Source organism: Acidicapsa borealis, assembly GCF_059115245.1.
This window is the reverse complement of the sequence record NZ_JCACNY010000001.1, coordinates 4,776,634-5,007,319: the sequence shown is the minus strand read 5'-3', so window position 1 is coordinate 5,007,319 and position 230,686 is coordinate 4,776,634. Positions and strand designations below refer to the sequence as shown.

The window sequence follows — 230,686 nt, the reverse complement described above, 5'->3', positions numbered from 1 at the left end:
TCGGTTTTGTCAACTGCCGGGTATACATGCCCATTGATAAACATCAGGTCGAGTGAGCCGTCGTTATCGTAATCCAGGAACCCGTCTGCCCATCCAAGGAAAGGTATGGTCGGCGCTGCGATCCCTGCCTGATAACTCACGTCTGTAAAGTTGGCATCTCCGTCGTTGTGATAGAGCACGTCGTAGTCATCGGAAAAATCCGTATTCGCAACGCTCAGCCGGCCACTGTTCTGGTAGTCACCAATCGCAATACCCATCGATGCAGTCTCACGGCCCTCCTGGTTCAGCGCGTAGCCTGAGATATAGCTGGCATCTTCAAACATACCGTTGCCTTTGTTCAGGTAAAAATAGTTGGGCGTCGAATCATTCGCGACAAGCAGGTCAACTTTGCCATCATCATTCAGATCCACGAATGCTGAAGCAAGACCGTAAAACGCATTCGTATCTTGTACCCCTGCGTGGACGCTGACATCGGTAAAAGTTCCGTTTCCGTTGTTGTGAAAGAGATGGTCGCCCTCGCCCTTGAGCCCGCGCGGGCCGCACATGACCTGCACGCCGCGGAACTGGCAATTCGTCAGTTCCTTGGTCTCAGGAGAACCTGGCAGGGGCGGTTGATTCCCATCGAAGTGCACATATCCAGGCACAAAAAGATCAAGCCTGCCGTCGCCGTCATAGTCGCCGAACGTTGCCCCGGTGGACCACGTTCCGAGCGCTACTCCCGCCTTTTCGGCAACATCCGTGAATGTCCCATCATGATTGTTGTGATACAGGCGATTCTTGCCGAAATTGGTTACATACATATCCGGCCAACCGTCGTTATCGTAATCTCCAACGACTACGCCCACGCCCCAGCGATCATTCGCAACGCCAGCTTTCCCGGTTACATCGGTGAAAGTGCCGTCGTGATTGTTGTGAAAGAGTGCCGCATGGGTCGGCATCTCTTTGCCAGAGAGGGCCGCGTATGTGAGGCTGTTCACCAGGTAGATATCCAGCCATCCATCGTTGTCATAGTCGAGCAGAGCTACGCCGGACCCAATGGTTTCGGGGATCAACTGCTTCTCGATCGTGCCTTCGGTGTGGTGCCAAGTTATAAGGCCGGCCTGCTTTGCAACGTCCTGAAAAACAATCGGCCCGTTGTCGACAAATCCACCCGCGGTGATGGGCCTGTGCTCCGCGTCCAGCACCGGCTTGGAAGCTCCCTTGGTGCTCACGCCCATTCCCTGCTGCGCGCCAACTGGAACCTGCGGCTGGCTATGTAGCCATGTGGTAGCAGCCGTGATGCATATGAGTAGTGCGGTGTAGAGCCATCTGGCGCACGGAAGAACAAAAGGAAGCCCCAGCCTCGATTGCTGGGGCTTGCGCGGGTTGAATCTGCGATTCATCAAAGCCTAATCAGTCTAGCAAGATCGAACAGTTTCAGTGAACCTGATACTGCGCAGCCAGCGCAGTGAAATCCGCAACCTGCTGGGTCTGCCATGCCTCATCGAAACCAAGCTCCTTCGCCATGATCGCAGCAACAGTGGGGGCCAGAGAGATCGCTGCACCGGCATTGAGGAACAATGCCCGCGTCCTGCGTGCGAGGATATCTTCGACCGTCCGCGCCATCTCATTGCGTACTGCCCAGATCACCTCAGCTGCACAGTACGTTAAATCCGAATGGAGCGGTTTCAGCAGCGACCGATCATCGACAGCAATCGCCTTCACTCCTTCGGCATCCGAGCCGTAGACCCACAGATCCCCCAGCGCATCCGGATCTTCATGATAGCCATGCAGATGCAAAGAACGGGTTACGCACGGCGTATCCTCAAGCCTGCCCAGCGTGATCGCGTGATTTACACAGTCCTCCGCCATGTTGCGATACGTCGTCCACTTACCGCCAACAATGGTGATCAAACCTGCGGAATCTATATGGATTGTGTGATCGCGTGACAGCGTTGAGGTCTTGCCCGAGTCATCGCCCTGTGCCTTCACCAATGGGCGAATCCCGACATACACGCTCAGGATGTCAGCGCGCGTAGGCGGCCGGCTGAGAAACTGCGCCGCTGTATCGAGGATGAATTGAATCTCTTCCTCAAACGGCAGCGGTTCATAGCTTGCTTCCTGGATCGGCGTATCGGTTGTTCCGACGACGGTGTGCTGATGCCATGGAATGGCAAACAGAACACGCCCATCGCTGGTATGGGGCACCATGATGGCCGCATCTGCACGCAGGAAGGATCGCTCGAATACCAGGTGAATGCCTTGGCTTGGGGCAATCATCTGCTTTGAATCGGCGTCCGTCATGCGGCGCACCTTATCGGCGAACATACCAGTGGCATTGATCACCACTCGTGAAGAAACATGGATCACTTGCTCCGTCTCTTCATCGCGGAAGACCACTCCGTTAGCGAAGCCATCCTCATCTTTGGTGATCTCGATGACAGGCGCATAGTTTAAAAGCACAGCGCCGTGATCGGATGCAGTCGCAGCCATGTGGATCAGTAATCGCGTGTCATCAAACTGACCGTCGTAGTAGATCACGCCTCCGCGCAGCCCGTCCGTTTGCAGATTAGGCAGCTTTTCTATGGTCTCCTGCGAAGAAAGAATCCGCGACCGTCCAAAGCCATACTTGCCCGCGAGCAGATCGTAGATTTTCATGCCGATGCCGTAAAAAGGTGCTTCCCACCACGAATAATTGGGCACGATGAAGGCGAGATCATGAACCAGATGCGGCGCATTCTGCCGCAGTAAGCCACGCTCTTTGAGGGCCTCCATGACGAGAGAAATATTGCCTTGCTCCAGATAGCGCACACCGCCATGAATCAGCTTCGTGCTGCGGCTTGAAGTTCCCTTGCCAAAGTCCTGAGCCTCAAGCAACAGCACCTGGAAGCCACGCGACGCAGCGTCGATGGCAATTCCCATCCCCGTTGCGCCGCCGCCGATTACGACCATGTCCCACGGCTCGCCCTGCGCCGCGACACGATCCAAAACACGCTTCATCATCAACTGTCGATTCATCGACTCACTTCCATGCTGTCAATCAATGTATGAGTACCATTCGCTATGCCAATTCCGCCGTGGAAGAAGAAACAGCAATCCGAATCTCCTGGGTACCGAGCACCGGGTGGGTCGCCTTCAAAATCACGGTTCCAGCCTGTTCGGTTGCGCGAATCCAGATCGCTCCCGTGCCACCAACTAGCGCGAATGGATTATCGCCGATGATCTTACCCGGGCCGCTGATTTCGAATCGAATCGCATCACCGGCAAAAGGGCAGATCGCGCCGTACTCATCCGTCACCGCGAGTACAACGCGAGTCGTATCCGCTCCGTCGCCTACCAGTGCGAGGTCGTCTGGCAGGAGGGCGAATTTCTGATCGATGCCCTTGCTCGACATCTTCTTCGTGATCGCGAGCTTACCCTGAATGTATCCTTCGATTTTCAGGTCTCCCCACGGCTCAATCGACTCGCCGATCTCCGCGACGAAAGGCGCATAGTGGAGATTGGGAAACTGCTTGCGATCGGGTTCAACCTCGGCAATCATCTTGTCCTTCACATAAAACTTCAGATGATCGCAGTTCGAGCAGACAACTGCCTTTGAGAATCCAACCGACTGATCGCCGCGCGCCCAGTGAAAGGATGGTTCGAGCACAACTTCCTCGGATGGGTCGCACTGCGATTTATAGAATCCAGCCGCTGGTTTGGGTTCGCGGAACATATCCGTCACGCCGTGATAGCAGATGCGGTCGCCTGAGCCAAAATCGCTGTGAGTGTTGTAGTCAAAAGCGCACCACGCAATGCCGCCCGCATACTGCGGATTGGATGCCAACTGGTCATGAACCCTTGCGTGCCGGATCGTGTGCTCTGTGAGTCGCTCCACGTTGTCAATGGTCTTGGTTGGATACGTATGCCCAACAAACTCGGTGTTCAAATAGAGAGGATGATTTGGAGCCTTCAACGGCCATCCGAAGTCATTCATCGTGAACACATCTTCCAGGAACTCCGACTCCTGGAAGTATCGAATGCCGCCTGTCTGGCGTGAGGTATCGAGACTCTTGGCCATCGCGTTCGTCCGCACGTAGAAGTCGTGGTTGTCCCTGGACTCGTTGATGCGCACGCCCCAAAGGACAATCGAGGGATGATTCCAATCGCGCCGGATCATGCGGCTGACGTTGTCGACTGCAATGTCCTGCCATGGCAGAGGACCAATGTGCTGCCATCCTGGAATTTCTTCAAGCACCAGCAGCCCCAACTCATCGCACGCATCGAGAAAGTGCCGCGACTGCGGATAATGCGAGGTGCGCACGATGTTGCACTTCAGCTTCTGCCGCAGAATGATCGCGTCACGTCGCTGCACGCGGGCGGGCATGGCCTGACCAACAAAAGGGAAAGTCTGATGGCGATCGAGTCCGCGCAGCTTGATGACTTTGCCGTTCAGCTTGAACCCTTCCGGTGTGAACACGGCCTCGCGGAATCCGATCGTTCGCTGGTCCTCGTCTTGCACGTGCGTACCGCGTAGCAGCTTCACCCGCACGGAGTAGAGATGTGGATGCTCCAGATCCCAGAGATCCACTTTGCCGAAACCGGCCAGTGTCACTGTGGTCAAGTCCACTCCCTGTTGTCCCGCAGCATTTTCGACAGCCTTGGTTGCCTTGGCCACCTGCTTGTCGCCTTTGTGCAGACTCACTTCAAGCGTGAGAGGCTCATGCGCTGCGGCCAGGTTCTCGATGAAGCACTGGACATCGACGGACGGGCTGTCTGTCAGGGTATCCTTGGGCCGCGCGAAAATGTTTTCAATAAACGTCTGCGGCACCACGCGCAGCGCCACTTCGCGATAGATTCCGCCAAAGGTCAGATAGTCGATCTGGTAGCCAAACGGAGGGATATCGGCACGCTCCGTCGAGTCCAACTCGACGACCAGAACGTTCTCGCCTTTCCAATCCAAGTGATCCGTTAGTTCGAAAAAGAACGGTGTAAATCCGCCCTTGTATTCTCCCAGGCGAGTTCCATTGATCCATACTGTGGATGCGGTCATTGCGCCTTCAAAGTCAACGAAAACGCGTTTTCCATGTGCTGCGGCGGGCACTTTGAACTTCCGCCGGTAGACCGAGATAAACTCATACAACTTGTCATCGAAGCTGTGCCAGGGCAAGGTCACATTGGTGTGAGGGACGGTGATCTTCTCAAAGGATGCGTCGTTGAAGTCCTTGCTTCGAGCCGCCTCGGAAGCTGTCTTGCTGTATCGCCAGTTCCGGTTGATCGGCAAGATCAGTCTGCCATCGGTGCCGGTTGCACCTTCAGCGGAATATGCGGGTGACGCGACGGTTGCGCCGGCAATCAGTGTTCCAGTTGTCTTGAGAAAATCGCGCCTGTCCATGTGCTTGTTCTAGCTCCTGATGACTTTTGTTTACAACGTGAGGGGCAGCCGATGATCTGTGGCTTACCGGAAGAGCGAGAAGCTCCCTTGGTACACAGTAAAGCAGGGAACCGGGGCGATGCGTGGATGTGCACAAGGCGCTGTCAGTCAGGTACAAGCCGCACTTGGTATTAAGCATAGATCTACCTGGATCGGAACCTTACTTGAGCCTGCACGTGCCAAGTGACAGGGTGCTGATAGTGGTCCACGACATTTACGGTACACTCCCCGTTCGCCCAAGTCCACTTCTCAATGAATCCGGTTACATTACTGCCAGGCGCACGTTTATCGTTCGCTGACCTATTCGATAAAGCGCGTCAGTAAACGGTTAAACATCATTTTCAACTGTTATCCGTAGATTGCGGTCCTGGAGACATAAAGCAAGTTTCCGTAATGCGCGCCCCGTCTGCAAAAGAACCTTGGCTTTCGCCCATCTTCAACAAAAGCAGCGACTTAGGCGTTTTGATCTTTTTTGTGTTGACAGAATTTGTGTTTCCAGCGTAATGTTCGGCGCTGAATGAATACGGTTACATTCTTTGGCTGTGGTTTGAAGGATTTCGGTCGCTTCGGCCGATCAGCTTGTGGCACGTGGCAATAGGTAGAGTTGTAGCCCTAGCGAACCACTCACACGAAGTGGGCAGGGGATCGGCAGCCGTTTGAGAAAACATTTCCGGGCGGCGCAAAGAAATGCTTTTTTACTGAAAGACATTGCAAGGAGGCTCGAGAGATGAAGAGTTCGTACGGGATGCGCAGGCCATCCCAAAAGCTGCCCCAGGGTTCGATACCGAGGTTCAGGGTGTTGGCTCTGATGTTCGTTATGATGCTGGCGTCCGTTGCCGGCTTTAGTCAGGCCGACCAGGGTGCTATCACTGGCCTCGTTCAAGATGCGACGGGTGCGGTTGTACCCAATGCGAAAGTCACACTCACCAACACGGAAAACGGTCTCTCTCTGGAAGCTGAGACTGATCAGAGCGGAAACTATATTTTTTCGCCAGTGAAGATCGGCAAGTATACGGTCTCCGTTACTGCCGCGGGCTTCTCAAAGACCACTCAAGAGAACATCCAGCTTCACGTGCAGGAGCGCGCCGCAGTTGACATCCAACTCAAGACGGGCGCTGCGAGCGAAACCGTTACGGTAACCGCGGCTCCTCCGCTGCTGCAGACGGAAGAGGGTTCGACGGGTCAGGTTATTGACGCGCAAGCGATCAACAACACTCCACTCAACGGCCGTAACTGGGTTTTCATCGCGCAGCTCACTGCCGGCGTCGAGCCTGCCAACGGTTCACGCGGCCAGGGCAAAGGCGACTTCAGTGCCAATGGCCAGCGCTCTGAGCAGAACAACTTCATCATGGACGGCGTAGACAACAATGTGAATGTCGTCGACTTCTTCAATGGAGCCAGCTTCGTTGTACGGCCTCCGCCGGACGCTCTTGCGGAATTCAAAGTTCAGACTGGCGCTTACAGCTCTGAGTTCGGCCATTCTGCTGGCGCGGTCATCAACGCCAGCATCAAGTCTGGAACCAATGCGATCCACGGCAGCGCATGGGAATACATCCGTAACGACGCTTTTGACATTCGTCAGTTCTTTGACGGAACCAGCCCTGTCCCAAAGTACCGTCAGAATCAGTTCGGTGCTACCCTCGGACTACCCATTATAAAGAACAAGCTGTTCTTCTTCGGTGACATGGAAGCCAACCGGATCATCTTCGGCGAAACGCACTCGGCAACCACGGTGCCAACGGCACAGATGCGCACCGGCGACTTCAGCGAATTGCTGACCCCAGGAAACAACAGCAGCGGCAAAGCCATCACGCTCTTCCTGCCCAACCCGAACAACAACGGTGCGACTCAGATCCAAGGGAACCGCCTCGACCTGCAAGAGGGGGTTACACTCGATCCAGTGGCGCTCAAGATTCTTAGCCTTTTTCCAGCTCCCAACACTGGGGCAGCCCACCAAACTTACAACAACTACATTTCGCAGACCAACACGGTTGATAACACGATCCAGTGGGATACCCGCGTCGATTGGAATATAAGCACCAAAGACCTGGCTTTCGCCCGCTACAGCTACAACCATGAGCCTGCCCTTCACCCGGCCCCTCTTGGTCCCATCCTTGATGGCGGTGGCTTTGGCGATACTGGCCAGATCCTCTCCCTCGGCGAGAATTTCGCAGGGAGCGAGACCCACATCTTCACCCCTACGCTCACCAACGAGTTCCGTTTCGGCTACAACTATGGCCATTTCGGTGGACTGCAGGAGAACGGAAACACGGACATCGCCTCTACGCTCGGCCTTGGCGGCATTCCGTTTGCTCCGAACAACGGCGGTCTCCCATCCATGAACGTCTCCGGTCTCGGTGGCTTTGGCTCGCCCACCTTTTATGTCACCAATGAGTATGAGAACGTCTATCAGATCCTCGATAACGTTTCAAAGACTCAAGGCAACCACAGCATCAAGGCGGGCGTGGATTTCCAGCGCGTTCGCTTCTCAACGGAGCAGCCTACCCAGCCGCGCGGCACCTACAACTTCACTGGTGTTTACACGTCGCAGTCTGGCGTTGCGAACACCGGCTACGGCGTAGCCGACTTCCTCACCAATAACATGAATAGCGCTGCCATATCCAATCTCTTCACTTCGGATGACGTGCGTTGGAATCGCGCCTTCTATGTCCAGGACGACTGGAAAGCCAATCAGAGACTTACCCTCAACTTTGGCTTCCGTTATGACTACTCCCAGCCCTATCTAGAGCGTCACGACAACCAGGCAGCCTTTGTTCCAACCAGCGGCCCCACGGCTGGTCAGAGCACCGGCGAATATCGCATTCCAATCAGCAAGCAAGGCATTACGCTTCCCACGGCCTTCACGCGCCTGCTTGATGCCGATAACATCAAGCTGGTCTACACCAAGAATCGCTTCCTCGTGGAGCCGCAGAAGACCAACATCGCGCCGCGATTAGGCTTTGCCTTAAAGGCGAGCGACAAGATGGCAGTTCATGGCGGATTCGGTCTGTTCTTTGGTGGCCTGGAGAGCACCGGATACTACCCGAACCTTGGCGAAAACTTCCCGTTTGAATTTGATTCGGGGTTCGCGGCAGGAAGTTGCAACCTGGGCGCGGCAGCCGGCGGCAGCGAAGGCGCAACCTGCATCAACAATGGGTTTACACTCGAGACTGGTTTCACAAACGCAATCGCAGCTGGCTTGCTCAATTCGATTCAGCAGCCGGGTATTCGCGGCAGTGAAGCCAAGGTCCGCACTCCTTACAGCGAGCAGTACAACCTCACGCTCGAGTACGGGATCACCTCGAACATGCTCGCGGCAATCTCCTATGTTGGTTCGGTATCCCGCCACCTGCAAGTCTTCCCCAATCCCAACAGTCCTGTGGCTCTGGCTCCCAGCAGCTTCAGTGGTTATGTGGATACCCAAGGAGACAAGATCAATCCGCTGCAACCCTATCCGCACTTCGGAGGCTTTGCTTTCACGGCCTACGATGGTACGGGAAGCTACAACTCTCTCCAAGCCAAACTGGAGAGGCGCTACAGCAACGGTCTGAGCTACCTGGCCAGCTATACCTGGTCACATTCTCTCGATGATGCGCCTACACCGCTTGGCAGCACCGGAGATGGGGGCTACCGTGGTACGAACATCGTTTCCCTCAAACAGGACTATGGCAACTCGCCTTTCGACGTTCGCCAGCGTTTCACCTTGAATGGAAACTATGAGCTTCCCTTTGGCAAGGGTAGAAAGTTCGTGAACGATAACAGGCTTCTGGATCTCATTGTTGGAGGGTGGTCGAACAGCCTGGTCTTCCGTGCACAAACTGGACAGCCCATCACTATCGGGACCTACAACATCACAAGCCCCTCGGGAGCAGGAGCCCACGCATACCGGACCGGCGATCCTTTTAAGGCCGGTGGTTCTCCTCCGCCCTCTAACCCGACGACAACCTGCCCGACGAAAGTTCGCACGATCCAGAATTGGTACAATCCGTGCGCTTTCGCTAATCCTATAGCCGATAACATCGGATACTCCTCGGCTATCTATCCCAACTCGCCGAGTGGCCAGGCAATTCCCAACACGGTTAGCGGTGCAGCAGCGCTTGCTTACCTGGGCAGCCCACGCGGACAGATTTACGGTCCCGGATACGAGCGTATCGATGCTTCGCTCTTCAAGTCCTTCCGCACCTTCCGCGAACAGAACCTCCAATTCCGGACGGACATCTTCAACCTGCTCAACACTCCTGGCTATGGCGATCCTGGCAACACCGGCATTGGTCCGAATGGGGGCCAAATCACCAGCCTTCGCAGCTTCCAAAGCAACACGCCGGACTCACGATTCTTCCAGTTCTCTCTGAAGTATCTTTTCTAAGAGACACCACCCGTAGCGCAACTACCAACAGGGCGCAGGCTGTTCGATGCTTGAACAGTCGGCGCCTTTGGCGTATACCATCGAATGTGTATGTCCCTCCATTCTCAGTTCGCCCCACACAGGGCATATTTGGCTGCGATTGCAGTTCTTCTCTTGTCCTCCCAACTGTGGGCACAGAACCTTCCGCACGCGAAGGCGGCAGCCATGTCGAGCGTCGATACCGTGTCTCTGCATCAGGCGCTAGATGCTTACGATCAGGGCAAGCTGGATCAAGCGGAGCCGATCCTGCATTCGCTCGCAGACCGCTATCCGCAAAGCTATGAAGCAAATGAAGCTGTTGGAAGTTTGTATGCCGAACGAGGCGATATGGGGCGAGCTTTGCCGTATCTCACGCAGGCGTGCAAAGTCGCACAAGGCGAGGGAATTGCACACGCGAATTTGGGCTCAGCCTATCTCAAGTTGGGCAGACAACAGGAAGCGGTGAAGGAACTCAGCATCGCCGCAAAGATCGAACCAAACAATCGGGCAACGCAATCCAATCTCGGCCAGGCATTGCAGGCAACGGGCAGGTCAGCAGAAGCCGCACAGGCATTCGGAGCTGCTGTTTCCCTCGACCCCGGCAACCCAGACCTTCGCTACAACTGGGCCGTGGCACTCTATGATTCGGGTTCAATCGATGAAGCCGCAAAAGCACTTTCGCTGATCCCAAACCAGCAGAATCTCCCTGAAGTGCAGGCACTCCTTGGCAACATTGCAGAAAAGCAGCATCGCTTTCAGGATGCAGTCGAACATCTGCAGGCCGCGGCGAAGCTCGATCCCAGCGAGCCCAATCTCTACTTTCTGGGCTTCGAATTTCTCCAACACTGGACCTTTGATCCAGCGATCAAGATTTTTGAATTCGGTATACAGAAATACCCTCAAAGCCAAAGGATGTTGCTTGGCCTTGGCATCGCGCGTTACTCCATGAATGATTTGGCGGTAGCTGCTCCGATTTTCGCGCAATTGCTCGACACAGATCCCGATAGCGCCTCATACGCCGATTTGTTAGGCCGCAGTTGCAGTCTCATGCCCGATATGAGCAAGGGATGCGAAAAGCTGGAAAGATTTGCTGAGGCACATCCTGAGAATGCAACCGTGGCCACCTATGCCGCAGCCAGTATTCTCCATCGGTCCAACCAGGTTGATGATCTGGCAGTTGCGGATAAGCTGCTCGACCAGGCAATCGCTCTCGATCCAAAGCTCGCCGAAGCTCATTTCCAGAAAGGGCTACTGCTCCAGATGCGCGCACAATGGCCGAAAAGTATCGCTGAGTTACAGACCGCGATATCTCTCAAGCCAGCATCCTCGAAAGCCCACTACCGCCTGGCTCTCGCCTATTCGCATACCGCGCAGCGCGACAAGGCGCAGCAAGAGATAACATTGCAGAAACAATATAGCGAACAGGAAAAAGACGGTCTCAATGCGAGACTCAGGGAAGTCAAAACATTCCTCATCGCCAACCCTTAATAGTCGAGAAAGATCGGATAGGACCTACAGTGCAACTGGGCAATCTGAAACAGGCGAATGCGCGTGATGTCTCTGCTGCTGTAGCATCCAGCCGGCGCGAATTTCTTCGCTCGGCAGCAGGCCTCACTGCCGGCTCACTATTTGCCTGTGCATCCTCTGGGCCTCAAGCTTATGCTCAGTCTACTCAGAAGAAAGTCGTAGTCGTTACGTTCGGCGGAGGAGCACGCGATGAAGAGACCTTCGCCCCCGAGGGACAGGAGAATATCCCCAACCTTGTGCAGAGCCTCTTTCCTGAGTCCACGTTATACGCGCAGGTCATTAACAAGGGCATTCTCGGCCACTACGTTGCGACAGCAAGCCTTGCTACGGGCGTTTACGAGTCTTTCAACAACTTCGCAGCGGTCTCACCGCAGAACCCCACCATCTTCGAATATTTCCGCAAAGATCTGAGACGACGCGCCAACGACGCCTGGGTCGTGGCTCCGAGCAATGGCTTTAATCGCATCGGCGAAAGTAATCATCGCTCGTACGGCGCAGGCCTGGGAGCTGGGGTTGTCCTTCCCAAACATCTTCTCGCCTCATCGATGTCGTCAAGCACCAATAGCTTTGACCATCTCCTGCGTGACAGTTACGAAGCCCCGTTTTACACGCCAGCCCTGGCAGGGAATGAATTCGAAATGGAGAAGCTCAGGGAACTGCTCAAACTGTCTGTTGATGATTTCTCGTCGCACGCCAAGAGCCTCGCCAGCCCGGACGAGTTAAGCGTCTATATTGCTCGACGGCTCATGCATGAACTCGCGCCAAGTCTGCTCTGGATCACCCTGCATGACATCGATATCGCTCACTCTGGCACTTATTCGATGTACATCGAAGGCATCCAGCGCTCGGACCGTCTCTGTGCAGAAATCTGGAAAGCAATCCAAACCGAACCGGAGTATGCGAACAAGACCACCATGTTCATCCTCCCTGATTTTGGTCGAGACTCCGACACCGATCCCGGGGGCAATGGCTTTCAGCATCACCGCACCGGCGATCCTCTCTCTCGGACTACGTGGATGATGACGCTTGGCCCCGGCATTCGCCAAGGCGTCGTCATTGATCGCCCAGTCGAATCGATCGATCTTGTTCCAACGATCGGCGCGATGCTCGGCTTCTCTCCACGCTTCGCCCAGGGCAAGCCACTGACGGAGCTGCTATGACAGCCATCCTTCCACTTCAATTGAAAGCCGAAACCTTCGCGGCGTACCCAAAGGAAGGCCGCGCCCTCGTCTTGCAGTACCTCGATCTCCTGAAGCAATTGCCGCTGGTATTGCTGCCCCTGCTACTACGCGAAGCCATCACTTACGACTGGCGATTTCCCATTGAGCGCCAGGAACTTGAAGAGCAACTGTCCTATCTCAGTTCCCTTTCGAAGGATCGTCTCGATGCAGTGCTCGAATGGTTCAAGGGCTTCGTCCTTAACCCTGAACTTATACAGAGTGATTGGGTCAATACGCCCAGCGTCTTCATCGAACAATTGACCGCGCACCTCTGGGCATCCCACCAGATGGACACCTTCCACGGCGCTGCTGATCAATACGCCAAATCGTGGCAGGCCAGCAGGCCGCAAACTTCGCCGGCAATTCCACGGCTGAGTGTCGTCGTCATCGGGAAGGGAGTTGGCACCACTGACTACCCGCTATTCCGCAAGTTGCGGTCCCATGGCGTTTACTTCTCACACGTCACTCCACAAAATGGCCTCACTGCCATTCTTGACGTCGTAAACACAAGAGCACATGCGCACCCCATGCCCTATGGCCATTGGTACATCGACGGAGACATTGCAGCGGAGACAAGTTCAAGTGTCACCAGTATCTCTTACGGAGCGCTCGCTCCAGCACGCAAGACGCTGCTTGACCGAATGCAGCGGGTCATTCAATCCGGCTTCGCAGGCCCAGAGTCGTTGCGAACCGAACTTGCGCAACTCAAGCCAAACGATCTTGGCCTGCCCACAGATGGAAATGCTGGCGTTCTCGGATACTTTCAGATGAACTTACTCACAGAAGGCTCGGGCACACAGATCTTCTCCACCACGTTCGCGCAATGGGCTGCGCGTGAAACACTGCGCCGTGCCCAGCCCTCTACACTCCTCGTTCGTTTTGCACCGCGGCAGCGGCAGCTGCCAATGAACGAATTACTCTCAAACACGCCCCAAGTTGCCAAGCTCGATCCGCAGGGCTCACTCATTGATGCTGACATGGCCGCTTATTACACATGGCTCAACCAGCAGCGGCTTTCAGGCAGCGCGGATGCGCGTTTCCTGGTCTGGTTCGAAGACCACGATCAAGCACTGGCCATAGGGCCATCCCTGCCACGCGGGACCGTCTCATCGCAGCCCACCACGATCGATAAACTTCTCAGTTGGATTGCCTGAGGACAAGCACTCGAAACGACACTTTATCAAGCGAGTTATCTTAGCGGTCCATGGGCAATTCTCTCATCATGCATGCATTCCCACCTAACCCGGTAGATCTGCTCGTGGTCTGTGGTTACTTCGCCGTATCGCTGACCATCGGCTACTTCACCCGGAGAAAGTCTGGGGATTCGCAACAGTTCTTGAACGCAACGCGCACCTTGCCCTTTTGGGTTGCAGCGCTTTCCTTTTTTGCAGTGAACTCTGGCGGTCTTGAACTCGTTGGCCTGTCCGCCATGAGCGCAGAACACGGCCTGCAAACACTGCATTTCTATCTTGTCGGCGCTATTCCTGCCATGATCTTTCTGGCGCTGTTCATGGTTCCTATCTATGTGCGCAGCCGTGCCCACAGCGTGCCCGAGTTTCTTCTGCTCCGCTTCAACGCGCACACCAGACTTCTGAATTCGATCTCAGTCCTTGTCGTCTCAGCGCTGCTCGCAGGCATCAGCCTTTACGCCATGGCGCAGACCCTGCATAGTTTTCTCGGCTGGGAGTTCCTCCCGTGCGCACTCACCATGGCAGCAGTCGCCATCCTCTTTCTCCTACTCGGAGGTCTTCGAGCGACCATCTACAATGAGCTTCTGCAGCTTGGTTTGATCGTTGCCGGACTTACACCCCTTGCGATCTATGTATGGCGCGATTTCCACGGTTTATCAGGTCTCCTGGCAGACCTGCCGACGGCGAATGCACATCTCTGGGGTGCCATGCCCATCGCTTCCACCAGTGCACCGCTCGATCGAGTCGGCGTGCTACTCGGCCTTGGCGGCATCCTGAGCTTCGGATACTGGTGTACCGACTTCCGCCTGATGCAGCGGACGCTTACAGTCAAGAAGGATCACGACGCAAGGCTTGTCCCACTTATTGCGGCCGCAGGCAAGCTTCTTTTTCCATTGCTGGTTATCGTCCCCGGCCTTGCCGCATGGCATCTGCTCGATACTCCTGACTTCGCCGGTATGCGCAATCACAACTACGATCAGGTTCTGCCTCTCTTACTCCATCGTTACTACGGCCATGGACTCCTGGGGCTGGGCATCGTTGCGATTCTGGCCAGCCTCATGTCCGGCCTTGCCGGCAATGTAGCAGCCTTTGGTTCACTCTGGACTCAGGAGGTCTACCGACCCTATCTCGTAAAGAACAGGCCGGAACTGCACTACATCGCCGTGGGTCGCGTGTCGATGTTTGCCGGTCTGCTGCTCAGCATTGCCACCGCGTTCATCGCTTTGCTCTTTAGCAATCTCATGGATTACATCCAGTTCCTCTTCTCGCTTTTCAATGCACCGCTGCTGGCTATCTTTCTGCTTGGAATGTTCACACGATGGGTTACGCCATGGGCGGGATTCTGGGGATTGTCGGCTGGCATAGCAGCTGGCGCAACGCACAACCTGCTCGCCAGAGCAGATTGGATCCACTACGGCAGCCAAACTACGTCCAATTTTTACGGAGCTATCTACGCTTGGTCCGTGGCAACTGTCGTCACGGTTCTGGTCAGTTTCTTCACAACGCGAAGGCCGGAATACGAATTGAACGGCCTGGTATTTGAGCTCAACGCAGGCAGACAAAGCCTCATTCGAGACCGTGTCGTCTGGATAGCCGCTTGCGTACTCGCAGCTTTCTGTGTGTACCTGAACGTCCTCTTTTGGTAGCTCTACTTCTCTGGATGCATTACCGGACCGGTAGATTTTCGTATCACAAGGTTGGCCTGAATCATGTACTGCTTGCCCTTGACCGGAGTCTGCCGGTTTGAGTTCTCCAGGGAAGCAAACACCAGCCTGGCCAGCTCGGTCCGCGATGTCCTTAGCGTGGTCAACGGCGGGTATACGATGTCGCTGAGCTCAATGTCGTCCAGTCCGATGATCGACATCTCTTTCGGTACCGCGCATCCTCTATCCCGCAGCGCGCGCAGGGCTCCAATCGCCGTCATGTCGTTTGCTGTCAGAATCGCTGTCGGGCGGTTCTTGCGTATCAGCAAATCCGACATCGCCGCTTCACCGCCAGGAATGCGATAGTCGCCATGCCGGATGAACTCCTCGCGAATCGTCAGCCCATGAGCACGCATCGCCGCCAGAAACCCGTCCAGCCTCATCTTCGACGTGGCCAAACCAAGATATCCGCCGATGAATCCAACCTTGCGATGCCCGAGGATCTTCAGGTGCTGGATTGCCTGGCCCATCGCTGCCTCGTAGTTCGTCGTAATGTCGCTAAGGCCAAGGCCAATCTTCCTGCGATCCATGGTCACCAGCGGAATCCGGTTCTTGACCAGCGCTTCGAACGGCTCCGTTTCAATCTCCGACGCCATGAGCACTACCCCGTTCACGCGTCGCGTCAACATTCTGCGCACCGACTTTGCCATGCCGCCCTGGTGGAAATCAATTGTCGCTACGAGCAACTCGCGTTCATGCTCCACCACCAGCGACTCAAGGCACTTCATAAACTCAGGAAAGAATGGATTCGTGATATCCGGAATCAACAGACCATAGGTGCTGCTGCTACCTGATCGAAAGGCAGTAGCATTCGTATCCGGCACAAACTGAAGCTCATCAATCACCTTCTGCACACGCGCAGCTGTTTCACTTGTCACAAGGTTTGAGTTGTTGATCACCCGCGAGACTGTAGCGCTCGACACCCCCGCAATCTTCGCGATCCTTCTTATGTTCATTCGCTCATCCCTGACTTAGGTCTCATGGGCCTCCGGCAGAAGCCGGACGCAACGGGAAACTACTCCGAATGCAAAGGGTTCGAAGATAGTCATCGAACTCGTCAGCTTCGGACCATCCTGGTCGAGCGAGGATAGACAGAAAGCCTTACCAGATTGTGGGAAACAGTCACTTGCGAGAGGCGCAAGCGAATTCTACTCAAAAATTAACACTAATCGATCGCCTACAGGAAATCGGTTGCGCTTGAAATCAAGCAAAACGATTCACCGGAACACGAGGATGTAGCTCGCTGCAAAAGTAGCGGCCAAACCAGCGAGAGCCATGCGCTCTACAGAGCAGCCTCGAAATTCAAGCTCCAAAGAGCGCAGAGTCTGACTACAGGCCCGCTGCTACAGTTTCGTTCGCTTCGAGAATGCCGCGTAACTCGTCATTTGACTTACCGGCTATCCACGAGCGTAGATTCTGCGCATCGTCTCGCGTTGTCAGGTAGCCACCCAGCAACCGCTCCAACGCATTTGGAACTTCCTCTGAAGTGCAACGATAGTTCACCAGGCGCGCCACACCTGCATGTGCTCCCAGCGCACCGCCTAATGCAAACGACCAGGCATCTGACAGCTTGCCATCCTGCTTGATCTTCTTGCCTTCAAGTCCGATATCCGCGATCCAATGCTGCCCGCAACTGTTCGGGCAACCGGTCACATGCAGATGAAGCTGCTGGTCAAAGCCCGGCAGGCGATTCTCCATCTCCTCCACCAGCCAGCGCGCAAAGCCCTTCGTCTCCGTGATCGCCAGCTTGCAGAACTCAGTACCCGTACAGGCGACCGCACCACGCCAGAAATTCGTCGCCTCCACCGTAAGCCCGAGGTTAGAAAGCTCCTTGAGCACTATCTCTAGATTCGCCTGCGGCACACCGGGCAACACGAAATTCTGCATCACCGTCGTACGCAGTTCAGCCCCTGCATACTTCTCCGCTAAATCGGCCAGGGCCACCAATTGCTCGCCGCTCATGCGCCCATTCAACACGGTAGCACCAACGGAATACAGCCCCGCCTGCTTCTGCCGGTGCACACCCACGTGGTCGCGGAATACATCGTTTGGCAGGGCATCTTCGACGCCCGGATCAAGCTGAAACGGCAACTTCGCCTGCAGAGTAGCCAGGAAGCTTTCAGCAGTCCATCCTTCGCGGAGGAAAAGGTGCTTCAAGCGCGCGCGGTCACGGCTCTCGCGAAGTCCCTGCTGCTCGCGGAAAATCGACACGATTCCCCGGACCACTTCCACCGCCTGCGCCTCGCTCACAAACGCATCGAGCTTCACGCCCAGATGCGGATCTGCTGAAAGGCCTCCGCCTACGCGCACAGAGTAGCCAATTTCATCACCACGCTTCACCGCCGTCAGAGCAATATCGTTGATCTCGGGATACGAGCACCACACCGGGCAGCCCGTTACCGTGATCTTGAACTTTCGCGGCAGATTATAGAACTCCGAGTTGCCACTCACCTCACGCGCTACAGCTCGCGCCAGCGGCGAGGCATCGATCAGTTCATGCCCATCGAGTCCGGCCATAGGGCATCCCGTGACATTGCGCACCACGTCACCGCAGGCCCCGCGCGGCGACAATCCCACCGCGTCAAGCGCCAGCACTGCATCGGGAAGGGAATCGACGGTAAGCCAGTGCAGCTGAATCGCCTGCCGCGTTGTGATGTCCGCGAGGTTCCGCGCATGGTCCCGAGCCAGCGTGCCTATCACCCGCAACTGCTCCGCAGTTGCAATGCCGTTCGGAATCCCGATGCGCATCATGAAGTACTCGGTCGCCTTGCCCATGCCGCCCGTGCCGCCGGTTACACCAGCACCGTCTCCCTGCGTGTAGATGCCCCACCACTTGAAATAGAATTCAGCCCACTCCGGCAACACGCTCGTCCGGCCCTCGCGAGCGAAGGTGCGAATTTCATCAAATGCTTGCCACGGATTCTTCTCCCGCTTCAACCGCTCGGCGCGCTGCGCTTTCGTTTCCTTCACAACGGGCTTGATTTCAGGATTCGTACCGGGGGAATTTGGCGGTGTGCTCATCAGAATACTCCTGTGAAGATGTTACAGGGCCGAAGTGGACAGGCGATAACACTCCTCACGCTGACCTGAATGCGCCAAGTACCTATCGCTATGTTCGGGAACGCGTTACCCCATTTGTCTATTCCGTTGCCGTTGGTTCGCCCGGAATGACAGAATCGTGAAGTCCGCATCACTCCGCGCAAATACCTATCTCTGGAGAAACCAATCTTGAATCGCCATCGCAAGGTCTGCAGCACCGTTCTGGCAACGCTCGTTCTACTGTCCTCAGCATGTCTGCACGCCGCCGAGCCTCTGCCCATCATGCCACTGCCGGCCAGCGTTACCGCAGGCCAGGGCGAATTTGTGATCGACGGCAATCTGAACATCGCCATCGACGGCTTCTCTGAACCGCGTCTCATCCACGCGCGGCAGCGCTTCTTCGACACTCTCTTTCATGAAACCGGCATCCCATTCAACCTTGGAACCCCAGCGCCTGCCGCCATGCACATCCAGGCTGCAGGCCCCAGCGCCGCCATTCAGAAGCTCGGCGAAGACGAGTCCTATCACCTCGAAATCACATCAGCCGGCATCAAGCTCACCGCCCCAAATCCGCTCGGCATCCTGCATGGCCTTCAGACTATCCTGCAACTGGTCCGCATCACCCCGCGCGGCTTCACGTTGCCCGCCGTCACCATCGACGACAAGCCCCGCTTTCCCTGGCGCGGCTTAATGATCGACTCTGGCCGCCACTTCATGCCTATCCCAACCATTGAACGCAACCTGGACGCTATGGAAGCGGTCAAGCTCAACGTCTTTCACTGGCATCTATCGGAAGATCAGGGCTTCCGGATCGAAAGCAAAGTCTTCCCGCTGCTCACGCAGAAAGGCTCCGACGGCCTTTTCTATACCCAGGACCAGGCCCGTCACATCATCGAATACGCCCACGAGCGCGGTATTCGCGTCATCCCGGAATTCGACATGCCGGCGCACACCGCCAGTTGGTTCGTCGGCTACCCGCAACTTGCCAGCGGCAAAGGCCCCTACGAACTCGTCCGCGAGTGGGGCGTCTTCGACCCCGCGATGGACCCCACCAAAGAGAGCACGTATCAGTTCCTCAATCTCTTCCTAGGCGAAATGACCGGCTTGTTTCCCGACGCCTACTTCCACATCGGCGGCGATGAATGCAACGGCAAGGAGTGGGACGCGAACCCGCGCATTCAGGAATACATGAAAGCTCACAACATCAAGGACAACGCCGCACTCCAGGCAATGTTCACCGCCCGCGTGCAGAAGCTCGTCACCGCGCACCACAAGATCACCGAAGGCTGGGATGAAGTTCTACAGCCAGGCACTCCGACGGATGTAGTCATCCAGTCCTGGCGTGGCCGCGAATCGCTTCTCGACGCAGCCAAGCGCGGCTATCGCGGCCTGCTCTCGAATGGCTACTACATCGACCTCAACCAGTCCGCGGCGGAGCATTATCTCGTCGATCCCATGGAAGGCATCGCCGATAAACTCACTCCAGAGCAACAGTCCAGCATCCTTGGCGGCGAAGCGACTATCTGGGCTGAATTCGTCTCTGGTGACACCATCGACAGTCGCATCTGGCCGCGCACAGCAGCCATCGCCGAGCGCTTCTGGTCGCCGCAGAATGTGCGCGATGTCGATTCCATGTACGCCCGTATGGCCATCATCGACGACAAGCTCAAGGCATACGGCATCCACCATGCGGCCACCACCGAAGCCCTGCTCGAACGCATGAGCGGCGACACCAATCCGGAAGCTTTGCGCGTCCTTGCCTCCGTCGTTCAGCCACCCAAAGGCTACGCACGCGAAGGGCTCAAGCACAACACTGCATTCAGCCCGCTCAACACTCTCGCCGACGCCGTCCCACCGGAGAGCGAAATTGCCCGCCAGTTCGCTCAGATTGCTGATTCCATCGCGAATGGCAAAGCTACTCCGGAAGAATGGCAAAAGGCCCATGACTGGCTGGTCCTCTGGCGCGACAACGACGCCAAACTGCAGCCCACGCTTTCGAAATCCGAAATAACCGCGGAGCTCGAGCCAGTCTCGAAAAATCTCCACGATGTGGCTGAGATCGGTCTTCAGGCGCTCGAAACCTATCATTCCGAGACATCTCTCAGCGTTGACACGCAGCATCAGAGCCTGGACCGGCTCACTGTCGCAGAAAAACCACAGGCCGTCCTGGTGCTGATGGTCGTCGCGCCGATTGAGCAGCTCGTAAAGTCCGCCAAAGTCCGCTAGCGATTTGCCGTTTTGATCACCATCTGCGTGAGGTTCTTATCTCCCTCACGCAGATGCCAGCTCCGGTCCGCCGCAACGTTTTCAAAGCGCTGCACAGTCTTCGAAGTAGGCCAGCTCACCTCGATCCGGTCCACCACCGTCGCCGCGCCAATCCCAATATGCTGCCGCAGCGGGTTCCCGCCAAAGCTTGATCCATACCCAACCGTCCTGTAAATGTGCCGGGACCGACCATGCTCGGTTACCGTTAAATCCACCCGCACTCCAAACGCTGCACGATTGGTCATCACACCCTCCAGCTCCAGGGTCACCCAGTGGTTCCCATGCCCGGGATTGTGATACAGCGAGCTCTGATACGTATCCCCCGGAAGCGCCCCACCCATCTCCTCAAACACATCCTCATAGCCCGTGTTTTCGAGATCCCCAAAGGCGACCGCATGCCCCTTCTGCAGATGCCCAAACCCGCCTGACGTCGTCACATCGAGAAAGCGCCGGCCTCCATCATTGCGAAACATCCGATTGGGCAAGAGCGCCTGGTAGGTCGAGTCTCCCGTCCCCAGATACACATCCAGAAACCCGTCATTATCCAAATCGCCAAAGTTAGCGCCCATCGTTAGAATGGCGCGATCCAAGTGCATCGACTGCGTCACGTCCGTGAACGTCCCGTCGTGGTTGTTATGGTATAGACGTGGTAGCGCAGCATGATTGGGCTTGCCCATCTCAAACGCCCCAACGTCTTTCGCCGACTCCGTCGAGTAACCTGCTGCAAAAATATCCGGCCACCCATCGTTGTCGTAGTCGAAGAACCAAGTCGCAAAGCCGCGCGTCTGGTGATCGACGCCCGCACCAGCCGTGACATCCGTAAACTTCCAGAAAGTTCCCGATGCAGGCCCGTCGTTGCGAAACAACCGCCCAGGTCCGTTCAGCACCGAAACATACAAGTCCGGCCGGCCGTCATTGTTGAAGTCGCCCCAAGCCACACCCTTCACAAATCCCAGTTCCGCCAGCCCCATCGGAGCTGCCATCTCGGTGAAGGTCCCATCATGATTGTTGTGAAAGAGCTGGCTAGGGTTCCGCTCCTCGGGAGTTGCCTCATGCCCGACAAATAAGTCCAGCCAGCCGTCGTTGTCAAAGTCCGCCCAGGCAGCCGTCTGCGTCGAATGAGCCGACATCAATCCCGCAGCTTCGGTGACATCGTCAAAAGTCCCGTCACCATTGTTCTTCAAGAGCGACATGGGATAGCGACCATACTTGCCCCACCAACCACCGCGCAGCACCAACACGTCCGGATGCCCGTCATTGTTGTAGTCGGTCAGCACAACATTAAGCCCGCCGGTCTCGCCCGTGAGCCCGGCCCGCGCGGTCACGTCTTCAAACGCCCCATTCCCCAGATTGCGAAACAAATGCATCTGGTCCCGAGGCCCGGAGGAAGTCACCAGCACGTCCAGCAGACCATCTCCATCCAAATCCTCCAGAATCGCCCCACCGGCATGCGCCGTCACGTCGAGTCCGGCCACACTCGCAATATCTGGAAACTCCCCGAGATCCTGCTCAGAATCAAACAGGCTGCTGGGAATCAGCCATGCTTTCGGTACTCCCTCCGGATACTTCCCCAACTGCATGTAAGCCACATTCAGCAGCCATCGAGATTGGTCGTCCTCCGGGTTCACCTTCAACAGTTCCGTGTACTCTCGTACCGCACCCTCCGCACCGCGCGTCAGGTGATGTATGCCCGATCCGCGAATCGGAAACACACAGGCCTTCTGCCCATGCATGTGGGCGCAATTCTCCTGCTCTCCGAGTCGCAGATATGAGAGGGCCAGCCACTCCCCCAACTGATGCTGAGTCTCTGGCGGTGGAACAAATCCTTGCTCCCGTGAAATGCGCCGCAACTCTTCCAGCGCCTGAATTGCATCCTCGCTGTTGCCGGCCCGGAGCATTTCCCGAGCCATCTCCAGCCGTACCTGGAACGCATCCGGCATACTCAGCTTTCGCTGCAGCAGCAACTTGTAGTAGGGAACCCGCTCAGCAGGCTTGTTCGGATCAGCCTTCCAGTCGTTCTCGCGAAAAATCTTCTCCAGCAATGCGGCCATCTTCTTCGTCCCGGCGGACTGGTATGCAGCATGGCTGGCCGTGTCGTCGGTATTCACGGGTGCGTTTGGATGTTGGGCCACCGCTGGCGGGCAAGCCCTTGTCCAGATCAAGACAGCGAACAGGCTCGGACCAATCCAGTGTAGGCGCGGTCGCATTGCACTCAACCGGCCTGCCGGGATATGTCTCTCTTGACCACCGTCAGCAATCAGACGATTCACAGGGCCATCTTACCGGAATTCAAGCTGATTCTGGCTGTCCTCACTTTGCGTACCCCGGCGTCATGGCGCAAACCTCACAAGCGTTACCGGCTACCGCCTGAGAGATTCCAGTTAGGCTTTCATCCGCGCCAATTTAGTGATACGCCCCGTCGCGTTCCAATCCGAGACATATACGTCGCCCGCCTTGTCAATGTGCGTACCGTGAGCCGCGCTGAAGTAGACCGGAGCAATTTCTCCAGGCTTCAGACCATAATTCGCCCACTGCTTCTTGTCCGGATTATCGCCCAGGAACGCGACCGGAACATTGCCCTTATCGAGCACGGTCACGCGTCCTTCAAGCTCCGAGATCACGGCATAATCGCCCCAGAAACTAATCTGACAGGGCCGCCGCAGCCCCGTCGTCAAAGTCTTCACATACTTTCCATCAAAATCAAAATGGCAAAGCCGCCGGTGCTCGCGATCGGCAACCATCAGTAGCGGCTCGCCATACCGCGTGTCCACCGCCAGCCCATGGCTGCAGTCGAACATGTTCTCAGCATCGCCCTTGCCGCCAAATGCCTTCTTGTAATTCCCCTTGCTGTCGAAGACAAAGATCCGCGAGTCCCCATAGCCGTTCGCAATGAAGATCGACCCATCCGGGCCCTTCACCGCCGACGTAATCCGCCACTCGTCCGGCTTCTTGAAACCAGCCTCGCCCGGCGCCGTGATCTTCTGTAAGACAGTCCCATCCATCTTCATCTTGACGAAAAGCCAGTTCTCCTCCGGCGTGCCCTTCTGCACTGTCGTATACAGAACTTCCTGACCATCCTCTTCCGTGTAATACATGGAATGCACTTCGGGATACTTTTCAGCAATCGTCCGCACGAGCTTGCCGTCGGCGTCGTACACCAGCACGCCCGTCGTACTCTGCGTGCTTACATACACGAGGCCAGCCTTGTCTGTGGCAATGGCCCCATGCGTCCCGCCAAACGTCTTACCTTCCGGCAAATGCCCCCACCCATGCACCAGATCAAATGTCCACTCGCCATTGCCCGTCCGCAGACGAGCATCCTCAGCCATCGGTAAAACAGCAGATTCAGCGTGAGCGTGAGCAGGCAGCAGCGAACCAGCAGCGGCCAAACCTGCAGTCGCCAGAAACCCGCGACGGCCAAGAGAAGAGGGAAGGAAAGTCGTCTTACGAACAGTCATGGAGTCTTTTTCACCTCAGCCTCTCCAACAGGAGAAGCAGGAACAGGTTGCGCAGGCGTGTCATACAAATACACATGCCGCAGATTGGACATCGCGCCAAGCTGCGCTGCAGCCTGTGCCGTCACCTTGGTTTCGCTTAAATTCAGGTATCGTAACTCTTTCAGATCATGTAGCTTCATCAGCCCGCTGCCCGTAATCGCGTCGCTCTCCAGATGCAACTTGCGTAGATGCCGGAATTTGACCAGCGTGTCGAACGCCGCGTCTGTCACCGCCGTTCGCCCCAGCTCCGCTTCCACAATGAACGGTGCAAACTTGTCCAGCGAAGCCAGCTGCGTATCCCCAAACTTCATTCCGGCATTCACCGTCTGCAGAACCAGCCCGTCCTTGGGATCCTTCGAAACGGGTACGAGCTTCACGGTGAGTGCCGCAGCCGCCTGGTTAATCTCGGCCAACCGCGGAGTGAAATCATCCACCGGCGGCAGCGGAGCTTCCTCCACCTCGTCCTGCACCGCAACACCCGTCAGCGTAGCCACTGTCGGTGAAGCACCCTGCTGAATCCACGCCCGAATCAGCGCAATCTCCTCAGCCTTGAGCGGCGGCTTGCCCTCGGCAGGCATAAACTTTGCGTGATCCACTGGCAGCGTCACCCGCTGCAAGAGTAGGCTCTTATCCGGCTGTCCAGCCACCACCGCCGGGCCCTCCTCGCCGCCCTTCATCAACTCCTCATAAGTGTCGAGCCGCAGCTTGCCGTTCACTTTCGAAGTCCCATGGCAACTCACGCAATTCGAGTCAAGGATTGGATTAATGTGCCTGGCATAAAACGATCCGCCCGCCGGAACAGCCTTGGCTGTCCCAATCAGCGGCCAACTCCGCATCGGCTTCGGGAGATATTCGAATAGGTAATTCTCGCCATGCGTAAGCGACCCGCCCTGGTGCGCAGTCCACGAAAGCACAGCCAGCACCAGTAACAGCATCCCCGCATACACCATGCCGGAGCCTCGAACTATCCAGCAGGCCGCGACGACGATGGTCAGCGCGATTCCGCCCCACAAATGCAGCGTTACCCTGGGGCCACTCTCCCCGCCACCATACGCCAACAAATATCCCAGCGCGACAGCACCAAGGCAGGCAAGAATCGAAAGACCTAGCACAAATCCGGCCGCCTCACGCAACCCCGGCCGCTTCCGCCCAAAAATTTCGAGCAGGGGAACCAGTACCAGAAGTCCGATCGGTACATGCACCGCCAGCGGATGAAACCGCCCTAGAAACTGCTGCCAGTCGGCATGCGTTTTGCCATCCAGCCGGAAGACGAATGGCACGAGCAACAGGCAGACACTCAACGCCGCGAGCCACACCAGTTGTTTACGCCGTCCCTTCGAGAAGAAACCGCCCTCTATCCCCGCCAAGCCATTCCCCTCGAGTTCATGCGTCTGTTCTTCAACCCGGCAATTCTAACTAAGCCAGCAGCCCCGGCACCACGCTAGCGGGCGTAGTTCCTGTCAGTTTCTGGTCGAGCCCCTGGAACTTGAACGTCAGCTTGTTGTGGTCGATCCCCAGGCAGTGCAGAAGAGTTGCGTTGAAGTTCCGCACCGGCACTGGATCGCGCACCACGTTGTAGCTGTAATCATCCGTCTCACCGTAGGTGATGCCAGCCTTCACGCCGCCGCCGGCGATCCAGGTCGTGTAGCACCGCGGATGATGATCTCGTCCGTAGTTATCCTTGGACAATCCGCCCTGGCTGTACACCGTGCGCCCGAACTCGCCCGCCCACACCACCAGCGTGTCATCCAGCAGCCCGCGGCGCTTCAGGTCCGTAACCAGCGCATACGTTCCACGGTCCGTCTCTTGGCATAGCCCAGGCAGCAGCCCTGCCGTATCTGCATGCAGATCCCACCCGCGCTTGTACACTTGCGTAAACCGCACCCCGCGCTCCGCCATCCGCCGCGCCATCAGGCAGTTATAGGCATAGGTTCCAGGCTCCTTCGCATCCGGCCCATACAGATCCCAGGTCGACTGCGGCTCCTTGCTCATATCTGTAAGCTCCGGAACAGAAGTCTGCATCCGGTAAGCCATCTCGTACTGCGAAATCCGCGAATTCGTTTCCGGATCGCCCAGCTCGTCATAGGTCTGGTGATTGATCGCCTGCACCGCATCCAGCATCTTTCGCCGAACCTCGCGGTTCACTCCTGCCGGATCGCTCAGATACAGCACCGGGTCTCCCGAAGATCGCATCGCGACCCCAGAGTATTCAGAAGAAAGATAACCGCTACCCCAGAGCCGCGAAGAGAGCGGCTGATTGTTCTCCTTCGGATTCATCTTGCTCAGCAGCACCACAAACGTAGGCAGGTTGTCATTCATGCTGCCCAAACCATATGAGAGCCACGAGCCCATGCAAGGCTTACCCGCATTCATGTTGCCCGTATTCAGCAGCATGATGGCTGGCTCATGATTGATCGCGTCCGTGCTTGTCGACTTGATAATCGCCAGGTCATCGACCATCTTCGCCGTGTACGGCAGCAGATCGCTGACCCATGCGCCCGATTTCCCATACTGCTTGAACTCCCAGCGCGAAGGCGCAATTGGAAAGCGTGCCTGACCGGCCGTCATACCCGTCAACTGCTGCGCACCGCGCACCGACTCCGGCACATCCTGGTTAAACTGCGCGGCCAACTTTGGCTTGTAGTCCAGCATGTCCATCTGCGGCGGCCCACCGGACATAAAGAGATAAATCGCCCGCTTCGCCTTCGGCGCAAAATTCGGCAGCCGCAACTGTTCCGGCGTCAGCTTGACAGGAGTAGCAACCGAGCCCTGCGCCACAGAATGCAGCGCCTTGTCGCCCATCAGGCTGGCCATCGCCGCCCAGCCCAGCACCTTCCCCGCGCGCCCAAGAAAGTGCCGCCGTGTCTGCAACGCAGCCCACTCCGTCTTCAACCCCTCCGCAATCGGCAGGTCGAGTATCGTAGGTCCGTGATCCGGGTCCGTGCAAAGTGGATGCTGTTTCATGCCATCTCCTGCTTCTGAAGTATTGCCACTACTTATTCAAAGTCTCGTCCAGATTCATCATTTCGCTCACCACCATCGTCCAAGCCGCCAATTGAGCGCCCGGCAGCGAAGCATCCGCCCGCTTCTCGCCGACCGTCAGCAAATCATGCGCCGCCTTGGGATCAGCCGCATAATGTTTCGCCATATCGTCGTACGACTTCCGCAGCACCGAAGCCATCTGCGGGGAAGGCTCCTTCGCCAACATTAGCTCGCTCAAGTAAGAGATCCGCTGCTCCGGCTCCTTGCCGCCCTCGCGCATCGTCCGTTCCGCCAGTTCTCGGGCCGCTTCAACCCATTGCTCGTCGTTCAGGGTCACCAGCGCCTGCAGCGGAGTATTCGTCCTCTGCCGTCGCGTACACACAACGTCCCGCATCGGAGCGTCAAACGCATCCATGTCAGGATGGATCGCCATTCGCTTCCAGTATGTGTACAGGCTACGCCGGTAGAGAGCGTCCCCATGTTCCTGCTTGTAGTGTGTCGTATCGCTGATCGGATATCCCACCGACTCCCACACATTTCCCGGTTGGTACGGCATTACACTCGGCCCGCCAATCTTCGGCACCAGCAGCCCGCTTGATTGCAACGCGACGTCCCGCAGCATTTCCGCATCCATCCGGAACCGCGGCCCATGCGCCAGTAGCAGATTCTTCGGGTCCTTCTGGAGCTGCTCCGGATACGTCTTCGCGCTCTGCCGGTACGCCGCTGACATCACCATCAGCTTGTACATATGCTTCATGTCCCAGCCGCTCTCACGAAACTCCACCGCAAGCCAGTCCAGCAGTTGCGGATTCGTAGGCCGCTGCCCCATGATGCCGAAATCTTCCGTCGTCTCCACAATCCCGGTGCCGAACAGCTCGTTCCACATCCGGTTCACCGTCACCCGAGCCGTCAGCGGATTCTGCGGACTCACCGTCCACTCCGCCAGCGCTAGCCGGTTATGCGGGATACCTGCCGGTAGCTGCGGCAGGTAGTGCGGCACATCCGCCTCCACCCGCTCCTTACGCGCTGAATAGATGCCGCGATTCAACACATCCGCATACGCAATCGAAGGCTTCTCCACGGACACGAGTGTCATGTCCCCACCCTCCGATAGCTTGTCCAACTGCGCATCGAGCTTGGTGATCTGCGCCTGCAAATCCTTCGCCTGCGCATCCACCTGCCCGAAGTAGAACTGGCTCACCACATGCAGCTGATCCTTGTCCCACGCGGCAAAGGGCTTGGCCGTAACTTCAGCCACGTAATCCTCAAACAAGAGCCGCTTCACCTCATCCGAAGTGACTGCACGCCCGTACAGCCGCAAGTCCTGGTACCGGGTATCGCGCGCCGGTTCTTCCTCCGGAGCCCGCATTCCAAGCATCATTGGCGCACTGGCCTTAATCGTGGTCTTGGCCAACGTATCGCTAACCACCTTCGTCGGCACCGGTACGCCATCCAGATACACATGAATGCCAGCCGCGCGGCCCGATCCGTCATAGGCAAAGAAGATATGCTGCCAGTTCCCGTTGTCCGCAACCGGCTTGGTGGTGACTACCTTCAGCCCCTTCTTTACTCCACCATCCAGCAGCTCAACGCCAAGCACGCCCTTCTCGATCACGATGTCCCAACCGCGGTTCGCTTGCGTAGCTGTAGCCTTCGAAACGTCGTCCTCAGCCTTCTTCTCTTTCTTATCCTTGTCGATCGGCTTGCCGTTGCCATTTTTGGCCGCCGCAGGCTTAGGTTGCTTTTCCGGGTCTGCTTTCACCGAATCCATCTTCGAAACCAGCGTTCCCGTCAGATCCTTCCCGGCGAACCCCGGCTGCGCCCGCAGCATGAACCATCCACCCACCGAGAACGGGTGGTTCCAGTCAAAATCGCCGATCTGGCCCAGGTTCACATGCGTCGCCGTGCTCGGCCGGAAATCCCGCCACAGCCACGTCGATTCACCCCACTGCGGCGGCGTTCCCGTCAGCGCAAAACTCTTCGGACTCGCATTCGGCGCGGAGTTCTTCAACTCCATGCCACCCGCCTCATCAATCCGCAACCGCAGCATTAGCTTCTCCGCCGAAACCGCCTGCGCCGGATTTTGCTTGCCCGCAAGCCAGGCCTGGATCAGCTTCCGCTCTTCCAGCTTTTCCGCGTCCAGCTTCGACTGCAGGTCGGACCGCTTCGCCAGCACTGCGTTATAAGCCGCACGGTTCGCGTCCTTGGGAACGCGAAGGACGGGCTTCCAGTCTGGCCGGTCCATGTTGAACGGCTGCTCGTTGATGTTGTTGAAGAACGCGCTCAGCTGGTAGAAGTCCTTCTGCGTCGTCGGATCATACTTATGGTCGTGGCAAACCGCGCAACCCACCGTCAGCCCGAGGAACGCTCCACCGTAAGCCTCGGTTCGCTCCCGCGCAATGTTCACGCGCAGCTCTTCGGTGATCGTTCCACCCTCGTTAGAGCTCACGCCCGACCGCACATACCCTGTCGCAATGATCGAATCCACATCCTTCGCAGGCAGTAGGTCGCCGGCAATCTGCTCCTTCGCAAACTGATCGAATCGCTTATTGGTGTTGAACGAACGAATCAAATAATCGCGATACAGCCAGATGTGCCGGTTGTTGTCGTAATGCAAGCCGTAAGTATCCGCATACCGTACGTAGTCCATCCAATACCGCGCCCGCTGCTCGCCATAGGCCGGCTTAGCCAGCAGCCGGTCGACCAGATGCTCATAAGCCTGCGGAGAGTTATCCGCCAGGTAGACCTTCACTTCATCCGGAGTAGGCAAAAGCCCAGTCAAATCCAGCGTGACTCGCCGAATCAGGGTTCGCTTGTCAGCCTCTGGTGAGGGATGCAATCCATCCTTGGTCATCCGCGCCAGCACGAATTTATCGATCTGATTGTTACCCCAGTTTGTATTCGGCGTAACCGGCGCAGCTGCCTTCACAGGCTCTTCAAACGCCCAGTGCGGCCGGTAATGCGCACCCTCCGCCACCCAGCGCTTCAGAATGGCGATATCTTCCGGCTTCATCGGCTTGGCCGCGCCTTCCGGGTCCTGCGGCATCAACTGGTGCGGATCTTTCGCCTCAATGCGCTTGATCATCTCACTCTGGTCGGGATGTCCAGCCACGATCGCATCCGGCTTTCCCGGCCGCTTCCGCAGCGCAGTTTCTTCCAGATCCAGCCGTAGCCCAGCCTTGCGCGCCGCCGGATCGGGTCCATGGCAGCTGAAGCAGTTGCTAGCGAGAATGGGCTGCACATCCTGGTTGAAATCCAGCTTTTGCCCGCTCGCTGAAGCGGTCGATACGCCCCCGCTCTTGCTCTTGCAGCCAGCCGTCACCAGCACCAACCCGCTGGCGGCCAGAATTCCGGCTGCTATCAGCCCCGCTCCGACCGTCGGAGCCTTCCGCGCTCGCTGCACCCGAGTTGCCATTCCACGCTCACTATTCATCTGCAAGCCGCACCCAAATATTTTGGATCGATTGGTGTGGTATCGATTCCACCACTGAGAACGCAGCGCTCGCAGGAAATCGAAACGAGATAACGTTATGCCCCGCAGAAGACAACTGTCAAACGAAAGTTAGCGATAACGGAAAATCCAAAAAATCGCCTTTTCGTCTAAGGTGCCGTCGCCGCAACCCCTTATACCCATCTCCCACAAAAGAAAGAGGCGAGCACCGGAGCGCCCGCCTTTCCGGTCTTTCGTGAGAACTATGAGCCCGGGTGGACTTGGATGATCCGCATCATCTCCCGGTACTGCTCTTCGCTCTTGTCTTTCACCGCATCGAACCGCTTTGACTGCTCCTCGCGCCGTGGGTCCGCCGTCCGCGCGTAGAGCTGAAGTAGCGCGAAGTTCGCCAGATAGTTATCCGGATCGATCTTCACCGCGCGATCTAAAAACCTCTGCGCCTCGGGAAACTGCTTGCGAGCAATACTCACCTGCCCCAACTCGGCCAGCACATCCGCCCGGTCCGGCGCGAGACTGTTGGCCAGCGTAAGTTCCTTCCCTGCATCCTCGAGCCGGCCTTCCTGCCGCGCGATTCGGCCCAGATAACTGTGCGCCTCAGCAGCAGTCTTGGGATCTCCTGCAGCTTGCGTCAGCCACTTGCTTGCAGCCTCAAAGTTTTTCGCCCGAAAGTAAGTTGTCCCCAGCGTAAGCACTGGAATCGGGTCCGCAGGCCGCAGCGTATGAGCCTTCTCAAGATAAGGGATAGCCCCCGTCGGATCCTGAGCAAAGGAGGAAACGGTTCCCATCCCCAGGTTGTAGTCGAAATCCTCCGGTGCCAGTTTGACAGCCTCTTCCATCGCCTTTCGCGCCTCTCCGAGCAGGCTCAACTTCAAACAGATCACGCCAAACTCATAGGGAAGACTCGCGTCCCTAGGACTCAGGTCTCGGGCATGAGCCAGATACCCAAGCGCCCCTTGATAGTCTCCAGCCGCCTTGGCTATGCGAGTCAGATCTACCAGCACCACGACAGATGTGGGACTACCCGCAAAAACAGTCTCCAGCGTCGCGCGCGCGGCATCCAGCTTGCCTTCACCCTCTTGCGCCAAGCCCAGGATTCTTAGCCCATCCGTAGAAAGCTGCCCGTTACCCTTGACCGCACTGAAGATCAAATCAATCAGATCCGCCCGGCGCCCAACGCGCAGAGCCGGCAGTACATCCATCGCATCCTGCTCTGTAAGATCCGAGTTCGCGACCAGTGCCGCCGCAGCTTGATCCGCGGCCTCCTTGCGCCCCAGCGCAGCCTCGTCTCCGCAAGCAATCACTTCAGCCCCGATCAGCCTGCGTCCCTCGTCAGGCAGCTTTGCCAGATGATCCAGCGACCGCTGATACTTCCCATCCCACATCAGAAGCGTGGCTAACTGAAAGTTACCCTCGCCATTGTTCGGCTCCAGTCGCAGCAGCTTCTCATACACAGACAATCCCGCCGCACGATCCTTTGCATCACCGGCAGCCCTATCCATGTAAATCCGGCCAAGATTCAGATAAGCTCCCGTAAGCTTCGGAGAGTGTTCAATCGCCGCCGAAAACGCGCGCGCCGCCTCCTCACGATGCCCCTGCTGAATCTCCACGACGCCTAAGAGGTTCTCAATTCCCCCGTCGTGCGGAAACTCAGCTCTTGCTTTGACCAGCAAAATCTGTGCGCCCGAGATATCCTGCTCCTCGATATGTTTTTGGATGTCGAGCACAGTCTGGCGATAGCGTTTGCTGGAAGCTTGTTGCCCGCGCACCAACAGCGGCGCAGCGATCAAAAGAACCGCCAATGACGCATTGAGCAAAGCGCAATGAGACAAAAGCGATCGCATCCTGAACTCGTCATGCACTATCGCTTTACCTTCCGGTCCACTAAACTGTTTTTCATGATGTTCCCTAGGCGCGGAGGTCTCTTCGGCGCAAAACTAGCTCTCGTACAACTGAGCGTCCTGCCAATCCTCGCCAATGGCCAGGCCTCTCCCAGTCAAACAGCCCAGCCTCAGTCGACCGTTGAGGAACAGTCCTCTGCGCAATCCCCGGCGTTCTCTCTGGGCCTACCTGCAGATACCGCGTCGCAGTTAAGCCAGGCCGTCGCTGGGCACAATTATATTGCAGCGGAAAAGCTCCTGCTTAAGGAGCTCGAACCCGATCAGACCTCGCCCAGAGCCGCGCATTTGCTGGCGTATTTAGGCAGCATCTACTTCCTCAATCACGACTATCTCAATGCCGCCGTCGCATGGAAAAAGTCTGACGCTCTGCACCCGCTCGACTCATCGCTGCAGTTCTCTCTTGCCATGGCTTACGTTCAGATCGGTCATCCCGCCTGGGCTAACCCGTTACTCGAAAAGCTCTCCCAGCAGAACTCGTCCAACCCGCTCTACCCTTACTGGCTGGGCCGCCTGGACTATGACGCTCAACACTACGCAAGCGCCATGCAGCATCTTGAGAAAGCCATCGAGCTTGACCCCAAAATGGCCCGCGCCTACGACAACCTCGGCCTCTGCTACTTCGCTCAGAACGACAACAACCGCGCTATCGCAAACTATCAGAAGGCGATCGCCGTCAACGCCGAACTGTCAACTCCATCCGCATGGCCCTACCTCAATCTCGCCATAGCGCAGCAATCTCTCAGTCAAACGGATCAAGCCGAAGCCAACGTCCGCGAAGCCCTGCGTGTCGATCCCAAACTGGCACCTGCGCACTATCGGCTCGCCAGCATCCTCGAAGACAAACATCAGCTTGAGGCCGCCATCACGGAGCTGATTCAGGCCGTCCAACTGGACGGGAATTATGCAGAGCCGCACCTGGCCCTGGCCCACATTTATAAGAAACTCAATCGCACGGAACAAGCCAATCAGGAAGTACAGATATACCAGCGTCTACACAGCCAATCCCAACCGAAGCCACAACACTAAAGGCGATTAAGTGCCTTACGGCCAAGAGAAAAGCCACCCCGGGACATCGTCCCGGGGTGGCTTGTTGCTTAGTTGAATCCGAAAGCAGCAGCGAGTCGTTTAGAACTCGAAGCGGCCAACGAACTGAATGGTACGAGGCGTACTTACCGAGTGATTCCACGTTCCAAACGATGGCGATGCAACGTCGGTCACAAATGCATAACCTGTGCCGCCATTGTTGCCCCCTTGGCTCACAAAGTAATGGTTGTTGAACGCATTGAAGAAGTTCGCAGCAAACTTGAAGTTGAACTTCTCGCCGATGCGCGTGTTCTTCGTGAACGAGATATCCAAATTCCGATAGCTCGGACCCTCGATTTTCGAGACAGCCTTACCATAGCCCGTATAACCGAGAGTGTTGAAGGCATCCGGAGACTCCAGCCCGGCCGAGTTAAACATCAAGCCCTTGGCAGGGTTGAAGTGGTTGCGGTCTTGTGCGAGCACTTTCCCGCCCGGAACCACTCCCGGGACACAGTGCTCACGGAAGTAGTTGCCCGACCCGTTGTTCAGCAGGGAATCTGTGGCGCAGTTGGATGACCAGAACGAGAACGGAATGCCGTCCTCATACCGGAAGATGGGGCTTGTCTGCCATCCGCCAACCAGCGTATTCAGAAGGCCTGAATTGCTGAGGAAGCGCTTGTTCTTGCCGAAGGGCAGGTCGTAGACCACCGCGAGAGACGTAGTCACAGGAACGTTGTCCGGAGCGATTGCATACGAGCGGCGAGCTGGATCATAAGGCGAAAAGGCTCCGCTGTTGCCTCCCGAACCCGCGCCAGTATTGTTGGTTGACTGTGTGTTATTCGAAGCATCGGTGAACATCTTTTGCCACGTAAGCGAGCCGAGAATGTACAAGCCGCCTTGCAAGCGCTTCTCGATCTTGCCCTGGAACGATTGGTAGATCGACGTTCCGTGTTGTTCGTTTAGACCCGACAGTGGTCCGCAATATTGTGGGAAGGGCAGAAGCGCCTGAGCGATTGATGGAGAGCACGCCTGCATCTGATCAGCCCATCCCGTGTACGGTACGGAAACTCCGTGTGCGGCAAAATTCAGCGGACCGGTAGGATCCGTATATTTGGTTGCCAGGTCCGTACCGATCGCCTGAATTGCCGGATCGAACGGGTTTAGGACATTGATGGGGCTCAACGCCGAAGGCAGGTGCGTGCCCTTCGTGCCGACATAGGATACGCTCAGCAGCGTGTTGCTTGGGAGCTGCCGCTCGATCGTAAGGTTCCACTGTGATGAGTAAGGACGATGATTGCCGTCCCTGGGACGATAGAGCGAGGGGATCTGGCCGTTGTCAGCACCGGCGGAGATGTTGGAGGTTGATCCAACCTGAGCAGGTGAGATCCCGGTCTGAAGATAGATTGCCGGAGTCTGGAAGCCGTTGGTTGCCGTTTCAGACAAAGTCAGGTTCTTGTTGAATCCGTCCTGTGCCAGTCCGCCGCCCCATCCCGGATAGAACGCCTGTCCGAAATAGAGACCGTAGCCAGCGCGGACAACAGTCTTCTGGTCGATGGTGTAGGCAAAACCTGCACGAGGTGCCCATGCATTCTTGAATGCTTCTTCAGGATAGCGGCCGCCATAGCTGGCTGCGCCAAACTTGGTTCCCGCGAAAGCAAGTCGTCCCTTTAACTCCGTTCCGCTCGCCGTGACTGCATCCGGGTTCGGACCGTATGGATCGATGAAGGACAGATTGTTGTGTTTGTCGACAAACGGGCTGATGTAATCCCAGCGCAGGCTGTAAGACAGGGTCAGTTTTGGATTCAGGCGCCAGGAATCGCCAGCATGGAAAGCCCAGCCAATCTGACGGGGATACTTGGCCTTGATGTTGAGGTATCCAACATTGGCGCTTGAAACCGCGCCCAGATAGAAGCTTGCCTGAGCATCGCCCGGTGCACCAAGGGAAGGATTCCCCGTTGTGTCCTGTGCAAAGTTGAATGTTCCACCCTGATTACCCGAGCTGTGGATGCTGGTTCCAGCGAGCTTCCACTCCAGACCAGCCGTCAACGTGTGCTTGCCCTGGATGCGGGTGAATACGTCGTTGACAGCCCAGGTACCGCGTGTCGTCAGGTTCTGCGTGGAGTCCGGTCCAGCATTGTTACCCAGCTGCGAATAGCCGCCGCCGAAGGTCATCTCTGGAAGGAAAGTAGGATCGGCGACGCCCGGAACCACTGGAAGCTTCGCCGCGCCGTTCAGCGCAAAGTAGCCTTCATTTCGGTTTAGGTAGCCGACCGTTGCGTGATTGGTCATGCTGCTCGAAATTGTGTGTTCCCAGTTCAGGCGCTGAATCGGCGCGTTTTCCGGGCTGGCAGGGGATGCGGTCGAAATTGCAACCGGCAGATCGCTCTGCGAGTTTACGCCCGTGTATTGCCACCAGTACGTGTAGTAAAGGTGATCCCTCTGTCCGATGTTGGCATCCACGCGCCAGAAGTAGACATTCTCGCTGTTGGTGAGCGAACCCTGTCCGGACTTTGGGATGAAGTAGTTGTTCAGCAAGTTGCCATTAGTCGGCGTTGGTTCTGCTGCCAGAAACGCCGCAGCGATCGGATCCTCGAAGGAAGGATCGATCTTGTTGCCAGGAATTTTGGTGCCAGCCAACTCACCATACTTGGCCGGGTCGTTCGGATAGTACAGCTGCGTCGTCACTGCGCTGAAGTCACCACCACGCTCCGCAATGGGAGCGATGGACAAAGTCGCCGAATTCGCTGATCCGTGATCCTGGAAACCTTCCCAGTTGAAGTAGAAGTAGCCTTTGAAGAACGCTTGAGGGCCGTGATATTTCGGTATCCAGATCGGGCCGCCTACGTTGGCACCAAAGTCGTTTTCCTTATCCGCCGGTTTCGATGCACCACCGTACTGGGTTGCATTAAAGAAATCGTTGCGGATGTACTCGTAAGCAGCACCGTGGAACTTCTCGCTACCGCTCTTGGTCTGCACGATCAGCTGACCTGAAGTCGAGTTGCCAAACTGAGCGTCGTAGTTCGAAGACAGAATCTTGACTTCGCTCGTAATATCCGGCGACATGCCAAAGTCGGTCTGCAAGCTGACCATGCCGCTCTGATTCATGTAACCTTCGGAAGCCGTAGCGCCGTCGACCAGCGCTTCATCACCGGTGATGATGCCGCCATTGGTACGAGCGTTGTAAGCGTTGCCGCCGCCGCCAGTCGTCACACCCGGCATCAGGATCGCAACAGTCACCGAAGAACGAGGCGCCCCGGAAACCACAAGAGGGAAAGACTGCAGCGTCTCAGGACTCACGCCGCCTTCGATCGTCGGATTCTCGTAGTTGATCAGAGAAGCATCGCCGTTCACCGTGACTGTCTGATCAGACTGGCCCAGCGTCAGCTTCACATCCACGCGGGCCGACTGGCTCACCGCGAGTTCGATGCCCTTGCGCACTGAGCCCTGAAAGCCCTGTGCCGTTACAGACAAGTCGTATTTGCCCGGCGTTAAATTGCGAAAGCTGTACTCACCCGCTCCGTCAGCTTCGAAGTTCACCTGGAACCCCGTAGCTTCGCCCGTCAAAGTCAGCTTGGCCCCCGGCACCACTGCGCCGGAAGGATCGGAGACCGTGCCGCTCAGTGACGCGTTTGTATCCTGACTGAAGCCCTGGCCGCTAAAGACCAGCGACAACACCATTGCGACTCCGACCCAAAGCAGTCGCAGCTTGTTTCTCTTCATAAAACCGTTCGTCATAAGGTCTCCTTGAAAACGTTTCAATTTTGAGCAGTTCGCCTGTCGGCATGCATGAAGCCTAGGGAACTGCAAAGTGTTCGGATGCATCTTCTTTGCTTTTAACTGTGTGTCGGACTTCTCGCGGATGCGCTCGAAACTGGACTCAGGAAGTCGTTTCTTGTGAGTCTCGCAGCGATCAGACGTTCCTCAAAATTCCGCAAACATACTGCAAATCGCTTCGGCTTTCGAGCGTTTTCTCAAATTAAAAGGATTTCAATTGCGATGTAATCCGTTACACCGAGCCGTCAGAAACGATATGCGCTCGTTTCAACTGCTGTCAACCTAAATATGGAGATGTGGGTCAACCCTCGACCGCATTCTTACCAAGATCTTTCCAAACGAGGTAACCGCTAACTCAAGCAGTGACGCCAGATTCCTTCGCGTCCTAGTTCACTGACTCAAAGTCGTAAGCCATCGAAATTCCGTGACCAATCCCCGGATAAACGATTTAGCATTCACCATACCCAGAAATCACCCTCGCCTGCGCCGGAGAACGCCATGCCTCGCAAATCCGCATCTTCGGAAAGTGGTCCTCTCAAGATGCGCGACATCGCGCGGATCGCAGGCGTATCAACCGCCACTATCTCCCGTGTCATCAACAATTCCAACCGTGTCGACCGCCAGACCGCTGATCGGATCCGCTCCATCATCCAGGACCTCAACTATATCCCCAACTCCACTGGGACCGCCCTCAAATCCGGCCGCAGCGGAATCTACGGCCTCATCGTGCCAAACATCTCCAATTCGTTTTTCGCCGACTTTGTCAGCCAATTTGAGCGCGAGCTCGTCACCCGCGATCAGGAGATGATGCTCGCCATCACCGCCCACTCCCACGAGGAAATGCAACGCTCCATCCGGCGCATGCTTATGCGCGGAGTGGAAGCCATCGCCGTCCTCGAATCCGAAATCGAGACTACCGCCTACGAGAGCATGCTCCACAACCGCGTGCCTCTCGTTACCCTCAACCGTCTCGCCGTCGAGCCCGGCGTGAGCGACGTAGCCGTCGAAGCTTTCACTGGAATGAAATTCGCCATCCAGCATCTTGTCGAGCTCGGCCACAGCCGCATCGGCTTTCTCGGCGGCCGCGCTCACCAGACAATCTCAGCCGCGCGCGAAGCCGCCTTCCGTAAAGCCATGCGCGCCAACCGCCTCGAAATCATCAGGCCAGCCATACAGGCAGCGGACTTCTCCATCGAAGGCGGACGCCGCGCCATGAGCCGGCTCCTCAGTCGTCCCGACCGCGTTACGGCCGTTCTCTGCTCCAACGACCTCTCCGCCATCGGGGCGATGCTTGCCATCCGCAGCGCAGGCCTCATCATTGGGCAGGATGTCTCAGTCATAGGCCTCGACGACATCGATCTCTGCACCATCGTTGATCCTCCTCTGACTACCCTCCATCTATCGAGAAAGAATATGGTCAACCTGTTTCTGGAAGCGATGGATAACCTGCTGAGCGCTCCTCATGAAACAGGGCAGCAACTCAACATCCATGTCGACCTCGTCATCCGTGGCTCAACAGGCCCCTGTCGCCCCTGTATATGATGGGGGAATGCGTCGACCCAGCCCGTTCAGCCCCAGCCGAAGAGCGTTTGTCTCCGCCCTCGCTTCCGGGATTCCCTTGCTGGCATGGCGCAAAGCCCTCGCAGCCGCGGCCCTTCCGCCGCTCTTCGAACCCATCCCGTCAACCCGCTCCGGCATCACCTGGACCCACTCCAACGGCCGCTCCCCCGACTACTATCTTCCCGAAACCACCGGCGCCGGCTGCGCCTTCCTCGATTACGACAACGACGGCTGGATGGACATCTTCCTCGTCAACAGCGGCCCCTGTGACTTCTTCAACCCGCCAAAGCCGCTGAACAACGCCCTCTACCGCAACAACCGCGACGGCACCTTCACCAACGTTACGACGAAAGCAGGCATCACCTCCGCCGGATATGGTATGGGCGCAGCCGTCGGAGACTACAACAACGATGGCTACCCCGACCTGTTTGTCTCCAGCTACAACGACTCGAAACTCTTCCACAACAACGGCGACGGCACCTTCACGGACGTGACTAAGAAGTCTGGCATCAAGATCGACGGTTGGGCCTCAAGCGCCGTCTGGTTCGACTACGACAACGATGGCCGCCTCGACCTCTTCGTCTGCCGCTTCGTCCAGTTCGATAAAGCGGCCAACAAGTTCTGCGGTAACGAAGGCACCGGTGAACGCCACTACTGCATCCCCCGTGTCTACCCGCCAGCCGCCAGTTGGCTGTTCCACAACAACGGCGACGGAACATTTACCGACGTCTCAGCCGCCACAGGCATCGCAGCCGTACAGGGCAAAGCCTGGGGCGTAGTCGCCACCGATATCGACAACGACGGCTGGATGGACCTCTTCGTCGCGAATGACACCGTACAGAACTTCCTCTTCAAGAACACAGCGGGTAAATTCAAAGACATCGGTCTGGAATCCGGCGTAGCTTACAGCGCCGACGGCCGAGCCCGCTCCGGCATGGGCGTTGACGCCGCTGACCTCGACCAGGACGGCTATCAGGACCTCACCGTCACCAACGTCGACCAGGAGATGTACTCCGTCTACCACAACAACCACGACCAGACCTTTGACGACCTAGCCGTCCCCATGGGCATGGCCAGTGCCACCCGCACCATGAGCGGCTGGGGCCTTCGCTTTTTCGACTACGACAACGACGGCAACCTAGACCTGTTCATCGCCAACGGCCACCCCGACGACCAGATCGAAGTCCACGCCACCAGCGTTACCTACCGCGAGCCACTGTTGCTCTTCCACAACAACGGCAAGACGCTCGAAAACATCAGCGCCGAGGCAGGCCCCATCTTCCAGCAGCCACTAGCCGCCCGAGGCCTCGCCATCGGTGACTTTAACAACGACGGCGCAATAGACGTACTCATCTCCACCAACAACGGCGCCCCGGTCCTACTCCGGAACGAAGCCGCCAAAGGCCACCACTGGCTGGGCATCAAACTCGTAGGCAAGAAATGCAATCGTGATGCCATCGGCGCCAAAATCACCTGGAAATGCGGCTCGACCACCCGCACGCGCCAGAAAAACGGCGCAGGCAGCTATCTGAGCAGCCATGACCCCAGAGAAGTATTAGGCATAGGCAAAGCCACCAAAATAGATCAGCTGGAAATCCATTGGCCAGCCCCCAGTAACAAGGTAGACACCTTCGCGAATCTCCCAATCGACAAATACATCACCATCATCGAAGGGCAGGGAATCGTAGCCTGATTGGGCATTACACCATCTCTTAAAAATCGGCCGATACAGCCCAATTAAAATAGATGAGAATCCTTCAGCGCGTCTGCTGAACCCCTGAGGTCTGCAATCCATGTCCGTAATTCTTGAAACCCTTCCAGTCGGCCAAAAAGTCGGCATCGCGTTCTCCGGCGGGCTGGACACCAGCGCCGCGCTTCATTGGATGAAGCAGAAGGGCGCTCTGCCCTACGCCTACACCGCCAATCTCGGCCAGCCCGACGAATCCGACTACGACGAAATTCCCCGCAAGGCCATGGAATACGGCGCTGAAAAAGCCCGCCTCATCGACTGCCGCGAACCTCTCGTCCGCGAAGGCATCGCAGCCCTCCAGTCTGGCGCCTTCCACATCACCACCGCCGGCGTGACCTACTTCAACACCACGCCACTCGGCCGCGCCGTCACCGGCACCATGCTCGTCACCGCCATGAAGGAAGACGACGTCAACATCTGGGGTGACGGGTCTACCTTCAAGGGCAACGACATCGAGCGCTTTTACCGCTACGGCCTCCTCGTCAACCCAGATCTCAAGGTGTACAAACCGTGGCTCGACGATGCTTTCATTGACGAACTCGGCGGTCGCGCCGAAATGTCAGCCTTCATGCAGAGGTCCGGCTTCGCCTACAAGATGTCTGCCGAAAAAGCCTACTCCACTGACTCCAACATCCTCGGCGCCACCCACGAAGCCAAGGACCTCGAACTGCTCACCAGCAGCATGAAGATTGTTGTCCCCATCATGGGCGGCACAGCTTTCTGGCGCGACGATGTCGAAATCAAGCGCGAAGAAGTCACCGTTCGCTTCGAACAGGGCTTCCCTGTAGCCCTTAACGGCAAGGAATTCTCAGATCCCGTCGAAATGCTGCTCGAAGCCAACCGCATCGGCGGCCGCCACGGCCTCGGGATGAGCGACCAGATCGAAAACCGTATCATCGAAGCCAAGAGTCGCGGCATCTACGAAGCCCCCGGCCTCGCACTGCTTTTCATCGCTTACGAGCGTCTCATCACCGGCATCCACAATGAAGACACCATCGAGCAGTACCGCGAAAGCGGCCGCAAACTCGGTCGTCTCCTGTACCAGGGCCGCTGGTTTGATTCGCAGGCCATCATGCTCCGTGAAGCCGCCCAGCGCTGGGTAGCCAAGCCCATCACCGGCGACGTCACCGTCGAACTCCGTCGCGGCAACGACTACTCCATCCTCAATACCGATTCGCCAAACCTGACCTTCAAACCCGAACGCCTCACCATGGAAAAGGGCGAATCCACCTTCTCCCCACGCGACCGCATCGGCCAGCTCACCATGCGCAACCTCGATATCACCGACACGCGGGCAAAGCTCATCACCTACGCGCAAAGCGGCCTGCTCACTCTGAGCAAAAAGGCAGAAATGCCAAAACTGACCAGCAGCGACGAAAAAGAATAATCTCTCAACTGAAGCCCTCAAGCACATCTGCCAGCTACCCAGAGCCGCCATTTGCAATTTCCGCAAATGGCGGCTTTGTACTGCGAAAATCGCAGCAGTCCTCTAAGATTGGTCGAAAGAAAAATCTCCGATCTGGTCTGCCGGATCTATCGACTGTGACGAGGGCCGAATGACTGAACTCAGTGAAAGCTCTTACCGTACGGAACTCAGAGAAGAGTATTTCAAGGTAATCGACATTCTCCAGAGCTACGACCCCTACTTCCTCACGATCAAGAACTGGGGTGTCACCGTGTCCGGGGCAGCGATCGCCCTCGGCGCGACGCAGAAGTCATCGCTGATCTTTCTTCTCGTCAGTATCCTCGGCATTGGTTTTTGGACTGCAGAGGTTCGTTTCAAGCTCCTGCGGCTTGGCCACGCTCTCCGCGCAGCTGAGCTCGAACAGCTCTTATCAAATTTTCATTCGGATGACGGCCAGCATAGATCTCCCCGCATTTTGGGTTCCTTTGGCAAAGAATCAGCCTTCAACATCCAACAACGTCGCTGGCGTTCCGTAGCATTCTGGCCACAGGTCATGTTTCCGCACATATTCTTCGTAGCGTGCGGAATTGCGGGCTTCCTATACATGAGCTTGTTATCGAAGCTGTTTCGATAGCCCCAACGAGTGCCAGTTGCGTACCTCGAATGTTGTCGGGACTATGAGCGGGGCGTAGTTGGCGTCCCCGAAGTCGAACCCCCGAGGTAGAAGGGTTAAGCCTCTCAGGCTGCTGTTTCCTGATCATGAATCCGATCAATAGGGGTGTCTCAAGAAATGAAAGAATGAATAGCAGTAGTTCTCCATGTTCTTGAAGAACCACCTTTCGAGATGCGCACGGTGTCCGTAAGCTACGCTGGTTTGTAGAGCTTTGCCAAGAGGCAAACTGAGGAATGGCTTGCCATCAGAATTGTCCTTCGTGCAAATTGTCTTCCGTGCAGATGACGAGCATGGAATCGAATCCACCCCGTCCCATCATGCAAACGAGGCCCTCTGAGAGATGACAGCGTCAGGACCCAGCATTTCGGTAATTGTACCTACCTACCGGCGCACCGCCGACTTGGCCCGCTGCCTGGCTGCTCTCGACCGGCAGTGGCTGGTTCCGGAAGAAGTGCTGATCACCTATCGCGATGAGGATGCCGAGACTTGCGCCTACCTTGCCCGCACAGATAGGCCATGCCCCAATGCCCGGCTGATTCTCTGCACAGAGCCCGGGGTCGTCTATGCGTTGAATTGCGCCTTCGACCAGGTCAGGACCGATCTTTTCGCAATTACCGATGACGACTCGGTGCCGCATCCAGACTGGCTGCAACGGATCGTGGCGCACTTCGTGGCCGACCCCTCGGCAGCTGGGGTAGGCGGTAAAGACCACGTATTCGTCCCAAATGAAAACAGATGGATCGAGGGTGCAGAGCCTGTCGTGGGAATAGTCTCTTGGTACGGCAATGCTGTTGGCTTTCATCATTGCGGTGTAGGTCCAGCACGCTATGTGCACACGCTCAAAGGCGTGAATATGGCGTTTCGCCGCAGTGCGTTTGGTAATCTCCGACTCGACACGCGGCTACGAGGCAAGGGGGCGCAAGTAGGCTGGGAGATGCAGCTCTGTTTCGCGCTGCTGGTGAAGGGCCACAACCTTATCTATGACCCGGCAGTGTTGGTGGATCATATGATTGGCTCGCGCCCTATCGAGGAGCATCGCGTAAAGTTCAATCCTTCGTCCCACTATGATGAAGCGTTCAACCGCACCTTGATCTTGCTGGAATACCTGTCCCGACAGCCGTTCGGGCGGTTTCGCCAATTCGCCTTTATGAGCTATACGGGACTGTGCGGGTCGCGCAAATTTCCCGGCCTGCTACTGCTCGCACATGGATTACTCACGCGTTACCCCGACATCTGGATTCGTTTCAAAACCACCTTTGCCGCATACAAGGCTGCACTCTCGGCCTGAAGGCATAGAGATCCTGGTGCAACTGCAACCTTGCATTGTCCGATTTGGGATACATTGCGATGCTCCGCGTTAAGATGGTATGGCGGACTAAATCCTCCAGAAGGAATTGCCGGTGGAACCTTCCAAAAACGAGATTGGCTCTTCACAAACCTCGGTTGCTATCTGCATTGGTACCTACAATCAGGCACAGTATTTGCGTGGATCGATTGAATCGGCACTGGCGCAAACTCATCCAATCCAGGAAATTTGGATTTCGGATGATGCGAGCACAGATGATACAGACGCTGTCATGCGAGATCTGTGTGCTCAACATCCGAAGCTTCGATATTATCGGCAACCGGTGAATCTCGGTTTGCCAGGCAATATAAGCTGGCTTCTTTCTCAACCGAAAACGGACTTGATCGTACGCCTGGATTCCGATGATCTTCTCGAACCGGACTATGTGGCCGTTTTATCAAAGCTCATGGAGCAATATCCTGAAGCCGGCTATGCGCACTGCAATGTGAACCAGATCGATCGTGAAGGACGGGTGCAACGGATTCGCCGCATCGCACGAACCAGCGCCTTCGAATCCGCAGATCAGGCATTGAGAGCCAATGCAAAAGGCTATCGGACAGCAGCAAATTGTATCCTTTACCGGGCCCAAGCCATAAGAGAAGCTGACTACTACAACTCAACCCTCTCATGGCGATACTGCGAAGACTGGAACATGATTGTGCGGCTTGCAATCAGCGGTTGGGGCAATGTGTACTCCCCGCAAGTCATGTCAAATTATCGCGTATGGGATGATGGCAAAGGTGTGCGCGCTTCGCGAAAGATGGCAGAGGTACGGGAAACAGGCGAAATCTACAATAAGCTGTTAATTCCCCAATTCGAGAAACGGGGCTGGAGCATTGCGGAACTGAAGAAGAACATGAGAACCAAGGCAGTGAGATTTGCAGACGCAATCGATTCACCCCGTTTCAGTCACGAGGAGCGCAAAGAATACAAACGGCTTCTCAGGATTCTTGGTGATTCTCCTCAGCTCTCCGCTGCAATATGGATTGCCGAACATGGTTTGAACCCTGCAGTCAGGTCTTGGGCCACGATGCGAATTGGGTCCAAAGATCTGGTGAAGCGCCTTCTGCGTCCATCCAGTAGTGGTTAAAGTCAATTTGACTTTCAGCCTTGGCTCAAGGCGAGCCAGGGATGACATGAGAGAGGTCTAGCATGAGGTCGCCGACCCGCCGGACAGGAGACCTTCCTACTCTCGACGGTTGCGAGCGATCGCGATCTTGGTTGTCATCTGCCACCACGACAGCATTCACTCGCTCTGGTTCCTCTCCACAAAGTGGCTCAACACATATGGCTAAGTCGGCGTCAACGTCTTCTTCGCGATCAGCGGCAGCCTGATTTGCTCCAGATTGCTCGACGAAGAGCAGCGCGACGGCTCCATCAGCCTGCGCAAGTTCTACATCCGCCGCGGCTTTCGCATCCTCCCTCCAGCCATCTTTTTCCTGCTAACGATCGCTCTCCTGACCAAACTCGGCTTTGTCGACGTCTCGGTTCCTGAGTGGTTCAAGTCTTTACTCTTTTTTCGTAATTACCCTACGCTCCTCGGCGGACCTGTGGGCTACTACACGTCCCATTTCTGGTCCCTTGCTCTCGAAGAGCAGTTTTACCTTATTCTGCCAGGGCTCCTCATCTTGAGCTCGAAGCGGTATCGCGCGGTGATCCTCGCCATTCTTAGTGTCCTTATCTGCGTTTATCGCGTGATCGCTTTACATTCCCGGCCCTGGGACCTTATCGCTTGGCACGCTGAAACCCGTATGGACGCTCTATTTGTTCCTGCCCTCTTCGCCGTGCTGGTCTCAAACCCGCGCATCCGGGGGATTTTCAAGAGCGCCCTACGCTTCTGGCCCGCGCTCGTCGTGCTTCTCCTCGTCATCCTGAACTTCGGCGAAGGCTCCGCGTGGCAGGTCACGCTGCTCATATACCTAATGCCATGCATCGTCCTCGGCTCCGTCCTCAACCCCGATAATGTCTTTGGCTGGGCACTCGAGTGGAAACCGCTCCGATTCGTCGGGCGAGTCTCTTACAGTCTCTATCTCTGGCAGCAACTCTTCTTCTCCCAACACTTTCTCCCCGGTGCCCACCCCTTTGGCATCCTGCAGAGCTGGCCACTACGTCTCGTAGTCAGCTTCGCCTGCGCTCTTGCGAGCTATTATCTGCTGGAACTGCCTCTCGTCCGTCTGGGCCACCGCTGGGCTCCCTCTGCCACACCTGGCCGCCCGGAACTTAAGGACATTCCGATTGCCACACCGACAGCGATCCAGCATGCCCGCAACCTTTGAAAATGTGGGCTCGCAGGACTCTCGATACACCTTACTGCGGAGATTAAGGACATGTGTGGGGAGTTGAGAAGCACAGAACTTGAATACTTGGAGTTGGAAGAGGACATTCTTCTGATGAACGGGTCATCACTCTCCTCGCACGGCTCTGGGTACAGTCCTCATTAAATCCACGACAGAGATTTCCCGTTCAGGAACTCGTCTCCCAGCTTCGAGTTGAAGCTTCTGCAGTACCCGTTCTCTCACGGAACCGCACGTCCGAGTTAAGGTGTGCGATTGTCTGCAAATCGCTACGAAAGGTCGGCACCCCCGGGAAGTTCCTACAGACTTTTCTGATTAGAATGGAACTGGAGACCCAGAATGAACTCTGAAGCGGTTAGTTATCCGGTACGCGGGATGGAACCTAAGGAAGCGGCCGCAGAGCAAGTGTACTTGCTGGACTTCCTGATCATCCTAGCCCGACGGCGATATTTTCTTCTATGGTTTACCGTTATCGGCGCCGTGCTTACGTCGATCGCCGTTGTGTTGCTGCCCAGCCAATACACAGCGACAACTCTCCTTATACCCCCTGGGCAGAATTCTTCAATGAGCTCTTCCTTGTTGGGCCAGCTTGGAGGTTCTGGAGCTCTTGCGTCCGTTGCTGGGGCGAGCCTGGGAATCAAGAATCCGAGTGAGATGTATGTGTCTCTCTTCCATAGTCGGACTTTGGAGGATTCCGTCATTCAGCATTTTGGACTCATGGACAGGTATCACGCTAAGAAACCCTCTCAGGCGCGCACGGCTTTCGAAGCTCATTCTACGGTCGTTCTTGGCGCGAAGGACGGCTTGATGCGAATTACGGTGACAGACCGCGATCCAAAGTACGCGTCGGACATTGCCAATGGTTATGTGGACGAATACAAGAAGTTATCTGCCAATCTCGCGATCACGGAAGCTTCACAGCGGCGCAATTTTTTCCAGCAACAGCTACTGGAGGCCAAGGGGAATCTGACCAATGCCGAGGAGGCAATGAAGAGTACCGAGAAATCCACCGGTGTTCTTCAGATCGACAGCCAATCGCGATCGCTGATCGAATCGGCAGCCAATCTTCGTGCGCAGGTGGTCGCTAAAGAGGTTCAGATCCAGGGCTTGAGTTCGTATGCAACTGGAGATAATCCCGACATGGTAGTGGCCCAGCAACAATTGGCAGCGTTAAAAGCGCAGCTTGCCAAACTTGCTGGCTCTCAAGAGAGTTCGGATTCTGAATTGCTGGTTCCCAAAGGTCGTGTGCCGGACGCCGCGATGGAATATCTGAGGCGGTTACGCGACGTCCGGTATTACGAGACAATTTCGGAGTTGATCTCCAAGCAGTTGGAAATGGCGAAATTGGACGAAGCCCGGCAGGGCGCTGTCATTCAAGTAGTTGACCTAGCCGTACCGCCCGATACAAGATCTTTTCCGAAACGTACTCTTACCGTCTTGCTGGCTACGGTGCTCAGCTTGTTTGTTGCGAGCGTGTGGTGCATCTTTTTCGGCAAATCTGCGCCCAGATATCGAGATGCGGCCGTTCGACAGCGTATGGATGCTCTGCGAGCCAGCTTTCGCAACTAATACACCATAGGCAGAGATCATGCGTTATCTCTACTGGTGGCCTAGCTTCTACTTATGTGCTCGGATATCCACGCATGAATTTCGTTAATAAGCACCCTATTTACCTAAAGGCGCCCCTCTCCTCTCTCAATCGTGTGTACGGTATTGAGCGTCGGACAACGGAAGTCAGTTCACTGCAGCCGACCGTTTAATTTCCAATGCATTGAAAATAAACGCCATAGTAAGGCTGACCGAAAATCGTGATGCTGGTTGAAGTCGGATTGGAAGATAAAGCACGTGCGATTCCGAGTGAGGAACTCGTCTGATAGGCAACTGTACAAGACGGCGTTTGAGTGAAGGCAGCGCGGCCTGAAAAGTTGACGGTCGCGGTGCCGGAAGGAAGAAGAATGACCTTGTCCGAAGTAACGTGCGGATTCAGCACCTGAACTCCATTGGCGCGATACGTAGCCGGCCACGCGTTGAGGTTGTCTGGAGGAGTATGGCTAACAACGCTCAGGGGGGCGGTGCCGTCCGGAACCAAGCTCTTGAAGACGCCATTGCTGACAGCCGCGTTGCAGGCGTAGTTTTCGCTTCCGGGCTTGGCCGCGCCGCTATAGCAGAAGTCCAGTTCGTCTGGAGCACCTTCTCGTATTTGCGCGCCATAGTAGGTGCTTCCCCCTCCTGCCCAAAGACTGAATCCGATGGTTGGTTGGTACCCAGTACCTCCGATTTGAACGGAGGGAGACTGATAGTCCGGACCATACGTTTGCGTGTACTGGATGGGCCCGGCAGAGACAATGTTGTTAGAGGCATCTTCACCGCCTAGCACGGTGATTCGAGGATTGCTGCCAGGGCTTACTATGTATTGCTGTTGGGCTGCGCGTAGAGGCGAATTTCCGATCAAGGTAACCTGCGGTGCCCCATTGATCAGCACATTGGTTGGCACATTCGTGGTGCCATCCAGATTCAAAGAACGCATCTGCGAGATGACTGCGATCGCCCCTCCGTCGATCTCGATGAATGCCGGAGGGTATGGGTCGTTGGCATCGTTGTAAAAATCAGGTCCATCCATTTCGACGTCGGTTGCAACCGTGTAGGCTTCGATCCGAACAAACGGCTGACCGGCGGAAGAGCTATGTTGTGGGTTTTCAAAGTGAGGTGAAACCAGGCGAACAGAGCCGCTTCCATTGGCGATATGCAACTGAGCATCGTCAAAGTTGCAGGAAACAAATGTCAAGCTAGATAGATTGGTGAACGCTGACGGGCTGGAATCCACATCGAGGGAAACGGAATCAACAAAGTTTGCGCCTTCAAAAGTAACATGATCGAACTCTATGTTTTCGCCGCCATAACCTGCGCTAGCTGGCCAAACGACGCTTTGATAGTTGTAGCCAAAGAAGGAATGCTCGAATTTGAAATTCCAGACTCCGCGGGCAAACTGCAACCCGACTCCGAAATTGTCGATGTTCATGCCTGAGGCGAAGAAGCCGGCTGAGTTTTGTGAGCCGCCAATCGACAGCCCAACCTGCCCCGCGTTTGGCCCAGAACCCAACAGCGTAAAGTCACGCATGCCGAAGCCATCAACGGGTGAATTCGAGGGCACAAAACTCACCTGGTTATCACGGAACGAAATTGCAGCGCCGGAACCTTTGAAACTCAGGCAGGTCGACGGCCCCTGTCCCTGCAGGATGATGGATTTGGTGATCAGAATAGGCGTTGCGTAGGAATAGCATTGGCCCGACGGCGCGGTAGGTATTTGGATAAGTCCACCGCTGGCAGGCAGGCTTTGTTCCATCGTATTGATCTGAGTTCCGACATCGCCTCCTGTCGGGGAGATGCTCAGCTGGCGAATGCCTTGCTCGAAGGACTGCGCAGCCACAGGCACTGCGACTGAGGTTGTCAACAAACAGCTGCAAGTAAGGAGACATCGGATCATCGAGTTGCTGAACATTCTTTTTCCCTTAAAGATCATCTACAAGGCTCAGGTAGGTTTTGATGACTAGCCATGGAGAAGAGTTGTAGGCAATTCACTCATTGTGCAAGCTAAATCTAAGGATGCTAACGGGTTGAATTGAAATATCATGCGAGCGACAAAAGCCAGACGAGACATTTCAAGGAAAGGCGGATTCAAACCACTGGAATCCGACCATGGGGATTGATCCGAGTCGGCGGTTGCCGACTATAGAATATCTTTAGTGAGAATCGTGGCGCATTTTGGATATACCGACAATGCCAGCCAAATCTGACTCAATGGACGAATGGTTATAGCCCTCAGCGAGATCGCGGTTTGCTCAAGTCGATCCCTCCCGGCAGCCGGCCTGGGATCATCCTTTGATCTTGCTGCGCTCGTTGTTGATGATCGTAAATCGCAACGCTTTCCGTTGAGCTTCCTGCAACCGACAACCGAGGAGTGACATGACGCCGCTTGGATACATTTTCTTGCCCATCGGCCTCCTTAGTTTGTTTGTATCGAAAAAATGGCTGTACCGCCTTTTTGTCTTCTTCACGCTTTTTTCCGCTACATCCGCTGCCAATTTTGGTGACGACGAGAATGGTTCGGGGCTGCAAGTCTGGATGCTTTTCGGATTTCTTTGGCTTCTGCGTCTACTCTTGGATCACTTACCTACACTCTCATTCGCAATCGATCGCCGACTTCTCAGGCCGTGCTTGTGGTTAATCGGGTTTCTTGGCATTGCTTCGTTTTCGTTGATTATGCCGGTCTTGATCAACGGCAGGCTGGCCATCAGCTCTCCTATTCTCGGGGACTTCACAGAAACCCCGCTTTATCTTTCCTCGCATAATTTAACCCAACTGCTTTATTTGATATTTGGCGGCATAATTGCCATTTGCGTTGCTCATTCGAATTTGCGGGATGAAGATCGGCAGCAGACTGAGAAAGTGATCTTGTTGTCAGCCATATTCATTTCAGTCTGGGGACTTTTTCAGTTCTTTTGCAATGCGACTGGATTTCCTTACCCGGACTATATCTTCAACAATTCAGGATCGGCTGCTGCGAAGGGGTTTATGCAGACTCTCGATATCGGAGTGGGGAGAATTTCCTCTGTAAGTGTGGAGCCATCTGAATTTGCCAAGAGCCTGATTACCCTGCTGCCCCTAACGTTTCCCGCGTTGCTCAAGAAAGGTTCGGTCCTGTCACGGCCTATTGATAGATACGTTGCGCTGCTGTTCATTCTCTTGTTAGTTCTCAGTACCTCCTCGACCGCTTACTTCGGCTTACTGGCCCTGGCTATGGTGGCCGTACTTTTGCTATTGCGGACTGGGGATTTGTCTCTGAAGCGAGCGTTCAAGTACTCTCTCATTGCCGTGGCGGCCACATCGGCAATTATTGCTGCTGCTCTTACGTCTATTCCAGTGGTGAGCAGCATCGCCAGCACGGCTGTGCTCGATAAATCGAGTTCTGGCTCAGGCCTGGAGCGAGTGATGACGATTGAGTTGGCTTTTGGGTATTTTCAAAAGTATCCACTTCTCGGAGTCGGATGGGGCAGCGCGGGGTCTCACGACCTCATCGTCAAGTTGCTGTCAAACGTCGGCATCCTTGGAACAATCGTTTTTTTTGGTGCTATGGGATGTGTTGTGCGCGCAAACTGGCGTGCGCTCGAAAAATTGATTCTTCCTGTCAATATTTCCAGATGGGTTTGGCTGCTGGCGCTCATCGTCTTTCTAATTGTCAGTGCTGCGACTGAGTTTCCGCTGGTCTTTGGGAATTTCTGGCTGATTTTGGGAATGGCAATCGCAACGAGTTCGAAGCTGGTCGGCTCCCGCATACAGTCTGCGGCGCCGCAGTCAACACCCACTGAACCATAGCCGAGACCGGCTTATTCTCAGCCGCCTCGGAAGCCGAACTCCGACCGCTCTTTTTGTAACTCACTTCTCGTCCAGTGATAGAGGAGGCAAAGTTAGCGGTAGGTTCGCTGATACTCCTGATACAGATCTATATGGGCTAGTGCTATTTTCCCCCATTCGAATCTGTCGGCATATGCCAGCGATTCCAGAGAGAGTCTTGTCCTCTCCAGGTTGTCGGCCATCAGATGTATTGAATAGTTCACGGCTTGCTCGGGGTCTGACGCAATAACCACAGATTGCGCAAGCTCCTGTGGGGTCTGCTCGCTGCGTGTTGTGATGCAGGGCAGGCCACAAGCGATGACGGCCTTTAGTGATCCGCGCCGTTCGGATGCTCCATCCGGGAACGGCAAATAGGCGAAGCCAGCGGTGGAGAGGAGTTGCGATACCTCTGGCGCGCTGAGATTAAGAAGCCACCGAACTCCGTAAGACGAAGATCTGTCTCGCAGTGTCTGCGCGTATGCTTCCTGACCTGAAGCAGTTTTCCCTATGATCAGCAATTCCCAATGCAGATTTCTTGTTCGGACCAACCGGGCGAATTCCAGAAAGTCCTCAAGCCCTTTTCTAGGCGTGATCAGTCCAAAATAGACCACGCTGTCGTTGCGCTGAACGCTACGGAACGCCGGCGGCTCAATGTTGCTGCCAATCGGAATGATACGGATTCGACTCCTGATCCATGGCATCTTCAGCGCCGTGGCGTTCGCCTCGAACTCCGACGTCATGACGAGAATGGGGGATCTCAGCGTGAAGGGAAAAAGAGACAATTTTCTCAGGGGATGCGCGAGGCTGAATTCATGGAGAGTGACGATAGCCGGCTTGAGTAGAAGCGCCAACTGAGGGCCAAGGCTCTTTCCGTAGCCGACGGTGGGATATTGCATATGCACGATCGAGTTGCGGGCATTCAGAAGGTTGCGAATCGCCTTGGCGGTACCAGCCATATTCCACTCGCGGTGATTCAGAACTTCAACAGGCTGACCAGCGGCTTCCAAAGCGGAAGCCAGCTTATGGGTATAGTCGCCTACACCACAGGCATCGGGCGGCAATGATCCCGTCACAAGAATCACCCGATGGTTCATGGAGTCTCCATAAAATTAAACGCAAAACATTTCGAGAACTAGACTGTAGGCAATTTGTTAAAGACATCCTTCTGGTTGCGCGGTACAGAGATATATGCCAGGTACTTTAACAGGACCGTATACCGGTCTGTGCCGAGTAGTCGTAATCCCAACCGCAGCATGGCATTCACAAAACGTACCTTGATGTCGTTCCGGTCAATGGTGTGCCGGTTGTACTTTGCCACAGACTCCTGGCCGCTCTGCAAATGGTTGCTTTTTGCCCATTTGTAAAACGGTCCGTTGGCATCAAACGGGCTTGTGCTGCCAAACCTGTCAACATTGCCAGAATAGATTGCTCGCTGCAGCTTATTGACAAGCACACCATTGCTGAAGCGGCCAAACGCGTACACGAAGCGGGCCACATCGTGAATCCCGTGGTGCGCTAGCCGGGCGCGGTAGTGGGCAAAGATCTCCTGCAGATCGGGGCGGGAATCCAGGTTGAATTGATCGTAGCCTTTAGAAATCGTGGTTCCGCCATCCACCCGTACTCCGCTGAAGTGGTAGAAGACCAGGGGCGCGCTGCCATTCACTCTCCAGGAATCGCCGGTTTTCTCCAGATAGCGCTCATGCAGATTCCAGTAGGCGACATTGCATCCTGGATGTCTCAGGATTGCGACCGAGTCAAAGAAGGAGGGGACCAGATTGATCCATTTCTGATCTACAAAAAGGCCACTCATGCGCTCCGCGTAGCCGAGCGTCAGGCAGCGATTTTCCCACCAGGTCAGAAACCGAACTGCTTCTGGCGTTCTGGATACCGCGATAAACCCGAGGTTGAAGATCCCCGAGAACAGCAGCATGGCTTCTACCTCGGGAGCTCCATCATTGGGTGACATGGCATGCGGCGTGAGGACGATGGAGTGATTATCCAGTTCATTGAAAACCGGGTCGACTGGCGAACAGATCAGGATATCGGGATCGAAGTAGATCAGCTCGTCAATTCCGTTTGCCAGCAAGGATTTCAGAAACGTCGGTTTCACGTTAGTGTTGAGCTCAAGGATGTCATACTTGAAGGCGACCGATTCAAAGTCAGGAATTCCCAGGATCTCGACCAGAACAAGTTGAAAAGGCTCCTCAGAAACATCCATACCTGCGGGTAATCGATCCACCAGTAGCACGTAAAACGTATGGCCGGGATGGAACTTCAGGTACGACTCGCAGAGAGTGCGCGCATAGGGCAGGTAGTTAAGAGAAACAATCGTGCACGCGGCTCGAATCATGAAATACTGCTCCACTTCCCGGTGTTGAAATTGAAAATCTTGCGCACTGTGGCAGGTGCGCCCACAGCCAGGGCAAAAGGTGGGATGCTTCCGATGACCACGGAGTTGGCGCCGATTACAGCTCCTTCGCCGATGGATGAGCCGGGTGTGACCACCACTCCGTCCCCAAGCCATACGTTCTGGCCAATTACCACGCTTGAATCTACATCCAGAGGCCGCTGGGTCGGCGGGATCAGAGGCGAGGTGTGCTCTCCCGCGTACCTGCCATGATTGTGGTCGATAATCACGACCTTGCTTCCAATCAACACATGGTCACCAAGCTGCACAGAATGTGTGGCTGCGATATGGACATAGTGGCTGATGCGCACATGCTTTCCTATGACGATCCGTGGGGTGAATACCTGATCGTTATAGCGCGAAATCGCTTCCAGCCAGAGACCCCGCTCCGCGGAAAAGTCTTCTCCCATCTGGATGCTGGATAGTCCACGCAGATATGAGCCCGGGCCAACATGGATCTTTTTAACACCGAGTTTCCAGGCGAGAAGCCGGTTTCGAGGAAGCGCGATAGCCTGCCCGGAGAGATGAGTTACGAGCAGATAAAGCCCATTCTCATGCAAAAATCGCAGCAATCGACTCAAATCTCACCGTCTCAGTTTAATTTTACAAGATTTGGCCCGCTAAGATCACGCCTTAATAGTGACTCTATCTACCTTAGTCTTGAGTTGAATAGGGTCAATTCACCGATCCGAGCGGAGAAGCTTTCGGACGTAGCTCTAGCCGTGACGTAGCATGACGAATCCAGCAGCTCGGTCGATCCTGTTTATGGCCCGAACGAGCAGTAGCCAGCACGATGCAGGCGGGGTTGGCAGTTGGAGGATGGGGTAAACGAACGCCCAATATCGAACGTTGTCTCGAAACGCGCTTGCAAGCACTTCACCTGGCTTAGCCTCTTGCGCAAACACAGAGGAGGCACTCTTGTATTGCAGTGCCATGCCGGGCCAGAATCTTTGCAGGGTTCCGTTCATCACAACGCGCTGCAGTCTTTTCGATTGCAGCCAATTTCCTGTTACTGTCTTTAGCGTCGGGCCAAACACCTCGAGCAGTTTGTAGCCGCCAGTGTTGTTCAAGCGTGCACCCACTAACCGGTCTTCGATATGCAGTCCACGGCGAAAACCATTGAGTGCCTTGTAAGTCCAGCCTAGCTGGACGAGATTTGAGCCCACCAAGGATGCGAAGGCGTTTGTCCCCTGCTCCTCTACTGCGCGTTTGTTGATGATGTTGCCGCTGATAAAGGTAAAGTACACATGCACTCGTCCGACAAAAAGCATTGCGTCGGTGGTATCGAATGCCTTGCTTTCCCTGCTTTGAAGCTGGGGTACATATGAGTCAGTTAGCCCAAAAGAATTCAGGTAAACGAGATCGTATTCCCCAGTTTCGAGGTGCGACAAGACCTTCGCTACTCCGCCTTGAATGATGATGTCGTCATCGCCAAAGATCCAGACATACTTGCCGCGCGCCTGCTCGAAACACTGCAGGAAGTTTGCATCTGCCCCTACGTTTACCTCGTTGCGGATGGAGCGGATGGACAGTCCGCGCGATTGAAACTCCGCCACTACCTGAGGCGTTTCATCGGGGGAGGCGTTGTCGGAAATGATCAGTTCGACCCGCGGCTCCCCGACCAGTTGATCGAACAGCACTGACAGAAGTTCGCGCAGATAGCGCGCGCGGTTGTAGGTCGGAATGGCGATGGTAAGCAAGGGCTTAAATTCCGAGGCAGATTGGACCGGTTCAGTCGTCAATTTCCAGCTCCTTCGCGCGACAGTTGCTGCGAGGAAGTCCCGTGCCACTCCCGTCTCTTGCGAACAAAAATGTATGTTCCCGAGGCCAGGCCAAAGACTCCGCCGATCAGGAAATAGCCTATTGTTACGGCATTCACACCTGCAAAGCGTCCCAGCAGGTAGGTGGCGCTGCCGAGCAGGATGGCTACTACTACGGCCTGAACGAAAAAGGGCTCCTGCTTGTGCGCCCGCAGATAGAGCGCTTCGCTAAAGACCACATGATTCATCACTGCTGTGAGTAAGAGCAGGGTAAACGCCCACGGAGGGAGAACCCTGGACGCATATTGGGGAAAACTGCGGCCGGCCATGAGCAGCACGGTAAGGAAAGCTGTCGCTCCAAGCACAAGCAGAATCGTCGATTGCCAGAGTGTGCGGAAGAACAGGGTATCCAACTCCAGGAATTCGCGCCGCGCGACCATGTTGCCAAACGGGGATGCCTTGGTGTTCATCCACGCCAGCGCGATGGCACCGATTGAGGAAGCGATACTGAGCGACATGCCCATGCGGCCGGCGGCGACCGGTCCTTGGTAAGCGAACAACACTGGATTGAATAATTGAAAGATGAAGTAGCCGCATAGCCAGCTGATGGCAATTCTCCACTGGAAGGGCCAGATCTCGCTGCGCCAGCCGACAAAATGTTCGCCGACTTTGAGCGTTAACAGACTCTTCAAAAGCTTCTTTCGGGAGGAGGAAAAAAGAAAGATAAGTCCGACGAGCGCCTGTGCGGAGACCATCATGGCTGGGGCGAAGAGTCCGTGGTGTGTCGCCAGCGCCGTCCATGCCAGCACGCTACCTAGCATGGCCTGGGCAAATCGCATGCGTGCTACCTGCACTATCGATCCGCATCCTTCCAGAAAGGAGAAAACCGGATCGAGCTGAAAGGTAAATGTCGCTGCAAGCACCAACAGAAACCACGGAGCTTTCCAGAAAACTTCGGGACCCGCGTGCTGATGCGTTGTGAAGAAATAGTAGCCAGCCGGTAGCAAGACTCCCGCCATCAGGATGGCTGCGACCGAGTACCAGCGCACTGACTTCTGGAGGATGGAAGCTAACCGGGCATGCGATCTGGGATTACCCTGCACATCTCCGTTGGGTAGGAAGCTCAGCTCGGCTCGCTCATGCGCCGCCAGCTGTAATACGACAAAGGAAAACCCCAGTTCGAAAACGATTTGAAGAGCTACCAGACTCGAGAACGTATAGTAGTAGCCCTGCTCATTGGGCGTGAGAAAGTGCGCGATCAGAAACACTGTCAACACACCTGCGCCAGCGGACCAGAAGCGCGCCAGAATCGTAAAGGCAATTGCGGTGTCGAGGCCGATCCAGTGCTTCAGAAGTGTACCAAGAGATCGATGAGGGGGCGCCGGGGTAGTACTTTCAATGATCTTCAAAATCTTCCACCCCTCAGATGCTGCGAACAGAAGCCCAAAAGACCAGCAGGCTAACTCTCCAGAACTCGACCATCCTCGCCATTGAGCGCTTCGAATGCGCGATGAGGAGTATCGCTACTTTTGACATTATAGAGTCCGTGTGTTGATGGAGTAGCCATGCCAGGCGGCCGTTCGCCGTATTGCTTCCCGCAGTGAAATTTCGCAGCGCAGACCTAGTTGCGCGGCTGCTTTGTCGACGTTTGGCACGTATTGTCGTATGGGCGTACCGCCGGTGGCTTGTCTGGAAATTTGTATCCCGGCCGCGGAGCCGACAGTATCCGACACCACCTTCGCCAGCTCAGCAATTGAAACTGCCTGATCCGAACCAACGTTGAAGGCATCTAACGGCCTAGCACGAAACAACATTGTCCAAAGCCAGACTGCAAGATCGGCCGCATACATATACGAGCGCCTGGGTGTGCCGTCTCCGTTGACGCGAACTGCCTCGCCACGCATCGCATCCCGCAAAAAGTTGCCTATAGCAAAGTGCGTATCGAGAGGCAAATGCGGCCCTACAAAAGCGAAGCAGCGAGCGATCTTACATTCCATCGCGTGATGGGCCGCGTAGACAGCGCATAAAAGCTCCGAGGCGCGTTTACCTTCGGAGTAGACGGCCCCAGAATCGAGAGGGTTCGGCGCACCTGCATAGTCTTCTGGAATATGGCTCATCGTCGCGGGCTGTTCGCCGTAGACAGCTCCTGAGCTCGTGAGGAGAAACTTACGCGTCCCGTGAGTTGCGGCGAAATCCAAGGTTCGTCTCGTCCCGTCGATGGCGGTCGTAAACATTTGTAGAGGCTCTTCCGCAATCAGCCGGGCGCTTGCCTCCGTCGCGGCGTGAATCACAAACGGGTAGTCACCCTCAGGAAACTGGAAATCGCGGACATCACCTTGCAGCAAAGAAAGTGCGGCATCGCTTGCGAGATGTGGACACTTCTCCCGAAAGGCTTCTGGAGACCGGCTTAGGAGAGTGAGCTTTGCGTTCAAGCCAAAACGTGCATTCGCTGCAAGGAAACTCTCGACCAGCCAGCATCCAAAGAAACCTGTTCCCCCTGTCAGGAATAGTCGGCTCCCGCGGATCTCGTCCCAAACCGGTTCTGTACAGGATAGGATGAAGTCGATATCATCGGCTGGCAGCTTCGGCATCAACGCTCCGTCACTCTAATCCTGCCGTTTGATATGCTGCCTCAAGCGTAGCCCCAATATCAGGCGTCATCTCATGCAAAGCTCTGGAGCGCATGCTTCCATCTTCCAGGAGATAGGAAGGTACACCGGGCATGATCTTCTGGTTATGTTGCGCCATCACTTCGCACAACACCGGTCCCTTCACTGCGAGCACTTGCTCCAGAATCGTCTTCAGTTCGGAACGGTTATGACACCGGACATAGGTGAGACCATATGCATTGCATACGCTTTCGGTCTCCGGCAGCGTCACTCCGCTCTCCGGTGTGCTGCCCATGAAGAAACCCTTGAAAAATGTCTCCTGCGTCCGCCGGATCGATCCGTAACCGCCGTTGTTGATCACGAAAAGCTTCACATTGAACCCATAGTGAACAAGGGTCTGGAGTTCCTGGATGTTTGTCTGGAGTGAACCGTCGCCCGTCACGGCGATCACATTCCGCTCTGGATCATCGGCAGCCGGCCCGAAGCTCGCAGGAAGCGCATAGCCCATCTCCGCCAACGAACCGGGGTTAATATATCGCTGATTCCCCTTGGTTCGAAAGGCCTGCCCAAGAATCGGATGGGGCTGGCCTGCATCGGTAAGGATCGTTTCTTCCCCTTCCAGTAGGTCGCTTAAGACATCCACGAACTCGTAGAGATTCACGGGATCTGTGGCTTCTCCGAGCTCATGCGGCTCCTTCAAAATGGCAAATCGTTCCTTCCACGACTGGCAGGCTGCGATCCACTTCTGCCTGGCCGCACCTTGATAGCTCTCCGTGGCCTCGAGAAACTTTGGCAGATAGTCCTTAATATCCCAGCTGTACTTGGTCTGCACGCCGACGCGCTCCCGCTCCATCAGTGCAGGATCTATCTCGATCTGAATCTTGTCCGCCTTGGAAGCGAACAACTCTCCCTCGTAACCCACTGTCTGGATATGCAGGCTGCATCCAAGGATAAGAATCAGATCCGCCGATTGCACCGCAAAATTGGCACCCCGAGCACCCCGGGGACCTGGGTGCCCCACAAACAAGGGATCCGCGTACTCCATCAAATCTTTGGCCATCAGGGAAGTCACGACCGGCACCTGAAGGCGCTTGACCAACTCCCGAAATTCGTTTACCTGGCCGGCTACCCGAATCCCATGGCCAGCCAGGAGGAGAGGCCGCTCCGCCTTGGCAAGCCGGAGGAAGATATCCTGGATATCCTGCGGACTGCAACAGGGAATTTCTTCATCTTCCGGCGTGTATCCCTCAGCGGTATCTTCAGGAAACTGAGCGGCCTGCACATCCAGCGGAACATCGAGCAAAACCGGACCTGGCCGGCCAGACTTGGCTAGGTAAATAGCTTTCTCAACATGGTATCGAGCCCTCTCTGGGCTCTCCACAAAAGCAGCGTACTTGGTAACCGACCCCACTATCGGAAGAATGTCGACTTCCAGGAAGCCCGCCTGGCGCAGTCCCGCGATGCCTCGCCCACGAATGGTTTCCAACCGCTTGCACTGGCCGGTTAAGAACAGGACAGGTACAGAGTCCTGGTATGCCCCGACAATCCCCGTCAGCAGATTGGTTGCTCCGGGGCCACTTGTCGCCATCGCAACCCCCAGTTTCCCGGTCTGCCTTGCATAGGCATCAGCCGCCATCGCCGAAGCTTGCTCATGGTGGTTGCAGTAATATCGCAAACCGGGCTCGCGGCCAAAGGCATCATTCAAATGCATAGCCATGCCGCCTGTCAGCACAAAAAAACAGTCCGCACCGGCCTCGACGACCTTTTGTGCTATGTAATCCGCAACGCGCATTCCATTCCTCTGCCGGTTTTCAATCCGGACTCTCTAATGCTCATTTTTGAGGCCCGTGCACAGGCATCATCGGTGCAACCTGAACGTAAGTCAGCAGGCGCTCACTGCGACGAAACTTCACACAGCTGCGACACTTCAAACAGGCTCTCGACCACGTAGTCCAGCATCGGCTTTGTGAGCCCTGGGAATACACCAATCCAAAAGACCTGACTGGTGATGAAATCTGAGTTCGGTAATTCGCCAACGACTCGCTTTTCAATGTTCAAATACGCCGGTTGCCGTAGCAAGTTGCCTCCGAACAGCAGCCGAGTTCCAATCTTGCGTGTATTCAGGAAGCGAATCACGTCGTCGCGATGCAATCCGGAATCGGGCCTCACCGCAATTGGAAATCCGAACCAGCTCGGCTCCGACAAAGGCGTCGGTTCTGGAAGGATGAGTAAGTGTGACAAAGGCTGGAGTGCCTGAGTAAGGTAGGCAAAGTTATCCTTCCGCGCCTGGATAAAACCTTCAAGCTTTTCCAACTGCGACACTCCCGCAGCGGCCTGCATATCACTTACCTTCAAGTTATAGCCGATGTGCGAGTAGGTGTATTTGTGATCGTAGCCATAGGGCAACGTTCCCAGTTGCCAGTCAAAGCGCTTTCCGCAGGTGTTGTCTTTTCCGGGCGCACACCAGCAATCCCGGCCCCAGTCGCGAAAGGACTCAATCAACTTGGTGAGCTGCGGCTTGTTGGTGACCACGCAGCCTCCCTCCCCCATCGTAATGTGGTGTGCCGGATAAAAGCTAAAAGTGGCGATATCGCCGAAAGTCCCAACTCGGCGGCCGTCGAACTTGGAACCCAGCGCGTCGCAGCAATCCTCGATCAGCCATAGATTGTTCGCACGCGCAAACGCTGTGACAGCCGCAAGGTTGAACGGGTTACCGAGCGTATGCGCGAACATCACCGCCTTGGTGCGAGGACTCAGTGCCTGTTCCAGGGCCCTTACATCCGCGTTGTAGGTGGGCAAAACAACATCGATGAACACGGGCACGAGTTGGTTCTGGAGGATTGGATTCACAGTCGTAGGGAATCCTGCCGCCACAGTAATTACCTCGTCGCCAGGACGAAGCTGCCGCTCGCCGAGCGTAGGAGAGGTCAGCGCGGAAACAGCGACCAGGTTCGCGGACGACCCGGAATTGACCAGGCGCGCGTCTCTCACGCCCAGAAACTTGGCGAATTTGAATTCAAAAAGATCCGAAAACCGGCCTGCCGTCAGCCAGAATTCAAGCCCTGAATCGATGACAGAGAACATGTCCCTGTCATCGAAGACGCGCCCCGATACGGGGACCGGCGACTCCCCCGGCACGAATGGCTTGTTCGCATGCGCCTCTGCGTAATACTCAGCAGTCAGCCGCCGAATCTCTTCACGGATCTCATCCTTACGGCCTTCACTCACGCATCCACTCCAATGTACTTCGCGACACTTGTCTTCTCGGTTTGAAACTTCGCTGCATACTGCTTGATCTGCGAAATTGTAAAGTCACGCATCTGCTGGCCTTGTTGTTTTGCCCGGTACCAGGCCAGTGTCATGGCCAGTGCATCCTTCAGCGGAAGAGCTGGCCGCCAACCGAGCCGTGCCTCAGCCTTGGACCAATCCAGCTTCAAGTAGTTAGCTTCGTGTGGTTGTTCTGCGTCATCCAGCTCCCATCGGGCAGCTCCGCCCCATGCTGTGGCCAACTCCCGCACGATCCACTCTACCGTTTGAACATCGGACTGCTCTGGGCCAAAATTCCAGGCCTCGCCATGCACAGGTCCAAGCTCATAGAGCGATTCGGCAACCGCCAGATACCCGCGCAAGGGCTCCAAAGCATGTTGCCAGGGACGTATCGCTCGCGGATTCCGAATTACAACCGGCCGCTCCTCTAGGAATGCGCGGATCGTATCCGGAACCAGTCGCGCCTCCGCCCAATCCCCGCCCCCTATCACATTTCCCGCCCGCACTGACGCCATGCCGACGCCATGCCGGCTGAACTCATGGCGGTTGAAAAACGAATTCCTGTAAGCGGAAACGACCAGTTCTGCGCAGGCTTTGCTATTGCTGTACGGATCGTATCCACCGAGTTGGTCTGTCTCACGGTAGGGCCACTCCCACTCGCGGTTTTCGTAACACTTATCGGTGGTAACCACCACAATGGCTCGCACACTGGGCGTCCATCGCGCTGCTTCCAGCACATTCGCAGTACCCATCACATTGGTCGAGTATGTGCCCAGCGGTTCGTCGTAAGAGCGCCGCACCAGCGACTGCGCCGCGAGATGAAAGACGACCTCTGGCTTGTGCTCCAGAAACGTTCGCTTGAGCAACTCCACATCGCGAATGTCGCCGATCACTGAACGCATCCCTGACATGACATTGGCATCCTGAAAGAGGCTCACAGCCGTGGGTGGCTCCAGTGCGATACCACATACGTCTGCTCCTAGTTGCTGCAGCCACAGCGACAGCCAGCTCCCCTTGAAGCCGGTATGCCCCGTCAACAGGACACGCCTATCACTCCAGTTCATTCCCAGACCTTCCAGGGCGCTTTCCCTTTCGACCACAATCCTTCGAGTACGGAACGGTCGTGCACGGTGTCCATCGCGTGCCAGAAGCCTGGATGTTTGTAAGCGCCGACATTTCCTGCACCCGCCAGAGATTCCATCGGCTCCCGCTCCCAGATCGTCGCATCATCCTTGAGATATGCGCCCACCTTGGGAGAGAGAACCAAGAACCCGCCATTGACCCAGTTCCCATCGCCCTTCGGCTTTTCAGCAAAAGATAAAACGCTTCCGGTCTCATCGATGTTGAGCGCACCGAACTTGCCCGTTGGCTGAACGGCTGTGAGGGTGACCAGCTTTCCATGCTGCCGATGAAACTCGATCAGCTGGGTAATATTGACATCAGAGACGCCATCTCCGTAGGTAAAGCAAAACATTTCTTCGTCTTGTACGTACGGGAGCACGCGCCGCAACCGTCCGCCCGTCATGGTCTCCGCGCCGGTATCCACCAGGGTGACCCGCCACGGCTCACACCCGTTTCTGTGGCATTCGGTGGTCCCATTCACCATGTCGATGGTCACGTCCGCAGAAAACAAGAAATAGTTCGCGAAGAACTCCTTGATCATGTACCCCTTGTAACCGAGGCATATCACAAAGTCATTGATTCCAAAGGAGGAATAGATCTTCATGATGTGCCAGAGGATCGGCATCCCGCCAACTTCAACCATAGGCTTGGGCCGGAGCGTCGTCTCTTCGCTCAGCCGGCTTCCAAGGCCTCCAGCGAGAATTACAGCTTTCATTTGATGTCTCTATCCGTTAGCGCAAAAACCTGTTATCACTACCTTACCCTCGAACAACCGAATGAAGCAAAAACCGTTCAATTCAATACAAGTCAGGAACCACTGAATCTTTCAAGCGCAAACGAGCTGCCCGCAGCCCCATTGCGCAGTTAATTCCAGCCGGAATTGCCTAACCAATTCTTGCAGACGAGTTCCTCGTTTCCTCAAATTCCTATCTACCCTGAACTTGCTATGCTGACTCAGAGGAAAAGAATGGCTCATGGAAATTGCTGAATCGGCCGAAAACCCGCTTTCGAACCTCCGCGTCGCCATCATTCACTACTGGTTCGTCGGGCGTGCAGGCGGAGAACGCGTAGTGGAGGCTATTGCCGAAATCTTTCCTCAAGCGGACCTTTTTTCACTGGTCGCGGACCGCAAGACTCTGGCTCCGATCCTTCAGGCGAGGAAACTCTGTACCTCATTTCTCCAGCACGTACCCGGTGCCACGCGATTTCACCGCCACTTTTTACTCCTGCAGCCGATTGCTCTTGAGCAATTCGACCTGAGCGACTACGACCTGGTCATCAGCTCGGAATCGGGGCCGGCCAAAGGTGTCATCACTTCCTCCAGAACCTGCCACATTTGCTACTGCCATTCACCCATGCGCTACATCTGGGAGATGTACCCGCAGTACAAGCGCAAGATGAATCCTCTCGTGAAAACCGTCTTCGCGCTCGTTGCCCACTATATGAGGCTCTGGGATCTCGCCTCCGCATCCCGAGTCGATTATTTTGTGGCAAACTCAAACTTCATCGCTGGTCGAATCCGTAAGTATTACCGCCGTGAGAGCACTGTAATTTACCCGCCTGTCGACGTTCATCTCGGCACCCTCAATGCGCCTGCAGAGGATTTCTACCTTGCCATAGGCCGACTCGTAGACTACAAACGCTTCGATCTCGCCGTAGAAGCCTGCACCCGGATGAATCGCAAATTAAAAGTCATCGGACACGGACCCGAATTTAAATCTCTACAGAAAATGGCCGGACCCACCATCGAGTTCCTGGGCCAAGTCAGCGACCCTGAACTCAAAAAACATCTGGCCACTTGCAGAGCACTCATCTTCCCGGGCGAAGAGGACTTCGGTATGGTCCCCGTCGAAGCACAGAGCTTTGGTCGGCCCGTTATTGCCTTCGGGGCCGGCGGAGTGCTGGAAACCGTGCGAGGGATGCAAGGCGGCATCCCAAGCCCCGCAGTCCTCACTGGCGTTTTCTTTAACCGGCAAACAACCTCTGACCTGGTTACTGCAATCGCAGATTTCGAGGCTCGGGAGTCTGAGTTCAGCCCAGAAGCGTCGCAGGAGAGTGCATTAAGATTCAGTCAAGACCACTTCAAAGCTGCCTTCGCTAAATTTGCTTCATCTGTTTGGACTGATTTCGAAGACAAGAGGCGATTGTGTAGTTGAGGATGCAAACCAAGGCCCTAAACTATCAAAATGTTCTTTAACGGTAGAAGCAAATTGGCTCAACTCCAGAAACTCTGCGGATGTGATGATTAAGTGTAAGTTTGATTAAATTTGACCAGCTTTTTCTTCTAGTAAGCTATACGCCTCTGCCGCACACTGTAATTACTTCCTGATAAACATCACTACCCCTTCTAATATGTCCAAAATGAAACATATCAGCAAATGGAGCTCCAAAAATGGTCAACTGCGGGTAGACGTTTCTTAGAAACCAACATCAAATCTTAATAATTGACGAGTAACCGGAATGGACACAACACCTTCCGGGCACCCTACTCATGTTGAAGTTGCAGTATCCTGTGTTACTTTTTAGCAAAGGTCTAGTCATTTAGATAGACGACCGGAACAGTATGTTCATTTGCTTTTGAACTACAACTGGATTTTATAACGAGCCATTACCACAATTTGGCACTCATACGAGGAATCATGGGAATGATAAATCCCCAATTTAATATCGAATACTCGGCAGAGGGTTACGATGCAGAATCAGCTTTCGATGACTATCCCGTCACGCAACTATCGCTCGTCCCGCTGTCCTCGGGTGTTCGGTCCTGGCGTTACCAATATGTAAAGCGCGCAATTGATCTGGTGTGTGCCACCGCCATGATGATCATCTGCCTAGTGCCATGTGTCCTGATCGCACTCGCCATCCGTTTCACCACAAAAGGACCGATTTTCTACAGAGAAACACGCATCGGCCGCAACGGACGCCCTTTCCGCATTTGGAAGTTCCGCTCGATGTCCGTCAAGCACCCACATAACACCCACAACCTCGGACCGGAAGGCCTTCGCCATCAGGAAACTCTAGCGCGGTGGCGCACTGTCAAGGACGCTCCAGATCCGCGCATCACCAAAATTGGTTTTTTCCTGCGCCGATGGAGTCTCGACGAGATCCCTCAACTTCTCAACGTCCTTCGAGGAGAGATGTCGCTTGTCGGCCCGCGCCCCGTCGTGAAGGCGGAGATTCCTCTCTACAAACATCTGGACGGCTTCTATCTGGCCGCGATTCCAGGTCTCTCCGGTCTCTGGCAGGTATCGGGCCGCAGCGATATCAGCTTCAGCATGCGAGCGCAACTCGATGCTTCCTACGTCCAAAATTGGAGCCTTACCAAAGACCTGAGTATTCTCGCCAAGACCATCCCTGCTGTGCTACGCCGTGTCGGCGCACGCTGAATCAATTATTGTTGTACAGTACCGGATTGGGCGATTCCTGGCGGCCATCCTGAGGGCCCTCATCGATTGGACTTGGTCCATGAGGGCAACTTCTGTCCTGTCTGCATAGGCGAATCCTGCCAGGTGACCCAGATCTCCGGGAGGATGAATCTACACTATGAACCGTCGCGCAACTCTGATACTTCTCGCGTTTCTCATGACGGCCAGCGCCAGCATGCTCTCCCAGCAATATCCGTCGAGTTTCCCCGACAGCGGTTCCAGTTCCGTCCCGCAATACCCCTCCAGCGATTGTCAGACTTCGTCCGGTGCTACCAGTCAGGCGTGCCTGCAGAATCTCGAACAAAACAACCGCGATAACCAGTACTATCGCCAGCAAGACAACTCCTCATTCCCTGTCGATCGTCGCTCATCAGTAGCGGGATCTTCAGAAAGTACTGAACTGAATGATCCCAGAACGGCCTCCGGTTCCAAGCAGAGGACCCAGCCGCTCCCACCCGAATTGCCCACCGAATTTCAGAAGTTTGTCGCCGCCAGCGCAGGTCAGTTCCTCCCAATCTACGGAGCAAACCTCTTTCGCGACGTACCGACAACTTTCTCTCCGAATGATGTGGCCCCGGTAACCGCAGACTACGTAGTCGGTCCAGATGACGAGCTGCGCGTCCGCATCTGGGGTCAGGTCACTTACAGCGGCAACCTCCGCGTCGATCGCTCAGGCGACATATACCTCCAAGGAGTGGGCGCGGTCCATGTTGCTGGGCTGCAGTTTTCAAGCCTCGACCAGCATCTGCGCTCAGCTGTAAGCAGGGTCTATCGCAACTTCGATCTTTCCGTCGACATGGGGCGAATTCGCGCAATCCAAATCTATGTAACAGGCCAGGCACGGCGCCCGGGCGCGTATACGGTAAGCTCGCTAAGCTCCATGGTGGACGCGTTTTTTGCCAGCGGCGGGCCTTCTCTTCAGGGTTCGCTCCGCCACATTCTCTTAAAACGCGATGGAAAGCTGATTACTGACTTCGATCTGTATGGACTCCTGGTCCGTGGTGATAAATCCAAAGATGTGCGCCTGTTGCCTGAGGACGTACTATACATACCTCCAGTGGGCTCGCAGGTCGCCATCACTGGCAGCGTTCACAACCCAGCGATTTATGAGCTGCGAGAAAACGAAACTGTCGGTGATTTGATCGAACTAGCGGGTAAGACAACCGCAGTCGCATCCGGCGCTCGCATTTCCATCGAGCGCCTGGAGGATCATCAATTTCGCCAGGCCATGGAGATCGGCCTGGATCCGGCTGGCCTGTCGACACGCCTGGCCGATTCCGACATCTTGCGCGTCTACTCCATACTGCCCGCTTATCAGAAGACGGTCACCTTGCGCGGCAATGTGGCCAATCCAGGTCGCTTTCAATGGCGCGAGGGGATGCATATCAGCGACCTCATCCCGGACAGAGACTCTCTCATGAGCCGCGACTACTGGTGGAAGCGGAGCCATCTGGGGTTGCCGGGCCCCGAGTTTGAGCCGCTCGTCTCAACCATCGGCAGGGATCCACGTTCGAGCCAGTACGGACGGGAGGGGCTCACCACGAGCGTGTCCCAGGACACCCTAACTTCCGCCCTCACTGAAAATCGGGCCCGCAATGCAGCGCGCAACGGTTCTCAACCGACCCTCGACAATCCTGCGTACCAGCAGGATGTCCCAGCCTATTCACGCAGCGATACCTCGGGTTCCAATCAAGAGGCAGGTTCAGTCAGCGGAACGGCCCTCGGTTCCCAGGTCGATCAGATGACCCGCTCCGGTGAATCTTCCACGACGAACCGTACAGAAGTCCGCATCGCAGCACCCGAAATCGACTGGAGCTATGCGGTTATTGAGCGCCTCGATGCACAGACCTTGAAGACCTCCCTGCTGGCATTCGACCTCGGCAAGTTGGTCATCAGTCGGGATGCCAGTCAGAATCTCCCTCTGCAGCCCGGTGACACCATCACTATCTTTTCGCAAGCGGATATTCGCGTTCCCCTCGAGCAGCAAACCAAGTACATCCGGCTCGAAGGAGAGTTTGTCCACGCCGGTGTCTATAGCGTCGCTCCGGGAGAAACGCTGCGTGAACTCGTACGCCGTGCTGGTGGCCTCGCCGGAGACGCGTACCTCTACGGTTCGGAGTTTGATCGCGAATCCACCCGGATCCTTCAGCAGCAGCGCATCGATGAATACGTCAACCGCGTCGATCTCAATGCACAACGAGGTACTCTTGCCCTGACATCCTCGGCCACATCTTCCGCCGGCTCGCTGGCCAGCGCCACCGGCGCTCGAGCGGCGGAACAGGATCTCATCGCGCGCCTCAAACAGATACGGGCTACCGGACGAATTGTATTGCAGATTCCCGCTGAGAGCTCGAGCATCGAAGACCTGCCAGACCTCAAACTTGAAAATGGTGACCGCTTTACAGTGCCGCCAAGGCCCGCCACCATCAACGTGGTTGGCGCAGTCAACGATCAAAATTCCTTCCGCTACCTTCCCAGAGCGACAGCTGGTCAATATCTCCTGCTGGCAGGCGGTACCGATCGTGACGCCGATCAAGGTCATACTTTTGTCATTCGCGCCGACGGCTCAGTCGTCGGCCGTCCCAGCGTAAAAGGCCTCTGGGGTAATACCTTTAAGCAACTCCGCCTCCATCCGGGTGACACCATCGTCGTACCCGACAAGACTCTCCGGCCAACAGCCCTGAGAGGTTTGCTCGATTGGACTCAAATCTTCTCCCAACTCGCAATCGGAGCGGCCGCAGTCAACGTACTCCGCTAGCCAGTGCCCAGTTTCCGTCGGGCTTGGTGAAGCGGCCAGTTTCGCCAATCTGGCCACCGGAGTCGCCGTAGAAGCTGGTCCAATTTGAGACGATAGCAACCTGCTCGCCGGCTGTTGCAGCGGGACGGCCAAGCCGTCTTTGACCATGGCGAGGACTTTGGCGTTATGTAGGGTCGCTTGGTGTAGCCGAGGATGTCAGTTCTGGGGGATCCGCGGAAGGCTGGGCTGGCGGTTTTGGTGCTGCCGGCATTCCTGCATGGACGCCTTCAACTGAATCGTGTGGAAGCCTGTTCTCCATTCGACCCCTGTTATGCACAGTAGAGTCAGCGGGAAGTCCGAACGGCCTGTGAGAATGGAGTATGTCGTGTGTTTTGTTGGCGTCCCCGACGGGATTCGAACCCGTGTTATCGCCGTGAAAGGGCGGTGTCCTAGGCCGGGCTAGACGACGGGGACGCGATCGAGGCTTCTCCGGAGGGCTCCGGAAACACTCAACACTCTTTTGAGGCTAACAACTTGCGGCCCGCATGTCAAAAGCTCCCGCACAGTTGTGCAATTGCCTGTCGCTCTCATCAAGCAAATCGGTCCGCGATTTCAATGCCCGCGAACTCCGAGAAAGCTGCTCAGCTATCCTTTTCTCATGGCCAAACCGGTCCCGACCCGTCGCAGCTTCCGCTATCTCGACGCCCTCACTATTGGGTTCGTCGTGGTCCTGCTTGTCTCCAATCTCGTCGGTCCAAAAATCTGTCAGATCGGTCCCCTACCCTTCATCGGTCCGCTGCTCGTCAGCGGCGCCCAACTCCTTTTCCCCATTACCTACATCGTAGGTGACGTCTTTACGGAGGTTTACGGCTACGCCGCGTCCCGTCGCGCCATCTGGATGGGCTTCTTCGGCATGGGCCTGCTCGCAGTCATGGGCCAGATCGCGGTCGCACTCCCTCCTGCCGCCGGATGGCACAACCAGCAGGCATTCGCCACAGTCTTCGGTCTGGTCCCCCGCTTCGCCATCGCTAGCCTGGTTGCCTACTGGGCTGGGGAATTTACGAACAGCTACACACTCGCCCGCCTCAAACTCCTCACCGGCGGCCGCCATCTCTGGACTCGGACCATCGGCTCCACCATTACCGGCCAACTCGTTGATACGGTCGTCGTCATCCTCATCGCCTTCTGGGGCGTCGAATCCGGTTCGCAAATCCTGCGTATGATCGCTTCCTCCTACGCCTTCAAAGTCATTTACGAAACTCTCGCCACGCCTCTCACCTACCTCGTCGTCCGCTGGCTCAAGCGCATTGAAGCAGTAGACGCCTTCGACCAGGGAACCAATTTCAACCCATTTGCGTTATAGGAAGTTCAAATAAGCAAGCCAGCTTCTGAACGCCCGTAAATCCTATACCTGCCGCAACTTCTGAATTTCAGGGTAGAGTTCGCCCCGGTCTCCAGCAACAGAAGCAGCAGCCAGAACACGCACGGCAGCCGTAACATGGCTGTTGCAGTCATCTCAGCCTTTCGCCTGGTCCCGGCCTTGGCGCTCCAAATCCGTTTTGAGGTCCATCGTTGAAACGTCTCATTCCCCTCAGTCTCCTCTGCCCAATACTCCTGCTCTCGCTCTCAGGCTGCAAAAAGCGCGACGCTGCTGCTGCACCTCAGGGCGCAGCCATGCAGGGCATGCCCGTCCAGACCCAGACAGTAGCCCTCGCACCCGTGCAGACCACCTCCGACTACGTCGCCACCATCAAGTCGCGGCGTTCCGTCTCCGTCATGCCCCAGGTCAGCGGCAACCTCACCCAGCTCCTGGTTCGCTCCGGCGACCACGTCAAAGCCGGTCAGCTCATGATGGTCGTCAATCCCATCCAGCAGCAGGCCCTCGTTGACGCCCAGCGCTCCACCGAAAACCAGAAGAAAGCCCTCTTCGACTACAACACTATCCAGATTGAGCGCCAGCGCAAGCTCTTCGACGCCGGCATCACCAGCCGTGACACCCTCGATCAGGCCGAGCAGTCCTACAAGAACACCCAGGCCGACTACCAGGCCGCCGTCGCCACCCGCAAATCCCTCGAAGAGCAGCTCGCCTACTACCAGATCAAAGCTCCCTTCGATGGCATCGTCGGCGACGTCCCTGTCCACCTCGGAGATTATGTAACCCCGACCACGGCACTCACGACCGTCGATGAGAACAAAGACCTCGAAGCCTACATCTACGTCCCCACCGAGCGCAGCAGCGAAGTCCACAACGGCCTACCAGTCCAGATCCTGGGCGACGACGGCAAGGTGATCGAGACCACCAGCGTAGACTTCCTCTCACCCCAGATCGACGCAATGACTCAGGGCATCCTCCTGAAGGCCCCCGTCCATAGCACCGCCGTCGCCCTCCGCTCCGCGCAGCTGGTCAAAGTTCGCGTCGTCTGGAATACATCACCGAAGCCAATCGTTCCCGTCCTCGCCGTCTCCCGCCAAGGCGGCCAGACCTTCGTCTTCGTAGCCGAACAGCAGAAAGACGGCCATTTTGCTGCCCGCCAACTTTCAGTTACCCTCGGCGAGACGGTGGGCAACAACTACGCCGTCACTTCGGGCCTCAAGGAAGGCGACAAAGTCATCGTCTCAGGAACGCAGTTCTTAGTGGACAACATGCCGGTATTACCCCACGGCTGAGCGCGAGTCTGAATTTTTTCACACTCACACTTCACACTCACACGAGTAACAAGTGCTGCCCCTGACCACCGCAGCTCACCGAAAAGGAACCACCTTTGTTCGTAGACTTCTTCATCCGCCGTCCGGTCTTCGCCACCGTCTCCGCCCTGCTCATTATCCTTGCCGGAGCGGTCTGCATCCCGTCGCTGCCCATCGCCCTCTATCCGCAGCTCGCGCCGCCGCAGGTCAACGTCACCTCCAGCTACATCGGCGCCGATGCAGAGACAGTAGAAAAAGCAGTCACTATCCCCCTCGAAGAAGCCATCAACGGCGTCGAAGGCATGCACTACATCAGCTCCGCCAGCACAAACAACGGCGCCAGTTCCATCACCGTCACCTTCAATACCGGCTACGACATCTCCATCGCCGCCGTAGACGTGCAGAACCGCGTTTCCAGCGTCACCGGCCGCCTACCCTCCGCCGTCAACGCCACCGGTATCACCATCACCAAAGCCAATTCCAACTTCGTCTTCGGCTCCGGCTTCTTCACCCGCGACAACCGCTACACCAACGAGTTCATCTCCAACTATCTCGACGTCTACGTGAAAGACGCCCTCAAGCGCGTCAAAGGCGTCGGCGATGTCATGATCTTCGGTGAGCGCAAGTACGCCATGCGCATCTGGCTCGACCCGGCTAGACTGGCCCAGCGCAACCTCACCGCCACTGACGTCATCAGCGCCCTCAGCGAGCAGAACGTCGAAGTCCCAGCAGGTCAGCTTGGGCAGCCGCCATCCGACAACAAGCAAAGCTTCCAGGTAGCAGTACGCGTCGTAGGTCGCCTCAGCACCCCAGAGCAGTTCAACGACATCATCATCAAGAGCACTCCCGGAGGTCTGGTCCAACTGCGCGACGTAGGCCACGCTCAAATCGGCGCCGAAGACTACAGCTCCAACCTCAAGTTCAGCGGCCGCACCGCAGTCGGCATCGGCGTGCAACAGCTTTCCAACGCCAACGCACTTCAGGTCGATCGCGACGCCAAGGCCGTTCTCAAAGAACTGTCGAAGAGCTTTCCGCCCGGCCTCGAATATGCCATCGCCTTCGACTCCACAACCGTGGTCGGTGACTCCATCCACGAGGTTCTCGTCACCCTCGCGGAAGCCATCGTCATCGTCATCGTTGTCATCTTCCTCTTTCTCCTGGACTGGCGCGCAACCATCATTCCCGCCGTCACCATCCCCGTTTCACTCATCGGTACTTTCGCCTTCGTCAAGCTCTTCGGCTTCTCCATCAACTCGCTCACGCTCTTCGGAATTACCCTCGCCACCGGCCTCGTCGTCGATGACGCCATCGTCGTCATCGAAAACGTCCAGCGCCACATCTCGATGGATCACTCCGACCCGCACGAAGCCACGTCCGTCGCTATGTCCGAAGTCACCAGCGCCGTCATCGCAACATCGCTCGTGCTCATTGCAGTCTTCGTTCCCGTCTCGTTCTTCCCCGGCACCACTGGCATCCTCTATCGCCAGTTCTCGCTAACCATCGCCTTCGCCATCGCGATCTCCGCCTTCAACGCGCTCACGCTGTCTCCAGCACTCGCCGCCATGTTTCTTCGCGGAGAGGAAGCTAAGTACCACCAACTCGACTTCCTTCACATCCGCCCGCTCTCCAGAGGTTATGCCGCAGTTGCCCACGGCATCGATGACTCCATCACCTGGGTCTCCAGTAAATACGCGGGCATCATCCACTTCGCCTTGCGCATTCGCTATGTCCTGTTGATCGTCTTCTTCGCAGGCCTCGCAGCAACTGGATGGATGTATCTGCGCGTCCCCACTGGCTTCATCCCCCAGGAAGATCAGGGCATGCTCATGGTCATCGTGCAAGCCCCGCCGGGCGCATCCCTGTCCGACACGAGCGCCATTGCCGATCGTGCCCAGGCCGTCCTCGCACAGGACTCGGACGTTGCCGGAGCCTTCGCCATCTCAGGCTTCAGCATGAGCGGCGCATCCCCCAATGCAGGCATGATCTTCGCCGCCCTCAAACCAGCAGACCAGCGGCTCGGCAAAGGCCAGACCTCTGCGGAAATCGTAGCCCGCCTCGGCCCTAAAATGTTCATGATCCCTGGCGGCACAGTCGCCATGTTTGAGCCGCCAGCAGTGCAGGGAATCGGCTCCTACGGCGGCTTCCAGTTCATCCTGCAGGACACTGGCAAGAACACCCTCGCCGATCTCGATCGCGTAGCTCACACCATGGTCGGCGCCGCCCGTGACCCCAACTCCGGCATCACCAATCTCTTCACCAGCTTCTCCGCCAGTGACCCGCAACTCATCGTCAGCATCGATCGCCAGAAGGCGAAATCCATGGGCGTGTCGCTCACGCAAATCGCCACCACACTCGGCGTTTTCATGGGCTCGCAATACGTCAACGACTTCGACTACAACAACCGCACCTATCGCGTCTATGCGCAAGCGGACCAGCCTTTCCGCATGACCGCCCGTGACCTGCACAGCTTCTACGTCCGCTCCGATACAACCAGCCAGATGGTCCCGCTCGACAGCCTCATCGACGCCAAAGACACATCAGGGCCGCAGGTCATCTCGCACTACAACCTCTTCCGCGACGTCGAACTCGACGGCAGCGCAGCCAAAGGCAAAAGCTCCAGCGAAGGCATCACCGCCATGGAGAACCTCGCCAATAAAATCATGATGCCTGGCATGATGTTCAGCTGGACCGGCCTCACTCTTGAAGAGATCGAATCCAGCGGCAAAGCGATCATCATCTTCGCGCTCGGATTGTTAGTCGTCTATCTAACACTCTCCGCACAGTACGAAAGCTTCGCGCTCCCTTTCATCATCCTGCTAGCCGTACCCATGGCGGTCTTAGGTGCATTAACCGCCGTCTATTGGCGCGGCCTCTCCGACGATGTCTACTGTCAGATCGGCCTCGTCATGCTCATCGGCCTCTCTGCCAAGAACGCCATCCTCATCGTCGAGTTCGCCGAGCAACTGCGCGAAAAGGGCCGCTCCATCGCGGAAGCAGCCATTGAGGCAGCAGAACTCCGCCTCCGTCCCATCTTGATGACCTCGCTGGCTTTCATCCTCGGCATCATGCCGCTGGTTTTCGCTACCGGAGCAGGCTCACTCGGTCGTCACTCCGTAGGCACAACCATTGTTGGCGGCATGGTCCTGTCTACCGTGCTCAACCTAGTTTTCATCCCCGTCCTCTACGTCATCCTCAGCACTCTGCTCAACAGCATCAAACCTCGCAAACACCCGCCCACCAATCCCATCTCAACCATTGAAGCCGGCGCGTGACTCGTATGTACGGAGGGAGCAGGGGCCTTCAGGCCCCTCGAAAGTCCAGGTTGACAAGTGGCTTCAGCCTTGGGCCTTTCCCGGCTCCAACACGAGCATTTACATCCAATCATTTGACAAACCGAGCCAGCTTTCTTAATCTCAAGTCCAGATGCAGAGCCACCGCCATCACGGCCATCACCACCATCATGAGACCCTCATGTCGGCGGACTGCTTCGGCCTCAACACCTAAGGCCACCTCACCAAGCAGATTTCGAATCAGCCCGCCGGCGCTCCAGCCAGCGGGCTTTTTCCTTGCCGCCAGCATCCGCCGCCACAACCAAGAGAGAGTCCAATGACCACCGAACTACCCAAGATCGATTTCGAAAAGATGGACGGCCTCATCCCCGGCATCGTCCAGGACGCCAACACCGGCGAAGTCCTCATGCTCGGCTTCCTCAACGAAACCAGCTACGCCAAAACCCTCGAGTCCGGCTTCGTCACCTTCTGGTCCCGCACCCGCCAGAAGCTCTGGATGAAAGGCGAAACCAGCGGCAACCGCCTCCGCATCGTCTCCGCCGCCACTGACTGCGATAACGACACCATCGTTTTCAAAGTCACCGTAGACGGCGACGGCCTCGTCTGCCACGAAGGCACCATCTCCTGCTTCACCAAACAGATCCCCGTCGAAACCCCGGCATTGGAAGAGGTCTCAAGTGGCAAATAAGATTCGTCTCGGCATCCCCAAAGGCTCGCTACAGGACGCCACCATCGCCCTCTTCCGCCGCGCTGGCTGGAACATCTACGCCGACGGCCGCAGCTACTTTCCCTCGATCGACGATAAAGAGATTGAGTGCATGCTCATCCGCGCCCAGGAAATGGCCCGCTACGTCGACCACGGCGTCCTCGACGCTGGCCTCACCGGCATCGACTGGGTCGTAGAAAGCGGCCTCCAGGTCGAGAGCATTACCTCGCTCACCTATGCCAAGCAGAGCCGCCGCAAAGTCCGCTGGGTCCTCGCTGTTCCCGAAGGCTCCGGCTTCGAAAAAGCCGAAGACCTCGAAGGCAAGACCATCGCCACGGAACTCGTCGGAGTCACCAAGAAGTACTTCGCCGACAAAGGCGTCGACGTCAAAGTCGAGTTCAGCTGGGGCGCCACCGAAGTCAAGCCGCCCATGCTCGCCGACGCCATCGTAGAAGTCACCGAAACCGGTAGCAGCCTCAAAGCCAACCGCCTCACCATCATCGACACTGTGATGGAAAGCGAAACTCATCTCATCGCCAGCAAGTCCGCCGCCGCCGACCCCTGGAAGCGTGCCAAGATCGAGCAACTCGCCCTCATGCTCCGCGCCGCCATCGATGCGCAATCCCAGGTTGGCCTCATGCTCAACATCCAGCGCCAGCACCTGCAAAAAGTCATCGAAGTCCTGCCAGCACTCAACTCCCCAACTATCTCCGAACTCAGCAACCCAGCCTACGTCGCCGTCAACACCATCCTCGAAGAGAGCACGGTGCGCGAAGTAATCCCCCGCTTGAAAGCGGCAGGCGCCACCGGCATCGTCGAATACCCACTCAACAAAGTAGTCCTCTAGCCCGGCAATCTCCCGGGTCTGATCCAAAGACCCGGAGATTCCAAACTCAGCCACTTCGCCTAACCCGCTGACTTGCTAACTCGCCAAGAGGGAATCCATGCGACTCTACAAGACCCAAGGCCGCACAGCCAAGAAGACCTACTATCTCCTCCAGCAATTGGAGCAGCGCAGCGGCTCCTCCCTCGACTCCGTCCTCCCCGCCGTCCGGAAAATTCTGGCCAAAGTCCGCAAAGGGGGCGACAAAGCCCTCCTGACCTACGCCCAGAAATTCGACAAGCTGGCAAAGTCCCAACCCATCCGCATCACCGAAGAAGAAACCGCAGCAGCCTGGCAGCAGCTCGACCCCACGCTCCAGCAAGCCCTGCAAGCCGCTGCCAAGAACATCCGCACCTTCGCCCAGCAGCAGATGCCGCGCTCCTGGCAAGCCTCAAGAATCAAAGGCCTCACCACCGGTCAACTGGTCCGCCCCATTGAATCAGCAGGCTGCTACGTCCCCGGCGGCCGTCACCCGCTCCCCAGCACTATGCTCATGACCGTGATCCCAGCCCAGGTAGCAGGCGTAACGCGCATCGTAGTCACCTCACCTAATCCCGCTCCAGAGACGCTGGCAACAGCCCACCTGCTAGGCGTAACCGAGTTCTACCGCATCGGCGGAGCCCACGCCGTAGCCGCCCTCGCCTTCGGTACGGAATCCATCCCTAAAGTCCGCAAAATCGTAGGCCCCGGCAACCTCTACGTCACCGCCGCCAAGCGCGAAATAGCCTTCGAATGCGGTATCGACATGCTGGCCGGCCCAACGGAGATCATCGTCACCAGCGACCTCGGCAACCCCGCATCCATAGCCGCGGACTTGGTAGCGCAAGCCGAACACGACCCAGCTGCCTTAGCCATCTTCGTCACCACCAAGGAAGAGCTGGCCAACGCCGTCCTGCTCGAAACAAAGCTGCAATCCGCCAAGAACCCCACCGCCAAGCAGGCCCTCAGCAAGAACGGCTACATCTTCGTCACAGCCAGCCAGGAGGAAGCCCAACAAATCACCAACCGCCTCGCCCCCGAGCACCTGACAGTAGACTCAGAAGCCGACCTCGCCTGGGTCCAGAACGCCGGCTCAGTCTTCATTGGCCAGCACACCCCACAACCCATGGGCGACTACATCAGCGGCCCCAACCACACCCTTCCCACCGGAGGAACAGCCACCCTCCGCGGCGGCCTAAGCGTCAACGACTTCCTCAAGCTCATCACTATCCAGCAATACAACGAAAAAGCGTTAGCCGAGCTAGGCCCCGCAGCCATCCGCATAGCAGAAGCCGAAGGCCTGACAGCCCACGCCCAGGCCATCCGAGCCCGTCTCAACTGATAACCGGTTGCCCCACCTTCATCGCGTTCTGTGCGGTTAAGGTGGGAGTAAAAATGCCCGAGCGTCAACTACTCCAGCTAACTTGCTGACTCGCTAACCAGCTAACTCGCCAAACAGGAACCAAGATGACAGAACCCCAGCCCCGAGCCCGAGTTCGCCAGATGCCCGAGTACCACCCACCCCTCGGCAACCGCGACACCCTCCGCCTCGACTTCAACGAGAACACCGTATCTTGCTCCCCGGCAGTCCTCGCCGCAATCCAAAGCCTCACCGCAGAAGACCTCACTTGCTACCCAGAACGCGGCCCGGTCGAAGCCCAGGCAGCCGGATATCTAGGCCTCCGTCCAGAGCAAGTAATCCTGACCAACGGCGTAGACGAAGCCATCCACATCCTTTGCCAGGCCTTCCTCGACGCCGGCGACGAGCTACTCCTCCCCGTCCCCACGTACACGATGTACGAAATCTACGCCAGCGCCACCGACGCAGAAGTAGTCCGCGTTCCCGCATACCTCAACGGCGATTTCAAATTCCCCCACGAAGCCCTGCTAGCCGCTATCACCCCCAGAACCAAGCTCATCGCTATAGCCAATCCCAACAGCCCCACCGGCAGCACCACCACCCGCGAACAAATCCTCGAAGTCGCCGCCGCCGCTCCGCAAGCCGTAGTCCTCGCCGACGAAGCCTATTTCCACTTCCACGGCGAAACCGTAATCGACCTTGTAGGCACAGTCCCAAACTTGATCGTCGCGAGAACATTCTCCAAAGCCTACGGCCTCGCCAGCCTGCGCCTCGGCCTCTTAGCCGGCCCCGAACCACTCCTGCAATGGGCCCGCCGCGTCCTATCCCCGTATAGCGTGAACATGGCCGCACTGGTAGCCCTGTCCGCCGCCCTGAAAGACCAGACCTATCTCGACAACTACGTAGCCCAGATCCTCGAAGCCCGCGAGAGCTTTCTCAAACAGCTCACCGAACTGGGCCTGCCGTACTGGCCAACAAAAGCCAACTTCGTCTTAGTCAAGATCGGCGCGCAGCACAAAGAATTCTCAGCCTTCATGAAGTCGCAAGGCGTCCTGGTCCGCGACCGCTCCGCCGATCCCGGCTGCGACGGCTTAGTCCGAATCACCATCGGCACTCCAGCTCAAATGCAACAGGCCGTCACCGCCATCCAGAATTTCAAAACCGCCGGAGTACTAGCATGACCCCCGAAACTCGCACCGCCGAAATCATCCGCCACACTACCGAAACCAAGATCGATATGCACCTCACCATCGAAGGCCAGGGCCAGTACAAAGTCTCCACCGGCATCCGGTTTTTCGATCACATGCTGGAGCTCTTCACCCGCCACGGCGGCTTCAATCTCGACCTCACATGTAAGGGCGACCTCGACGTAGACCAGCACCACACCGTCGAAGACGTAGGCATCGCCCTCGGCGAAGCCTTCGCTCGCGCCGTCGGAGACAAACGCGGCATCAACCGCGCCGGCTACTTCCTCATGCCCATGGACGAAACCCTCGCCATCGCCGCCATCGACCTCAGCGGCCGCACCGCCTACGCCGTAGACACCAAAGTCCGCACCCGCCTAGTAGGCGACCTGCAAACCGAGCTGGTGACAGACTTCTTCGAAGGCTTTGCCCGCGGCGCCCAGGCCAACGTCCACGTAAAAACCATGTACGGCCGCAGCAACCACCACAAGATCGAAGCCATCTTCAAAGCCTTCGCCAGGGCCCTTCGTGTAGCCGTCTCCCGAGACACGCAACTAGCCGAACAACTCCCCAGCACAAAGGGACTTTTATAGCCTTCAGCTTCTAGCCTCTAGCGTTCAGCTAGAAGCTAGCGGCTAGAAGCTAGGAGCTGTATGAACGTAACCGTAATCGACTACAAAGCCGGTAACCTGACCTCCGTCGTCAAAGCCCTCCGTCACCTCGGCGCGGAAGTCGAAGTCACCGACCGCCCCGACACGCTCGCGGCAGCCGAACGCATCCTCCTCCCCGGCGTGGGCCACTTCGCCGCTACCGCCCGCCTCGACGACACCGGCCTCACCCGCGCCATCAACACCGCCATCGCCAACGGCACGCCATTCCTCGGCATCTGCGTCGGCATGCAGTGGCTCCTCCAGGGCAGCACGGAAGCCCCTAACCAGCCCGGCCTCGGATACTTTCAAGGCAAATGCGACCGCTTCCCCGAAGGCTCAGAAAAAGTCCCCCATGTAGGCTGGAACCAGATCATGCCCCGCAACACCCCGCACAGCCGCCTCCTCGCCGGCGTAGACGACAATGAATTCGTCTACTTCACCCACAGCTACCGAGTCCCCACGAGCGTCCACATCCGAGCCGAAGACGACAGCCTCGAAAATCCCACCGCCGCCGTCACCCGTTACATCCAGCCCTTCGCCGCCGCCCTAGAACATGACAATGTCTTTGGAGTCCAATTCCACCCGGAAAAATCCGGCGAAACCGGTCTGAAAATCCTGAAAAACTTCCTGGATCTCAAATAACAGTCAACCCATCAAGAGCAATCAGCAATGCTACGCCTTAAACGAATCCAGCTAACTTGCTGACTCGCTAACCCGCTGTCTTTTCTTAACCAGCCTCTAGCTAGCAGCTAGAAGCTAGGAGCTAGAAGCTAACATGCTCACCCGCCGCATCATAGCCTGCCTCGACTGCCGCGACGGCCGCGTCGTCAAAGGCGTCCAGTTCGTCGACATCATCGACGCCGGAGACCCTGCCGAACTCGCCCACCGCCATGCCCAGGAGGGAGCCGACGAAATCGTCCTCCTCGACATCACCGCCACCCACGAAGGTCGCGCCACGCTCCTCGACACCGTCCGCCGCACTGCAAGTTCCCTTTTCGTTCCCTTCACCGTAGGCGGCGGCATCCGTACCGCAGCAGACGCAGAAGCCGTCTTCGAAGCCGGAGCGGACAAAGTCAGCATCAACTCCGCAGCCCTCGCCAACCCAGCCCTCATCACAGAAATCGGCCAGGTCTTCGGTAGCCAGGCCGTCATCGTCGCCATCGACGCCCGCCGCGACCCCAGCACCCACGACCCCATCTCCAACGCTGGCGTCTACACCCACGGCGGGCGCAAAGACACAGGCCGCTCCGTCGTCGAATGGGCCAGAGAAGCCGAATCCCGAGGCGCAGGTGAAATCCTCCTCACCTCGATGGACTCCGACGGCACCCGCAGCGGCTTCGACTGCGAACTCACCGCCGCCGTCAGCCGCGCCGTGCGCATCCCAGTCATCGCCAGCGGCGGCGCAGGCACCGTCGCCCACTTCGCCGACGTCTTCGGCCGCGGCCAGGCAGACGCCGCCCTCGCCGCCAGCATCTTCCACTTCGGCATCTCAACGTCCCGTTATCTCAAAGAATCCCTCGCCGAAATGGGCATCCCAGTGAGGCTCCCATGCTGATCCCATCGATTGACCTGCTAGGCGGCAAGATTGTCCAACTGGTCCAGGGCGAAAAGTTAAAGCTGGCCTTCGACGACTTCGAATACTGGATCGAGAAATTCTCGAAATACCCGCTCGTCCAGCTCATCGACCTCGACGCGGCCATGGGCCAGGGCGAAAATACCGCCCTCGTCGAGCAAATCTCCAAACGTCTCCCTGTCCAGGTCGGCGGCGGCATCCGCACCACCGCCCGCGCCCAGTCGGTTCTCGCCGCCGGAGCAAAGCGAGTCATCATTGGCAGCAGCCTCTTCAAAGAAGAGCAGGGAATTGGCAGCGTCAACACGGCATTCGCCGCCGAACTGGCGGAAGTCATAGGTCCAGCCCGGATCGTAGCCGGCATCGACTCCCGCAACGGAAAAATTGCCATCAAAGGCTGGAAGTCCCAGGTAGACCTCACCCCCGACGGCGCCATAGCCGCCCTCGAACCCTACGCAGAAGCCTTCCTCTACACCCACATCGACGGCGAAGGCCTGTTGGGTGGCTTCCCTATAGAAATAGCGAAGCGCCTGCGTCCTCTCACGCAACGCCAGCTAATCGTTGCAGGCGGCATTCGCGCCCAAGAAGAAATCGACACCCTGGCCACCCTCAACATCGACTGCGTAGCCGGCATGGCCGTCTATACCAATCTACTCGCCGTCTAACTGCAGAAGGTTTCTCATCCTGAGCGCAGCGAAGGATCTGCTTTTGTCATGTAGTTGCTCTTGCTTTTTTGTCTCTCATTCTCGAAGGGAATCCGTCGTTCCTATTCCCTAATCCCTATTCCCTGCTCCATCGTCTATCCTGAAATCCCCAAGTCTTAAAGAAAGAGGTCCCATAACTATGACCACCAAAATCAGCGGCGTCCGCCTCGCCCGCCGCCTCGACGAAGTCGGCTTCTCCGACATCGTTCAAATCCGCAATAAAGTCATGGCCCTCCGTGCCGCCGGAGAAAAGGTCCACATGCTGCACGGCGGTGAGCCCTACTTCGAAACCCCGGAGCCCATCAAGTACGCCGCCATCCAGGCCCTCGTCGAAAACCAGACCCACTACGCAGCCTCCAGCGGCATCGCCCCTCTGCGCGAAGCTCTCGCAAAAAAGCTCACCGAAAAGAACAAAATCCCCACCACTCCCGACCAGGTCATCGCCACGGTAGGCGGCAGTCAGGCCCTCTACGGGGCCTTCCAATCCGTTCTCGATCCAGGCGACGACGCCCTCGTCTTCGCCCCCTACTGGACGCCAATCGCCGATCTCATCCGCGGCGCCCAGGCCCGGCCGCTGCTCGTCCCAACATCAACTGCACGCCGCAACGGCATTGCCAATACGCTGGCTCAGTTTGCCACCGAGCAGACCCGTTGCATCTACTACAACACCCCGCAAAACCCTTCCGGCGTCGTCTTCACCCGTGCTGAAGCCGAAGAAGTAGCCCAGTTCGCCATCGACCGCGACCTTATTGTTGTCGCCGATGAAGCCTACGAAGACCTCGTCTACGAGGGCGAACACTTCTCCATCGCCTCGCTCCCCGGCATGGCCGAGCGCACCATCACTACCTACACCTTCTCGAAGTCCTACGGCATGACCGGCTGGCGCGGCGGCTATGCCCAGGCCCCCGAACCCTTCATGACAGCTCTCAAGAAGATCGTCCTCTACTCCACCAACGGCGTAACCACATTCGTTCAGCACGCCATGGTCCAAGCCCTCAAAACCCCTGAGTCAGAGATCGCCTGGCGCCGCGAAGAATACCGCAAGCGCCGCGATATCCTCGTAGCCGGCCTCAACGAAGTAGGACTCGACTGCGACCCACCGGCAGGCGCCTTCTACGCCTTCCCCAACACGGAAAAAATTCATAAAAACAGCCGCACCGCCGCCGAAATCCTGTTGGAAAAGGCGCACATCGCCACCATCCCCGGCTCCGTCTTCGGCGCCCAGGGCGAAGGCCACCTACGCTTCGGCTACGCACTCTCCATCCCAGAAATCGGAGCCTGCGTAAATGCCCTGAAATCTTTCCTGAAATAGGCGCAGCAATCAGCGGTGAGTGGCCATCAACCACCCACCGCTTCGTTCATGGTTCGCAAGCTTTGGCTTTTTCGGCGCGAGAAGTAGCTTTCAGCCTCTGAATATGAGCAAGAGAACGGCTTTAGCCCGGGCCTTCCTGATCACTGGTCACTAGCCACTAATCACTAGCCTTTACCGCCACAGAGACACAACCATCCCACCAGCCACAATCAACGCCCCACCCACCATCACCGGCACCGTAGGCGCAGTCCGAAAAATTAGAAAGTTCGTAATTTGAAACACCACAAACAGCACCGCCACATACAACCCAGTCACCTCGGCGAACTCCACCGGCGCCAGGTTCAACGTAGTTCCATAGAGCCCGAGCAAAGTGACTCCCAGCGCTAGAAAGCCAACGCGCGGCCCCATCCCAGCGTTCTTCAAAGCCAGGCGAATCACCGCATCGCCCACTGACTCGAAGATTGTAGCCACCAGCACAAAAAGAAATACGCGCATACAGCAAGCATACCGAATCGCTAGTCGCTGACCGCCTTCTCCGTCTCGACTCGTGAACTCCGCAGTTGCCGCGCCAACTGCTTTAGATGTACTTGCACTGCATAAGCCCGCAAAATCACCTCCTGCGGATACTCAAAGTTCCCCGGACGGATCTCCGCCATCTTCGCCTCCAGCCGTGCAATATCTTCGTCCAGATAGAACCCCTCCGGTGCCACCCCAAACTCCCAACGGTGGATACACCCCGCCACATGCTGGAACCCGCCGACAATATGCTCCGCCAGCCGCCCCAGTTCTGGCTCCAAATGGGATGCATATCCCGCTTCTTCAACATGCGCCCCACCCTGCACCGCCAGATCCAGCGCCCGCAGTAAATCCGCCATCCCCCGTCCAAACTGATGCAGCAGCGATAGCGCCTCCACCGAAGCAGCCCCACCCGCAGGCTCATTTCTCGCTGCATCCAGCAACTGCCCATTCGCCTCCAGCGCCGCCGTCACATCCTTCCACCGCTCCGGCAAATTCGAGGCAGCCTTCCCGCGAAACCCCGCCAGCACCGCCTCAAACAGCGCGCCCAGCCGCAGATACTCCTGGGCCAACCCATCCCTCAGCCTCAATCGCGCGCGGCTCGGCAGCACTACCGCCGAAATCACCAATGCCACCACAATTCCCAGCAGCACCTCTAGCACCCGGTGCGCCGGCAGCGTCCAGTTCGAACCCGTCCGGTGCACCAGCATGATGATCGTCACCGTCACCCCGGCCAATCGCGCACTGTTCTTCAAACCCAGCAGGCTGCACGTCACCATCGCCGCAACCACCGCCGTCAGATAGACCCACAACGCCCACGAATCCGGCCCGATCGGCGTAAACACCGCCCCAAATCCCGCCCCGATCAGCGTCCCCAGCAGCCGGTCCCGCGAAGCCGTCACCGTCGACCCCACATTCGACTGCAACACAATAATCGCGCTGATTGACCCCCAATACCCGTCTTGCAGCCCAAACAGCTTCGCAATCCAGTAGCAGATCCCGGCCGCCATCGCTGTCTTCAGCGCCAGCACCACCATTGCCCGCTTTTCATACGTAAAAAAGCCAACCTCCTTCGCCCCCGCCAGCGGACGCTCCACCGCCAGCACCTCCTGCGACCAGGTCTTGCGCCTCGAAAAAGCCATATCCGCTGCCCCCGCCAACCTTTCTCAATTAGACCAGAATGGATCAAAGTCCACTCTTCCTGAACTTCCCGCCACTTTTCGCCCGCTTGGTGAGTCCAATGTGTACTTTGTGATCTTTAGGAGTGCCATCTTAGCTATGCGAATTACCCCAGTCCTCTCCCTATCTCTTCTGCTCTGTAGCGGAACATTGGCCCTCGCGTCTTCACCCCCGATCGCGACATCGATCGAGTCCGAGCTGCCCTCCGCCCCGTCGCATCCATGGACCGAGACCAACTTTGACCGGAATTCCGAGTTGAGCTTCGCAGCGACCTACAGTTCGTCAGACGCCACCCTGCCCGACGACCCGGCCTTCCAGGCTGCTCAGTCTTCGACCCCCGCCAGCCAGACTGACCCGCAAGCCGGTCCCCAGCAGACCAAGCGCATCCTCTTCATCATTCCCAACTTCCGCTCCGTCTCCGCTGACGCCAAGCTGCCTCCGCTTAGCCCCAAGCAGAAGTTCAAACTCGTCCTTGACGACACCTTCGACTACTCCAGCTTTATTGAAGTCGGCATCCTCTCCGGTGTCTCAGACTGGCACAAATCTGAACCCCAGTTCGGCCACGGAGCCATCGCCTATGGCCGCTACTACTGGCACAGCCTTGCCGACACCATAGACGGCAACTTCATGACCGAGTTCCTTGTTCCTGTCGCGACACACGAAGATCCCCGCTACTACACTCTTGGTCACGGCGGTTTCCTCAAGCGCACTGTCTACTCCGTCTCCCGCCTCGCCATCACCCGCAGCGACTCCGGCCGCCCCACCCCCAACTTCGCTGAAGTCGTCGGAAACGGCGCCGCCTCCGGCATCTCCAACTTCTACTACCCCGGTGTCGACCGCACTTGGACCAAGACCGGTCAGCGCTGGGTCCTCCAGTTAGGCGTTGACGGCCTCTCCGACTTGGTCAAAGAGTTCTGGCCCGACATTAACCAGAAACTCTTCCACGGCAAGGAGTAGTTCTCGTCTTACAACCTCCTATGCGCAGCCTGTAGCATAAAAACATGACTGAACACAGGCTGCGCGTAGGCTACCCCTCAGCTCTCGACCCCGAACTTCTGAAGCTCTTTCCGTCAGAAATCGAGCTGATTCCCATCCCGTCCAACCCCGAGGGTACCTTCGACATTGACCTTTGGATTCCTCCACCTGCTCCGGTCCTCGGTCAGCGCGTCTGGCCTCACCTCCGCGGTGTCAAGACGGCTCTCTCGCTCATGGCGGGTACAGAATGGCTCACAGACCTGGTCGGCCCTTCCGTCACCGTGACGAACGCACAGGGCGCACACAGCATCTCTACCGCTGAATGGACTGTGTCGGCAATTCTCGCGATGCTCAAATATTTCCCGCTCTACCGCGACCTCCAGCGAGCCGCCGACTGGCCCGGCCGCCGTCAGGCCAGCCAAGACTACGCCGCCATCCACCGCGACGAACGCCCCCAGTTCCCACCCATTCTCCAGGAAGAACTGCACGCGAAGAAGGTCCTCATCATCGGCTACGGCGATATCGGAAAGACCATCGAAAAGTGTCTCGTCAACTTCGGCGTAGAGATCACAAGAGTAGCCCGCACCCCCAGAACTGAACCTGAAGTCCACCCTGTTGCCGAACTCGACGATCTCCTCCCAAACGCTGAAATAGCCATCCTGATCCTCCCGCTGACTCCCGAATCCCAAGGCCTCATCGGCGCAAAGCAACTCGCTCTCCTCCCGCAAGGTGCGTTGCTCGTCAACGCCGCCAGGGGCCCCATCGTCCAAACCGATGCACTGGTAGAAGCCCTCAACAACGGCCACATCCGCGCTGCCCTCGATGTAACCGATCCAGAACCCCTACCCGCCGACCACCCGCTCTGGAAGTGCCCCAACCTCTTCATCACCCCCCACGTAGCCGGCAGCACCCCGCAGTTCAGCCCTAGAGCCTTCAAAATCGCCACAGAACAAATTCACCGCCTCCTAAAAGGCGAACCGCTCATCAACGTAGTCCAAACCGGAGCGTGAGCAACTGCAACCCTAGGCGGAAAGCAAAGGCCCGGAGCATTCGCTCCGGGCCTTTGCCTTTCTCGTTGTCATTCCCGAAGGGAATCTGCTGTTCTCTGTACTCTTTCCTCGTCCCTACTTCGCCGCCTCAGTCCCCTTAATAAACGCCGCCACATCCTCATGGAACTGCTTCAAAATCCCATCATTCACATAAATCATGTGCCCGGCAGCGTAGTACTTGTAGCTGATGTTCTTTTGCAGATCCGCCGGAATCGGCAGATGATGCATCTCAAACTTCCCCTCAAAATAAGGCGTAGCCAGGTCATAATACCCACCCGACAACAGCACCTTCATCTTCGGATTGGCCTTCATGGCCCGCGCCAGATCAGGCATCACATTCGGCCCGCTCTCCGTCTCCCGGAAAGGCCACTTGAACCCCGGTTCCCCGTACGTATTCACCTTATATGTCCAGTTCTCGCCATACTTCAGATCGGTCCGTAGATACTGGTTGATGGCCGTCGTATAGGCCGAGCTGATCGCAATGCTCTGAGGATCGTACATCGCACCTTCGCTCAGCCGGTCCATATCCGGACCCTCGTACCGCGTATCCAGCCGTCCAGTCGTGATCCCCGCCTCGTCCTGCAGCTCCTTCGAAAACGCTCCGCCCTCAATACGCAGATCGCTCTTCAAAATGTAGGCCACCGGCAGTCCCGTATAGTCATGCAGCTTGCTGGCAATTGCCTGCCGCCGGTCTTCCGGCAATTCCGAGCCTTGCAGCAGCGCCGTCATATACTCGCCCAGCGCAAACTTCTCCACCTCAGCCAGAAAAGGCTCCAGCGTCGCCGTCGGATTCGGCACCTTCTTGTGATACCAGGCGCTCGCTGCCATCGTCGGCAACGCCAGCGCAAACGCCTGATCCACCCCGGGATTCACCTTCGGATCATCCGCACTGTTGTCGAAGCTCAAGATCGCCGAAAGCAGCACAATCCCGTTCAAATCCACCCCGCGCAGGTCCGCGCTGAGTACCGCGCTGCGCGGCGTCCCATAGCTCTCCCCAAACAGATACTTCGGCGAATTCCACCGGTCATACTTCGTCAAGAACCTCCGGATAAACCGCTCAAACGCATGCGCATCCGCATCCAGCCCCCAGAACGCTGCTTCCTTCCCCTTGCCAAAAATGCGGCTGAACCCCGTCCCCGGCGCATCGATAAAGACGAGATCACTCACGTCGAGCAGGCTGTAGTCGTTGTTCACAATCTTGTACGGAGCCGCCGCCTCATGCACGGTGTCTGTCGTCACCACGCGCTTCGGGCCGAACGATCCCATGTGCAGCCACATGGTCGAAGAACCAGGCCCGCCGTTATACAGAAACGTCACAGGCCGGGTCTCCGAAGCAGCACCCTTCTTGAAATAAGCGGTGTAGAAAATCCGCGCCGTAGGAGCAGCATCTTCCAGCTTGTCGGGAGCTTTTTCGCCCGAGTCAGCCAGCAGCTTTCCATCCAGCCCGATCAACGCATCCTGCGAATTCGTAGCGCCGACGGTGAGCGTTCCGGCAACGGCCTTGTAAGCAATCGCCTGCCCGCCCACCGTCACCGAGCCCTCGGTCACGGAGTCCGCCTGCACAGCAGGAACAGCAGCCTCACTTGGCTTCTTGTCCTTGGCCTCCTGTGCCAAACCGGAAAGGGAAACACCAGCGTACATCGCTGCTAACAAACAGGAAGATAAAATCACACCGCTCTTTTGCATGGAAAGATGGCTCCTAAGCCCGTACTTGAAGTTGAACCTCAACTATAGCGGAAACCTCCCGTACTGCCCCTAAAACCGGTAACTCGCCGACATCCGCACCGTAGCCGGCGCTCCGAGATGGATGAACGTATCTCCATAGCTGGCCCCGGTATCCTTCCAGTACCGCTTGTTCAGCACATTATCCGCATAGATACGAAAGCTGACATGACCCTCATCTCCCCCCGGCGAATACCGCGCCCCGAGATTGAAGAGGTTATAACCTGCCACGCTTACAGCGTCATCGCGGGTAGCTTCCTTGCGTCCCGAATAGCTCCACCCCGGCATCAGATGAACATCGGAAAGTCGTACCCAGCGCGTCCGCGGAACGGCAATATCCGCAAAGGCCGCAACCTTCAAATGCGGCACGTTGATCACCTGCTTGCCATCAAAAGCAGTAGTCCCCGTATCGTCCGACATAGCCTGGATACCTGCTGCAGTCGCGGAAATCCGCAACCAGTTAGCCGCCCGTCCCTGCGCTCCAAGTTCAATCCCGTTATGCGTCTCACGACCCTCCGCGATAAAAACAATGCTCTGTCCGGTAGGATCGGCCGGATCCACTTTGGGATAGAAGAATGGCTGCCGCATGCGGAATAGTGCCGTCGTTAACAAGATCCGGCGGCCAGGCTCATACTTGGCTCCAACCTCAGCCTGCCGTGTATAAAACGGCGCCAGGTATTGGCTGGGATTCTCATTTGCCCAGAACGGCGCCTGCGGTCCCAGCGAAAGCAGCACACTGTAGCTCGCATACAAAGTCAGATCGCCAACTGGCGCAATTGTCGCCGAATACTGCGGCAGCCAAACTCCTTTCGTCCCTGAGACGTTGATATCGCGCACCGAGGCATACCGCCCGCCAGCAGTAAGCCGAATCCGCCCCGGAAGCTCCACCCTGTCCTGCACAATCCCCGAAGCTTGGTGATTGAAATCGGCCTGTACAGAAGGCCCAGGAGCCTCATACGTTTGCTCAGCAAACACTACATTTGGCTCGTAGATATTCTCGACACCGATAGGGGCATAGATGATGCTAGGCGACAGATCCACAGCTCGATAAAACATAGAACCACCCGCAACGATGTTATGCGTCACCGGCCCGGTCTTGAGCCGTCCGTAAGCAATCGCTTCGCCCAGCGTATCAATGCGCAACTCGCCGGGACTGCGATAGTCGTAAGCTTCATAACTCCCGTCCGGGCAGAAGAAATAGTAAGGAGCATCCGGGCACAACTGCGTCACGCCATCCGCAGCGTAGGCTGCACCGTATGGGTAGATCACATTGTCATCTATGAGCGAGTGGCTGTAACTCGCGGCCAGGTAAGCATGCCAGTTTGGTGTGATCGTTGTATCCACGCGTGAACTTGCGTTAAACGCATCGAAAATGTTCGGCTTTGACCACGGCTGGTCCGCGAGCATGTGCGATGGGTAAATTCTGTTCAAGTCCGGCACCGTAGTCCCGCCCAGCAGCTGGTATCCGGCAACCGACCGCTCCCGCTTGTGCTGATATTCGAAATCGGTCTTCACCGTTACTGTATCGGACGGTTTCCAATCCGCCGCCCCGGCGCCCACGCCGCGCCAGCCATTCGCACTCTCGACGTAAGTCTTGATCTGTTCTCCGGCAAAGTTTCCGCGCAATCCAAACTGCTTGTGCGGTCCAAACAGATGTCCCACATCAACTGCCGCAAACACCGTCCCGCGATGATCCGTAGCTATGTCAATTGCCGTCACCGCAGCAGGCCGCTTGGTGACGTAATCGATCACACCACCCGCCGCAGTAATCCCAGCCTCAATCCCGCTCATGCCCTTTACAAACTCGACCTGCTGCTTGTTCTCGAGCGGCACATCCTGCTCTCCGGCAATCACTAGCCCGTTGATCTGCAGGCCAGTAGCTAGATCGACATTGAATCCACGAATCTGAAAGTCGCCGTAGTAGCCCACCGGCGCATAGTCTTCGCCAATCGAAGCATCGTTCTTCACCAGGTCCGAAAGCACCCGCGAAAACTGGTCCGTCATCAGGTCGCGCGTCAACACCGTCGCGGACACCGGCGCCGAAGCCAGCGGCAATCCATCGAGACTCCCGGCATCCACGGTTGTAGGAAGATAGTCATCCTGGGTATGCCCCTCGACCACCACCGTCGTAGTCACCGGCTGCACGGATTGAGCCTGTTTCTCGGATTGCGGCGCAGGAGCTTGCGCAACGACAGCGGCCACACAGAAGAGAGCTGAAAAGGGAAGAGCGAAGCGAAAGAAGCGGGCGAGCGATGACATAATTTCCTCTTGGTCCTGAGCATTTGGCTCGGACGAAAACAGAAACAAGAGGTGCTCGCCGGAGGCAGCCGTTGAGCGGCAGCATCCGAGAAAACTTCCCACGCCGGTATTATCCGGTTCGGGTCCGAAGGGACTCTCTCAGCCCCGCAGCTTGCATGCGGAGCACCCCTGTTTCATTTCCTTGAATATATACCCAATAACCGGGTCAGCGTCTCGCAGAGTGCAAGACTATTTCGGAAGTCTTAGCGCCATACCGATCGCAGCTCGTCCAGATAAGCAGCAGGACCAGGAACTTCCAGCCCTTCGATCTTCGCGTCGTCATCCCAGTGCCGCAGCGTAACTGCATCCTTCGCAAACGGCTGCGCCAGAAACGCCTCGGCCTCACTTTCCGTCATCGGACCGCCCTGCAACCCAAGGCTCAGCTTGGAAGATGGCGAAAGCGCATGGAGATATGCCGGGTCAGCGAAACAAAGATACCGCTTTGCCGCCACGTGCATCCGGATGGGCTCAGTCACTGCTGGTGGCAGATGCGGGCCCAGTAGCTCCTGCGCCAGTTCTTCATGCTTCGTATCCTTGCCCTGCTCGGCGATATCCTCGCCTTCCGAGTGCAGGAGGTGTCCAACATCGTGCAGCAGCGCCGCAACCACCAGTTCAGCGGGCTGTCCACTCGCACAGGCAAAGTGGGCCGCCTGCAGGCAATGTTCCAGCACAGTGACGGGCTCGCCAAAGTAAGTCTCGCCGCCGTTGCTTGCCAGTAACTCAATCAGCTCTTCTGGAGTATCAATTCGCGCAGTGGCAATCATGGAGAAATCCTACACCCGAGCCTTCGCATTGCGGAGACGGACCTGAGCTTCGCGCCTCTGCGCAATCGCCAGTACAAGCGCCACCACCGCCGTCAGCAGGCAGATCGCCGCTAGCACCAGGAAAGCGTTCCGCCATCCATATTGCACGGTGACCCGAGCCATCGTATCGCCAGACAGCACACCTGCCAAATAGCCCACACCATCAATGATGCCCGCAGCAGTAGCAGAACCCTTTTCGCCGCCAAAGTCCATCGACATGGCACCGGCAAGGTATGAGTAAGGTCCCAGCAGCAGAAAGCCCACCAGGGCCACCAGTCCGACCGGAATCCACGGATTGACCGAAGAAGTAGCATGCCCCGGCACCTGTGCGAGCAGGAAAAGACAAGCCGTTCCTGAAGCCAGCCCTCCAAATAGCACGAGGCTGCGCCCGTTCAACCCCAGACGATCACTGAGAAACCCAGCCAGCAGAACAGAAATGCCACCAAACAGTGGAAAAAGAGCGCTGCGACTCGCCCCCTGAGCATTACTCAAACCCACGTAGTCGACGAAGTACGTCGGAGTCCAAAGATTGAACGTCTCACGCAAGAGTGTCGTACCAAGCGACAGCAGACAAACCATCCAGAAGAAGCGGCTGGCCAAAAGTGGCTTGAGAATCGACCCCAATCCGCTCTTTTCTTCGGCCGATTTTGCCTTGGGCTTCTCATCCGCGTAGACATTCAGCGGATTGGTTAGCGGAGCCGGAAGTCCGCGCTCCTGTGGCGTTTCCCGCAGCAACACGAGGTTTGCAAGAAACAGCACAAACAGCAATCCCGCACCGGTAAAGAAGATCCCACGCCATCCCATGCCCGCATCGAGCAGCACGGACATAATCTCTCGTGAAGCCGCATCGCCAAAGAGATAGCTCAGGCTTAGAACAGCCATCACCGTGCCGTAAATCGAGTAAGAAAACCACCGCGAAGAAACCTTGACCAGCCCAACCCACCCCGACGACTGGAATGCCCGATTGCCGATCCAGGCGAGCGTGAAAATGGGAAATCCGCCGCCCATGGCGAACAGCAGGGTGAAGAGAATCGCACCGCCCATACCGGCAAGAAAGTTGTTTCTCCCGCCAAACAAGTCCGCAAATGAGCCTGAGACAAACTTGCCGATAGCGTATGCCAGCACGCCGGCCGAAGCAATCGAACCGAGATGTACCTTGGCTACTGCCGCTGGGATCCCGTGCTGCGCAAGATCAGCAGTCAGCAGCGGCATCACAACCGAATAATCGGACCGGCAGAAGTAGTAGCCAGCGTAGCCAAGCATGAGCAGTGACACGGTCAGCGCATGCCAGCGCGTGAAGGCGGGCTGTGTCTGTGGCTCTTGGGCCGGGCTATCGTCCTGATTGGATGTCATTTGCGCCTGTATTTCGGAAGATTTGAAGCGACTGTGCGAGGCTTTCCACTAGCGTAACAGTATGCCCAGACCTCATCGGCTTACCCATGCCACTGGGAGGGAAATCCCGGCCTCCGTAGGCCCCAAAAGGGCGGCTCTCCTGGAGAATTAACAGAGAATTCTTGACTTACGGTCCGAAGTGTCGGATAAAGGGAGAAATTTCCCTTCGTGGAAATGTTCCGGTTTGCGTCCTCAGTGGACTGGTTTCGCGGATTCGGCCTCCTGGCTTTCTGCAAAGGGTACTCAGGCTCCCGTAGCGTACTTTCTGGTTTTTCTTCTTGCTGTGGTCGGTTTCCCTCTCTCCGTGCTGGGTTCCTGCCCAGCGGTGTCTCTTCTTCTCGAAGAGGCCAAACATGCGGGCTTTCCCGCGGAGGTTATACGTGGTTTCTCGTTGTAGATTTGCAGCTTCCGTACTCCTTTTCCTTCTTACGCTAACTCCTGTCTTTGCGTTAACCCCCGCCGTGCATCATCCGCTCGACTCCATGACCCCCGACGAGTATATGAAGACGTACAACGTCCTGCAGGCCGCCGGCAAACTGAGCGATAAAACCATTTTCACCAGCATTCTTTTGCGCGAGCCTCCCAAGGCCGAAGTGATGGCCTGGAAGCCGGGCATGCCCATCGTGCGCAAGGTCGACATCGTTCTGCTCACCGAAGGCAAATCCTTTGAAGCGACAGTAGACGTCTCTGCCGGCAAGATCGATTCCTATAAGGAGTTGACCAAGGACCAGGCTCCCGTCACGGAAGCCGAAATGCACGGCTATGACGACATCCTGAAGAAAGACCCGCGTGTTCTCGAAGCGTTGAAGAAGCGCAACATCACCGACCTCCGTCTCGTGACCTGCTACGTCACGCCGGCTGGTCACGTCGATCTGCCCGAGCAGACAGTTGGTCGCCGGATTGGCTGGGGCGGCTGCACCTACGCTGCAAACGCAAAGTTCGGCTGGGACCGTGAAATCCCCGGCATCTTCTTCGTCGTCGATATGAACGAGAAGAAGATCACGCGCCTCTCCGACTACGGAGTAGTTCCCATGCCGCCCACCACCAGCATCTATGACGCCGATGGCGGTCCCGCTCTCCCCGGCACCAAGCCCTTCCTGATCGCGCAGCCAGACGGCCCCAGCTTCACCATCAAGGACGGCGAAGTGAACTGGCAGAACTGGAAGTTCCGCTTCCGCCTCGATCCGCGCGTCGGCCCAGTGGTCAATCTCGTCACCTACAACGACGGAACCAGGGACCGCTCCGTTCTTTACGAGGGCGAACTGTCGGAAATGTACGTCCCCTACCAGGACCCGGAAGAAACCTGGAACTCGCATGTCTTCCTCGATGCCGGGGAATACTTCATCAACACCGGCTCGGGCGGCATCATCAAGCCTCTGTTGGCCGGGGTCGATTGCCCCGCATATGCGACCTTCTTCAGCGGCACCTTCTTCCACGAGAACGGCACGCCGTACATCCGGCCGCAGCTGGCCTGCTTGTTTGAGCGCGTGACCGGCGACCCGGTTTGGCGCCACTGGGATGAGGACACCTACGCCATCTCTGGCCGTCCCACACGAGAGCTCGTCCTTCGCACCGTAGCCACAGTAGGCAATTACGATTACCTTTTTGACTGGCGCTTTGAGCAGGATGCTTCGATCACGGTTGGCGTGGGCGCAACCGGCATTCTCGAAGTAAAGGCCGTCAAAGACCTTCGCGCCGACGGCGAAGTCTCCCCTGCCATGAAGGTGAAGGATGCCAAGGGCGACACCTACGAGTTCGGCCAACTGGTCGCTCCCGGTATCTCGGCTGTCGATCACGATCACTACTTCAGCTACCGGCTCGATCTCGACGTGGACGGCACCAACAACAGCCTGATGGTCGACAAGATGGTGCCCTACAAGCTGCCTGATTCTTCCCCAGGCCGCAAATGGATATGGGCGATGAAGCCGGAGATGCCGAAGACCGAGGGCGAAGCCAAGCTCGATGTCTCGATCGAGCACCCGGCCATGTGGATGTTCACCAACGAAGGTGTAAAGAACTCGCTTGGCCAGACCACGAGCTTCGAGATCATGCCAGGCGAGACCGGAATCAGCCTGCTGCCCTCAAGCGAATGGCCGCAGAAGCGTGCCGGCTGGTCCGAGCACAATCTATGGGTCACGCCCTATGATCCCAACCAGCGTTACGTCTCTGGCACCTATCTCATGGGTAGCACCGGCGAAGATACCCTGCCCAATTGGGTGAAGCAAAACCGCAGCATCATGAACACGGATATTGTTGCCTGGTACACAGTGGGATTCCACCACGTACCGCGTCCGGAAGACTGGCCGCAGATGCCCATTATGTGGCATACCTTCTCACTGCGTCCGTTCCAGTTCCTGCCCAAGAACCCGGCCATGGATCTGCCGATGGTTCCGTAGTTGGTTCCGTAGTTGAATCCGCAGTAACCCGCTACACAAGACGCAACAATCATTCATTCAGACCAAATCAGAAAGTTTGACTCCGGCGCTCACCGAGGGCCGGAGTCTCATACACAGGAAGCTCAAGAGACGAATTACAGCCCGCAGAGCTGGCGGTGCTGCTTTAAGTTCTCAGGGGTCCGGGACTTCTTTACCCCGGACTTCCAACGAATCGATTCCATCTTTGTGAGGTCCATGCATGTCCTACCTTCCTTCCTTCATGTACGCCCTTTTTTCGCCTCGAATTCGAATGAACCTCGGCGCTGTCTGTAGCCTGTTCTGTCTGGTTCTCCTCGCACCACAGGTCAACGCGCAGTCGACCTTCGGCGCCATCGTGGGCACAGTCCAGGATGCCAGTGGTGCGGTCATTCCCGGCGCCACGATTACCGTCGTCAACACCGGCACCAGTGCGAAACGCGAACTCACTAGCGATGGCAGCGGTAGCTTTACCTTCAGCAATATCGATGTGGGCAACTACAGCCTGACCATTACCGCTGCGGGCTTTGAGAAATACAGCCTGCCGGAGATCGCCATCACCGCGCGCGAGTCGCGTCGCATCGACGCAAAGATGCAGTTAGGCGCAGAAAACCAGACCGTGACCGTCGAAGGACAGGCCCAGAACGTCATCACCACGGAAGTCTCGAACCTCGCAGAAACCAAGCTCGGTGAAGAACTCGTAAGCCTGCCGGTCGCCATCTACTCTCGTTCCACCGGTTCCACCAGCCCTATTTCTACGCTGACGACGGAAGCCGGAGTGCAGACCGACGACAACGGCAATCTCACGATCATGGGTACGACTCCAGCTCTCATGAGCGTGACGCTGGATGGCATCAGCAGCGTCAACGTAGAGAGCTCCGGCCCCAACAACGAAATGTTTCCGTCCTTCAACTCGATTGAAGAAATTCGGGTCAGCGAGTCCAATAACAACGCCGAATTCTCCGGCGTCGCAGACATCACAACCGTTTCAAAAGCAGGTACAGGCAAGTATCACGGCGGCGTCTTCGAGAATCACCAAAACACGATCTTCAACGCGGGCGATCCCTTTACCGGTTCCAAGCCAAAGATCATCATGAACGACTTTGGCGGTACACTCGGCGGCCCAATCTCAATTCCACATCTCTACAACGGTCGGGACAAGACCTTCTTTTTCGCCAGCTTCGAAGGCCTCCGCCTCCCTCGCGAAACTCCTATCGTCGCAACCGTCCCTACCGACGCCATGCGCGGCGACGGCACCGGCTTCGCGGATGTGAGCGGCTACCTCGCCAATGAAGGCGTCGGCGCGATCTATCAGCCAGACGGCATCACCCCTGTTGACCCTTCGCACGTGCCGGTCAGTGCGATCTCCGCCAACATGCTTACCTACCTCTTTCCCAAGCAGAACTATGGGGATGCGAATACCTACGATTTCAATTACCGCACCAACTTCCCCGCGCCGATCTCGGCAAACCAGGGCGACGTTCGTCTCGACGAGACCATCACCGCCAAGCAGTCCGTCTTCGCAAGGTTCTCCTATAAGAATCGCCAGGTGGTCGTGACCCCTGAAACCGACTGCGGTGTCAGCTTCTGCCAGACAGGCGGCGGACTGCTTCAGGGCGCCTATAACGTCCCTGAGATCGACGAAGGCCTCACCTTCGCTCATAACTACGTCATCACCCCACACCTTCTCAACGAGTTCCGCGGCGGCTACAACGCGCTCCATACTTCGACCAACCAGAACTTCAGCACCACAGCGTTGCTGACGCAATTGGGTATTCTGGGCGTAACGCTCCAACCGGATACTGCCTGGGCCGAAGCCCCGCAGGTCGCTATCAACGGATTCATCGGCACGGGCGGAGGCAACCCAACAAAACAGCGCAGTCAGATCATTCAACTCCTGGACAATGTGAGCTGGACCAAGGGGCACCACTCGCTCAAGTTTGGTGGCGACTTCAAGCGCCTTGCCGACTATGACACCAACGTCTTCGGCAACTACACCAGCGGCATCTTTGCCTTCGACGGATCCTCCCAGGTGGGTACGAATATCGGCGACCCCTACACTTCTTTCCTGCTCGGCTATCCCGATTACACCGAGACCGCTACCGTCACCAAACCGGAAATGGATGGCCTCGGCTACTCCTACGCAGTCTTCGCCCAGGACGACTGGAAGATAACCCCCAACCTCACTCTTAACCTTGGTCTGCGCTACGAACTCCATCCGCCCCTCAAGGAAGTCAACTACAACACCGCTTTCTTCCTTCCGGACTACACCGGCACGGTCAATGGACAATCCGTGACAGGCGCGGTCGTCGTTCCCAACAGCCAGTCGATCGGCTACGTCGACCCGAACCTCGCTGCAGCCATCAGCCCGACCCCTTTCCTGACCGCAAGCCAGGCCAAGCTACCCGAAACCCTGCGCTATACCGACAAGAATGACTGGGGCCCGCGTATCGGCTTCGCCTGGCGGCCGTACGGCAACGACAAGACCGTCGTCCGCGGCGGCTGGGGCCGCTTCATTGAAACTCCACTCGGTTTCTCGCTCGTCTCCGGCTGGGCAGTCCATGCCAGCTATGTCGGCGTCTACAGCCAGGGTTTCAACGACGACGGCGTAACCCCGCAGCTTTCCTTTGCCAATCCCTATCCGGCCGCAGCACCTGGAAGCACGACCGGTACGGCAGGCTTCTACTACGCCTTCCCGATTCACTACAAAGACCCCTCGGTTCAGCAGTGGAACCTGACGGTCGAGCAGGATCTTGGGCACGGCATCGGAATGCGCCTCTCCTACACCGGCAGCCACGGAAAGAATCTCGAGACCATGGTTGACCTGAACCAGGTACCCGCCAATACGGAGGGTTACTACAACACTTCGAGCGCCGCCCCTGTCGATCCCACGACGCACTCGTGCATCACAGACGACGGATCGCTCGTCGCCGATCACCGCCCCTACCCATGCTGGAGTGTCATTCAGAGCGTTGAAAATCTCGCTGAGAGCAATTACAACAGCGGAACAGTCGATATTTCCAAGCACAGTGGCAAAGGGCTCACCTTTGACGCCAGCTACATGTTCACCCGCGACCTTTCCGATGCCGCAGGCGCCACGCCAAGCTCATTCGTCGCAGCCGGCGGAAACTTCCTCACCGACCGCTTCCATCCCGGCCTCGACTATGGCAACGTGGCTTACGACCGCCGTCATCGCTTTCTCGCCACCTACCTGTACGACCTGCCCTTCGGCCGCGGCCAGCGATGGTTGAACCACAACGGTGTACTGAATGCAGTGATCGGCGACTGGCACCTGGGTGGCGTGACCATCTTCCAGACCGGACCGTTCCTGACGCCCTACCAGGCCAGCACCGATCCGGCCGGCACCAACATCCTCACCACCATCGGCCAGACCCGCGCAGACATAGTGCCCGGACAGAGCCTGTACGCGTCTCATGGCGACGTCAATCAATGGCTCAATCCGAATGCTTTTGCTATCCCGGATGACAATCGCGGCTACTTCGGCACCGCTCGTGTGGGCAGCGTCATCGGCCCCGGCACCATCAACTTTTCAACCTCTCTGCGCAAGGGCTTTACTATCCACGAGCACACCAAGTTTGAGTTCGCAGCAGAAGCTGCCAACATCTTCAACCACCGCAACTACGAACCACCCAACATGCAACTCGACTCAGGCGCATTCGGCCAGATTCCCGAGCTGCAAACCGCAGAAGGCGCGGGTCCACGCAGCATGGAACTAGGTGCACGCATTTCCTTTTAATCCCTCCACAACAAGAAAAGGCCCCGGAAGCAATCGCTCCGGGACCTTTTCGCGCATCTGGAAATTTACGGAGTGCCAGTGCCTTCTGTCAGCGTGATGAAGCGGTCAACGCCAGCCGGAGGAGGGAAGTGCTCGATCTTCCCACTGGGCCAGTGAATCTCGATGCCCTCGACCACAGTTGCATCGCCTAGGCCAAAATGAGGCCGCTGATCGCTGGAAGAGATGTAGCTGCCGCCGCTCAACACATCCACCCGCTGCCGCATCTTGTTGGCCGTCACATATGCCGCCGCGCCCACCGCATCCTTCGGACTCTTGCCGGTGCCAATGAGCTTCAACCCCAGCCAGTGGTTGTGGTCCGCGCTCACATTGCGCAGGATGACCGGGTGTTGGTCTTCAACGTTGATCACCGCATCCAGCTTCCCATCGTTGAACAGGTCGCCGACTGCCAGCCCGCGCGCCGGAATGACGAGGGCCAGCCCGGTACCTTCGACCGCCGGGACCTCCTCGAACTTCTTGCCAAGAATGTTATGAAACATCTGCGGCCGCTGCGCCCAGGTCGTTCCCCAAGGGTGCTGATCCACCTGCGGATAGACGTGGCCGTTCACGGTCAGTAGATCCTTCCAGCCGTCGTTGTCGTAGTCGAGAAAAGCGTCACCCCACCCGAGGAAGGGCACCGAGATTTCAGCAATGCCCAGCTTATAGCTGATGTCGGTAAAGTTCGCGTCGCCCTCGTTGCGGTAGAGCGGCTTGTAGTCATCCGAGAACGTCGTATTGTAGATGTCGATCTGGCCGTTGTTCTCGTAGTCGCCCACCGCGATGCCCATCGATGCTGTCTCGCGGCCAGCCTCATTGAGCGCGTACCCGGAGGCATAACTGACGTCCTCAAATGTTCCGTCGCCCTTGTTCAGGTAGAGGTAATTGGGCGTGGAATCGTCAGCCACCAGCAGGTCCGGCTTGCCATCATTATTGATGTCCACAAAAACAGTGCTCAGGCCGAAGTATCCCGGCGCGTCCGCCACACCAGCTTTCTCACTCACGTCGGTAAAGGTTCCGTCGCCGTTGTTGTGAAACAGATGGTCGGGCTCGCCCTTCAACCCATGCGGACCGCAGTTGACCGGCTCGCCGCGGAACGAGCAGAAGGCGAACGCCACTCCATCGGTTCCACTGACAGGCGGATGCTCGCGGTCAAAATGCACGTAGCCCGAGACAAAGAGGTCCAGTTTGCCATCGCCGTCGTAGTCACCCCAGGTCGCTCCGGCAGACCAGTTGCCGAGCTGAATCCCTGCTTTTTCACCTACGTCCGTGAATGTCCCGTTGTGGTTATTGTGGTACAGCCTGTTCTTGCCGTAGTTGGCCACAAAAAGATCCGGCCAGCCATCGTTGTCATAGTCTCCGACAGCCACACCAAAGCCCCAGCGGTCATTGGTCACGCCGGCCTTCGCGGTCACATCGGTAAATGTCCCATCGTGATTGTTGTGAAACAGCGCGGCGTGCGGCGCAGGCTCCTTGCCATCAAGCGCCTTGAAGGTCGAGCCGTTGACGAAATAGATATCGAGCCAGCCATCGTTGTCGTAGTCGATCAGTCCCACACCGGAACCATCGGTCTCCAGGATAAACTGCTTGTTCTTGTCGCCCATGACGTGCGTCCAGTGAGTGATGCCGGCCTTCTCGGAGATGTCCTGGAAAATCACGGGGCCAGTCGTAACAAAACCGCCCGCGGTGATAGGTCGCTTCTTGGCATCAAGCTGGATCGGGTGAGGAGAATCGGAAGATGCGCCGCTCGAAGAAGCAGGTTGTGCGCCCTCGTCTGGCTTGGCGGGAGTCTGCGAATGAGCAGAGAAAGCTGAAAGGATAGATCCGAGGATTAGGCCGTAAGGCGCGAGCGAACGAAGAACCGAAGACATGGGTGCCAGTATACGGTGCTCCCGGTAGAGAGGGAAATCCGCCGGAAGGTGTATTCCCACCAAGGAATCTGTCACTGCTCCTCGCCAAACTCGTAGGGCACGGCAAAGCGCCCGATCTGAATCATCTGTTTGTCGCCTGGCGGCCAGATGCGCAGCGACTCCACCCGGCTGTTCGCGGCGATCTTGTGTGCCTGTGCGGTACCGACCAGTTTGCCGGTCAGGGCTTCATGCAAATGGACGCTGAGCGATTCGCCGTCGCGCTGCCAGCCAAAGACATATTCGCCGCGGGCCAGGGAGACCGAGCCGATCCGCAGCGGAGCCTGGACTATCAGGTAGTGCGAATACTTGCCGTCTGCCGAATATCCAGCGGTAATCAGCACCACACCGGCAATAAAATGTCCCTTTCCGTCGGTGATGCCGCTCGCGGTGCGCATTTCCGTCTCAATATGCTCCTTCTCAACCGGAGCGCGCGCCGGCAGCAAAGCTGCCAGTTCGGCATCCGTCGCCTGCCGCCATACGCTCTTCTGGGCGACGGCAAAAGGCGCAAGCAGGAATACAAACAGCAGTGGGAAGGCAAGTTGCCGGAACCGCCGTTTCGTCAGAGTCCTCACAGGCGAATGTCTCCCTTGGTATCGAGCTGTACCAGCCCGCGCTGGATCGCGGCGGTGGCTGCCTGCGTACGGTCTGCTACCCCGAGCTTACTCAGCAGGTTGTTGATGTGAGTCTTCACGGTTGCTTCGGAAATGTCCAGCTCCGTCCCAATCTCCTTGTTGCTCTTGCCACGCACAATCTGCTCCAGCACATCCTGTTCGCGGTGGGTCAGTTGTTCCGTCCCCATGCGCTCCGCCAGCTTCTGCGCGATCACCGGCGGGATGATTGACTTGCCGGCATGAACAGTGCGGATGGTCGAAACCAGCACATCCACCGTCATCCCCTTCAGCAGGTAGGCCCGTGCGCCAGCCTGAAGGGCACGGTAAATATCCTCGTCGCCGTCATAGGTCGTGAGTACGATGAACCGCGCATGCGCGTGGCTGCTGCGCACACGCTGAATAACCTCCGCGCCACCCATCTTGGGCAATCGGAGGTCAATCAGGGTTATGTCCGGGTGGTGCTGCTCGTAAGCCTGCAAGGCTTCTTCACCGTCCGCCGCCTGGCCTACAACTTCAACACCTTCTACAACGCCAAGCAGCGCCACCAGCCCCTGCCGGACTACATGATGATCTTCCACGACCAGAATTCGAATTGGGTTCGTTGCCATGCGTGCTCCTGTTTCTAGGTTGCCTCTTGTTGTTGTTTGCGCGCTTCCGGAGCGGGAACCGTAAGCCTTACCGTCGTTCCCGAACCTACGCTGCTTTCAATCTCGATGTTGCCGTGCAGGATCGCCGTGCGCTCCTGCATACCGGTCAAACCGTAATGACCTTCGGCTCGTTTTTCCTTCAGTTCAAAGCCTTTGCCGTTGTCAGCAACGGTCAGCGCCAGTTCGCGGTCGTTGTATACGAGCTGAACAGAAACCTCCGTCGCCGCCGCGTGCTTCTTTACATTCTGAATGGCCTCCTGCGCAATGCGCAGCACCTCCTGCTCCGCTTCCGGTGTCAGAGCACGAAAAGCTCCGTACACCTTGAAGGTGGCAGCCAGAGAGTTGTCCTTGTCCGTTTCCTCAACAAGTCTCTGCAGACGTATTGGCAGTGTCTGCTCCTCGGAATCCTGCGAACGCAGCGCCCAGATGGACTGGCGTGCATCGTTCAGACCATCGCGCACCAGCCCCTGCGTAGCGGTGAGATGTTTTGCCGCAGCATCCACGCGGTTGAGCTGCAAGAGCTGGCCCAGGACCTCCAGCTGGAGCGAGATACCCACATACCCCTGCGCCAGCGTGTCGTGAATCTCACGCGCAATGCGGTTGCGCTCCGCCATCACGGCGCGGAACTCCCGCTCCACTCGCAGCACCCGGCGGCGGAAGATGACCACCACCAGCGCCACTCCCAACAAGACGAGCAGGATGCGAAACCAGAGCGTCTGGTAGAAGTGCGGGAGCAATTGAAAGGCGAGCGAAGCTTCGGAGCCTCCCGCAGCCTCATCCGAAAACGGCGCATCACCAATCGCCGCGCGCACGCGGAACCGGTAAGGCCCGGGCGGAATATTCGTGTAATACGCCGTGCGTCGCGTACCGGCGTCAGTCCATGCGTGGTCAAAGCCCTCAAGCATGTACTGGTAGCGCAGCTTCTGCGGCGCTGCAAAGCTCAAGCCCGCGTAATCGAACTGAAAACGGAGATGTCCTGCCGCAATCCTGCTTCCCGGCTGCTCAGCCTCCGCATCGTCGACGGCAAAACGCTCAATAGCCACCGGCGGCGGCCCAGGCAACGGCGCAAAATGACGCGGATCGACAGCGACCACTCCACGCGGAGTGGTGAACCACAGCTGGCCATCACGATCGCGCAGCGCCGTGGGATGACTGTTGCTGCTGGTTTCACGGCTGCGCAGACCATCCGCGGTGGTGAAGCTGACCAGATACGAACCATCCAGGGAGCACCTCTTGCCCTCAGCGCAATCGCGAAGCATCTGCTCGTCCGCACGCGCCAGACCTCTGTCTGAGGCAAGCCAAAGATGCCCCAGCCGGTCGTCAAGCAGGGCGTGAATGGCCGTCGGCATGCGCTGGGAGCCCCCGGCCGTCTTTCCCGGAATGGCAGTGAAGTGAGACCCATCCCAGAGATCCAACCCATCACTCTGCGTGCCGATCCAGAGTGTTCCGCTCGTCGTAACATCTAGCGCGGTGATCACATTGCTGGAGAGTCCATCGGCACGGGTAAAGTTGTGCAGCTTACCCTGATGCAGCCGCGTCAACCCGTTGAGAGTTGCGATCCAAAGATCCCCGTTGCTAGCCAGTGCCAGGGCGCCGACCAGGTCGCTGCCAAGTCCGTCAGCCTCCGTGTAGGTCCGCATCTTGCCACGATCCAGATGCGTTAACCCGCGGCGGGTGCCGATCCACACGGAGTCATCCGGCGCCACCAGCAGAGAGCGAATGAAGTCATCCGGCAGCCCGTCCGCCGAGGTAAAGCTGGTCACTCGACCGCCTCCAATGCGATTCAGGCCATCCGGGGTGCCAGCCCACAACGAACCATCCGGCGCGTCGTCCAAAGCCAGGATCACATCGCTCAGGAGTCCGTTGACAGTCGTAAGCAAAGTTGTTTTTCCATCCGAAATGCGGTTCAGCCCGCTGTCCCGTGTGCCGATCCACAGGTCCCCCTTCACATCCTGCACCACCGCCGTGGTCGCGTCCGAGCTGAGACCATCGCTGCTGCCCACGATACGAAAGCGCGCATCGCGCAGGATATGCAGCCCGCCGGTCTCCGTACCCACCCAGAGATCGCCCTCGCGGTCCTCAAGGAAGCTGACGACCGAGTTGACAGCGAGCGGGTCAGTCGGCGGCATCTGCTGAACAGCGAAGCCTCCCTGCGCCGGAGCGATCCGCGCCAGGCCATGATTGGTCCCTACCCATAAGCAGCCTTCGCGGTCGGCAAAGACAGACTCGATGCGCGATCCGGGCAACTGCTTGGTCACGTCAAAATGGGTCGCACCACGTCCTCCTGTGCCCACCACGGGCGGCAGCAAGAATACAGCGCTCTTGCTGGTGACCGCCACCGTGCCGTCGGCCATCCGCGCCAGGAAATTGACCCCGTTCGCAGACAGAGTTCCCTGCGTCGCGATGCTCGTCAGCGAACCTCCTTGGTCGACGATCAGCCCGCTACCTTGAGCGATGAGCACGTCGCCATTTTCGGCCCGAACTACCAGCGCCGGAACTGTCGGCAATTTATTCGCGCCGCTCAGAGTGTTCCAGTTTGTCTGCCACTGGCCGTCGCGAAACAATGCAGCGCCCGACGTGGTGCCTACCCAGAGAGAGCCAGCAGAGTTTGCCGCAATCGATGTGATCGCTCCGCGAGGCGATCCTGCCTTGGCCGGCAAAGCTTCGAATCGTACCTCGTGCGCTTCGTTGGTATGAGCCAGCGTCAGGCCGGATTCTGTCCAGGCCCAAATACCTCCTTGACCGGCATCGACCAGCCCACGAATAGAACTGCTGGGCAATCCGTCCTGTGCGGTGAAGATAGAAATGCGCCCATCCTTCCATCGCGCCAGCCCGTCGCTGGTGCCCACCCACAGCGATCCGTCGGTCGTATCGGCCATGCACCGCACTTCTGCGTCGGGAAAAGGCGCCGTTGTACGGTCGAAGATGCGAAATCCTACGCCATCAAATCGAGCCAGGCCCAGTTCCGTCCCCACCCAGAGAAATCCGCTGCGCGATTGCAACAGCGCCGATACGGAATTCTGTGGCAGCCCGTTCTCCATCGTCCACGCTTGCCGTCCCAGCCGTCCCAGCGGAGTGGCAGGCTCCAGCGCTCGCGCCACAGTGGCGAGCGTAAGCATAGCGGCGATGGCCACACCAACCCGGAACAGTTGTGGCTGTTTGGAGGAGAACAAGATCATCTCCAGCAATCCAACACGGACTGCACGAGATATGCAACACCATGAGCCTTGAAAACGCGTACTTTTTGGCCGATTCGAGTGCTTTTTTTCGAATGTCCCCAATCCCTCCATCGAAGGGTGGAGAAGCGCTTCGTCCCTCTGGCTCAAGACAGCATTGCGGCTCGTGTCTACTCTGATTTGGTCTCTTGACATTCGGGCAGTGACGCAACTCGCCGTCACTGCCCTCTCTTTTTGCAGCAGGCTTCCTTCTCCTGTCCGCAACCAGTGTGCCGTGTAACGCGCAGGCTTACGCAGTTTAGACTGAGGGTGGAGGAACACCCTTAAACTATGACCGAAATCGCAAATGCAGCATTTACCGCCCCCAACGGACCACTGATTGCCACCGGAGACTTGAAGATTGAAACAGGCACCGGAGAGACTCTGAGTCAGCCTCGCGCCTCTCTGTGTCGCTGCGGCGCCTCTGCGAAGAAGCCCTTCTGCGATGGCAGCCACCGCAATTCCGGTTTTGCGGACGCGGGTGAAGCAGTTCCTGCAGCCGACATCGCCGAACTGAGTGAAACGGGTCCCGTGACCTTCACGCCACTCCCCGCTGGCCCGCTCCTCGCCAATGGCCCCTTGACCGTGCAAAATGCCGCCAAGGAAACCATCGCCACAACCACCAGCACAGCTTTCTGCCGCTGTGGCGCATCCGCCAACAAGCCATACTGCGACGGTGCACATAAGGCAATTGGCTTCGAAGCCTAGGATCAAACAGGCCATGCCGTTAGCAGACATCCCCGGAGTCCGGCTGCACTATGAACTGGAAGGTGATCCCAGCCTCCCGGTCCTTGTGCTGTCGAACTCCTTGGGAGTCAATCTTGCCATGTGGGAACCGCAGTTGCAGGCCGTCGCAGCGAAAGTTCGCTTGCTGCGCTATGACACCCGCGGGCACGGCAGCACCTCGATTCCGGCGGGTCCATATACCGTTGCGGAACTGGGCCATGACGTACTCAGTCTTCTCGACGCGCTCAATATCGCTAAGTTCAGCTTCTGCGGCCTGTCGATGGGCGGAGCCGTCGGTCAATTGCTCGGTGTCCATGCACCGGACCGGATCGATAAGCTGATCCTGTCCAACACGGCAGCGAAAATCGGGAATCAGGAAGCATGGGACGCGCGCATCTCTCTGGTGCAGCGCGAGGGACTCGCACCCGTCATCTCCGGCACATTGGAGCGATGGTTCACCGCCGATTTTCGTGAATCTCATCCCGAAGCGGTCGCGCGAGTGCGCGCGATGCTGGAAGCAACTCAGGTAGAGGGCTACGCGGCCTGTTGCGCAGCGGTCCGCGCCTTTGACTTACGCGACAGCATAGCCAGAATCGTTGCGCCTACACTGGTGATTTCCGGAGCGGCAGACCCCGTGACTACGACCGAAGACGGGCAATGGCTGGCCGTCAACATCCCCAATGCAAAATATGTAGAACTGCCCGCCGCGCATCTGTCGAATGTGCAGGCAGCCGAAGCCTTCAATGCAGCGATTCTCTCGTTCCTCACGGATTGAACGAGTGGCTCGCGGTCTCTCCACTGCGCGGACTTTCCGGCGGCCCCAGATAACTGGGTTTGAGCGGTCCCTTGCTTACAACCAGCTTCTCAAGCACCAGCCCGGGATCGACCATTCCAATCTTGAGCGTGTGATAGCCCGGCGTGGCGACACGTAACTCTGTATCCACGCGGCGTACCCCATCGCTGACCACCTTGCTCCAGTCGCTGTCGGAGTTATGCTCCAACGCATCAACGATCCTTGCAGGCTGGTCGTCAAAAGAGATGGCAAAGCGCAACCCGCGCCCTGGCACAAAGTTCAGCGTGGGACCAACGATTGTCTGCACGTTCAAGTCTCCAGCGTCGTAGAGATACATCCGGTACTCAAGCGTAGGCCGCGCTGCCTGCAGTGCCACGATGCTCGGCGCCGTCACAGGAAAGATGCTCATTCCAGACAGCGTCGCTCCATACTCGGGGATACGCTCCCACCGCACTTCGCCTACGCCCGTCGAATGCGAAACATGCTCTGCTTCCATAGAAACATAACCGTCGTTCTCGATGAAGCTCGATTCTTCAGTTCTCACGGCCATCTGGGTATGGGACGTTGTTATGGCAATCGTGATCGACGGTCCGCCTCGTTGCGCAACGGTGATTGAACCTTCGTGATCCGCGGCATGTGTCGTATCGACATTGACTTCAACACGACGATCCGTATCTGTATCCCCTCCCGTGCTGCTGAGCTTGATCCACGCATCACTTGCCGTAACATCGAAATGGAACGATTTGTCGCCGCGCCTGAAGATATCGACGAAACGGCTCTGCGGTATCGGTCCGTCGAAGTGCGATACCTGCTGTCCATCCGTTTGAGCCGGTCCTTCTACGGCAACCCCCAGGATGCTGCCATCCAGTGGTTGAACCTCCGTGACCGCAGGCATAGCGTTCAATGGTGGCTGCTGCCAATAGGTGTAGCCGATGTGTGTCTGGTCCATCATGTGGTTCCACTTGCCGTTTGCCAGAGTGTGGTTGTACTGTGCCGCAAGGTCAGCATCCGCCTGAAATAACCTGTGCGTTTCGGCCGCATATGCGTTGGCGCTGGCCCGGCCCTGCTTTGCATAGAGATGGTTGCGCCCCGCAGCAATGTACATCTCATTCACAATGGCCGATGCCTTGACCGGATAAAGGATGAGCTCAAAGTAAGCATCCTGCTGCTGTTTGGGCAATCGCGTAGCCACATCTTCCGCACGTGCAGCCAAAGTCTGCCATGCTGCTTCCACGCGTTCAGCCTCGCGATAGTTGGTCAGGCTGAATGTCTCAGCATCCAGCAACTCCGGCTTCCGGCGCCCGTTGTACTGCGAGTACCGCGTCATCAGTTCAGCGATCGCATCCGCGTACTCTGGCCCAAACTCGCGCTCCGCCCACATTCGAGTAAATTCCTCGGTCTGGTCCTTACCCCAGCGTTCCGGATTGCGCGCAAGAGTCAGAAAGTACTCGATCGGAAACTCCATCGGCTTCAGATCGCCAACGTTCACGATCCAGATACGATCTGCACCGTAAGCCAAAGCCTGGTTCATCTGCTCCCACACTTTGGCAATGGGATTGGTGTTGATCCATTTATAGTTGCGCGGATCGCCCACATAGTCGAAGTGATAGTAAATACCCGCGCCACCACTGCGCTTGCGCTCTTCCGGTGTAGGCAGTCTGCGAATGTTGCCCCAGTTGTCATCGCACCAAAGTAGCGTCACATCATCCGGAACCCGCATGCCTTTTTCGTAATACTGTTGCACCTCTTTATAGAGAGCCCAAACCTTGGGATCGGCAGCAAGTGTCGGCGTATTGTGTTCGGCCAGAATCTGCCGCTGCCTGGCAACGATGCTTTCAAGCAGCGCGATATTCGCGCCTTCCGTCATCGGCATGTCGCCATCGCCACGCATGCCCAGTGTGATGGTGCTCTCATAATTCTTGTTGCGCTCAATACCTTCGCTCCAGAACTTATCGAGCACCGTGGCATTGGTGGAATAGTCCCAGATGCCGTTGCCATGCCGCTTCCACTCTTGCTGCGCGCGTAGCATCGGTTCGTGGTGCGAAGTGCCCATCACAATGCCGTACTCATCCGCGAGCCGGGCGTTCTCCGGATCATCTTCATTGAAAGCACTGTTCCACATCGCCGGCCATAAATAGTTAGCCCGCAGACGCAGCAGAAGCTCGAAGACCCTCTCGTAGAAGTGATGGTTATATCCTCCGTAAGTCGCGTTCACCCAGCCAGTCAACGAAGGAGCCTCATCATTGAGGAAAATACCGCGATACTTCACAGCAGGTTCACCCTGCACGTAGCGTCCGGGGGCAACATAGAGTTCATCGTGACGATGCACAGGCACATCTGCCCACCAGTACCAGGGCGAGACGCCCATCTGCTCCGACAGATCGTAAATGCCAAAAATCGTCCCACGTTTATCACTCCCCGCAATGACCAGCGCGCGTGGAACGCCAGGCAGCGGATGATCGACCACCTGTACCAGTGTCGATTCCCATCTGCCAGCAATACCGCTCACATCAAGTCTGTGGTGCGCGATCAGCGTATCGATGAGTTTGCTCTTGCCGATGGTCCCGAGAAGGATCACTTCCCCATGCACCGCATTGCTTCCGCTGACCAGCTCTGCCGTCAAGCCGCTTACCCTCGTCATATCGGCCTGTAAGTCTCTCGCAGCGCGCAGCACTCCAGGATACTCGTTAGAGTCAACGACAATCGTTGCCGCCCGGCCATGCGCGACCAGCGTCATACCGCCAGCCTCAGGCGTGCTCCTGACGAAGCGTGGTTGCCCCAGCGCCGCAGCGATTCGAGCAGAGAACAGCGAGGCAAGACAAAGAATGCAGAAGAAGGCAACGCGCCTGTTCGACAAGACATGCATCGAGACAGCTCCATGGAACGAGACGTATCACCGGCGCGGACCTGCCAGGCGTCAATCTGATCAGATTGAATCGACGCCCCTTTATACCCAGTCCACATGCAGGTGGCAAGTCCGGCAGGCGGATGTCACGATTTTCGATCCCATGCCACTTATGCATGCCGTGTCAAAAGATCAGGCCTTAGAGGTTCAGGGCGAACAAACCTCAAGGCATGCACGGAAGAGGTAGAGCGAAATGAGAAGCTCGATCCGGGTTGTTATCCATACTTTCTTGAGCGGTATCGGCGCTCTTGTGCTCGTGACTCTGCTGACCGCAGGCATCTGCGTCGCGTTCAGACGTCGTTTCGCGCCCGAATAGCTATCGGTGAGCAAGCTGTGCAGCCTGCTGCTCCACCGCACGCATCACACGCAGCAGATTGCCGCCATAGATCTTCCGTACGTCCTCCGCGGTATATCCCTTTTCCAGCAACGCTCGCGTAAGTGCGGGGAACTTGTCATAGCCATCGAGATCCGGGGGCGTGCAGCTGACCCCATCGAAATCCGTACCGATGCCGACAGAATCAATCCCCCCGACCTTCACCGCATGATCAATCTGCGCCACCACATCCTGCAAGGTCGCAGGCGGCACCTTGGCCACAAATTCCCTGCGTAACTGGTCAATAGCAGCAGACCGCGCCGCAGCATCTGTCAATTGCATCGCCGCGCGGTAGCGCTCGCGAAGCTGCGCCTCAAGCGGCTTTGCCGCATCATAGTAGCGCTGGCTGAGGAAGTCGCAACCGAAGTTGATCTGCATCACGCCGCCCTTGGCCGCCAGCGCCTTGATCATCTCGTCTGTCATGTTGCGCGTGTAGTTCGAAACAGCCCGGCAACCCGAGTGCGAGGCAATAATCGGTGCCGTCGAAACCTCGAGCGCATCGTAGAACGTCTTGTCTGCGGTATGCGAGATATCCACCATCATCCCCAGCCGATTCATCTCTCGCACCACATCCTTGCCAAAGGGAGTAAGCCCGTTGTGATGCTTCACTTCGGGGTTATCGATATCGCCCTGCGAGTCTGCCCAGTTATTCGTATTGAAATGGGTGAGTGTCATGTAGCGCACACCCAGCGCATAGTAATCACGAAGCAGGCGCAGTGAATCCTCGATAGCGTGCCCGCCCTCGATACCCATGACAGCCGCGATCTTGTGCTCTTTGTGAGCGCGTTCAATGTCGGCAGCTGTAGTGGCAAATAGAAACTCATCCGGATGCTTCTCGATAATGTCGTAGCGCACCGTATCGATCATCTGCAACGTCCGGTTTGCCGCGTGGTTGTCCTTCACATAGGAAGCATCGACGTAAACAGCAAAGAACTCCGCCCCAAGATTCCCCTTCTTCATGCGCGCCAGGTCAGTGTTGCCGCCCTCGTTTGGCTTGGCAATGTCGTAGCCCTCGACCGTCTTGCTGGTGACATCATTGTGGGTGTCGATCAGGATGGCCGACTCGTCCACAGCCTTAACCTCAGCGTCTGTCACTTTCTTTTGTGCCATGGCAGGAAACGTCGAAAAAGCAACGAGAACGGCGACAACCAGAGACGAGCTAGGAAGGGATCGCATGAGAAGTCCTCAAAATAACAGTCGGATGAAAGAACGGGCTGGAGGGCGAACAGGTTGTAACGACTGTAGTGCCAGTCGCAAATCTGCGACGAGAGCGATTTGTAGAGGTGAACGGGCAACAGGGTAGCGCCAGCTGGAAAGCCGAATCAACCTGCAAGGGCGGAATCAGAGGTACATCTAAAATTTAAGGAAATCTGGTGGACCTGATCGGGATCGAACCGATGACCTCTTCCATGCCATGGAAGCGCGCTCCCAGCTGCGCCACAGGCCCACAAGTGCGGTGGGACAACTCCCTTATTTTCGCCGCTCTGGCTAGATTCGTCAAACTGAGCCGAACCATCCATCCGGCCCGACAGTCCGGAGCCCGGATTTTGCACCTATTTTCCGGTTTTTCGGGAACACTTCAGGGGGGTGCTGGTGTCTAACGGAATAGAGCAGCAATCTGAGACGACGGGGCAGAACTGGCGGTCAGAACACCGGATGCAAGAACCGCCCCGGTTGCGATACAGTGGAGGGCACGGACTTGCAGGCGGACATCACTTTGGGAAATCTCGCCAGTGCACTCACGATCCACACGGAAGAAGCCGCTCTGGTCGCCGAACTACAGGCAGGCTCAGAAGAGGCATTTTCGTGGCTCATCACGCGTTACCACCAGCCGATCTACAGCCTTCTTGCCCGCACTGTGCGCGACCCGGCAGACGCCGCCGATCTGACTCAGGACGTCTTCGTCAAAATTTTCCGCGGCATTGGCTCTTTCCACTCCGAATCCTCTCTGCGCACCTGGATCTACCGCATCGCTCTCCATGAGGGCCTGAACCAGCGCCGCTGGTGGCGCCGGCACAAGCAGCAGGAAGTCACCATCGAGATGGAGACGGTCGACTGCGAAAGCGGAGAACCGACCCGCCTGAAGGAAATGCTGGTCGATCCCGGCGAGAGCCCCTACGAAATGGCCTCCCATGCTGAGGCACGTGAACGCATGGAAGCCGCCATCCGCCAGGTTCCGGAACCATTTCGCACCACGCTGATCCTGCGCGACATTGAAGGCTTCGTTTACGAAGAGGTTGCCGAAATGCTCGGTACAAACCTCGGCACCGTAAAGTCAAGGCTGGTCCGTGGGCGAGCTTGTCTACGCCAGCTGCTGCTGAAGGACAACGCCGAACGTAACGCCAACGCCATGTTTCTGCTGTCAGGGGAGGAATCGCGATGATTCGACTTTCCCTGATCACCGGCTGCTCCAGCGCCCGTGCAAAGATCTCCGAATACCTCGACAGCCGCCTGACCGGCCGCGAAATGCAGCGCATTGGCCGGCACCTCGAGGGCTGCGCAAAATGCACCCAGGAGTTCGAGTCAGAGCGCAGGATGATGCGTGCTCTTGCTTCTCTCGGTACCGCTGCCGGTCAGCCCAAGGCGCCTGAAGACCTGATGCTGCGTATTCGCGTTGCCATTTCGCAGGAACAGGCGGAGCGCCACCGTGATCGCTGGGCCGAGATGCAGATGGCATGGCAGAATACCGTTGGTCCGTTCCTCCTGCAACTTTCGGCAGGACTCGCCAGCGCAGTTCTGTTGCTCGGTTCAGTTGGTCTGCTGGTCGGCATGGTCGCGCATCCAGAGCGCGCTTCGGCGCAGGATGAACCGATTGGCATGGCCACCGGACCGCGCTTCCTCTATCAATCCGGAGCCACTCCGGATGTCGATCAGATCGGCACCGTCAACGGTCCGGTAGTCGTCGAAGCCTACGTCAACAGCTCCGGCCGCGTGTACGATTACCGCATTGTCAACGGTCCCACCGATGCTCAGACACGCGCGCAGGTCGAAAATCTGCTCCTGTTCAGTGTCTTCGAGCCGGCACGTTCCTTCGGTCAGCCCGTCCGCGGCCTGAAGGTGCTCTCCTTCTCCGGCGTCTCCGTTAAGGGATAGCTTGTCAGAGACCCCTTGACGAGGCGTTCAAGCCGCCGTGCTCCTCTGGAAAACCGGCGTCCACGTCACTCAATCTTTGCCAGGCAGCGGCTCACTCGCAGAGGACAGGCACCTCAAGGCTTTTGTGCCGGAATCACCATGCTCCAAACCCACTCCTCGCGCGCCCGGTCGAGCAGCTTGCCGCTGTCTTCGGGGAGAATGTAGCGCTCACGCACCAAACCATCCAGCGCCTTCTTGAATTGCATCTGGTAGTCGTCAAGATCCCTGTACCGGCTCTCGATCGGCTGGCGCGGGTTATGCCCAGCCGCCGCTTCGCCCGAACTACGTGGCAACGGCACAAACGATCCTAAGAACGACACTCTTTGATCCGGTGCGCCAATCAAAGGATCCCGCAGATTCCAGCCGGTGTAGGTAGCCAGCGGCGCCGTTATCTCCGGCAGGCGAATCCCGCCAAGATCGTTCCCATCCGCATCCACCTGCGGCACCAGCGTTGGATACGCCTTATCCACCGTGGGCGGTTGCTGGCTCAGAATGCCTCCGCGCCAGTTCGGTCCAAAGTCGAGATCCCAACCTTGCGCCACGCTCTTCGGTACCTGAACACCCGGGAGGGCAGGGAAGCGCAGCTTCGCGATCGGTACCAGCGTTCCATCGGCTATCTTCGGATACCGGCTCTCCGGCGGAGCCGTCCCTGCCTGGACCCAAGCATTCATATTCGCAATCATCGCCCGCCAGAACCACTTGATTGGCAGCGGGCTCGGCAACTGCTGCCCCATCCGGTCCCCCGTCCCGATTTCCGGCGGAAAAGACACGGAGTAATGCTGCAATCCCGAGAAGAAGTAGATCCGCACATTCGGACTGAGCGCCACATCCGCCCTGCCGTCCGCCGTCGTATGGATCAGCGAAGCAGCCCGGCCCCAGTACTCATACGACGTGTGCGAAAGAAACATCTTCGGCACCACATGCTCGGTTGTCGCGGCATCCAGCAGACCCAGCTTGCCGTTCCCAGGATTCGCAGGATCGCTTTCCGGCAGATCGGTGAATGGAAAGATATCCGTAGGCCAGTCAATCGAAGACATCGGCTGCGCATCCCGCGAAGGCTGCGCAAACCGGTAGTTGAAGCTGCCTCTACCCGCCCCGCCCACATGCGCCAGCACGCCATCCAGCGCGATCCTGCCCGACTCGTCAGCATTGAACCCCTGATAAACAAAATCCCGCAGAAATCGCCCGCACTGCGAAATCCCCGCAGCGTACGCGAACTTCACCGGAGCCAGAGCAGCCGGCTCACTCGAGTCCGCATGCTTCTCCCAAGCCACAAAATCCCGCACCGCAGCAAAGCCCAACCCGGCCACCACCGGGTCCTGCACCACGTAAACCAGTTCGTAAATCCGCCCCTTCGTAAACCCGGAGTTCAGATGGACAAAGCGGTCGCTCGCCACCAGCTTCCCATCCACGGAATGCGCAAAGCTCCACTCGGACCGCGGAATCACCTGTCGCTTCCCATGAGGAGTATCCCGCACCGTCAGCACATTCCGCGCATCGTCCGCCGCAGCCACGGGATACTCCGTCCCGCCAATCCGGTCCCCCATCAAGTGCCCCAGCGGCAGCTCGCTCATTGGCGCGGAAGGCGTGTAATCGCTGCGCAGCAGCCCGGTGATATGCTTCCCGCCAGCCTCATACGCCACCGGCGCGTAAAGCCGCATATTCCCAGGCCCCTCCGGCACATCCCACTGCCAGCCCAGCGAAGCAAACGTAAATCCCTGCCGCAGCAGCCAACCATCGCCCAGCTCCGCCGCCGAAGCAGGATCACCCTTCCCGCCATCCACCAGACCCAGCAGTCCCTTGCCGCCTCGGTTGGGAATCTCCAGCAGCAGCGCGCCATTCGATTTCGCCACGGGCCGGATCAGAAACAGGTCCGCCGAAAACTCCACCTCGCCCGATGCATTCCTCGCAGCCTTCTCTAGGTCCACTACGGGCAAGTTATGCTTCGTCCCCGGCTTTACCGCGAAGTAGACCTTGGCCGCAATCTTCTCACTCGCCGGCGTCTCGCCAGAAGCCGCAATCTGCGTCCGCGAAAGAATTTCAACACGCGTGACACGGCCAAAAGCAACCGCAGCAAACGAACTCAGCGCAACCAACACCAGCAAACGAAAAGGCAGTTTCATCGTGAACGCAGTATACGGAAGCTGCCAAGGCGCGAGCACGGTTTACAGTAGGAAAACAATGCTCACCCGCCGCCGTTTCTTCGCCACCTCAGCTATCGCCGCCGCCGTCCCCGCCATATCTGCCCTGCGCTCGAACGCCCAATCCGCCCCCGCAGCGTTGCCGCCCCCACTCGCCGCGCTCAAGAACCGTCGCAGCGAAGCCCAGCCCATCACCGCCGCCGAGCGGCAACAGCGCTTCGACCGCGCCCAGCAGCTCATGCAGGAGCAGAAAATCGCCGCCATCGTCCTCATCGGCGGCACCTCGCTTGTCTACTACACCGGCATCCGCTGGTGGAACAGCGAACGCCTCTTCGTCTGCGTCATCCCCAGCAAAGGCGCGCCATTTTACGTCTCTCCCAGCTTTGAAGAAGAACGCGCCCGCGAGCAGATGCAGCACGCCCCCGGCGGCAAAGATTCCAAAGTCTACACCTGGCAGGAAGACGAAAGCCCCTACCCGCTCGTCGCCAAAGGCCTCAAAGACCTCGGCATCACCGGCGGCAAACTCGGCATGGAAGAGCGCGTCACCTTCGTCTTCTCCGACGAAATCCGCAAAGCCTGCCCCGGCTTTGAAACCGTCAGCGCCACCCCCATCACCGCCGGCTGCCGCGCCGTAAAATCTGCCGCCGAGCTCAAGCTCATGCAACTGGCCAACGACATCACGCTCTCCGTCTATGAGGCCGCCTGGAAGTCCGTAATCGCCGCTGGCCCCGGCATCACCAATCGCCAGGTCAGCGAATGGATAGGCGCAGGCTACGAGCGCTCCGGCTTCCCCGGCGACGCAAGCTGCCAGGTGGACGCCTACTCCGCCCTGCCCCACGGCTCCATTCAGCCGCAGACGATCAAAGAAGGTAGCCTGATCCTCATCGACGACGGCTGCACCGTCGAAGGCTACGAGTCCGACATCAGCCGCAGCTTCACGCTCGGCAAACCAACCGACAAAATGAAGCAGGTCTTCGAAATAGTCCACCGCGCCCAGGCCGCTGCCCTCGCCGCTGCTAAACCCGGCGTGGCCTGCGGCTCAGTCGACGCCGCCGCCCGCAAGGTCATCGACGCGGCGGGCTTCGGCCCCGACTACGCCCACTTTACCCACCGCGTCGGCCACGGCATCGGCATGGACGGCCACGAATGGCCCTACCTCGTCCGCGGCAATCAGACCATCCTCCAGCCCGGCATGACCTTCTCCGACGAGCCCGGCGTCTACCTTCGCGGCGAGTTCGGCATCCGCCTCGAAGACGACATGTACATCACCACGGACGGAGCCAAACTCTTCACCCCGCAGAGCCACTCCCTGGAAGACCCCTTCGCCAAGAGCTAGTGCTGCGATCAGGCTTACCTTTCCTGAGCCGGCCCTGTCTTACAGCTGCGGACCCCGATGGAAATTGCCAAGGACCGACAAGACCGATCCATTCAGTGCGCCCGCGCTCCACAACCGCCCGAGCAATGCACTAAACTTCAGGATGATGTGCATGCGTATCCGTTCCCGTTTCGCTCCCTTGCTCGTTTTGCCCCTGGGCCTGGCGTTGGCTGCCACACCTACGATTTCGAACGCGCAGTCCGATAAACAGTCTTCTTCCTCAAGCACAGGCAAACAGGCCCCCCAGAGCTCCTCGTCCAACAGCGCGCCTGCCTTCGCTCAGGAAAAGGCTCCCTCGCTCGTCGATCCCGCCGGCCCTGCCATTTCGCTCGTCAATTCTGAAACTCTGTTTACCATGACCGCCGCGCTCAACGCCTGCGGCTACGACGAAGGCCTCGACCAGAGCGACCCTATCCGCCAGCGTGTCCGCGACGAGATGAACAAGGCCTTCGCCGCCAGCGAAGAAGCTCGGGCCGCCCGCGATCACATTTGCCAGTACATCGCCCAGCACAAAATGACCGGCACAGTAAAGGACGTCTCGCAGTACATCTCGCTTGCCCTGTACCTTACTCCGCCGCCAGCGCTTGAGACCTCCGTCGAACTCCCGGAAATGCCGCCCGACTCCACCCAGGTCGTCGAAGTCCTCCCCTTTCTCCGCGATTTCGCTGCCACCACCGATCTGCACGGTATCTGGGTCATCAACCGCCGCGCCTATGACGACATCGTCAATCACCTGCATGACAGCCTGACCGACATGATCGTCAAAACCAACTTCTACCTGAAAATGCCGGCCTCCACCTACGACGGTCGCCGCTTCCTGGTCGTAGTTGAGCCGCAACTCTCCCCGCGCACCATCAACGCCAGAATCTACGGCGCGGATTATGTCGTCATCGTCTCCCCGGTCAACGGCGAAATCCGCATGAACGACGTCCGCCACACCTACCTGCACTACCTGATCGAGCCGCTCCTCTACCAGCGAGCCACCGCCATGGACCGCTTCCTGCCCATCCTCAAGGAAGTCCGCGAGGCGCCGCTCGAAATTCGCTACCGCACCGAAATCGTCGATCTCACCATCGAGTGCCTCATCAAGGCCGTCGAAGCCCGCACCATGGACACCGGCATCCCCAATTACGTTGCACCCAAGGACGAAAGGCGCTCCGACTTTGCCACCATTCAGAGCGAACGCAACGCCGTCCAGGCCAGGCAGGAGCAGGTCCGCGTAGCCCGCGTCCGCCACGAAATGTCCCAGGGCTACGTCCTCACAGCGTACTTCTATGAGCAGATGACCCACTTCGAGAAGGACCCCGCCAGCCTCAAGGACACCATCGGCGAGCTCGTCTATGGCATGGACATCGATCACGAAATCCACCGCGCCCGCGCCGTCACCTTTGACGCACAGGCCGATCAGGACGTCCTCCGCCGCTCCGCCCCACGCAAGCTCACCGGCCTCGACCTGGCCGAATCCCTCCTCTCCGCCGGAGATTATGTCACCGCCGGAGCGCTCGCTCGCCAGAGCCTGGTCATGGAATCCAAATCCTCCCCGGAGGATCGAGCCGCCGAAGTAGGCCGCGCCAACTTCATCCTCGCCCGCACCGAAATCCTCACCGGCCACCCTCAGGAGGCAATGGATGGCTTCCAGAAGGCTGTAGCCACCGCCAAGGAAACCCGCATTCTGGCCTGGTCACACATCTATCTTGGCCGCATGTACGACATGCTCTGCAAGCGCGAAGATGCGCTCGATGAGTACAAGTCAGCTCTCGCCGTCCGCGACGGCCAGCTTGATACCCGCATCGCTGCCGAGCGGGGCGTGAAGACCGCGTACTCGGTCAAAGGCCACGTCTGCGAAGCCGATTCCGACGATCCGGATGGAGCCCCCGGCGACGGTTCGGATGCCACTCCGCCGCGACCCGGGCAGGCGAAACCCACAAAACCCGTCCCAAAACCGGACTTCAGCACCAGCCCACTCCCGGCTACCGTACCGCCTCCAGCACCAACGTCGGCACCGCAGTAACGCCACCCAAACCACTTCGGCTCTCTTACTGCGTCCGTTTTGCGTCTACCATAAGAAGTAGCATGCGCGAGAACCCCATCACGCCGTACGACGACCTTGCTGGCCTGGAAGCCTCGCTCGGTCACGTGTTCGCGCGTCCGGAGCTGCTGATTCAGGCGCTCACGCATCGTTCTCTCGGCTACGAAATGGCGATGGAGACCCACGGCAAGGCCGAGGAACCTGGCCACGCAGCCGACCGAATCGATCGTACCGACAATGAACGCCTCGAATTCCTCGGCGATGCCGTCCTCGGACTGGTCGTAGCCGAAGCCCTCTTTCAGAGCAATCCGGACTGTCAGGAAGGCGAACTGACCCGCATGCGGGCTCAACTCGTCAGTCGCCGCCACATGGCCGACGTCGCCGTAGCGATCGGTCTGGGCGAACATCTGCGCCTCGGCAAAGGCGAAGAACGCTCCGGTGGCCGCAAAAAAGCTGCGATCCTCGCCAACGCCATGGAGGCGGTAATCGCGGCACTCTATCTGGACGCCGGTTCCGCATCGGAAGAGAAATCAACAGCCGATTTTTCCAGCCTTCAGGGAGCCCTGGACCCCGTCCGCCACTTCGCCCGCCGCCACATTCTCGGCACCGCCGCCGACGATCTTGCCCGCGAACTCCGCTCCGGCGCCGCCCTCGGTGATCACAAATCCGCTCTTCAGGAACATCTTCAGGCGACGCACGCAGGAGTTCCGGTGTATCGTGTCGAAAGCGAGAGCGGACCCGATCACCGTAAACGTTTTGAAGTAGTTCTGCGTCTGAAGACCTCAGACGGTGATCTGACCGAAGTGCTCGCAAGTGGAATCGGCAGCACCAAGAAGAAGGCGGAGCAGGAAGCGGCTCGCAGGGCCTTGGCGCTTTTTGCCAGGACTGCCGCCGAGACCGAGGAGCCAGCAAGAGTATGAGCACCACCCCCGAGCTCGCGGTCTCTACTCCAGAATTGCCGCCCGAAGTGTACCCGGCGCCGTCCCCGGAGATCCCCCCGGTGGAGCAGTGTACCCAGCTCCAGACGCCCACAGCCCCAGTTCAAGAACATCATCACGTCATTCACGGCGTTCCGGAAGCCACCTCCTCCCTCATGCGCACGATCATCGTGGCGCTCTTCGTACTCACCTTCATCGCCCAGCCCATGGTCATCCCCTCCCCCAGCATGGAGCGAACCCTCCTCGTCGGCGACTTCCTGCTCATGAACCGCTCCGTCCTGGCCCCCGCCGGCAACTGGCAGCGGATCATGCCCTACAGCCACGTCGATCGGGGCGAAATCGTCACCTTCCACTCCCCGCTCAACCCCAGGGAGTACCTCATCAAGCGAGTCATCGGCCTCCCCGGTGACCACCTCCGCATCGACCACGGCCAGGTCTTCATCAATGGCCAGACGCTCGCCGAGCCCTACGCCACCTTCGAGCCCATTGCCGACAATCCTTACCTCGATCATTTCCCCACCCAGATCTACTCTGACCCCAAGGTCCGCCCCAACTGGTGGAAACTCCTGCAACAATCCACACAAAACGGGGAACTTGTCATCCCCGCCAACTCGTACTTCATGATGGGCGACAACCGCAACAACAGCCTCGATTCCCGCTACTGGGGTTTCGTGGATCGCAGTCAGATTGTTGCCCAGCCGCTGGTGATCTACTTCTCCCTCAACCGGCCCACGCCCTACGAAGTGCAGCAGGCGTCGGATGATAGACTGGGGCACGATAGTGAAGTGACGGCCAGGCTGAAAGGTCTGGCCCGCTGGAAGCGTATCTTCCACGTAGTTCACTAGCAATCGATCAAGACCGCACGGCGCATGCCGGGAACAGGGCACCTGAATCAATGGCCAAGGCAGCGAACCTGGTAGTGGACAATCCGCCTGCAAGCAACGTGGAGGAAACCCCCGCCGACGTAAAGGCAGCCGGAGAACGTCCCGAGGAAACACCCCTCGAAGCCCTCGCCAGCATCTGCTCCGTTCTCGTCATCGGCCTGTTCATCCTCACCTTCCTCGCCCAGAACTTCGTCATCCCCTCCGGCTCCATGGAGAAGACCCTCCTAGTCGGCGATCATCTCTTCGTCGACCGCATCACCATCGCCCCCGGAACCAAGTGGATGCCGCTGGTCCACTACCGCGAGCCCAAAGACGGCGATATCGTAGTCTTCCTGGGCCCCGGCCAGCCGGACACCTTTCTCGTTAAGCGCCTCATCGCCAGCCCCGGGGACCGTGTCCACCTCCGCAACGGCGTTGTAATTCTTAACGGAGTTGCCCAGAACGAGCCCTACGCAGCTCCCTGGCCCGAAGATAGCTTTCAACCCTACATCGACAATTTCCCGGCGGTCTCACCAGCCGAAGCCGGCGGCGTCACCAGCGAGTGGGCTCTCGATCTGCCCAACCACATCCAGGGCAATGACCTCGTTGTGCCCGACGGCATGTACCTGATGCTCGGCGACCACCGCCACGACAGCAACGACGGCCGCTTCTGGGGTTTCGTTCCACGCGCCAACATCGTTGGCCGTCCGCTCTTCAATTATTGGTCGTTCAAGACCCCCGACACCCAGTACGAGCGGACCGACATGTCCGACCGCATCAAGTGGATGGGACACGTGGCGCTGCACTTCTTCTCCGATACCCGCTGGAAGCGCACCCTCAACCCGGTAAAGTAAGGGTATGGCGGACGAACTAGGCACAACTGACGCGCAGGCCGTAAGAGACGCAGAGACCAGCATTCCTGATGCCAGCGTCACCCCGCCATCCCGTTGGAAGCGCCGCTTTACCCTCATCGTTGCTGCCCTCACGCTCATTGCCGCGGGAGTCGTACTTCCGCCGCTGATCAATATCGGCCGCTACCAGCGCCAGATCACGGCGCTCGTCAGCCGCTCGGTCGGCCGCCCGGTTCACCTCTCCAGCGTCGACCTCCGCCTGCTTCCCAGCCCAGGCTTCGTTCTCCACGACCTCTCTATCAGCGAAGACCCTGCCTTCGGAGCCGAGCCAATCCTGTCCGCCCGCACAGTAGTAGCATCGGTGCGAATCTTCTCCCTCTGGCGAGGCAAGATGGAAATCAGCCGCATCAGCGTTGATGAGGCCAGTCTCAATTTGGTTCGCGCCGCCGATGGCCGCTGGAATCTCGAATCCCTCATGATGGGCGCCGATCCCACGCGAGCCCCCTCCGCGCCGGGCACTTCAACGCTGGCCCCTTCCAGCTCCCGTAATTTCCCCTACCTCGAAGCCACCGACTCCCGCGTCAACCTCAAGAATGGTCAGGAAAAGAGCCCCTATTCGCTCGTCAACACGGATCTCTCGCTCTGGCAGGACGACCCCGGCCAGTGGCGCGTCCGTCTTCTTGGCCAGCCCGTCCGCACAGACATAGAAATGAGCCAGGCCGACGCCGGCGAAGTCCGAGTCGAAGCCAGCCTGGGCTCAGCTCCACAGCTCCGAGACATGCCCCTCAAACTGCAGATGGACTGGCGCGAAGCCCAGCTCGGCCAGCTCTCCCGCCTCTCGTCCGGCTCGGATGCAGGCTGGCGCGGCGACGTCACCGCCGACATCGATGTTCACGGCACGCTCGACGCCGCCCAGACCAAGGCCCGCCTCCGCGCCACTGGCGTCCATCGCGAAGAGTTCGCCCCGGACACCCCGCTCGACCTCGACGCCAACTGCAGCTTCCGCTATCAGCACACGCAATCCGCGTTCCACGATGTCAGCTGCGACACCGCCATTGGCGACGGACGCCTCCATCTGAAAGCCGAAATCCCCGGCCAGACTGCCGGAACCACAACGCAGCCGCCGCAAGCCACTCTGGATGTCCGGCGGGTCCCCTTACAAGCGGTTCTAGACCTTCTGCGCACCGTTCGAGGCGGCTTCGCCCCCGGCATTTCCGCGAAAGGAACAGTGCAGGGAACATTGACCTACCTGGAGCCCGTCGCCAACCCCGCCGGCGTTCCATCTCCGAAGCCCCAGCGCACCAGCGCCGCCTCAAGATCCAAGGCATTCCCAACATCTCAGGTCCCCCCAACAGCCCTGACCGGCTCACTTACGCTTGACGGCGGAGTCTTGAAGGGCGGCGCACTGAAAGAGCCTCTCACCCTACCCGCTTCCATCCTCTGGACCCCTACCGCCCTCCAAAATCCGCCTGCAACCGGCCTCGCCGCCGTCCGCCTGGGAACTCAGTTCACCCTCGCCCTGCCGCCACAGCCTGCAGCGTCAACCGCATCCGCGACGCCATCTCAATCTCTATCCATCCGCTTCGGAGCCACCATGCAGGGCTACGAAACCACAGCCAGCGGATCCGTCGGCCCAGCCCGCCTGCGCGATCTCGCCTACGCCTTCGGATTCCCCCACCTCGATGCCGCCGATACTCTCGCTGGCCCCGCAGCTGACCTCGACCTGCAAGCTCGTGGACCATGGCTCTCATCCACCCTCCCTGCCGGCGTCGAGCCGGCTTCGCCGGGAACAGGCGACAGCCTCACGGCAAACCTCAAGCTTCACCATGCCCAGTGGAAAGCCCCGTATCTCGCCTTTCCCGTCGAACTCACACAGGGCACGGCAACCCTAACCGCCGATGCCGTCAATCTGACTTCGGATTTCACCTACGGAGACCCCAAGTCACCCTCGAACCATACCCTCAAAGGTGCCATCAATCTTGCCGCACAGTTGAACTGCACCGGAACAGACTGCCAGCCGCGCGTTACCCTGCATTTCGGCGCCCTGGACGTTGCCACGGTCCAGGCGGCTCTGATCGGTACGCCTGCGCAGAAGTCGCTCCTCGCGCCGCTCCTGAATCGCATCCGCAGCGAAGATCGCCCCAAGTGGCCGCCTCTCACCTTGAATGTCGACGCCGATAGCCTCGTGCTCGGTCCCACTACGCTGCACAAGCCAACCCTGCAAATGCAGCTCAAGCAGACAGAAGCCGCCATCGACTCCTGGTCCGCCGGCTTACTGGAAGGCACAGCCACCGGCTCCGGTCACCTGGACTGGGCCTCAGGATCGCCAAAATACACCTTCACCGGCTCATTCACCGGGATCAGTCCGTCTGAGCTCGGCTCTATTCTTGGTGCCGAATGGTCTGGCAGCCCCGTCACCGGCTCCGGCGACATCGCCCTCTCAGGCTTCACCACCCAGGATCTTGCGACCTCCGCAGCCGGTCACCTCAAGTTCAACTGGCCCAAAGGCACCATTGCCACTGTTGCACCATCCGGCAGCATGGTCCCGGTTCGTTTCGACCAGTGGAGCGGCACCTTCGATTTCCACGCAGGCAAAGGCGACTTAGGCGATAACACTCTCATCAGTGGCAAGCACCCTTCCACTGCCAAAGGCTCGATCACCTTCGGCGGTCAGGCAAAGCTCACCCTCGGTAACACAACGATTGTGACCAGGCAGCCCGCAAAGGCTGGCCCGGAGAACGGCGAAGACACCTCCGCCCAACCCGACAAACCTGAAGCAAAACCCACCGAAACACCAGAGGGCAAGCCGGAACCCAAACCAGAAACCCACCCCGAGACCAAGCCGGAAGCCTAGGCCAGAACCGCGACGATCAGCACGCCCGCCGGTCAATCTTTGTGGAGTCGGCCTGATAGCCCGCCGTACAATAAGACATGACGCTTACTTCTCCGTCTTCCTCTTCTGCTACTCTTCACACTCCAGTTACCGTGCATTGCAAGGGCGTCCTCTTCGATATGGACGGCATCCTCGTCTCCTCGCTCGGTTCCGTCGAGCGTAGCTGGCGCACGTGGGCCATCTCCCGCGGCGTCGATCCTGACCTAGCCATCCGCACCGCCCATGGCTGCCGCGCCATCGAAACCATCCGTAAGCTCGCCCCGCACCTCGACGATCAGGCGGAACTCAAAGTGATTGAAGACATCGAAGTCTCAGACAACGAGGGCCTCGCCGTCCTGCCCGGCATCCCGGAACTGCTCGCAGCCCTGCCCATCGACCGCTGGACAGTCGTCACCTCAGCCACTGAGCGCCTCGCGCGCATCCGTATGGCTGCCGGCGGTCTCACCGTTCCCGAGCGCTTGATCACCGCTGACATGGTCGAGAACGGCAAACCCCACCCTGAACCCTACCTTCGCGGCGCAGAAATCCTCGGCTTCCCCGCCACCGATTGCGTAGTCTTCGAAGACTCCGGCTCCGGCAGCAAAGCAGGCCGCGCCGCCGGCTGCACCGTAATCGCCACCCTCTTCTCCCACACCCCGGAACAGCTCGAAGCCGCCAACTACCTTGTTCAGGACTTGACCGGTATCCGCGTGGAAGTTCTACCCGGCGACGAGGGCATCAACCTCCACTTCACCCCGCTGGCGTTTTAAGACGCTCAGCGGCTTCGCAGAATCGCATCCACCCGCTGAAGATCCTCCTCGACATCCACTCCGATCGAGTCGCCCTCAGCCTGCCCCACATAAATCGAAATCCCATTCTCCAGCATCCGTAGCTGCTCCAGCCGCTCAATCTGCTCCAGCGTCGAAGGCTTCAGCGCCGCAAACTGCTCCAGCGCCCCTTTCAGGTACGCATAAAGCCCCAGATGCTTGCGGTACCCGGCGAACCCAACCCGGTCCCTATCGAACGGAATCGTCGACCGCGAAAAATAAAGCGCCCGCCCATCCTGCGCCGCCACCAGCTTCACCGCATTCGGATTCGCCACATCCTCATCCGGGCAAGGAACCGAGATTGTCGTTACCTGCACCTCAGGCCGCGCAAACAGCTCCAGCATCGGCCGGAAGTGCCCCGGCGTCAGCAGCGGCTCATCGCCCTGGATGTTCACATAGATCTCAGCCTCCACCTGCCGCGAAACCTCATACACCCGGTCGCTCCCGCTTTGGCACTCCGGCGAAGTCATCGCCACGGGAATCCCCCGCGCAGCACAAACCTCCGCCACCTCGTCGGAATCGGTCGCCACGACAACCTCATCCATCTGCCCGCTGCCCACCGCCGCCCGCCACACCCACTCCACCATCGGCCGCCCGGCAATCTCCCGCAACACCTTGCGCGGCAGCCGCGTCGAGCCGAGCCGCGCCGGAATCACACCCAGAACCTTCAAAGCACTCATAGACCACAAGTCTAACCGCCACCATCTGCCGCAATCCACCTGAAGAAAAATTATGAACGCGTTCAAAATTATCTGGACAACGCGAAAAATCGGCGTATTCTCGTAATTGAACAGGTTCAAAAAAATAGAAAGAGAGGAAAAGGCCATGTATGAAACCATCTGCAACTTCAGCTATCTCCTCGTCGGCCTCGCAGTCATAGCCCTGGCGACCTACCGGCTCTTCAAGGGCAGCCGGGAATTCTTCGCCGATTCTCACAGTGACGGAAAGCCAGCGGCATACATGGCTCGTTTCGTTGTGATCGGGTTCTGCCTCACCATGACCGGCTATCTGGCCATCACCGGCTCTTTTGGACCGTCTGGGGTCGATCCGAGCCAGCTCGTCAGAATCGAAACCACCCGGGCCGGCTTCCTGATGCTCGTCCTCGGCATAGACCTCCTGATCACGCTCTTCGTCCTCGCCACCCTCCACGGCAGGGCACGAACGGAAGCAGCTCCGCCACAGCCCACCGCCGCCTAGCAACAGTCAACTCAACCGACATTCACCGGTAGAAAACGGAGGAACAACATGTACGTCCTAGCCTGCTACGCCAGCTATTTAGCCATCAGCATCGCACTCACCATCTGGGTCGCGCGCACCCTGCACAAAAACGGCCGCGTCTTCCTCGTCGAAGCCTTTCACGGCAACGCCGAGCTGGCCGACTCCGTAAACCACCTCCTCGTCGTTGGCTTCTACCTCATCAACATCGGCTACATCGCCCTCGCCCTCAAGACCGCAGACGCCCTCACCAACTCCCGCCAGGTCATTGAACTCGAGAGCGGCAAGCTCGGCGTCGTCCTCCTGATCCTCGGCCTGATGCATTTCTTCAACTTTTTTGTCCTGGGAAGGCTCCGCTATAAGGCGCGAAGGAGCATTCATCAGCGAGAATCAATCCTGGCATGAAAGTTTTGGCATGAGTGAGCTGACGAAAACGGCGCCTAAACCCGCCATCAAGAAATCCGAAGAAACCCGCGCCCGCATCCTCGAGGCCGCCCTCGCAGTCTTCCGCGAGCGCGGCTTCGACGCCGCCACCATGCGCGAAATCGCCACCAAGGCAGAAGTCGCCGTAGGCGCCGCCTACTACTACTTCGACTCGAAAGAGGCCATCGTCATGGCCTTCTACCAGCGCGCCCAGCAGGAAATGGAGCCAGAAGTGCAAGCCAAACTCGATCAAAGCACGACCCTCGAGACCCGCCTGCGCAACGTCATCCAGTTCAAGCTCAACTACTTCCACCCCAACCGCAGCCTGCTCGGCTCACTCTCAGCGCACACCGACCCGCAACACCCGCTCTCGCCCTTCAGCGCCGAGACAGCGCCCATTCGCGAGAAGGATCTAGCCCACTTCGTCCGCGCTGTCGACGACTCCCAGGTCAAGCTCCCGCGCCGCATCAAGCCTTACCTGCCGCGCTTGCTCTGGATGTACCAGATGGGCCTCATCCTCTTCTGGGTCTACGACCGCTCCCCGGAACAGAAGCGCACCGCCATTCTCTTCGAAAAGTCCCTGCAAATGCTCATCCTGACCCTGCGCTTCGCCAACCTGCCGATCCTGCTGCCGATCCACAAACTGGCCGCAGACCTGCTCGAAGGCGTCTGGGGACCAGAAGTCATCGCAGCCCTCAAAGATCAGGACAAGTAACCATGCGCATCGTCCTTCCAGGAGGCAGCGGCCAGGTAGGCACCCTGCTGGCTCGTCACTTCCACGCCCAGGGCCACCAGGTCACCGTCCTGAGCAGAACGGCCAAAGCCCCAACCCCGCAAGCCACCTGGCAAACCATCGCGTGGGATGCCCTAACAGAAGGTCCGTGGACGGCCAGCCTTGAAGGCGCCGACCTCTGCATCAACCTCACCGGTCGCAGCGTGAACTGCCGCTACCACGCCACCAACCGCAAAATCATCTACGACTCCCGCATCCTGTCGACGCAGCTCCTCAACCGCGTCATCGCGAAACTTGCCGATCCACCAAAGCTCTGGATGAATGCCAGCACCGCCACCATCTATCGCCATTCCTACGACCGCGCGAACGACGAAGCCACAGGTGAACTCGGCGGAAATGAACCCGGAGCCCCTGACACCTGGAATTTCTCCATCAAAGTAGCCAAGGACTGGGAGCAAGCCTTCTTCGAAACGCAGACCCCGCGCACCCGCAAGATCGCCCTGCGCAGCGCCGTCACCTTCAGCGCCGACCGCGGCGGCATCTTCGAAGTTCTCTCGAATCTGGTCCGCATCGGTCTCGGCGGGTCCAACGGCAACGGCCGTCAGATGGTCTCCTGGGTCCACGGCACAGACTTCCTCCGCGCCATTGACTTCCTCATCGCCAACGAAAGTTTCTCGGGAGTGGTAAACATTGCAGCGCCCAATCCGCTGCCGAACCGCAATTTTATGCGTTCCCTGCGCAGCGCCTGGGGAATCCCAATCGGTCTCCCAGCCACGGCCTGGATGATCGAGATTGGCTGCTTTCTTTTACAAACCGAATCGGAGCTCGTCCTCAAGAGCCGCAACGTAATCCCCGGCAGTCTCCTCGACTCTGGCTTCCAGTTCCAATTTCCCGAATGGCCAGCCGCAGCCACCGATCTCGTCCGGCAATGGCGTCATTCGCAGCCGCGAAAACAATCCTAAGCAGTCACCGGTCCGCCAACCAGGTTCTCTACCTGCAACAGATTAGCCACGCGCGGCCACCAAAGCTCCACGCGCGTCTCCCGACCCGGCGTCGAAGCAATCAGCACCCGCCCATGGTGCTTGTCCACGATATGCTTCACCGTCCACAGCCCCATCCCATTGCCTTGCGATCCCTTGGTCGTCATGCCAAATTCAAAAATGTGAGGCAAAGTCGCCGCGTCGATCCCCACCCCCTCGTCGCTGACCAGAACACCCACTCCATCTAAGCTGCCCGTCAGGCTCACCTTCACGTGACCACCCTGTTGAACAATCGCCTCGCATGCGTTGCGAATTACGTTCAACAGCACCTGCCGCGTCTCCCCGGCGAAAGCCTGGACCGTGCAATCCCCACGCGTCTCGATCTCGAAAGCTATCGCCTTTTGACGAATCAACTGGGCCAGTAGAAAACGCACCGATTCCACTTCTGCAGCTAGATCGATGAGTTCAGGAAACTTCGCGTGGCGAAAGAAAGACAACGTCGCATCCGAGATCGCCAGGACACGCTTGGCTTCCTCTTCCGCCATCGCCGCCATCTGCGCTACACCCTCCGGCACACCCGGCGTATTCCCAATCAAAAACTGCAGATTCTGGATGGCCTGCAGCGGGTTACGAATCTCATGGCTCACCGTGGCTGATAACCGGCTCCAGTCCTCCAGCTTCTGCGCATTCAGTAAGCTCGCCTCCAGCCGTGCCCGCTCCTGCTCAGCGCTGGCCAGCCGGTCCGCATAGTCATTGATACTGAAAGAGATCGTTCCCACCCGCCGGATCAACATGAAAGCGACATAGGCCGAAAGTAGCGCGGTCAGAATATTGGTTCCGGCGGCGATCCAGAACGCGCTCACCCACGTCGTCACCACATCCATCCAATGCGTCAGCCCACAGGCCACGATGAACAAGGCAAAGCCCACCACGAAGTAGGCCCAGTCGCGAGCAATCACCCGCCGCGTCCTTCGCGCGAGGTAAATCAGCGTCCCACAGATCGTCGAATAGCTCAGAAAGATGATCATGTTGCTGACCACCATCGTCCAGATCAACTGCGGCGACGAGGCCCAGCAAACAGCATGCGGTACAAGAGAGTCAGAAGTGAATAGGTCCAACGGACGCCCCCACATTTGTATAGATGCCTGCCGCTCCTTCTTGGACTGCGGAGCGTAAAAGTTGAATTCACGGGACAACGCAGGAACGTTCCAGAACCACCGCTGTGCCCCCCGCACGCGGTATCCTGTCTCAGGCACGGTAAACGACTTCCGTTGTCCATCCCCATCGACACTATATCCTCTTTTATGTCAGCAAATCCTCTCACTCTGGAACACAATTCGGCCCATCCCCGGTCACCGGGTCCGCTGCGCAATTCTCTCGTCCTCTGGACTCCCTGCGTAGCGATGTTGCTGCTCTCCTTCATCAGTCTGGTAGACCGCAGCATCCTCGGGATCCTCAGCCCGGTCATGCTCCAGGAACTGCATCTCAGCGCCAGCCAATACGGCACCGCGCTCTTCGTTTTCAGCATCTGCTACATGTTCGCCAACCCCGTCTGGGGCCTGCTCATGGACCGCCTCGGCCTCTTCACCGCCATCGCCATCGCGGTTGCTCTATGGTCCGCCGCTTCCGGAGCACACGCCTTGGTCGGAGGCTTCCTCGGCCTCTGCCTCGCACGCGGCATCCTCGGCTTCGGCGAAGGAGCCACCTTCCCCGCAGGCCTCAAGACCGTCACCGAAACCCTCCCGCCCGAACGCCGCTCCTTCGGCCTCGGACTCGCCTATAGCGGAGGCTCCCTCGGCGCGCTCCTCACCCCCATCGCCATCGTCCCGCTTGCCGCCCGCTGGGGATGGCGTTCGTCGTTCCTTCTCTCCGCAGTCATAGGCTTCCTCTGGATCGCCGGCTGGCTGCTCCTCCGCGCCACCGGCATCTATCGCCCCGCTGGAGCAACCTCCCGCCCAAAGCCATCCGCCACAGCCACAAAGTGGAATCGCGACCTTCTGGCCACCGCCGCCGTCTACGGCTTGGGAGCGGCCCCACTGGCCTTCGGCCTCAACTGGGCCTCGCAATACCTCACCCGCATCCTCCACCAGCCTCAGTCTTCCCTCGGTCACTGGCTCTGGATCCCGCCCGCGGGCTGGGAGGCCGGCTACCTCTTTTGGGGATGGATCGCCGACCGCCGCCGTCGCACAGCCCTCGCCGCAGGCCTTCCGCCGACCTCACCGATCGATCTATTCGCGACGTTCGCCTTCGGCAGCGCCGTCCTCGCAGCCATCCCGTATTTCTCGGCAAATCCCAGCGCAGTAGCCATCACAATGGCCATCTTCTTCTTCGTCATGTTCCTCTCCGGCGGTTTTGTCGTCATCGCTCTCGCCCACGGCGCCACCACCCAGCCCGCCGCCAACACCGGCTTCCTCGCTGGATTCAGCATCTCCGGCTGGTCGCTCTCAACCGGCATCCTCATGTGGATCGTAGGGCTCATGTTTGACCACGCCGCCTACACCGAAACCTTCTGGCTCGTCGCAGCTCTCCCCACCGCCGGACTCATCCTCTGGTGGCTCCTCAGCGCCCCAGCCAATTCAAGACCGGCGAACCTGCAAACAATCCCGGTCAACGACCCCATCCACGAAGCGCAGGTTTGACCTGCCAACCAACCCCCCGTATCATCAAGAGAGGCACCCCAGCCCGGCGCATCCCTGTGCCCGTGCCTAAGCAAGATCGAATCTTGCGATATTGGCGGAGTAGCTCAGATGGTTAGAGCGATGGATTCATAACCCATAGGTCGGCGGTTCGATCCCGCCCTCCGCCACCAAGTCAAGCCCAAAACGCAAGCTATAGCGGGAGGATCGTGTCTACGCGAATACCGCCCGCTTTCGCGAAAGCCGAAAGGCAGAAACAGGAGTTTGTTCTCCCACCAGCAGTGAGTTCTGCCAAGGCTGCACGAGGTCCATCAGGCGAGTTGGGGAATGTAGGTCTTGCTGGTGGCGACGTAGCCGTCGCGTGCCACGCCTTTGCCTCGTTCAAGATAAGGAGCTTCATCGAGCGGTTGGACCGTCGCGAGGCCGTCGACGTAGCGGTTATACATGCAAAAGGCTGCCGCAATCAGCACGGTGTCGTGGATCTCAACGTCGGTAGCACCGAGGGCACGAGCCGCTGCGACGTCCTCCGAAGTGACATTCTTGCCCCCTCGTTGTACTTTGGCCGCGATGACGATCAGGGACTTGAGCTTCTCTGAGATCTCCGCATGCTGGAAGTCAGCCTTCACGCGCTTCACCAGCTCGTAATCATCATTGAGATGGGCGGCGGCAATGGCTCCGTGGATCGTCTGGCAGAAGTGGCACTCGTTCAGGTAGGAGACGTAGGTGGCGATCAGCTCGCGGTCTCCCGCGGGCAGGCTATTGTTGGAGTCGTGCAAAAGGACTTCGACCAGCTCGTTGAGCGGCTTGGCGGTTTCGGGGCGGAAAGCCATGGCTGCGCGGATGCCGGGCAGACCTTCTGGAAGTGCGATATGCGGCATAATCTTCTCCTTCAAAGGTTTGGTGTTGCTATGTTCTTGTAGCCGGGCTCGTGTAGCCATGTTTGGCAAGGTTGACAGCCCGTTCGCGATAGAAGTTAGGGTCGTCGGGGGTCCATGCGGCAAGGCCGTCGACGTAGCGATTCATCATGCAGAAATTCGCTGCGATCAAGACAGTGTCGTGAATTTCAAGATCGGTTGCACCCTCGGCCCGAGCCTCAGCGACGTCTTCGGCAGTGACCAGCTTGCCACCCTGTTGGACGTGCCCTGCAATTTTCAGTAGCGCCTTGAGTTTTGGCGAGATGGGTGCGGATGCAGGGTTGCACTTGATCTGATCCACCAGCGCTTCCTTGGCCAGGGCTTCCTTCGTGTCGCCATTCCCCAGATAAAGGGCAGCCACTGCGCCGTGGATCGTCTGGCAGTAGCGGCAGTCATTTTCTGCGGAGACATAAGTGCCGATCAGCTCTCGCTCGGCGAGCGTGAGCGTGCTCGGGCCACGCATCAGCACCTCAGCCATTTCGCTCATGGGTCCGGCAATTTCAGGGCGAAAAAGCATCGGCCCGCGGGGCCCTGCTACGCCTTCTTGGATGGGAATGTGCGGCATCGTAACTCCGGTGTTGAGATTCTCCTCGGGGTCTGCAATCTGTGCCATCGAAGATGGCACAGAATCATCGAACGGCCCAGCCTAAACCAGGCATCGGACAGCCCGGCTAAGCCGTAACCTCTTCCTGTTCGCGCACGGCTGAAACCGAATCTGGTGCCGCCGCCGGCGGGGCAGAAGTGTACCCGGCGTGAGCCATGCGTTCACCCATCGGTATATAGGCTTCCAGTTCCTTGGGAGCGAAGGTGGCAAGGCCATCCACGTAGCGGTTATACATGCAGAAGGCCGCCGCGATGAGAACCGTGTCGTGAATCTCGATGTCGGTGGCGCCTTCCTGGCGGGCTCTGCTGATGTCATCGCTGGTGACTTTCTTCCCGCCTTGCTGCACATGCCCGGCGATGTTCAAGAGCGCCTTCAGCTTTGGCGTGATCGGAGCGGATTCGAAGTCAGCTTTGATCTGTGCGATCAGTGCGAAGTTGCCGTCGAGCTCTGACTTGCCGCCTAGATGATGCGCAGCCGCCGCTCCGTGGCTTGTCTGACAGAAGTGGCAATCGTTCTGGCTGGACGTGTAAGTCGCAATGAGCTCGCGATCTGCGCTCGAAAGCGAGTTAGGCCCGCGAAGAAGGATTTCCGCGAGTTCGCGCATGGGTTTAGCTGTTTCCGGGCGGAAGGCAAAGGGGCCGGTGATGCCGGGGAGTCCATCTGGAAGTGTGATGTGTGCCATGTAAGTCTCCTTGATAACACTGAAAGATTGCGGTTTGCCACTTACCGGACGAGTTCGGCGGCTGCTGGCTCGACGAAGCTAGGCGGCGTTGATGGTTCTGGTGCGCCGCCATGGATACTGTAGCGCGGCAACAGGAACATGAGCAGGCTTGGGATGAAGGCAGGGAGAGCCAGAAGCTGGATTGTGATCGGACGGTAGGAGCCCAAAGTATCGAAGACGCGGCCGACAAGAATAGGACCAGTGGCCCCGCCGATAGCGTAAGCCGTCCACGTGAGCGCGTAAAGGGTAGAGAAACGCTTGAGTCCGAAGTAGCGGCTAAGCAGGTAAGGCGTGATGTCGCCTTCGCTGCCCATGCTGAAGCCGATCAGCGCTGCAGCGATCAGGCCCGTGGTGAGATTGCTGGCAAACGAGAGAAGAACGATACCGGTCACAGTCATCAGCAGCATGATCTGGGAGACGCGCGGACCGAAGTAGCGGTCGAGAAAGAAGCCGGTCAGAATACGGCCAACGAGGCCACTAGCTCCGATAATGGCAACCGCGAGCGCCGCTCCCTGGGCTGTAACTCCGCGATCGGTAAGCAGAGCAGAGAGATGCGCGATGGCTCCGTTGACGCTGATGGCGTAAAGGCAGACAGTGGAGGCGATGATCCAGAAGCTGAAGCTCTTGAGGGCTTTTGCAACCGGAACTCCACCATGAATCGCCGCAGTGGTGTTCCCGACGGCAAGCGGCTTTTCGCGCACCAGCCACGCCGTCAGCGGAAAGCCGACAGCGAAAGCGAGGACGCCAAGCAGAAGGTAGGCGGTACGCCACCCGAAGTGCGTAATGGCAGCTTGGGCGATGATCGGGAGCAGCATGGCTCCGCAGGCGCTGCCGGCAAGCATCACCGAGAGCGCAAGGCCGCGGCGCGCGTTGAACCAGGTAGAGATGGCACGGGTGTAGCCGAGGTAAGCCGTGCCGTTGCCGACAAGCCCGATCACAAAGAACGATAGGTAGAAATGCAGGAGATGCGGAGTCAGGAAAACAAGAGAAGCCAGGGCCGCCCCGAAGATTGCAATGCAGGGCAGGATGATGCGGCGGGGGCCGAAGCGATCCAGCAGGAAGCCCAGGCCAGGAGACGCCGCCGCTAAAGTAAGAGCAGAGATGCTGAAGCCGGCAGAGATGGCTTCGCGATGCCAGCCGAACTCCGCTGCGAGAGGCTTAAGGAAGAGGCCAAAGGTGTAGGGCACGATCGCGGCGAAGCTGACCATGACTCCGAAGAATCCGGCGAGTACAACTTGCCAGCCCGGATACGCGAGGCTGGATTCTTCACGCTGCGAGAGGGCGTCTTGTGCGAGAGATGCATGCATGAGCAGATTGGCCCCGGTGCAGCGAAGAGTAGCTCGACCCACCACGCGGAACTCCCGTTAGGTTCCATGCGGAATCCAATGTGGCCGGCCGGTAGTTGCAAAGCTACAGAGTCAAAAAAACTTCGTCATCAGCCCACGGAGGGAGTTTGCACTACGCCAAAAGGTGGACGATCGCCAGGGGCCATCGCTTCCTGGATTTTGTCAGGTGCGACCGGGACGGTCCGTCTCATAGCCGTGGCAGAATAGTCCGCCATTGCGGCCAATTCACTCCTGCCCCCTCGCAACCGTCATTTCCGCATAAAACACATTCGGGCAGTTACAATTCGCAATAGCATCCCAGTCTCTCAGCAAGCCGCGCAGTTATCTAGAAGCCATGCAAGGATTCCTATGAGTACCCGTCGTCCGTCTGGTCACCTCAGCCGCCAAGCGCTCTTTGCGGCCTGTCTCGTTTTGCCATCCGCCATCGCCGCGCCTGCCCGCTCTTACGCTCAAGGCACACCGGTCTGGCCAGCTGATCTCCCGGCGCTCACCACCCCTCCGGCGCAAATCCTCGCCCAGGCCGCCACGATTCCAGCGGAGAAATTTGCCGCCGTGACCGTCCTCCTCGAAGAGGAGAAGAAAGCCCTCGACGCCTCAGGAAAGGTCATCAGCACCCACCACCTCATCTATCGCATTGAGACCCAGGCCGCCATCGATTCCTGGTCCGAGGCCTCCGTCGAGTGGGAATCCTTTTACCAGGCTGAGCCCACCATCCTGGCGCGCGTCATCCGTCCCGACGGTTCCGTCGCCGAACTCGACCAGAAGACCATCACCGACGGCCCCGCCAACGAACAGGACCAGGGCACCTATTCTGACGACCGCCTGCACAAGGCGCCCCTCCCGGCCGTAAGCGTCGGAGCCATTATCGAAGAAGTCACCACACTCACCGACAAGGAGCCCTACTTCTCCGGCGGCGGAGTCTATCGCTACTGGCTCCAGCGCGATGTCCCTGTGGTCCACTCCCGGCTGATCGTCGAACTGCCCGCCAACCTCCCATTCCAGTACCGCTTGCGTGAACTCCCCGGCATGTCCGTTACCAAGGAAGAAACCAGCGGCGTGCGCCGAGTAACGTTCGACCAGGCCTACCTGCCGCCGTCGATAGGCTCAGACATCAAGCTCGCCACACCCCAGCCGCGCGCACCCATGGTGGAGTTCTCCACCGGAAAATCCTGGGCCGCCGTCGCCGATACCTATCGCCAGCTGGCCGAACCTCAGATCCTGCCCGACCAGGCGAAACATCTCATCGAAGGCGCCACCAAGTCCCTCGGCAAGCTGTCGCCCGCAACCGACCGCCTCGCCTACATCCAGGCCCTCGTCTCCCACCTTCACGCCGAAATTCGCTACACCGGCGTCGAGTTCGGGGAATCCAAGCTCAAGCCTCAAACTCCCGCGGAAGTCCTCAAACGCCACTACGGAGACTGCAAAGACAAGGCCGCCACCCTCGTGGCAATGCTGCGCGCTTCCGGCATCCCCGCCAGCCTGGCCCTCCTCGACACCGGCCCAGGTCAGGACGTCACGCCCGACCTCCCGGGCATGAATCACTTCGACCACGCCATCGCCTACGTTCCCCCGGCTACCGCAGGAAATTCAGACGCCAGTCCCCTCTGGATCGATGCCACCGCAGAATTCACCCACGTCGGCGACCTTCCCTACGCCGACCAGGGCCGCCTCGCGCTCATCATCGCCGACGGCACCCAGGACCTCACTCTTACCCCCGCAGCCCGCCCCGAGGACAGCACCCTCGTTGAAACGCGCGAGTTCCTGCTGGCCGAATACGGTCCAGCTCACGTCATCGAAACTTCAGCGACCACCGGCCATTTCGACGACGAATACCGTTCCGAATACGGCGAAGCGCCCACCAAGGCCCAGACAACATCCCTCGAAACCTACGCGCGCAACGCCTACGCCAACAAAGGTCCGCTCAAGATCGAGCACGGCGATGCCAAGGACATGAACGGCAAATTCTTCCTGCGCCTCGATATGCCCAAAGCTTCGCGCGGTGCCACCGGCCTCCGGGACGCAGCCGTTTACCTCTATCCCTCCGGCACTTACACAACGCTGCCGCAGTGGTTCTCAGACGACCCTGACGCACAGAAGCCCACCGAAGAAGAACTCGCCGAACGCACCCGAGCCCAGGCACAACGCAGCTCTGAATACCAGATCGCTCCGTTCATCTCCGAACGCCGCTACCGCATCGTTCCGCCGCCCGGCTTCACACTGCGCTCCGTCCCGGCCGACAAAACCACCCAGATGGGACCGGCCACTCTCACCCAGACCTACACGGTAGACGCATCCGGCGTCCTCACCGCCTCCATGCGCTTCAACACAGTAAAAACTGTCTACACCGCCGACGAAGCCCTCGCCCTGCGCAAGGCTGTCATCGATTCCAGCAAAGAAGACGGCATCGCCATCCTCTTCGACGAAGCCGGCGCCAAGCTGATCGCGCAGGGCAAGGTGCGTGAAGCTCTTGCCGCCAGCCGCGCCGTCGTCGACGCCCATCCCAAAGACGCGCTGCCCCACGTCCGCCTCGCCGATGCGCTGCTCGATGTAGGCCTCGGTGACAAGGCCCGTCAGGAAGCCACCATCGCGACGCAACTCGACCCGAAATCTGCCGTAGCCTCCAGCACCCTCGGATGGATCGACCAGTTCAACGAAATCGGCGTCCACTACGCAAAGGGCTTCGACCTGCATCACTCCATCGAGGCCTACCAAAAAGCCAAAGAACTCGATCCAGACGACACATCCGTCCGCGCCAACCTAGCCGGCATCGAAGAGTACGACACCCGCGGCCTCCGCTACAGCGCAGAAGCCAATCTTCCGGAAGCGATCAAAGAGATCCGTTCGCTCATGGAGCGCAACAAGGCCGAAGGCGAAGCTTACCGCGACAACCTCCTCTACGACATGCTGTACGCCCACCAGTACCGCGAGTTGATCGCAGAGCTCGCCACGCTCCAATCCTCCGCCATTCGCAACGGCCTCGCCATCGCCGCCACGGTCGCCCTCAATCCGGCTGCAACCGGGGTCCAGGACGGGATCCAGCGCGCCGACCGGGTCTCCGGAAGCCGCTCCGACCGCAGCACCGCCCTCCGCAACGCCGGCAGCATCCTCGTCAACCTCAGGCTATATAAGCAGGCCGCCGAAATCCTCCGCGCCAGCCTTGACGGACAGGAAAACGCCGCCGGCGTCGCACGCCAGATCGAGCTTTTCCAGAACGTCACCGCCATCGAGCCATCCATGATTCCCACTGACAAGCCGGACGGCGTCGTGCGTCAGCTGGTAGCCAACACCATGTCGGCCCAACTCACCCGCGATGAGCTGATCAATGTCCTCACCCGCCATTCCTTCGCGACCGAGGATGCCTGGCAGAAGAATCTCGAAAAGAGCCTGGAATCCTCCGAAAGCCTTCAGGCCATCGCCGAACGCAGCGGCCTCACCCCTTCGGTCCTCATGGACATCACCCTCGGCTCCATGAAAATCTCTACCCAGGGCGACGACGCCACCGGCTACCGCCTCACAGTGCAATCCATCGGCTCCAGTGGCGAACAGTTCTTCCTCGTCAAGGAAGACGGCAAATTCAAGATCGTCGCCTCCAAGAACGACACCACGGAAGTCGGCGCCGCCGCACTCTACTATCTCCGCAATAACCAGGAACCGCTGGCCCGCTCCCTCCTCGACTGGAAACGGGACATACTCCACAAGGGCGGCGGAGACGATCCGCTCAGCGGCCCCCTCCTCCCGCGTTTTTGGACAAGCGGCGAAAGCCAGGGCCCGGCCGCCATCGAACTCGCCGCCGCTTCGCTCCTCGTCGACCAGGCCTCCATCTCCGAACTTCTCCCGGCCATCGCGAAAAGCCGCGATACCTGGACCGCCGAACAAGCCGCCCCCGGCAAGCCGACGAAGACAGATCTGAATCTCCTCCTCGCCAAAGGCTATCTGCGCATCGGAGACGCCGCCAACACCATCAATGCCGCCAGGAGCCTGGTTCAGGATGCACCCGACTCCACCACTGCCATGGCCCTGCTCGGCGCCGCCTATTCCTTGAACCACAACTGGTCCGATTGGAACGCCCTGATCGACAGCCGCCTAGCCAAACACCCCACCGACCACGATCTGCTCGCGCAGAAAGCCACCGCCCAGCAGGCTCAGGCAGACTTCGCCGCCGCCCGCAAGACCCTGCATCAGATCCTCGATACAGGTCAGGCCACCAGCGGCGACTACAACAGCTACGCCTGGAACTCGCTCTTCGAAGGCAAAGTCGACGCCGACGCCCTCCAGGCCGCTCAGCAGAGCACTGCGATCAGCAAGAATGCGAACTTCGCCGACCTCCACACCCTGGCCTGCATCTACGCCGCGCAGGGCAAAACCACCGAAGCCCGCCAGGTTCTTTTTCAGGCCCTGGCTGCCGTCAATACCAGCCACCCCAACTCCTTGGCGTGGTATGTCTTCGGAGCCATCTATGAGCAGTACGGCATCAACGACGCAGCCATCGCCGCCTTCCGGAAAGTAGAAAAACCGGAAGGATACATCTCACCGACCGACACCTGGGTGCTCGCCCAGACTCACCTGAAAGCCCTGAACGCCCAATAGAGCCCAACAACATCCCGCCGAATCCGGCTAGCAAATCGCGCCAGCAAAAGCCGCCGTCAAACGGTTTGCGGTATCATTCGTCTATCGATAGGGACGGCCTTCCCCTCAGGGAAGCCCGGTTCGGAGTGTCAATGAACCGTTTCTTTCAGCGTTCTGTCTTCGCAGTCTCACTGGCACTGCTGCTGGCCCTGGTCGCCGGAGAATTCGGCCTGCGCGCCGTCCGCGCGGACACCAAAGACGATGGTGCCTACAACCAGATCAACGTCTACCAGCAGGTTCTGCGCAAGATTCAGACCGAGTACGTCACCGAGCCGAACATCAATGACGTCACCACTGGCGCGCTTCACGGCCTCCTCGAGACCCTCGATCCGGACTCCAGCTACCTGACCCCGGCCGAATACAAGATCTACAAAGAGCACCCCGCCAACGAAAACGCCCAGATCGGCCTGACCGTCTCCAAGCGCTACGGTTACGCCGTCGTGGTCAACGTCCTCCCCGGCTCGCCCGCGGAAAAAGAGCACTTCGCCGACGGCGACGCCATTGAGTCCATCGGCAACCAGTCCACCCGCGAACTCTCCCTCGCCATGGTCCGCCTCATGCTCGAAGGCAAACCCGGCTCGCAGGTGACGCTGTCCGTCATCCGCCCCCGCAAGGCCGATCCCGAGAAAGTCACGCTGACCCGCACCCTGTCGCCCGCCCCGACACTCGCCGAGCAGCAGTACGAAAACTCCAGCATCCTCTACCTCAAGCCGGTCATCCTCTCCGCGCAGCGCATCGACGAAATCAGCGCGCGCCTCAAGGCCATGCCGAAAAACGGCAATAAGAAAATCCTTCTCGACCTCCGCGACGTCGCCGGAACCGACGAAGATCTCGGCATCCGCCTCGCTAACCTCTTCCTGAAGCAGGGCACCATCGCCACCCTCAGCGGCCAGAAGTTCCCCACCCAGACGTTCACCGCCGACCCGGCAAAGTTTGTCTCCGACGCCCCGCTCGCCGTCCTCGTAAACCGTGGCACAGCCGGTTCGGCTGAACTAGCCGCCGCCGCTCTCGCGGACAACAAGCGCGCCGACCTCATCGGCGAACGCACCTTCGGTCAGGGTGCCGTCCAGAAGACCATCGAGCTCCCCGACGGCGCAGCCCTCGTCCTGAGCGTTGCCTTCTACGCCAGCCCCAACGGCAAGAAGATCCTCGAAGAAGCCGTCACTCCCGCCACAGTAATCACCCCCACCCCCGGCCAGGACGCAGACGAGGAAGACGACTCAGCCCCAGCCAAGACCGACGCCCCCTTGAATAAAGCTCTGGAAATGCTGAAAGCCAAGACCGCCTGACCAGCCTTGGCTTTCACTTTTATTGTTTGTCATTCCCGGAGGGAATCTGCTTCTGGGCCGTTGCCCTCGCCTTTCTTTCTGTCATTCCCTCGGGGAATCTGCTGTTGCCTTTCTCTGATCCCTGACCCCGGATCCCCACCCCCAGCAACCCGCCCACATGCTACCCTCAGCCTGAGGCACATAGATTTTGGCTTTCACTCCCCCCCAAATTCAGAGCCCGCCCCAGCCCAGGGTGCCAGCCGAGCCTCAATCGTCGCGAGGCTTTCGCCCGCCGCGCCTTCATTCCCCCGGCTCCCCCGAACGCCGCCGCCGCAAGCTCGCCGGCCGCTTCACCTTCGCCGTCCTCTTTTCGCTCGCCGCCATCACCGGCTCCCTCGCCGGCCTCACCCTCGTCTACTCCGTAGACCTTCCGCAAATCCACGACCTCGAGCGCTACCGCCCCTCCACCACCACCGAACTCCTCGACGTCAAAGGCCGCGCCTTCGGCTCCTTTGCGTTGGAGCGCCGCATCATCGTCAACTACGAAGACTTCTCCCCCGTCCTCCGCCAGGCCGTCATCTCCATCGAAGACAAGAACTTCGAGTCCCACTGGGGCATCAACGTCTTCCGCGTCGCCGGCGCTCTCTGGCACGACGTAGCCTCCCACGGCCGCGCCCAGGGAGCATCCACGCTCACCATGCAGCTCGCCCGCAACCTCTTCCTATCGTCGGAGCGCACCACCGCCCGCAAGGTCCAGGAAGCCTACCTCTCCATCCAGATCGAGCGCTCCTTCACCAAGGAACAGATCTTCACCCTCTACGGCAACCAGATCTACCTCGGTCACGGCATGTACGGTTTCGAAGCCGCCTCGGAGTTCTACTTCTCCAAGCACGCCAACGAGCTCAACCTCACCGAAGCCGCTCTGCTCGCCGGCCTGCCCAAAGGCCCCGTAGCCTACTCGCCCCTGCTTTATCCGGAAAAAGCCCTCAAGCGCCGCAACCTCGTCCTCAGCGAAATGGAGCAGGACAAGGCCATCACCCACCAGCAGGCCGAAGCCGCCCGCGCCACCCCCCTAGGCCTCCACATCGCCCAGCCCGAAATGTCCGTAGCCCCCTGGTTCGTCGAAGAAGTCCGCCGCGAGCTCGAAAAGCAGTTCGGCGCAGAAGACGTCCATGAGGCCGGCCTCCGCGTAGAAACCACCCTCGACCTCGACCTCCAGCAAGTCGCCAACCGTGCCGTTCTCGACGGCATAGCCGCCTACGAACACCGCCGCGGCTGGCTCGGCAGCTCCCAGAATGTCCTCACCCAGGGCGTTGCCATTGAAGACTACCGCCACCCCGACTGGGCCATGCGCGCCAAGCCCGGCGACTACACCCACGCCGTCGTCACCTCCGTCTTGCCCCTCCAGATCCGCGGCCGCATCGGCAACGACTCCATCGTCATCACCCCCGAAGACTGGAAATGGACCGGCAAAGCCCACGGCGACGACCTTGTAAAACCCGGCGACGTCATCTACGTCCACCTCAGCGAGGCCGACGGCAAATTCCTCATGGAAGGCACCGCCCGCAAAGCCGCCCTCGAACAGGACTCCGGCGCTCAGGGCTCTCTCATGGCCATAGACAACACCAGCGGTGACGTCCTCGCCATGGTCGGCGGCCGTGACTACGCACTCTCCCAGTTCAACCGCGCCACCCAGTCCCAGCGGCAGACCGGTTCCAGCTTCAAGCCCTACGTCTACACCGCCGCCATCGAGGCCGGCGCCAAGCCCGAAGACATCATCGTCGACGGCCCAGTCAGCTTCGGCAGCTACACCCCGCACAACTACGAAGGCGACTACAAAGGCGCCATGACCGTCCTCAACGCCTTTGCCGAATCCCGCAACATCCCCGCCCTCAAGCTCGCCGCCCGCGTCGGCATCCACAAGGTCATCGACACCGCCCACCGCTTCGGTGTCACCAGCAACATCCCCGCCTACCTCCCCGTAGCCCTCGGCGCAGTCGAAATCACCCTGGAAGAGCAGGTCGCCTCCTACGCCGTCTTCCCCAACGACGGCGTCCGCGTCGCTCCCCGTCTGGTCCGGAAAGTCTCCAACGCCGACGGCATCACCCTGCTCGAACAAGCCCCCACCGTCCAGGAAGTCACCAGCCAGGAAACCGCCCGCACCATGATGCGCCTCTTGAAACAGGTCATCTGCTGCGGCACCGGGGCAGCCGCCAGCCAGCTCAAACACCCCTTCGGCGGCAAAACCGGCACCACCAGCGATTACACCGATGCCTGGTTCATGGGCTTTTCCCCATCGGTCACCTGTGGCGTCTGGGTAGGCTTTGACAGCCGCCAGTCTCTCGGCGAGAAAGAAACCGGCGCCAAAGCCGCCCTCCCCATCTGGATGGCCTTCATGAAATCCGCCATAGAAGGCAAAGACGACGAAAGATTCCTGGGCGACCCAGCCCCCAACCCCACCCTCCAAGCCAAATCCGAACCCAAACCCAGCCCCGGTGCAAGTCCAGCCACCGCTCCCGCAGCCGCCAAACCTCCAGCTCTGGCTGTAGCGAAACCATCCGCGCCAACAGCAACGAAGCCCCTTGTGCCCGGCACGCCGAAACCCGCTGTCCCATCGACGGTAAAGCCCACCCCAACCCCTGGCTCAGCAAGACCGTTGGCCAGTCCCTCACCGTCACCAAAGCCTAATCCCGCACCAAAGACAGTTCCCACCACCCCAGCCCCAAAGCCAGTCACGACGCCTCAAACCAGCCCAGCCACCAGGCAAGCAATCCCACCAAAGCCAGACCCCACCAAACCAGCCAAGCCCCAACCCAAACCAGCCCTGCCGCAGTAACAGGCGCTTTTCAATTCACATCTCTCTAACCCGGCTCTCCCCTCAAATCAAAAAAATCATGTCATCCTGAGCGAAGCGTAGCGGAGTCGAAGGACCTGCGGTTGCCCTTGCTTTTATCGTTGCGGTTGCCCTTGCCCTTGCCCTTGCTGTTGCTCTTGCTTTTGTCGTTGCTGTTGCCTTTGCTCTTGTCGTTGTCGTTGTCGTTGTCGTTGTCGTTGCCGTTGCCATTGCCCTTGCTGTTGCTTTTGCTTTTGTCGTTGCAGTTGCCCTTGCCTTTCTTGTTGTCATTCCCGAAGGGAATCTGCTGTTGTGTTTAGAGAAGAGGACCAAAGGTCCGCCCAATACCAGCCTGGGGCAACGCCCCAGGTACGCAACCAAGAAAAGATCCAAGGGCTGAAAGCCCGACCCATCTTCGGCCAACGAGCGAAAACAATGCCCTGGAAATGCAATCAATGCGGCGAACTACACGAAGAAATCCCCGACAACTTCGCCTTCGACATCCCCTACTACTGGAATACCAACTGGACCGGTGCCGAGAAAGAAGGCTACTTCCTTAACGACGACTATTGCGTCATCAACAACCAGGACAATTTCATCCGAGCGATCCTCGAAATCCCCGTAGAGGGTAGGGAAGAACCCTTCGTCTATGGCGTCTGGTCCACCCTGAGCGCCAAGAACATGGCCCGCGAAAGCGAAATGGCCAATAATCCAGATCGCATCAAGGAACCGCCTTACTTCGGCTGGTTCGCCAACCGCATCTGGCAGTACCCAGACACACTCAACCTCAAATGCAACATCATCTCCCAGGCCCCAGGGCTTCGTCCGCTCGTGGAGTTAGAGCCGACTGATCACCCGCTGTCCATCGATCAGCGCAACGGTATCACCCACGACCGTTTCCTCGAACTCTCCGCCCAATGCCTCCACGGCTGGAAGCACCCCGAGTCTGGCACGTAACCGAATTGCATTGAATTAACTCGCAAAAGCGTACAATGAAAGCAACAAATCAATCAGTGCTTCCATGCCCGTACGGTGGACGAACAATGAGCGCCCTTAAGTACGCAAAAGCGCACATTACGCGCATTGTTACGATCATGTATGTCATGAACATGAAAAGGGTTAAGGCCGGAAATAGGTGAAAATACCACCCCTCCCCCTTGAGCCCAAATTTCGCATTTTGGGGCCAACAAATCAGCGGGAGAGCAGCCGGAAATACCGCTTTGCCTTCGCAACATCCTTGAAAATCTGCGCCTTCAGCGCCTCAGGCGAAGGCCACTTAACCTCCGGCCTCACCCGCATCAGAAACTCCAGCTCCAGCGGCGTCTCCTCAGTCATATCCACAGGCTCAAAGTCGAGAATATGCGACTCCACCGCAAACGAATCCGCCCCAAAAGTAGGCCGGTTCCCAACATTCGTAATCGACTGAAAACACCGATTCCCAATCGTCAGCCGAGTCACATACACCCCAAACGCCGGCAGCAGCCCCGAGTACTCCGCCAGATTCACCGTAGGCACCAGCAGCCGCGTACCGATCCCACGCCCCCGGGCCTGCGTAGATCGCACCGCAAACGTATGCCCCAGCATCCACCGCGCCCGCCGAAGATCGCCCTCAGCGATTAACTGCCGGATCGCGGTGCTCGAAACCGTAAGCCCATGCGTCTCAACCGCCGGATGCACCGTGAGCGTAAACCCAAACTCGCGCCCAAACTCAGCCAGCTCCGTTACCCCAGCCTCTGCCCGATGCCCAAAGCGAAAATTCGCCCCCTCATGCATCGACCGAACCCTAAGCCGCTCCACCAGAATCTCGCGTACACAGTCCCGGGCACTCAGGCAGGCCAGCGAATCATCGAACGGCAGCACCAGCACAGCATCGACGCCGGTAGCAGCCAGCAGCCGCAGCCGCTCCGGAATCGGAGTGATCAGCTTGGGAGCCTGCTCCGGCCGCAGAAACCGCTCCGGATGCGGATCGAAAGTAATCGCAATCGACCGGAAGCCTTTTTCCCGAGCCTCCGAAGTCACCGCGCCGATCACCTGACGATGCCCCAGATGAACCCCGTCAAAGTTCCCGATCACCGCCACCGAAGGCCCAAAATCAGCCGGAACCTGGTCCAAAGAAAAGTAAGTATTCATGCCAGCTTCACCGGAATCGTCTGCCCGTCATACGCCAGCGCAATCCCCTCGGGCAAACGAGCATTGGTCTCAGCATGACCAAGATCGTGAGAGATATGCGTAAATAAAGTCTGCTTCGCGCCAATGCGATTCGCCCAGCGCACAGCCTGGTCCACCGTCGCGTGGCTGGGATGCGGCACATGCCGCAGCGCCGAAACGATCAGCAGATCCAACCCTTCCAGCAGCCGGAAGCTGCTCTCAGGAATCGTGCTCACATCCGTCATATAAGCCACATTCCCAAAGCGATAGCCAGTAATCGGCAGCGTCCCATGCAGCACTGGGATCGGCGTGACATGCACCTCAGCCACCTGCGCACCGGCGCTGGCATCGTGCAAAGCAACGCGCGCCTTATTGATGTACTTCGACTCCGGCGAAAAGGTGTAGTGAAATATGCTCTCCAACACCGCTCGCGTCTCCGGCATCACGTACAGCGGAATCGGCCCCGACTGCTTGTAGGTAGCAAAGCTAAGCGGCCGCAGATCGTCCAGCCCAAGAATATGGTCCGCATGCGAATGCGTGTAGAACACCGCATCCACGCGCTTGATCCCAGCCCGCAAAGCCTGCGAGCGGAAATCCGGACCGGTATCCACCAGCACCACTCGCTCGCAGGGCCGGGCATTCGGATCAGGCGGCGCAGGGAAGGGAAGCTCCCCCTTCCGCACCTTCGGCGCCACAACTGGCAGTTCAACTCCGGGAGGGCAAGGCCATCGCAGCATAATCGAAGGCCGCATCCGTTTGTCATGCGGATCGTCCGAAGTGCAGACGGAGCACTCGCAGCCCAGGGAAGGAACGCCCATCGACGTTCCTGTTCCCAGGAACGTCAACGTTCCCTCGATAGAACCTGGTTGCGAATCGCCCATTGTTACCGTTTCGCCCCAAAACCCGAGCCCGGCGGCGGGGGCACCGGCGGCTGATTGGCAATCATCCGCGTCAGCTCCAGGAAGGTCGCTCGAACCTCGTACAAAGCCGAGCGCAGCACCCGCTCCTCCTGCTCCGAGATCGCGCCCTTAGTCTTGGTCTGCAACACGCCCAGCAGGTCAATCGTCTGCCGCGCGCCCAGAATGTCGATCCGCGGCCGCTGGCCCTCCGGAGTTCCCGCGCCCATCTGCATCATCGCCGACAGATAAAGCTGCTGCACAAGATGGTCGAATCCAATCTTCTCCGGCTTGGGAATCGCAGGGTTTTGCGCCAGCACCAGGTCATCCAGCCGTTCGGCAGCCTTCTCGTAGGTCGCCAACTGAAAGCGCGCTTCCTCGACCGTGGGAACAGGCGGCAGACCTGCCTCGTCCTCATCGCCAAATTCGCCAGCCTGCGCCTCAGTGAAGCGGCCTAACTCTTCATCGAGCTTTTCATCCGGATCGTCAACCTCTGGTTTGTCAGCGACCGCAACCGGGGGCTCAACCAGCGTTAATCGCGGCGCGGCCGATGGAACGGGAACAGGCCTGGCCACAGGCTCTTCTGCTAACGGGGTCACAGGAGCAGGCGGGACTTGTTCTGCTGCAGGTTCAAAATCATCGTTTTCCCGCAACTTGCGGCGGTCAACAACAGTAAATTTGGGAGTATCGCTCATAGTCTCGTTTCCAGAACGTCGTTCGAGCGGCAAAAGGCCGCATAGTGAAAAAATCGTTAAAGGACAGGCGGCGCAAGCAAAATTCTCGCCTCGCCTTTCGCGGAATCGGTCGCCCAGGTCAACTTCTTGTTGCCAACCTCAGCCTCGGCCCGCACCATCCCTATAGCAAAGATGCGCCGCAAACCGCCAAGTTGCACGGCAGCCACAGAAGTCAACGTCCCGGCAGCCTTCGCATCCGCGGCGCTGCCCTCCAGACGCAGTTCCGTCCCAACCAGGGGCAACTCCGTACCCTCCGAAGTAAGCTCCACCGCCCGCAGATGCCGGTGCACCTGCCCACGCGAACGAATCCGTTCGACAATCTCCTGCCCGAGATAGCAGCCCTTCGTAAAATTCAGCGCCCGCGTCTGCGCCGTTTCCTGCGCCAGGTCGCGGCTCTGAATATCCACGCCATAGGCAGGAATCCCCTCGGCAATTCGCAGCACTTCCAGAGCCGCCGCGCCGGCAGGTTTCGCGCCCGTAGCCAGCAAAGCCTGCCAAAGAGCCGGAATCTGCTCCACCGCAGTCCAGAGTTGATAGTGAGGGAGAGATGTCCCGTAACCGCGAAACAGCCGGACGGCAATCCCGTCCACATTACCCGCGCGGCTCGTAAGTGCCTCAGCCAGAGGAGTTAAACCAATCGAAGCCAGAATTTCCTCAGCTTGCGGGCCAGTCAATCCAAGGGCAGCCTCCGTAGGCAAGGGAACCAGCTCCACGTCATCCATGATGATGAACTTGTCGAAGTGGCCGAGCAAAGCCTCCGTTTGATCGGCGGCAATCTCGAGCTCAAGCTCGTCGCCGAAAGCCGAATTCGCCCGCCACGTATACAGATCACCCTGAATGCGCCCTTGAGCGTTGAGCACCAGGCTGTAAGCCCCTCGCCCATCCGGCAGACCCTCGACAGCGTTGGTAACCATCCCGCTCAGCCAGCGCTCGCGATCTTCACCACGCACCGCAATCCGCCGCAGCCAGCCGAGGTCATGCACCGCCGCGCTGCGAAATACTGCAGTCGATTCCGCTTCTGGCGCGTCCAAATGTTGCGGGGACAACGCGCCCAGATAAGGAACCAGCACCGTACTCGCGGATAGGAACTCCCCGAGGGGTGTTGCCGGAATTGCCGTAGCTACTTCCGCTTCCGTCATCGACTGCTCCATGCCCGTTCCATCCGCGCCATCCCGATTTCCAGCAGGAAATCAAGCGGCGCCCAAGGCTTGATTATAGCCTTGGGGTATATTCCGAGTTAAGGCGCTGCCCCAGCAGGCCAAAGGCCAGTCAAATCCTCCGTGGAGAGTGCATGAATCAGATTCAGACGAAGCGCAAGCCAGCAGTGACCCGCAGCACCACCCCCGCGCTTCTCGCCCTCACCCTGCTCACGTTCCCTGCCTGGGCCCAGCAGACCCCGCCCCAGCCTCAACCCCAGCCCCAAACTGACAAGCCCAAAGCCGAGACGCACATCACTCCGGAGCAGGGCAGAGAGCTCTTTCGCAGCGTAGACGAACTGATCAAGTTCGCCTCGGAGGACTCCGGTCTGCCAGTCAAGAGCTCCGTGAAGCGCACCCTTACCTCGCGCGACGCCGTCGAAAAATACCTCGTCGAGAAGTTCAACGACGATGAAGACTCCAAGCGCATGCAGCGCGGCGAAATTGTCCTCAAGAAATTCGGCCTGCTCGACCGCGACTTCAATCTCAAGCCGTTCATGCTCTCACTCCTCAAAGAACAGATCGCCGGTTACTACGACTCCAAGACCAAGACCGTCTATATGCTCGACTACCTCGACCCCGATTCGCAGAAGCCGGTCCTCGTGCACGAACTCACCCACGCCCTCCAGGATCAGCACACCGACCTCGAAAAGTGGAACGATCAAACGCCCTCCGACCTGCCCCATAACGTCGGTCAGGACAACGACCACCTCGCCAAAGACGAGCTCGACACCGCTCGCACCGCCGCGCTCGAAGGTCAGGCCATGGCCGTCTTCATCGACTACTCCCTGAAGCCCAGCGGCCGCAGCATCATCAAGAACCCCGAACTGATCCAGCAGATGCAGGATCAGATGGCCGGCACCGACGACTCACCGGTCCTCGCCCGCGCCCCTTTATTACTCAGCGAATCCCTGCTTTTCCCCTATAAGGATGGCCTCAGCTTCGAGCAGGATGTATGGATGGACAAGGGGCAAAAGGCCGCCTTTGCCGGCGTCCTCGACCGCCCACCGGCCTCAAGCTGGGAAGTCATGAATCCCCGCGTGTACGAGCTCTCGAAGCCGTCGCCCGTATTGGTGCTTCCCGATATCCACCCGATCCTCGACAAGCGCTATAAGGCCTACGACATCGGCCAGGTCGGCCAGCTCGACCTGCGCATACTCGCTCAGATCTTCGGTGGGGAAGGCGCAGCCCGTGACCTCACCCCTGCGTGGGACGGCGGCATCTACTGGGCCGGCCAGTCCACCAGCGCTAAGACCCCCGCCGAGCTGGCCTCGACCGGCTCCATCGGACTCTTCTACCTCTCCGCATGGAAGAGCAACGCCTCAGCCCGCGCCTTTTCCCGTCTTTACGCCGACGAGCTTGGCCGCAAATACTCCGGCGTCAAGCTGGACGTCGCCAACAAGCTACCCGCGTCCTCCCAGGGAGAGGAAATTCTCTACTCCACCAATGAAGGCCCGGTCGCTATCACCGTGCGCGGCAAGTATGTGTTTGTCTCCGAGAGCTTCGATCTGGATACAGCCCGCAAGCTCGCCTCTCTGGTCATCGACAGTCAGGGAACCGGCGAAGTCCGCATGGCCTCAGCAACCCCGGCAAGTCCGCTTCCGGCACGCAGCCTCTCGTCAGACTGGGTCAGCTTCTTCCACTCCTGCGGCATGATGAAAGCAGCCTTATTGCGTTAGCCGGCTACTTCAGCAGCCGACGAGTTGGAGGCTTCCGCCGTCCCCGAGGAAGCCTTGCTGGCCATGAGCACCAGCATCTCCTGCGCAGGAATCGCCTCGCCAAAATGCCAGCCCTGGGCCAGAATCTCCTGGTCCAGACCGGCAAAGTAAGCTGTCTGGTCCGCGCGCTCCACGCCCTCCACTACCACCTTGACCTTCAGCTTCGCAGCCATCGCCAGAATCTGCGGCACGATCACCGCCGTCAGCGAACCGGTTCCAACCGCGTCCGTAAATGCGCGGTCGATCTTGATTGCGTCCACCGCCAGCTCGTTCAGATAAGCAAGACTCGAATAGCCCGTCCCGAAGTCGTCAATGTAAAACTGGTGCCCACGCGCTCGCAGCTTGCGAATCGCCGCCACCGCCAGCGGATGGTCCGCCGTCGAGCGCTCCGTCAACTCCATGTTGATGCTCGAAGCAGCGATGCCGCGCTTGCTCAACAGCTTCTCCAGCATGGGCAGAAATTGTGTATCGGCAAGATCGGTCGCCGAAATGTTCACGTTCACCTTGAAGTCCGGGTGCGTCCGCAGATATTCACCCAGCTCATCGACCACCACGCGCAACACCACTCGCGTCAGCTTGCCGATGAAGCCCAGTTCCTCAGCCGCCGCCACAAACACATCCGGTGGAACATACTGTCCGTCTTCATCCGTCCAGCGTGCCAGCGCTTCAGCGCCAATGATCCTGCCGGTTCTCACCTCGACAATCGGCTGATAGACCACGGTAATCAAATTCCGTCGCAGTGCCCGCCGCAACTGCGCCGCCAGGCTGCGCTTGCTTGGCTGAAGCTGCAAAGTAATGGCCAGACCGATCCCCGCCAGACTGCCAATCAGGAAAAACCCGCCAATCAGCGAGTTGTTCATCTGCCAGGCATCGTTCAACGCGATTCCCGCCACCATGCACGGAGCGTACAGCGCCGAGCAGCGCGCCACGTAGAAAGTGTGATTGCGTACCACGTTCTTTTCCGCCAGCACTTCTTCGTTGGTCAGCTTCAATGGATCACCGGCGGTTGCAACCACCTGCTGTGTCGCCCGGTTGGTCAACGTCGTCGTGTACGTCATCGGCGCTTCCTGCAGGTGGCCAAACGTATCCCGCGACGCCACAAAGTCCGCCTCACCCGACTGTGTAATATCGCCAGACATCCCCGGCGCGCTGACCAGTGCGCGGTTCAGCCAGATGCTTCGTCCGCTCCTCGTTACCAGGTCAGGCTTATCCTTCTTTACCGGCACTTCAAAACGGCCGCGCATGGAAGTGCAATAGATCATGCCATCGCGTACCCGGCCAATGTCCTTCACCAGGTGGCCGTGAAAGACCAGCATGCGCAACCGCGCAATGTCGTCATCCGAGCAGAACGGATACGGTGAAGCATTCACTGCATCCAGCGTGGAATTGATCTCGGCGTTGTACGTCTCCGCATACTGGATCAGCCGCTGCGCATAGTGTGCCAGCCTGCGTTCCGTCGCCTCGTACGCTACGCCCAGCCCAATCGTCAGGCCTACAACCGAGCAAAGCAGAATGATGCCAGCCGACCGCAGCAGGGAAGAGGTCGTCGATGCCCGGATCAGGGAACTCATTCGCTTTTCTCCGCGCACAGATACATCAGGCTTCTCGCCGGAATAGGCTGGCCAAAGAACCACCCCTGTCCCAGCATATGCGGGTCGTCAAGTGCAAAATACAGTGCTTGCTCCTCCCGTTCAATTCCCTGCACAACGACCGTAAGGCTGAACGCCTTGGCAACGGCAAGAATCTGTGGCACGATCGAGGCCGTTACAGAGTCCGTGCCCAGCGTTGCAATAAACGACCGGTTTATCTTAATCCCATCCACATTCAACTCGGTAAGATATGCGAGATTCGAGTAGCCGGTGCCGAAATCATCGATAAATACCGAGTGCCCTCGCAGGCGCAGCCGCCGTATCGCCGCCACCGCAACTTCCCGGTCCGAAGTCGCTCGCTCCGTCAGCTCAAACGTCACATTCGCCGGCGTGATCGGTGAGTTCTGCATCCGTTCATCGAGCAGTAGCAACAGCCGCGGGTCGGTCAGATCCGAGGGCGCCAGATTGATCGTCAGGCGGAAATTGGGATGGCTGGCAAAGACCTCACCCAACTCATCGAGCGAGCGCGTAATCACAAATCGCGTGATCTCGCTCACAAATCCCTCCGCCTCAGCCAAGGCGATAATCGTCTCCGGACGGATGCTGTCGCCCTCTTCGTCCGTCCATCGTGCCAGTGCCTCCGCGCCGACAATGCGCTGGCTGCCCAGCTCCACGATCGGCTGGTAGGCCACCGAAAGCTTGCCCATCAGAATGGCGCGTTTCAACTGATTCGTATGGCTGCGCTTCTTGCGCCCGGCCATCAATAGCGCCACCGAACACGAGATTCCCGCCAGCGCTCCGGTGCCCATGTAGCCGGTCATCAAGCCGCGATAGTTTCCCCACACTTCCGGCAAAGTCACATAGGCGACCGCGCAGATTGCATATTTTGTTGAGCAGCGGGACCGGTAGAGAGTACCGTCCAGCCGCACCACCCCATCGGCGCCCAAAGCTGCCGAAGGCACCCACTCAACGCCCATTACGCCCGAGAGGCGGGCGACCCCTCGCTCAGCAACGGAGCCTTTCTCCGGCTTACGCACCAGGCCCTTGTCATCCAGCCGGGTCGCGTCCGCGACGCCGACAGCGTAGTGGATCGGTTTCTGAGAAAAGTCAGCGAAGACATCCTGGCTCACAACCACCTGAGAATTCCCCAGGCCAACGACCTCTGTGCGGTCGCCCGCCGGCACCTGGATCGGATAGGACTGGTAGATGCGGATATGATCGGGCAGCGTGATATCGGGTGAGTTTTGCGGCAGCGGTCCCGGATGCTGTCCGGCGATTGCCGAACAGAGAAACCGGTCTTTCTCCACCCGCTCCACATCCTTAATGAAACGCGAAGCGAAGGTGAGCCTCCGCAGAAAATCAATATCTTTCTCCGAACAGATCTCAGGAGAATTGGCATTGGCACTGCGCAAGGTCGCGGACACTTCCGCGGCCAGTTCTTCGTCGTGGTCGAGCACGCGCTGCGCATATCGATCAAGCCTGCTATGCACAGCGTGCAGAATCGACTCCCGGCCCACAAAATATCCCGCCAAAATGCCAAGCACAACGGCTGCGGCGGAGAGCCACACTCGACCGAACCGATAACGATTGTGGACCTTCACCCAATTCCTTTCCGTCGCAGATACTTCCCAGCGTGTGAGCCGCAAGGCTCGCCCGCGTTCATTTCCAGTCCTTCTGGGGCCCAAAATGCCTGACGCCAGAGAATCAGCAATCCATTCTGAATCGGCTGAGAGCCACTGGGAGCATTTGCCCGAGTCTATCGCATTTGCAACAAATTATTGCGTAAATTGCTCGTACCAAGCATGGTGCTCCCGAAACACGAGCGCAAGCCCCATCATCACGTCTCTGAATCCGGTCGCGTGCGTCGCCCCTAATGGCAAGGCCCCGGCCAGTATACTGAGGTGTTTGCACGGATTTTTCGTCGGCGCAGAAGCGTACCAGCGCCGTCCAGGGGGCAAGAGCTTGCACAAGGCAGAAATCGGCATCATTGGAGGCAGCGGGCTATACAGCATGCCCGGCCTCACCGGCATCCACGAAGCTAAGATCGATACGCCCTACGGCGACCCCTCCGACAGCTTCATTCTCGGCACGCTCGAAGGCCGCCAGGTCGCCTTCCTCGCCCGCCACGGGCGCGGCCACAAAATTCTTCCCTCAGAACTCAACTTCCGCGCCAACATCTACGCCATGAAAGCCCTCGGCGTAGAACGCATCCTCTCGGTGTCAGCCGTTGGCTCCCTCAAAGAGGAGCACAAGCCCACCGACTTCGTCGTTGCCGACCAGTTCATCGACCGCACCTACCTGCGCACCAGCACCTTCTTCGGACACGGTATCGTCGGCCACGTTGCCTTCGGCGACCCCGTCTGCCCCGTCGTCGCGGACGCTGCAGTCTCTGCTTGTGACACGGTAGGAGTCGTCGGCAAGAAGGGCGGCACCTACGTCTGTATCGAAGGCCCGCAGTTCTCCACCAAGGCTGAATCCAACCTCTACCGCAGCTGGGGCGCAGACGTCGTCGGCATGACCAACCTGCAGGAAGCCAAGCTCGCCCGCGAAGCCGAAATCTGCTACGCCACCGTCGCCATGGTCACCGACTACGACTGCTGGCACCCGCACCACGATTCAGTCACGATCGACCAGATCGTAGCCGTCCTCCACCAGAACGCAGAAAACGCCGCCAAGGTCGTCCGCGCCACCGTAGCCGCTCTGCCCACCGGCAGCCGCACCTGCGCCTGCGCCAACGCCGCCCAATTCGCCATCCTCACCCAGCCCGCGGCCATCCCCGCCGAAGCCAAAGAACGGCTCAAGCTGCTGTTCGGAAAGTACCTGGGGTAGAAGCAACAGACTGCTTACGCTACAATCTTCGTGAGTGCAGCTTCAAGCTCGGAGCCGAAAATGAAAAAAGACATTCTTCGTAAAGCTAACTATCGCTACAACTTTGATAGGGATGTTTACTTCAATCAGGCTGAGAAGAAGGCTTTCAGCTTGGAGTTTGTGGATGATCATCCGGAAGATGAAATCACTCGCAAGATCGAAGAAAATACGGATGGTCTGAACTGGAAATTCTACTTCAATTCAGAGCCTTCGGATGGCGTAAAACGAGTCTTGGAAAGTGTGCTTGGGTAATGCCCGGGAAAGATGACCGTGCAATTCTGGCGAGCCTTAGAGAAGAATATTTCGATCTGCTTCCAGACATACGTAGAGTAACATCTCATCTGGAAGCAGAAATCCGCTATCACACCTTGCCAATATTTCACTCACTGGCCCACTACGAGCAGCTGATCGTGAAGTCCCGTGTGAAAGATTGCGAGAGCGCATTGAAGTCACTCCGCCTCGATCAGGAAGGCGGCACTTTCGATCCAGACCGTCCAGAGGCGTATTCCATCCTTCACCTGAAGGACTTGGCCGGGGTCCGTGTTCTGGTCTTTCCGGGAACAAAGCTTAGTGAAACTGATTCTTTGCTGCGCGGCCACTTTCAGGATTGGACACCGAAGCCTGTCATCGATAGCGATGGCAAACAGCTTGCATCCAAGTACTTTGGATATTGCACAGACGAGATGAGTAGCCTAGTTGGTAAGGTAAGAGCCGAATATCAGGTAGTGCCAATGCTGCTCGGGCTTTTCTGGGAAGTCGAACACTCGGCAATTTACAAACCATCACCATCACTCCTTGGAATCGCACGATCAAAGGAAATGGAAGCATTGCGTAAAGGCGTGGAAGACGCTTTGTCTGAGTTCGAAAGTGGCTTTGAAAGCTTGGTAATCGAAGGCGCTTTTAGTAATCAACGCGAAATCAAAACGTAGCAGCTCCGGTCGCACAACATTCATTGCCCAAAAGGAAGCCATGTCCATCACAGTAGTCGGAAGCGTCGCATTCGATTCCGTAGAAACCCCCTCCGGCAGCTATGAGCGCAGCCTCGCCGGGGCCGCCACCTATTTCTCCCTCGCCGCCAGCTACTTCACCGATGTGCGCGTCATCGCCGTCGTAGGTGACGACTTCACCGCCGAGCACGAAGCTATCTTCAAGGCCCGCAACATCGACACCCAGGGCATCGAGCGCGCCGACGGCAAGAGCTTCTTCTGGCGCGGCCAGTACACGGACAATCTCAACGAAGCCAAGACCCTCCAGACCGACCTGAATGTCTTCGCCACCTTCGAGCCGAAGATCCCCGCAGCCTACCTCGACACCGAATTCCTCTTCCTCGCCAACATCGACCCCGTCCTCCAGCGCCGCGTCCGCGACGGCCTGCCCGCGGCGAAGCTGGTCGGAGGCGACACCATGAATTACTGGATCAACGACCATCGCGAAAACCTGCTCAAGATGCTCGAAGTCGTCGACATCCTGCTCATCAACGACACCGAAACCAAGCTCCTCGCCGGCAATCGCAACCCCATCAAAGCCGCCCGCGAAGTCCTCAATCTCGGTCCCAAATCGCTCGTCGTCAAGCACGGCGAATACGGCGCGACAGCCTTCTTCGGCCCGAACTCCTTCAAGTCGCAAGGCCTCGACGCGCACCACCCCTTCCGCGCCCCAGCCCTGCCGCTCGACGAAGTCAAAGACCCCACCGGCGCAGGCGACAGCTTCGCCGGAGGCTTCTTCGGCTACATCGCCTCGCAACCCGCACTCACTCCCGAAGTCTTCAAGAAGGCCATGTTCTACGGCGGAGTCATGGGCTCCTTCACCGTAGAGCGCTTCGCCACCGAACGCCTCCAGCACCTCACCCGCGAAGAGATCGAAGAGCGATTCCAGCTCTTCCGCCAGCTCACCCACCTCGATTCATAGGTAGGCCGGGGATTTATCCCCGGCATCCGGATAAGACGTGAAGCGGGGGCTTCAGCCCCTGAGGTATGCTTTCCCTTACTTGCGGTTCACACACTCGCTGAACGTCCAATCATCATGAACCCAACCCGCTCCGGCCGTCCCAGCCAACTCGAACTTCTGCTGATCACGGCCGCCTCGCTCGCCGCTTCCATCGCGGCCATCTGCTGGAGCTGGGCTCACAGCGCATTCCTTCTCTACGGCGACGCCGAAGCCCACATCCACATCGCCCGCCGCCTCTTCGATTCGCATCGCCCCGGCATCACCCAGCTCGGCTCCGTCTGGCTCCCGCTGCCCCACCTGCTCATGGTCCCGTTCCTCGCCATCGACCCCTGGTGGCGCAACGGCTTCGCCCCGGTCATACCCTCCGCCGCCTGCTACCTTCTCGCTTGCATCGGGCTCTACCGCCTCATGCGCCGCTGGCTCTCGCCCGCCGCATCCAGCCTCGCGCTGATCCTCTTCGCCGCGAACCCCAATCTGCTCTACCTCCAAACCACCGCCATGACCGAGCCGCTCTTCCTCTGCGAGCTCATCTGGACCGTCCTCCTGCTCACCGAGTGGTATCAGAGCCTCAACCCCCTCGACCCTTACACGAAATCCCAAAATCGCTTCCTCTGGACCGTAATCGCCGTCCTCATCGCCGCCGTCTACACCCGCTACGACGGCTGGATACTCGCCTTCCTCGCCTGGGTCGGCATGGCCATCTGCCTCTATCGCCGCGGCCGCCTCTTCCAGAAGCAATTCATCGCCGCATCCATCGTCCTCCTGCTCGCCCCGGCAGGCTGGATGATCTATAACGCCGCCATCTTCGGCGACTGGCTGGACTTCATGCGCGGCCCCTACTCCGCCAAAGCCATCGAAGCCCGCACCGCCAGTTCCGCCAGCGACCCGCACCCCGGCTGGCACAATCCCTGGGTCGCGCTGCGCTACTTTGTCAAAGCCGCCGAGCTCGATGCTGTAGAAGCCGAATGGGGCTGGCTTCTCATGCTCCTCGCCACCCTCGGCACTTTGGCAGCGCTCAGAACCCGCCGCGCGAACCCGACCGACTCCCGTCCCAACCCCGGCATCGAAAGCCGCAAAATCATCACCTGGACCATGCTTCTCTGGCTGCCGCTCCCGTTCTACGCCTACTCGGTCAGCTACGGCTCGGTGCCCATCTTCATCCCCGTCTGGCCGCCATTCTCCTGGTACAACACCCGCTACGGCATGGAGCTGCTCCCCGCGCTGGCCTTCTTCCTCGCCTTCGCCCTCGAAGCCTTGCTCCGCCGCTTCCACAAGCCGCGAATTCGCCTGATCGCCATCGCCGTCCTCTTCCTGCTCATCATTCCCAACCAGTTCATCATGATGCGCCAGGGCCCGCTCATCTTCGTCGAAGGCCAGAAGAACACCGAATCGCGTGGCTACTACAACCAGGTCCTCGCCGACGCCCTCCGCCAGCTCCACACCGCAGACCCGACCGGCGTAGTCCTCATGGATAGCTCAACCTTCCCTAGCATCGTCCCCCACTCCGGCCTCACCTACCGCCAGACCCTCAACGAGAGCGACAAGGAGTTCTACCACGCCGCCCTCGCCGATCCAGCGGGCAAAGCCAGCATCGTCCTCGCCTTCACCGGCGACGAGATCGACAAGGCCATCAAGGCCCATCCCGAACACCTCCGCCTCTACCAGCGCTACCACTCCCCCTTCAAAGGCTGGGATCAGCCCGACGCCACCATCTACGTCCGGGATGACTTTCCCGCTACCCCTCCTGCACCCGCCGCCACGCAACCCTCAACAACGCGATGACGCCAGTGATAGCATCGGGCAAAGGTTCAGCGCAGTTCAAAGTCCGCTGACAGCACAGCCATGACCGCAAAACCATGACCACCCTAGCCCATATCGACGCAGCGCTCATGTTCCTGCCGCTCAACCTCAGCGGCTTTGAGCAGAACATCATCTCCAACGAAGCCATCCAGCGCCTCCTGGTCGCCTGCGTTCTCGGCTCCCTCGTCGGCATCGAGCGCGAATGGAAAGCCCAGTCCGCCGGCATCCGCACCAACCTGCTCATCTGTCTCGGCTGCGCCTTCTTCACCCTCATGTCGCCTATCCTCGCCGGCGACAACGGCAACAACAAGGGCCAGGTTGCAGCCAACATCGTCCAGGGCATCGGCTTCCTCGGCGCCGGCCTCATCCTCCACAACAAGAGCCGCGTCAGCGGACTCGCCAGCGCCGCCAGTATCTTCGTCGTCGCCTCCATCGGCATGGCCTGCGGCGCCGGCCTCTTCCTCCCCGCCATCATCGCCACCGCCATCGTCGTCCTCGCCATGCTCGCCCTTGGCTTCATCGAGTGGAAGGTCAGCCTCAAAGCCTACCCGCTCATCTACGAAGCCCGCGGCGAAGACGAAACCGGCATGCTCACCTGCATCCTCCGCATCATGGACCGCGTCGATGAGCGCCTCGCCAACATCGAGCGCAGCCCCATCGGCACCCTACAACGCATCAGCTTCTCCGTCACCGCCACCAAGCGCCGCCACGAACGCATGCAGTCCCACCTGCGCACCGAATCCACCATCGAAACCCTGAAAACCTACCGCGATCCGGAGCAAGACTAATTTCATGATCCCCTTCACCAAAGCCCACGCCTGCGGCAACGACTTCCTCATCATCCGTACCGAGGATGCCGACGGCTACGACAAAGCCGAACTCGCCCGCCGCCTTTGCGAACGCAACACCGGCATCGGCGCCGACGGCATCGAGTTCTTCGAGTCCACCGGCGAGTTCTCCGGCCGCATCCAGCTCTACAACGCCGACGGCTCCATTGCCGAAATCAGCGGCAACGGCACCCGCTGCGTCGCCGCCTGGATGGCCGACGAGCTCAACTCCCAGCCCGGCGACGAGCTCGCCATCGAAACCGACGCCGGCCTCCGCATCTGCACCATCGACAGCTTCCGCGACTCCGACGAAGCCGGCCCCACCGCCCTCATCACCACCGACATGGATATCCCCGAGTTTGAAGTCATGACGGTGGAACTCGCCGACGGCACCTCCATCGAAGGCGTCTACGTCAACATGGGCAACCCCCACTTCGTCATCCTCATGGACAGCTTCGAACGCCGCGACCTCTACCGCTCCAGCAGCAACGATCTCAGCGAAGCCGCCCTCGCCAATCTCGACTTCTCTCTCGGCGATCGCTCCTGGGAAGAAATCGGCGAAGAGATCTGCTTCCACGCTGACTTCCCCGAGCAGACCAACGTCGAATTCGTCCGCATCCTGAGCAGCGGCGCAGAAGCTCTCAATCAGGTAGCCTTCCGCATCTTCGAGCGCGGCGTCGGACCCACAACTTCCTCGGGCACCGGCTCATCCGCAACAGCAACAGCCATGATCGGTGTCTATGAAGCAGCCTCGCCTCTCGAAGTCATCGCCCCCGGCGGCGCACAGACCGTCGAATGGGCAGGCCCCGGCGAAAAGCTCTACCTGACCGGCCCCGCAACCCTGATCGCCACCGGCGAGGCCTGGTAATGACTCATCACAAACTCGTGTCATGCCACCGCCGCTCGTCCGAAGACCAGTGCAGGCCTGAATCTCGGCTTCGCCATTCCCTAGCGTCAACTCAAGAAATCAGGACCAAAGGTCCGTCACCATACCAGCCTGGGGCAACGCCCCAGGGAAGCATTCGCCCAAGAACCCCAAGGGCTGAAGGCCCGCTCCATCCCCAACGCACCGGGACGGCATCCCGATGACCGACCTACTCCGCCCCAAGGCCGCAGCCGTCGGCGTCAAAGCCGCCGTCATCTCGCCCGCCTCCACCCCCGACCCCGCCAAGATCGACCGCGGCCTCACCGGCCTGCGCAACCTCGGCTTCCTCCCCGTCGAAGCCCCGCACATGCTCACCCGCGGCCCGCTCTACTTCGCCGGAACCACTGAGCAGCGCCTCCTCGACCTCCATGCCGCCTTCGCCGACGACACCATCCGCGTCATCTTCTCCACCCGCGGCGGCTACGGCGCTAACTACCTCCTCGACGAGCTCGACATGGACGTACTCGGCGACCACCCCAAGCCGCTCTTCGGCTACAGCGACCTCACCGCCCTCCAGATCACCCTGCTCGACACCCTCAACTTGCCCAGCTTCCACGGCCCCATGGTCTCGCCCGACTTCGGCCGCGAAGACGGCGTCCACCTGCCCAGCCTGCTCGCCGCCCTTTCCGGCGAACCCTACAAAGTAGGCAAGGCCGAAGGCCTCCGCCTGCTTAAAGCCGGCACAGACGTTCAGCCCGTCCGCGGCACCCTCTACGGAGGCTGCCTCAGCATCCTCATCGCCATGCTCGGCACCGCCTTTGAACCACAAACCGAAGGCAAACTCCTCTTCCTCGAAGACGTCGGCGCCAAACCCTACCAGATTGACCGCATGCTCTGGCAGCTCAAGCAAGCCGAAAAGCTCGATGGCGTCAAAGGCATCATCTTCGGCGAAATGCTCGACTGCATCTCCCCCGGCGCCCCAGCAAATCTAGTAGAAGAAGTCATCCTCAACGCCCTCGACGACTTCGACGGCCCAATCGCCATAGGCCTGCGCAGCGGCCACGTCTCCCGCGCCAACGTAACCCTCACCTTCGGCGTAGAAGCAGAACTAACCGCCACCCTCGACCCCGAACTAAAACTACTCGAACCAGCAGTAGCCAGATAAAGCGAAAACCAAATCACTGATTCGTCTTTGCCTTTGCTGTTGCTTGTGCTTTTGCATTTGCCGTTCTTGTTTGTCATTCCCCAAGGGAATCTGCTGTTAGCCTTTGCCGTTGCACTTGCCTTTGCTTTTCTTTCTGTCATTCCCCGGGGGAATCTGCTGTTTGCTTTTGTCGTTGTATTTGCTATTGCCGTTGCACTTGTCCTTGCTTTTCTTTCTGTCATTCCCGAAGGGAATCTGCTGTTGCACTTGACTTGACGCAGGGCCAAAGGCCCGCTCCATACCAGCCTGGGGCAACGCCCCAGGTAAAAGACGAAATCAAACCCAAGGGCTGAAAGCCCGCCCCATCGGCTGAGATACTGTCCCTATGACCGCAAGTCCCACGAGCGACCCATTCAATCCGCTAGACCAGCTAGCAAAACCGAAGCACATCCACCTCATCGGAATCTGCGGCACCGCCATGGCCTCCCTCGCCGGGCTGTTGCGCGAAAAAGGCTGCATCGTCTCCGGCTCGGACGCCGCCGCCTACCCGCCCATGAGCGACCAGCTCCGCGAAATGGGCATCCAGGTCTCCCAGCCCTACGCCGAAGCCAACCTCGACCCGCTGCCAGACCTGGTCGTAGTCGGGAACGCTCTCTCCCGCGGCAACCCCGAAGTCGAACGCGTCCTCGACGAACGCATCCCGTTCACCTCGATGGCAGCCGTCCTCCACGAAGAGTTCCTGAAGGGAAGGGAATCGCTTGTAGTAGCTGGAACCCACGGCAAGACCACCACCACCAGCATGTTGTCTTGGATCTACCAGACCGCCGCCAACAACGCAGGCACCCCGGAGCCGTCTTTCCTCATCGGCGGCGTAGCCGAAAACTTCGGCACCAGCTACCAGCTCCGCCCAACGAAGACCTTCATTCTCGAAGGCGACGAGTACGACACCGCCTTCTTCGACAAAGGCCCCAAGTTCCTCCACTACTTCCCCGACGGCCTCATCCTCACCAGCGTCGAGTTCGACCACGCCGACATCTACGAAGACCTGCCCCACGTCAAAACCGCCTTCAAACGCCTCGTCAACCTCGTCCCGCGTCGCGGCGTGATCGTGGCATATGACGGAAGCCCCAACGTGACCGAATGCGTCGCCAACGCCTTCTGCAGGGTAGAGCGCTACGGCTTCGCCGACGGCTCCACCTGGCAGCTTAAGAACCTCCGCCATGAAGGCGGCAAAAGCAAGTGGCAGGTCCACCATAACGGCGAACCCTGGGCCGAATTCGAAATGACCCTGGCCGGCGAGCACAACGCCCTCAACGCCACCGCCGCCGCCGCGCTCGCAGCCAACCACGGTATCCCCGTCGAAGCCATCCAGCAGGCGCTGGCCAGCTTCCGCAGCGTAAAACGCCGCCTCGAAGTCCGCTCTGTCATCGACGGCGTCACCATCATCGACGACTTCGCCCACCACCCCACCGCCATCCGCGAAACCCTGCGCGCCCTCCGTCAGGTCTACGCAAACGCAAGGCTTTGGGCCGTCCTCGAGCCCCGCTCCAACACCCTCCGCCGCAATGTCTTCCAGAAGGAACTGGTCGAAAGCCTCGCCCTCGCCGACCACGTCATCCTCGACTCCGTCTACCAGCAGCAGCGCATCCCCGAAGCCGAGCGCCTCCACCCCGAACAGGTTGTCGCCGCTATCAAAGCCGCCGGAACCCCCGCCGAACTCTGCGCCGATGTAGCCGCCATCGTCGAATCGCTCGCTAGCCAAGTCCAGCCGGGCGACGTCATCGCCATCCTCTCCAACGGCGGCTTCGACGGCATCTACGAAAAGCTGCCCAAACGCCTGCAAGAGCGAAGCGTTAAAGTGGTGCAAGCATGATCCGGACCGTCTTCGTCATCGCAGTGATCGCCCTGATGTCGATCCCCACCGCGGTCGTGTGCATGCCCTGGTTCCTGATCACCGGCCAGCTCATGCCGCTCTATACGGCCTCTTTTTTCATCGTCCGCGTAGCATTCGCGCTCGCCGGAATCCGCCTGCACGTCGAAGGACTGGAAAACATCCCGACAGGACAGGCCTGCATCTTCATGGCCAACCACGTCTCGAACCTCGACCCGCCGGTGCTAACCTCAGTCATCCCCGGTCGAACGTCAGTCTTCTACAAGAGCTCGCTGCGCAAGATCCCGATCCTCGGCTACGCCATGCGTCTCGCAGAATTCGTTCCCGTGACCCGCGAGGGCAACGTCGAAGCAGCCCAGGAGAGCGCCCGCCTGGCTAAAGGCGTCCTCGCCCGCGGCATCCACATCACCACCTTCGTCGAAGGCACCCGCTCCCGCGACGGCAAGCTCCTGCCCTTCAAGAAAGGGCCGTTCTACCTTGCCCAGGACAGCGCCGCGCCCTGCATCCCCGTGTCGATCTCGGGTACCGAAACGATGATGCACAAAGGATCGATGCAGGTTTTGCCCGGCACCGCCCGGGTAGTCTTCCATCCGGCGCTCTACGCCGCCAGCTTCGCCGATCGTGAAGCTCTCATGCAGGCAGTTCGAGCCTCGATCGCCGCCGGTCTGCCCGAGTCCATGCAATCGTAAGATAAGGCGGGAAATCCGCACGCGGATTGCGCATCGTCGCACGCCGATTGCGCATTGGAAGGACGCGGATTGCGCAGCGTGCCACAAGCATTGCGCATTGTGCGGCGCTTATTGCGAAGTCTCCAACGCTACTGCAAGCAGTTTTCAGCTATTTCAGGAAAGCGTTGTAGCCATCCGCCTGCAGCTTCTGGCGCATCACATTCGCCTCAGCCCGGGTACCAAAAGGCCCCACCTGCACATGCGTCAGAGTATCCGCAGCCTCGCGACGCGTGATCGCGGAGTAGCCATGCTTCTGCAAGGCGCTCACCAGCACTGCGGCATCCGCAGGATTCGAAACCGCCGCAATCTGCACCATGATCCCCGCCGGAACAGGAGCAGGAACAGGAGCCGGCTGCGGCGTTGTCACGGCTGCGACGGGCTGCAGAGCGGGCTTCACCGTAGGCGTAGCGGGGTGCTCGGGGGCGGGAACGGTGGTCTGAACTGCTGGCTTCACAACAGCAGGAGTCGGCTCGGGTGGGGTGTCATCTGCAGCGCTGTCAACAACTTGCGGTGCGGGTGGCTGAGATTCAACTTCCGGCTGGGCCGGCTTATAAGGCGACCCAGCAGAGGGCTTGGGCTGCGAACTCACCGGCAAAGAAGAGGCCGGCTGCACCGTGCTGGCGCTTTCCGTGGAATCAGAAGTAGCGCGGCGGCCAAGCGTATACCCAAGTCCAAAGCAGAGCCCGCAGACCAGAACCAGACCGAAGAAGATTGCCAGCAGCGTCGTAGAGCTGAGGCTCAGCTCACGGCCCGTAGGCTGGTCGTAGTCATACTCCGGCAATTGGTCAGCCTCGACCAACTCTTCCTCGTCTTTGAATGCGGTTCTCATGCCTGCTTCTCTGCTCTCCTCAAATATAAATCGTTCCGATTCCTATACTTCCACGATCTTCGGCTTGGCCAGCTCACTCGGCGAGCCCAGCTTCGGAATGGCGTCCCGCACCAGCGAAAGCAGATCGATCGGCAGCGGGAAGACGATGGTCGTGTTCTTTTCAACGCCGATTTCGGTCAGCGTCTGCAGGTAGCGGAGCTGCATGGTCAGCGGCTCGGTCGCCAGCAGGTGAGCGGCTTCGACCAGCTTCTGCGCCGCGTTGAATTCGCCCTCGGCGTGGATGATCTTGGAGCGCGCTTCGCGGGCCGCCTCAGCCTGCTTCGCCATGGCGCGCAGCATCTGCTCTGGCAGATCGACCTGCTTCACTTCGACAGACAGCACCTTCACGCCAAAAGGCTCAGTGCGTCGGTCCATGATGTCCTGAATGCGCAGATTCAGCTTGTCGCGATGGCTAAGTAGCTCATCCAGTTCAACTTCGCCCAGGACAGACCGCAACGTGGTCTGGGCGAACTGAGAAGTCTGGTAAGCGTAATTCTCCACCTCAACCACGGCCAGGATGGGCGCGATGACCTTGAGCGTCACCACGGCGTTGACCTTGATGGTGACATTGTCGCGGGTGATCACGTCCTGCGGAGGCACCTCCATCACCTGCTGCCGGAGCGTCACGCGGCGCATCGTATCGAGAGGCCGGAAGACCAGCACGACGCCGGGACCCTTCGGCTCCGAAAGCACGCGGCCAAGCCGGAAGATGACTCCGCGCTCATACTGGTCAAGAATCTTGATGGAGTTCAGCAGATACAAAACAACGATGCCCGCAATAATCAGCACGAAAGTGGAACCGAAAATGACCATGTGATGGAACCCCGCTCAGGTCGGATTGTACTCCGTACGCAGGCTCAGCGTGCGGGGGAAGGTGGAGCTTCGGTCACGGGCTGAACCTCAAGAATATCCCCATGGAAGCCGGTGACACGGACTCGTGTCTGCGCGGCGACCGGCGCCGGAGCCGTGGCCTGCCAGATTTCGCCCCGGACTTCGATGTAGCCGGGCCGGCTCGGCGAGTCTCGATCCACGAATTCACTCAAAACCGAGGCATCCGTGGCCGGCCGAAGCGGCTCCATCGCAATAGCCGGCAGGCCGACCAGCGCGGCCGGGCCTATCAGGAACTTGGTACGCCGAGCGCGCAGGGCGAGACGCAGCAGCACCACCGTAAGAATGCCTAGACCGGCTGCAAGCCCGCAGGCGACGGCGGGGTGGATTGCCAGCTCGGGGATAGGCGCATCAATCAGGGTGAGCATGCCAAAGGTGAGGCAGACGATCCCGGCAAGCGCCAGGATGCCGTGGCTGGCGAACTTGAGCTCAAGCACAATCAGCGTGACCGCCGAGAGGAGAAGGAGCAGGGCGGTATTGCGGATGGGCAGCAGGTCCAGCGCGAAGACGGCGAGCAGGACCATCACCGTCCCCAGCGCTCCGGGAACGATGGTGCCAGGCACATTGAATTCCAGGTAGATAAGCAGGATGCCACCGCCGAGCAGCAGCAGCGCGAAGTTGGGATTTGCGAGAAAGCCCAGAATCCCTTCGCGCAGGGTAGGTGCCAGATCCACGATCTGCGCATTCGCCAGATGCAGCGTGACGGAACCGGACTGGCTGACCACGCGGTTGACGACTCTGCCATCGAGCGCAGAGAGCAGTTGTGTGTCGTTCGCTGCGGTCAGGTCGATGAGATGCTGGCTGAGAGCTTCATCGGCGGAAAAGGACTTGGAGCTGCGGACACCGGTTTCGGCAAGATCGGCATTGCGTCCGCGTGGCACGGCGTAGGAGCGCAGGAAGGCGGCCGCATCGTTCTCCATTTTCATCTTCATGGTCTCGTCCGGCGTTCCGGACGACAGGACGGGATGGGCGGCTCCGGCATTGGTTCCGGGGGCCATGGCTGCAACGTCGGCGGCTTCGAGCAGAAAGAATCCAGCCGACCCCGCGCGGGCTCCGGCGGGAGCGATGTAGACGATCACCGGAACACGAGAAGCCAGAATGGCGCCGACCATGTGCCGCGTGGAGTCAAGCAGACCGCCGGGAGTATCGAGTTCGACGAGGAGGGCTTCGGCGTGGTCTCGGTTGGCGATTTCCAGCGCTCGATCCAGCCGGCCAGCCGTGATGGGCTGGATGGTGTCGCGGATTTCGAGGCGATACACAAGCGGCTGCGGTGGAGCGGCCTGCGCGAAAGGAGCAGCAAGCATGCCCAGGAAAAGCAGCAATGGAGTGCATTTCAGGAATGCGCACATGGATCCCTCCCGCCTCAGTTGCGACTTTATGCTAAACCCTATGCGTTTCCTGTGCTCGGCAGCTCAAGAACCCCGAAAGGCTTACGGCTTCTTCGGCGCATCTGGTTTGGCATCTGGCTTCGTGTCAGCACCGTCCAGGCGAGCATTGATCGCCCTATGCAGGTCCTTGGCAGCACGGTTTGGCGGGTCGAGCTTGAGTGCTTCGTTGACTTCGTCACGGGCCTGCTCGAGATGGCTGGCAGCAAAATCGAGCCGGGCCATGACCAGGTAGGCCTCGGTATTCGGCTGGCGGTCAATGGCTGCGCGCGCTTCCTTGCGGGCGGTATCCGCGTCTCCCGCACGCTCACGGACCTCGGCGAGCCCGGCGTGCGCCGGCGCGGAATGATCGTCAGCGGCGATAGCGGACTGGAAGCCTCGCTCTGCTTCCAGCAATAAGCCACGGTCGAGCTTTTCGTGTGCGGAGGCTGCAAGCTTCGCAGCGCGTTGTGAGGCAGGCAGCGTAGCGAGATGGGCAGACTCGACCTGGTCCAGCATGATCGAGGCCTGGCGGAAGGCGGCACCGTCGTAGCTGCGCTTGATCCGCTCCAGCGGCTCTGAGGACGAAGCAGAATCGTTCGTCACGGAGGCAGGTACAGTGGCGGCCTTCCATGCCGTGTCCAGCGCCTTGGCTTCGCTGTCATTCGGCCGCAGTCGCAGTGTCTGTGCCAACTCGGTCTGGGCTTCGGCCTTATCGCCGTGGCGGTGCAGGCTCACGGCGAGGTTGAAGTGGTAGTCGGGGTCGGTAGGGTCAGCGGCCACGGCCTGGCGGAAGAGCGCGACACTGTCATGGTTGCGGCGGCTGATGGCTACGGCTTCATTGTTCACCACGGACGGCAGGGGCAGCACGCGTGCAATGGCAGCGAACGCTTCCTCGGCGCGTGGGTAGTTGCCCGAGAACATCAGGGAGAGTCCGCGGTAGAAGGAGGCCTCGAGTGTGACAGGGTCAGTACTGGCCTGCGCACCCGCTGACTTGGTGACCCTGGCGAAGGAGACAGCCGCATCTTCATACTGCTGGCTAGCAAACTGCAGCCGCGCGGTGGCGAGCCAGGCCGCGGTGAAGTCGGGGCTGAGGTCGGTGGCCTTCTTCAGGTGTCGGGCGCGCTCAGCGGGGTCACGCTCCGAGAGGCCGCGAATGTACTGCTCAAAGGCGTCGAGGCGCAGCTTCGAGTCAGCGGCGCGAAATGTCTCTTCCCCGACGTTGAAGTCGGGGTCGATGCGGCGGGTGAGCTGCCATGCCAGCGAGTTGATCAGGGGAATGAGTTGGGCGATTTCGCCGGACTGGGTGACTTCCGGCGAAAGCGTCAGCTTGCCCACGTCGACGATGTGGGCCTTGAGCGTAAGCGTGGTCCCAGTGACGCTGTAGCTGCCGAAGAGGATTGAGTTCGCGTCCAGGGTCTGGGCCAGACGGAGCGCGGTGGCGCGGCTCGGTTGGAAGCCTTCCGGCAATCCGAGGTGGTCAAGGGCGTAAAGGCGGTCTTCACGGCTGAGCGGGGCAAGGCCGGCGGAGGCGAAGCGGCTATTCAGGATCTCCGGTATGGCTTCGCGGACCCAGTCCAGGCTGGCCTGCGGGTTCACCGGAGCGTTCGCTGCCGGGGCCGTTGGCGTCTGCGTGGAAACCGGGGAAAGATTGTCGAATGGCAGGACGAGAAGAATGTGCCCGTTTCCTTCATCCGGACCCGCCTGCGCGGCGCGGCCGGCGGCGGAATTCAGAGCGGCAAGCGTGGCCAGGAACAGGATCCAGAGGGAATGGCGGCGGAATGGATAGGTGGCGGTCACGTCTACCTGATTATAGGTGGACGGTGTCGTGCCGAATTGGTGGTGCATTACCGCGCTGGAGCTGCCGGATTTTGCAGGCTTGCCTCAACACTGCGATGAAAGCGGAGCACAGCCGCCCACTCGTTGCCGTTCGATTGCTGCCAGACCAGGTCGCCGCCGAGCCGCCGGGCAATGGTGGTCGCCGACAGATCATGGTGCAGGCCGAAGTAGCGCTCTTCCACCGCCGGGGTATTGATGTGGAACGGCAGGGAGCCGGGCTCTTCCTTGGTAGAGAAGAGGATCGCAGAGGAGTAGGCACTTGGATCGTCCGCAGCCTTGGCGATCTGCGCGGCGGTGAAGTCTTCCAGGCGGTAGACCTCGTAGGCGCCCTTGACGTAGCCCAGTTCAGGGCGCGAGATCTCATCTGAAACCGGCCAGGCAGTCAGCACGGTCGAACCGGAGTAGCGCGTGGTGAGTTCGTGGATCGCCGCCTGGTGCAGGCGAATGACGCGGGCGTAGCTGAGATTGTCTTCCGGTGCGAATCCGTAGGGCGGATTGATGAACAGGGCAATGGCGAACGCACCAGCCGAGAAGGCAGCCAGTAGATGCCAGTAGCGGACGCGGCGGCGGAAGGTCGAGACCGCGATCAGCAGCACCAGCGGATACATGGGCAGAAGGTAACGCGTCAGCAGCGCTCCACCGAGAACTGAGAAGGCGGCGGCGTTGGCCAGCAGAAGCATGTAGATCCGGGCCTGGACGGCGAAGCTGATGCGATTGCGCGTGGCGCCCGATTCACCAGAGTCAGCAGGCAAAGGATCGAGGATCAACGCCGCGATGGTGCAGAGCACCGGCACGAACATGTTCATGTGCGCGAAGAGGTGCAGCAGCCGATGGCCGAAAGCGGCCAGGATGCGCAGCGGTTCCAGGGTCGAGGTAGCGTTGTAACGGACGAACTCCGGGTTGCCGAAGAGGAAGCCTGTCTTGGCGTAGTGATAGGCGTACCAGGATGCCAGCGGCACGAGGCAAACGCTGTAGACGGCTGCCAGCAGATAGCTGCGGCGGCGGATCGCCTTCGTCTTGCGGAAGGCCGCCCCCAGCTCGAAGGCGGCGAGAGCAAGCGGCGTGACAATCGCGGTCTCTTTTGCCAGTACAGCGACAGAGAACCAGAGGGCCGCGAACCAGATCTTGCGATTCCCTGGCTGGCGAGTCTCATCGGGCAGGGCGAAGGTGAGCGCCCAGAGCGTAGCTGTCGCGGCGAAGATGTCGGCATGGGCCAGCGTGCTCTGCGCGAACCAGATTGGATAGATGCCGGTCAGCAGTGTCGTCCAGAAGGCGACCTGCGAGTTGCCGTTGAGGCGCATAGCCAGCCGCCAGACAGCGAGCAGCCCGGCCGCGGCGACGATGAGAATTGCCTCGCGGGTGACCTCGGGATGGTAGCCGCCCAGCTTCCACCACAGGGCGAGATACACCGACGGCAGCGGCGGATGAGCGTTGGTCAGCGTGGTGATCGGGATCAGGGACCCGGTGCGGAAGAAGTCCCACGCGGCGGGGATGTAGTAGCCTGCCTCGTCCCAGTAGTAGGGCAGCGTCAGCAGGCTCCAGTGGGTGAGGTAGAGCAGGGTGAAGATGACCGGAAAGAGCATCCATAGCGGCAGCGGCTGGTCCGGCCTGAAGAGGCGGGAAAGCCGGCTGGATGCAGGGCGCTCTGTGCGAGATTCGGGCATGGTCTCCGGAGGAGGTAAGCTGTCAGCGGAAAGGGCTTAGTTGACCGGGCCCTGGGGGAAGTTGGGAATCTGCGGTTCCAGGTTCAGCTCGCCGAAGGCCTGCTCGTACTGGGCGAGGTTCTGGCCAAGAACGTTCCAGAGAGCTTTTGCCTGCTGCGGGCTGAGGAAGATGCCCTGGTGGTTCTGGATGCTGAGCTGGTCGGGAGCCTCGGAGCTGGCCTGGCCGAAGATGAGATGGAAGTCCCAGACGCTGACGCGTACCTGGACGCTGTTGGCGTAGGTGTCGCGGTATTCGCTGGTCTGGACGACGTTGACGTTCGGCTGCTTCAGGTTCGGGCTATTCTGGCTCATAGTCTCACCAGATTACTCCGCGAGGGTTTGGGTTTGCGACTTTTGGCCAGGGGTAAGAGCTTCCGCGTGAATCGATGGCAGTTGAATGTGGAATGTCGTCTGGTACGGCGCCAGGTGGTCTCCGCTTTCCACGGTGATCTCGCCGTCGTATTTTTCGATGAGTTCCTTCGTGACCCACAGTCCGATCCCTGTCCCTATGTCGTCTTTCGTGCTGAAGAACGGATCGAAGATTTGCCCTAGAACTTCCGGGGCAATGCCGATTCCGGTATCACTCACCGCAATCCGCACCAAGCCGGACTCGGCCTGCGATTGCACTGCGATTTCCTTCCGAGGGGAGTGACTGGCAGTCACGGCGTCGAATGCATTGGAGATCAAGTTGGCGAAGACCTGCCGCAGCTGGTCGCCGGGAAGCGCAACGATCGCTTCCGCACAATGCACCCGCTGCAGGACAATGCCGCGGTTGGTACACCGTGCTTCGAACAGGTCCAGGACGCTGTCAATGACTGACGCCAGATGGATCGGGCCGACCGGGGGCTTGCGTACGAAATTCAAGGTGAGACGGGATATCCCGGCGAGGCGCGCGATCTCCTTTTCGGCCATTTCGAGGTGAAGCCGCGCTGGCGAATTGCTGTCGAGTCCGACCTCCACGAGATAGAGAAGGTTGGTAATCGCTTCCAGAGGATTGTTGATTTCGTGGGCAATGGTCGAGGCGAGACGTCCGGCGGCAGCCAGCTTTTCCGCGCGAATGAGGGCGGACTCAGCGCGCTTGCGCTCGGTGATGTCGATGGTGACGCCCCGCCAGATCGTAGGATCGGAGGGAAGCGGAGAGCCATTGGTCTCCAGCCAGTGGGTTTCGCCATCGGGCCAGCGGACGCGAAACTGTACGTGGAAGTCGGCACCCGTCCGGGCAGTCAGTTCGGCCGCTTGTGCAACCCTGAGACGATCTTCTTCCGGGAGCAACTGCGTCGGCGACCCCATGGCGGTGATTTCTTCAAATGATCTTCCAAAGATTTCCGGGCCGCCCGGGAACCAGCGTGTTTTTCTATCCGTGGTTGTGAAAATCCACGCTGCTGCCTTGGCTGCCCGCTGCGCCTGCATGAGCGCTTCCTGCTGGTCCTGAAGAAACGCCATGGCGACTCTTAGCTTTTCCTCCGTCGATTTTCTCTGTTTGCTCAACAGGGCAATCAGGACGCCGACGGAAACGAAGACAGAAGTACGGATGAGATGTGCCGGAGACAGGGACCATGCGCCATACGGAACCGTCAAGAGATAGTTGAAGAGCAGTGCACTCTCAAAGACTGCGACCAGCGACGGCCCCAATCCCCAGAAGGAAGCGACCAGTCCGACTGCAGCCAGGAGCAACGCTCCGGGTAGATCACTGCGTAAGTCTGTACGGGCCGTCGTCCAAACCGCTACCAGGGGAAACACGATTGCGGCTGAGTAACCCACGGCCGGGCGCAGGACAGTTCTCGTTTCCCACTGAGGCGAGCGCCACCATGGCATAACTGCGTCTCCGTCCTGCAAAATTCGATTCCCGCCACTCGGCGTAAGAGTCTGAAACAACCGGTCGAGTCGAGTTTCTCAGGCGTTTTCGGAAAGTGATAAGCCCGCCAACTTGGCTAAGAGATCTTTCGGGTGTACAGGTTTGAGCAGAAGCTCAAAGTCATGGCCCTCTTTGGCAGCCTCGGTCAGTAGTTCGGCTGTCTTCGCCTGCCCTGAGAACAACAGGACCTTGCAGCCGCGGCACTTTTTGCGCATGGCGATTGCCAGCTTGATACCCGTCATACCCGGCATCACGACGTCACTGAGGAGAAGCGCTGGCGTACTCGCAGTTGCGGCATCGAGGGCTTCCTGCGGATCGGAGAACGCTCTGGCCTGGAAATTGGCATTCTGCAGAATCACAGCTAACGTTTGAGCAATCACAGGTTCATCGTCGACTACGAATATCGATGTTTTCATTGTTCTCCGCCATATCCCTTGCTAAGGTTCACAGATCACGTAGTTTAGAGCGAATCTGGGGCCCAGTGCGACTGAAATTGAATCCGGTTACAACCCAAGGATCATGGGGAATATCAGTATGACATTACAGGTAAGTTCTACGTTCAATATAAGGAAGAAACTTGGTGCGGAAGAGGGGACTTGAACCCCTATGGATCGCTCCGCCAGATCCTAAGTCTGGTGCGTCTGCCAATTTCGCCACTTCCGCGCTTGCCCAGTTTACAACGAATGCGGCTAAAAGCGATGGCTGTTCCTCGCAGGTGATCGACACGCCAGGGAAAGCCGCTTACCAATTCATTATGAAATGTTCGCGCCTTTCATATGGGTTCTTGTATGGAATGGAACCTGTGTGGAGGGCTCAATGTCCAGCCCGTCGTCCGTGATCGCTCCGGCGCTCTTGATCATCATCGTCGTGCCCTGTGCGGCATTTCTGATTTGGTTTGTTTATCAACTCCTCCTCGATGCCAAACGCAATAGGCTGAGTCGCAGGTCCAGACGCAGAACGTCCTATCGTTGATCAGTGACACGTTTCCAGGAAGGCATTCCTGGTGAGAATGCGGCTAAGAGCAATGGGCGTTCCGCGAACGGAACGCCCATTGATGTTGCGGTTTGAAACAGCAGTCTACGGCAAGTAGTAGCGGAAGCTGGTCCAGACCATGTTCTCGATGCCCTTGGGAGCAACGTTGCCGCTGGTCAGAGGCAGGTTTTGCCAGATGAAGCGCTCAGAATAGCTGTACTGAATGCTCTGACGGAGGCGGCCCTTCGGTCCTTTGTAGAAGTCGTACCAGTAACCGATGGTGCCTTCCTGCACGTCGCGGGTCTGGCCGGTGCAGGCCGAGTTCGCGGAGGGCAGAGTGGTTGAGGTGGGCAGACCTTCTGTGCCGCAGCCCGTGAAGGCTTCGCCAAGGCCGTAGCCTTCGACTTTGCCAGCCAAGGTGGTGTGGAGGTCCTTGTAGACGTAGTCGCCGCCGTAGTTGGCATAGATCAGCAACCGTGGGGTGGCTTGCAGTTCGAGAGTGCCGAGAGCCGAGAAAGCGTGCAGCGGGGAGAATTCGCCGTCGGGCTTGACCGTCACGTCGGCGATGGTAGTGTTGCCGTAACGGCCTACACCAGCGCCCCAGAGGCCCTTGACGCCGACGTCAAGCTTCTTGGCTACATTCACGCGAGCGCTGCCGCCGATGCCGCCGCCCCAGACGGTGTCGTTGTTGACGGAGTTGATGGTAGTCACGGAGGGGGTACCGCTCGTGGTGGAGTTGTAGATGCGGTCACGGAAAGCGCGCCCGATGCCGAAGACTTCAAAGTGACCGAACTTAGGATCGAGAGCGGCCTTGACGATGAAATCAGGGTTGGGGTTAATGGCGTAGGTGGTGACCTGTGCGGGAATGATTGGGGTGCAGGTCGTCGTCAGAGCACCAGTAGTTGCGTTGGTGGTCGTGGTGCAGGTGGTGCTGTACGTGGAGCTGTCGCTGGCGGCGCCGTTATACAAACCGCCATTCGCACCAGGCTGGCCCCAGAGGTAGCTGACGCCGGGGTTGAGAGTAATCGAACCGCCAGGTCCAAGCACCTGCGGATTTTCAGCCGCAACGCCGATGGCAAATTTGTCACCGAAGCTCTTGGTAACGCGGAAGCCGTACTGACGAGTCCAAACGAAGCCGGCGTTGTAGTTGGGGTCGATGGTCTGCGGCGTCAAGATGTCGCCAGAGAGATTCGACAGGCCCTTCTTGTCTTCCGTCGCGAGCGACCAGAGCTGACCGCCGGTGAAGGCCCAGCCGTTATTGAGAGCGGCCTGTGCCCAGACAACGCGCTGACGCAGGACGTAGCTGTTGGACTGGTTGTTGTTCGAGGTAACGCCGGTGCCGAGGAAGTCAGCTTCGACGTAGCCGCGCAGGGTGCCCCAGTCGGTCTTGCCGACAGCCATGAGGCTGACGCGCGACTGACGAGCTGAGGAATACCACTCGCTGAGGTGCGAAGCGTTTGTGCCGTCGAACGGAATAGCGCTAAACGGAGTCGCAATGTCGCCACCGGTGGCACGGCTGCGGTAGACGGTTTCAGCCGCCATGTAGCCGCCAGGCGTGATGGTGATTCCCTTGTAATGCAGAGCGTCCGGGTTATCGATCGCCTTCTTGATCTGGGTCTGATCGTCCTGAATGGTGTTGACGAGCTGCGCCTGGTTGGACTTCAGATCGGTAACAGTCGCGTTCAGCGTAGTAACCGCGGTCGCGTTCTCTGTGACTGCCTGCTGCTGCTGGGAAGCTGCCGCCTCAGCGCGGGAAGCGGAAGCCTGCGCTGCTGCTGCCGCGTCCTGAGCCTGCTTCAGCTGGGTATCGCGGTCGGAAAGCTGCTGCTTGAGGCTGTTGATCTGGCTCTCCATCTCCTGCTTGAGTTCCTGCAACTCTGCGGCAGTAGCGGAAGGAGCGGCTTTGGGTTTGGCGGCTGCCTTGGTGTGCTTTTTGGCTGCCGGAGGAACGATCGACTGCGCCATCCCGACGTTGCTGGAAGCGAATCCCGCTGCAAGAACAATCGCAGCGAACGCTTGAAGTTTGGTGTTCATTGAGCCTCTCTGAAGTGCGGTTAGAGGAGCTGTCGGGGTCCGCTTTCTTGTGAAGTTAAGAGTGAAGAAAGATGAATGGATTTCTGCCCCGGAACATGCTCCGCTCTCAGAGTCCCAAAGCCGTGTGAATATTTAACGAATTAGGGCTTTTCTTATGTTTCAGTTCGATGAATTTCTAAGTTAGGGTGCGCCTATGTTACAGGGCTGCAACATAGGCGCGACTTATGTGAACAATGCGTGAATTTCTAGGTTGCATCAGGAGGAATCGGAGGTTACTTGACCTTGCTCGCTGCAGTTGCACTGAGCAGGTTGGCAAGCAGGCGGTACGAGCCTGGAACCAGTTCCGGAAGCTGACGGTGCAGGGCATAGGCGATATACACATACGTTCCCTTGCCGGGGTGGGCGACGATCAACCCGCCACGCTGCGGGTCTTGTCCTACGTCTCCGGTTTGAGTGAGTGCCGTGTAGGCCGGATCCCAGCTATCGAGGAAGGAGTGGCCGCGCTCTTCCACCCATCCGTCGAAGTCATGGCTGGTGATCCTGTTGGGGTAAGTAAGCAGGCTGTCGTCCGGCGCGAGCAGCTTGACCGGGGTATTCTCTTCGACCACCCGCTCCGGGGTCCCGCCCATGGAAACCGGAAATGGCGCCGGGAACGTGTTGCTCTGGTATTGAACGATCAGCGTGCCACCGTTTTTGACATATTCGTTGAGGCACTTCTGGGCAGCATGCAGATCGGGCCGGTTGGAGTAAGCGCGGATGCCGACCACAATCGTGTCCCAGGCTGATAAGTCGCAGGAGCCCAGATCCGAGGCCGATAGCAGTCGGGGTGCAGTGCCGGTAAGCTGCTCGATGGCTTCCGGAACGGTGTCTCCCGTGCCCATGATGTAAGCGATACGGAGATTTGGAGCGACCTTGGCGTCCACGGAGCGGGTCTTGAGCTCGGCCTTGCGGTAAAGGTTGTAGGGCCGCAGACCGGGGTAGCCGATGGTTCGCCATCCGGTTGCGTAAGTCTTGCCGCCAGAGTCGGCCTCGGCCTGAATGCTGAATGCCTTGCCAGCCGACTTGCCGGCTTCAGCCTTGACAAGGAAGGTGATAGCCTCGCTGTCCCCGGCCAGGTCGCGATGGAACGGGGCCTCGACGGGAGAGGAGGTCCAGCCGGAGGGCAGCTTGAGGCGAACCTTACCTTCGGCGGGGCCTTCACTGTGTACGGTGACGCGTACCGGCAGCGGGCTGCCGTCGAGCGGCAGGATGCGGGCTTCAGGTTCCAGGCGCAGGCCGATGGGAGGCGTGATGATCAATGGCTGGAAGATGCCGCCGGGGCCCATGCAGCGCTGCATGGTCTGCACCACTTCGCTGAGCCGGACCGGCGTACCTTCGTAGTCGAACTCGGCAACGGCAGCGAGCGGGTAGGGAGCGAAAGGCCGGTCGCGCAGAGTAGCGTCCTGAATGTCGTAATAAGGCTGCTCGATGGAAGGCCTGGTGAAATACGGTTGCGTGGGCGCGGCGTCCATGGGTACGGTGGCTTTAAGGATGCTGTCCGGACCGGGGTTTGCTGAAGGCTCGGTCTGCCAGTTGCCCATGGCAGGTTGGAGCCAGACACGAGTGAGTTTGGCTTTCCCGTAGCCTTCGGTGGCGTGAATCTTCACCTGGATGGCTTGGCCGGGAACGACGCTCGGTTGCGTTTCTTCCACGCCTCCGCCGCCGAACGGTCCCCCACGGCCTCTTCCCGGACCGTAGACGGTGAAAGCCTGAAGATCGAGCCCGAGCGACAGAGCGAGCGCTTTCTGAAACTGGGCCAGCTTTTTGTCTAACTCGAAAGTGAGTGCGTATGTATCGGCTTTGCTGAGATCCAGCGAAGTGATCTGATCGCGCATTGCCAATGACGATTGATAGCCGGACTTCAACAGCGGGGCAATGGCTTCTGGATGGTCGGGTTGATAAGCGGACTGAGCCTTCGCAATAATGGATTCGATCTCGCGCAGGTCTTCGCTGATCCGCTTTGGGAACTTGCCGGAAAGGAGCGATTCCAGTCCGCTCACACCCGTGGGGACGCCGGCGAAGAAGCCTTCGCCGCCCTCGGCAACCGGCTTAACCCGGCTTCCGTAAAGGTGGTATTCGCCGTCGCTTTCCCCTGAGAGAGTGGGATTGGCGCCGCCATACTGAGACTTTTGCTCGCCCCAGCCTTCGCGCGAGATCTGAATATAGCTTCGGCCCAGCACCGGATCGAGCCTGCCCTCAGGAATGGTCACTTCGCTGGTCGGCGTCTTGGTCGACCACTCTTTAGTGACGTAGTTGTAGAAGCGCGCTGGAGCCCATTTGCCGGTCGCGTAGTCGAACATGCCTTTTTCGGTGATCGGGGCGAAAGGGGTGCGGGCATAGACGGCCAGCGGTGTCCACGGTTCGAGACCGGCTGCGATCTGCTCCGGGCAGACCTTGGGGTCGCCGGCCTGCAGATAGGCCTGCTGAGAGATTTCACCGGAGACCTGGTGATGGCCGTGGCCGTCCGTAATCCCGCCGACAAAGCTCGAAACCAGCACCAGCGGACGCTCCTGCCGGACAGCCAGCACGGTATCGCAGAGGACACGCTCTTTGCCCCAGCGGGCGAAAGCTTCTTCCTGCGTCTTAGAAAACCCGAAGTCAGCCTCTGTGCCGAAGTACTGCTTCACGCCGTAGTATTCGCCTGCCTTCAATAGCTCGTTTGTGCGCATGAGCCCCAGAGCGTCATAGACATCGGCATTCATGGCGTTCTGCCCGCCTTCGCCGCGCGTCAGCGTCATAAGCGAGGTGCGCACGCCGTGGCCACGACTTTCGTACGTAAGCATGCCGCCGTCCTCATCGTCCGGGTGCGCGACGATCATCATCAGGCTGGCCCAGGTGCTCAGGCGCCTGAGGCTCTGCTCCAGCGCAACCGAGCCGCGATCCTCGGGCAGCGGCAGTGCGATCGCCGTTGGTTCCACCGTTGGCACAGGTTTCTGGGCGGATTGTTGGCCGAGTGCGTACGTCGGGAGAAGGCTGGCAAGAGCCAGCCAGGCGGCTGCCTGCTGCAATGTTTGGGCTGGTCGCGAAGCGTTACGCATATATAGGCCAAGTGTACAATCTGCGGTGATTCGGACGTGTCGTAAGGGGAATGGCGGGGCGGATGCGATGATTCTGTGTAGCCAATGAACTTGCCCGCACAACCGTCCGCAGCCACAGACGAGAATCATCTGCTACGGCGCATCGGCCTGCCCTCGGCCATCGCGCTGAACATGATGGACATGATCGGCGTGGGCCCATTTCTCACCTTGCCGCTGGTCATCGCTGCAGCAGGTAGCCGGTTCGCTGTCTGGGCCTGGGTTCTGGGCGCGATCATTGCGCTGTGCGACGGTCTGGTGTGCGCCGAACTGGGTGCGGCCTTTCCAGAATCGGGCGGGTCGTACGCTTTTCTGCGCCAGATCTATTCTCCGCAAGGTGCAGGCCGCTGGATCTCGTTCCTCTACGTCTGGCAACTCAGCTTCTCGGCGCCGCTTTCGATCGCCTCCGGATGCATCGGCCTGGCCACCTTCCTCGCCTACATCTGGAAGCCGCTTCAGGCCGCACCGATTCCCGAGCTTCCGTTCCTTCACGGCACCAATCTCGTCGCCGCCGCCGCCTGTCTGCTGGTAACAGCGCTGCTCTATCGCAACCTGAGTTCCATCACCCGCCTCGCCTGGTTGCTCTTCGGCGGCGTGCTGATCACGCTCGGGGCAGTCATCGCGTCGGGAGTGGTGACCGGCAACCACATTGCCGGCACGGGCCACTGGCATCTCGAGAACCTCATCGGCTGGCCGACGCTTGCGATGGTCCCGGCGCTACTGCCCGCGCTCGCCCAGGCCACGCTCTACACCTCCTATGATTTCTGGGGTTACTACAACATCTGCTTTCTGGGCGCCGAGGTCCGCAAGCCGGAAAAGACCATTCCGCGCGCGATTCTCATCTCCATCTTGGTTGTCGCGGCCTTCTACATCGCCATGAACCTGGCTGTCCTTCCGGCGATCGGGCCGGTCCTGTCGCAGGCGTCGGCTGCGGTCCCTCCGGCGCGGCTGGCACTCGTGGCGGATATCGCTCAGTCCGCTTTCGGCCACTTTGCCGGGCAGGCGCTGGCCACGCTCATCCTCTGGAGCGCCTTCTCATCTGTCTTTTCCTTGCTGCTCGGCTATAGTCGCGTACCGTATGCGGCGGCTAAAGACGGCAACTACTTCTCCGCGCTGGCTGCCGTCCACCCAAAGCACGGAATCCCGCACCGGTCGCTTGTCGCGCTGGGGCTGGTCGCTACGTTCTTTTGCTTCTTTTCGCTGAGCCAGGTCATTGCGCTGCTGGTCGTCATCCGGATTCTGCTGCAATTCCTGCTGCAGCAGGTCGGCGTGATGTGGCTGCGCTACCGCGAGCCGGAGTTGAAGCGTCCCTTCCGCATACCGCTGTATCCGCTGCCGCCGCTTCTGGCCATCGCCGGATTCATCTTCATCCTGGCCTACCGACCCAACCCGCTGGTGGAGCTGGGTGCGGCCGGAGGCATCGCCGCCGTGGGAACGCTGATCTACATGATTCGCGCGCGCAGCCGGCAGGAGTGGCCCTTCGCCCGAAAGAGGGTATTCTGATTGGAAGGCAATTTGCCCACCAAGTAAGACGTTGGCAGAAGGAACCTATCGTGTCTGACATTGCAGTACCAGTTTTGGATATCCCCGCACAGTTGCCCAACGTGCGCATCGCCGTGCTGGGCACGGGTAAGATGGGCGGCATTCTGCTGCAGGCCTTCCTCAAGCAGAACCTCTTTGCCCCCGACCAGATTCACGCCACCGTCGCCCATGCTGAGCGCGCGCTGGCGCTTTCGACGCAGTGGGGCGTGGACGTTTCGACCGACAACCTCGCCGCCGCGCAGCAGGCCGACCTGATTCTGGTCGGCGTGAAGCCCTTCCAGGTGCCGGACCTGATCAAGCAGATCAAGCCCGCGCTCACGCCGGAGAAGACCATCGTCTCCTTCGCGGCATCGGTCAAGACGGCAGCCATTGAAGAAGCAGCCGGGATCGAGATCCCGGTCATCCGCGCCATGCCCAATACACCGTCCGCGCTGGGCGCAGGCGTGGCCGGGCTTTGCCGCGGCAAATATGTCACCGACAAGCAGATGGAGCTGGCGCAGCGGATCTTCGAGACCGTTGGCCGCACTGTCACGGTCGACGAGAAGCACATGGACGCAGTGACCGGCCTCTCCGCCTCCGGTCCGGCCTTCATCTACATCATTCTGGAGTCGCTGGCCGAGGCTGGAGTAAAAGTCGGCCTCCCGCGCGATACGGCAACCCTTTTGGCGGCGCAGACCACCTTCGGCGCGGCCAAGATGGTCCTCGACACGGGCTATCACCCGGCGCTGCTGAAAGACGCCGTTACCACGCCCGCAGGCTGCACCATTGACGGCATTCTCGAACTCGAAGAAGGCGGCCTGCGCGTGACGCTGATCAAAGCCGTGATGCGAGCCACCCAGCGAGCCAAGGAACTGGCGGCGGGATGAAGTCGACAAGCGGGATGAAGCCGACAAGTACACCCGGAGGGTTGCGATGAACGTACGCGAAGGCCTGCGCCGCATGCAGCATGCCGGCAAGCGGATTACGATCGTCTCCGTCATCGCGCTGGTGCTGATGGTGGTGCTGTTCGAGCTGTGGGTCTACCTGCGCGACGTGCATCACGTCGACACGGTCATGCCGTTCCTCGTTCATTTTGTGTTCTGGGTTGTTCCGGTGGCAGCGCTCGGCATCGTCGTTGGCGTGGTGCTGTGGGTAGCAGGCTGGATCATCGACGGCTTCACGAAAAACAATCCAAGCTGAACGGCCCTTTTCAACTTGCCCACGGAACGATCCAACCCGCTCGAACCCGCCGCGCTTGAACCCGCCACGCTTGAATCGGCCACGCGGCAAACCAGCCCGCAAACCTCCATGATGCGGCCATCGTGGGTGCCGGACTATATCCCTGAGCTGCAGGGCCTGCGTGGTCTCGCCGTGCTCGCCGTCGTTATCTACCACTGTCATGCGCGTCTGGCTGGCACGTGGATCCACGGCCCGGTCCTGTGGGGCTGGATCGGCGTCAATCTCTTCTTTACGCTATCCGGATTTCTCATCACTTCGATCCTGATCGAGGCACGGGACAAGCCGAACTTCTTCCGTAATTTCTATGCGCGCCGGGCCCTGCGCATCTGGCCCGTCTACTTCCTGCTGTTGATCGTCTGCTATGCCATACCGGACTGGTTTTTGGGCGACACCTGGGCGCACCAGGCACAGTGGAAGACCATCCTCGCCTACATCTTCTTCGTCCAGAACCTGCGTCACGTTCCGCTGCCTGGGACGCTCGGCCCGACCTGGTCGCTCGCGATCGAAGAGCAGTATTACTTCGTCTGGGCTCCAATCGTCCGCTTCGCCCGCGGACGCTTCCGCTGGGTGCTCCCCGCAGCTGCCCTCATCATGCTCGCGACTTCGCCCGTCTTCCGGCTGATCCACATCCATTGGATGAATGACCCGCCGCACACCCTCATTCACCTCGATGGCATCGCCATGGGAAGCCTGCTCGCGATGGCCGTCTACGGCGTGCGATTCGCCCGCCGCACCTGGGTCTGGATCGGCCTCGTTTCAGCTGTCTTAGGCTTCATCTCGGTCGGGACAATCTTCGCCGGAACGGCCTTCCTTGATACAGGGCTCGCCATCGGCTTTGCAGGAGTCGTTTTAACGGCGGTTGCAGGCTCCGGCGCGGGCAATCCGGTAGCCTGGCTGCTGCGGCGCGGTCCGCTGCCCTTCTACGGCAAGATCAGCTACGGTCTTTACATGACGCATATTCTCGTCTTCGTCTACTTCGGCTCATTTGATGCGCGGCTGGACGACAAGTACCACATCGGGATTGCCGGAAATCTGCTGATCGTTGGACTTCGCCTGCTGGCATCCACCGTGGTCGCAACCATCCTCTGGTATGGCTTCGAATCGCAGATACTCAAGCTCAAGCGATATTTCAAGAGCACTTAAGTCACGTAGGATGAGTGATCTCAATCGATGAGACAAAGTATTTTTTCGCATCCGCGCAACACGGTTTTCCTTGGGATGAAACCGTCCATCGACTACCATCGAGGAATATGCAGCTTTCCGTTATCCTGCTCTCCTACAACTCCGAGGACACATTGGGCGCAACCCTGAAGCGCGCCCGCGAAGTTTCAGACGAAGTCTTTGTGGTCGATTCCTTCAGTTCGGACGGCACCGTGGCGTTGGCTGAGTCCTACGGCGCAAAGGTCGTGTCGCATGCCTTTGAGAACTACGGCGCGCAGCGCAACTGGGGCATCGATAACCTGCCCATCACGCGTAAATGGCAGCTCCATCTCGACGCCGACGAGGTGATGGACGACGAACTCGTGGCGGCGATCAAAGCGCTGCCCGACGAGCCGGAACACGCTGGCTATTTCGTCCCGCGCTATGTGAAGTTTCTCGGTCGCGTCATGCGCCACGGCGGCATGAGCCCCACCTGGCATCTGCGACTCTTCCGCTCCGGCGTAGGCCGTTGCGAAGACCGCAAGTACGACCAGCATTTCCTGCTCGCCGGCCCCGGGGCGGTCGGAGCGACAACCGGCCAGCTCCCAGGCGTCATGATTGACGACATCGCCATGAGCATCTCCGAATGGACCGCGCGGCACAACCGCTGGGCCGATGGAGAAGTCGCCGAGATGGACGCCAAGAACGAAGCCGGTCGCATCGTCGCCGACGCCAAGGGTAACCCCGCTCAGCGCAAGCGGGCCCTCCGCGAAAAGTACAACAACATGCCGCTGTTTGTGCGCCCATTCGCACTCTTCGGCTACCGCTACTTCTTCAAACTCGGCTTCCTCGATGGCACGGAAGGATTCATCTTCTGGGTTCTGCAAACCTTCTGGTTCCGTTTTTTAATCGACGCCAAGATTTGGGAAAAACGCCACGTCCGTTAGCTATTTTTTGCTTCACCCGGGACGGTATTTCGCTAGGATTTCAGCAGTCAGTACCTGCTGAGGGTACTTGGAACTGCAAAAGGCCCCGGAATGACTATCCGGGGCCTTTTGTTGTCTGCAGTTTGGCTCATACCTAAGCCGCCCTGGATGCCCCGGAGGTTGCATTGTTTCGCCGGGCCGAGCCACTTAGGATGAACTAGAAAACCTTTTATAGAACTTCGCTCTTGCAGCGAATGAGGAGCTTCAATGCGCGTTCTGGTTACAGGAGGCAGTGGGTATGTCGGGTCGCACACGGTGCGGGAGCTGGCGGCTGCCGGTCACGAGGTCATCATCTACGACAACCTCAGCACCGGTAATCGCAAACTTTCGGATGGCTTCGAGCTGATCGAAGGCGACATTGCCGATGTGGAGAAGCTGGCGCCCGTCCTCGATCGCGCCGACGCCGTCATGCACTTTGCCGCCTGCGCCTATGTTGGCGAGTCAGTCGCCAATCCGCGCAAGTATTTCAAGAACAATGTCGAGGATGCGCTCAAGCTGATGGACGCTGTGTTGGCCTCGAAGGTGCGCAAATTCATCTTCTCCTCGACCAACTCCATCTACGGCATCCCAAAAGAGCTGCCCATCACCGAAGACTCCCCCAAAGACCCCATCAACCCCTATGGCGCCACCAAGCTCTTCTTCGAGCACGTGCTGGCAGGCTATTCGGCCTCACACGGACTTCGTTACGCAGCCCTGCGGTACTTCAATGCTGCCGGCGCACATGAGAGCGGTCTGATCGGTGAAGTCCACGACCCGGAAACGCACCTGATTCCGCTGGTCTTCAAGGCGGTACTCGGCAAGATCCCACCGCTGAAAGTCTTCGGCCACGATCTGCCGACGCCCGACGGCACCTGCATCCGCGACTACATTCACGTCTCCGACCTTGGCGCGGCACACGTACTGGCGCTCGACTATCTCGCCAACGGCGGCGAGTCCGTCAGCATCAACCTCGGCACGGAAAAGGGCACGTCGGTCAAGGAGATCATCGACAGCTTCAAGCGCCTCACCGGCCTTGATGTCCCACACGAACTCGCACCGCCACGGGCCGGTGACCCACCGGCACTCTGCGCCAATGCCGCACGTGCCAAGCAGGTATTGGGCTGGACGGCAAAGCGCGATCTGGATGAAATTCTGACGTCGGCCTGGAAGTGGCAGCAGAAGCTCGAGGCCAATAAATATCAGCTCTAGACCGGTTGAAGGTTAAGCGCTGGTTAAGAAGCCGAGCGGTTAAGGCATTGTGAGCAGGATCACACAGTAATTTTACAGAAGACTGCTAGCATCGCGGAGCATGAGTATTGAGTCCAAGACTATGTTCAAACTCATGATCCGAGGTGTTGCATGTCCCAGGAACCTATCGAGACCGTAGAGATCGAAGAAGCAGGTGCGCTCAGCGCGCAGCCCATCCCAACGACCAGCACGCAGCTCACCCCCGAGCTGCTGGAAAAGATGGATCGCTACTGGCGGGCCGCCAACTACCTCTCCGTGGGCCAGATCTATCTCAAGGACAATCCGCTGCTGCGGAAGCCGCTCACACTCGAGGACATCAAGCCGCGCCTTCTCGGCCACTGGGGCACCACGCCCGGCTTGAACTTTGTCTACGTCCATATGAACCGGGTGATCAGCGAGCGCAACCTCAATGCGATGTACGTCATCGGACCAGGACACGGCGGCCCGGGCATTGTGGCCAACACCTACCTGGAAGGCTCCTACACCGAGCTCTTCCCCGCAGTCGAGCAGAATGCCGACGGCATCAAGCGCCTCTTCCGCCAGTTCAGCTGGCCGCTCGGCATTCCCAGTCACGTCGCGCCGGAAACTCCAGGCTCGATCCACGAGGGTGGCGAACTCGGCTATTCGCTGATACACGCCTATGGCGCAGCCTTCGACAATCCTGATCTCCTCGTGGCCTGTATCGTCGGCGATGGCGAGGCCGAAACCGGCCCGGCGGCGACCAGCTGGCATTCCAACAAATTTCTCAATCCGGCAACCGACGGCGCAGTGCTGCCGATCCTGCACTTGAACGGCTACAAGATCGCGAACCCGACGATTCTTGCGCGCATCCCCCACGGCGAGCTCGAAGAGCTGATGCGTGGCTACGGCTATGAGCCTTTCACGCTCGAAGGTCACGACCCTGAGACCATGCATCGCGAGATGGCCACCGTCCTCGACACCATGCTCGACCGCATCAAGATGATCCAGACGGCGGCCCGCCAGGACGGCAATACAGATCGCCCGCGCTGGCCGATGCTCATCCTCAAAACCCCCAAGGGCTGGACTGGCCCCAAGGTCGTCGACGGCAAGCCCGTCGAAGGCACTTGGCGCGCCCACCAGGTTCCCTTCACCGAGATTTTCGAAAAGCCAGATCACCTGAGGCTCCTCGACGAATGGATGCGCGGTTACAAGCCGGAAGAGCTCTTCGACGAGAAGGGTGCTTTCCGCCAGGAGCTAGCCGATCTCGCCCCCAAGGGCGCGCGCCGCATGGGCATGAATCCGCACTCCAATGGCGGACTGCTGCTGAAACCGCTTGTCGTCCCCAACTTCCGTCAGTTCGCAGTCAAAATCGCCTCAGACGCCGATCGCGGCCAGCACGATGCCGAGTCAACCAAGATTCTCGGACAGCTGTTGCACGCGGTGATGCAGTGCAACTCGAATGACAAAAACTTCCGCGTCTTTGGTCCCGACGAGACGGCATCGAACCGGCTCCAGGACGTGATCAAGGGCGTAGGCAAGACCTGGATGTCGGAGCGACTGCCCGACTCGGAGCAGATCGATAACGATCTCTCGCAGACCGGTCGCGTGATGGAAGTCCTCAGCGAACACCTCTGCCAGGGCTGGCTCGAAGGCTACCTGCTCACCGGCCGCCACGGCTTCTTCTCCTGTTATGAGGCCTTCATCCATATTGTTGATTCCATGGTCAACCAGCACGCCAAGTGGCTCAAGGTCACGCGCAGCATCCCATGGCGCAAACCGATCGCATCGCTCAACTACCTGCTCACGTCGCACGTGTGGCGACAGGATCACAACGGCTTCTCACACCAGGACCCGGGCTTCATCGATCACCTGCTCAACAAGAAGGCAGACATCGTCCGCATCTATCTTCCGCCGGACGCGAACACGCTTCTCTCGGTCGCAGACCACTGCCTGCGCAGCCGCAACTACATCAACCTTATCGTTGCCGGTAAGCAGCCGGAGCCGCAGTGGCTCAACATCGACGAGGCCGTGCAGCATTGCACCGCCGGCCTTGGCATCTGGGATTGGGCTTCTGATCCGGGCGAACCGGATATCGTGATGGCCTGCGCGGGTGACGTCCCTACGCTTGAAACCATGGCTGCCGTGATGCTGCTGCGCACCGAGGTGCCAGACATCAAAATTCGCGTTGTAAACGTCGTCGACCTGATGACGCTTCAGCCGACATCCGAGCATCCGCATGGACTTCCCGATGAGGAGTTTGATGCGGCCTTTACCAGGGACAAGCCGGTCATCTTCGCCTTCCACGGCTACCCGTGGTGCGTTCACCGCCTGACGTATCGCCGTAAGAATCACGACAACATCCACGTTCGTGGCTACAAAGAAGAGGGCACGACCACCACGCCCTTCGATATGTGCGTCTCCAACAACATCGACCGGTATCAGCTCACAATGGACGCTATCGTTCGCATTCCCAGGCTGGCGGCGATCCACGATGCGGCGCGTCAGCGATATTCGGAGCAGATCCAGCGCCATCGCTTGTACGTCGCCGAACATGGCGAGGATCTACCTGAAATTCGCACATGGAAGTGGAGCCGGTGAATTGGTGGAGGGTCATAGCGTGAGCTTTCCGGTTCTGGCGTTGAACAGCGGATCCTCGTCGATCAAGTTCTCTATCTTCGAAGCTTCGGGTGCACAGCCCGAAAAGCTCTTCGAGGGCGCAATAGAAGGGATTGGAAGCAAGAGCCGCTTCTGGCTCAAGAGTGGCGATGGAACGAAGCTGAAAGATGAGTCGCCGCAGTTGTCTGATCTTGCCGCAGCCTTCGGGCTCATTGCCAAGGCTCTCGAAGACCCGCAATTTCCTCGCCCGGCGGCGATTGGCCATCGCATGGTCTCCGGCGGCCCGCGCATCACCGAAAACCAGCGCCTCACGCCAGAGCTCGTCGACGAGATGGAGCGCTGTGTGGACTTCGCACCGCTGCATATCCCGGCGGCGGTTTACATCATGCGTGAGGCCATGCGGCTGTTTGCCGATGTGCCGAACTTCGTCTGCCTCGACAACTGGTTTCACCGCGACCTGCCCGAAGTAACACGCAGGCTTCCCATTCCGGCCGAATACGCAGCCACGGGTGTGCGTCGCTACGGTGCGCATGGTCTCTCCTATGAATCCATCGTTGCAGCGCTTGAGCCCAACGTGCCCGCGCGGCTCATCGTTGCGCATCTCGGCAACGGCGCGTCGATCACCGCCATTCGCAATGGCAAGAGCATTGATACATCGATGGGTCTGACGCCGGAAGGCGGCCTCATCTCCGGCACGCGCACCGGTGATATTGATCCCGGCGCGATCGTTTTCCTCCTTCGCAAGATTGCCGAAGACGAAAAGGATTTGGACAAGGCTGCGGAAGCGCTGGAGAAGCTGATCTCCAGGCAATCGGGCCTTCTGGCGCTAAGCGGATTAACCAATGACATGCGCACATTGCGCGAGGCGATCGGCAAAGGCAATAACGATGCGGCCCTGGCCGTGGCGGAGTTTGTCTATGTGCTGCGCAAATTCATCGGCGCGTACATCGCAGTCCTCGGCGGACTCGACATGCTCGTCTTCACCGGCGGCATCGGCGAACATGATGCCGCGACTCGCGCCGAAGCCTGTGCAGACTTCGAAGCCATGGGCATGCTCCTCGATAGCGAGCACAACGCAAAAGGCGACGGGACAATCTCCGCCGCAGCATCCAAGGTCGAAGTGCGAGTCATACCTGCAGCAGAAGACCTGACAATCGTGCAGCACGTTCGCCAAATGATGGGTGTCTAGCCGGGCGTGTTCTACACTAATGAGTTGAAGAATGGTTCCCAGCCTATGACAGTCGAGGTAGTTCGCATTTCTGATCGCACCCCATCCGCGGCCCTCCGCCGCTTTGCCTGGGGAGTTCTGGCATTTTTCATCCTCACCATTCTCTGGGGCGCGGTTGTGCGTGCCACCGGCTCCGGCGCAGGCTGCGGAGAGCACTGGCCGCTTTGCAACGGCACTGTACTGCAGCCATCGCCTACGCTGCACACGATCATAGAACTCACGCATCGCGTCTCAGCCGGCGCAGTGGACTCGATCCTGGTCCTCGCCCTGATCGTCTGGACCTGGCGAAGCACGGTCAAGGGACATCTGGCGCGCTGGGCCGCGGGAGCCACGCTCCTGCTGACAGTCACCGAAGGCGCCCTGGGCGCGGTCCTGGTGAAATTCGGACTAACAGCGGGTAGTCAGTCGCCCATGCGCGCACCAGTCGAGGCCCTGCACCTGACCAACACGCTGCTGCTGCTGGCGGCGCTGGCCATGACCGCGCATTTCCTTGGCCGCACCATAGGCGCCCGCTGGAGCGACGTGCACATCAGTGCACCTGTGGGCACTACGATTGGCATGATAGCTGTGCTCATCGTTGGCGTGACCGGCTCCCTCGCCGCTCTCGGCGACACCCTCTTCCCCGCCACATCGCTGGGCAACGCGCTGCAGCAGGATTTCTCGGAAAAGAGCAGTTGGCTTCTCCGCTGGCGCTGGACCCATCCGACGGTAGCCATCATTGCCAGCATCTTTCTTATCTGGCTGCTGATTCGTGCCGTCCGCCGCAGCGGACCGTGGGATAACCGCAGGCTTTCGGCGCTGGTTGTGGCACTTCTCGTAGCGCAGTATGTGCTCGGAGCTCTCGATGTCTGGCTTTTGGCGCCGGTGTGGATGCAGGTCGTGCACCTGCTCGGTGCGGACCTGCTGTGGTCCGCGCTCGTAGTGCTCACGGCGCGCCTTACGCTCCTGCCGAATGCCAACCACAGGGCGACGATCTAGACCAAACGCGGCTTCAGTCTCACGATAGGATCAGCAGTCCAGTCGCGGGATAGCTGGCCCCATTCGCGCTTGAGGGAAGCGCCGGCAGCGTAGGTGTCGGAGTGAGCAACTCGATCTTGCCATCTTGAAGCAAAACAGTATCTTCGACTTTCCCACCACGAATGCTCGGGTTCCACGCGAAGACCTGGTTGTTCACAACCTTGTCCGTGCCCGTAGGAGTAGCGACCCATTCGCGCTCAATATATCCAGTAGCGCCACCCTGGTGATGCAACTGTTCATCGCCCGGGAATCCGTTCGCTGCATAGGCCTCTCTGGCAACCTGAAAGAGTTCCGCAGATGTCGTTCCGACCCTCGTAGCATCCAGCAAAGCCGCATTCACCTGCGCTGAAGCGGCAAAGCGCTCCTGCAACTCAGTCGGTGCCGCACCAAAATGCACAAAGCGTGTAATCGATACAGTCAGTCCCCACTTGCGCGAGCACAGGTTGATCATCGCGTACTTGTTGATCTTCTTACCCCGCGCCACAGCATGCTTGTACTTCACGATGCGTTCATCGGCAGCCATCAGATACACCGTGGGCAGAATGCCGCGCTTGAGCAGCGCCGCGGAAACCTGCGCTTCCATATCGAACTCAGTCATGCCGGGCTGCAGCAGCGGCAGCACTTCGCTGACAGCATCCGCAGTCTGAGCACCGAGCCAGCGAAAACGTGTAATCTCCGGCTCCTGCAACGCCGTGCGCAGCGGGTACAGATTGGCATGAGCAAAGCCCGGTATCGGAATGTCGGAAGCAACCTGGCCCCGCGCCATTTCGAGGGCAGTCTGATCCGTCTCGTTGGCGTACCACGGGAAGATAACCGGCGTAAAGTCCAGCTCACCAAACTCCTCGTCATGCAGCCGCGGAGCTTCATTCGCGGTGGTCAGATAATGCCGCCCGCCTTCCTTCGTGATCAGCAGCGCCGCAACGCCAGTCTCGGCAGTCGTGCGCACGCGCACCTCAACCGCGCCGCCGGTGATCCATGAGAGATTCTCATTGCGCTTGAGCAGAATGCCATCGAGCCCTTCGCTGTTGAGCCATTCAACAACCTGCTTGTGCTTGAACTCAAGCTCCGCGTTCCATGCTGCTTCCTCGACGATCGTTGTGTCATTGACGATAAGGCTCTTGCGAATACGAGTGCTCATTGAGACATTTACCTTTCCTGCTGCTACTCAGTGCAACCATTATCTACGAACGAAGCGCGAAGGCCGCCCGAACTAAGGAGGCAAAAAATGGGCGCTGACCGGATAAGTCAGCGCCCAGGAGACAGCTTCAAGACTTAGGCTTCGAGATCGCCGTGATAGTAGCTTTCCCAGCCGAGATAGCGCGTCGCCGCTTCATGCAGCGCCTTCGACGTATCGCTGAAGTTCGCAGCCACATGATGCTCGAATCCTTCGCGGCAGATATACTTCAGCAGCTTCTGCAGATTCGGAATCTCCGCCACACCCGCGCCGCCAAAGGTGGTCAGCGGATCATCGGTGAACTTGCCCGCGCCCACATAGCCGCGCACAATGCCGTAGCGGTCGTCGGTCGAGAAGCGCGCATAGCTCATCACGCCGCTCTTCACGCGTCCCACGCATGTGCCAAAGGTATTTTCCTTGCCCACAGTGCCGGCAATGATCTCCTGGAAGTCCATCTTCACTTCGTTGAAGAAGTGCTTCGGCAGGTTGGAGCAGTGGAAGCAGACGCACTTGTCAGGATTGCTGCCGTAGTTGTTGTTCCAGTCCAGCAGCGCAGAAGGCGTGCCAGAAGCCAGCGCCAGCATGTGCATGCTCAGCGTGCCCGGTACATCGACTTCGCAGGCCGAGGGGATCAGGTCGTTCGACATCATGCTCATGATGGTGCAAGGCACAACGCCGAAGTATTCTTCCAGCGAAGTCCAGCACTGCACAGCGCTGATCGTGACCGAAACTTCCTTCATCCAGCCATCGATCACAGCGCCCAGCTTGGACATCTTGAGCAGCGCGGCTTCCGGGATGCCGGAGGTCGTCACATACTTCTTGATCGCCGCCAGCTTGGCCTGCGCTGAATCATCCATGTCGCCCATCTTGTTGATGCGGCCAAGAATCTCGGATAGATCGATGGGGATGATGGAGATGCCGCTGCCTTCGTAAATGCGCTCGGAGTAGCGAACCGTATTGAAAGCCTGCGGACGCGCGCCAATCGCGCCGATGCGCAGATTCTTCAGTCCCTTCACCACGCGGCAGACCGCGCCAAACCACGCAAGATCCGAAGTGAACTCAGGCGAAGTCAGCGACTCGGTGTGCAGCGTCGTGAGCGAGTAGGGAATGCCATACTGCATCAGGTTGTTACAGGCGCTCATCTTACCGCAGAAGCTGTCGCGGCGCGTTGCAATCGTCATTGCATCGCTCTTGTCCGGAGTAGCCTGGACTAGCACTGGAACCTTCAGGCCGGAGAGACGAATCGCATCGACAATACCGCGCTCGTCACCGAAGTTCGGCAGCGTAACAATGATGCCATCGATCACGTCGGCGTGCTTCTTGAAGAGCTCAGCACAGGCCTGCGCCTCGGCGAAAGTTTCCACTGCGCCAAACTTCGACTCCTGTGCGGAAAGCACAACTGCCTTGGCCCCTGCTGCTTCAATGACCTTGATGATCTCGTCGTGCCCGCTCTTCGCGAGAGAGTCGGGGAAGAATCCGCGATTGCCTACCACTACGCCGTAGGTCATTATCCGTTCCGCTGCCATGAGTATTGCTCCTTAAGTATGTGTGGATCGCTGCAGGCGTGCCAGCCGATCGGTGAATGAATAAGCCGGTAAATACCGCCGCCAGGCAGTCAGCTAAGCCTTGCCGGGCCGGAAGCGCAGTGAGTAAAAGATGCCCAGGATCAGCATCAGAGCGCCCCACCAGACCGGCGCATGCAGTTCCTTCAATACCACGTTGGCGAGGTTGCCCGTCACGAGCTCCCAAATGCCGTACGCCAGAATCAGCACGCCATAAACGGTAAGCAGCACGCCAATGAAGAACCAGATTGAGATTTCTGTCGAACCTGTATTCGATTCCATGTTGCTACTCCTTACCAGAAGATGATGTTCAGTCCGAGGAACACAACCACCGCGATAGCAGCCCAGTAGTACTCGTTTTTGTAGAAGGGAACGGGCTCTTCCACCGGCAGCTTGGTCGCACCGTAGACCAGGCCATTCAACTCAGCAGCCGGTCGCGCTGTCGTCAACATGCTGATGACAAATGTAACGATAACCGTGGCGCAGAAGGACCACAGCGCCCGGTACATGTTCTCCGCCATATCGCGTGCGTAAGGCGAGACAGCGACATAGCGCAAAGCCGAAGGCTCGAAATGTACCCATGCCCAAAGACCAATCGAAGTAAGCGTGCCCACCAGCAGCCCCCAGAAGCCGCCCTGCCGAGTCGCCCGCTTCCAGAACATGCCCATCAGAATCGAGCCCAGCAGCGGTGCGATAAAGAAGCTGAACAGCGCTTGGACGTAGTCCATGATGCCCTTGGCGTTCATGACGAGATAGGCAGCGCCGATCGAAACAACGACGCCGAGAATCGTCGCCCAGCGGCCCACCGCAACATAGTGCGAATCCTTAGCCTTCTTGTTGATCAGCGGCTGGTAAATGTCGTAGGTCCATACCGCAGCAAAGGCGCTGACGTTGCCCGCCATGCCGCTCATAAAGCCTGCGATCAGCGCAGTGATGCCAAGGCCCAGCAGACCAGGGCTGCAATAACGCACCAGCATAAGCGGCAGCACTTCGTTGTAGCTGTGCAGATGCTGCGCAGCGTGAGTGCTCACATAGTCTTCGCCGAAGAGCTGCATGTGCGTGCCGTCAGCGTTCTGCAGGACGACAAGGCCAAGCAGACCCGGCAGGATGACGATGAAGGGAACCGCCATCTTGAAGAAGGAACCGATCACCGGAGCCATGCGCGCCGAGCGCAGCGAGTTCGCAGCAAGCACACGCTGCACGACCAGGAAGTCCGTCGTCCAGTAACCGAAGCTGATGGCAAAGCCCAGGCCGAGAATAATGCCCGTCCAGTGCACGCCCATCGGGTTGTCCTGGAAGTGGCCAAGGTTGCTCCACATATGCAGATAGTTTCCTGCGGGGATGGCTCCGGCTGCGATGTTGGCGGCGATCTTTTCCTTCAAGCCGCTCCAGCCGCCGGCTTCCACGAGGCCCAGGATCGGTACCAGCAGCGCGCCGCCCCAGATGAGGACAAACTGCAGCACTTCGTTAAAGATCGCCGAACGCAGGCCGCCCAGCGCAACATAAGCCGCAACCGCGAGCGACGAAACAACGATCGAGAAGGTGATATCCCAGCCCAGAACCACCTTCATCACCAGCGCCATCGAGAACATGTTCACGCCGCTCATCAGGATAGTCATGAAAGCGAACGAGAAGGCGGCAACGATGCTCGAACCCTGCCCAAACCGCAGCTTCAGGTATCCGGGCACCGAGTGGGTCTTCGACACGTAATAGAACGGCATCATCACGATGCCCAGGAACAGCATCGCCGGCACCGCGCCGATCCAGTACCAGTGCGCGGCCAGAATGCCGTACTGGTACGTCGATCCCGCCCAGCCCATCAGCTCCAGCGACCCCAGATTGGCGGAAACGAAGCTCAGGCCCGCGATCCACGCCGTCATGTCGCGGCCGGCCATAAAGAACTCTTCGCTGGTATTAGCCTTCTTCTTCAGGTAGAAGCCGATCCACATCACCATCGCGAAGTAAATCACGATCACCGCGATGTCGAGCGGGCTGAGATGGGCCAGCGAAGGCACACCGACTGCCAGGGCGGCTGAGCGAGCCAGCGCGCCGGCGTTAATGGAGGTTACTGCAAATCCAAGCATTCGATCACCTGAGTGAGAGTCTTCCGTTCGGGGTAATCCGGGTTGAAGCGAGATGCGACCCTTAGTAAATGGCTTTATCTCAACATCTGTCAAGCAAAATACAGCGTCTTCCGTAGACGATTGCGTGCCCGTAAGATTTTCAGGTAACGCGGTCCGCCTGTAGCGTGTCACGCGACGAAATCCCAATCGCCGGATAGAACAGAGAGGTGCCGGAAATCTGAGAAATCGTTTACCGACCAAGATTAGCACGACTTCCCCAGCACTTTCGCCCCCGAAATAAATCTTTCCAATTTCCTCCTTGTCTTACCCGCTCCCGGACGCTACCTTGAAGTATGGAACTCCCCCACACGATTCCTGCCTATTTTCCACTCTCGTTCCATCGCGCTCTTCGTGTGCCCTCCGCACACGTTTTCTTCGTACTTCGATCCCACGTACTTTGATCTATAGGAGCTCTACCGATGTCGAAATCCAATCTCGATCCTGCAGCTTGTAGTGGCCTATCCCGGCGTAATTTCATGCGGTTTGCCGCGGCCACGTCCGCGTTTGCTTCTGTATCCGGTCTGACGGAAGCGCATTTTGCGATGGCCCAGCGGCCAAAGTTTCTCGACCCCAACAAAGGCATCCACATCGACGCCAACGAGAATCCCCTCGGACCCTCCGAGCCGGCCCGCAAGGCGATGGCAGCCATCACCCCCATGGGCGGCCGCTACGACTTCCCCCTGCAGATCGATCTGATCGAGACCTTCGCCAAGCAGAACAACCTGGATCCGGAAACGATCATGGCCTATGCCGGATCGGGAGAGCCGCTCCAGTATGTCGTCCTGGCCTTCACTTCGCCGGACAAGCCCCTCGTCACCGCCGACGTCACCTTTGAAGCCGCCTGGTGGGCCGCGCAGGGCGGAGGCGCACAGGTCATCAAGGTTCCGCTCGCCGACCCGACCGGCGCAGCCATGCACGACCCCAAGGCGTTGCTCGCGGCCTCCGCCAACCCCGGCGTGATCTACGTCTGTAACCCGAACAACCCGACCGGCACCATCACCCCGCGCAAGGACATCGAAGCCATCGTAGCCGGCGCGCCCAAGGACACGGTCATTCTGATCGATGAGGCGTACATCCATCTGTCGGATGCTCCGTCCTGCCTCGACATGGTCAAGGACGGCAAGAATGTCATCATCCTTCGCACTTTCTCGAAGCTCTACGGCATGGCCGGTCTGCGTCTCGGCTTCGCCATCGGCAAGCCGGAACTGATGAAGAAGCTCAACTACTTCGGCCAGAACTCGCTGCCCATCACCACCATCGCCGCAGCCAAGGCCAGCCTGATCGACACCACACTGGTGCCGAGCCGCAAGAAGATCATCGGCGACATTCGCGAACAGAACCTGGCATGGATGAAGAGCAACGGTTACGCGGTCACGCCTTCCCAGAGCAACTGCTACATGGTGGACGTGAAGCGCCCAGGCAAGGAAGTCATCGCAGCCATGGCAGCCAAGGAAATCTACATTGGCCGTGCCTGGGAAGCGATGCCGACCTGGGTCCGCATCACCGTCGGCACCAAGTCGGAGATGGAAGCCTTCCAGACCGCCTTCAAGCAGGTCATGAGCACGCCATCATCGGCGACCGCAGGCCTCAAGCCGGCTCCGCTCCACGAACGCATGCGCGAAACGCCCTTCACCTACATGTCGTAACCGCTTCACAGAGCAAAAGTAAAGCCCCGGCGATCGGCCGCCGGGGCTTTTTTCTGCGCGTGAGCATCGGACAGAAGTGAAAGGGCGCCCGGATCGCTCCGGACGCCTTTCTTTTTTGGTTGAGTCAGACTAGAAGATGATCTTCAGAGCAAGCTGCGTATTAAATGGTTCACCAGCGCCGATGCCAGGTGCGCCGTTCCAGTCGCCGATCGTGTCGTAGAGCTGGAAGTCGCCATTGGTTGCGGTGTTGGGGTTCAGTCCGGAGAGCGGCGCGAAGTTGGTGCGGTTGAAGAGGTTGAACATCTCCACGCGGAACTGCGCCGTGACCTTTTCTCCGATCTTTGTGTTCTTGAAGACCGAGAGATCCACGTCGCTGTAGCCGGGGTTGACGTAGGCGTTGCGGCTCGAGGTACCGGCGAAGGATCCCACCGGGCCATCCTCGAAGGCGGCCGCATTGAGCCAGTTGCCATTCACCTTTTCTTGTTTGGCGCCGGCGTAGGGGCTACCGATCTGAACGGCGCGCTGCGTGCCTTCGCCGGTGCCGCTGTTGTCAGACGAGCTCAGGACGGAGAAGGGAATACCGCCATGGAAGGTAAGCAGGCTGTTGACTTGCCAGCCGCTGGTAATCGCCTTCCATCTACGCCCGTCGGGGACGTTGTAGGTGACCAGGCCGGTGAAGATGTTGCGCTGATCGAAGTCGCTCGGACCGTAGTCGCCCTTGAAGTTGGTGCTGTCCTGAGGCAACGCGCCGCGGTATGCGGTCACGTCGTCAAAGGCGTGCGACCAAGTGTAAGCGCCCTGGAGTTCCAGGCGATGCCAGTTGGAAATACGCAGTGTTGCCTGCAGCGCGTTGTAGTTGGAGTCGCCGATGCTTTCGATCTGGTTGATGACGCTGTAGTTGGGAAACGAGCTGAAGTAGGGACGGGCTGCCTGCTGTGCCGCAGTCGTTGCGTACACGCCGGGAGCAGATTGGTTGATATCCAGGATCGAGAGCAGGTGACGGCCCTGAGTCCCGACATAGCCGACCTGCGCCACAGCCTTTTCACTGATGCTGTACTCGACCTGCAGGTTGTAGTTCATGTTGTGTGAGGGCTGGAAGTTCTTGTTGATGGAGAAGACGCCGCAGGGTTGCGACACGGTGCAGGTGACTGCGCCACCGCCGCCTGCCGTAAACGGATTCACGCCGGAGGTGATCGTACCTCCATTGGACAACGCGATCGTGTGAACAGGATTCTTGCCGGAAGGGTTGCCTTCCACGCCGTTCGGCGCGCCGTTGCCCGGCCGGTTGTCCAAGAAGGGATTCAGGTTTGGCGTGTCAAAGTAGAGGCCAGTTCCGCCTCGGAACACCAGTTTGGGTGACAACTGGTAAGAGAAGCCGATACGGGGGCTGATGTTGGTGTACTTCTGGTTGTACAGGGAGCTGATCTGGTTGCCTTGGAAGGCGATGCCGTCGCCGCCAATCGAAGGACGGAAGACCGAAAGATTCTGGTACTGGTTGTGGAACGGGCCCTCATAATCCCAGCGGATGCCGTAGTTCAGATTCAACTTCGGCGAGAGCTGGAACGAGTCCTGCGCGTAGATATCAAATGTTTTTACAAACACCTGACGGTCGGGGTCGCCGTAGGCGATCGAAGCGGAGTGGAAGTCACCCAGCAGGAAGTCACCAAGGGCTTCTGCATAGGTCGGGTTAGCGACGTTGTCCGGGACATTCCAGCTATTCTGGCTGCCGTCAAAGGTGAACGAGCCAACCGCGTGGCGATGATAGAACTCATCCAGTTGTGCCTGGCGATACTCACCGCCAAACTTGAACTGATGCTTGCCTACGACCCACGAGAGACCATCGGTTAAGTGGCCGGTGATGTCATTACGGCCCTCGGGAGGAGTCTCGCCCGTAGCTGCAAACTTTCCGATGCTGATGTTAGGAGCGTTCGTGTATGGCGCACCGGTGATCAGGCCCGTGCCGGCAATATCAAAGCCGGTTTGCGCGTCGTTAAATACCTGGTTGAAGTAGTTCACACCAGCCAGAACCTGGTTGGTCAGCGTCGGCGTGAAGATGTGGTTCCAGACAACCGCGTAGTTAAACACATGCAGCGGCGCGATTTCGTAGTAGGCAGGAATCACCGATCCCACTGGTGCCACCTGGTTACCCTGACCACCGAAGCCATGCGCCGTGATGGTGTCCTTTGCAGAGAGTACCCAGTCAATCTTGACTAGGCCGTTATAGCTATACCCAAACTCCGGTACCGGGCTAATGAAGTTGTTCGTCGTTGCCGGCGCGCTGTTGATGCTGGAAGGGTACAGCGTCTGCAGCAGGCTCACCGCAACCGGGTTCGGAGTGATCTTGGTTCCGTCTCCATACGTAAGGTTGTTCTCGACATAGTTGACCCACGCGGTCGACGGCACGGTGCCTTCAGAAGGCACACCGATCACGAAGCGCTGCTTCTCAAACGTTGCAAAGCCAAACAGCTTGTCGCGAATGATCTTGTCACCCACCGAGAAGCCAAGGTTATAGTTCCGCACTTCCTGCTTTTTGATCGGCGAACCGTTTGCTTCCTCGTTCGCCTTCACAAACGGCGAGATAGCGCCCAGTGCCTCATTGCGGTTGTAGTAATAGGCCGACCCGTGCAACGTGTTGGTACCCGACTTCAGCGAAAGGTTCACGCTGCCGCCTGGGTTGCGGCCTGCCTCAGGTGATGCCTGCGTTTGCACTGAGAACTGCTCTACCGCGTCCAGCGGCAGAACGATACCCGCGATGCCGGAAACACCGCCCTGGTTCACGGCCGGAATGTTATGCCAGAGATCGTTGTTGTCGATACCGTCGATCTGCCAGTTGATCTGGTTGGCGCGCGTACCGTTCAGCGAACCGTAACCGCCAGCGCCGGAGTTGGCGAAGCCCGGTGACAGCGTAACGAACTGCGTGAAGTCGCGTCCGTTCATCGGAGCGTCATTCACGCTCTTTTCACCGATCACGCTGGTCTGCGTGGTCGTTGTCGTATCCAGTGAAAGAGCGGCCGCCGATACCTCGACAGTCTCGGCGCCTGAGGCAACTGAAAGCTTGGCAGGCAGAGTGTAGATCGAGCCAGCTTTCACTTCGACTCCGTCCCACTTCTGGGTCTTGAAGCCCGTTGCTTCTACTTTCACCGTGTAAACGCCCAGTGGCAAATCCTGGAAAGTAAACTCGCCGGCTGACGAACTGATTGATTTGTGGGCAGCATTGGTCGACAGCTCCAGTGCTTCCACCGAGGCGCCCGCCACGGCCGCTCCAGACGGATCTGTGACGGTGCCGTTGATGCCACCACGAAAGGTTTGAGCGAGCGCTCCCTGGGGCAGTGCCCATAGGAGTGTCAGCAGCAGAGCTGCGGACATGAGGAGATTACGAAGACTACGAAACTTCATGCGTACATCCTCCAAAAGGCTTTCAAGGTAAGGATTTCCTGTTCGCTTCCCGGAAAAGAGTAGGAATCGGATGCGAAACTGCCTGTGCGCAAGCGCGCACGCGACGGGGTTTAATAATTGTCTGGGTATCTACAACAACAAGAATGGAACAGCAGTCTGGGGGATTCCATTCACAAACATAGTGATACTTCGATGAAAATTGCAAGATAAAAAGCCTTGCCTATCGACCTACTGCGGCTCCGTATGATAGGGCGGTATAAGTTTCTTTTATTCCGATTACTGAAACGAAAGCCGTTAAGCAAAGGTAGAAGCAAATAGTTCTGTTGCACTATTCTCATCCGCTGTCTGCTCCCATACGCGAACCATCAGCTCGCCCGCCGCATGCTCAAAGAAGCATGTGACCGAGTCGGGTGTGCGCGGCAGAACGCAAAAGTCAGCCGCCTCCACAGCCGCAAATGGGACGGTCATGGAGCACGGACGCGGCAACGCGGACTTGATCGTACCGGCAATCATATTGGCGATTTCGCGAGTCGCGTCCAGCGTATCGTCATGCAGCACACACTCGACCGGCTGCATGAGCATGGCGGAAGTAGCCAGCAGTGCAAGCCCTCGCGAGAGCCGCACTTCAATCCGGCCACTCCACACGCCCGAGAGGTTGCAGCTCCCAACAACGTGCTCCGTGCCGATACACCGAACCTCCAGAGCATCCTCGCCACCCAGGCGAATTGCCTCCATGGGCATCGCCAGCATCTGCTCCCAGAACTGAGCGTTCGCCTTGCAGATACTCTCCTCGGTAATCAATACGGTCATAGAGTCCCTTGTCCGCAGTCCAGCGTCCAGGCCGGCTCAGGCCAGCTCACGTTGCGCACAGCCGTCAGCGCGCAGCTCAGACATGAGCGCATACTCATCCGGCTACTGGATCTATCGGGCAATTCTGGGAGTTCTTTAATGCAGAGGGCTCAAGCTTCGTCCAGCGGGTGCGCAGCATAGTGCAGCAGCACAGCCACGGCGCAGGAAGTGAGACGCGTAGCCGCTGAGTCCGCGCGGCTGGTAAGAATCACCGGCACCCGCGTGCCCAGCACAATGCCCGCAAGTTGCGCACCACCCAGATACTCCAGCTGCTTGGCCAGCATGTTGCCAGATTCAAGATCCGGCACCACCAGAATGTCGGCCTGCCCCGTGACCGGAGAAACCAGGCCCTTGATCTGCGCAGCCTTGGCGCTGACCGCAGTGTCAAAAGCGAGCGGCCCATCGAGAATGCCGCCGGTAATCTGGCCGCGTTCGGCCATCTTGCACAGTGCGGCAGCATCAAGGGTAGATTTGATCTTCGGGTTCACAGTCTCAACGGCAGAGAGCAGCGCCACCTTGGGCTCGATGATTCCCAGCGCATGCGCAAGATCGATCGCATTCTGCACGATATGAACCTTGTCCTCGAGCTCCGGCTCAATGTTGATCGCGGCATCGGTGATGAGCAGCGTGCGCGCATACGCAGGCGTGTCCATCACGAATACATGCGAAATACGCCGCGTCGTGCGCAGACCCGTCTCCCGCGCCATGGCCATCCGCATCAGTTCATCCGTGTGCAGGCTGCCCTTCATCATCGCCTGTGCGCGACCGTCACGACACATCGCAACACTCAGTTGCGCAGCCTGCTCTTCGGTTGCCGCTTCGAGAATCGGATAGGCAGCAATGTTGATTCCGACCCTGCCGGCAAGAGACTCGATTTCAGCGCGCGGGCCAACCAGCGTCGGCACAATCAAACCAGCCTCGGCAGCCTCGGTCGCGCCGCGCAGAGCCACATCCGAGAGCGGCCAGCAGACCGAAGTGGTAATCGCAGGCAGATCCTTGCAGCGATCCAGGAAGCGGTGAAAGACGTGAAAGTCCGCAGGATGCCCAACCAGAGGGTCAAGCGCGACGGATTCTCCCAGCCCAGCCAGGTCGTTAACGGTCTTGCTTGCTGATTTACTGCTTAAATCGCTCATGGGCAGGCTCTCCTTGCAGGCACCATCTGCCCTTGCAGGTATTGTCTCCTGTTTAAGCGATTGCCGTCGGGATCATCTCGCGCTTGCCCAGCTTAGGGCTTGGTGAGCTTGCTGATGACGTTGCCAATCTCTCCCAGGCCAACACGAAACGACGGAGTCACGTAGTCCTTCGCCACGTAGTCATCGGGGATGGCAATGCGGTTGCCATCGCGCACCGTAGCGTAATGCGGAGACATGATCTCAACCCCCGCCTCGTTGAACTTATCCTGAATATTCTTGTGCAGTTCGGAATAAGTAACCGCCATGCGGCCAGGCTGATCCGTGTATGCATTCAACTCGTAGTGCACATAGAAGTCATCGAGCGCCGTCTGCAGGATGAAAGGTCGCGGCTCCGCGAGGACGTTCTCCGTTGCCCCCGCAGCATCGATCAGCAGCTGGTGAATCTGCCGCCAGGGCGCGTCGTAGCCAATGGTGACCTCGGTATGAAGGATCAGGCCATGCTGCTTCGCGGACGCGCTGAAGTTGATAATGTGGCTGCCCAGCACCATCGAGTTGGCAATCGTAATCTCCACATTCTTGATGGTGCGGATGCGCGTCACCAGCAGCGAGACTTCAATGACGTCACCGACAGTATCCGCAATCTGTACGCGGTCGCCCAGTTTGAAGGCGCGCATATACGTGAGGATGATGCCCGCAACAATGTTGGCAATCGCTGACGTAGAGCCCAGCGAAAAGAGCACGCCAATAAAGATCGAAACACCCTGAAACGCCGGCGACTTCGCACCCGGCAGGTAAGGGAAGACAACGATGACCGCCAGCACCAGGATCAGAAATCGAACGATCTTGAATGTAGGCTCTGCCCACTCGTGATGGAATCCGCCGAGTGTGATGGTCCCTTTGCCGATCTCATCGAAGATGACTCGCGTGAGCTTGACGGCGTAGTACGCGACCACCGCAATCACCAGGATGAAGAAGATATTCGGCAGGTAGTCGAGCAGAGTCTGGCCGACCATTTGCAGCGGCGAAAGCACATAACCCAGCAGCAGCCGCGCATAACCGCGTGTCCACGGAAAGAAGCCAAGCACCAGCGAGAGATACGCATAGATCAGCACTAGCGTAAGCACCAGGCGCAGTAGCCGGGCCAGTCCAATGGCAAAGTTAGCGATACGGTCAGCAGGCAGCAGTTCGAATTGCTGAATACGCAGCGAAGGAATGGCACTCGCGCGGCCGTCGTCGAGCTTGGCGTAGAGCTTGCGAAACAGAAAGCGGAGCGCGATCAAAACAAGCGTGAGGCCAAGCGTCGCGGCCAGCGCATAAATGCCGCCAAGCACAAGGCTCTTCACCGAGTACTCCTGTCGCAGCGTGAGCAGTGCGTTAGCAATGCGTTGCTTGTAGTCCGCGGCCAGCTCTTGACGGGTATGTCCGGCTGCCTTTGCATCCTGCTCGGTGACACTCATCAGCACCAGATCACCGGAGACAATATCGGTCGAACCATCGCCGTCGGCAACGGCCAAAGTCTCCGGCTTCGCGGTTACATCTTCTGACAGGTCCTGCAGACGCCGCGAGATAGCCGCAGCGCGCGCCTGTGCGGTAAAGGACAACACTCCCTGCACAGAGAAAAGCGTCTGCCCCTGGATCGTGACAGGCGCCTGCGGAGCCTGCTGGGCACCAGCTCCAGTCACAACGGCGAGAGCAAAGGCGAACGAAAGTACGCACATCCCGAACCCACGACGAAACTGCCGACCAATCGATCTCACACGATTCTCCGTTGCAGCTATCTTCGCTGAGAAGCTGACATTCTGTGCAGAAATTGCTGGCTGAGTGCATCCGAAGAGTAGCAGAGCGCAGCCAAGCGAGATGCAAAGCTTCTGTTCTTTGCTCCCATGCATCAACCCTGTTATGCTGGCCTCCGCACTGATAGCGTCGTTTAGAAAAGCGATTTACGAAGCAATTCAAGAGAGGTGGTTCTGTGATGTGGTTCCTCGGCATGGATGTGGGTACAAGCGGCACGCGAGCGGTTCTGGTGGATGAAAGCGGCAAAGTCGTGAGTTCCGCATCGGAAGAACACGCGCCATTCCGCACGCCCCACCCCGGCTGGGCAGAGCAAGACCCCGAAGACTGGTGGCGAGCCGCACAGATCGCGATCAAGGCAGCCATTGCCACCGCCCCCTCGCCCCATCAGCCCATCGGAGGCGTCGGCCTCACCGGGCAGATGCACGGAGCCGTCATGCTGGACAAGGACGGCATCGTCCTGCGCCCATCGCTCATCTGGTGCGACACGCGCACCCAGCCGCAATGCGATTGGCTGCACGCCACCATCGGCTATGAACGCCTCATCGAGCTCACCTGCAATCCCGCCCTGCCCAACTTCACCCTGACCAAGCTCCTATGGGTCAAAGAGCACGAGCCGGAGATCTTCGCCCGCATCGCCCACATCCTCTGCCCCAAGGACTACGTCCGCTTCCGCCTCACCGGCACCTACGCCATCGACGTGCAGGAGGCCAGCGGCACGCTGCTCCTCGACGTCACCCACCGCCGCTGGTCGTCGGAAGTGGCGGCAGCAGCCGGCATCCCCGAGAGCTGGCTTCCGCCCGTCTTCGAGTCCCAGGAAGTCTGCGCCAACATCTCCGCTGAAGCCGCCTTGCTCACCGGCCTCACCGCCGGGACGCCAGTCGTCGCCGGAGCAGGCGATCAAGGTGCAGGCGCGGTGGGCATGGGCATCCTCCAGCCAGGTTCAGTTTCAGCCACCATCGGAACCTCCGGCGTAGTCTTCGCCGCCACCGCCGAGCCCATCAAAGATCCCAAGGGCCGCCTGCACACCTTCTGCCATGCCGTTCCCGGCCGGTGGCACGTCATGGGCGTAACGCAATCGGCGGGCCTCAGCTTCCGCTGGCTCAAAGAGACGTTTTTCGCCGGCGCCAACTATGACGAGCTGACCGCCATCGCCGCCAAGATCGCCGCAGGCAGCAACGGACTCGAATGGGCCCCTTACCTGCTCGGCGAACGCACCCCGCACCTCGATCCAGAAGTCCGCGCAGCCTTCACCGGCATCTCGACCAACCACACCGCAGCCCACTTCGTCCGCGCCGTGCTGGAGGGCGTAGCCTACTCTCTCGAAGACACCTTCACGCTCTTCGCAGCGCTGGGTATTCCGGTCAGCGGCATTCGCCTCGGCGGCGGCGGCGCGCGCGGCCCACTCTGGCGTCAGATTCAGGCCAGCGTCTACGGCCACGCCGTCGAAGTGCTGACAGCGGAAGAGGGCGGAGCCTTCGGCGCAGCGCTCATGGCTGGCGTTGGCGCCGGAGCCTGGCCCGATCTGGACGCAGCCTGCGCCGCCGGAATCGCCGTAGCCGAGCGCATCGAGCCCGATCCAGCATGGGAATCCGCCTACAAAACGGGCTACCAGAAGTGGCGCAAGCTCTATCCCGCGCTTGCAACCCTGCGCTAGTCATTTCCACATTGTCGGTTACCCGTTGCCAGCGTCGAATCAACCGTCGTCAGGCGCCGCTGTCTTCCAGGGGTTCAACAAGAAGACCCCAGTGCCCTCAAAGTCGCTTACGTTCCGCGTCACCACAGTGAGCTTGTGAACCAGAGCAGTCGAAGCAAGAAATGCATCGCGCATGGGACGCGGATCAGGAACGTGAAGCCGGGCGCTGGATCGCACAACAGCGATGTCCACGGGCAGAATACGTCCCTCAAAGGCTGGCAGCACCACCGTCGTGAACCACGCCTGCAGCGCTGCCCCCTGCTTCGGATCGCGACGCTGCAACCGCAGCACACCGATCTCCAACTCTTCCATGGTCACAGCCGAGACATAGAGATCGTCTGCAGCCACCCGTCCAGCCCAATCTGAGACATGAGCGTCTGCCAGCCCAGCGCGGATCTTGCGCATCTCGGAAACCACATTCGTATCGAGCAGATACATCACGTCGCCATCACTTGCAGGGTCAGGACAGATCCGCAGACCTGGCTACTTCGCGGGAGCGGGGAATCAATGCGTCGAAGTCTTCGCCGGTATCCATTCCTTCCGGCATGGCCAGGAGGTCGATGACGCTCTTACCTTTGCCCGTAAGCCGTCGATATTCCTTGATGGAGAGCAGGACCTGAGCCGGCTCACCTCGGTCGGTGATGAAGACCGGACCATTCTCGGCAGCACGTTTCGCGATGCTGACATTCTGATTGAATTCGCGACTGGAAACCGTAGTGACCGGCATGGCTTCCTCCTGCCGCTTGAGAAATGTAGCGACGTTGCTACATTGTAGCATTGGACAAAAAAAGCCGCGCCAGTCGCATGCATGGCTGGCGCAGCTCTTTGTTGGGAAGGTTTAGTCCGAAGCCAGGCTCAACGCATGCCGCACATCCGCGCCCCGGATCCAGAAAATCACGTCCGTCGCGATATTGGTCGCATGGTCGGCAATCCGCTCCAGATTACGCGAGATCAGGATGCCGTTCAGCGCCTGCGGCGTGTGCCCGGGATCGCGCTGGATCAGCTCCAGCAGGTCCACCTGGGCCAGGCGGTTCATGCGGTCAATCTCGTCGTCCATCAGCCGGACAGAGTCAGCCACATGCGCGTTACCCTCCAGCAGCGACTGCAGCGCCGTGCGGATCATCCGGCTGGCGTACTCGCCCATGGCCGCAAAGTCCACCGGCAGATCAACTTCAGGCAGGCTCAGCACGTCGCGCGTACGGATGGCAATGCTCATCGACTGGTCGCCGATCCGCTCCAGATCGCCGTTGATTTTGATCACCGCGAGGATAAAGCGCAGATCGATCGCCATCGGCTGTTCCTTCGCCAGCAGCTCATACGCCATTTCGTCCAGCGCCCGATGCGCGGAGTTGATGGCGGTTTCGTTCTCGCTCACGTACTGGCAAAGTCCCGCGTCCCGTTGGAGATACGCATCCACCGAAGCCTCAACGGCCTGTTGGGCCAGCGCCGCCATCGCCAGGATTTTGTCCTTCAGCTCGGCGAGCTGTAATTGAAAGTGAATTCGCGGCACGGCGGTATCTCCCTCGGAAGCGCAATCTGGCAGCTTGAAATTCCGCCATACATGATTGTGCCTGATTCATTGTTATCGTTACGCAAATATCCGGGCCGTCATCTCGTCAGGTGCATCAAAACGGTCATCTCTCCGCATTTTCACCATTTTGTAAGACCAATTCGCCCCCGTGCGACCGTATTAAGCTGGATGCATGCCCTCGCCTTCCGACAGCGTCACTATGCTCAGCATTCATCCGGAAAATCAAAAAATCAGTGAGTTGTACAAGCTCATGACCGGCATCATCGTGCCTCGCCCCGTAGCGCTGGTCTCAACCATCGATCGCGAAGGCGTACCGAACGTGGCGCCGTTCAGTTTTTTCAATGGCGTGGGCGCGAATCCGCCGACAGTGCTTTTCTGCCCGACCCTGCGCAGCCGAGGAGATAACCGCAACGACACCCTGCGCAACGTAGAACAGACCGGCGAATTCGTCATCAATATCGTTTCGGAAGCTATCGCCGACGCCGCCAACGCCGCCGCAGCCGAGGTCGGCCCGGAGGTGGACGAGTTCCAGCTGGCAGGATTGACGCCGCTCGCCAGCGAAGTGGTCCGGGCCCCGCGGGTACTCGAGTCTCCCGCTCACATGGAATGCAAGCTCATGCAAATCATCTTCACCGGCCAGCAGGCCGGAGCCGGAGTCGTCGTGCTCGGCGAGGTGGTTCGCTTCCACGTGCAATCAGAGCTCTTCGACAACTTCCGCGTCGACCCCATCAAGCTCAACGCCGTCGGCCGCATGGCCGGCAACTCCTGGGTCAACACTCACGACATCTTCGAACAGCAACGGCCAAAATAGTCCTACCCCGCTTCCAGTTCTACCCCTCGGCTTTCCTTGCCAAACGCCGTAACGATGGCCAGCACCGTAGCCACAATCACCACCGTCCCCAGCAGCACCGGCGAGTAGCTGTGGAACCGCTTCTGCAACTCCACCTGGAAGACAGAATTGCGCGAGGTGATCAGGTTTCCCAGCTGGTAAGCCAGCCCGGGAAAGATCGCCCTCACCTGCGGCGGCGAAAGCTCCGTAAGATATGCCGGCACCACCCCCCACGCTCCCTGCACCATGAACTGCACCAGGAACGCCCCAACACCGATCATCAGCGGCGTACGGCCATAGGCAAACAGATACGCCACCGGAATCGACAGCAGCGCCGCCGTAATAATCGCCCGCTTCCGTCCCCATTTCTCCGACAACGTGCCAAAGACAAAACCACCCAGCAGCGATCCCACGTTGTAGATGATTCCAAGAATCCCGACAGTTCCCGCCGTGAACTTCAGCTCCTTCAGCAGAAACGTAGGGTAAATATCCTGCGTCCCGTGAGAAAAACTGGTGAAGGCAGTCATCAGCAGAATCACAAACAGAAACATCGGCAAATAACCGAGCAGACTGTGCCAGACCGGCGGCCCCGACCGCTTCAAAGCCTTATTGGCTCTGGCCTCAAGCCAGGCCGGCGATTCCTCCACCTTGCGCTCCACAAAGAAGGCCACCAGCGCCGGAGCCGCGCCCACGATGAACAGCCCACGCCATCCAATCCAGTGAAAGAGCGCGCCAAACGCCGCAGCGGCGAGCAGATACCCCACCGCATACCCCTCCTGCAGCAAACCGGAGAAGATCCCGCGACCCTCCTTGGGCAACGACTCGAATGCCAGCGCCGCCCCCACGCCCCACACCCCGCCCATCGCCACGCCGAACAACGCCCGCAGAATCAACAAGGAATGCAGCGAAGGCGCGAAAGCGCAGCTCAGCTCAATGGCCGAGTAAGCGATGATGTTCACGATCAGCGTAGGCTTCCGGCCAAACTTGTCGGCCATCGCGCCAAAGATCAGCGCACCCAGCGGACGAAACACCAGCGTCAGAAAAACCGCCTCCGCCACCGCCGAAACCTCAGCGTGGAACTCCGCCGCAATCGCCGGAATGCAGAAGACCAGCAGAAAAAAATCCAGCGAATCGAGCGACCAGCCCAGAAAGGAAGCCAGAAATGCATGGCGCTGAGCAGGTTTCAAACTGCGAAAGCTGGCTCCAATGGCGGAAAAGGTTCCCACAGACATACGCCGGAGCATACCAGACCACTCGCGGAGACTCGAACCCCCGAAGAAGATTTTGCCGTTCCTGATAATATTTGTTGCAACGACTATTCGATAGGCGCATCTTTATACGTGCAGCCTGAAACTGCCGGGAAGCACATTTGCCAGCCCGTTTAACGCAACCACCGGCAGCAACGCCGCACTTATCCAGAACACAAAGACTTCGACCCGAACTGAAAGGAATCACCCATGAAATTGATGAAACTCGCCTCCGCCGCCTCGCTCGTTCTCGCCGCTTCCGTAGCCTTCGCCCAGACCTCCACCTGGAAGTCCGACCCCGCGCACAGCGAAGTCGACTTCACCATCAAGCATCTCGCCGTTTCTAACGTCCACGGCCGCCTCGGCCACATCGATGCCACCATTGCCTACGACGAAAAAGACGTCACCAAGTCCAGCGTCAAGGCCTCGATCGACCTCAACGGCATCGACACCGGCGAGTCCGCCCGCGATAACCACCTCAAAAGCCCCGACTTCTTCGACGTAGCCAAGTTCGGCACCGCCACCTTCGTCAGCACCAGCGTCACCAAGGGCGGATCAGGCCTTCTCGTGGCTGGCAACCTGACCATCAAGGGCGTCACCAAGCCCGTAACGCTCGATGTCGAAGGCCCCGGCGCAACCGTTCCCGGCATGAAAAAGGAACTCCACACCGGGTTCTCCGCCACCACCACCATCAAGCGCGCCGACTTCGGCATCGGTTCGGGTTTCGGTAGCGCCGTCCTCGGCGACGACGTCAAGATCTCCATCGATCTGGATGTGATCAAGCAGTAATCCTTTTTCCATCACCGTCATCCAACAAGTGGTCTCCCGCGTCCTTGCTCCGGCAAGCGGCAGCGGGAGGCCGGATTGCAGCCGCAACAGGGGGACACACATGGCAACCTCACAGCATCACGAGCAAGCTCATCGGGTCCCAGCCGCTCCGGCCGTAACACCTCGATTTTCAAGTCCCCAGGAAGAAGCCCTGCTCAGCATCCTGCGCTCGGCAGACTGCCTGCAGCGCAATTTTCAACAGCGCCTCAAGCCCCACGGCCTCACCTCGACGCAATACAACGTCCTGCGCATTCTGCGCGGCGCCAGCCCCAATGGCCTCACCTGTTCCTCGATCGGCCGCATGATGATCACCGCCGAACCGGACATCACCCGGCTTCTCGCCCGCCTCAAAGCCCATAAACTCGTCCGTCAGGAGCGCGACCATCATGACCGGCGCGTCGTCTGGACCTTTATCAGCGAACAGGGCATGGAAACACTCACCGCACTCGATGGCATGGTGGAGCAGGCTCCGCGGGAGCTGCTGGGAGAGCTGAACTGTACTGAGGTTGCCGAACTCATCCGGCTGCTGGACAAGGCGCGTTGTTGTAGCATCAGCGCCGGTCCATCAAATCTATCCGCGAATCAATCCGGGGCAACGGCTTCCCCTAGCGGGAAGCCATCTTCGCCACGTTTGTCAGATTAGCTTCTTCTTCGCCATCACCCTGAATAATCTTGTGGTGCAAACAGTACAGAGCCAGCTCCAGGCGGTCCGAGACGCCGAGCTTGTCGTAAATCTTCCGTAGATAGTTCTTAATTACCTGTTCAGTCGTGCCCAGCTGATACGCGATTTCCTTGTTCCGCTTACCCTGCGTAATACAGGTAATAATCGCCATTTCCTTCGGCGAAAGCCGAGGTTGCGTCCGCGGGCTCACCAGTGCAGCCGCTTGGGAACGGTAGGCTTCAATCACCAGGTTGACCGACTGATTATCGATCCACGTTTCGCCGCCGGCGATCTTGCGAATGCATTTCACCAGCAGATCCGGCGAGATAGCGCGAGAAATAATCCCGCGTACGCCGCGCCGGTAAAGCTCAACCGTGTGGCTCTCGTCAGCATAAGAGGCTTGCACAATGATTTTGATGTTCGGAGCGAGCCGGAGAAGTTCAGGAATAGCGTTCGCCGTTCCCGTCAACATGCCGCCCTCAAGCAGAACCACGTCCGTAGGGTAGCGTTGCACGGCAGCATGTAGATTTTCGATCGAATCGGCCTGCGCGACAACCCGCACGTCGTCTTCCAGGGCGAAGACCTTACGGATTCCGACGCGATAGATCGCCTGCGAATCCGCGAGAATCACTCGGATCGCGCCTGGGTTGGCAACGGAATCGTTCACTTCACCCTCTGGAGAATCCTCCAGAGAATCCATCTTCATGACTGCCATATGTGCCTGTAGAGTTACTGATCTGAAAATCTGTACTCATCAATTGTCGCGGCGGTGTTGAACCCGGTTTGGCTTGGGTAACAGCGTACCACACGTCCTTGACAATGGACTAGTACATCGCGCGGCGTTCCCAGAATCTCCCCCGGCATGCGCAAGGAAAACTCAATCTGCGTTCCCGCCTGTACCGTCCGGTCCGTAATGAAGAGAACACCGCTGGCAGACACATTGCTGGTCACCGCCGTAAACTTTTCAACGTCCGTCGCTAGTACAACCGGTAGGCTGAGAGGGAACCTTACGGCGCAACGAACCTCTTGACGCGGAGGCGATGCGACGACAGCGGGTGAAACAGTTAACCCTGGGTTGGATGGATTCATATACCGCAGAAATCCCTTCTGGAAGCGTTACACCTACTGTACCTTAAAGTTGCTTCGAACCAGAAAACTCCAAAGTTTCTTTCACTTGCCCCAACACTACTGCCACGTCACCGCTTTCTCCTATACCCCGAAAGGGCCATCATCCAGCCTCCCGCTCGATGCTGAAATCGACCCAAAACTTTCTTATCAAGAGAAAACCGCGGTGTCCAACACCCTTTCGCGGCTTAAAAAACCGGCTTCGAAGACGGCCGCCTCTCAGTGGACAGCCCCAAAATTTTTCTCGACTCGATCCACTCAGCGCCAGAAAGCCGCCGAAGCACCCACCCATTCCTGGTTGCGGTTGTGGTCAACTCCCATCATCTTGCCGCGTCCCAGCCGAATCAGAGGGAGCACCGGCGACAGCTCTCCGCCATCCGGCCACAAGTAAAGGATGCGAATCTCCGCCTGCGTCAGCCCATGCGGCGTCTCGATCGTCGGCACAAACTGCATCCGCTGCTGCAGCAGATAATTACCTCGTTCTGTCTCCGGAATCGCCACCAGCTCCTTCCGGCTCGGGTCAAATTGGATTCCCTTGCCGGCAAAGGAGAACAGCGGCTTCAAGAGCAGGTCACTATAGATCGTTTCGCCACCCTCTCCCCCCGGTACCTCCACGCCGGCCGCGCGAAGCCGATCCGCCCCGTCTCCATGCAAAAAGTCCTCAAGGAACACCGCCGGCGGCACTACCGGATCTGCGCTGGCAGCGCCTGCCTCGGGCAGAGAGAGCCACGGCACTGCATATTTGCTGATCAGGAAATACCAGTTCGGATGCCCCGCCCACTCCACATCCCACGCATGGCTCAGGTCAAACGGCAGCTTGATCTGCCGCGCCATCATTTCGTCGGCGATCGCCCGGTTGTAGATACGATGGATCGGCACCAGCTCACCCGCGGCATTGCGATAGTGCAGCTTGTTCCCAACCGGAACCAGTGTTGCAATATCGACCACCGGAATTCCGAGCGCCTTGGACGTAAGCAGAAAATCCGGCAGCGTCTTCTGATGCATGGGGTCCACTTCGGTCAGAACCACGTTCTCCGGCGCATGACTCCCAAGCACCGTCTGACGAAGAAGCGACCAGAAACTCTCCTGGGTGTGCCCGCCGAGAAAAATGCCCAGCGACTCTGGAAGCTCGAAAACTTCCGCATACTCCTCCGCCAACATCACCTGGTAGGCGTACACCGAGGGAAACGCCTGGATCTCGACCAATCTGGGAACCAACTCGCCGGAAGAATCTCGAACCAGCGCAAAGTCGGCAGTCAGAAAATTGGGATGTTCTGACTCGCCTGCCACCTGAAAACCTTCGGGAATCGACGCCCGCGCCCCAGCAAGATACTCCGGCCACGCCAGCAGGCGGCGCGTCAGCGCTGCGCCCGCATTGGCGATCTCTTCGAGGAGGGTTTTAGGCAGAAAAACGGGTGTTTCCGCCACCCGAAATTCGATCGTGGTACCGGCGCGTTCGTTCAGGCGGGTAATCAACTCGCGGTACTTTTCCACCTGAAAATGCGAGTTATAAGAATTTCTTAACTCTACGATCAAAGTAACTCCTGACCATTTCCAAAGTAACTTGAAACTCTTGCACAGAAGTGCATTACCACGATTTTCCGATTAATGGAAGACGAAAACTCAACTTTTTCGCGTTTTTGCGACTTTTGTTGTACGACTCGGTCGCAGTTTAGGTTACTCTTTGCATAGATTTAAAGCTGGAGCCAACGATGACAAACAATGTTTCCCTTTTCCCTTCACGCGCGTTTCTGACCTTAGCACTTGCAGCTGGCGTTTTGACAACCTTTTCGCACGCTGCCACGACATCGTTTGGCCCTGGCATCCCCGCTCCCAAGCCCTCGACCGGTAGCTCCTTTGGCCCCGGCATCCCTGCTCCGAAGCCGTCCACCGGCAGCACGCTGGTAGCCTTCGGCCCGGGCATCCCTGCGCCTAAGCCCTCGACTGGCAGCTCCTTTGGTCCTGGAATCCCGGCTCCTAAGCCGTCGACCGGTAGCACGCTGGTAGCCTTCGGCCCCGGCATCCCTGCTCCCAAGCCGTCGACGGGTAGCTCTTTCGGTCCTGGAATCCCTGCTCCCAAGCCCTCCACCGGCAGCACCCTGGTAGCCTTCGGCCCTGGCATCCCCGCTCCGAAGCCGTCAACTGGCAGCTCCTTCGGTCCCGGAATCCCCGCTCCTAAGCCCTCCACCGGCACCACGCTGGTAGCCTTCGGCCCTGGCATCCCTGCGCCGAAGCCGTCAACTGGCAGCTCCTTTGGTCCTGGCATCCCTGCTCCCAAGCCGTCCACCGGCAGCACGCTGGTAGCCTTCGGTCCTGGAATCCCTGCTCCCAAGCCCTCCACCGGCAGCACCCTGGTAGCCTTCGGCCCTGGCATCCCCGCTCCGAAGCCTTCGACGGGCAGCTCCTTTGGTCCTGTAATCCCGGCTCCCAAGCCGTCCACCGGCAGCACCCTGGTAGCTTTTGGCCCTGGCATCCCTGCGCCGAAGCCCTCCACCGGCAGCACCCTGGTAGCCTTTGGCCCCGGAATCCCTGCTCCCAAGCCGTCCACCGGCAGCACGATCGCCTAGTCCTCGGCTAGCACCACATATATTGATAGGGAATGCAGAATCGATATTGATACCGATCCGGTCATCCTCCGCTTTAGTTGTAGCTTGACAAAAGCCACCGACTGCTAAACTCTTCAGTGAGAGAGTTTTCTCCGGACGACTCAGGAGGATGATCATGGTTGCGGCCACGGCGAACACATTCTGGCGCGATCATGGCGATTTTGTCCTCATCCTCATCTCTGCGATCGGCGAAGCTGTCTTTCTCGGCTTCATGGCAAAGCAGAAAGTCTGGCGGAAGTTTCCGGTCTTCTTCCTCTACATCCTGTGGGCATTTCTCGGTGACTGTGCGGCGATGTACCTCCAGGGACGCCTGACCGGCCGGGATTACTATAAGTTCTACGCACGGCAAAGCATGATTGACGCTGCAATTCAGTTTGCAGTTCTGGTTGAACTCGCCTGGTCTGTCCTGCGGCCCGTTCGTTCTTCGCTCCCGCGCAAATCGATCTTCATTGTTGCGCTTCTCATCGTCCTCGCCGGGCTCGCCATCTGGCCTTTGGCTGGTAAGACAGCGCCTGCCGGATACACCGGAATTGCGGCAACCACCTTCCATCTTGAACAAACAATTGGGGTTCTGCGCATTGTTTGTTTCTTGATCATGGCCGGTTTCAGCCAGCTTCTCTCGATCGGCTGGCGCGACCGCGAGCTCCAGATCGTTAGCGGACTCGGCTTCTATTCGATCGCCACCCTCATGATCACCCTGGGGCATTCGCAGCAGACAGGCGATGCGGACACCTTCCATTGGCTCGATCAACTCGCCTCGGCATGTTACTTCGGGACACTGTCCTATTGGGTGATGAGCTTTGCAACTAAAGAGCAAGAACGCAAAGAATTCAGTCCACAAATGCAGAATCTTCTGTTACAACTAGGTGGAGGCGCCCGTGCAGGAAGAATTGCACTGACCGACCTCCCTTCCGAACGCTCAAGGAACAAGGATTAAGCAATGCTTTTGTTTCTACAGATCGCAATCGTAAGCGCCCTGCTGGTGTACTTTGCCAAGTGGCGCCGGGCCATGCGTCGCCGCAACATCCAGAGTTGGGATGGCCTCTTGTGTCAGCTTCGCTCGGACTGGAGCGCTCGCGACCTCAGTTCGCAGTTCCTCTGGAAGGAAGGCCTCACCGCGACCACGGACGATATCTGGCAGCGGCTCGATGGACCGAAGGGCCTCTGGGCTATGTACCAGAATTCCCGAGTTCTCCTCGAGATGGCCGACTACGCCAATCGCAATATGCTGCCGGATGCGACACCGATCGATCCGATGCTCCTCGAAGCGCTGCGCAGCGACGCAATGCAGATTCGCCTCTGCGTTCTGATGGCCCTCGGCCAGTACGCGCTCAGCAAGGCCACCGCAGGCGTCAAGGTCAATGCTTATCGCGCTGCCGATATGTACAGCAGCATGGCCGCTCGTATGACCGCTCTGCTTCAGGATCACGCTGCAGTTGTTCTGCCCGATTTCGTAGCAGCAATGTAAGCGGGCAGCAACCAAACTTGAAAAGCCCCAGACTCAGTCTGGGGCTTTTTCGTGCTCATCTTCACTCTAGACCGGGTGCTCGTTCAGGAACTTCCCGATGCTGTCAAACTCCTCCGTGCTCAGCCGGAAGTGCAGCGCCGGAGCCAGCCCCGTCACCTGCTCACCACTGCGCCCACCCACAATCGCAGCAGTAATTGCCGGATGATGCAGCGTCCAAGCCACCGCCACCACCCCCGGCTGCACTCCGTGCGCCGAGCCGATCTCCCGCAGCAACTCCACCAGCTTCAAATTCCGGCTCAATCGCGGCTCGTTGAACTCGGCCGCCTTCTTGCGCCAGTCATCCGCCGGCATCGCCGCTACGCGCTCTGCACTCATCCGCCCAGTCAGCAGACCACTCACCATCGGGGAGTAGTTAATCACCCCAATGTTGTTTTCAAGACAATAAGGCAGAATCTCCGCCTCAATCGCCGGCCGCAGCATCGAGTAGGGAGGCTGCAGACTGGTGATCGGCGCAATCGCCTGCGCCCGCTTCATCTGCGCCACATTGAAGTTCGAAACCCCAATCCAGCGAACCTTGCCAGCTTTCTGCTGCTTTGCCAGCTCCGCCCAGCCTTCTTCGATCTCCTCGTCAGGATTCGGCCAGTGGATCTGGTAAAGATCGATCGTCTCGACCCCAAGCCGCTTCAGCGACCCCTCAAGCTCTTCAACCACCGAGGCAGCCTTCAGCGAACGGTAAATTTTCCGCTCCGCATCCCAGCGCATCGAGCACTTGGTAAAGATCAGCGGCTCATGGGAGGAGCTACGCACAGCCTCGCCGACAATCTCCTCGGAGTGCCCAAGCCCATACACAGCAGCCGTATCGATCCAGTTGATACCCTCATCCAGCGCCTGGTGAATCGCGCGGATCGATTCAGCATCATCCTGCGCGCCCCACGCAAAATCCCAGTTGCCGCCGCCAATAGCCCATGCGCCAAAGCCGATCGGGGTCAGTTTCAGGTCAGAATTGCCAAGCGTTTTTGTAGGAAGGGAAGTAGTCTCTGTCATCACAACAGCATAGATGCAGAGACCCCCAAAATGGCGGCCCAAAGGGCGCAGAACTTACGCTGCAATCAAAATTACGCCGCGATCAAAAACCGCCCATCGCGCATAATCTGTTCCTGCCCGGCCTCAGACTCCAGCCAGATATTAAATCCCAGCCCGACAACATCGATGTGCGTGCCCGAGCGCCAGGGTGCCCCCGTGTGCTCGCCATAAGGATTCCCAAAGGCAATGTGGATCCCCGGAAACTTCTCATCCTGCAAGATATTCCCGATCACCCGCTCCACCCCAAGATTGGTCCCAATCGCAAACTCACCCACCCGGTCCGAATTCTCGTCGGTATGCGTATAAGCCCAGAAATCCGCCTCCAGCGCCTTGTTTGCGCTTGAACAGCTCACAATCCGGTTCCCAGCAATCTCAATCGTCAGCGGCGTTGCCTCCAGCAGCCCGTAGCGCGCACAGAGCCAGTCGCCCACCACGCCATCAACCACGAAAGTCCCGTTCACCTCACCCGGCGAAGTAAAGCACTCCCCGCCCGGCAGGTTGCCCCACTTCTCCGTGCTGATAATCCCACTCGTCTTGAACCACTTGTACCCCGGATTCATCTCGGCCGTAATATCCGTCCCAGCCGCCGTCGTCGCGCGAATCCGCGTCGCCTTCTTCACCCGGTCCAGCACCTGCTGCGAAAGCCGGTCCACCAGGTTGAAATCCGCCCGCATCCCCTGCCGCATAATGTCGGCCGTAATGTTGACCATGTGCGCATGCCGCATCTTCCGGCGGTTCACCACATCCGTCATCTGCATCCGGGACTGCAACTCATTCTGCTGCACCTGCACCGCAAAGATCGAAACCTGCGAACTCTCCATATCCGCCAGCACCGCCGCCGGCATATTGGTCAGCGGCCGGGGAGCCAGGTCCTCCAGCAGAAACACATTCCACTCGCATCCCTTCGCCGCCAACTGCTCGCCGATCGCCGCAGCAATCTGCTCCGTCGCGCGATCCGTAATCAGCGTCACCTTCTCAGAAGGGTCGATCCGCAGGCAGGTCGTCACCGCCGATTGGGCCCCCGCAACGAAGTCAGCGGGATACTCGATTTGCAGCAACTCGGATGCGGTCATAAGGTCGTAGCTCTCCCCGGAAATAGGCTATGGCGCACAGATTGGCAGCCAACGTATCCCTTGAGCCTAACGGAAAATTCACGCAATTGAAATGGTCAAAGCCGCCATTTCTGCCCGTTTTCCTTACCCCCGCGAGGCCCACTCGCAACCCCCACAGAACCAACGTCTTAGCCGGACCGGCAATCCTGCACCGGCGTCAGAATTAAACGTCTGTTCAACGAACGTTAAAATTCCGCTCTTCTAATTCCCCTATCGTGCAGGCTATGAACAGATACGTACGCAGTATTTTCCTTTCCCTTCTGGCAGGCCTCTTCCTCATCCTCGGCGCAAGACCGGCCGTTGCGCAGTTTGAAAACGGCAGCCTCGTCGGCTCTATCCGTGACTCCTCCGGAGCAGCCATTCCTGGCGCCAGCGTTACCGCCACCAACACGGCCACAGGCATCGTCGCCACCGCTACCACCAACGCCTCAGGCGACTACGAATTTCCCTCGCTCCGCGTCGGTACCTACACCCTGCACGCCGAAGCCAACAGCTTTTCCGCTGCCGTCGCAGAGAACGTCAATGTCACCGTAGGCGCCCGCCTCCGCATCGACCTCTCCCTCAAGCCCGGCGGCTCCGAGAGCACCGTCGAAGTCAGCAGCGTCGCCCTCCAGCTCGAAACCGACTCCAGCCAGCGCGGCCAGAACATCTCCAACTACCAGAGCGAAGCCCTCCCGCTCGTCAGCCGCAACTACTCTGACCTCCTCGGCCTCGTCACTGGCAGCCGCCAGGCGCCGACCGCCGCCACCACCAGCTCCATCAGCTCGCTCGTCCGCGCCGGCGCTTACAACGTCAACGGCCAGCGCAGCATGTTCAACAACTTCCTCCTCGACGGCATGGACAACAACGCCTACGGCGAGTCCAACCAGGGCTTCGATAACCAAATCATCGCCGTCCCACCCGACTCCGTTGCCCAGTGGCAGGTCGTGACCAACAACGAGAGCGCCGAATACGGCCGCTCCTCCGGCGCCACCATCAACGTCGCTTCCCAGTCCGGTACCAACGGTATTCACTTCACCCTGTACGACTTCTTCCGCAACACCAACCTGAACGCCGCCGGCTTCTTCAAGCCCAACGTCGTCAGCAACACCGGCACCGTCACGCCGTTCCACAAGCCCACCTTCAACCGCAACCAGTTCGGTATGAACTTCGGCGGCCCCATCCTCAAGGACAAGTTCTTCTACTTCCTCGACTACGAAGGATTCCGCCAAAAGCTCACCCCGCTCTCCGTCCTCACCCTGCCCACCCAGGCCGAGCTGAACGGCGACCTCGTCGTTCCCGTGCGTAACCCGCTCACCGGTGTCGTCTATGAAGCAGGCAGCTCCATCCCGACCAGCGCCCTGGATCCGCTCTCCGCGCAGATCGTCGGCTACTTCAAGAAGATCGAGTCGCTGCCAACCACAGGCCTCCCCACCACCGGCCTCAACTCCAACGACTACTCCGTCCAGGTCCCGTTCACTGACAACTCCGACAAGGGCGACCTGCGCCTCGACTACCAGCAGAACGCCAAGAGCTCCTGGTTTCTCCGCGTCAGCGATCGCAAAGAGACCGGCGTTAACCATGTAGCCATCCCGCTGCCCCTCGACGGCCAGACCAACGGCACCATTCGCATCCTCGACCAGCAGGTAGCGCTCGGTTACACCCACCTCTTCGGCATGAACAAGATCCTCGACGCGCGCGTCGGCTTGTCTCGCACCAAGGCCGGTAAGTACAACCTCTCCATCGGCGACAACGCCTTCACCATACCCGGACTGCCGGACAACCCCATCGTCGCCGGCGGCCTGCCCTCGGTCGGCATCTCCGGCTTCAGCGGCTTCGGTCGTCAAAGCACCAACCCCCAGTGGCAGAACCCCGCACTGCTCGATCCCAAGTTCAACTTCACCTGGGTCAAAGGCAAGCATTCCCTCAAGCTCGGCTACGAGTACGAGCATGTCTGGATGGCCGTCAACGACAACAACCCGCTTTACGGCTCCTGGACCTACTCCAGCGGCTACAGCACCTGCCCCAGCACCACCGTCGACGGCACTTCAACCCCCACGCTCGCCAACTGCACCAGCACCAAGGCCGTCAGCGACAACTACTGGGCAGACTTCCTCTTCGGCACCACCACCAGCTATCAGCTCGCCAACTACTACGTCGTCCACCTCCGCCAGACGCTGGACAGCGCCTACGCCCAGGACGACTGGAAGGTGAGCCCAAAACTCACCCTCAACCTCGGCGTTCGCTGGGAGTACGGCTCACCCTACTCTGACTGGAAGAACAACATCTCCAACTTCGATCCCGTCTCGCAGACCGTGCTGACCACTACTCCCGGTGCGGTTGCCGGCAACGGCATCACGCCCGTCCATCCCGGCGGCACCTACGGCAAGACCCTTGTCAACCCCGACTACAACGACTGGTCGCCCCGCATCGGCTTCGCCTACGCGCCAACGGATAAGCTCGCCATCCGCGGCGGCTTCGGCATGGGCTACGTCCACTACACCCGCGCCGGCTCCGGAGACATCCTCGCCATCAACGCGCCCCAGGCCCAGTTTGCCGCCGTGACGCAGATCGCGCCCACGACAACAGACCAATGCTCCACCCCGCTTCCGGCTCAGATCATCGCGGTCGGTTCCACCAAGCCGAGCTGCTACGCCGCCGCCAGCCAGGGCTTCCCCTCCGGCCTCGTCACCACCTTCAATCCAGCCACCGACAACATCACCTGGATCCCCAAGAACACCCGCGACAGCTACGTTGAGAGCTACTTCCTCAGCGCCCAGTACCAGGTCGCGAAGAACGCTCTGCTCGACGTAGCCTACGTCGGCAACCACGGCGTCAAGCTGCAGGGCTTCCTTAACGGCAACCAGAAGAACCCTTCCAACGGCTTCGCCCGCCCCTACGGCAACTGGCCCAGCGACATCACCACCGCACTCAACGAGTTCTGGTCCAACTACAACGCCCTGCAGGTCCGTTATGAGCAGCGCATGGTGGCCGGCCTCACCCTCCTCAACTCCTTCACCTGGGAGCACGCCCTCGACAACGCCAGCGCCTCGCTCGAAGGCAACACGCCCTCCCCGCAGGACGCCAACAACCTCGCCGCCGATTACGGTCAGTCCGATTACAACCTGCCTGTAGCGAACGTCACCAGCCTCGTCTACGAGCTGCCTTTCGGCCGTGGCCGCAAGTATCTTGCCGCCAGCAATGCCGTGGAGGACGCAGTCCTCGGCGGATGGCAGGTCAGCGTCATCAACACCTCGGAGGCAGGCACACCCTTCAACATCACCTACACCCCCAACGGCGCGCAGCAGGTCTCTCCGCAGATCTCCGCCACCTACCGCGGCGCCAATGAATACCGCCCCGACCGCGTCCCCGGCCAGAAGGTCACCCAGGGCACCTCCAAGCGCGCCGCCAACACCGGCTACGTGAACTACATCAACTACAACGCCTTCGTCCTGCCCTCCATCAAGGATGGCGCAGGCAACGTCCTCAGCCCCTTCGGCAGCGGATCGCGCAACCCCGGCCGTACGCCCGCCTTCAACGAAACCGACCTCAGCCTGAACAAACGCTTCAGCACTCCCGTCAACAATCTCAAGGTCGAGGTCCGCGGCGAGTTCTACAACATCTTCAACCACACCAACCTCTACCTGCCCAGCACCATCGGCGGTACACAAGGCACCACCGCGGCCACCCTGGGCGTCGGCGCCACACCTTCGCTCAGCCAGATCACTGGCGGCGTCCCCACCAGCGGCGGTCAGATCTCGTCGACCTACGAACCCCGCATAGTTCAGTTCGGACTGAAGATCATCTACTAGTCCCAAAACAGAACGGCAACCTGCAAAAACTCCCCGCAGGTTGCCGTTTATTTATTGCAAAAAGCGCATACTTATCCAAAGCCCAAATTCTTGTCATTCCCGAAGGGAATCTGCTGTTAGCAATTCGCCCCAAAGAGCGTACAAAAGGCGCACAAAAGCGCACCCAAAGTACCTGCAACCCTTTGCGCATCATTAACTTGCACCAGATTGTGCACCCCTCCCCCCTTCCAGGCAAAAATTGACGCATTCAGCTCCCTTGGAAAAAGGGAATCGCAAAACACGCAAGCATCCACGCTAGCCAAGATAGAGTGGTGGCATCCCGCAAACCGGAGCCACCGAAGATGCGACGCATAGCCCTGACCATTGCATTGGCGCTCACAGCCAGCTTCGCCCACGCGCAGTCCGGCCACTCTGAACAAGCCGACCTCATCCTGATCCACGGCACCATCCTCACCGTAGACGCCAAAGACTCCGTAACCCAGGCCATCGCCATCCGCAAAGGCGTCATCCTGAAGACTGGTAGTAGCGAAGAAATCCTCAAGCTGGCCGCTTCGAACGCAAAGATCATCGACCTTCACGGCGCCACCGCCACACCGGGCCTCATCGACACCCACGCCCACATCGCCAGCGGCGGAGTAGAAGAACTCTACGGCGTAAAGCTCTCCGACGCAGGCTCAGTCGCCGAAATGGTCGCGCGGGTGAAAGCCAAAGTGGCCCTGATGAAGCCCGGCGAATGGATCACCGGCTCGGGCTGGGACGAAGGCAAGCTGTCCGAGCACCGCTACCCAACCGCTGCCGACCTCGATGCCGTCGCCCCCAATAACCCGGTCTGGCTCATGCACACCACCGGCCACTACGGCGTAGCCAACTCGCTGGCTCTCAAGCTGGCAAAGATCACCTCGGCCACAGCAGACCCAAAAGCCGGCACCATCGATCGCGACAGCAAGGGCAATCCAACCGGCGTCCTCAAAGAGACCGCGATGGATCCGGTCGCCAGCCTGATCCCGGAAACCACACCGGAGCAGGAGCGGCAGGGCATCCTCTACATCCAGAAAGTCCTGCACAGCGAAGGCATGACCGCCGTCAAAGACCCGGACATCACCCACCTCGAATGGGACGCCTACAAATCCCTCCTCGACTCAGGTCAGCTCAAGGAGCGCATCTGCGTCCTATGGCACGCCGGAAGAACGGTCGAGGGCGCAGAGAAGGCCCTCGCCGAGATCAACAGCGTCCCGCGCCTGCCCGCCAGCCTCGGCGACAGCCGCCTGCTCTCCTGCGGCGCAAAGATCTACATGGATGGCAGCGGCGGCGCCCGCACCGGCTGGATGTACAGCGATTGGCTCAAGAACGCCGCCACGCCAGACTCAGGCAACAAAGGCTACCCGCAAACCGACCCCGCCGAATACCTCAAGATGGTCCGCCTCTTCCAGCAAGCCGGCGTACCAGTAGGCACACACGCAGTAGGCGACCGTGCCATGGACACAGTCGTAGACGCGTATGCGCAAGTCGAAAAAGAGTCACCCAAACCCGGCCTGCGTCACAGCATCATCCACGCCAACCTGCCCACGCCACACGCCATCGACGTGATGGCCGATCTGCAGAAGAATTACGACGCCGGCTACCCGGAACTGCAAGCCGAATTCCTCTGGTGGATCGGCGATATCTACGCATCCAGCTACGGACCGGAACGCGGCCAGCACCTTGACCCGCTCAAGACACTCAAAGACCGCGGCATCCTTTGGTCCGGCGGCTCGGATTACTCAGTGACTCCAATCGCAGCCCGCTACGGCCTCTGGGCCTCCATGGCGAGGCAGACGCTCAAAGGCACCTACGGCGCGCAGCCCTTCGGCACTGCCGAAGCCACTGATCCGAAGACAGCGCTGCGCAGCTACACAGCATGGTCCGCCCGGCAGATGTTCCTCGAAGACAAGATCGGCACCCTGGAACCCGGCAAACGCGCCGACATCGCCATCTGGGATCGCGACATCTACACCATCCCCACCGCCCAGATCAAAGAAATGAAATGCCTCATGACCCTGCTGGATGGCGAGGTGGTCTATGCCGCTAACGATTCACCCATTTCATCGAAGTAGATTTTTCTGTCGATAGAAAACGTAAATATTCGATGAAATAGTGTGCAATCAATGCGCAGACATTCTGAGTGAGCGAGCAGTCCCGTGCTATGCTGTGTGCAATTGAAGAGATGAGAAAGCTAACGGGTGCCGTTAGCGACAGTCTGGAGACTGCACATGATTGGTTGGATATTAGTAAGTATCTTGTTTGTGTTTGTTTGTGGAACAGTGATGTTAGCCCGGTATACCCGGCGGATGTCTTTCCCGAAGCCTCCCACAGAACTCAACCTTGACTCCGTACGCGATGCGATGATCGAAAAATACGGATGGAGTGTTCAGCGCGCAGACGCTGCAAAGGAAGAGTACCTACGGTTCCTTACTCTTGTTCAGAAAAAGCCGGGCTTCATGATTGTGCCATGGCTGGACTCAGATGGCCGAGATGACCTTGACCAGTTCTGGCATCAGCACATCCTCGATACAGCTAAATATGCCAGCGATTGCCAGGCAGTCTTTGGCCGCATGATACATCACAATCCGCATGTACCGCGCGGGTCGCAGCTAGAGGAAGAAGCAGTAACCAAAACAAATCGCTTCTACGCAAGAACCTTCCAATCCGGTCCATTCGGAACGCCAGCCTCTGAAGATGCTTTCATCGGGTGTTCTACATGCTCAGCCGATTCTTCAGACTCCCATGCCCACGGATCGCATTCCGATCACGGCGGTAGTACAGGAGACAGCGGCCATAGCTGCGGAGGTCATAGTTGCGGAGGACATGGTTGTGGCCACGGATGCGGTGGCCACTAAGTTATCGAACGGGCCTTCAGAAAAGGCCCGCGGCCGTCTCCTCGGCCATGTAGTCGACCACTGCCTTCAAATCACCGTTGGTTCTCTCGAAGACAGCTAACTGACGGTCTGCGCCAGTACCGGTTTCTAGGATGTTGCGGATATCTTCAATCGCTGCGCGGCTGCCTAACTCATCCACCGCTGGACTTACCAGTTCGAGATACTCCAGGATAAGTTCGCGCTCCGGCACTTCCTGCTGCTTGCCGAAGTCGATCAGGTTTCCGTCGAGCCCATAGCGTACGGCGCGGAACTTGTTCTCCATCAGCAGCGGCCGCGCGTACTGGCGGAAGTCCTGGTTCGACTCATGCAGCCGGAAGAGCGTTGCAGCCGTAGCCTGGATGAGCGCAGCGATGGCAATCGACTCCGACGCCCGAAGCGGAATATCGCAGGCGCGCACCTCAACCGTGTCGAAGTAAGGATGCGGCCGGATATCCCACCAGATCTTCTTCGCATCGTCGATGCACTTGGTCTTGATAAGAAGGTTGACGTAATTCTCGAAATCCGAGTAACTCGCAAAAGCGTCGGGAATACCGGTGCGCGGGAAGTTCTCGAAGACCTTGGCGCGGTAGCCTTTGTAGCCGGTGTTGATGCCGAGCCAGAAAGGCGAGTTTGTCGTGAGCGCCATGATATGCGGCAAGAAATAGCGCATCGAGTTCATGATGCGAATGGCGGACTCGCGGTCCTCGATGCCGATGTGCACGTGCAGACCAAAGATGAGGTTCGATCGCGCAACCAACTGCAGATCCTTCACTACCTGACGGTAGCGAGGGTCGGGGTAGATTTCCTGGTTGCGCCAGTCGGCAAACGGATGCGTAGCGCCAGCGACCAGGATGAGGTTGTTCTCTTTGGCCAGACGGATCATCTGCCGGCGGAGGTCGTAGAGGTCTTCGCGCGCCTCGTCGATGTTATGGCAGATGCGCGTGCCCACCTCGACCACGGACTGGTGCATCTCGGCCTTGACCCGCTCCTCCAGCCGCATCTTACCCTGCGACAACATCTCAGTAGCGATGTGGGAGCGCAGGTCGCGGCTCACCGGGTCAATGGTCTGGTACTCCTCTTCAATGCCGAGCGTAAAAGATGGCCGCATGCGTTCTCCCGGAAGGACCTTTGGAACTAGATGGCACTGCTGCGCCCATTGTGAAGGCTGGTCATTAGTTTCGCCTAATTTTCGCTTTTTGATGTATGCTGAGGATGTCGAAACGGGACGGGTTCCATTGTGGATCAGCCCCAAAGTGGGGACGAAGATGAGCCTTTTCAGCCAACTCGAAGTAGAACCCACCCACGAGCCTCTGGCCGATGGGGCGGTGCTGATGCGTGGGCTTGCGCTACCGCAGGAGCGCGAGTTCCTCGCTGCGATCGACCAGGTCACCCAGGCCGCGCCGTTCCGCCAGATGGTGACGGGAGGTGGTCAGGCCATGTCCATCATGGGTACGGACTGTGGCAATGTCCGAAGAATGGACGACCAGTACACGCCGGTCAGGAAGTATGCCTGGCCGCCCATGCCGCAGGTTCTGCGCGAATTCGCTATTCGCTGCGCGGTCCGCGCAGGCTTCCCCAACTTCCGCCCGGACGCCTGCCACTTCAACCGCTACCAGGCCGGCAATAAGCTTGGCCTGCACCAGGATCGAGGCGAGGTGGACTTCACGCAGCCCATTGTGTCGCTCTCCTTTGGCCTGGAATGCGTCTTCCTCTTCGGCGGTCTGCAGCGTACGGACAAACCCCGCCACATCCTCCTCGAGCACGGCGACGTCATCGTCTGGGGTGGTCCCTCGCGCCTCGCCTTCCACGGCGTCCAGCCCCTCAAACCCGGTTGCCACCCGCTCATCGGTCCTTACCGGATCAATCTCACCTTCCGCAAAGTGTCATAAGTTTCAAAGGCAAGGCCGTAGTGGGTTGTGGCTTTGATGGCGCGCGAATAGCAGTCAAGAAGGAGCTCTAGGCCTTGAGTGGAAGCGATGTTAGAGGATTCATGCGAACTGCGGAGCCTCATCGCCCGTCTAACCGGCAGGGAACCAAAGATCCGACATTTTCGTAACCGGAAAAGTAAGTCTGGAGCCGTTTAACAAGTCATGAACTATATGCGCATTGCTCTCTGTACCGCTCTTGCCGCAACTGTCCTTACTGCGTCCATCTCTGCCTTGGCCCAGGAGCCGCCGCCTGAAGCGTCGACGCTCCACGTGACCTCCAATCTCGTCTTCCTCGACGTCACGGTGCTGGATAAGCAGAATAAGCCCGTCGTCACCGGCCTTACCAAGGACGACTTCATCATCAACGAAGAGAAACAGCGTCAGCCGATCTTCTCGTTCGAGCCGCCCGAGGCACACACCGCCACGGATACAGACAATCCTGACGGCAAGGTGCCCCTGAGCATCTTCGTTCTCGACCGGCTGAATTCCGACACGATGACGTTCAACGCCGACTTCGACCAGTTCGGCAATCTCTACGAGCACCTGCACGACTACATCGCCTCGCTCCCCAAGCAGCTTCCGGCTCCGGCAGAGCTGATGGTGATGGGCAACCGCAATCTGGAATTGCTGCAGGGCTTTACGCGCGACCGCGACGAGCTGCTGTTCGCGCTCGATCACATGCCGGGCGTCGTCCCCTACAAGGCTCTTTACAGCGGCTTCGACGCCGAGCGTTTTCAGCAATCCATGGATGCCTTGCAGCAGATCGCTCTCCAGAACTCCGGCACACCCGGTCGCAAGAACATCATTTGGGTGGGCCATGGCGCGCCGAATCTGCCCATCAACACCGAGAACATCAAGATTCACGAGCGGTTCATGCGCTATGTGCACGACACGGTCGATCTGCTTACCAACCAGCGCATCACGCTCTTCGTCGTCAACCCGTCGCCACGGCTTGCCCAGGCTCACTCTGAGCAAGGCACAAGCTACAGCGACAAATCCACCAATCCCTTTACTGGCGACATCAATTTCGCCCAGTTCTCTCACCAGACCGGCGGCACTGTTTTCTACAATCGCAACGACATCGACAAGGAAATCAGCCAGGCCGAGGAGCTGGGCTCCCGGTACTACACACTCACGTATCGTCCGCACATGGAAAGCGACGACGGCAAGTTCCGGCGCATTACCGTCACCATGCGCAATCCCGAACTGCGCGCCGTCACTCGCACCGGCTACTTCAACCCGGACAAGAACAGCCCGCAAAACGGCCGCGAGCAGTCCATTACGCACGTCTCTGAGGCGGTGCGCAGCACGTTGCCCGTAAGCGGCCTGAACGTAGTTCTCTTTCGCGTGGTGCGTCTGCCGGAGTCGCGTTCGGCGGTTATCACGCTGCTCTTCCCAACGAAAGACCTCGACTGGCAACCCACAGCTGACGGCAAGAGGCACGCCAGCGTACTCGTCGCCGCCGCGAGTACCGGCGGAAGTCAGAACGTAGTCGCATCCAAGATGGAGGCCATTTCCATTGAAGGCAACGCCGACGACAAAGGGAATGAGATGGCCCGCGTCTCGGTGAAAATCCAGGTGCCGGGGCGTACCAAGCGGATCCGCGTCGTAGTTGCCGGCGAGGGCACGAACCGTGCCGGTTCCATCGACATTAGCCGCGCCGTGGTTGACGCCTCACCCGAAGGGACTCTGCCCAAGACGACCGCGGCAGCACAATAGCCGCAATCGCCGTACGATTCAACCCCAGCATGGAAAAAGCCAGCGCACCCGTAGGCGTGCTGGCTTTTCTACTATCCCGAACGGTTGCGAAGGTTATTCCTTGGTCTTCTTCGCCGGGGCCTTCTTGGCTGGGGCCTTTTTCGCCACCGGCTTTTTTGCGGACGCAGCCGGTGCCGCTCCCAGGAACGAGGACCACCGCAGTTCTGGGATGCTTGGCGCGATTTTGGCCTTGGCGATGGCCAGCGCGGCGACCTCTGACACGATCCACTCGAAGTTTTTCTCGCCTACGGAGTGCAGGTCCGCGTCTGGTGCAGGATTCATGAAGTCAATGGCGTAGGGAATGCCGTTTTCGACAGCAAACTCGACGGTATTGAGGTCATAGCCGAGTGCCTGGCAAAGCTTCAGTGCGTCCTGCTCCACGCGTTTCAGCAGCGCCTTGTCGTACTTCGGCGGATCGAGCACATAGCGCTCGTGATGCGGGTTGCGCGGGTCATACGGCATGATGTGGACCTTCTTCTGCCCGACGACGTAGCAGCGGAAGTACTCCTTGAAATCCACAGCCTTCTGGTAGAGCATGCACAGGTCGCGGGACTGGTCATAGGCGTTGAAAAACTCCTCGCGATTGTGGATGTGGAAGACGTCACGCCACCCACCGCCATCGACCGGCTTCATGAAGCCGTGCTCGCCGACATAGTTGAAGACGCCTTCCCAGTCGAGCGGGTATTCGAGGTTGCGCATGGAACGGTCGTTGGTGCCTTCGGGGTACTTCTTGTGAGGCAGGATGACTGTAGGCGGAATAGCCACGCCCATTTTCGCAGCCAACGTGTAGTTGAAGAACTTGTCATCGGCCGACCACCAGAAGGGGTTGTTGATGACAATCGTGCCGTTCAACGCAGCGTGCTTGAGATAGGCGCGATAAAACGGAATGTCGTGCGAAATGCGATCGACAATGACGGAATAAGGCGAGGGCTTGTCGAGATGGACAGCTCCGGTTTCAACAAACTCCGCGGTGATGCCGCTGACGTTGAGCGAGTTGATGCGCTCCACCAGCGCGCCGGGAAAGCTGTTCTCCATACCGAATAAAACGCCGATTTTCTTCAAAGTTCCGTCCTCCACCTAGCTAGTTTACGGTACGCACTTGCGGTCATTGTGCCATGTAGGACAGTTTGCGGGCGAGCAGAGGACGGGTGTCCGGGGGAAAGCGCTCAGGTCGGGAGCCTGACCTTTCGCTCCTGTTTTCCTCAGGGAGAAAAGTCAGGCATGCGATCCGGCATCATGGAGTGATGGTGAGAACGCCGTTGGTCTGGTGGATCCTGTAATTCGGGGCGGCTAGCGTCCCCAGATTCATGTAAATGGTGTAGTTGCCTGGACGGCTGTTGGATGTTGCCAACGTGAGCACATTGGCAGTACCCGTCGCGGCCGTGGCCTGCGTCTGGCCGTTCACAAATCCGGTCAGAGTGTAGGTGAGCGGCGGAATCGGATCGCCGCGTTTGATAGTGAAGCTGGTGGCAGTCGCTTCCAGCCAGGCCGGCAGGACGTTGACTCTGCCATGCCAGGGGTCCCGGGCGAAACCATAGTTGGGCGCAGACAGTGTGTTCACGTCGATGTGGATAAGGTAGGTCCCGACGGGTGAAGTCGCTGTGACCGGCATGGTAAGGATAGGCGAGCCGGTAACGATGGCTGTCGTCTGGCCATTCACGAATCCGGTAATGGTGTAGGCCGTTGGCTGCGGCGGCGTTTGACCATAGACGGAGGTGTAGGTGGTCGCGGCGATCGTCAACTGTGCCGGATGCACATAGATCGTCGCCGGAATCACGGTCACGGCATACTTGGCCGCATCTGGGCCGGAGACAGTGGCGCTCACCGGATAGTAACCCACATTTGAGGTGAGCGTCGCAGTCGTTGTGGGCGTGACGGTCACCTGATCACCGCTGACCAGACCCGTCTCCATGTACGTGAAGACCGGGTTGGGTGATCCGTACAGGCGTGAAGTCACTGGTGACTTCATCGTGATTGTGAGCGACGCACCGGTCACCTGTACCGTGAACGGCACTGTTGTGGAAAGGCCTGCCACGCTGGCCGTTGCCGTGTAGGTTCCAACAGCATTGGGAGGCGTAGCTTCCACGCACGCCTGGCCATTTTTCGTGAGCGCATCACCGCTGTACGGGATCGTCAGTTGAGTGCTTGTAAACGTCACGAGATTGTTCGACCCTCTTTGCCCAGCTCCGTCCGTGACCAGCACGCACAGGGCAGTCTGGTGCACAGAACCATACGCCTCCACGGTGGACTGGCCGGAGGTGGGCGTAATGGATGCAGGTGCGCTCTGCGTCACCGTGATGGGGATCGTCGTGGCAGAAGCCGCGCCGGCATAGTTGCTATCGCCATAGTAGTAAGCGCTCACTGTGTATGTGCCGATATTGCCCATAGCGCCGCTGATGGTTGCATTCCCTTTGCTGTCGAGCGGAACGGTCCCTTCCAATCCGCCTGCTCCCACCACTCCATATCCTGGTGTCGAGT

The 230,686-nt window shown here is 58.7% G+C and carries 166 protein-coding genes, 4 tRNA genes, 1 pseudogene and 1 riboswitch (2 of these 172 running past the window's edge); of the genes and pseudogenes, 90 read left to right on the top strand and 81 right to left on the bottom strand.

Annotated features, from left to right (window positions below):
* The 3 genes from AC5S27_RS20315 to AC5S27_RS20305 all read right to left on the bottom strand — a co-directional run.
* A protein-coding gene (locus AC5S27_RS20315; RefSeq protein WP_493937341.1) for a CRTAC1 family protein crosses the window boundary here: on the bottom strand, positions 1-1,217 show its 5' portion. It extends 556 nt beyond the left edge of the window; the window shows 1,217 of its 1,773 coding nt (coding positions 1-1,217); it begins with the start codon at positions 1,215-1,217; its stop codon lies beyond the left edge, outside the window.
* 199 nt (positions 1,218-1,416) lie between these two features.
* Positions 1,417-2,997 (bottom strand): glycerol-3-phosphate dehydrogenase/oxidase, encoded by a 1,581-nt coding sequence (locus AC5S27_RS20310; RefSeq protein WP_493936384.1) that lies wholly within the window; start codon positions 2,995-2,997, stop codon positions 1,417-1,419.
* Between the two features lie 43 nt (positions 2,998-3,040).
* A complete protein-coding gene (locus AC5S27_RS20305) occupies positions 3,041-5,353 on the bottom strand; it encodes a glycoside hydrolase family 2 TIM barrel-domain containing protein (protein WP_493936383.1) in 2,313 nt (770 codons plus the stop codon).
* 766 nt (positions 5,354-6,119) lie between these two features.
* Between AC5S27_RS20305 and AC5S27_RS20300 the strand changes: the two genes are divergently transcribed.
* From AC5S27_RS20300 to AC5S27_RS20280, 5 genes are all read left to right on the top strand, one after another.
* Positions 6,120-9,758: a TonB-dependent receptor gene (locus AC5S27_RS20300; protein WP_493936382.1), complete on the top strand. Its 3,639-nt coding sequence runs from the start codon at positions 6,120-6,122 to the stop codon at positions 9,756-9,758.
* Positions 9,759-9,911: 153 nt separating this feature from the next.
* Positions 9,912-11,264: a tetratricopeptide repeat protein gene (locus AC5S27_RS20295; RefSeq protein WP_493936381.1), complete on the top strand. Its 1,353-nt coding sequence runs from the start codon at positions 9,912-9,914 to the stop codon at positions 11,262-11,264.
* Positions 11,265-11,293: 29 nt separating this feature from the next.
* On the top strand, positions 11,294-12,463 hold the full coding sequence (locus AC5S27_RS20290) for a hypothetical protein (RefSeq protein WP_493936380.1): 1,170 nt from the start codon (positions 11,294-11,296) through the stop codon (positions 12,461-12,463).
* The gene (locus tag AC5S27_RS20285; protein ID WP_493936379.1) at positions 12,460-13,677 is read left to right on the top strand and encodes a hypothetical protein; all 1,218 of its coding nucleotides are present in this window, start codon (positions 12,460-12,462) and stop codon (positions 13,675-13,677) included. The genes AC5S27_RS20290 and AC5S27_RS20285 overlap by 4 nt, the downstream gene beginning before the upstream one ends.
* A 68-nt stretch (positions 13,678-13,745) precedes the next feature.
* A complete protein-coding gene (locus AC5S27_RS20280) occupies positions 13,746-15,359 on the top strand; it encodes a sodium:solute symporter family transporter (protein ID WP_493936378.1) in 1,614 nt (537 codons plus the stop codon).
* 2 nt (positions 15,360-15,361) lie between these two features.
* On the opposite strand, the gene AC5S27_RS20275 is transcribed toward AC5S27_RS20280, so the two are convergent.
* Entirely contained in the window at positions 15,362-16,372 is a 1,011-nt protein-coding gene (locus AC5S27_RS20275) for a LacI family DNA-binding transcriptional regulator (protein ID WP_493936377.1), read from the bottom strand.
* Between the two features lie 373 nt (positions 16,373-16,745).
* Positions 16,746-18,437: a nitrite/sulfite reductase gene (locus AC5S27_RS20270; protein WP_493936376.1), complete on the bottom strand. Its 1,692-nt coding sequence runs from the start codon at positions 18,435-18,437 to the stop codon at positions 16,746-16,748.
* A 207-nt stretch (positions 18,438-18,644) separates the two neighbouring features.
* Here AC5S27_RS20270 and AC5S27_RS20265 point away from each other — a divergent pair, with 207 nt between their 5' ends.
* Positions 18,645-20,681 (top strand): beta-N-acetylhexosaminidase, encoded by a 2,037-nt coding sequence (locus tag AC5S27_RS20265; RefSeq protein ID WP_493936375.1) that lies wholly within the window; start codon positions 18,645-18,647, stop codon positions 20,679-20,681.
* On the opposite strand, the gene AC5S27_RS20260 is transcribed toward AC5S27_RS20265, so the two are convergent.
* The 6 genes from AC5S27_RS20260 to AC5S27_RS20235 all read right to left on the bottom strand — a co-directional run bounded on the left by AC5S27_RS20260 (position 20,678) and on the right by AC5S27_RS20235 (position 32,437).
* Positions 20,678-22,927, bottom strand: coding sequence for a CRTAC1 family protein (locus AC5S27_RS20260; protein WP_493936374.1), 2,250 nt, complete (start codon positions 22,925-22,927; stop codon positions 20,678-20,680). The two genes, AC5S27_RS20265 and AC5S27_RS20260, sit on opposite strands and share 4 nt — an antisense overlap.
* Before the next feature lie 174 nt (positions 22,928-23,101).
* Positions 23,102-24,178: a 6-bladed beta-propeller gene (locus AC5S27_RS20255; RefSeq protein WP_493936373.1), complete on the bottom strand. Its 1,077-nt coding sequence runs from the start codon at positions 24,176-24,178 to the stop codon at positions 23,102-23,104.
* Positions 24,175-25,584 (bottom strand): c-type cytochrome domain-containing protein, encoded by a 1,410-nt coding sequence (locus AC5S27_RS20250; protein ID WP_493936372.1) that lies wholly within the window; start codon positions 25,582-25,584, stop codon positions 24,175-24,177. Before AC5S27_RS20250 ends, AC5S27_RS20255 begins: the two co-directional genes overlap by 4 nt.
* Before the next feature lie 49 nt (positions 25,585-25,633).
* Positions 25,634-27,181 carry a DUF1501 domain-containing protein gene (locus AC5S27_RS20245; RefSeq protein WP_493936371.1) on the bottom strand — a complete coding sequence of 516 codons (1,548 nt, stop codon included), beginning with the start codon at positions 27,179-27,181 and terminating at the stop codon, positions 25,634-25,636.
* A 28-nt stretch (positions 27,182-27,209) separates the two neighbouring features.
* A complete protein-coding gene (locus AC5S27_RS20240; RefSeq protein ID WP_493936370.1) occupies positions 27,210-30,614 on the bottom strand; it encodes a DUF1553 domain-containing protein in 3,405 nt (1,134 codons plus the stop codon).
* Positions 30,615-30,892: 278 nt separating this feature from the next.
* Positions 30,893-32,437, bottom strand: a complete 1,545-nt coding sequence (locus AC5S27_RS20235) for a tetratricopeptide repeat protein (protein ID WP_493936369.1) — start codon at positions 32,435-32,437, stop codon at positions 30,893-30,895.
* Positions 32,438-32,470: 33 nt separating this feature from the next.
* Here AC5S27_RS20235 and AC5S27_RS20230 point away from each other — a divergent pair, with 33 nt between their 5' ends.
* Positions 32,471-33,574, top strand: a complete 1,104-nt coding sequence (locus tag AC5S27_RS20230; RefSeq protein ID WP_493936368.1) for a tetratricopeptide repeat protein — start codon at positions 32,471-32,473, stop codon at positions 33,572-33,574.
* Between the two features lie 99 nt (positions 33,575-33,673).
* Here AC5S27_RS20230 and AC5S27_RS20225 read toward each other — a convergent pair whose 3' ends face one another.
* Positions 33,674-37,306 carry a TonB-dependent receptor gene (locus AC5S27_RS20225; RefSeq protein ID WP_493936367.1) on the bottom strand — a complete coding sequence of 1,211 codons (3,633 nt, stop codon included), beginning with the start codon at positions 37,304-37,306 and terminating at the stop codon, positions 33,674-33,676.
* A gap of 537 nt (positions 37,307-37,843) precedes the next feature.
* On the opposite strand from AC5S27_RS20225, the gene AC5S27_RS20220 reads away from it, so the two are divergent.
* From AC5S27_RS20220 to AC5S27_RS20185, 8 genes and pseudogenes are all read left to right on the top strand, one after another.
* On the top strand, positions 37,844-38,887 hold the full coding sequence (locus AC5S27_RS20220; protein WP_493936366.1) for a LacI family DNA-binding transcriptional regulator: 1,044 nt from the start codon (positions 37,844-37,846) through the stop codon (positions 38,885-38,887).
* 7 nt (positions 38,888-38,894) lie between these two features.
* Complete coding sequence (locus AC5S27_RS20215; protein WP_493936365.1) at positions 38,895-40,598, top strand: CRTAC1 family protein; 1,704 nt, start codon at positions 38,895-38,897, stop codon at positions 40,596-40,598.
* Between the two features lie 100 nt (positions 40,599-40,698).
* The gene (gene argG / locus AC5S27_RS20210) at positions 40,699-42,042 is read left to right on the top strand and encodes an argininosuccinate synthase (protein ID WP_493936364.1); all 1,344 of its coding nucleotides are present in this window, start codon (positions 40,699-40,701) and stop codon (positions 42,040-42,042) included.
* Positions 42,043-42,211: 169 nt separating this feature from the next.
* The gene (locus AC5S27_RS20205; RefSeq protein ID WP_493936363.1) at positions 42,212-42,694 is read left to right on the top strand and encodes a hypothetical protein; all 483 of its coding nucleotides are present in this window, start codon (positions 42,212-42,214) and stop codon (positions 42,692-42,694) included.
* A 379-nt stretch (positions 42,695-43,073) separates the two neighbouring features.
* Positions 43,074-44,021 (top strand): glycosyltransferase family 2 protein, encoded by a 948-nt coding sequence (locus tag AC5S27_RS20200; RefSeq protein WP_493936362.1) that lies wholly within the window; start codon positions 43,074-43,076, stop codon positions 44,019-44,021.
* A 112-nt stretch (positions 44,022-44,133) separates the two neighbouring features.
* A complete protein-coding gene (locus AC5S27_RS20195; RefSeq protein WP_493936361.1) occupies positions 44,134-45,168 on the top strand; it encodes a glycosyltransferase family 2 protein in 1,035 nt (344 codons plus the stop codon).
* Between the two features lie 217 nt (positions 45,169-45,385).
* Positions 45,386-46,354, top strand: a pseudogene (locus AC5S27_RS20190) (acyltransferase family protein); the annotation flags it as partial.
* 357 nt (positions 46,355-46,711) lie between these two features.
* Positions 46,712-47,941, top strand: coding sequence for a GumC family protein (locus AC5S27_RS20185; RefSeq protein WP_493936360.1), 1,230 nt, complete (start codon positions 46,712-46,714; stop codon positions 47,939-47,941).
* A 187-nt stretch (positions 47,942-48,128) separates the two neighbouring features.
* On the opposite strand, the gene AC5S27_RS20180 is transcribed toward AC5S27_RS20185, so the two are convergent.
* Positions 48,129-49,823: a hypothetical protein gene (locus AC5S27_RS20180; protein WP_493936359.1), complete on the bottom strand. Its 1,695-nt coding sequence runs from the start codon at positions 49,821-49,823 to the stop codon at positions 48,129-48,131.
* Between the two features lie 512 nt (positions 49,824-50,335).
* Here AC5S27_RS20180 and AC5S27_RS20175 point away from each other — a divergent pair.
* Entirely contained in the window at positions 50,336-51,745 is a 1,410-nt protein-coding gene (locus AC5S27_RS20175; RefSeq protein ID WP_493936358.1) for a hypothetical protein, read from the top strand.
* Between the two features lie 92 nt (positions 51,746-51,837).
* Here the strand turns inward: AC5S27_RS20175 and AC5S27_RS20170 are convergent, their stop codons facing one another.
* The 10 genes from AC5S27_RS20170 to rfbF all read right to left on the bottom strand — a co-directional run bounded on the left by AC5S27_RS20170 (position 51,838) and on the right by rfbF (position 63,643).
* Positions 51,838-52,857, bottom strand: coding sequence for a glycosyltransferase family 4 protein (locus tag AC5S27_RS20170; protein ID WP_493936357.1), 1,020 nt, complete (start codon positions 52,855-52,857; stop codon positions 51,838-51,840).
* A 38-nt stretch (positions 52,858-52,895) separates the two neighbouring features.
* The gene (locus AC5S27_RS20165; protein ID WP_493936356.1) at positions 52,896-54,113 is read right to left on the bottom strand and encodes a group 1 glycosyl transferase; all 1,218 of its coding nucleotides are present in this window, start codon (positions 54,111-54,113) and stop codon (positions 52,896-52,898) included.
* Positions 54,110-54,751, bottom strand: coding sequence for an LbetaH domain-containing protein (locus AC5S27_RS20160; RefSeq protein WP_493936355.1), 642 nt, complete (start codon positions 54,749-54,751; stop codon positions 54,110-54,112). The genes AC5S27_RS20165 and AC5S27_RS20160 overlap by 4 nt, the downstream gene beginning before the upstream one ends.
* Before the next feature lie 135 nt (positions 54,752-54,886).
* A complete protein-coding gene (locus AC5S27_RS20155) occupies positions 54,887-55,912 on the bottom strand; it encodes a glycosyltransferase family 2 protein (RefSeq protein ID WP_493936354.1) in 1,026 nt (341 codons plus the stop codon).
* Positions 55,909-57,339 (bottom strand): hypothetical protein, encoded by a 1,431-nt coding sequence (locus AC5S27_RS20150; protein WP_493936353.1) that lies wholly within the window; start codon positions 57,337-57,339, stop codon positions 55,909-55,911. Before AC5S27_RS20150 ends, AC5S27_RS20155 begins: the two co-directional genes overlap by 4 nt.
* A gap of 126 nt (positions 57,340-57,465) precedes the next feature.
* A complete protein-coding gene (locus AC5S27_RS20145) occupies positions 57,466-58,521 on the bottom strand; it encodes an NAD-dependent epimerase/dehydratase family protein (RefSeq protein ID WP_493936352.1) in 1,056 nt (351 codons plus the stop codon).
* A 10-nt stretch (positions 58,522-58,531) separates the two neighbouring features.
* The gene (locus AC5S27_RS20140; protein ID WP_493936351.1) at positions 58,532-60,331 is read right to left on the bottom strand and encodes a thiamine pyrophosphate-binding protein; all 1,800 of its coding nucleotides are present in this window, start codon (positions 60,329-60,331) and stop codon (positions 58,532-58,534) included.
* 101 nt (positions 60,332-60,432) lie between these two features.
* Positions 60,433-61,767, bottom strand: a complete 1,335-nt coding sequence (gene rfbH, locus AC5S27_RS20135; protein ID WP_493936350.1) for a lipopolysaccharide biosynthesis protein RfbH — start codon at positions 61,765-61,767, stop codon at positions 60,433-60,435.
* The gene (rfbG, locus tag AC5S27_RS20130) at positions 61,764-62,870 is read right to left on the bottom strand and encodes a CDP-glucose 4,6-dehydratase (protein WP_493936349.1); all 1,107 of its coding nucleotides are present in this window, start codon (positions 62,868-62,870) and stop codon (positions 61,764-61,766) included. The genes rfbH and rfbG overlap by 4 nt, the downstream gene beginning before the upstream one ends.
* Entirely contained in the window at positions 62,867-63,643 is a 777-nt protein-coding gene (rfbF, locus tag AC5S27_RS20125; protein ID WP_493936348.1) for a glucose-1-phosphate cytidylyltransferase, read from the bottom strand. The genes rfbG and rfbF overlap by 4 nt, the downstream gene beginning before the upstream one ends.
* Before the next feature lie 259 nt (positions 63,644-63,902).
* Between rfbF and AC5S27_RS20120 the strand changes: the two genes are divergently transcribed.
* The 3 genes from AC5S27_RS20120 (at position 63,903) to AC5S27_RS20110 (ending at position 69,111) form a co-directional block, all read left to right on the top strand.
* Entirely contained in the window at positions 63,903-65,084 is a 1,182-nt protein-coding gene (locus AC5S27_RS20120) for a glycosyltransferase (protein ID WP_493936347.1), read from the top strand.
* 483 nt (positions 65,085-65,567) lie between these two features.
* Positions 65,568-66,314 (top strand): sugar transferase, encoded by a 747-nt coding sequence (locus tag AC5S27_RS20115; RefSeq protein WP_493936346.1) that lies wholly within the window; start codon positions 65,568-65,570, stop codon positions 66,312-66,314.
* 157 nt (positions 66,315-66,471) lie between these two features.
* Positions 66,472-69,111, top strand: a complete 2,640-nt coding sequence (locus tag AC5S27_RS20110; protein WP_493936345.1) for an SLBB domain-containing protein — start codon at positions 66,472-66,474, stop codon at positions 69,109-69,111.
* 375 nt (positions 69,112-69,486) lie between these two features.
* Here the strand turns inward: AC5S27_RS20110 and AC5S27_RS20105 are convergent.
* Positions 69,487-69,564 (bottom strand) — tRNA-Glu (locus AC5S27_RS20105).
* Positions 69,565-69,748: 184 nt separating this feature from the next.
* Between AC5S27_RS20105 and AC5S27_RS20100 the strand changes: the two genes are divergently transcribed.
* The 12 genes from AC5S27_RS20100 (at position 69,749) to AC5S27_RS20045 (ending at position 83,413) form a co-directional block, all read left to right on the top strand.
* A complete protein-coding gene (locus AC5S27_RS20100) occupies positions 69,749-70,453 on the top strand; it encodes a queuosine precursor transporter (RefSeq protein ID WP_493936344.1) in 705 nt (234 codons plus the stop codon).
* Positions 70,454-70,662: 209 nt separating this feature from the next.
* The gene (locus AC5S27_RS20095; protein WP_493936343.1) at positions 70,663-71,757 is read left to right on the top strand and encodes an efflux RND transporter periplasmic adaptor subunit; all 1,095 of its coding nucleotides are present in this window, start codon (positions 70,663-70,665) and stop codon (positions 71,755-71,757) included.
* A gap of 95 nt (positions 71,758-71,852) precedes the next feature.
* Positions 71,853-75,047 carry an efflux RND transporter permease subunit gene (locus AC5S27_RS20090; protein ID WP_493936342.1) on the top strand — a complete coding sequence of 1,065 codons (3,195 nt, stop codon included), beginning with the start codon at positions 71,853-71,855 and terminating at the stop codon, positions 75,045-75,047.
* A 334-nt stretch (positions 75,048-75,381) separates the two neighbouring features.
* Positions 75,382-75,753, top strand: coding sequence for a phosphoribosyl-AMP cyclohydrolase (gene hisI, locus AC5S27_RS20085; RefSeq protein WP_493936341.1), 372 nt, complete (start codon positions 75,382-75,384; stop codon positions 75,751-75,753).
* Positions 75,743-76,618, top strand: a complete 876-nt coding sequence (gene hisG, locus AC5S27_RS20080) for an ATP phosphoribosyltransferase (protein ID WP_493936340.1) — start codon at positions 75,743-75,745, stop codon at positions 76,616-76,618. The genes hisI and hisG overlap by 11 nt, the downstream gene beginning before the upstream one ends.
* A gap of 97 nt (positions 76,619-76,715) precedes the next feature.
* Positions 76,716-77,975 carry a histidinol dehydrogenase gene (hisD, locus tag AC5S27_RS20075; RefSeq protein WP_493936339.1) on the top strand — a complete coding sequence of 420 codons (1,260 nt, stop codon included), beginning with the start codon at positions 76,716-76,718 and terminating at the stop codon, positions 77,973-77,975.
* Positions 77,976-78,100: 125 nt separating this feature from the next.
* Positions 78,101-79,174: a histidinol-phosphate transaminase gene (gene hisC, locus AC5S27_RS20070; RefSeq protein WP_493936338.1), complete on the top strand. Its 1,074-nt coding sequence runs from the start codon at positions 78,101-78,103 to the stop codon at positions 79,172-79,174.
* A complete protein-coding gene (hisB, locus tag AC5S27_RS20065) occupies positions 79,171-79,770 on the top strand; it encodes an imidazoleglycerol-phosphate dehydratase HisB (RefSeq protein WP_493936337.1) in 600 nt (199 codons plus the stop codon). Before hisC ends, hisB begins: the two co-directional genes overlap by 4 nt.
* A gap of 60 nt (positions 79,771-79,830) precedes the next feature.
* On the top strand, positions 79,831-80,469 hold the full coding sequence (gene hisH, locus AC5S27_RS20060) for an imidazole glycerol phosphate synthase subunit HisH (RefSeq protein ID WP_493936336.1): 639 nt from the start codon (positions 79,831-79,833) through the stop codon (positions 80,467-80,469).
* A 133-nt stretch (positions 80,470-80,602) separates the two neighbouring features.
* Positions 80,603-81,382 carry an imidazole glycerol phosphate synthase subunit HisF gene (gene hisF / locus AC5S27_RS20055; protein WP_493936335.1) on the top strand — a complete coding sequence of 260 codons (780 nt, stop codon included), beginning with the start codon at positions 80,603-80,605 and terminating at the stop codon, positions 81,380-81,382.
* A complete protein-coding gene (locus tag AC5S27_RS20050; RefSeq protein ID WP_493936334.1) occupies positions 81,376-82,062 on the top strand; it encodes a 1-(5-phosphoribosyl)-5-[(5-phosphoribosylamino)methylideneamino]imidazole-4-carboxamide isomerase in 687 nt (228 codons plus the stop codon). Before hisF ends, AC5S27_RS20050 begins: the two co-directional genes overlap by 7 nt.
* A gap of 178 nt (positions 82,063-82,240) precedes the next feature.
* A complete protein-coding gene (locus AC5S27_RS20045; RefSeq protein ID WP_493936333.1) occupies positions 82,241-83,413 on the top strand; it encodes a pyridoxal phosphate-dependent aminotransferase in 1,173 nt (390 codons plus the stop codon).
* 171 nt (positions 83,414-83,584) lie between these two features.
* Here AC5S27_RS20045 and AC5S27_RS20040 read toward each other — a convergent pair whose 3' ends face one another.
* Together AC5S27_RS20040 and AC5S27_RS20035 are read right to left on the bottom strand one after the other, a co-directional pair.
* Positions 83,585-83,908, bottom strand: coding sequence for a hypothetical protein (locus AC5S27_RS20040; RefSeq protein ID WP_493936332.1), 324 nt, complete (start codon positions 83,906-83,908; stop codon positions 83,585-83,587).
* A 20-nt stretch (positions 83,909-83,928) separates the two neighbouring features.
* Positions 83,929-85,071, bottom strand: coding sequence for an FUSC family protein (locus AC5S27_RS20035; protein ID WP_493936331.1), 1,143 nt, complete (start codon positions 85,069-85,071; stop codon positions 83,929-83,931).
* A gap of 136 nt (positions 85,072-85,207) precedes the next feature.
* Here AC5S27_RS20035 and AC5S27_RS20030 point away from each other — a divergent pair, with 136 nt between their 5' ends.
* Together AC5S27_RS20030 and AC5S27_RS20025 are read left to right on the top strand one after the other, a co-directional pair.
* The gene (locus AC5S27_RS20030) at positions 85,208-86,065 is read left to right on the top strand and encodes a hypothetical protein (RefSeq protein WP_493936330.1); all 858 of its coding nucleotides are present in this window, start codon (positions 85,208-85,210) and stop codon (positions 86,063-86,065) included.
* Positions 86,066-86,109: 44 nt separating this feature from the next.
* A complete protein-coding gene (locus AC5S27_RS20025) occupies positions 86,110-87,093 on the top strand; it encodes a 2-hydroxyacid dehydrogenase (RefSeq protein WP_493936329.1) in 984 nt (327 codons plus the stop codon).
* A gap of 114 nt (positions 87,094-87,207) precedes the next feature.
* Here AC5S27_RS20025 and AC5S27_RS20020 read toward each other — a convergent pair whose 3' ends face one another.
* From AC5S27_RS20020 to AC5S27_RS20005, 4 genes are all read right to left on the bottom strand, one after another.
* Positions 87,208-88,773, bottom strand: a complete 1,566-nt coding sequence (locus AC5S27_RS20020; protein ID WP_493936328.1) for a S10 family peptidase — start codon at positions 88,771-88,773, stop codon at positions 87,208-87,210.
* A 114-nt stretch (positions 88,774-88,887) separates the two neighbouring features.
* Positions 88,888-91,113, bottom strand: a complete 2,226-nt coding sequence (locus AC5S27_RS20015) for a TonB-dependent siderophore receptor (RefSeq protein WP_493936327.1) — start codon at positions 91,111-91,113, stop codon at positions 88,888-88,890.
* A 78-nt stretch (positions 91,114-91,191) separates the two neighbouring features.
* A riboswitch (TPP riboswitch) is annotated at positions 91,192-91,293 on the bottom strand.
* Positions 91,294-91,355: 62 nt separating this feature from the next.
* Positions 91,356-91,916 (bottom strand): HD domain-containing protein, encoded by a 561-nt coding sequence (locus AC5S27_RS20010; protein ID WP_493936326.1) that lies wholly within the window; start codon positions 91,914-91,916, stop codon positions 91,356-91,358.
* A 9-nt stretch (positions 91,917-91,925) separates the two neighbouring features.
* Positions 91,926-93,308, bottom strand: coding sequence for an MFS transporter (locus AC5S27_RS20005; RefSeq protein ID WP_493936325.1), 1,383 nt, complete (start codon positions 93,306-93,308; stop codon positions 91,926-91,928).
* Positions 93,309-93,727: 419 nt separating this feature from the next.
* Between AC5S27_RS20005 and AC5S27_RS20000 the strand changes: the two genes are divergently transcribed.
* Together AC5S27_RS20000 and AC5S27_RS19995 are read left to right on the top strand one after the other, a co-directional pair.
* Positions 93,728-95,743 carry a copper amine oxidase gene (locus AC5S27_RS20000; RefSeq protein ID WP_493936324.1) on the top strand — a complete coding sequence of 672 codons (2,016 nt, stop codon included), beginning with the start codon at positions 93,728-93,730 and terminating at the stop codon, positions 95,741-95,743.
* 238 nt (positions 95,744-95,981) lie between these two features.
* Positions 95,982-99,515 carry a TonB-dependent receptor gene (locus tag AC5S27_RS19995; protein WP_493936323.1) on the top strand — a complete coding sequence of 1,178 codons (3,534 nt, stop codon included), beginning with the start codon at positions 95,982-95,984 and terminating at the stop codon, positions 99,513-99,515.
* Between the two features lie 65 nt (positions 99,516-99,580).
* Here the strand turns inward: AC5S27_RS19995 and AC5S27_RS19990 are convergent, their stop codons facing one another.
* The 4 genes from AC5S27_RS19990 to AC5S27_RS19975 all read right to left on the bottom strand — a co-directional run bounded on the left by AC5S27_RS19990 (position 99,581) and on the right by AC5S27_RS19975 (position 105,889).
* Complete coding sequence (locus AC5S27_RS19990) at positions 99,581-101,419, bottom strand: CRTAC1 family protein (protein ID WP_493937340.1); 1,839 nt, start codon at positions 101,417-101,419, stop codon at positions 99,581-99,583.
* A gap of 71 nt (positions 101,420-101,490) precedes the next feature.
* On the bottom strand, positions 101,491-102,030 hold the full coding sequence (locus tag AC5S27_RS19985; protein ID WP_493936322.1) for a hypothetical protein: 540 nt from the start codon (positions 102,028-102,030) through the stop codon (positions 101,491-101,493).
* Positions 102,027-102,677 (bottom strand): response regulator, encoded by a 651-nt coding sequence (locus AC5S27_RS19980; protein WP_493936321.1) that lies wholly within the window; start codon positions 102,675-102,677, stop codon positions 102,027-102,029. Before AC5S27_RS19980 ends, AC5S27_RS19985 begins: the two co-directional genes overlap by 4 nt.
* 14 nt (positions 102,678-102,691) lie before the next feature.
* Positions 102,692-105,889 carry a sensor histidine kinase gene (locus AC5S27_RS19975; protein ID WP_493936320.1) on the bottom strand — a complete coding sequence of 1,066 codons (3,198 nt, stop codon included), beginning with the start codon at positions 105,887-105,889 and terminating at the stop codon, positions 102,692-102,694.
* A gap of 333 nt (positions 105,890-106,222) precedes the next feature.
* On the opposite strand from AC5S27_RS19975, the gene AC5S27_RS19970 reads away from it, so the two are divergent.
* On the top strand, positions 106,223-106,639 hold the full coding sequence (locus tag AC5S27_RS19970; protein ID WP_493936319.1) for a CDGSH iron-sulfur domain-containing protein: 417 nt from the start codon (positions 106,223-106,225) through the stop codon (positions 106,637-106,639).
* A gap of 13 nt (positions 106,640-106,652) precedes the next feature.
* Entirely contained in the window at positions 106,653-107,432 is a 780-nt protein-coding gene (gene pcaD / locus AC5S27_RS19965) for a 3-oxoadipate enol-lactonase (protein ID WP_493936318.1), read from the top strand.
* Here pcaD and AC5S27_RS19960 read toward each other — a convergent pair.
* The 3 genes from AC5S27_RS19960 to AC5S27_RS19950 form a co-directional block, all read right to left on the bottom strand.
* Positions 107,422-110,316 (bottom strand): glycosyl hydrolase 115 family protein, encoded by a 2,895-nt coding sequence (locus AC5S27_RS19960; protein WP_493936317.1) that lies wholly within the window; start codon positions 110,314-110,316, stop codon positions 107,422-107,424. The two genes, pcaD and AC5S27_RS19960, sit on opposite strands and share 11 nt — an antisense overlap.
* A gap of 355 nt (positions 110,317-110,671) precedes the next feature.
* Positions 110,672-111,904: a dipeptidase gene (locus AC5S27_RS19955; RefSeq protein WP_493936316.1), complete on the bottom strand. Its 1,233-nt coding sequence runs from the start codon at positions 111,902-111,904 to the stop codon at positions 110,672-110,674.
* Positions 111,905-112,099: 195 nt separating this feature from the next.
* Positions 112,100-112,175 (bottom strand) — tRNA-Ala (locus AC5S27_RS19950).
* 252 nt (positions 112,176-112,427) lie between these two features.
* Here AC5S27_RS19950 and AC5S27_RS19945 point away from each other — a divergent pair.
* Positions 112,428-113,111, top strand: coding sequence for a sigma-70 family RNA polymerase sigma factor (locus tag AC5S27_RS19945; RefSeq protein ID WP_493936315.1), 684 nt, complete (start codon positions 112,428-112,430; stop codon positions 113,109-113,111).
* Positions 113,108-113,821 carry a zf-HC2 domain-containing protein gene (locus AC5S27_RS19940; protein ID WP_493936314.1) on the top strand — a complete coding sequence of 238 codons (714 nt, stop codon included), beginning with the start codon at positions 113,108-113,110 and terminating at the stop codon, positions 113,819-113,821. Before AC5S27_RS19945 ends, AC5S27_RS19940 begins: the two co-directional genes overlap by 4 nt.
* Positions 113,822-113,934: 113 nt before the next feature.
* On the opposite strand, the gene AC5S27_RS19935 is transcribed toward AC5S27_RS19940, so the two are convergent.
* Positions 113,935-115,983, bottom strand: a complete 2,049-nt coding sequence (locus tag AC5S27_RS19935) for an alpha/beta hydrolase domain-containing protein (protein ID WP_493936313.1) — start codon at positions 115,981-115,983, stop codon at positions 113,935-113,937.
* A gap of 58 nt (positions 115,984-116,041) precedes the next feature.
* Here AC5S27_RS19935 and AC5S27_RS19930 point away from each other — a divergent pair, with 58 nt between their 5' ends.
* The 7 genes from AC5S27_RS19930 to AC5S27_RS19900 all read left to right on the top strand — a co-directional run bounded on the left by AC5S27_RS19930 (position 116,042) and on the right by AC5S27_RS19900 (position 125,699).
* Positions 116,042-117,337, top strand: a complete 1,296-nt coding sequence (locus tag AC5S27_RS19930; protein WP_493936312.1) for a M24 family metallopeptidase — start codon at positions 116,042-116,044, stop codon at positions 117,335-117,337.
* Positions 117,338-117,488: 151 nt separating this feature from the next.
* The gene (locus tag AC5S27_RS19925; protein ID WP_493936311.1) at positions 117,489-119,387 is read left to right on the top strand and encodes a hypothetical protein; all 1,899 of its coding nucleotides are present in this window, start codon (positions 117,489-117,491) and stop codon (positions 119,385-119,387) included.
* Between the two features lie 62 nt (positions 119,388-119,449).
* The gene (rnc, locus tag AC5S27_RS19920; protein ID WP_493936310.1) at positions 119,450-120,325 is read left to right on the top strand and encodes a ribonuclease III; all 876 of its coding nucleotides are present in this window, start codon (positions 119,450-119,452) and stop codon (positions 120,323-120,325) included.
* On the top strand, positions 120,322-121,188 hold the full coding sequence (gene lepB, locus AC5S27_RS19915; protein ID WP_493936309.1) for a signal peptidase I: 867 nt from the start codon (positions 120,322-120,324) through the stop codon (positions 121,186-121,188). The genes rnc and lepB (AC5S27_RS19915) overlap by 4 nt, the downstream gene beginning before the upstream one ends.
* A 50-nt stretch (positions 121,189-121,238) precedes the next feature.
* On the top strand, positions 121,239-122,060 hold the full coding sequence (gene lepB / locus AC5S27_RS19910; RefSeq protein WP_493936308.1) for a signal peptidase I: 822 nt from the start codon (positions 121,239-121,241) through the stop codon (positions 122,058-122,060).
* Positions 122,061-122,064: 4 nt separating this feature from the next.
* Complete coding sequence (locus tag AC5S27_RS19905) at positions 122,065-124,911, top strand: AsmA family protein (protein WP_493936307.1); 2,847 nt, start codon at positions 122,065-122,067, stop codon at positions 124,909-124,911.
* Positions 124,912-124,988: 77 nt separating this feature from the next.
* The gene (locus tag AC5S27_RS19900; RefSeq protein WP_493936306.1) at positions 124,989-125,699 is read left to right on the top strand and encodes an HAD family hydrolase; all 711 of its coding nucleotides are present in this window, start codon (positions 124,989-124,991) and stop codon (positions 125,697-125,699) included.
* 5 nt (positions 125,700-125,704) lie between these two features.
* On the opposite strand, the gene kdsB is transcribed toward AC5S27_RS19900, so the two are convergent.
* On the bottom strand, positions 125,705-126,436 hold the full coding sequence (gene kdsB / locus AC5S27_RS19895; protein WP_493936305.1) for a 3-deoxy-manno-octulosonate cytidylyltransferase: 732 nt from the start codon (positions 126,434-126,436) through the stop codon (positions 125,705-125,707).
* Positions 126,437-126,581: 145 nt separating this feature from the next.
* Between kdsB and AC5S27_RS19890 the strand changes: the two genes are divergently transcribed.
* Genes AC5S27_RS19890 through AC5S27_RS19875 form a run of 4 tightly spaced genes read left to right on the top strand, consistent with a single transcriptional unit; the run spans position 126,582 to position 129,089 of the window.
* Positions 126,582-126,953 carry a hypothetical protein gene (locus AC5S27_RS19890; protein WP_493936304.1) on the top strand — a complete coding sequence of 124 codons (372 nt, stop codon included), beginning with the start codon at positions 126,582-126,584 and terminating at the stop codon, positions 126,951-126,953.
* A gap of 48 nt (positions 126,954-127,001) precedes the next feature.
* Positions 127,002-127,376 (top strand): hypothetical protein, encoded by a 375-nt coding sequence (locus tag AC5S27_RS19885; RefSeq protein WP_493936303.1) that lies wholly within the window; start codon positions 127,002-127,004, stop codon positions 127,374-127,376.
* A gap of 10 nt (positions 127,377-127,386) precedes the next feature.
* Entirely contained in the window at positions 127,387-128,109 is a 723-nt protein-coding gene (locus tag AC5S27_RS19880) for a TetR/AcrR family transcriptional regulator (protein ID WP_493936302.1), read from the top strand.
* Between the two features lie 2 nt (positions 128,110-128,111).
* Positions 128,112-129,089, top strand: a complete 978-nt coding sequence (locus AC5S27_RS19875) for a TIGR01777 family oxidoreductase (protein ID WP_493936301.1) — start codon at positions 128,112-128,114, stop codon at positions 129,087-129,089.
* Here the strand turns inward: AC5S27_RS19875 and AC5S27_RS19870 are convergent.
* Positions 129,086-130,363 carry a sensor histidine kinase gene (locus tag AC5S27_RS19870; RefSeq protein WP_493936300.1) on the bottom strand — a complete coding sequence of 426 codons (1,278 nt, stop codon included), beginning with the start codon at positions 130,361-130,363 and terminating at the stop codon, positions 129,086-129,088. The genes AC5S27_RS19875 and AC5S27_RS19870 overlap by 4 nt on opposite strands.
* Before the next feature lie 147 nt (positions 130,364-130,510).
* Between AC5S27_RS19870 and AC5S27_RS19865 the strand changes: the two genes are divergently transcribed.
* Together AC5S27_RS19865 and AC5S27_RS19860 are read left to right on the top strand one after the other, a co-directional pair.
* Positions 130,511-131,746 carry an MFS transporter gene (locus AC5S27_RS19865; RefSeq protein WP_493936299.1) on the top strand — a complete coding sequence of 412 codons (1,236 nt, stop codon included), beginning with the start codon at positions 130,511-130,513 and terminating at the stop codon, positions 131,744-131,746.
* Between the two features lie 93 nt (positions 131,747-131,839).
* A tRNA-Met gene (locus tag AC5S27_RS19860) sits at positions 131,840-131,916 on the top strand.
* Between the two features lie 138 nt (positions 131,917-132,054).
* Here AC5S27_RS19860 and AC5S27_RS19855 read toward each other — a convergent pair.
* Genes AC5S27_RS19855 through AC5S27_RS19840 form a run of 4 tightly spaced genes read right to left on the bottom strand, consistent with a single transcriptional unit; the run spans position 132,055 to position 135,331 of the window.
* The gene (locus tag AC5S27_RS19855) at positions 132,055-132,621 is read right to left on the bottom strand and encodes a carboxymuconolactone decarboxylase family protein (protein ID WP_493936298.1); all 567 of its coding nucleotides are present in this window, start codon (positions 132,619-132,621) and stop codon (positions 132,055-132,057) included.
* A 28-nt stretch (positions 132,622-132,649) separates the two neighbouring features.
* Positions 132,650-133,270: a carboxymuconolactone decarboxylase family protein gene (locus AC5S27_RS19850; RefSeq protein WP_493936297.1), complete on the bottom strand. Its 621-nt coding sequence runs from the start codon at positions 133,268-133,270 to the stop codon at positions 132,650-132,652.
* 58 nt (positions 133,271-133,328) lie between these two features.
* On the bottom strand, positions 133,329-133,943 hold the full coding sequence (locus AC5S27_RS19845) for a carboxymuconolactone decarboxylase family protein (RefSeq protein ID WP_493936296.1): 615 nt from the start codon (positions 133,941-133,943) through the stop codon (positions 133,329-133,331).
* 41 nt (positions 133,944-133,984) lie between these two features.
* Positions 133,985-135,331, bottom strand: a complete 1,347-nt coding sequence (locus AC5S27_RS19840) for an MFS transporter (RefSeq protein ID WP_493936295.1) — start codon at positions 135,329-135,331, stop codon at positions 133,985-133,987.
* Positions 135,332-135,676: 345 nt separating this feature from the next.
* On the opposite strand from AC5S27_RS19840, the gene AC5S27_RS19835 reads away from it, so the two are divergent.
* From AC5S27_RS19835 to AC5S27_RS19820, 4 genes are all read left to right on the top strand, one after another.
* Positions 135,677-139,915, top strand: coding sequence for a DUF3857 domain-containing protein (locus AC5S27_RS19835; RefSeq protein WP_493936294.1), 4,239 nt, complete (start codon positions 135,677-135,679; stop codon positions 139,913-139,915).
* Between the two features lie 131 nt (positions 139,916-140,046).
* Entirely contained in the window at positions 140,047-141,243 is a 1,197-nt protein-coding gene (locus AC5S27_RS19830) for a S41 family peptidase (protein ID WP_493936293.1), read from the top strand.
* Between the two features lie 187 nt (positions 141,244-141,430).
* On the top strand, positions 141,431-144,058 hold the full coding sequence (locus AC5S27_RS19825) for a penicillin-binding protein 1A (protein ID WP_493936292.1): 2,628 nt from the start codon (positions 141,431-141,433) through the stop codon (positions 144,056-144,058).
* A 432-nt stretch (positions 144,059-144,490) separates the two neighbouring features.
* Positions 144,491-145,012: a DUF2199 domain-containing protein gene (locus tag AC5S27_RS19820; protein ID WP_493936291.1), complete on the top strand. Its 522-nt coding sequence runs from the start codon at positions 144,491-144,493 to the stop codon at positions 145,010-145,012.
* Positions 145,013-145,246: 234 nt separating this feature from the next.
* Here AC5S27_RS19820 and AC5S27_RS19815 read toward each other — a convergent pair whose 3' ends face one another.
* The 4 genes from AC5S27_RS19815 to ygfZ form a co-directional block, all read right to left on the bottom strand.
* Complete coding sequence (locus AC5S27_RS19815) at positions 145,247-146,185, bottom strand: bifunctional riboflavin kinase/FAD synthetase (protein ID WP_493936290.1); 939 nt, start codon at positions 146,183-146,185, stop codon at positions 145,247-145,249.
* Positions 146,182-147,021, bottom strand: a complete 840-nt coding sequence (locus AC5S27_RS19810; protein WP_493936289.1) for an MBL fold metallo-hydrolase — start codon at positions 147,019-147,021, stop codon at positions 146,182-146,184. Before AC5S27_RS19810 ends, AC5S27_RS19815 begins: the two co-directional genes overlap by 4 nt.
* Before the next feature lie 65 nt (positions 147,022-147,086).
* The gene (locus AC5S27_RS19805) at positions 147,087-147,794 is read right to left on the bottom strand and encodes a DUF1844 domain-containing protein (RefSeq protein WP_493936288.1); all 708 of its coding nucleotides are present in this window, start codon (positions 147,792-147,794) and stop codon (positions 147,087-147,089) included.
* Positions 147,795-147,850: 56 nt separating this feature from the next.
* The gene (ygfZ, locus tag AC5S27_RS19800) at positions 147,851-148,972 is read right to left on the bottom strand and encodes a CAF17-like 4Fe-4S cluster assembly/insertion protein YgfZ (protein WP_493936287.1); all 1,122 of its coding nucleotides are present in this window, start codon (positions 148,970-148,972) and stop codon (positions 147,851-147,853) included.
* Between the two features lie 152 nt (positions 148,973-149,124).
* Between ygfZ and AC5S27_RS19795 the strand changes: the two genes are divergently transcribed.
* Entirely contained in the window at positions 149,125-150,708 is a 1,584-nt protein-coding gene (locus AC5S27_RS19795) for a hypothetical protein (protein ID WP_493936286.1), read from the top strand.
* Here the strand turns inward: AC5S27_RS19795 and AC5S27_RS19790 are convergent.
* Positions 150,705-152,318, bottom strand: coding sequence for an EAL domain-containing protein (locus tag AC5S27_RS19790; RefSeq protein ID WP_493936285.1), 1,614 nt, complete (start codon positions 152,316-152,318; stop codon positions 150,705-150,707). The genes AC5S27_RS19795 and AC5S27_RS19790 overlap by 4 nt on opposite strands.
* Positions 152,315-153,937, bottom strand: coding sequence for an EAL domain-containing protein (locus AC5S27_RS19785; RefSeq protein WP_493936284.1), 1,623 nt, complete (start codon positions 153,935-153,937; stop codon positions 152,315-152,317). Before AC5S27_RS19785 ends, AC5S27_RS19790 begins: the two co-directional genes overlap by 4 nt.
* A 361-nt stretch (positions 153,938-154,298) precedes the next feature.
* Here AC5S27_RS19785 and mtnP point away from each other — a divergent pair, with 361 nt between their 5' ends.
* From mtnP to AC5S27_RS19730, 11 genes are all read left to right on the top strand, one after another.
* Complete coding sequence (mtnP, locus tag AC5S27_RS19780) at positions 154,299-155,165, top strand: S-methyl-5'-thioadenosine phosphorylase (RefSeq protein ID WP_493936283.1); 867 nt, start codon at positions 154,299-154,301, stop codon at positions 155,163-155,165.
* Between the two features lie 60 nt (positions 155,166-155,225).
* Positions 155,226-155,456, top strand: a complete 231-nt coding sequence (locus AC5S27_RS19775) for a hypothetical protein (protein ID WP_493936282.1) — start codon at positions 155,226-155,228, stop codon at positions 155,454-155,456.
* Positions 155,456-156,133, top strand: a complete 678-nt coding sequence (locus AC5S27_RS19770; RefSeq protein ID WP_493936281.1) for a hypothetical protein — start codon at positions 155,456-155,458, stop codon at positions 156,131-156,133. Before AC5S27_RS19775 ends, AC5S27_RS19770 begins: the two co-directional genes overlap by 1 nt.
* Positions 156,134-156,173: 40 nt before the next feature.
* Positions 156,174-157,112, top strand: coding sequence for a PfkB family carbohydrate kinase (locus AC5S27_RS19765; protein ID WP_493936280.1), 939 nt, complete (start codon positions 156,174-156,176; stop codon positions 157,110-157,112).
* 114 nt (positions 157,113-157,226) lie between these two features.
* Positions 157,227-158,933, top strand: a complete 1,707-nt coding sequence (locus AC5S27_RS19760; RefSeq protein WP_493936279.1) for an ArnT family glycosyltransferase — start codon at positions 157,227-157,229, stop codon at positions 158,931-158,933.
* A gap of 74 nt (positions 158,934-159,007) precedes the next feature.
* Positions 159,008-159,739 carry an MgtC/SapB family protein gene (locus tag AC5S27_RS19755; protein ID WP_493936278.1) on the top strand — a complete coding sequence of 244 codons (732 nt, stop codon included), beginning with the start codon at positions 159,008-159,010 and terminating at the stop codon, positions 159,737-159,739.
* A 4-nt stretch (positions 159,740-159,743) separates the two neighbouring features.
* On the top strand, positions 159,744-160,646 hold the full coding sequence (gene dapF, locus AC5S27_RS19750; RefSeq protein WP_493936277.1) for a diaminopimelate epimerase: 903 nt from the start codon (positions 159,744-159,746) through the stop codon (positions 160,644-160,646).
* Between the two features lie 217 nt (positions 160,647-160,863).
* On the top strand, positions 160,864-161,808 hold the full coding sequence (locus AC5S27_RS19745; protein WP_493936276.1) for a S66 peptidase family protein: 945 nt from the start codon (positions 160,864-160,866) through the stop codon (positions 161,806-161,808).
* Between the two features lie 27 nt (positions 161,809-161,835).
* The gene (locus tag AC5S27_RS19740) at positions 161,836-162,063 is read left to right on the top strand and encodes a hypothetical protein (RefSeq protein WP_493936275.1); all 228 of its coding nucleotides are present in this window, start codon (positions 161,836-161,838) and stop codon (positions 162,061-162,063) included.
* A 109-nt stretch (positions 162,064-162,172) separates the two neighbouring features.
* On the top strand, positions 162,173-163,660 hold the full coding sequence (gene mpl / locus AC5S27_RS19735; RefSeq protein WP_493936274.1) for a UDP-N-acetylmuramate:L-alanyl-gamma-D-glutamyl-meso-diaminopimelate ligase: 1,488 nt from the start codon (positions 162,173-162,175) through the stop codon (positions 163,658-163,660).
* Positions 163,657-164,367: a lysophospholipid acyltransferase family protein gene (locus AC5S27_RS19730; protein WP_493936273.1), complete on the top strand. Its 711-nt coding sequence runs from the start codon at positions 163,657-163,659 to the stop codon at positions 164,365-164,367. The genes mpl and AC5S27_RS19730 overlap by 4 nt, the downstream gene beginning before the upstream one ends.
* Positions 164,368-164,515: 148 nt before the next feature.
* On the opposite strand, the gene AC5S27_RS19725 is transcribed toward AC5S27_RS19730, so the two are convergent.
* The 11 genes from AC5S27_RS19725 to AC5S27_RS19675 all read right to left on the bottom strand — a co-directional run bounded on the left by AC5S27_RS19725 (position 164,516) and on the right by AC5S27_RS19675 (position 179,006).
* Positions 164,516-165,235, bottom strand: a complete 720-nt coding sequence (locus AC5S27_RS19725; RefSeq protein WP_493936272.1) for an SPOR domain-containing protein — start codon at positions 165,233-165,235, stop codon at positions 164,516-164,518.
* 42 nt (positions 165,236-165,277) lie between these two features.
* Complete coding sequence (locus tag AC5S27_RS19720; protein WP_493936271.1) at positions 165,278-166,087, bottom strand: slipin family protein; 810 nt, start codon at positions 166,085-166,087, stop codon at positions 165,278-165,280.
* Positions 166,088-166,131: 44 nt separating this feature from the next.
* Positions 166,132-167,511 carry an NfeD family protein gene (locus AC5S27_RS19715; RefSeq protein ID WP_493936270.1) on the bottom strand — a complete coding sequence of 460 codons (1,380 nt, stop codon included), beginning with the start codon at positions 167,509-167,511 and terminating at the stop codon, positions 166,132-166,134.
* Positions 167,512-167,592: 81 nt separating this feature from the next.
* On the bottom strand, positions 167,593-169,374 hold the full coding sequence (locus tag AC5S27_RS19710; protein ID WP_493936269.1) for a tetratricopeptide repeat protein: 1,782 nt from the start codon (positions 169,372-169,374) through the stop codon (positions 167,593-167,595).
* A complete protein-coding gene (locus AC5S27_RS19705; protein WP_493936268.1) occupies positions 169,374-171,029 on the bottom strand; it encodes an ArnT family glycosyltransferase in 1,656 nt (551 codons plus the stop codon). Before AC5S27_RS19705 ends, AC5S27_RS19710 begins: the two co-directional genes overlap by 1 nt.
* A 36-nt stretch (positions 171,030-171,065) precedes the next feature.
* Positions 171,066-171,380, bottom strand: a complete 315-nt coding sequence (locus tag AC5S27_RS19700; RefSeq protein WP_493936267.1) for a DUF3467 domain-containing protein — start codon at positions 171,378-171,380, stop codon at positions 171,066-171,068.
* A gap of 12 nt (positions 171,381-171,392) precedes the next feature.
* Complete coding sequence (locus AC5S27_RS19695) at positions 171,393-172,883, bottom strand: ATP-binding protein (RefSeq protein ID WP_493936266.1); 1,491 nt, start codon at positions 172,881-172,883, stop codon at positions 171,393-171,395.
* A 78-nt stretch (positions 172,884-172,961) separates the two neighbouring features.
* On the bottom strand, positions 172,962-173,339 hold the full coding sequence (locus AC5S27_RS19690; RefSeq protein ID WP_493936265.1) for a response regulator: 378 nt from the start codon (positions 173,337-173,339) through the stop codon (positions 172,962-172,964).
* Between the two features lie 162 nt (positions 173,340-173,501).
* Positions 173,502-173,586 (bottom strand) — tRNA-Leu (locus AC5S27_RS19685).
* Between the two features lie 414 nt (positions 173,587-174,000).
* Positions 174,001-175,929: a hypothetical protein gene (locus AC5S27_RS19680; protein WP_493936264.1), complete on the bottom strand. Its 1,929-nt coding sequence runs from the start codon at positions 175,927-175,929 to the stop codon at positions 174,001-174,003.
* Positions 175,930-176,201: 272 nt separating this feature from the next.
* The gene (locus AC5S27_RS19675; protein WP_493936263.1) at positions 176,202-179,006 is read right to left on the bottom strand and encodes a PIG-L family deacetylase; all 2,805 of its coding nucleotides are present in this window, start codon (positions 179,004-179,006) and stop codon (positions 176,202-176,204) included.
* Between the two features lie 84 nt (positions 179,007-179,090).
* On the opposite strand from AC5S27_RS19675, the gene AC5S27_RS19670 reads away from it, so the two are divergent.
* From AC5S27_RS19670 to AC5S27_RS19630, 9 genes are all read left to right on the top strand, one after another.
* A complete protein-coding gene (locus AC5S27_RS19670; RefSeq protein WP_493936262.1) occupies positions 179,091-180,545 on the top strand; it encodes an APC family permease in 1,455 nt (484 codons plus the stop codon).
* A gap of 50 nt (positions 180,546-180,595) precedes the next feature.
* The gene (gene proC / locus AC5S27_RS19665) at positions 180,596-181,450 is read left to right on the top strand and encodes a pyrroline-5-carboxylate reductase (RefSeq protein ID WP_493936261.1); all 855 of its coding nucleotides are present in this window, start codon (positions 180,596-180,598) and stop codon (positions 181,448-181,450) included.
* 46 nt (positions 181,451-181,496) lie between these two features.
* Positions 181,497-181,763 (top strand): hypothetical protein, encoded by a 267-nt coding sequence (locus AC5S27_RS19660; protein WP_493936260.1) that lies wholly within the window; start codon positions 181,497-181,499, stop codon positions 181,761-181,763.
* Between the two features lie 15 nt (positions 181,764-181,778).
* Entirely contained in the window at positions 181,779-182,945 is a 1,167-nt protein-coding gene (locus tag AC5S27_RS19655; protein ID WP_493936259.1) for an acyltransferase family protein, read from the top strand.
* Between the two features lie 107 nt (positions 182,946-183,052).
* Positions 183,053-183,889 carry a glycosyltransferase family 2 protein gene (locus AC5S27_RS19650; RefSeq protein ID WP_493936258.1) on the top strand — a complete coding sequence of 279 codons (837 nt, stop codon included), beginning with the start codon at positions 183,053-183,055 and terminating at the stop codon, positions 183,887-183,889.
* 246 nt (positions 183,890-184,135) lie between these two features.
* A complete protein-coding gene (galE, locus tag AC5S27_RS19645; RefSeq protein ID WP_493936257.1) occupies positions 184,136-185,116 on the top strand; it encodes a UDP-glucose 4-epimerase GalE in 981 nt (326 codons plus the stop codon).
* Between the two features lie 150 nt (positions 185,117-185,266).
* Positions 185,267-187,714: a phosphoketolase family protein gene (locus tag AC5S27_RS19640; protein ID WP_493936256.1), complete on the top strand. Its 2,448-nt coding sequence runs from the start codon at positions 185,267-185,269 to the stop codon at positions 187,712-187,714.
* A gap of 19 nt (positions 187,715-187,733) precedes the next feature.
* On the top strand, positions 187,734-188,921 hold the full coding sequence (locus AC5S27_RS19635; protein WP_493936255.1) for an acetate/propionate family kinase: 1,188 nt from the start codon (positions 187,734-187,736) through the stop codon (positions 188,919-188,921).
* Between the two features lie 45 nt (positions 188,922-188,966).
* Positions 188,967-189,938 (top strand): COX15/CtaA family protein, encoded by a 972-nt coding sequence (locus AC5S27_RS19630; RefSeq protein WP_493936254.1) that lies wholly within the window; start codon positions 188,967-188,969, stop codon positions 189,936-189,938.
* A 19-nt stretch (positions 189,939-189,957) separates the two neighbouring features.
* Here the strand turns inward: AC5S27_RS19630 and AC5S27_RS19625 are convergent, their stop codons facing one another.
* The 4 genes from AC5S27_RS19625 to AC5S27_RS19610 form a co-directional block, all read right to left on the bottom strand.
* Entirely contained in the window at positions 189,958-191,115 is a 1,158-nt protein-coding gene (locus tag AC5S27_RS19625) for a M24 family metallopeptidase (RefSeq protein ID WP_493936253.1), read from the bottom strand.
* A gap of 134 nt (positions 191,116-191,249) precedes the next feature.
* The gene (locus AC5S27_RS19620; protein ID WP_493936252.1) at positions 191,250-192,677 is read right to left on the bottom strand and encodes an L-fucose/L-arabinose isomerase family protein; all 1,428 of its coding nucleotides are present in this window, start codon (positions 192,675-192,677) and stop codon (positions 191,250-191,252) included.
* 93 nt (positions 192,678-192,770) lie between these two features.
* A complete protein-coding gene (locus AC5S27_RS19615) occupies positions 192,771-192,995 on the bottom strand; it encodes a hypothetical protein (RefSeq protein WP_493936251.1) in 225 nt (74 codons plus the stop codon).
* Positions 192,996-193,006: 11 nt separating this feature from the next.
* Entirely contained in the window at positions 193,007-194,797 is a 1,791-nt protein-coding gene (locus tag AC5S27_RS19610) for a sodium:solute symporter family protein (RefSeq protein WP_493936250.1), read from the bottom strand.
* 458 nt (positions 194,798-195,255) lie between these two features.
* On the opposite strand from AC5S27_RS19610, the gene AC5S27_RS19605 reads away from it, so the two are divergent.
* Positions 195,256-196,482 carry a pyridoxal phosphate-dependent aminotransferase gene (locus AC5S27_RS19605; protein ID WP_493936249.1) on the top strand — a complete coding sequence of 409 codons (1,227 nt, stop codon included), beginning with the start codon at positions 195,256-195,258 and terminating at the stop codon, positions 196,480-196,482.
* A 129-nt stretch (positions 196,483-196,611) separates the two neighbouring features.
* Here AC5S27_RS19605 and AC5S27_RS19600 read toward each other — a convergent pair whose 3' ends face one another.
* The 4 genes from AC5S27_RS19600 to AC5S27_RS19585 all read right to left on the bottom strand — a co-directional run bounded on the left by AC5S27_RS19600 (position 196,612) and on the right by AC5S27_RS19585 (position 203,617).
* Positions 196,612-199,878, bottom strand: a complete 3,267-nt coding sequence (locus AC5S27_RS19600; protein WP_493936248.1) for a TonB-dependent receptor — start codon at positions 199,876-199,878, stop codon at positions 196,612-196,614.
* Positions 199,879-200,172: 294 nt separating this feature from the next.
* Positions 200,173-200,688, bottom strand: coding sequence for a chemotaxis protein CheX (locus AC5S27_RS19595; RefSeq protein WP_493936247.1), 516 nt, complete (start codon positions 200,686-200,688; stop codon positions 200,173-200,175).
* A gap of 149 nt (positions 200,689-200,837) precedes the next feature.
* A complete protein-coding gene (locus AC5S27_RS19590; protein ID WP_493936246.1) occupies positions 200,838-201,860 on the bottom strand; it encodes a bifunctional enoyl-CoA hydratase/phosphate acetyltransferase in 1,023 nt (340 codons plus the stop codon).
* Between the two features lie 92 nt (positions 201,861-201,952).
* Positions 201,953-203,617: a mechanosensitive ion channel family protein gene (locus AC5S27_RS19585; protein WP_493936245.1), complete on the bottom strand. Its 1,665-nt coding sequence runs from the start codon at positions 203,615-203,617 to the stop codon at positions 201,953-201,955.
* 215 nt (positions 203,618-203,832) lie between these two features.
* Between AC5S27_RS19585 and xylB the strand changes: the two genes are divergently transcribed.
* Entirely contained in the window at positions 203,833-205,308 is a 1,476-nt protein-coding gene (gene xylB / locus AC5S27_RS19580; RefSeq protein WP_493937339.1) for a xylulokinase, read from the top strand.
* 39 nt (positions 205,309-205,347) lie between these two features.
* Here the strand turns inward: xylB and AC5S27_RS19575 are convergent, their stop codons facing one another.
* The 3 genes from AC5S27_RS19575 to phoU form a co-directional block, all read right to left on the bottom strand.
* Positions 205,348-205,785: a type II toxin-antitoxin system VapC family toxin gene (locus tag AC5S27_RS19575; protein ID WP_493936244.1), complete on the bottom strand. Its 438-nt coding sequence runs from the start codon at positions 205,783-205,785 to the stop codon at positions 205,348-205,350.
* A 22-nt stretch (positions 205,786-205,807) separates the two neighbouring features.
* On the bottom strand, positions 205,808-206,074 hold the full coding sequence (locus tag AC5S27_RS19570; protein ID WP_493936243.1) for a type II toxin-antitoxin system Phd/YefM family antitoxin: 267 nt from the start codon (positions 206,072-206,074) through the stop codon (positions 205,808-205,810).
* Positions 206,075-206,185: 111 nt separating this feature from the next.
* Positions 206,186-206,857: a phosphate signaling complex protein PhoU gene (gene phoU / locus AC5S27_RS19565; RefSeq protein ID WP_493936242.1), complete on the bottom strand. Its 672-nt coding sequence runs from the start codon at positions 206,855-206,857 to the stop codon at positions 206,186-206,188.
* Positions 206,858-207,050: 193 nt separating this feature from the next.
* Here phoU and AC5S27_RS19560 point away from each other — a divergent pair, with 193 nt between their 5' ends.
* Complete coding sequence (locus AC5S27_RS19560) at positions 207,051-207,689, top strand: flavin reductase family protein (RefSeq protein ID WP_493936241.1); 639 nt, start codon at positions 207,051-207,053, stop codon at positions 207,687-207,689.
* A gap of 2 nt (positions 207,690-207,691) precedes the next feature.
* Here AC5S27_RS19560 and AC5S27_RS19555 read toward each other — a convergent pair whose 3' ends face one another.
* Entirely contained in the window at positions 207,692-208,894 is a 1,203-nt protein-coding gene (locus AC5S27_RS19555) for an MFS transporter (protein ID WP_493936240.1), read from the bottom strand.
* A gap of 270 nt (positions 208,895-209,164) precedes the next feature.
* On the opposite strand from AC5S27_RS19555, the gene AC5S27_RS19550 reads away from it, so the two are divergent.
* Entirely contained in the window at positions 209,165-209,743 is a 579-nt protein-coding gene (locus AC5S27_RS19550; RefSeq protein WP_493936239.1) for a YceI family protein, read from the top strand.
* A gap of 100 nt (positions 209,744-209,843) precedes the next feature.
* Complete coding sequence (locus AC5S27_RS19545; RefSeq protein WP_493936238.1) at positions 209,844-210,425, top strand: MarR family winged helix-turn-helix transcriptional regulator; 582 nt, start codon at positions 209,844-209,846, stop codon at positions 210,423-210,425.
* Here AC5S27_RS19545 and AC5S27_RS19540 read toward each other — a convergent pair.
* The 3 genes from AC5S27_RS19540 to AC5S27_RS19530 form a co-directional block, all read right to left on the bottom strand.
* The gene (locus tag AC5S27_RS19540) at positions 210,388-211,143 is read right to left on the bottom strand and encodes a response regulator transcription factor (RefSeq protein ID WP_493937338.1); all 756 of its coding nucleotides are present in this window, start codon (positions 211,141-211,143) and stop codon (positions 210,388-210,390) included. The genes AC5S27_RS19545 and AC5S27_RS19540 overlap by 38 nt on opposite strands.
* Positions 211,144-211,172: 29 nt before the next feature.
* Entirely contained in the window at positions 211,173-211,532 is a 360-nt protein-coding gene (locus tag AC5S27_RS19535) for a PilZ domain-containing protein (protein ID WP_493936237.1), read from the bottom strand.
* 294 nt (positions 211,533-211,826) lie between these two features.
* Positions 211,827-213,104, bottom strand: coding sequence for a hypothetical protein (locus AC5S27_RS19530; RefSeq protein WP_493936236.1), 1,278 nt, complete (start codon positions 213,102-213,104; stop codon positions 211,827-211,829).
* Between the two features lie 242 nt (positions 213,105-213,346).
* Between AC5S27_RS19530 and AC5S27_RS19525 the strand changes: the two genes are divergently transcribed.
* The 3 genes from AC5S27_RS19525 to AC5S27_RS19515 all read left to right on the top strand — a co-directional run bounded on the left by AC5S27_RS19525 (position 213,347) and on the right by AC5S27_RS19515 (position 215,642).
* Positions 213,347-214,135, top strand: a complete 789-nt coding sequence (locus AC5S27_RS19525; RefSeq protein ID WP_493936235.1) for a hypothetical protein — start codon at positions 213,347-213,349, stop codon at positions 214,133-214,135.
* Between the two features lie 154 nt (positions 214,136-214,289).
* Positions 214,290-215,111, top strand: coding sequence for a hypothetical protein (locus tag AC5S27_RS19520; RefSeq protein WP_493936234.1), 822 nt, complete (start codon positions 214,290-214,292; stop codon positions 215,109-215,111).
* A gap of 3 nt (positions 215,112-215,114) precedes the next feature.
* Positions 215,115-215,642, top strand: coding sequence for a hypothetical protein (locus AC5S27_RS19515; protein ID WP_493936233.1), 528 nt, complete (start codon positions 215,115-215,117; stop codon positions 215,640-215,642).
* A 66-nt stretch (positions 215,643-215,708) separates the two neighbouring features.
* On the opposite strand, the gene AC5S27_RS19510 is transcribed toward AC5S27_RS19515, so the two are convergent.
* Positions 215,709-216,686: an aldo/keto reductase gene (locus AC5S27_RS19510; RefSeq protein ID WP_493936232.1), complete on the bottom strand. Its 978-nt coding sequence runs from the start codon at positions 216,684-216,686 to the stop codon at positions 215,709-215,711.
* Between the two features lie 71 nt (positions 216,687-216,757).
* The gene (locus tag AC5S27_RS19505) at positions 216,758-217,798 is read right to left on the bottom strand and encodes an aminopeptidase (protein ID WP_493936231.1); all 1,041 of its coding nucleotides are present in this window, start codon (positions 217,796-217,798) and stop codon (positions 216,758-216,760) included.
* 263 nt (positions 217,799-218,061) lie between these two features.
* Between AC5S27_RS19505 and AC5S27_RS19500 the strand changes: the two genes are divergently transcribed.
* The 3 genes from AC5S27_RS19500 to AC5S27_RS19490 all read left to right on the top strand — a co-directional run bounded on the left by AC5S27_RS19500 (position 218,062) and on the right by AC5S27_RS19490 (position 224,504).
* Positions 218,062-221,628: a TonB-dependent receptor gene (locus AC5S27_RS19500; RefSeq protein WP_493936230.1), complete on the top strand. Its 3,567-nt coding sequence runs from the start codon at positions 218,062-218,064 to the stop codon at positions 221,626-221,628.
* A gap of 341 nt (positions 221,629-221,969) precedes the next feature.
* Complete coding sequence (locus AC5S27_RS19495) at positions 221,970-223,721, top strand: amidohydrolase (protein WP_493936229.1); 1,752 nt, start codon at positions 221,970-221,972, stop codon at positions 223,719-223,721.
* A 156-nt stretch (positions 223,722-223,877) separates the two neighbouring features.
* Positions 223,878-224,504 carry a glycine-rich domain-containing protein gene (locus AC5S27_RS19490; protein ID WP_493936228.1) on the top strand — a complete coding sequence of 209 codons (627 nt, stop codon included), beginning with the start codon at positions 223,878-223,880 and terminating at the stop codon, positions 224,502-224,504.
* A 16-nt stretch (positions 224,505-224,520) separates the two neighbouring features.
* Here the strand turns inward: AC5S27_RS19490 and AC5S27_RS19485 are convergent, their stop codons facing one another.
* Positions 224,521-225,630, bottom strand: a complete 1,110-nt coding sequence (locus AC5S27_RS19485; protein ID WP_493936227.1) for a carboxylate-amine ligase — start codon at positions 225,628-225,630, stop codon at positions 224,521-224,523.
* Positions 225,631-225,787: 157 nt separating this feature from the next.
* Between AC5S27_RS19485 and AC5S27_RS19480 the strand changes: the two genes are divergently transcribed.
* The gene (locus AC5S27_RS19480) at positions 225,788-226,411 is read left to right on the top strand and encodes an alpha-ketoglutarate-dependent dioxygenase AlkB (protein WP_493936226.1); all 624 of its coding nucleotides are present in this window, start codon (positions 225,788-225,790) and stop codon (positions 226,409-226,411) included.
* Positions 226,412-226,612: 201 nt separating this feature from the next.
* The gene (locus AC5S27_RS19475) at positions 226,613-228,169 is read left to right on the top strand and encodes a VWA domain-containing protein (protein ID WP_493936225.1); all 1,557 of its coding nucleotides are present in this window, start codon (positions 226,613-226,615) and stop codon (positions 228,167-228,169) included.
* A 93-nt stretch (positions 228,170-228,262) separates the two neighbouring features.
* Here the strand turns inward: AC5S27_RS19475 and AC5S27_RS19470 are convergent, their stop codons facing one another.
* Together AC5S27_RS19470 and AC5S27_RS19465 are read right to left on the bottom strand one after the other, a co-directional pair.
* Complete coding sequence (locus tag AC5S27_RS19470; protein ID WP_493936224.1) at positions 228,263-229,270, bottom strand: ATP-grasp domain-containing protein; 1,008 nt, start codon at positions 229,268-229,270, stop codon at positions 228,263-228,265.
* 172 nt (positions 229,271-229,442) lie between these two features.
* On the bottom strand, positions 229,443-230,686 hold the final stretch of the coding sequence (locus AC5S27_RS19465) for an MBG domain-containing protein (RefSeq protein ID WP_493936223.1). It continues 1,765 nt past the right edge of the window; the window shows 1,244 of its 3,009 coding nt (coding positions 1,766-3,009); its start codon lies off the right edge, out of view; it ends in the stop codon at positions 229,443-229,445.

Excerpts from the sequence above, each read along its gene's own strand:
- AC5S27_RS20310 (WP_493936384.1), bottom strand. The coding sequence starts at position 2,997 with ATGAATCGACAGTTGATGATGAAGCGTGTTTTGGATCGTGTCGCGGCG.
- AC5S27_RS20305 (WP_493936383.1), bottom strand. The coding sequence starts at position 5,353 with ATGGACAGGCGCGATTTTCTCAAGACAACTGGAACACTGATTGCCGGC.
- AC5S27_RS20300 (WP_493936382.1), top strand. The coding sequence starts at position 6,120 with ATGAAGAGTTCGTACGGGATGCGCAGGCCATCCCAAAAGCTGCCCCAG.
- AC5S27_RS20285 (WP_493936379.1), top strand. The coding sequence starts at position 12,460 with ATGACAGCCATCCTTCCACTTCAATTGAAAGCCGAAACCTTCGCGGCG.
- AC5S27_RS20280 (WP_493936378.1), top strand. The coding sequence starts at position 13,746 with ATGCATGCATTCCCACCTAACCCGGTAGATCTGCTCGTGGTCTGTGGT.
- AC5S27_RS20275 (WP_493936377.1), bottom strand. The coding sequence starts at position 16,372 with ATGAACATAAGAAGGATCGCGAAGATTGCGGGGGTGTCGAGCGCTACA.
- AC5S27_RS20270 (WP_493936376.1), bottom strand. The coding sequence starts at position 18,437 with ATGAGCACACCGCCAAATTCCCCCGGTACGAATCCTGAAATCAAGCCC.
- AC5S27_RS20260 (WP_493936374.1), bottom strand. The coding sequence starts at position 22,927 with ATGCGACCGCGCCTACACTGGATTGGTCCGAGCCTGTTCGCTGTCTTG.
- AC5S27_RS20255 (WP_493936373.1), bottom strand. The coding sequence starts at position 24,178 with ATGACTGTTCGTAAGACGACTTTCCTTCCCTCTTCTCTTGGCCGTCGC.
- AC5S27_RS20245 (WP_493936371.1), bottom strand. The coding sequence starts at position 27,181 with ATGAAACAGCATCCACTTTGCACGGACCCGGATCACGGACCTACGATA.
- AC5S27_RS20240 (WP_493936370.1), bottom strand. The coding sequence starts at position 30,614 with ATGGCAACTCGGGTGCAGCGAGCGCGGAAGGCTCCGACGGTCGGAGCG.
- AC5S27_RS20230 (WP_493936368.1), top strand. The coding sequence starts at position 32,471 with ATGAGACAAAAGCGATCGCATCCTGAACTCGTCATGCACTATCGCTTT.
- AC5S27_RS20225 (WP_493936367.1), bottom strand. The coding sequence starts at position 37,306 with ATGACGAACGGTTTTATGAAGAGAAACAAGCTGCGACTGCTTTGGGTC.
- AC5S27_RS20220 (WP_493936366.1), top strand. The coding sequence starts at position 37,844 with ATGCCTCGCAAATCCGCATCTTCGGAAAGTGGTCCTCTCAAGATGCGC.
- AC5S27_RS20215 (WP_493936365.1), top strand. The coding sequence starts at position 38,895 with ATGCGTCGACCCAGCCCGTTCAGCCCCAGCCGAAGAGCGTTTGTCTCC.
- argG (WP_493936364.1), top strand. The coding sequence starts at position 40,699 with ATGTCCGTAATTCTTGAAACCCTTCCAGTCGGCCAAAAAGTCGGCATC.
- AC5S27_RS20205 (WP_493936363.1), top strand. The coding sequence starts at position 42,212 with ATGACTGAACTCAGTGAAAGCTCTTACCGTACGGAACTCAGAGAAGAG.
- AC5S27_RS20200 (WP_493936362.1), top strand. The coding sequence starts at position 43,074 with ATGACAGCGTCAGGACCCAGCATTTCGGTAATTGTACCTACCTACCGG.
- AC5S27_RS20185 (WP_493936360.1), top strand. The coding sequence starts at position 46,712 with ATGAACTCTGAAGCGGTTAGTTATCCGGTACGCGGGATGGAACCTAAG.
- AC5S27_RS20175 (WP_493936358.1), top strand. The coding sequence starts at position 50,336 with ATGACGCCGCTTGGATACATTTTCTTGCCCATCGGCCTCCTTAGTTTG.
- AC5S27_RS20170 (WP_493936357.1), bottom strand. The coding sequence starts at position 52,857 with ATGAACCATCGGGTGATTCTTGTGACGGGATCATTGCCGCCCGATGCC.
- AC5S27_RS20165 (WP_493936356.1), bottom strand. The coding sequence starts at position 54,113 with ATGATTCGAGCCGCGTGCACGATTGTTTCTCTTAACTACCTGCCCTAT.
- AC5S27_RS20145 (WP_493936352.1), bottom strand. The coding sequence starts at position 58,521 with ATGCCGAAGCTGCCAGCCGATGATATCGACTTCATCCTATCCTGTACA.
- AC5S27_RS20140 (WP_493936351.1), bottom strand. The coding sequence starts at position 60,331 with ATGCGCGTTGCGGATTACATAGCACAAAAGGTCGTCGAGGCCGGTGCG.
- rfbG (WP_493936349.1), bottom strand. The coding sequence starts at position 62,870 with ATGAACTGGAGTGATAGGCGTGTCCTGTTGACGGGGCATACCGGCTTC.
- rfbF (WP_493936348.1), bottom strand. The coding sequence starts at position 63,643 with ATGAAAGCTGTAATTCTCGCTGGAGGCCTTGGAAGCCGGCTGAGCGAA.
- AC5S27_RS20120 (WP_493936347.1), top strand. The coding sequence starts at position 63,903 with ATGGAAATTGCTGAATCGGCCGAAAACCCGCTTTCGAACCTCCGCGTC.
- AC5S27_RS20115 (WP_493936346.1), top strand. The coding sequence starts at position 65,568 with ATGGGAATGATAAATCCCCAATTTAATATCGAATACTCGGCAGAGGGT.
- AC5S27_RS20110 (WP_493936345.1), top strand. The coding sequence starts at position 66,472 with ATGAACCGTCGCGCAACTCTGATACTTCTCGCGTTTCTCATGACGGCC.
- AC5S27_RS20100 (WP_493936344.1), top strand. The coding sequence starts at position 69,749 with ATGGCCAAACCGGTCCCGACCCGTCGCAGCTTCCGCTATCTCGACGCC.
- hisI (WP_493936341.1), top strand. The coding sequence starts at position 75,382 with ATGACCACCGAACTACCCAAGATCGATTTCGAAAAGATGGACGGCCTC.
- hisD (WP_493936339.1), top strand. The coding sequence starts at position 76,716 with ATGCGACTCTACAAGACCCAAGGCCGCACAGCCAAGAAGACCTACTAT.
- hisC (WP_493936338.1), top strand. The coding sequence starts at position 78,101 with ATGACAGAACCCCAGCCCCGAGCCCGAGTTCGCCAGATGCCCGAGTAC.
- hisB (WP_493936337.1), top strand. The coding sequence starts at position 79,171 with ATGACCCCCGAAACTCGCACCGCCGAAATCATCCGCCACACTACCGAA.
- hisH (WP_493936336.1), top strand. The coding sequence starts at position 79,831 with ATGAACGTAACCGTAATCGACTACAAAGCCGGTAACCTGACCTCCGTC.
- hisF (WP_493936335.1), top strand. The coding sequence starts at position 80,603 with ATGCTCACCCGCCGCATCATAGCCTGCCTCGACTGCCGCGACGGCCGC.
- AC5S27_RS20050 (WP_493936334.1), top strand. The coding sequence starts at position 81,376 with ATGCTGATCCCATCGATTGACCTGCTAGGCGGCAAGATTGTCCAACTG.
- AC5S27_RS20045 (WP_493936333.1), top strand. The coding sequence starts at position 82,241 with ATGACCACCAAAATCAGCGGCGTCCGCCTCGCCCGCCGCCTCGACGAA.
- AC5S27_RS20040 (WP_493936332.1), bottom strand. The coding sequence starts at position 83,908 with ATGCGCGTATTTCTTTTTGTGCTGGTGGCTACAATCTTCGAGTCAGTG.
- AC5S27_RS20035 (WP_493936331.1), bottom strand. The coding sequence starts at position 85,071 with ATGGCTTTTTCGAGGCGCAAGACCTGGTCGCAGGAGGTGCTGGCGGTG.
- AC5S27_RS20030 (WP_493936330.1), top strand. The coding sequence starts at position 85,208 with ATGCGAATTACCCCAGTCCTCTCCCTATCTCTTCTGCTCTGTAGCGGA.
- AC5S27_RS20025 (WP_493936329.1), top strand. The coding sequence starts at position 86,110 with ATGACTGAACACAGGCTGCGCGTAGGCTACCCCTCAGCTCTCGACCCC.
- AC5S27_RS20020 (WP_493936328.1), bottom strand. The coding sequence starts at position 88,773 with ATGTACGCTGGTGTTTCCCTTTCCGGTTTGGCACAGGAGGCCAAGGAC.
- AC5S27_RS20015 (WP_493936327.1), bottom strand. The coding sequence starts at position 91,113 with ATGTCATCGCTCGCCCGCTTCTTTCGCTTCGCTCTTCCCTTTTCAGCT.
- AC5S27_RS20010 (WP_493936326.1), bottom strand. The coding sequence starts at position 91,916 with ATGATTGCCACTGCGCGAATTGATACTCCAGAAGAGCTGATTGAGTTA.
- AC5S27_RS20005 (WP_493936325.1), bottom strand. The coding sequence starts at position 93,308 with ATGACATCCAATCAGGACGATAGCCCGGCCCAAGAGCCACAGACACAG.
- AC5S27_RS19995 (WP_493936323.1), top strand. The coding sequence starts at position 95,982 with ATGTCCTACCTTCCTTCCTTCATGTACGCCCTTTTTTCGCCTCGAATT.
- AC5S27_RS19990 (WP_493937340.1), bottom strand. The coding sequence starts at position 101,419 with ATGTCTTCGGTTCTTCGTTCGCTCGCGCCTTACGGCCTAATCCTCGGA.
- AC5S27_RS19980 (WP_493936321.1), bottom strand. The coding sequence starts at position 102,677 with ATGGCAACGAACCCAATTCGAATTCTGGTCGTGGAAGATCATCATGTA.
- AC5S27_RS19970 (WP_493936319.1), top strand. The coding sequence starts at position 106,223 with ATGACCGAAATCGCAAATGCAGCATTTACCGCCCCCAACGGACCACTG.
- pcaD (WP_493936318.1), top strand. The coding sequence starts at position 106,653 with ATGCCGTTAGCAGACATCCCCGGAGTCCGGCTGCACTATGAACTGGAA.
- AC5S27_RS19960 (WP_493936317.1), bottom strand. The coding sequence starts at position 110,316 with ATGCATGTCTTGTCGAACAGGCGCGTTGCCTTCTTCTGCATTCTTTGT.
- AC5S27_RS19955 (WP_493936316.1), bottom strand. The coding sequence starts at position 111,904 with ATGCGATCCCTTCCTAGCTCGTCTCTGGTTGTCGCCGTTCTCGTTGCT.
- AC5S27_RS19940 (WP_493936314.1), top strand. The coding sequence starts at position 113,108 with ATGATTCGACTTTCCCTGATCACCGGCTGCTCCAGCGCCCGTGCAAAG.
- AC5S27_RS19935 (WP_493936313.1), bottom strand. The coding sequence starts at position 115,983 with ATGAAACTGCCTTTTCGTTTGCTGGTGTTGGTTGCGCTGAGTTCGTTT.
- AC5S27_RS19930 (WP_493936312.1), top strand. The coding sequence starts at position 116,042 with ATGCTCACCCGCCGCCGTTTCTTCGCCACCTCAGCTATCGCCGCCGCC.
- AC5S27_RS19925 (WP_493936311.1), top strand. The coding sequence starts at position 117,489 with ATGCGTATCCGTTCCCGTTTCGCTCCCTTGCTCGTTTTGCCCCTGGGC.
- rnc (WP_493936310.1), top strand. The coding sequence starts at position 119,450 with ATGCGCGAGAACCCCATCACGCCGTACGACGACCTTGCTGGCCTGGAA.
- lepB (WP_493936309.1), top strand. The coding sequence starts at position 120,322 with ATGAGCACCACCCCCGAGCTCGCGGTCTCTACTCCAGAATTGCCGCCC.
- lepB (WP_493936308.1), top strand. The coding sequence starts at position 121,239 with ATGGCCAAGGCAGCGAACCTGGTAGTGGACAATCCGCCTGCAAGCAAC.
- AC5S27_RS19905 (WP_493936307.1), top strand. The coding sequence starts at position 122,065 with ATGGCGGACGAACTAGGCACAACTGACGCGCAGGCCGTAAGAGACGCA.
- AC5S27_RS19900 (WP_493936306.1), top strand. The coding sequence starts at position 124,989 with ATGACGCTTACTTCTCCGTCTTCCTCTTCTGCTACTCTTCACACTCCA.
- kdsB (WP_493936305.1), bottom strand. The coding sequence starts at position 126,436 with ATGAGTGCTTTGAAGGTTCTGGGTGTGATTCCGGCGCGGCTCGGCTCG.
- AC5S27_RS19890 (WP_493936304.1), top strand. The coding sequence starts at position 126,582 with ATGTATGAAACCATCTGCAACTTCAGCTATCTCCTCGTCGGCCTCGCA.
- AC5S27_RS19885 (WP_493936303.1), top strand. The coding sequence starts at position 127,002 with ATGTACGTCCTAGCCTGCTACGCCAGCTATTTAGCCATCAGCATCGCA.
- AC5S27_RS19880 (WP_493936302.1), top strand. The coding sequence starts at position 127,387 with ATGAGTGAGCTGACGAAAACGGCGCCTAAACCCGCCATCAAGAAATCC.
- AC5S27_RS19875 (WP_493936301.1), top strand. The coding sequence starts at position 128,112 with ATGCGCATCGTCCTTCCAGGAGGCAGCGGCCAGGTAGGCACCCTGCTG.
- AC5S27_RS19865 (WP_493936299.1), top strand. The coding sequence starts at position 130,511 with ATGTTGCTGCTCTCCTTCATCAGTCTGGTAGACCGCAGCATCCTCGGG.
- AC5S27_RS19855 (WP_493936298.1), bottom strand. The coding sequence starts at position 132,621 with ATGCCGCATATCGCACTTCCAGAAGGTCTGCCCGGCATCCGCGCAGCC.
- AC5S27_RS19850 (WP_493936297.1), bottom strand. The coding sequence starts at position 133,270 with ATGGCACAGATTGCAGACCCCGAGGAGAATCTCAACACCGGAGTTACG.
- AC5S27_RS19845 (WP_493936296.1), bottom strand. The coding sequence starts at position 133,943 with ATGGCACACATCACACTTCCAGATGGACTCCCCGGCATCACCGGCCCC.
- AC5S27_RS19835 (WP_493936294.1), top strand. The coding sequence starts at position 135,677 with ATGAGTACCCGTCGTCCGTCTGGTCACCTCAGCCGCCAAGCGCTCTTT.
- AC5S27_RS19830 (WP_493936293.1), top strand. The coding sequence starts at position 140,047 with ATGAACCGTTTCTTTCAGCGTTCTGTCTTCGCAGTCTCACTGGCACTG.
- AC5S27_RS19820 (WP_493936291.1), top strand. The coding sequence starts at position 144,491 with ATGCCCTGGAAATGCAATCAATGCGGCGAACTACACGAAGAAATCCCC.
- AC5S27_RS19815 (WP_493936290.1), bottom strand. The coding sequence starts at position 146,185 with ATGAATACTTACTTTTCTTTGGACCAGGTTCCGGCTGATTTTGGGCCT.
- AC5S27_RS19810 (WP_493936289.1), bottom strand. The coding sequence starts at position 147,021 with ATGGGCGTTCCTTCCCTGGGCTGCGAGTGCTCCGTCTGCACTTCGGAC.
- AC5S27_RS19805 (WP_493936288.1), bottom strand. The coding sequence starts at position 147,794 with ATGAGCGATACTCCCAAATTTACTGTTGTTGACCGCCGCAAGTTGCGG.
- ygfZ (WP_493936287.1), bottom strand. The coding sequence starts at position 148,972 with ATGACGGAAGCGGAAGTAGCTACGGCAATTCCGGCAACACCCCTCGGG.
- AC5S27_RS19795 (WP_493936286.1), top strand. The coding sequence starts at position 149,125 with ATGAATCAGATTCAGACGAAGCGCAAGCCAGCAGTGACCCGCAGCACC.
- AC5S27_RS19790 (WP_493936285.1), bottom strand. The coding sequence starts at position 152,318 with ATGAGTTCCCTGATCCGGGCATCGACGACCTCTTCCCTGCTGCGGTCG.
- AC5S27_RS19775 (WP_493936282.1), top strand. The coding sequence starts at position 155,226 with ATGAAAAAAGACATTCTTCGTAAAGCTAACTATCGCTACAACTTTGAT.
- AC5S27_RS19770 (WP_493936281.1), top strand. The coding sequence starts at position 155,456 with ATGCCCGGGAAAGATGACCGTGCAATTCTGGCGAGCCTTAGAGAAGAA.
- AC5S27_RS19765 (WP_493936280.1), top strand. The coding sequence starts at position 156,174 with ATGTCCATCACAGTAGTCGGAAGCGTCGCATTCGATTCCGTAGAAACC.
- AC5S27_RS19760 (WP_493936279.1), top strand. The coding sequence starts at position 157,227 with ATGAACCCAACCCGCTCCGGCCGTCCCAGCCAACTCGAACTTCTGCTG.
- AC5S27_RS19755 (WP_493936278.1), top strand. The coding sequence starts at position 159,008 with ATGACCACCCTAGCCCATATCGACGCAGCGCTCATGTTCCTGCCGCTC.
- dapF (WP_493936277.1), top strand. The coding sequence starts at position 159,744 with ATGATCCCCTTCACCAAAGCCCACGCCTGCGGCAACGACTTCCTCATC.
- AC5S27_RS19745 (WP_493936276.1), top strand. The coding sequence starts at position 160,864 with ATGACCGACCTACTCCGCCCCAAGGCCGCAGCCGTCGGCGTCAAAGCC.
- mpl (WP_493936274.1), top strand. The coding sequence starts at position 162,173 with ATGACCGCAAGTCCCACGAGCGACCCATTCAATCCGCTAGACCAGCTA.
- AC5S27_RS19730 (WP_493936273.1), top strand. The coding sequence starts at position 163,657 with ATGATCCGGACCGTCTTCGTCATCGCAGTGATCGCCCTGATGTCGATC.
- AC5S27_RS19725 (WP_493936272.1), bottom strand. The coding sequence starts at position 165,235 with ATGAGAACCGCATTCAAAGACGAGGAAGAGTTGGTCGAGGCTGACCAA.
- AC5S27_RS19720 (WP_493936271.1), bottom strand. The coding sequence starts at position 166,087 with ATGGTCATTTTCGGTTCCACTTTCGTGCTGATTATTGCGGGCATCGTT.
- AC5S27_RS19715 (WP_493936270.1), bottom strand. The coding sequence starts at position 167,511 with ATGTGCGCATTCCTGAAATGCACTCCATTGCTGCTTTTCCTGGGCATG.
- AC5S27_RS19710 (WP_493936269.1), bottom strand. The coding sequence starts at position 169,374 with ATGCACCACCAATTCGGCACGACACCGTCCACCTATAATCAGGTAGAC.
- AC5S27_RS19705 (WP_493936268.1), bottom strand. The coding sequence starts at position 171,029 with ATGCCCGAATCTCGCACAGAGCGCCCTGCATCCAGCCGGCTTTCCCGC.
- AC5S27_RS19700 (WP_493936267.1), bottom strand. The coding sequence starts at position 171,380 with ATGAGCCAGAATAGCCCGAACCTGAAGCAGCCGAACGTCAACGTCGTC.
- AC5S27_RS19695 (WP_493936266.1), bottom strand. The coding sequence starts at position 172,883 with ATGCCATGGTGGCGCTCGCCTCAGTGGGAAACGAGAACTGTCCTGCGC.
- AC5S27_RS19690 (WP_493936265.1), bottom strand. The coding sequence starts at position 173,339 with ATGAAAACATCGATATTCGTAGTCGACGATGAACCTGTGATTGCTCAA.
- AC5S27_RS19680 (WP_493936264.1), bottom strand. The coding sequence starts at position 175,929 with ATGAACACCAAACTTCAAGCGTTCGCTGCGATTGTTCTTGCAGCGGGA.
- AC5S27_RS19675 (WP_493936263.1), bottom strand. The coding sequence starts at position 179,006 with ATGCGTAACGCTTCGCGACCAGCCCAAACATTGCAGCAGGCAGCCGCC.
- AC5S27_RS19670 (WP_493936262.1), top strand. The coding sequence starts at position 179,091 with ATGAACTTGCCCGCACAACCGTCCGCAGCCACAGACGAGAATCATCTG.
- AC5S27_RS19660 (WP_493936260.1), top strand. The coding sequence starts at position 181,497 with ATGAACGTACGCGAAGGCCTGCGCCGCATGCAGCATGCCGGCAAGCGG.
- AC5S27_RS19650 (WP_493936258.1), top strand. The coding sequence starts at position 183,053 with ATGCAGCTTTCCGTTATCCTGCTCTCCTACAACTCCGAGGACACATTG.
- galE (WP_493936257.1), top strand. The coding sequence starts at position 184,136 with ATGCGCGTTCTGGTTACAGGAGGCAGTGGGTATGTCGGGTCGCACACG.
- AC5S27_RS19640 (WP_493936256.1), top strand. The coding sequence starts at position 185,267 with ATGTCCCAGGAACCTATCGAGACCGTAGAGATCGAAGAAGCAGGTGCG.
- AC5S27_RS19630 (WP_493936254.1), top strand. The coding sequence starts at position 188,967 with ATGACAGTCGAGGTAGTTCGCATTTCTGATCGCACCCCATCCGCGGCC.
- AC5S27_RS19625 (WP_493936253.1), bottom strand. The coding sequence starts at position 191,115 with ATGAGCACTCGTATTCGCAAGAGCCTTATCGTCAATGACACAACGATC.
- AC5S27_RS19620 (WP_493936252.1), bottom strand. The coding sequence starts at position 192,677 with ATGGCAGCGGAACGGATAATGACCTACGGCGTAGTGGTAGGCAATCGC.
- AC5S27_RS19615 (WP_493936251.1), bottom strand. The coding sequence starts at position 192,995 with ATGGAATCGAATACAGGTTCGACAGAAATCTCAATCTGGTTCTTCATT.
- AC5S27_RS19610 (WP_493936250.1), bottom strand. The coding sequence starts at position 194,797 with ATGCTTGGATTTGCAGTAACCTCCATTAACGCCGGCGCGCTGGCTCGC.
- AC5S27_RS19605 (WP_493936249.1), top strand. The coding sequence starts at position 195,256 with ATGTCGAAATCCAATCTCGATCCTGCAGCTTGTAGTGGCCTATCCCGG.
- AC5S27_RS19600 (WP_493936248.1), bottom strand. The coding sequence starts at position 199,878 with ATGAAGTTTCGTAGTCTTCGTAATCTCCTCATGTCCGCAGCTCTGCTG.
- AC5S27_RS19595 (WP_493936247.1), bottom strand. The coding sequence starts at position 200,688 with ATGACCGTATTGATTACCGAGGAGAGTATCTGCAAGGCGAACGCTCAG.
- AC5S27_RS19590 (WP_493936246.1), bottom strand. The coding sequence starts at position 201,860 with ATGAGCGATTTAAGCAGTAAATCAGCAAGCAAGACCGTTAACGACCTG.
- xylB (WP_493937339.1), top strand. The coding sequence starts at position 203,833 with ATGTGGTTCCTCGGCATGGATGTGGGTACAAGCGGCACGCGAGCGGTT.
- AC5S27_RS19575 (WP_493936244.1), bottom strand. The coding sequence starts at position 205,785 with ATGTATCTGCTCGATACGAATGTGGTTTCCGAGATGCGCAAGATCCGC.
- AC5S27_RS19570 (WP_493936243.1), bottom strand. The coding sequence starts at position 206,074 with ATGCCGGTCACTACGGTTTCCAGTCGCGAATTCAATCAGAATGTCAGC.
- AC5S27_RS19560 (WP_493936241.1), top strand. The coding sequence starts at position 207,051 with ATGCCCTCGCCTTCCGACAGCGTCACTATGCTCAGCATTCATCCGGAA.
- AC5S27_RS19550 (WP_493936239.1), top strand. The coding sequence starts at position 209,165 with ATGAAATTGATGAAACTCGCCTCCGCCGCCTCGCTCGTTCTCGCCGCT.
- AC5S27_RS19545 (WP_493936238.1), top strand. The coding sequence starts at position 209,844 with ATGGCAACCTCACAGCATCACGAGCAAGCTCATCGGGTCCCAGCCGCT.
- AC5S27_RS19540 (WP_493937338.1), bottom strand. The coding sequence starts at position 211,143 with ATGGATTCTCTGGAGGATTCTCCAGAGGGTGAAGTGAACGATTCCGTT.
- AC5S27_RS19535 (WP_493936237.1), bottom strand. The coding sequence starts at position 211,532 with ATGAATCCATCCAACCCAGGGTTAACTGTTTCACCCGCTGTCGTCGCA.
- AC5S27_RS19520 (WP_493936234.1), top strand. The coding sequence starts at position 214,290 with ATGGTTGCGGCCACGGCGAACACATTCTGGCGCGATCATGGCGATTTT.
- AC5S27_RS19515 (WP_493936233.1), top strand. The coding sequence starts at position 215,115 with ATGCTTTTGTTTCTACAGATCGCAATCGTAAGCGCCCTGCTGGTGTAC.
- AC5S27_RS19510 (WP_493936232.1), bottom strand. The coding sequence starts at position 216,686 with ATGACAGAGACTACTTCCCTTCCTACAAAAACGCTTGGCAATTCTGAC.
- AC5S27_RS19505 (WP_493936231.1), bottom strand. The coding sequence starts at position 217,798 with ATGACCGCATCCGAGTTGCTGCAAATCGAGTATCCCGCTGACTTCGTT.
- AC5S27_RS19500 (WP_493936230.1), top strand. The coding sequence starts at position 218,062 with ATGAACAGATACGTACGCAGTATTTTCCTTTCCCTTCTGGCAGGCCTC.
- AC5S27_RS19495 (WP_493936229.1), top strand. The coding sequence starts at position 221,970 with ATGCGACGCATAGCCCTGACCATTGCATTGGCGCTCACAGCCAGCTTC.
- AC5S27_RS19490 (WP_493936228.1), top strand. The coding sequence starts at position 223,878 with ATGATTGGTTGGATATTAGTAAGTATCTTGTTTGTGTTTGTTTGTGGA.
- AC5S27_RS19485 (WP_493936227.1), bottom strand. The coding sequence starts at position 225,630 with ATGCGGCCATCTTTTACGCTCGGCATTGAAGAGGAGTACCAGACCATT.
- AC5S27_RS19480 (WP_493936226.1), top strand. The coding sequence starts at position 225,788 with ATGAGCCTTTTCAGCCAACTCGAAGTAGAACCCACCCACGAGCCTCTG.
- AC5S27_RS19475 (WP_493936225.1), top strand. The coding sequence starts at position 226,613 with ATGAACTATATGCGCATTGCTCTCTGTACCGCTCTTGCCGCAACTGTC.